This window comes from Variovorax sp. SG517, from assembly GCF_013376045.1.
Lineage (GTDB): Bacteria > Pseudomonadota > Gammaproteobacteria > Burkholderiales > Burkholderiaceae_C > Variovorax.
In genome coordinates, this window is the sequence record NZ_JABMJG010000001.1 from 1 (window position 1) to 230686 (window position 230686).

General features: G+C 68.0%; 196 protein-coding genes and 2 pseudogenes (1 of these 198 cut by a window edge). 103 read left to right on the forward strand and 95 right to left on the reverse strand.

Features of this window, described 5'->3' with window-relative positions:
* Window positions 1–243 precede the first annotated feature (243 nt).
* The gene (locus tag FHT32_RS00005) at window positions 244–3177 is read right to left on the reverse strand and encodes a molybdopterin oxidoreductase family protein (RefSeq protein WP_176662634.1); all 2934 of its coding nucleotides are present in this window, start codon (window positions 3175–3177) and stop codon (window positions 244–246) included.
* 91 nt (window positions 3178–3268) lie between these two features.
* On the opposite strand from FHT32_RS00005, the gene FHT32_RS00010 reads away from it, so the two are divergent.
* Window positions 3269–4213 carry a LysR family transcriptional regulator gene (locus tag FHT32_RS00010; protein WP_176662635.1) on the forward strand — a complete coding sequence of 315 codons (945 nt, stop codon included), beginning with the start codon at window positions 3269–3271 and terminating at the stop codon, window positions 4211–4213.
* 4 nt (window positions 4214–4217) lie between these two features.
* Here the strand turns inward: FHT32_RS00010 and FHT32_RS00015 are convergent, their stop codons facing one another.
* From FHT32_RS00015 to FHT32_RS00040, 6 genes are read right to left on the reverse strand one after another with little or no spacing between them, the layout of a single operon-like run.
* Window positions 4218–4925, reverse strand: a complete 708-nt coding sequence (locus FHT32_RS00015; protein ID WP_218088042.1) for an ABC transporter ATP-binding protein — start codon at window positions 4923–4925, stop codon at window positions 4218–4220.
* Window positions 4915–5649 (reverse strand): ABC transporter ATP-binding protein, encoded by a 735-nt coding sequence (locus FHT32_RS00020; protein ID WP_176662636.1) that lies wholly within the window; start codon window positions 5647–5649, stop codon window positions 4915–4917. Before FHT32_RS00020 ends, FHT32_RS00015 begins: the two co-directional genes overlap by 11 nt.
* Window positions 5646–6704, reverse strand: a complete 1059-nt coding sequence (locus tag FHT32_RS00025; protein WP_218088043.1) for a branched-chain amino acid ABC transporter permease — start codon at window positions 6702–6704, stop codon at window positions 5646–5648. Before FHT32_RS00025 ends, FHT32_RS00020 begins: the two co-directional genes overlap by 4 nt.
* Complete coding sequence (locus FHT32_RS00030; protein WP_176662637.1) at window positions 6704–7585, reverse strand: branched-chain amino acid ABC transporter permease; 882 nt, start codon at window positions 7583–7585, stop codon at window positions 6704–6706. Before FHT32_RS00030 ends, FHT32_RS00025 begins: the two co-directional genes overlap by 1 nt.
* Window positions 7586–7617: 32 nt before the next feature.
* A complete protein-coding gene (locus FHT32_RS00035) occupies window positions 7618–8865 on the reverse strand; it encodes an ABC transporter substrate-binding protein (protein WP_176662638.1) in 1248 nt (415 codons plus the stop codon).
* Window positions 8866–8910: 45 nt separating this feature from the next.
* Window positions 8911–9696 carry a putative hydro-lyase gene (locus FHT32_RS00040; RefSeq protein WP_176662639.1) on the reverse strand — a complete coding sequence of 262 codons (786 nt, stop codon included), beginning with the start codon at window positions 9694–9696 and terminating at the stop codon, window positions 8911–8913.
* A gap of 170 nt (window positions 9697–9866) precedes the next feature.
* Between FHT32_RS00040 and FHT32_RS00045 the strand changes: the two genes are divergently transcribed.
* The 4 genes from FHT32_RS00045 to FHT32_RS00060 all read left to right on the forward strand — a co-directional run bounded on the left by FHT32_RS00045 (window position 9867) and on the right by FHT32_RS00060 (window position 12934).
* A complete protein-coding gene (locus FHT32_RS00045; RefSeq protein WP_176662640.1) occupies window positions 9867–10799 on the forward strand; it encodes a LysR family transcriptional regulator in 933 nt (310 codons plus the stop codon).
* A 145-nt stretch (window positions 10800–10944) separates the two neighbouring features.
* Window positions 10945–11220 (forward strand): biotin carboxylase N-terminal domain-containing protein, encoded by a 276-nt coding sequence (locus FHT32_RS00050; protein WP_176662641.1) that lies wholly within the window; start codon window positions 10945–10947, stop codon window positions 11218–11220.
* Window positions 11217–11960 carry a 5-oxoprolinase subunit PxpB gene (gene pxpB, locus FHT32_RS00055; RefSeq protein WP_176662642.1) on the forward strand — a complete coding sequence of 248 codons (744 nt, stop codon included), beginning with the start codon at window positions 11217–11219 and terminating at the stop codon, window positions 11958–11960. The genes FHT32_RS00050 and pxpB overlap by 4 nt, the downstream gene beginning before the upstream one ends.
* Complete coding sequence (locus FHT32_RS00060) at window positions 11957–12934, forward strand: biotin-dependent carboxyltransferase family protein (protein WP_176662643.1); 978 nt, start codon at window positions 11957–11959, stop codon at window positions 12932–12934. Before pxpB ends, FHT32_RS00060 begins: the two co-directional genes overlap by 4 nt.
* A gap of 170 nt (window positions 12935–13104) precedes the next feature.
* Here FHT32_RS00060 and FHT32_RS00065 read toward each other — a convergent pair whose 3' ends face one another.
* Window positions 13105–14307 carry an acetate/propionate family kinase gene (locus FHT32_RS00065; RefSeq protein ID WP_176662644.1) on the reverse strand — a complete coding sequence of 401 codons (1203 nt, stop codon included), beginning with the start codon at window positions 14305–14307 and terminating at the stop codon, window positions 13105–13107.
* 19 nt (window positions 14308–14326) lie between these two features.
* Window positions 14327–16150, reverse strand: coding sequence for a sulfoacetaldehyde acetyltransferase (gene xsc, locus FHT32_RS00070; protein ID WP_176662645.1), 1824 nt, complete (start codon window positions 16148–16150; stop codon window positions 14327–14329).
* Between the two features lie 158 nt (window positions 16151–16308).
* On the opposite strand from xsc, the gene FHT32_RS00075 reads away from it, so the two are divergent.
* The 8 genes from FHT32_RS00075 to FHT32_RS00110 all read left to right on the forward strand — a co-directional run bounded on the left by FHT32_RS00075 (window position 16309) and on the right by FHT32_RS00110 (window position 25599).
* Window positions 16309–17157, forward strand: a complete 849-nt coding sequence (locus FHT32_RS00075; RefSeq protein ID WP_176662646.1) for an IclR family transcriptional regulator — start codon at window positions 16309–16311, stop codon at window positions 17155–17157.
* 25 nt (window positions 17158–17182) lie between these two features.
* Entirely contained in the window at window positions 17183–18166 is a 984-nt protein-coding gene (locus tag FHT32_RS00080; protein ID WP_176662647.1) for an AAA family ATPase, read from the forward strand.
* Window positions 18163–19899 (forward strand): cobalt chelatase, encoded by a 1737-nt coding sequence (locus FHT32_RS00085; RefSeq protein WP_176662648.1) that lies wholly within the window; start codon window positions 18163–18165, stop codon window positions 19897–19899. Before FHT32_RS00080 ends, FHT32_RS00085 begins: the two co-directional genes overlap by 4 nt.
* A gap of 135 nt (window positions 19900–20034) precedes the next feature.
* Window positions 20035–20844, forward strand: a complete 810-nt coding sequence (locus FHT32_RS00090) for an IclR family transcriptional regulator (RefSeq protein ID WP_176662649.1) — start codon at window positions 20035–20037, stop codon at window positions 20842–20844.
* Window positions 20841–21830: a tripartite tricarboxylate transporter substrate binding protein gene (locus FHT32_RS00095; protein WP_176662650.1), complete on the forward strand. Its 990-nt coding sequence runs from the start codon at window positions 20841–20843 to the stop codon at window positions 21828–21830. The genes FHT32_RS00090 and FHT32_RS00095 overlap by 4 nt, the downstream gene beginning before the upstream one ends.
* Before the next feature lie 15 nt (window positions 21831–21845).
* Entirely contained in the window at window positions 21846–23285 is a 1440-nt protein-coding gene (locus tag FHT32_RS00100) for an aldehyde dehydrogenase family protein (RefSeq protein ID WP_176662651.1), read from the forward strand.
* A gap of 2 nt (window positions 23286–23287) precedes the next feature.
* Window positions 23288–24805 carry an AMP-binding protein gene (locus FHT32_RS00105; RefSeq protein WP_176662652.1) on the forward strand — a complete coding sequence of 506 codons (1518 nt, stop codon included), beginning with the start codon at window positions 23288–23290 and terminating at the stop codon, window positions 24803–24805.
* Window positions 24802–25599, forward strand: a complete 798-nt coding sequence (locus FHT32_RS00110; RefSeq protein ID WP_176662653.1) for a sulfite exporter TauE/SafE family protein — start codon at window positions 24802–24804, stop codon at window positions 25597–25599. Before FHT32_RS00105 ends, FHT32_RS00110 begins: the two co-directional genes overlap by 4 nt.
* Window positions 25600–25612: 13 nt before the next feature.
* Here the strand turns inward: FHT32_RS00110 and FHT32_RS00115 are convergent, their stop codons facing one another.
* Window positions 25613–26827 (reverse strand): DUF2252 domain-containing protein, encoded by a 1215-nt coding sequence (locus FHT32_RS00115; protein ID WP_176662654.1) that lies wholly within the window; start codon window positions 26825–26827, stop codon window positions 25613–25615.
* A 101-nt stretch (window positions 26828–26928) separates the two neighbouring features.
* Entirely contained in the window at window positions 26929–27741 is an 813-nt protein-coding gene (locus tag FHT32_RS00120) for an IclR family transcriptional regulator (RefSeq protein WP_176662655.1), read from the reverse strand.
* 316 nt (window positions 27742–28057) lie between these two features.
* Here FHT32_RS00120 and FHT32_RS35275 point away from each other — a divergent pair, with 316 nt between their 5' ends.
* The 3 genes from FHT32_RS35275 (at window position 28058) to FHT32_RS00135 (ending at window position 32852) form a co-directional block, all read left to right on the forward strand.
* A complete protein-coding gene (locus FHT32_RS35275; RefSeq protein WP_176662656.1) occupies window positions 28058–29695 on the forward strand; it encodes a methyl-accepting chemotaxis protein in 1638 nt (545 codons plus the stop codon).
* Window positions 29696–29829: 134 nt separating this feature from the next.
* The gene (locus tag FHT32_RS00130) at window positions 29830–31482 is read left to right on the forward strand and encodes a GMC family oxidoreductase (RefSeq protein WP_176662657.1); all 1653 of its coding nucleotides are present in this window, start codon (window positions 29830–29832) and stop codon (window positions 31480–31482) included.
* Window positions 31483–31544: 62 nt separating this feature from the next.
* On the forward strand, window positions 31545–32852 hold the full coding sequence (locus tag FHT32_RS00135) for an MFS transporter (protein ID WP_176662658.1): 1308 nt from the start codon (window positions 31545–31547) through the stop codon (window positions 32850–32852).
* A 24-nt stretch (window positions 32853–32876) separates the two neighbouring features.
* Here FHT32_RS00135 and FHT32_RS35325 read toward each other — a convergent pair whose 3' ends face one another.
* Window positions 32877–33338 carry a helix-turn-helix transcriptional regulator gene (locus FHT32_RS35325; RefSeq protein WP_176662659.1) on the reverse strand — a complete coding sequence of 154 codons (462 nt, stop codon included), beginning with the start codon at window positions 33336–33338 and terminating at the stop codon, window positions 32877–32879.
* Between the two features lie 160 nt (window positions 33339–33498).
* Here FHT32_RS35325 and FHT32_RS00145 point away from each other — a divergent pair, with 160 nt between their 5' ends.
* From FHT32_RS00145 to FHT32_RS00170, 6 genes are all read left to right on the forward strand, one after another.
* Window positions 33499–34560 carry a class I SAM-dependent methyltransferase gene (locus FHT32_RS00145; RefSeq protein WP_176662660.1) on the forward strand — a complete coding sequence of 354 codons (1062 nt, stop codon included), beginning with the start codon at window positions 33499–33501 and terminating at the stop codon, window positions 34558–34560.
* 19 nt (window positions 34561–34579) lie between these two features.
* Window positions 34580–34801, forward strand: coding sequence for a DUF1059 domain-containing protein (locus FHT32_RS00150; protein ID WP_176662661.1), 222 nt, complete (start codon window positions 34580–34582; stop codon window positions 34799–34801).
* A 194-nt stretch (window positions 34802–34995) separates the two neighbouring features.
* Window positions 34996–35499: a (2Fe-2S)-binding protein gene (locus FHT32_RS00155; RefSeq protein WP_176662662.1), complete on the forward strand. Its 504-nt coding sequence runs from the start codon at window positions 34996–34998 to the stop codon at window positions 35497–35499.
* Window positions 35496–37739: a molybdopterin cofactor-binding domain-containing protein gene (locus tag FHT32_RS00160; protein WP_176662663.1), complete on the forward strand. Its 2244-nt coding sequence runs from the start codon at window positions 35496–35498 to the stop codon at window positions 37737–37739. The genes FHT32_RS00155 and FHT32_RS00160 overlap by 4 nt, the downstream gene beginning before the upstream one ends.
* Complete coding sequence (locus FHT32_RS00165; RefSeq protein ID WP_176662664.1) at window positions 37736–39055, forward strand: cytochrome c; 1320 nt, start codon at window positions 37736–37738, stop codon at window positions 39053–39055. Before FHT32_RS00160 ends, FHT32_RS00165 begins: the two co-directional genes overlap by 4 nt.
* A 61-nt stretch (window positions 39056–39116) precedes the next feature.
* A complete protein-coding gene (locus FHT32_RS00170) occupies window positions 39117–39491 on the forward strand; it encodes a hypothetical protein (protein ID WP_176662665.1) in 375 nt (124 codons plus the stop codon).
* Here the strand turns inward: FHT32_RS00170 and FHT32_RS00175 are convergent.
* Window positions 39454–40683 carry an arabinose transporter gene (locus FHT32_RS00175; RefSeq protein WP_176662666.1) on the reverse strand — a complete coding sequence of 410 codons (1230 nt, stop codon included), beginning with the start codon at window positions 40681–40683 and terminating at the stop codon, window positions 39454–39456. The two genes, FHT32_RS00170 and FHT32_RS00175, sit on opposite strands and share 38 nt — an antisense overlap.
* Before the next feature lie 167 nt (window positions 40684–40850).
* Window positions 40851–41513 carry an O-methyltransferase gene (locus tag FHT32_RS00180; protein WP_176662667.1) on the reverse strand — a complete coding sequence of 221 codons (663 nt, stop codon included), beginning with the start codon at window positions 41511–41513 and terminating at the stop codon, window positions 40851–40853.
* Window positions 41514–41593: 80 nt separating this feature from the next.
* Here FHT32_RS00180 and FHT32_RS00185 point away from each other — a divergent pair, with 80 nt between their 5' ends.
* Both FHT32_RS00185 and FHT32_RS00190 read left to right on the forward strand, forming a co-directional pair.
* Window positions 41594–42277, forward strand: a complete 684-nt coding sequence (locus FHT32_RS00185; protein ID WP_176662668.1) for a TetR family transcriptional regulator — start codon at window positions 41594–41596, stop codon at window positions 42275–42277.
* Between the two features lie 332 nt (window positions 42278–42609).
* Entirely contained in the window at window positions 42610–45708 is a 3099-nt protein-coding gene (locus FHT32_RS00190; protein WP_176662669.1) for an autotransporter outer membrane beta-barrel domain-containing protein, read from the forward strand.
* A gap of 43 nt (window positions 45709–45751) precedes the next feature.
* Here the strand turns inward: FHT32_RS00190 and FHT32_RS00195 are convergent, their stop codons facing one another.
* The 3 genes from FHT32_RS00195 to FHT32_RS00205 form a co-directional block, all read right to left on the reverse strand.
* Window positions 45752–46771 carry an alpha/beta fold hydrolase gene (locus tag FHT32_RS00195; protein WP_256098819.1) on the reverse strand — a complete coding sequence of 340 codons (1020 nt, stop codon included), beginning with the start codon at window positions 46769–46771 and terminating at the stop codon, window positions 45752–45754.
* 61 nt (window positions 46772–46832) lie between these two features.
* Window positions 46833–47636, reverse strand: a complete 804-nt coding sequence (locus FHT32_RS00200) for a DUF1295 domain-containing protein (RefSeq protein WP_176662670.1) — start codon at window positions 47634–47636, stop codon at window positions 46833–46835.
* Window positions 47633–47806, reverse strand: a complete 174-nt coding sequence (locus FHT32_RS00205; RefSeq protein WP_176662671.1) for a hypothetical protein — start codon at window positions 47804–47806, stop codon at window positions 47633–47635. Before FHT32_RS00205 ends, FHT32_RS00200 begins: the two co-directional genes overlap by 4 nt.
* 42 nt (window positions 47807–47848) lie before the next feature.
* Here FHT32_RS00205 and FHT32_RS00210 point away from each other — a divergent pair, with 42 nt between their 5' ends.
* Both FHT32_RS00210 and FHT32_RS00215 read left to right on the forward strand, forming a co-directional pair.
* Window positions 47849–48019 (forward strand): hypothetical protein, encoded by a 171-nt coding sequence (locus FHT32_RS00210; RefSeq protein WP_176662672.1) that lies wholly within the window; start codon window positions 47849–47851, stop codon window positions 48017–48019.
* 71 nt (window positions 48020–48090) lie between these two features.
* Window positions 48091–48447: a hypothetical protein gene (locus FHT32_RS00215; protein WP_176662673.1), complete on the forward strand. Its 357-nt coding sequence runs from the start codon at window positions 48091–48093 to the stop codon at window positions 48445–48447.
* Between the two features lie 246 nt (window positions 48448–48693).
* Here the strand turns inward: FHT32_RS00215 and FHT32_RS00220 are convergent, their stop codons facing one another.
* Complete coding sequence (locus FHT32_RS00220; RefSeq protein ID WP_256098820.1) at window positions 48694–51873, reverse strand: autotransporter outer membrane beta-barrel domain-containing protein; 3180 nt, start codon at window positions 51871–51873, stop codon at window positions 48694–48696.
* Window positions 51874–51885: 12 nt separating this feature from the next.
* A pseudogene (locus FHT32_RS35330) lies at window positions 51886–52083 on the reverse strand (ESPR domain-containing protein); the annotation flags it as partial.
* A 311-nt stretch (window positions 52084–52394) separates the two neighbouring features.
* On the opposite strand from FHT32_RS35330, the gene FHT32_RS00225 reads away from it, so the two are divergent.
* The gene (locus FHT32_RS00225; RefSeq protein WP_176662675.1) at window positions 52395–53288 is read left to right on the forward strand and encodes a DMT family transporter; all 894 of its coding nucleotides are present in this window, start codon (window positions 52395–52397) and stop codon (window positions 53286–53288) included.
* Window positions 53289–53341: 53 nt separating this feature from the next.
* Here the strand turns inward: FHT32_RS00225 and FHT32_RS35280 are convergent, their stop codons facing one another.
* From FHT32_RS35280 to FHT32_RS00240, 3 genes are all read right to left on the reverse strand, one after another.
* Window positions 53342–54721 (reverse strand): hypothetical protein, encoded by a 1380-nt coding sequence (locus FHT32_RS35280; protein WP_176662676.1) that lies wholly within the window; start codon window positions 54719–54721, stop codon window positions 53342–53344.
* Window positions 54722–54831: 110 nt separating this feature from the next.
* Entirely contained in the window at window positions 54832–56604 is a 1773-nt protein-coding gene (locus FHT32_RS00235; protein WP_176662677.1) for a hybrid sensor histidine kinase/response regulator, read from the reverse strand.
* Between the two features lie 16 nt (window positions 56605–56620).
* Entirely contained in the window at window positions 56621–57316 is a 696-nt protein-coding gene (locus FHT32_RS00240; protein ID WP_176662678.1) for a response regulator transcription factor, read from the reverse strand.
* 355 nt (window positions 57317–57671) lie between these two features.
* Between FHT32_RS00240 and FHT32_RS00245 the strand changes: the two genes are divergently transcribed.
* The 11 genes from FHT32_RS00245 to FHT32_RS00295 all read left to right on the forward strand — a co-directional run bounded on the left by FHT32_RS00245 (window position 57672) and on the right by FHT32_RS00295 (window position 65174).
* On the forward strand, window positions 57672–58106 hold the full coding sequence (locus tag FHT32_RS00245; protein WP_176662679.1) for a VOC family protein: 435 nt from the start codon (window positions 57672–57674) through the stop codon (window positions 58104–58106).
* Window positions 58107–58253: 147 nt separating this feature from the next.
* On the forward strand, window positions 58254–58529 hold the full coding sequence (locus FHT32_RS00250) for a hypothetical protein (RefSeq protein ID WP_176662680.1): 276 nt from the start codon (window positions 58254–58256) through the stop codon (window positions 58527–58529).
* Window positions 58530–58749: 220 nt separating this feature from the next.
* Entirely contained in the window at window positions 58750–59238 is a 489-nt protein-coding gene (locus FHT32_RS00255; RefSeq protein ID WP_176662681.1) for a TcpQ domain-containing protein, read from the forward strand.
* Window positions 59239–59331: 93 nt separating this feature from the next.
* The gene (locus FHT32_RS00260; RefSeq protein ID WP_176662682.1) at window positions 59332–59661 is read left to right on the forward strand and encodes a hypothetical protein; all 330 of its coding nucleotides are present in this window, start codon (window positions 59332–59334) and stop codon (window positions 59659–59661) included.
* A gap of 209 nt (window positions 59662–59870) precedes the next feature.
* A complete protein-coding gene (locus tag FHT32_RS00265) occupies window positions 59871–60170 on the forward strand; it encodes a hypothetical protein (protein ID WP_176662683.1) in 300 nt (99 codons plus the stop codon).
* Between the two features lie 163 nt (window positions 60171–60333).
* Window positions 60334–60921 carry a hypothetical protein gene (locus tag FHT32_RS00270; protein ID WP_176662684.1) on the forward strand — a complete coding sequence of 196 codons (588 nt, stop codon included), beginning with the start codon at window positions 60334–60336 and terminating at the stop codon, window positions 60919–60921.
* Window positions 60922–61235: 314 nt separating this feature from the next.
* The gene (locus tag FHT32_RS00275) at window positions 61236–61508 is read left to right on the forward strand and encodes a hypothetical protein (RefSeq protein WP_176662685.1); all 273 of its coding nucleotides are present in this window, start codon (window positions 61236–61238) and stop codon (window positions 61506–61508) included.
* Window positions 61509–61844: 336 nt separating this feature from the next.
* Entirely contained in the window at window positions 61845–63098 is a 1254-nt protein-coding gene (locus tag FHT32_RS00280; protein WP_176662686.1) for a S9 family peptidase, read from the forward strand.
* Window positions 63099–63638: 540 nt separating this feature from the next.
* The gene (locus FHT32_RS00285; protein ID WP_176662687.1) at window positions 63639–64028 is read left to right on the forward strand and encodes a GNAT family N-acetyltransferase; all 390 of its coding nucleotides are present in this window, start codon (window positions 63639–63641) and stop codon (window positions 64026–64028) included.
* 248 nt (window positions 64029–64276) lie between these two features.
* Window positions 64277–64789 carry a hypothetical protein gene (locus FHT32_RS00290; protein ID WP_176662688.1) on the forward strand — a complete coding sequence of 171 codons (513 nt, stop codon included), beginning with the start codon at window positions 64277–64279 and terminating at the stop codon, window positions 64787–64789.
* Between the two features lie 142 nt (window positions 64790–64931).
* On the forward strand, window positions 64932–65174 hold the full coding sequence (locus tag FHT32_RS00295) for a hypothetical protein (RefSeq protein WP_176662689.1): 243 nt from the start codon (window positions 64932–64934) through the stop codon (window positions 65172–65174).
* Between the two features lie 141 nt (window positions 65175–65315).
* On the opposite strand, the gene FHT32_RS00300 is transcribed toward FHT32_RS00295, so the two are convergent.
* On the reverse strand, window positions 65316–65903 hold the full coding sequence (locus tag FHT32_RS00300; RefSeq protein WP_176662690.1) for a DUF308 domain-containing protein: 588 nt from the start codon (window positions 65901–65903) through the stop codon (window positions 65316–65318).
* 177 nt (window positions 65904–66080) lie between these two features.
* Here FHT32_RS00300 and FHT32_RS00305 point away from each other — a divergent pair, with 177 nt between their 5' ends.
* Window positions 66081–67556, forward strand: a complete 1476-nt coding sequence (locus tag FHT32_RS00305) for an HD domain-containing phosphohydrolase (protein WP_176662691.1) — start codon at window positions 66081–66083, stop codon at window positions 67554–67556.
* Here FHT32_RS00305 and FHT32_RS00310 read toward each other — a convergent pair.
* Window positions 67549–67860 (reverse strand): hypothetical protein, encoded by a 312-nt coding sequence (locus tag FHT32_RS00310; RefSeq protein WP_256098821.1) that lies wholly within the window; start codon window positions 67858–67860, stop codon window positions 67549–67551. The genes FHT32_RS00305 and FHT32_RS00310 overlap by 8 nt on opposite strands.
* Before the next feature lie 324 nt (window positions 67861–68184).
* Between FHT32_RS00310 and FHT32_RS00315 the strand changes: the two genes are divergently transcribed.
* Window positions 68185–69207 carry a LysR family transcriptional regulator gene (locus FHT32_RS00315; RefSeq protein ID WP_176662692.1) on the forward strand — a complete coding sequence of 341 codons (1023 nt, stop codon included), beginning with the start codon at window positions 68185–68187 and terminating at the stop codon, window positions 69205–69207.
* On the opposite strand, the gene FHT32_RS00320 is transcribed toward FHT32_RS00315, so the two are convergent.
* The 4 genes from FHT32_RS00320 to FHT32_RS00335 all read right to left on the reverse strand — a co-directional run bounded on the left by FHT32_RS00320 (window position 69125) and on the right by FHT32_RS00335 (window position 73600).
* Complete coding sequence (locus FHT32_RS00320) at window positions 69125–69988, reverse strand: ABC transporter permease subunit (protein ID WP_256098822.1); 864 nt, start codon at window positions 69986–69988, stop codon at window positions 69125–69127. The two genes, FHT32_RS00315 and FHT32_RS00320, sit on opposite strands and share 83 nt — an antisense overlap.
* 25 nt (window positions 69989–70013) lie before the next feature.
* Entirely contained in the window at window positions 70014–70802 is a 789-nt protein-coding gene (locus FHT32_RS00325) for a taurine ABC transporter ATP-binding protein (RefSeq protein ID WP_176662694.1), read from the reverse strand.
* Between the two features lie 16 nt (window positions 70803–70818).
* Window positions 70819–71832, reverse strand: a complete 1014-nt coding sequence (gene tauA, locus FHT32_RS00330) for a taurine ABC transporter substrate-binding protein (RefSeq protein WP_176662695.1) — start codon at window positions 71830–71832, stop codon at window positions 70819–70821.
* 229 nt (window positions 71833–72061) lie between these two features.
* Window positions 72062–73600 (reverse strand): PLP-dependent aminotransferase family protein, encoded by a 1539-nt coding sequence (locus tag FHT32_RS00335; RefSeq protein ID WP_176663559.1) that lies wholly within the window; start codon window positions 73598–73600, stop codon window positions 72062–72064.
* A gap of 174 nt (window positions 73601–73774) precedes the next feature.
* Between FHT32_RS00335 and FHT32_RS00340 the strand changes: the two genes are divergently transcribed.
* The 3 genes from FHT32_RS00340 to FHT32_RS00350 all read left to right on the forward strand — a co-directional run bounded on the left by FHT32_RS00340 (window position 73775) and on the right by FHT32_RS00350 (window position 76230).
* Window positions 73775–74179, forward strand: a complete 405-nt coding sequence (locus FHT32_RS00340) for a nuclear transport factor 2 family protein (RefSeq protein ID WP_176662696.1) — start codon at window positions 73775–73777, stop codon at window positions 74177–74179.
* Between the two features lie 47 nt (window positions 74180–74226).
* Complete coding sequence (locus tag FHT32_RS00345; protein WP_371132131.1) at window positions 74227–75693, forward strand: NAD(P)/FAD-dependent oxidoreductase; 1467 nt, start codon at window positions 74227–74229, stop codon at window positions 75691–75693.
* A gap of 75 nt (window positions 75694–75768) precedes the next feature.
* Complete coding sequence (locus FHT32_RS00350; protein WP_176662698.1) at window positions 75769–76230, forward strand: GNAT family N-acetyltransferase; 462 nt, start codon at window positions 75769–75771, stop codon at window positions 76228–76230.
* Between the two features lie 13 nt (window positions 76231–76243).
* Here the strand turns inward: FHT32_RS00350 and FHT32_RS00355 are convergent, their stop codons facing one another.
* Window positions 76244–76624 carry a phosphopantetheine adenylyltransferase gene (locus FHT32_RS00355; protein ID WP_176662699.1) on the reverse strand — a complete coding sequence of 127 codons (381 nt, stop codon included), beginning with the start codon at window positions 76622–76624 and terminating at the stop codon, window positions 76244–76246.
* An 80-nt stretch (window positions 76625–76704) separates the two neighbouring features.
* Window positions 76705–77010, reverse strand: coding sequence for a hypothetical protein (locus tag FHT32_RS00360; RefSeq protein WP_256098872.1), 306 nt, complete (start codon window positions 77008–77010; stop codon window positions 76705–76707).
* 237 nt (window positions 77011–77247) lie between these two features.
* On the opposite strand from FHT32_RS00360, the gene FHT32_RS00365 reads away from it, so the two are divergent.
* Window positions 77248–79155, forward strand: a complete 1908-nt coding sequence (locus FHT32_RS00365; protein ID WP_176662701.1) for a GspE/PulE family protein — start codon at window positions 77248–77250, stop codon at window positions 79153–79155.
* A 24-nt stretch (window positions 79156–79179) separates the two neighbouring features.
* Here the strand turns inward: FHT32_RS00365 and FHT32_RS00370 are convergent, their stop codons facing one another.
* Together FHT32_RS00370 and FHT32_RS00375 are read right to left on the reverse strand one after the other, a co-directional pair.
* Window positions 79180–80817, reverse strand: a complete 1638-nt coding sequence (locus FHT32_RS00370; protein WP_256098823.1) for a phospholipase D family protein — start codon at window positions 80815–80817, stop codon at window positions 79180–79182.
* Between the two features lie 96 nt (window positions 80818–80913).
* Entirely contained in the window at window positions 80914–82071 is a 1158-nt protein-coding gene (locus FHT32_RS00375; protein WP_176662702.1) for a DJ-1/PfpI family protein, read from the reverse strand.
* A gap of 42 nt (window positions 82072–82113) precedes the next feature.
* On the opposite strand from FHT32_RS00375, the gene FHT32_RS00380 reads away from it, so the two are divergent.
* Entirely contained in the window at window positions 82114–83127 is a 1014-nt protein-coding gene (locus FHT32_RS00380; protein WP_176662703.1) for a GlxA family transcriptional regulator, read from the forward strand.
* 222 nt (window positions 83128–83349) lie between these two features.
* Window positions 83350–85086, forward strand: coding sequence for a YadA-like family protein (locus FHT32_RS00385; protein WP_176662704.1), 1737 nt, complete (start codon window positions 83350–83352; stop codon window positions 85084–85086).
* A 37-nt stretch (window positions 85087–85123) separates the two neighbouring features.
* On the opposite strand, the gene FHT32_RS00390 is transcribed toward FHT32_RS00385, so the two are convergent.
* From FHT32_RS00390 to FHT32_RS00425, 8 genes are all read right to left on the reverse strand, one after another.
* Window positions 85124–85426 carry an I78 family peptidase inhibitor gene (locus tag FHT32_RS00390; RefSeq protein ID WP_256098824.1) on the reverse strand — a complete coding sequence of 101 codons (303 nt, stop codon included), beginning with the start codon at window positions 85424–85426 and terminating at the stop codon, window positions 85124–85126.
* A 98-nt stretch (window positions 85427–85524) separates the two neighbouring features.
* Window positions 85525–87249, reverse strand: a complete 1725-nt coding sequence (locus FHT32_RS00395; protein WP_176662705.1) for a DUF4419 domain-containing protein — start codon at window positions 87247–87249, stop codon at window positions 85525–85527.
* Between the two features lie 285 nt (window positions 87250–87534).
* Window positions 87535–89415, reverse strand: coding sequence for a sialidase family protein (locus tag FHT32_RS00400; RefSeq protein WP_176662706.1), 1881 nt, complete (start codon window positions 89413–89415; stop codon window positions 87535–87537).
* A gap of 227 nt (window positions 89416–89642) precedes the next feature.
* The gene (locus tag FHT32_RS00405; RefSeq protein WP_371132110.1) at window positions 89643–90068 is read right to left on the reverse strand and encodes a hypothetical protein; all 426 of its coding nucleotides are present in this window, start codon (window positions 90066–90068) and stop codon (window positions 89643–89645) included.
* Between the two features lie 25 nt (window positions 90069–90093).
* Window positions 90094–91437, reverse strand: coding sequence for an adenylosuccinate synthetase (locus FHT32_RS00410; protein ID WP_371132111.1), 1344 nt, complete (start codon window positions 91435–91437; stop codon window positions 90094–90096).
* 7 nt (window positions 91438–91444) lie between these two features.
* Entirely contained in the window at window positions 91445–92419 is a 975-nt protein-coding gene (locus tag FHT32_RS00415; protein WP_176662708.1) for a VWA domain-containing protein, read from the reverse strand.
* 40 nt (window positions 92420–92459) lie between these two features.
* A complete protein-coding gene (locus tag FHT32_RS00420; protein ID WP_176662709.1) occupies window positions 92460–93455 on the reverse strand; it encodes a protein kinase family protein in 996 nt (331 codons plus the stop codon).
* 10 nt (window positions 93456–93465) lie between these two features.
* Window positions 93466–94779: a hemolysin family protein gene (locus FHT32_RS00425; protein WP_176662710.1), complete on the reverse strand. Its 1314-nt coding sequence runs from the start codon at window positions 94777–94779 to the stop codon at window positions 93466–93468.
* A gap of 23 nt (window positions 94780–94802) precedes the next feature.
* On the opposite strand from FHT32_RS00425, the gene FHT32_RS00430 reads away from it, so the two are divergent.
* A complete protein-coding gene (locus tag FHT32_RS00430) occupies window positions 94803–95648 on the forward strand; it encodes a symmetrical bis(5'-nucleosyl)-tetraphosphatase (RefSeq protein WP_176662711.1) in 846 nt (281 codons plus the stop codon).
* 18 nt (window positions 95649–95666) lie between these two features.
* Here the strand turns inward: FHT32_RS00430 and FHT32_RS00435 are convergent, their stop codons facing one another.
* Entirely contained in the window at window positions 95667–96383 is a 717-nt protein-coding gene (locus FHT32_RS00435; protein ID WP_176662712.1) for a GNAT family N-acetyltransferase, read from the reverse strand.
* 98 nt (window positions 96384–96481) lie between these two features.
* On the opposite strand from FHT32_RS00435, the gene FHT32_RS00440 reads away from it, so the two are divergent.
* Complete coding sequence (locus tag FHT32_RS00440; protein WP_176662713.1) at window positions 96482–97996, forward strand: PLP-dependent aminotransferase family protein; 1515 nt, start codon at window positions 96482–96484, stop codon at window positions 97994–97996.
* On the opposite strand, the gene FHT32_RS00445 is transcribed toward FHT32_RS00440, so the two are convergent.
* From FHT32_RS00445 to FHT32_RS00475, 7 genes are all read right to left on the reverse strand, one after another.
* A complete protein-coding gene (locus tag FHT32_RS00445; protein ID WP_256098825.1) occupies window positions 97993–98910 on the reverse strand; it encodes an AraC family transcriptional regulator in 918 nt (305 codons plus the stop codon). The two genes, FHT32_RS00440 and FHT32_RS00445, sit on opposite strands and share 4 nt — an antisense overlap.
* A 110-nt stretch (window positions 98911–99020) precedes the next feature.
* Window positions 99021–99710, reverse strand: a complete 690-nt coding sequence (locus FHT32_RS00450; protein ID WP_176662714.1) for a fumarylacetoacetate hydrolase family protein — start codon at window positions 99708–99710, stop codon at window positions 99021–99023.
* Window positions 99711–99805: 95 nt separating this feature from the next.
* Window positions 99806–100771 (reverse strand): ABC transporter substrate-binding protein, encoded by a 966-nt coding sequence (locus FHT32_RS00455; RefSeq protein WP_176662715.1) that lies wholly within the window; start codon window positions 100769–100771, stop codon window positions 99806–99808.
* Window positions 100772–100794: 23 nt separating this feature from the next.
* Window positions 100795–101796, reverse strand: coding sequence for an ABC transporter substrate-binding protein (locus FHT32_RS00460; RefSeq protein WP_176662716.1), 1002 nt, complete (start codon window positions 101794–101796; stop codon window positions 100795–100797).
* 16 nt (window positions 101797–101812) lie between these two features.
* Window positions 101813–102640, reverse strand: a complete 828-nt coding sequence (locus tag FHT32_RS00465; protein WP_176662717.1) for a class II aldolase/adducin family protein — start codon at window positions 102638–102640, stop codon at window positions 101813–101815.
* 151 nt (window positions 102641–102791) lie between these two features.
* Window positions 102792–103919 carry an LLM class flavin-dependent oxidoreductase gene (locus FHT32_RS00470; protein WP_176662718.1) on the reverse strand — a complete coding sequence of 376 codons (1128 nt, stop codon included), beginning with the start codon at window positions 103917–103919 and terminating at the stop codon, window positions 102792–102794.
* A 56-nt stretch (window positions 103920–103975) separates the two neighbouring features.
* A complete protein-coding gene (locus FHT32_RS00475; protein WP_176662719.1) occupies window positions 103976–104989 on the reverse strand; it encodes an ABC transporter substrate-binding protein in 1014 nt (337 codons plus the stop codon).
* A gap of 111 nt (window positions 104990–105100) precedes the next feature.
* Here FHT32_RS00475 and FHT32_RS00480 point away from each other — a divergent pair, with 111 nt between their 5' ends.
* From FHT32_RS00480 to FHT32_RS00500, 5 genes are all read left to right on the forward strand, one after another.
* A complete protein-coding gene (locus tag FHT32_RS00480; RefSeq protein ID WP_176662720.1) occupies window positions 105101–106333 on the forward strand; it encodes an acyl-CoA dehydrogenase family protein in 1233 nt (410 codons plus the stop codon).
* Window positions 106330–107310 carry an ABC transporter substrate-binding protein gene (locus FHT32_RS00485; RefSeq protein WP_176662721.1) on the forward strand — a complete coding sequence of 327 codons (981 nt, stop codon included), beginning with the start codon at window positions 106330–106332 and terminating at the stop codon, window positions 107308–107310. Before FHT32_RS00480 ends, FHT32_RS00485 begins: the two co-directional genes overlap by 4 nt.
* Window positions 107307–107921, forward strand: a complete 615-nt coding sequence (locus FHT32_RS00490) for a cysteine dioxygenase (RefSeq protein WP_176662722.1) — start codon at window positions 107307–107309, stop codon at window positions 107919–107921. Before FHT32_RS00485 ends, FHT32_RS00490 begins: the two co-directional genes overlap by 4 nt.
* Window positions 107918–109549: a rhodanese-related sulfurtransferase gene (locus FHT32_RS00495; protein ID WP_176662723.1), complete on the forward strand. Its 1632-nt coding sequence runs from the start codon at window positions 107918–107920 to the stop codon at window positions 109547–109549. Before FHT32_RS00490 ends, FHT32_RS00495 begins: the two co-directional genes overlap by 4 nt.
* 139 nt (window positions 109550–109688) lie before the next feature.
* Window positions 109689–109910, forward strand: coding sequence for a hypothetical protein (locus FHT32_RS00500; protein ID WP_176662724.1), 222 nt, complete (start codon window positions 109689–109691; stop codon window positions 109908–109910).
* A 208-nt stretch (window positions 109911–110118) separates the two neighbouring features.
* Here the strand turns inward: FHT32_RS00500 and FHT32_RS00505 are convergent, their stop codons facing one another.
* From FHT32_RS00505 to FHT32_RS00530, 6 genes are all read right to left on the reverse strand, one after another.
* Window positions 110119–111585 (reverse strand): DEAD/DEAH box helicase, encoded by a 1467-nt coding sequence (locus FHT32_RS00505; RefSeq protein WP_176662725.1) that lies wholly within the window; start codon window positions 111583–111585, stop codon window positions 110119–110121.
* Between the two features lie 131 nt (window positions 111586–111716).
* Window positions 111717–112604, reverse strand: a complete 888-nt coding sequence (locus FHT32_RS00510) for a neutral zinc metallopeptidase (RefSeq protein ID WP_176662726.1) — start codon at window positions 112602–112604, stop codon at window positions 111717–111719.
* 139 nt (window positions 112605–112743) lie between these two features.
* Window positions 112744–113310 (reverse strand): dCTP deaminase, encoded by a 567-nt coding sequence (dcd, locus tag FHT32_RS00515; RefSeq protein WP_019655140.1) that lies wholly within the window; start codon window positions 113308–113310, stop codon window positions 112744–112746.
* A 162-nt stretch (window positions 113311–113472) separates the two neighbouring features.
* Entirely contained in the window at window positions 113473–114759 is a 1287-nt protein-coding gene (gene guaD, locus FHT32_RS00520; protein WP_176662727.1) for a guanine deaminase, read from the reverse strand.
* A gap of 93 nt (window positions 114760–114852) precedes the next feature.
* The gene (locus tag FHT32_RS00525; RefSeq protein ID WP_371132112.1) at window positions 114853–115827 is read right to left on the reverse strand and encodes a hypothetical protein; all 975 of its coding nucleotides are present in this window, start codon (window positions 115825–115827) and stop codon (window positions 114853–114855) included.
* A 5-nt stretch (window positions 115828–115832) separates the two neighbouring features.
* Window positions 115833–116438, reverse strand: a complete 606-nt coding sequence (locus FHT32_RS00530) for a short chain dehydrogenase (RefSeq protein WP_176662728.1) — start codon at window positions 116436–116438, stop codon at window positions 115833–115835.
* A 104-nt stretch (window positions 116439–116542) separates the two neighbouring features.
* Between FHT32_RS00530 and FHT32_RS00535 the strand changes: the two genes are divergently transcribed.
* On the forward strand, window positions 116543–117424 hold the full coding sequence (locus FHT32_RS00535; protein ID WP_176662729.1) for a LysR family transcriptional regulator: 882 nt from the start codon (window positions 116543–116545) through the stop codon (window positions 117422–117424).
* Here the strand turns inward: FHT32_RS00535 and FHT32_RS00540 are convergent.
* Window positions 117421–118524, reverse strand: coding sequence for a BMP family ABC transporter substrate-binding protein (locus FHT32_RS00540; RefSeq protein ID WP_176662730.1), 1104 nt, complete (start codon window positions 118522–118524; stop codon window positions 117421–117423). The genes FHT32_RS00535 and FHT32_RS00540 overlap by 4 nt on opposite strands.
* 221 nt (window positions 118525–118745) lie before the next feature.
* Between FHT32_RS00540 and FHT32_RS00545 the strand changes: the two genes are divergently transcribed.
* Window positions 118746–119000 (forward strand): hypothetical protein, encoded by a 255-nt coding sequence (locus FHT32_RS00545; protein ID WP_176662731.1) that lies wholly within the window; start codon window positions 118746–118748, stop codon window positions 118998–119000.
* A gap of 25 nt (window positions 119001–119025) precedes the next feature.
* Here the strand turns inward: FHT32_RS00545 and FHT32_RS00550 are convergent, their stop codons facing one another.
* Window positions 119026–119868 (reverse strand): SDR family oxidoreductase, encoded by an 843-nt coding sequence (locus FHT32_RS00550; protein WP_176662732.1) that lies wholly within the window; start codon window positions 119866–119868, stop codon window positions 119026–119028.
* Between the two features lie 110 nt (window positions 119869–119978).
* Window positions 119979–120926, reverse strand: a complete 948-nt coding sequence (locus FHT32_RS00555) for a GlxA family transcriptional regulator (RefSeq protein ID WP_176662733.1) — start codon at window positions 120924–120926, stop codon at window positions 119979–119981.
* A gap of 316 nt (window positions 120927–121242) precedes the next feature.
* On the opposite strand from FHT32_RS00555, the gene FHT32_RS00560 reads away from it, so the two are divergent.
* Together FHT32_RS00560 and FHT32_RS00565 are read left to right on the forward strand one after the other, a co-directional pair.
* Window positions 121243–122088: a hypothetical protein gene (locus FHT32_RS00560; RefSeq protein WP_176662734.1), complete on the forward strand. Its 846-nt coding sequence runs from the start codon at window positions 121243–121245 to the stop codon at window positions 122086–122088.
* 110 nt (window positions 122089–122198) lie between these two features.
* Entirely contained in the window at window positions 122199–123443 is a 1245-nt protein-coding gene (locus tag FHT32_RS00565; protein ID WP_176662735.1) for an MFS transporter, read from the forward strand.
* A gap of 66 nt (window positions 123444–123509) precedes the next feature.
* Here the strand turns inward: FHT32_RS00565 and FHT32_RS00570 are convergent, their stop codons facing one another.
* Entirely contained in the window at window positions 123510–124313 is an 804-nt protein-coding gene (locus FHT32_RS00570; protein WP_176662736.1) for a helix-turn-helix domain-containing protein, read from the reverse strand.
* Complete coding sequence (locus FHT32_RS00575) at window positions 124279–125310, reverse strand: LysR substrate-binding domain-containing protein (RefSeq protein ID WP_176662737.1); 1032 nt, start codon at window positions 125308–125310, stop codon at window positions 124279–124281. The genes FHT32_RS00570 and FHT32_RS00575 overlap by 35 nt, the downstream gene beginning before the upstream one ends.
* Before the next feature lie 109 nt (window positions 125311–125419).
* On the opposite strand from FHT32_RS00575, the gene FHT32_RS00580 reads away from it, so the two are divergent.
* Window positions 125420–126730 carry an MFS transporter gene (locus FHT32_RS00580; protein ID WP_176662738.1) on the forward strand — a complete coding sequence of 437 codons (1311 nt, stop codon included), beginning with the start codon at window positions 125420–125422 and terminating at the stop codon, window positions 126728–126730.
* Here the strand turns inward: FHT32_RS00580 and FHT32_RS00585 are convergent.
* Together FHT32_RS00585 and FHT32_RS00590 are read right to left on the reverse strand one after the other, a co-directional pair.
* Window positions 126691–127752, reverse strand: a complete 1062-nt coding sequence (locus FHT32_RS00585) for an adenosine deaminase (RefSeq protein WP_176662739.1) — start codon at window positions 127750–127752, stop codon at window positions 126691–126693. The genes FHT32_RS00580 and FHT32_RS00585 overlap by 40 nt on opposite strands.
* Window positions 127753–127848: 96 nt before the next feature.
* Entirely contained in the window at window positions 127849–128652 is an 804-nt protein-coding gene (locus FHT32_RS00590; RefSeq protein WP_019655123.1) for an IclR family transcriptional regulator, read from the reverse strand.
* Between the two features lie 199 nt (window positions 128653–128851).
* Between FHT32_RS00590 and FHT32_RS00595 the strand changes: the two genes are divergently transcribed.
* The 5 genes from FHT32_RS00595 to FHT32_RS00615 all read left to right on the forward strand — a co-directional run bounded on the left by FHT32_RS00595 (window position 128852) and on the right by FHT32_RS00615 (window position 132837).
* Window positions 128852–129619 carry an ABC transporter substrate-binding protein gene (locus FHT32_RS00595; RefSeq protein WP_019655122.1) on the forward strand — a complete coding sequence of 256 codons (768 nt, stop codon included), beginning with the start codon at window positions 128852–128854 and terminating at the stop codon, window positions 129617–129619.
* Between the two features lie 14 nt (window positions 129620–129633).
* A complete protein-coding gene (gene ehuD / locus FHT32_RS00600; protein WP_176662740.1) occupies window positions 129634–130305 on the forward strand; it encodes an ectoine/hydroxyectoine ABC transporter permease subunit EhuD in 672 nt (223 codons plus the stop codon).
* Window positions 130302–131063, forward strand: coding sequence for an amino acid ABC transporter ATP-binding protein (locus FHT32_RS00605; RefSeq protein WP_176662741.1), 762 nt, complete (start codon window positions 130302–130304; stop codon window positions 131061–131063). The genes ehuD and FHT32_RS00605 overlap by 4 nt, the downstream gene beginning before the upstream one ends.
* Window positions 131060–132340 carry an FAD-binding oxidoreductase gene (locus FHT32_RS00610; protein ID WP_176662742.1) on the forward strand — a complete coding sequence of 427 codons (1281 nt, stop codon included), beginning with the start codon at window positions 131060–131062 and terminating at the stop codon, window positions 132338–132340. Before FHT32_RS00605 ends, FHT32_RS00610 begins: the two co-directional genes overlap by 4 nt.
* A 104-nt stretch (window positions 132341–132444) precedes the next feature.
* A complete protein-coding gene (locus FHT32_RS00615; protein ID WP_176662743.1) occupies window positions 132445–132837 on the forward strand; it encodes a nuclear transport factor 2 family protein in 393 nt (130 codons plus the stop codon).
* 169 nt (window positions 132838–133006) lie between these two features.
* On the opposite strand, the gene FHT32_RS00620 is transcribed toward FHT32_RS00615, so the two are convergent.
* The 18 genes from FHT32_RS00620 to FHT32_RS00705 all read right to left on the reverse strand — a co-directional run bounded on the left by FHT32_RS00620 (window position 133007) and on the right by FHT32_RS00705 (window position 158520).
* Window positions 133007–133378 (reverse strand): hypothetical protein, encoded by a 372-nt coding sequence (locus FHT32_RS00620; protein ID WP_176662744.1) that lies wholly within the window; start codon window positions 133376–133378, stop codon window positions 133007–133009.
* A gap of 131 nt (window positions 133379–133509) precedes the next feature.
* Window positions 133510–134166 carry a hypothetical protein gene (locus tag FHT32_RS00625; RefSeq protein ID WP_256098826.1) on the reverse strand — a complete coding sequence of 219 codons (657 nt, stop codon included), beginning with the start codon at window positions 134164–134166 and terminating at the stop codon, window positions 133510–133512.
* Window positions 134167–134263: 97 nt separating this feature from the next.
* Window positions 134264–135202, reverse strand: a complete 939-nt coding sequence (locus tag FHT32_RS00630; RefSeq protein ID WP_176662745.1) for an FHA domain-containing protein — start codon at window positions 135200–135202, stop codon at window positions 134264–134266.
* Window positions 135203–135223: 21 nt separating this feature from the next.
* Window positions 135224–137473: a TOMM precursor leader peptide-binding protein gene (locus FHT32_RS00635; protein ID WP_176662746.1), complete on the reverse strand. Its 2250-nt coding sequence runs from the start codon at window positions 137471–137473 to the stop codon at window positions 135224–135226.
* Window positions 137466–138281 (reverse strand): class I SAM-dependent methyltransferase, encoded by an 816-nt coding sequence (locus tag FHT32_RS00640; protein ID WP_218088065.1) that lies wholly within the window; start codon window positions 138279–138281, stop codon window positions 137466–137468. Before FHT32_RS00640 ends, FHT32_RS00635 begins: the two co-directional genes overlap by 8 nt.
* Window positions 138282–138315: 34 nt before the next feature.
* Complete coding sequence (locus FHT32_RS00645) at window positions 138316–139098, reverse strand: BMA_0021/BMA_0022 family TOMM bacteriocin (RefSeq protein ID WP_176662748.1); 783 nt, start codon at window positions 139096–139098, stop codon at window positions 138316–138318.
* A gap of 18 nt (window positions 139099–139116) precedes the next feature.
* A complete protein-coding gene (locus FHT32_RS00650) occupies window positions 139117–143154 on the reverse strand; it encodes a TOMM system kinase/cyclase fusion protein (RefSeq protein ID WP_176662749.1) in 4038 nt (1345 codons plus the stop codon).
* Between the two features lie 316 nt (window positions 143155–143470).
* Entirely contained in the window at window positions 143471–144643 is a 1173-nt protein-coding gene (locus FHT32_RS00655; RefSeq protein WP_176662750.1) for a BMP family ABC transporter substrate-binding protein, read from the reverse strand.
* A 49-nt stretch (window positions 144644–144692) separates the two neighbouring features.
* Entirely contained in the window at window positions 144693–145613 is a 921-nt protein-coding gene (locus FHT32_RS00660) for an ABC transporter permease (RefSeq protein ID WP_176662751.1), read from the reverse strand.
* A 2-nt stretch (window positions 145614–145615) separates the two neighbouring features.
* Complete coding sequence (locus tag FHT32_RS00665) at window positions 145616–146764, reverse strand: ABC transporter permease (protein ID WP_176662752.1); 1149 nt, start codon at window positions 146762–146764, stop codon at window positions 145616–145618.
* Entirely contained in the window at window positions 146757–148289 is a 1533-nt protein-coding gene (locus FHT32_RS00670; RefSeq protein ID WP_176662753.1) for an ABC transporter ATP-binding protein, read from the reverse strand. The genes FHT32_RS00665 and FHT32_RS00670 overlap by 8 nt, the downstream gene beginning before the upstream one ends.
* A 124-nt stretch (window positions 148290–148413) precedes the next feature.
* The gene (locus FHT32_RS00675) at window positions 148414–149814 is read right to left on the reverse strand and encodes an NCS2 family permease (RefSeq protein WP_256098827.1); all 1401 of its coding nucleotides are present in this window, start codon (window positions 149812–149814) and stop codon (window positions 148414–148416) included.
* Between the two features lie 75 nt (window positions 149815–149889).
* Window positions 149890–150900 carry a LysR family transcriptional regulator gene (locus tag FHT32_RS00680; protein WP_176662754.1) on the reverse strand — a complete coding sequence of 337 codons (1011 nt, stop codon included), beginning with the start codon at window positions 150898–150900 and terminating at the stop codon, window positions 149890–149892.
* A gap of 103 nt (window positions 150901–151003) precedes the next feature.
* A complete protein-coding gene (gene xdhB / locus FHT32_RS00685; RefSeq protein WP_176662755.1) occupies window positions 151004–153463 on the reverse strand; it encodes a xanthine dehydrogenase molybdopterin binding subunit in 2460 nt (819 codons plus the stop codon).
* 2 nt (window positions 153464–153465) lie between these two features.
* Window positions 153466–155079 (reverse strand): xanthine dehydrogenase small subunit, encoded by a 1614-nt coding sequence (xdhA, locus tag FHT32_RS00690; RefSeq protein WP_176662756.1) that lies wholly within the window; start codon window positions 155077–155079, stop codon window positions 153466–153468.
* A gap of 187 nt (window positions 155080–155266) precedes the next feature.
* The gene (locus FHT32_RS00695; protein ID WP_176662757.1) at window positions 155267–156046 is read right to left on the reverse strand and encodes a sulfite exporter TauE/SafE family protein; all 780 of its coding nucleotides are present in this window, start codon (window positions 156044–156046) and stop codon (window positions 155267–155269) included.
* Between the two features lie 184 nt (window positions 156047–156230).
* The gene (locus tag FHT32_RS00700) at window positions 156231–157484 is read right to left on the reverse strand and encodes an NRAMP family divalent metal transporter (RefSeq protein WP_176662758.1); all 1254 of its coding nucleotides are present in this window, start codon (window positions 157482–157484) and stop codon (window positions 156231–156233) included.
* Window positions 157485–157605: 121 nt separating this feature from the next.
* Window positions 157606–158520, reverse strand: a complete 915-nt coding sequence (locus FHT32_RS00705) for a LysR family transcriptional regulator (protein WP_176662759.1) — start codon at window positions 158518–158520, stop codon at window positions 157606–157608.
* A gap of 106 nt (window positions 158521–158626) precedes the next feature.
* Here FHT32_RS00705 and FHT32_RS00710 point away from each other — a divergent pair, with 106 nt between their 5' ends.
* The 9 genes and pseudogenes from FHT32_RS00710 to FHT32_RS00745 all read left to right on the forward strand — a co-directional run bounded on the left by FHT32_RS00710 (window position 158627) and on the right by FHT32_RS00745 (window position 173565).
* Complete coding sequence (locus tag FHT32_RS00710; RefSeq protein ID WP_176662760.1) at window positions 158627–160786, forward strand: indolepyruvate ferredoxin oxidoreductase subunit alpha; 2160 nt, start codon at window positions 158627–158629, stop codon at window positions 160784–160786.
* Window positions 160787–160877: 91 nt separating this feature from the next.
* Window positions 160878–162494, forward strand: a complete 1617-nt coding sequence (locus FHT32_RS00715) for an indolepyruvate oxidoreductase subunit beta family protein (RefSeq protein WP_176662761.1) — start codon at window positions 160878–160880, stop codon at window positions 162492–162494.
* Window positions 162495–162510: 16 nt separating this feature from the next.
* Window positions 162511–163755 (forward strand): alpha-hydroxy acid oxidase, encoded by a 1245-nt coding sequence (locus tag FHT32_RS00720; RefSeq protein ID WP_176662762.1) that lies wholly within the window; start codon window positions 162511–162513, stop codon window positions 163753–163755.
* A gap of 45 nt (window positions 163756–163800) precedes the next feature.
* Complete coding sequence (locus FHT32_RS00725) at window positions 163801–164853, forward strand: TRAP transporter substrate-binding protein (protein WP_176662763.1); 1053 nt, start codon at window positions 163801–163803, stop codon at window positions 164851–164853.
* 51 nt (window positions 164854–164904) lie between these two features.
* A complete protein-coding gene (locus tag FHT32_RS00730; RefSeq protein WP_256098829.1) occupies window positions 164905–165429 on the forward strand; it encodes a TRAP transporter small permease in 525 nt (174 codons plus the stop codon).
* Window positions 165426–166727 carry a TRAP transporter large permease gene (locus FHT32_RS00735; protein WP_176662764.1) on the forward strand — a complete coding sequence of 434 codons (1302 nt, stop codon included), beginning with the start codon at window positions 165426–165428 and terminating at the stop codon, window positions 166725–166727. The genes FHT32_RS00730 and FHT32_RS00735 overlap by 4 nt, the downstream gene beginning before the upstream one ends.
* Window positions 166727–167161, forward strand: a complete 435-nt coding sequence (locus FHT32_RS00740) for a thioesterase family protein (RefSeq protein WP_176662765.1) — start codon at window positions 166727–166729, stop codon at window positions 167159–167161. Before FHT32_RS00735 ends, FHT32_RS00740 begins: the two co-directional genes overlap by 1 nt.
* A 158-nt stretch (window positions 167162–167319) precedes the next feature.
* Window positions 167320–167436, forward strand: a pseudogene (locus FHT32_RS35335) (ESPR-type extended signal peptide-containing protein); the annotation flags it as partial.
* Window positions 167437–167439: 3 nt separating this feature from the next.
* Window positions 167440–173565: an autotransporter outer membrane beta-barrel domain-containing protein gene (locus FHT32_RS00745; RefSeq protein ID WP_371132132.1), complete on the forward strand. Its 6126-nt coding sequence runs from the start codon at window positions 167440–167442 to the stop codon at window positions 173563–173565.
* On the opposite strand, the gene FHT32_RS00750 is transcribed toward FHT32_RS00745, so the two are convergent.
* Entirely contained in the window at window positions 173531–174031 is a 501-nt protein-coding gene (locus tag FHT32_RS00750) for a low molecular weight protein-tyrosine-phosphatase (RefSeq protein WP_176662767.1), read from the reverse strand. The two genes, FHT32_RS00745 and FHT32_RS00750, sit on opposite strands and share 35 nt — an antisense overlap.
* A 131-nt stretch (window positions 174032–174162) precedes the next feature.
* Here FHT32_RS00750 and FHT32_RS00755 point away from each other — a divergent pair, with 131 nt between their 5' ends.
* From FHT32_RS00755 to FHT32_RS35340, 4 genes are all read left to right on the forward strand, one after another.
* On the forward strand, window positions 174163–174603 hold the full coding sequence (locus FHT32_RS00755; protein ID WP_176662768.1) for a hypothetical protein: 441 nt from the start codon (window positions 174163–174165) through the stop codon (window positions 174601–174603).
* 770 nt (window positions 174604–175373) lie between these two features.
* Window positions 175374–178139 carry a magnesium-translocating P-type ATPase gene (gene mgtA / locus FHT32_RS00765; RefSeq protein WP_176662770.1) on the forward strand — a complete coding sequence of 922 codons (2766 nt, stop codon included), beginning with the start codon at window positions 175374–175376 and terminating at the stop codon, window positions 178137–178139.
* 92 nt (window positions 178140–178231) lie between these two features.
* Complete coding sequence (locus tag FHT32_RS00770; RefSeq protein ID WP_176662771.1) at window positions 178232–178948, forward strand: MgtC/SapB family protein; 717 nt, start codon at window positions 178232–178234, stop codon at window positions 178946–178948.
* Between the two features lie 105 nt (window positions 178949–179053).
* Entirely contained in the window at window positions 179054–179599 is a 546-nt protein-coding gene (locus FHT32_RS35340; protein WP_176662772.1) for a DUF2059 domain-containing protein, read from the forward strand.
* A gap of 89 nt (window positions 179600–179688) precedes the next feature.
* On the opposite strand, the gene FHT32_RS00780 is transcribed toward FHT32_RS35340, so the two are convergent.
* Complete coding sequence (locus tag FHT32_RS00780; protein WP_176662773.1) at window positions 179689–181125, reverse strand: NAD-dependent succinate-semialdehyde dehydrogenase; 1437 nt, start codon at window positions 181123–181125, stop codon at window positions 179689–179691.
* 233 nt (window positions 181126–181358) lie between these two features.
* On the opposite strand from FHT32_RS00780, the gene FHT32_RS00785 reads away from it, so the two are divergent.
* Window positions 181359–181946 carry a phospholipid scramblase-related protein gene (locus tag FHT32_RS00785; RefSeq protein ID WP_176662774.1) on the forward strand — a complete coding sequence of 196 codons (588 nt, stop codon included), beginning with the start codon at window positions 181359–181361 and terminating at the stop codon, window positions 181944–181946.
* Window positions 181947–181968: 22 nt separating this feature from the next.
* Here FHT32_RS00785 and FHT32_RS00790 read toward each other — a convergent pair whose 3' ends face one another.
* The 3 genes from FHT32_RS00790 to xdhC form a co-directional block, all read right to left on the reverse strand.
* Window positions 181969–183321: a glycerate kinase gene (locus tag FHT32_RS00790; protein ID WP_176662775.1), complete on the reverse strand. Its 1353-nt coding sequence runs from the start codon at window positions 183319–183321 to the stop codon at window positions 181969–181971.
* Window positions 183322–183399: 78 nt separating this feature from the next.
* Window positions 183400–184605 (reverse strand): urate hydroxylase PuuD, encoded by a 1206-nt coding sequence (locus FHT32_RS00795; RefSeq protein WP_176662776.1) that lies wholly within the window; start codon window positions 184603–184605, stop codon window positions 183400–183402.
* A 216-nt stretch (window positions 184606–184821) separates the two neighbouring features.
* Complete coding sequence (gene xdhC / locus FHT32_RS00800) at window positions 184822–185631, reverse strand: xanthine dehydrogenase accessory protein XdhC (RefSeq protein WP_176663568.1); 810 nt, start codon at window positions 185629–185631, stop codon at window positions 184822–184824.
* 56 nt (window positions 185632–185687) lie between these two features.
* Here xdhC and FHT32_RS00805 point away from each other — a divergent pair, with 56 nt between their 5' ends.
* Window positions 185688–186185: a hypothetical protein gene (locus FHT32_RS00805; RefSeq protein WP_176662777.1), complete on the forward strand. Its 498-nt coding sequence runs from the start codon at window positions 185688–185690 to the stop codon at window positions 186183–186185.
* Window positions 186186–186189: 4 nt separating this feature from the next.
* Here FHT32_RS00805 and uraH read toward each other — a convergent pair whose 3' ends face one another.
* Window positions 186190–186540 carry a hydroxyisourate hydrolase gene (gene uraH / locus FHT32_RS00810; protein WP_126024297.1) on the reverse strand — a complete coding sequence of 117 codons (351 nt, stop codon included), beginning with the start codon at window positions 186538–186540 and terminating at the stop codon, window positions 186190–186192.
* A gap of 94 nt (window positions 186541–186634) precedes the next feature.
* Between uraH and FHT32_RS00815 the strand changes: the two genes are divergently transcribed.
* The 4 genes from FHT32_RS00815 to FHT32_RS00830 are packed head-to-tail and all read left to right on the forward strand — an operon-like array spanning window position 186635 to window position 191302.
* On the forward strand, window positions 186635–187309 hold the full coding sequence (locus tag FHT32_RS00815) for a GntR family transcriptional regulator (protein WP_093058863.1): 675 nt from the start codon (window positions 186635–186637) through the stop codon (window positions 187307–187309).
* Window positions 187310–187317: 8 nt separating this feature from the next.
* Window positions 187318–188280 (forward strand): allantoinase PuuE, encoded by a 963-nt coding sequence (puuE, locus tag FHT32_RS00820; protein ID WP_176662778.1) that lies wholly within the window; start codon window positions 187318–187320, stop codon window positions 188278–188280.
* Window positions 188277–190058 (forward strand): 2-oxo-4-hydroxy-4-carboxy-5-ureidoimidazoline decarboxylase, encoded by a 1782-nt coding sequence (gene uraD / locus FHT32_RS00825; protein ID WP_176662779.1) that lies wholly within the window; start codon window positions 188277–188279, stop codon window positions 190056–190058. Before puuE ends, uraD begins: the two co-directional genes overlap by 4 nt.
* Before the next feature lie 17 nt (window positions 190059–190075).
* Entirely contained in the window at window positions 190076–191302 is a 1227-nt protein-coding gene (locus tag FHT32_RS00830) for a M20/M25/M40 family metallo-hydrolase (protein ID WP_176662780.1), read from the forward strand.
* A gap of 27 nt (window positions 191303–191329) precedes the next feature.
* Here FHT32_RS00830 and FHT32_RS35285 read toward each other — a convergent pair whose 3' ends face one another.
* Window positions 191330–193297 carry a bifunctional diguanylate cyclase/phosphodiesterase gene (locus FHT32_RS35285; RefSeq protein ID WP_305144328.1) on the reverse strand — a complete coding sequence of 656 codons (1968 nt, stop codon included), beginning with the start codon at window positions 193295–193297 and terminating at the stop codon, window positions 191330–191332.
* Here FHT32_RS35285 and FHT32_RS00840 point away from each other — a divergent pair.
* Window positions 193296–193538: a hypothetical protein gene (locus FHT32_RS00840; protein ID WP_176662633.1), complete on the forward strand. Its 243-nt coding sequence runs from the start codon at window positions 193296–193298 to the stop codon at window positions 193536–193538. The two genes, FHT32_RS35285 and FHT32_RS00840, sit on opposite strands and share 2 nt — an antisense overlap.
* Window positions 193539–193543: 5 nt before the next feature.
* Window positions 193544–195277, forward strand: a complete 1734-nt coding sequence (locus tag FHT32_RS00845) for an S-layer protein (RefSeq protein WP_176662782.1) — start codon at window positions 193544–193546, stop codon at window positions 195275–195277.
* Between the two features lie 31 nt (window positions 195278–195308).
* Here the strand turns inward: FHT32_RS00845 and FHT32_RS00850 are convergent, their stop codons facing one another.
* On the reverse strand, window positions 195309–196058 hold the full coding sequence (locus FHT32_RS00850; RefSeq protein WP_176662783.1) for a TerC family protein: 750 nt from the start codon (window positions 196056–196058) through the stop codon (window positions 195309–195311).
* A 547-nt stretch (window positions 196059–196605) separates the two neighbouring features.
* On the opposite strand from FHT32_RS00850, the gene gspD reads away from it, so the two are divergent.
* Complete coding sequence (gspD, locus tag FHT32_RS00855) at window positions 196606–199275, forward strand: type II secretion system secretin GspD (protein ID WP_176662784.1); 2670 nt, start codon at window positions 196606–196608, stop codon at window positions 199273–199275.
* Between the two features lie 29 nt (window positions 199276–199304).
* On the opposite strand, the gene FHT32_RS00860 is transcribed toward gspD, so the two are convergent.
* Window positions 199305–200087 carry a winged helix-turn-helix domain-containing protein gene (locus FHT32_RS00860; RefSeq protein ID WP_371132113.1) on the reverse strand — a complete coding sequence of 261 codons (783 nt, stop codon included), beginning with the start codon at window positions 200085–200087 and terminating at the stop codon, window positions 199305–199307.
* 346 nt (window positions 200088–200433) lie between these two features.
* Between FHT32_RS00860 and FHT32_RS00865 the strand changes: the two genes are divergently transcribed.
* The 8 genes from FHT32_RS00865 (at window position 200434) to FHT32_RS00900 (ending at window position 210267) form a co-directional block, all read left to right on the forward strand.
* Window positions 200434–201780, forward strand: a complete 1347-nt coding sequence (locus FHT32_RS00865) for a hypothetical protein (RefSeq protein WP_176662785.1) — start codon at window positions 200434–200436, stop codon at window positions 201778–201780.
* 329 nt (window positions 201781–202109) lie between these two features.
* On the forward strand, window positions 202110–203603 hold the full coding sequence (locus FHT32_RS00870) for an NCS1 family nucleobase:cation symporter-1 (RefSeq protein WP_176662786.1): 1494 nt from the start codon (window positions 202110–202112) through the stop codon (window positions 203601–203603).
* A 42-nt stretch (window positions 203604–203645) separates the two neighbouring features.
* Entirely contained in the window at window positions 203646–204383 is a 738-nt protein-coding gene (locus FHT32_RS00875) for an aspartate/glutamate racemase family protein (RefSeq protein WP_176662787.1), read from the forward strand.
* Between the two features lie 14 nt (window positions 204384–204397).
* Window positions 204398–205156, forward strand: a complete 759-nt coding sequence (locus FHT32_RS00880) for a GntR family transcriptional regulator (RefSeq protein WP_176662788.1) — start codon at window positions 204398–204400, stop codon at window positions 205154–205156.
* Between the two features lies 1 nt (window position 205157).
* Window positions 205158–205697: a helix-turn-helix transcriptional regulator gene (locus FHT32_RS00885; RefSeq protein WP_176662789.1), complete on the forward strand. Its 540-nt coding sequence runs from the start codon at window positions 205158–205160 to the stop codon at window positions 205695–205697.
* 120 nt (window positions 205698–205817) lie between these two features.
* The gene (locus FHT32_RS00890; RefSeq protein ID WP_176662790.1) at window positions 205818–207584 is read left to right on the forward strand and encodes an EAL domain-containing protein; all 1767 of its coding nucleotides are present in this window, start codon (window positions 205818–205820) and stop codon (window positions 207582–207584) included.
* 57 nt (window positions 207585–207641) lie between these two features.
* Entirely contained in the window at window positions 207642–208628 is a 987-nt protein-coding gene (locus FHT32_RS00895) for an NAD(P)-dependent oxidoreductase (RefSeq protein ID WP_176662791.1), read from the forward strand.
* Window positions 208629–208776: 148 nt separating this feature from the next.
* Window positions 208777–210267 carry a nucleobase:cation symporter-2 family protein gene (locus tag FHT32_RS00900; RefSeq protein WP_176662792.1) on the forward strand — a complete coding sequence of 497 codons (1491 nt, stop codon included), beginning with the start codon at window positions 208777–208779 and terminating at the stop codon, window positions 210265–210267.
* A 45-nt stretch (window positions 210268–210312) separates the two neighbouring features.
* Here FHT32_RS00900 and FHT32_RS00905 read toward each other — a convergent pair whose 3' ends face one another.
* Window positions 210313–211170, reverse strand: coding sequence for an aldo/keto reductase (locus tag FHT32_RS00905; RefSeq protein ID WP_176662793.1), 858 nt, complete (start codon window positions 211168–211170; stop codon window positions 210313–210315).
* 31 nt (window positions 211171–211201) lie between these two features.
* Window positions 211202–212626 (reverse strand): HAMP domain-containing sensor histidine kinase, encoded by a 1425-nt coding sequence (locus FHT32_RS00910; protein WP_176662794.1) that lies wholly within the window; start codon window positions 212624–212626, stop codon window positions 211202–211204.
* A 351-nt stretch (window positions 212627–212977) separates the two neighbouring features.
* On the opposite strand from FHT32_RS00910, the gene FHT32_RS00915 reads away from it, so the two are divergent.
* From FHT32_RS00915 to FHT32_RS00955, 9 genes are read left to right on the forward strand one after another with little or no spacing between them, the layout of a single operon-like run.
* Entirely contained in the window at window positions 212978–214063 is a 1086-nt protein-coding gene (locus tag FHT32_RS00915; protein WP_176662795.1) for a tartrate dehydrogenase, read from the forward strand.
* Between the two features lie 36 nt (window positions 214064–214099).
* A complete protein-coding gene (locus FHT32_RS00920) occupies window positions 214100–215050 on the forward strand; it encodes an ABC transporter permease (protein ID WP_132752728.1) in 951 nt (316 codons plus the stop codon).
* Window positions 215047–215946 (forward strand): ABC transporter permease, encoded by a 900-nt coding sequence (locus tag FHT32_RS00925; protein WP_176662796.1) that lies wholly within the window; start codon window positions 215047–215049, stop codon window positions 215944–215946. The genes FHT32_RS00920 and FHT32_RS00925 overlap by 4 nt, the downstream gene beginning before the upstream one ends.
* Window positions 215947–215951: 5 nt before the next feature.
* The gene (locus FHT32_RS00930) at window positions 215952–216947 is read left to right on the forward strand and encodes an ABC transporter ATP-binding protein (protein WP_176662797.1); all 996 of its coding nucleotides are present in this window, start codon (window positions 215952–215954) and stop codon (window positions 216945–216947) included.
* Window positions 216944–217759, forward strand: a complete 816-nt coding sequence (locus tag FHT32_RS00935) for an ATP-binding cassette domain-containing protein (protein ID WP_176662798.1) — start codon at window positions 216944–216946, stop codon at window positions 217757–217759. The genes FHT32_RS00930 and FHT32_RS00935 overlap by 4 nt, the downstream gene beginning before the upstream one ends.
* 54 nt (window positions 217760–217813) lie before the next feature.
* A complete protein-coding gene (locus tag FHT32_RS00940) occupies window positions 217814–219307 on the forward strand; it encodes an ABC transporter substrate-binding protein (RefSeq protein WP_176662799.1) in 1494 nt (497 codons plus the stop codon).
* Window positions 219308–219311: 4 nt separating this feature from the next.
* Window positions 219312–220724 (forward strand): amidase, encoded by a 1413-nt coding sequence (locus FHT32_RS00945; RefSeq protein WP_176662800.1) that lies wholly within the window; start codon window positions 219312–219314, stop codon window positions 220722–220724.
* A 24-nt stretch (window positions 220725–220748) separates the two neighbouring features.
* On the forward strand, window positions 220749–222203 hold the full coding sequence (locus FHT32_RS00950) for an aldehyde dehydrogenase family protein (protein WP_176662801.1): 1455 nt from the start codon (window positions 220749–220751) through the stop codon (window positions 222201–222203).
* Between the two features lie 9 nt (window positions 222204–222212).
* Complete coding sequence (locus tag FHT32_RS00955) at window positions 222213–223109, forward strand: NAD(P)-dependent oxidoreductase (RefSeq protein ID WP_176662802.1); 897 nt, start codon at window positions 222213–222215, stop codon at window positions 223107–223109.
* A 742-nt stretch (window positions 223110–223851) separates the two neighbouring features.
* Here the strand turns inward: FHT32_RS00955 and FHT32_RS00960 are convergent.
* The 5 genes from FHT32_RS00960 to FHT32_RS00980 all read right to left on the reverse strand — a co-directional run bounded on the left by FHT32_RS00960 (window position 223852) and on the right by FHT32_RS00980 (window position 227532).
* Window positions 223852–224283 carry an NIF family HAD-type phosphatase gene (locus FHT32_RS00960; protein ID WP_176662803.1) on the reverse strand — a complete coding sequence of 144 codons (432 nt, stop codon included), beginning with the start codon at window positions 224281–224283 and terminating at the stop codon, window positions 223852–223854.
* 48 nt (window positions 224284–224331) lie between these two features.
* A complete protein-coding gene (locus FHT32_RS00965) occupies window positions 224332–225063 on the reverse strand; it encodes a hypothetical protein (RefSeq protein WP_176662804.1) in 732 nt (243 codons plus the stop codon).
* 42 nt (window positions 225064–225105) lie between these two features.
* Window positions 225106–225552, reverse strand: coding sequence for a hypothetical protein (locus tag FHT32_RS00970; RefSeq protein ID WP_176662805.1), 447 nt, complete (start codon window positions 225550–225552; stop codon window positions 225106–225108).
* Window positions 225553–225889: 337 nt separating this feature from the next.
* Window positions 225890–226159 (reverse strand): hypothetical protein, encoded by a 270-nt coding sequence (locus FHT32_RS00975; protein ID WP_176662806.1) that lies wholly within the window; start codon window positions 226157–226159, stop codon window positions 225890–225892.
* Window positions 226160–226644: 485 nt separating this feature from the next.
* A complete protein-coding gene (locus FHT32_RS00980; RefSeq protein WP_176662807.1) occupies window positions 226645–227532 on the reverse strand; it encodes a LysR family transcriptional regulator in 888 nt (295 codons plus the stop codon).
* Window positions 227533–227800: 268 nt separating this feature from the next.
* Here FHT32_RS00980 and FHT32_RS00985 point away from each other — a divergent pair, with 268 nt between their 5' ends.
* Window positions 227801–230686, forward strand: partial view of an indolepyruvate ferredoxin oxidoreductase family protein gene (locus FHT32_RS00985; protein ID WP_176662808.1) — the 5' portion only. The gene runs 675 nt beyond the window's last position; 2886 of the gene's 3561 nt are visible here — the first part of the coding sequence; it begins with the start codon at window positions 227801–227803; its stop codon lies off the right edge, out of view.

Here is a 230686-nt window from a genome sequence, read left to right on the forward strand (position 1 = left end):
GGGGCGTCCGCGGTTTGCTTTTTTGGGGTGTTTGTCGCGCGGCTTGGTGTGCGCCGCTCGCCCCCCCCCCCCCCCCCGCCCCGCCCCCCCCCGGGGGGGGGGGGGGGGGGGGGGGGGGGGGGGGCCCCACATCGGCTTTCAACGCAACGAGGCTTCCAGTTCCAGCGCCCATGCCCCCACCCCAACCCTCCCCCAGAGGGGGAGGGAGCGATACCGAAGACATCAGCTCCTTCAACCACTGCATCATTTCCTGCCCCTCCCCGCAAAGTAAGTCAGCACGCTCGCCGCCTTCCCCAGCACCCCAGGCACCGCCGGCATGCTCGCAACCTGCGGATAGCTCTCCTGGGGTTCACCCGGCTCGGCCGGCCGTATGCGCACCCGCACGTCGTACCACCCCGCCTGCCCCGTGATCGGATCGGAGTTGCTGATGGTCCCGCTCGCAGTGCCTGCACAGGGCAGCTCCTCGCTGATCAGGTGGTTCAGCAGGAAGCCCTTGCGCGCCTCGTCCGCGCCGGGTGCGAGCTGCCAGGCGCCGTCGGCCTTGCCGATCGCATTCCACGTCCACACGGTGCCCGGCTCCACTGCTTCGCTGTGGCGCAGCATGCAGCGCACCTTGCCCCAGCGGCTCTCGACCCAGCACCAGCCGCCGTCGGCGATGCCCGCGGCCTGCGCCGTCACCGGGTTCACATGCAGGTAGTTGTGGCTGTGGATCTGCCTGAGCCATGCGTTCTGCGAGTCCCACGAGTGATACATGGCCATAGGCCGTTGCGTAAGCGCGTTGAGCGGAAACGCATCGAGGTCGGTCGCAGCCTCTTCGAGCGGCGGATACCAGAAGGGCAGCGGATCGAAATACGTGTCGATGCGCTCGCGCAGCGCGTCGGGCGGCTGCCGCCCCGGGGTCTTGCCCTGCGCTGCGAGCCTGAAGCTCTGCAGCGTGTCGGAATACAGCGCCAGCTGCACCGGATCGTTGCGCTGGCGCCAGCCCTTGTCCTTCGCGAAGTCGAGGTACTCCCGGTTCCAGTTGCGCATGTAGTGCATGGTCTCGGGCATGTGGTAGTGGAACACGCAGTTGTTCTTCTCGTAGGCCTCCCACTGCTTCGGGTTGGGTGCGCCGCGCAGGTGCTCGGTGCCGTCCTTGCCGCGCCAACCCATGAGAAAGCCGATGCCCGGCTGCGGCTCGAAGTTGACGATGAAGTCGGGGTAGCCGCTGTACTTGCGCCCTCCCTCGGGCGTGGTGAAGGCCGGAAACTTCAGCCGCGAGGCCAGCTCGATCAGCACCTCCTGGAAGGGCTTGCACTGCCCCGTGGGCGGCACCACCGGAATGCGCACCGAATCGACAGGCCCGTCGAATTCCGAAATGGGCCGGTCGAGCATTCCCATCACGTCGTGGCGCTCCAGGTAGGTGGTATCGGGCAGCACGAGGTCGGCGAAGGCCACCGTCTCGCTCTGGAAGGCGTCGCACACCACCAGGAAGGGGATCATGTGCTCGCCCTTCTCGTCCTTGCGGTTGAGCATCTCGCGCACCGCCATGGTGTTCATGCTGGAGTTCCAGGCCATGTTGGCCATGAAGATCAGCAGCGTGTCGATGCGGTACGGGTCGCCCTTCACCGCGTTGGTGATCACGTTGTGCATGAGCCCGTGCGCCGACAGCGGGTGCTCCCACGAGAACGCGTGGTCGATGCGGATCGGCGAGCCGTCGGGGTTGATCGCCAGCTCGTCGGGGCTGGCCGGGAAACCCAGCGGCGCGGCATTGAGCGGCGTGTTCGGCTGGATCATCCCGGGGTCGTTGAAGGCCCTGTAGTTCGGCACGATGTGGCGCGGATACGGCGCCTTGTGCCTGAAGCCGCCCGGCGCGTCGATGGTGCCGAGCACGCTCATCAGCACCGCCAGCGCACGCACCGTCTGGAAACCGTTGGAATGCGCCGCGAGACCGCGCATCGCATGGAAGGCCACGGGCCGCGCCTGCGTGGTCTCGTGCCGCTTGCCCCACGCGTCGGTCCACGGGATGGGCAGCTCGAAAGCCTGCTTCAGTGCCGTCTCACCCATCTCGCGCGCCAGCTTACGGATGCGTGCCGCGTCGATGCCGGTGATGGCCTGCGCCCACTCGGGCGTGCAGGTCGCCACGCGCTCGCGCAGCAGCTGGAACGAGGGCGCGACGCGCGTGCCGTCGGCCAGGGTGTAGAGCCCTTCGAGCGCGGGATCGCAGCCCTCGGCAATGCCTTCGGGGTACGCGGGCTTCACGCTGCCGCTGGCCTTGTCCCACACCAGCTTGTTGTGCGGATTGCGGCCGTCGCCCGGCGGGCCGCGCTCGGGATCGAAGGCGAACAGCCCCTCGCGCTCGCAGTCGTCGAGCACCACCAGCTGCGGCGCGTTGGTGAAGCGCTTGAGGAACGCGTGGTCCACCAGCTCGTTGCCGATCAGCTCGTGCAGCAGCGCCATGAACAACGCGCCATCGGTGCCGGGTTTGATCGGGATCCACTCGTCGGCGATGGCCGAGTAACCGGTGCGCACCGGGTTGATCGAGATGAAGCGGCCGCCAGCGCGCTTGAACTTGCTGATGGCGATCTTCATCGGGTTGCTGTGATGGTCCTCGGCCGTGCCGATCATCACGAAGAGCTTGGCGCGCTCGAGGTCGGGCCCGCCGAACTCCCAGAAGCTGCCGCCGATGGTGTAGATCATTCCCGCGGCCATGTTGACCGAGCAGAAGCCGCCGTGCGCCGCGTAGTTGGGCGTGCCGAACTGACGCGCGAAGAGGCCCGTGAGCGCCTGCATCTGGTCTCGCCCGGTGAAGAGCGCGAACTTCTTCGGATCGGTGGCGCGGATCTTCGCGAGGCGCTCTGTCAGCATGTCGAAGGCGCGCTCCCAGCTGATCGGCTCGAACTCGCCCGCGCCGCGCTCGCTGCCGGCCTTGCGCAGCAGCGGCTGCGTGATGCGCGCGGGGGACACCTGCTTCATGATCCCCGAGGAGCCCTTGGCGCAGATCACGCCCTGGTTCAGCGGGTGGTTCGGGTTGCCGTCGATGTAGCGGACCTCGGGGCCCTTCTCGCCTTCCCGCAGGTGCACGCGGATGCCGCAGCGGCAGGCGCACATGTAGCAGGTGGTGGTCTTGACCGTGGTGTCGGCCGTGGGCGCTGCCAGCGGGTCGTGCACGGGCTCGCGAGACAGGAAGCTGAACACTTGGCGGTCCTTTGTTTTCTTGTTTTCAGGCGGGGTCCGCTCGATGGTATGCAGCCTCGATCAAACGAAAAAGCAGAGAATATCGCTCACCATGACCGGAAAAACTGATCAGCAGCAGGGCACGGCATCGAACTCCCGCCTGCGCCTGAACCTGCGCCAGCTCGAAGTGTTCGTCGCCACCGCGCGCGAAGGCAGCACCCGCGCCGCGGCCGACCGCATCGCGCGTTCGCAGTCGGCGGCCAGCAGCGCGCTGGCCGACCTGGAGTCTTCTGTGGGCGTGCAGCTCTTCGACCGGCTGGGGCGCCGCCTGGTGCTCAACGAGAACGGCCGCGCGCTGCTGCCCAAGGCGCAGGCGCTGTTGGACCAGGCCGCGGAGGTGGAGGCGCTCTTCAGCGGCGAACATGCGGCGCCGCTGCGCGTGGCGGCCAGCTTCACCATCGGCGAATACCTGCTGCCCGAGCGGGTGTCGACCTGGACGGCACTGCATCCGCAGAGCCAGGTGCACCTGCACATCGCGAACACGCACGACGTGATCGAGGCGGTGGCGGGCTTCGACGTGGACGTGGGCTTCATCGAGGGCCCGCAGACGCACCCCGACCTCGTGGTGCGGCCCTGGCGGGAGGACGAGCTGGTGATCGTCGCCGCGCCCGGCCACGAGCTGGCGGGCCGCATCGCCACGCACAGGCAGCTCTCGCAGGCCACGTGGGTGTTGCGCGAGCATGGCTCCGGCACGCGGCAGGTGACGGATGCGTGGCTGATCCAGAACCTGGAGCAGGTGCACGTGGGCTTCGAACTGGGCAGCACCGAAGCCATCAAGCGCGTGGTGGCTTCGGGCACCGGGCTCGCGTGTCTCTCGCGCTACACGGTGGCGCAGGCGCTGGAAGACGGGCATCTGGTCGAGCTGCGCACGCGCCTGCCGGCCGGCGTGCGGCGGCTGGCGACGGTGATGCACCGCGACAAGCTGCTGGGCCGTGCGACGGCGGATTTCCTGCGCCACTGCGGCGCGGTGGTGCCGCGCCCCTCCTCACCGCGCTAGCTCTTTAGATGCCCAGGTAGGCGCGGCGCACTTCGGGGTTGTCGCGCACCTCGGCCGCGGTGCCGGAGAGGATCACCCGCCCCGTCTGCAGCACGTACGCGCGTTCGGCGATCTGGAGGCTCTCGGCCAGGCGCTGCTCGACCAGCAGCACGGTGACGCCGGCATCGCGGATGGCCACGACCGCGTCGAAGATCTCGTCGACCAGCTTGGGCATGATGCCCTGCGAGGGCTCGTCGAGCATCAGCAGGCGCGGCCGGGTCATCAGCGCACGGCCGATGGCCAGCATCTGCTGCTCGCCGCCGGAAAGCGTCTCGGCGCGCTGCGGCAGCCGTTCCTTCAGGCGCGGGAACAGCTTGAACACCATCTCCAGCGGCGCTTCGCGATCGGCCTTCTTGCGGTGCAGGTAGCTGCCCAGGCGCAGGTTGTCCGCCACCGACAGGCGCGGGAACAGGCGCTTGCTCTCGGGCACGAAGGCCAGCCCGCGCGCGGCGATCTGGTGACCCGGCAGCGTCTCGATGCGCTCGCCGGCGAAGCTGACCTCCCCCGAGCGCGGCTTCACCATGCCTATCAGCGACTGCAGCAGCGTGGACTTGCCCGCGCCGTTGGCGCCGGCGACGACGACGATCTCGCCCTCCTTCACCGAAATCGAGATGTCGGAGATGGCGACGAGCCCGGCATAGGCCGAGGTGAGCCCGCGAACGTCAAGCAGCATGGTGGCGCTCTCCCAGGTAGGCGGAAATGACGGCGGGGTCGCGCACCACGTCACGCGGCGAGCCTTCGGCGAGCACCTGCCCGAGATTCAGGACCAGGGCCCGGTCCACCAGCGGCATGACGACCTCCATCACGTGCTCGACCATGACCACGGTGACGCCCGCATCGCGCACCTTGCGGATCAGCTCCACACCCAGCCGCGCTTCGCTGGGCGTGAGGCCTGTCAGCACCTCGTCCAGCAGCAGCAGCTTCGGCCGGGTGGCCAGCGCGCGGGCTACCTCGAGGCGGCGTTTCTCGGGCGGGGTGAGCTGGTGCGTCGGGGTGTTGGCCTGGCGCGCCAGGCCGGTGAACTCGAGCATCTCCAGCGCCGCGTGGCGGGCGGCCGACGCGCCGGAATGTCGCACGAAGCTGCCGATCATCACGTTCTCGACCACGCTCATGGAATCGAAGGACCTCGGCACCTGGTAGGTCCGGGCGATGCCCAGGGCGCAACGCCGCGTGGCGGGCAGCGCGGTGATGTCCCGGCCTTCGAAGAGGATGCTGCCGGAAGTGGGCGGCAATGCCCCCGCGATCAGGTTGAACAAGGTCGACTTGCCCGCCCCGTTGGGCCCGATCAGGCCAAGGATCTCGCCCTTGCGGATCTGGGCATCGACGTTGGAGTTGGCCACCAGACCGCCGAAGCGGCGCGTCACTTGGCGGGCCTGCAAGAGGATGTCGCCGCTCATGGCGCGGCCTCCTTCCGACGCCCTTGGCGCACCGGCCAGAGGCGGACCAGGCCCTCGGGCTTGAGCAGCGCCACCGCCATGACGAGGCCGCCGTAGATCATCAGGTCGAAGCCCGAGCCCGAGCCGCCCATGTAGCTGCGCGAGAGCTCGGTCAGTGGAATCAGGATGACCGCGCCAAGCATCGGGCCCCACAGCGTGCCGATGCCGCCCAGCACGACCGGCAGCACGATCAGCAGCGAGAAGCGGAATTGCAGCACGCTGTCCGGGTCGACGTAGGAAACGAAGGCCGCGTAGAAGCCTCCGCCCACGGCGGTAAGGAAGGCCGAGATGGCCGCTGCCGCCAGCTTGGAGCTGAGCACCGTCACGCCCAGGCTCTCGGCCGCCTCGGGGTTGTCCTTGACCGCGCGCCACCAGTAGCCCCAGCGCGAGTCCTCGATCAGCCAGCAGATGAACCAGGTGAGCGCCAGCAGGCCGACCGCGAAGTGGATGTAGGGCGTCTTGTCGCGGGCGAATTGAAGGGTCGCCCAGCTGTCTTCGCCGAAGGGCCACTGGATGCCCGACGCGCCGCCCAGCCATTCCCAGTTGTGCACGATGAGCAGGCCCATCTCGGCGATCACGATGGTGGCGATGGAGAAGTAGTGCCCCTTCAGCCGGAAGCAGCCGTAGCCGAGGACCACCGCCAGCGCCGCGGCCATCAGCCCGCCACTCAGCATGCCGAGCCAGGGCAGCAGGTCGAAGCCGACGTAGAGCTTGCTGGTGGCATAGGCACCGACGCCGAAATACAGCGCGTGCCCCAGAGAGATCTGGCCGCAGTAGCCTCCCAGGATGTTCCAGGCCTGCGACAGCGCGGCGTACATCAGGGTGAGCACGATGACGTTTCGCAGATAGGCGTTCTGCACCACCAACGGCGACAGCGCGGCCAGCACGAAGATCGCCAGCGCAACGACGAGCTGCATGCGGCGGCGGCGGCCGAAGCTGTGCACCGCGTCGGCGGCGGTGTTCGTGGAAGCCGCCACGGCGGGTGCCGTGGTGGCGGCGAGGATCGTCGGTTGCATCAGAGTCTTCCGAAGAGGCCCTGCGGACGCAGGAAGATGACGGCCAGGTAGAGCACGTAGATGCCCATGGACTTCATGGCCGGCGGCAGCACGACGGCTGTCAGTGCCTCGACCAAGCCGACGACGATGCCTGCCGCGAAGGCGCCGAACACGCTGCCGAAACCGCCGAGCGCGACGGTGATGTAGGCGATGGTGCCGAACGCGGCGCCGACCTGCGGATGGATGTAGTAGAAGGTGGAGAGCACCGCGCCCGCCACGCCGACCAGCGCAGCCCCCATGCCCCAGCCCAGCGCGAAGACCCGGTTGCTGTCGATGCCGACCAGCGCCACGGCGCCCTTGTCTTCCCGCGTGGCTTCCAGGGCGCGACCGAAGTCGGAGTGCTTCATCAGGAGGTACAGGCCGCCGAATGCGATCAGGGAAACCACCGCGCCAAACACCTGCGGCAACGGCAGGAACAGGCCGCTCAGCTCCAGCGTCTTGCCGCCGAGCCAGCCGTTGTCGCCGATGTTGCGGTAGTCGGGCGTGAAGAAGAACTGCGCCGCGCCCTGGATCAGCGTGGCCAGGCCGAAGGTGGCGAAGATCTGCACCATGCCGGCGTTGACCTTCACCCGCAGCGCATGGCGCACCACGCCCGCATAGACGCTGGCCCCGAAGATGAACATCACGGCCGCCACGAGCGGCAGGGCCAGCACGGGGTCGATGTGGAAGAAGACGAAACACCCGAAGGTGGCGTACATGGCCAGCATCATGAATTCGCCATGGGCGAAATTCACGACGTCCATCAGCCCGAAGATGAGAGACAGGCCCACGGCGACCATGCCGTAGATCAGCCCCATCAGCAGGCCGCTGGCCAGGATCTGCATCAATGCGGAAGCGGTCATGGTGCAAAGGGCGGCATTGCGAACCAGGGCGCTCAGGCGTTCATCGGCCACGCCAGCTTGGCGGTGGCGACTTCGAACGGATACACGGTGACGAAGCGGCCCTTGGTCCACTGGATCAGCACCGGGTTGGCGAAGGTGTTCTGGCCGGTGGCGTCGAACTTCACGCGCGACCACGGCATGATGGTTTTCTCGCCGGGAATGTCGGTGGCGGCGAGCGCGTCGCGGATCTTGCGCGGATCGACCGAGCCGGCGCGGTCGATCGCTTCGGCCAGCACCATCAGGGCACTGAACTGGCGCGACGTCTGGTCGTTCATGTCGCGGCCCGCCTTGGCCTTGAACATCGCATTGACGGCCTTCGCGGAGGCGCGCTTCTCGCCCATGTCCTCGGAGAAGCTCGCGCGGCTGATCATCCCGACCAGCTTGTCGCCGACCGCGTCGAGCGCCGGCTTCTCGACGAAGCCCGCGGCTTGGGCGACGATGCTGCGCGGCTTGTAGCCCAGCGATGCCATGGTGTTGGTCAGCAGGATCGCGTCGGTGGTGTAGCTCGACGGCATGAGCACGTCGGGATTGGCATTCTTGATCTGCTGCACCTCTGCGGTCAGCGACGGAGAGTTGTTGCGGTACTTGATGTCGCAGGCGATCTTGTAGCCGCGCTCGGTGGCGAGCTTGCGCTGCACGGTGGAGGAGTCGGTACCGAAGATGGTGTCTTCGTAGAAGAGCCCCACCGAGCCGATCTTCTGGCCCTTGGCCTTGAGCGCATCCATGAAATCGAACATGGCCTCGGAGAACATCTCGTCGTGCGCCGCCGTGCGGAAGAAGAACTTCAGGTTGCGGCGGTTCAGGCTGGGTGAGGAGGAGTCGGCACAGACGAAGGGCACGCCGTAGCGTTCGCAGGTCGCGCTGACGGTGGTCGACACGGACGAGTGGTAGCAGCCCACGATGGCGCAGACGCCGTCCTGCGTGATGAGGCGCTCGGCCTCCGCGCGGCCCTTCTGCGGATCGGCCTGGTGGTCGGCATAGACCACGCGCACCTTGGCGCCGCCCAGGTTGGCCAGGCCGGCGTTTTTGGCGGTCGGCAGGTCGAGCGCACTGGCGTTGTTGATGATGTCCAGCGCAGTCTCGAAGGCCTGCTTGGCGTCGATGCCGACTTGCGCGCTGGAGCCGGTCAGCGGGTAGATCGCGCCGACGACGACCTCCTTGCCCTGGGCCAGCGCCTCGGTCCATGCGCCCTGCAGGACGGCCACGGCGCCCGCGCTGAGAAGAACTTGCCTGCGTTTCATCGAATGACTCCTGGTATGGATGGGTGACGGAATCGGGAAGGCGCTTCAGAACACCGCGAGGTGGCTGTTGCGGACGTCGGTGACCAGCATGTGGCCGGGCTTGTGGGTGATCGCAAAGGGCAGGCGGGCCGAACGGATGGCCTGCTGCGGCGTGACGCCGCACGCCCAGAAGACGGGAATCTCGCCGGGACGGATCTCCGCGGCCTCGCCGTAGTCGGGCGCATCGATGTCGGCGATGCCGATCTCGGCCGGATCGCCCAGGTGCACCGGCGCGCCGTGCGTGCTCGGAAAACGCGACGTGATCTGCACGGCGCGGATGGCCTGCGCCGCCGTCATGGGCCGCATGCTGACCACGCCCATGCCGCCGAAGCGCCCGGCGGTGCCGTTGGGGCGGTTGGTGTCGTACATCGGAACGGTGGTGTTTTGCTCGATGTGGCGAACGGGCACGCCGCCTTCCAGCAGCGCCTCCTCGAAGGACAGCGAGCAACCGATGACGAAGCCGACGAGGTCGTCGCGCCAGAGGTCGCGCAGGTGGGGCACTTCGGCGACCTTCTCGCCATTGCGGAAGACGCAGTAGCCGGGAACGTCGGTGCGCAGGTCGATGTCGTCGCCGAGCTCCGGCACGGCCGGATCGCCGGCCCGGGTGATGCCGATCACCGGGCACGACTTCGGGTTCAGCCGGGCGAAACGCAGGAACTCGTCGGCGTACTCGCTGGGCATGATCGCGAGATTGCCCTGTGTGTAGCCCGGGCACTGCCCGGCGGTCTGCGCGGTGAACCGGCCGGCACGTACGAGCTGCCTGAAGGCAAGGGGCGAGGAAGCGACGGTCATGGCGTTTCGGCGTGTGAGCAAGGAAGTTGCTTACTTTATGAAGCGTGCCGGTCCACCGTCCATCGAAGAATTGTCGAAGCTGCTGTTCAGAAGACTTGAACAGCAGCGCACAACAATCGAACACGGCCCACCAAGACGGAGCGCCGCACGCACCATTTGGAATACCGACGATGAACACCCGTTTCGTGGAAACCTTCATTCTTCTGGCCCGCATCGGCAGCGTCCGCCGGGTCGCGGAAGTCATGCACACCACGCCCGGCGCCATATCGATGCGCCTGCGCTCGCTGGAAGAGGAGCTGGGGGTGTCGCTGTTCCTGTACGACGGCAGGAGCATGACGCTGACGGAGCATGGAGCGCGGCTGGTGCAGCCCGCCGAGTCGCTGCTGGAGACCACGCGCAAGATGGAAGCCGCCGCGCGCGACACCGGCGCGGAGATCGGCGGGCGCGTGCGCGTGGGCATCATCGAGACAGTCGTGCATACCTGCCTGCCCGACCTGATGAAGCTCATGCGCTCCAGCCTCCCCGGCGTCGAGCTCGACCTGCAGGTGGACCTCACCGTGAACCTCGCCGAACAGATGCTGTCGGGCAACCTCGACCTGGTGATGCGCGTCTCCAGCGCCGTGCATCCCTCTCACGCCACGGTGGAAGACCTGATGATGCTGCCCGTGCACTGGGTGGCCCGCAAGGGACTGATTCCCAGGCGGGACCTGCAGCACAGCGTGCTGCGCCAGCAGCTGCTGACGCAGGTGCGCGGCACGCAGCCCTACCTGGATGCAATGAACGTCATCCAGCAGATGGCGGGCCGCCAGGGCGTGGCGCTGAGCGAACTGCGGGTGTCGGCGGCACCCAGCATCGCCGCCCAGCTGGCGCTGACGCGCGAAGGCGTGGGCGTGGCGCTGGTGCCGGGCATCTTCGTGAAGGAACAGATCGAGCGCGGCGACCTGGTCGAACTCGACCTTCCGCCGCTGCCGGCCTTCAAGATGTCGCTCTGGTATCCATGGAATGCCGCACCCCTGGTGGTGCGCACCGCGGAAGTCCTGCGCAAGGGAGCGCGCAATTTCTGCAGGCGCCACGATGCGCGCTGGGTGACCCCTCTGGCCTGACCTGAGGCGCGCTCAGGCGGCCGGGCGCGTTGGCGCTTGTTGTCACCTGTTCAATATTCCTGAATGGATCGGCGCAAAAGTTCTGGGTTGGCAATGCAGGCGGCCGTTCCTAGACTGCCTCCTCCTTTCATTCACGACCGCCAACGTGTTCCAGAAGATCCTCATTGCCGGCCGGGGAGAGATTGCCTGCCGCATCATCCGCGCCTGCCGCCAGTTGGGAGCTGCCACCATCGCGGTCAATTCCGATGCGGGCGAGCGCCGGCTCCATGTCGAGGACCCGATGATCGCCAAGCTCATCTCGCACGGCTCCGGCTGCGAGACCGCGATCGCGGTCATGCGGCGCGCCTTGCAGGCGCTCGAGATCGAAGGCATCCACCACAACGGGTCGTTGGAAGCCCGCGCGGCGCAGGCGGCGTCATGAGCGTCCTGTCGCCACTCCCGGCACGCATCGAGCCGCTGGGCGACAGCGCGCTGCGCATCGTCCTCGGCGACACGCTGGACCCCGGCGTCAACCGCCGCGTCTGCGCGCTGGCCGACCGCATCGCCGTCGCGCTCGCCGCCGGCCGCCTGCCGGGGGTGACCGATGTGCTGCCGGCTTTCAGCGTGGTCGGCGTGCACTACCGTGCCGACGCTGTTCCCACCGATGGCAACGAGAGCCCTTTCGCTGCGCTGTTGCGCCTGCTATCGCCCTTGCTGCCCGAGCGCGAAGGGCTGCCCGTTGGCGCCACGGACCGGCTGATCGAGATTCCCGTCTGCTACGGCGGCGAGTTCGGTCCCGACCTGCAGGAGACCTCCGCCGCCTGTGGCATGACGCCGGACGAGCTCATCGCCCTGCACCAGAACCCCAGTGAAGAGCAGCGTGTCTACATGATCGGCTTCGCGCCCGGCAATCCCTACGTGGGGCGGCTCGATCCGGCGCTGGCCATCCCTCGCCGCGCGACGCCGCGCACACACATGCCGATGGGCACCGTGTGCATCGCCAACCGGCAGACCGTGGTCTACCCGGTGGCCGCACCCGGCGGATGGCACATGATCGGTCGCACCCCGCTGCGGCTGTTCGATCCTGCGCGCGCCGAACCATGCCTGCTGCGCCCCGGCGACCGCATCCGCTTCAAGGCGATCGACCCGGACAGCTTCGCGCGCGCCATGGAGGCCGCATGAGTCTGGAAGTGGTCAAGCCTGGCTTGCTGAGCACCTTCCAGGACCTGGGGCGCATCGGCTCGCAGGCCATCGGCATGCCGGTGTGCGGTGCCATGGACCCGCTGTCGCACGGCATCGCCAACCTGATCGCGGGCAACGCCTGCGAGGAAGCCACGCTCGAAATCACGCTGATGGGTCCGTCGCTGCGCTTCGGCCGCGACAGCCGCATCGCACTGGCCGGCGCGGACCTGAGCCCCACACTGCAGCCCCCGGGCAACGACGCCGCCACGCCGATCCCGATGCTGCAGCCCGTGCACGTGCCGGCCGGCGCATTGCTGCAGTTCGGCAGGCGCCGCCGCGGCCTGCGCAGCTACCTGGCGCTGGCCGGCGGCTTCGGGCTGCCGGCTGCGATGGGCAGCCGCAGCACCTACCTGCGCGGCGCGCTCGGCGGCTTTCAGGGCCGGGCGCTGCGCAAGGGCGATGTCGTGCCCCTGCCGGCCTTCACGCTCGGCGCAGCGCCCGTCGTCACGCCGACCGCGAACGCTGTGCTGCACGGCTTGCTGGAGCGTGGTGCGGCGGGCGCCACGGTCCGCATCGTCGAGGGGCCGGAATGGCCCCAGTTCACCGATGCTTCGCACCGTACCCTGCTGTCCGAGGGCTACCGCATCGGCTCGCAGTCGGACCGCATGGGCTACCGGCTCGAAGGGCCCGTTCTGCAGCGCAGCGCACCCCGCGACATGCTGTCCGAGGCTGTCGCCTTCGGCACGATGCAGGTTCCGCCGGACGGCCAGCCCATCGTGCTGATGGCCGACCGCCAGACCAGCGGCGGCTACCCGCGCATCGCCCAGGTCGCGGGCGTCGACCTGCCCTTGCTGGCCCAGCGCATGCCGGGCGAGTCGATCCGCTTCGAGCGCATTGCGCTGGAAGCCGCGCAGCGGCTGCTGCAACGCCGCGCCTCGGCCATGGCGAGCCTGGCGCGGGCGCTGCGCGCCTAGTTCGCGGGAAGACGGAGGAAAGCACGATGAGCGGCGAAAAGATGGTCGAAGAAGATCAGGCCCTGATCCTGTTGCGCTCCAGCTGAGTTCGTCGGCAAGACTACGCGCCGCTGAACTCGCAAGCGGCGGGCTCCTTGCAACGAGCAGAGAAGAGAAAGAGAGAGCGCCCTTCAGCCGGCCGCCCGCAACACGCGCGCCGTGTGCCTGGCGATCACCGCTTCTTCATCGGTGCGCAGCACCCATGCACTGACGGGGCTCTCGGCCCTCGTCAGCCGTGCCGCACCGCTGCGGTTGGCTGCGGCATCGACATTCACGCCCATCCACTCGCAGTCTTCGAGGATGCGTTCGCGCAGCGCCGCACCGTTCTCGCCGATGCCGGCGGTGAACACGATGGCATCGACGCCGCGCAGTGCCGCCGCGAGGCTGCCCATGTGCTGCACCACCTGCTCCGCGAAGTGGCCGATGGCCTCGGCGGCGGCAGGCTCGGCCGAAGCCTCCAGCACGCGCATGTCGCTGGACACGCCCGAGATGCCGAGCAGCCCCGACTGGCGGAACAGCAGCGCCTCGACCTCGTCGGCCGACATGCCGCGCGAACGCATCAGGTAGAGCACGACGGCCGCGTCGAGGTGGCCGCAGCGCGTGCCCATCGTGAGACCGTCGAGCGGAGAGAAGGTCATCGTCGTCGCGACCGAGCGGCCCTGCGCGATCGCGCACATCGAGGCGCCGTTGCCCAGGTGCGCGACGATCACCCGCCGCTGCGCGAGCTCGGGCGCGATGTCCGCGAACTGCGCGACGATGGATTCGTAGGAAAGACCGTGGAAGCCGTAGCGACGCACGCCCGCGTCGTGCAACTCGCGCGGCAGCGCGAAGCGCCGGTTGACCTCGGGCTGCACCGCGTGGAATGCGGTGTCGAAGCACGCCACCTGCGGCACGCCGTCGAAGGCCGCCATCGCCGCGCGCACACCCGCGAGGTTGTGCGGCTGGTGCAGCGGCGCCAGGGGTTCCAGCGTGGCCAGCGCTTCAAGCACGCCGGCATCGACGCGCACCGGCGCCACGAAATCCGCGCCGCCATGCACGATGCGATGGCCCACGGCCGCGATGCGCCCTTCTCCCGACTGCTTCGCGTGCCAATCGAGCAGCGCCGCGAGCGCCCCCTGGTGCGAGGCCTGCGCGCCTTCGAGCGGCGTGTCGTGCAGCGTCTGCCCGTCGGCATCTCGCACGCGCAGCCGTGCCTTCAGGCCCGCGCCCAGCCCGTCGGCCTGCCCGGACCAGCGCGCTGTCGGCAGCGCGGCATCGCCATCGACGGCCGCATCGAACAGCGCGACCTTGATCGACGACGAACCCGCGTTGAGCGTGAGCAGCGAACCGGTCATGGGGTGCAGTGGATGGCGTTCAGACGTAGTCCTTGTACTTGTCGAGGAATCGTACCGGCTTCGACAGCGCATCGCGGCGGAACGGGTCGCCCAGCTCGCGGGTGCACATGATCTCGATCACGCAGGTCTTGCGCTCGTTCATCTGCATGTCGATGGCCTTCTTCAGCGCCGGGCCCACGTCTTCGAGCCTGTCGACCACGATGCCTTCGGCGCCCATGGCCTTGGCGATGCCTGCGAAGCTCTCGCTCTCGAGTTCGCCGGCCACGAAGCGGCGGTTGTAGAAGTCGACCTGGTTCTTCTTCTCCGCGCCCCACTGCCGGTTGTGGAAGACCACCGCCGTCACCGGGATGTCGTGGCGCACGGCCGTCATGATCTCGACCATGCTCATGCCCCACGCGCCGTCACCGGCATAGGCCACGGCGGGGCGGTCGGGCGCGGCGCACTTGGCGCCGATCATGGTGGGCAGCGAGTAGCCGCAGTTGCCGAAGCTCATCGGCGCGAAGAAGCTGCGCGGTTCCTCGAAGCGCAGGTAGCCGTTGGCGATGGCATTGATGTTGCCGATGTCGGTGGAGACCATCACGCGCGGCGGCATGGCCTTCTCGAGCTCGCGCAGCACCTGGCGCGGATGCAGGTAGCTGCCGCCGGTGGGCGTCTTCTCGCCCTTGGCTTCCTCGATGACGTCGAGGCTGAACTGGTCGCGCTCGTGGGTCCACTCGTCGAGCTCTTTCTCCCACGCGGCCTTCTCGGCCTTGATCTTCTGGGCACGCTCGGCCTTGGTGGCGTCGCAGGCCAGCGTCTTGCCCTGCAGGCGCCGGAGCAGCTCCTTCGCGGTGGCCTTGGCGTCGCCATGGATGCCGACGGTGATCTTCTTCACCAGGCCCAGGTTGGTGTGGTCGGCCTCGACCTGGATGATCTTGGCCTCCTTCGGCCAGTAGTCCATGCCGTGCTGCGGCAGCGTGCCGAAGGGGCCCATGCGCGAGCCGAGCGCGAGCACCACGTCGGCCTGCGCGATCAGCTTCATCGCGGCCTTGGAGCCCTGGTAGCCCAGCGGGCCGGCCCACAGCGGATGGCTTGCGGGGAAGGAGTCGTTGCGCAGGTAGCCGTTGGCCACCGGCGCGCCCAGGCGTTCGGCCAGCGCCTTGCACTCATCCACCGCGTCGCCCATGACCACGCCGCCGCCCGAGAGGATCACCGGGAATTTCGCGGAGGCCAGCAGCTCGACCGCCGCCTCCAGGCTCTGCTCGCCGCCCGCGCCGCGCTCCACACGCATCGGCTTCGGGATCTCGCACTGGATCTCGCCGTAGAAGTAGTCGCGCGGAATGTTCAGCTGCGTCGGGCCCATCTCGGAGATGGCGCGGTCGAAGCAGCGCGCCGTGTACTCGGCCATGCGCTTGGGGTTGTTGACGTGGCCCTGGTACTTGGTGAACTCCTGGAACATCGGCAGCTGGTTGGCTTCCTGGAAGCCGCCCAGGCCCATGCCCATGGTGCCGGTCTCGGGCGTGACGATGACCACCGGGCTGTGCGCCCAGTAGGCGGCCGCGATGGCGGTCACGCAGTTGCTGATGCCGGGACCGTTCTGGCCGATGACCAGGCCGTGTCGGCCCGACACGCGCGCATAGCCGTCTGCCATGTGCGCGCCGCCCTGCTCGTGCACCACCGGGATCAACCGGATGCCCGCGGGCGCGAAGATGTCCATCGCGTCCATGAAGGCCGAGCCCATGATGCCGAAGATGTCGGTCACGCCGTTGGCGACCATGGTCTCGACGAAGGCCTCGGAGGGCGTCATCTTCTGCACGCCCTTGACGGCTTCGCGTGCGGGGGCGGCGGCTGGCTTCTGGCTCATGGGGGCGTCTCCTGGAAGGATGAGGGGCGAGGTTGCGCTCTAAAAGTCGGAACGACTTGTTCCGGAATTCGTTTCGGCGGAATATAGGATGGCTCCCGGCCCGCGTCAAACAATTTACAAAAATCGGAACGTCTTGTCTCTTTTTTTGTAAAACGCATATGATCCGCGCCATGAAGATCGTCAAAGGCCTCACGCCTGAAGCGCAGGACCCGGCGGGCCCGGGTGGCGATTCGCCGACCATGCGCCTGTTCTCGCTGCTCGAAGTCATGGCCGCGAAAGACCAGCGCTATTCGCTGCAGGGCCTGGTGGAAGAAACCGGACTGCCCAAGCCTACGCTGCACCGCATGCTCCAGCAGCTCGAAGGCGCGGGGCTGCTGCAGCGCGAAGGCGACGGCCGGCACTACGGCATCGGCACGCGGCTGCGGCGGCTGGCCGAGAACCTGCTGCTCAACGACAGCCTGCATGGCGCGCGGCACACGGTGCTGCGCCAGCTGGTGGAAGAGATCGGCGAGAGCTGCAACCTCACGGCCCTCTCGGGCAGCGAGGTCGTGTACCTCGACCGCGTGGAAACCGCCGCGCCGCTGCGCTTCTACCTGCACTCGGGTTCGCGCGTGCCGGTGCACTGCTCGGCCAGCGGCAAGATCTTTCTCTCGCAGATGAGCGCGGCGCAGCGCCGCAGGCTGCTCTCTCACGCGCCGCTCGAAACCTACACGCCCCGCACGCTGACCGACCCCGAGGCGCTGGAGAAGGAAGTGCAGCGCGTGCGCAAGGACGGCTACGCCATCGACCACGAGGAGTTCCTGCCAGGCCTGCTGTGCATCGCCACGCTGGTGCCCTCGGGCGACGACGCACCGTCGAACCTCTGCATCGCGGTGCAGGCGCCGGTGATGCGGCTCGACGCCGCCAAGGCGAAGACGCTCCTGCCCGCGCTGCAGCGCGCCGCGCAGGCACTGAGCCGCATCGACGCCGACGCGGCCTCCGACCGCGTCGACCATGCTCAGGCCTGAAGACACCCCTTTCGCAGGAACCGCCATGACCGACACCGCCGACCTTCGACCCGACCGGATGCTCAGCGTGCGCGAGGTGTTCGGCATCGACTCAGACCTGCGCGTGCCGGCCTTCAGTGAACGCGATGACCACGTGCCCGAGGTCGATGCCGTCTACCGCTTCAACCCCGACGTGACGCTCGCCATCCTCGCGGGCTTCATGCGCGACCGGCGCGTGATGGTGCAGGGCCTGCACGGCACCGGCAAGTCGACCCACATCGAGCAGGTGGCGGCGCGGCTGAACTGGCCCTGCGTGCGACTGAACCTCGACGGCCACATCAGCCGGCTCGACCTCGTCGGAAAGGACGCTGTGGTGCTGCGCGAGGGCAAGCAGGTCACCGAGTTCCAGCAAGGCATCGTGCCCTGGGCGCTGCAGCGGCCGGTGGCGCTGATCTTCGACGAGTACGACGCGGGCCGGCCCGACGTGATGTTCGTCATCCAGCGCATCCTGGAGCGCGACGGCAAGTTCACGCTGATGGACCAGAACCGGGTGCTGCGCCCGCACCCCTTCTTCCGCCTGTTCGCCACGGCCAACACGGTAGGGCTGGGCAACCTCAACGGGCTGTACCACGGCGCGCAGCGGCTCAACCACGCGCAGATCGACCGCTGGAACATCGTGGCCTCACTCGACTACCTGCCCGCGGCGGAAGAGATCGCCATCGTGCAGGCGCGCGTGCCTTCGCTGGCCGACGAGGCGGGCACGAAGCTGGTCGCAGCGATGGTGGCCGTGGCCGACCTCACGCGAAAGGGTTTCGCGGCCGGCGACCTCTCGACGCTGATGTCGCCGCGCACCGTGATCACCTGGGCCGAGAACGTCGAGATCTTCAAGGACCCGGCGCTGGCCTTCCGCCTTTCCTTCGTCAACAAGTGCGACGACGCGGAGCGTCCGCTGGTGGCCGAGTATTTCCAGCGCTGCTTCGACCGCGAGTTGAAGGAGTCGCACCAGCTCTCGTCGGACGCGCGCGAATGAACACCGGCCCCGCGAGCGCGATGCAGCGCCGCGTGCGGCAGGAAGAACTCGTGGCGGAGCTGTGCGCGGGCGTGGTGCGTGCCTTCAGCGGCGAGCGCGACCTGCATTTCCGCGGACGGCGGCTGCACCGCGGCCGCACGGCGCTGCCGTGGTTCGCGCCGCACCTGCATCCATCGCCCGACACCGACGACTTCGCATCGTTCCGCGGCGTGGCCGACGGGCTCGCGCTGCGGCTTACTGCATCGGATGCCGCGCTGCATGAAAGCCTGCGGCCCGAGGAACCGGTCGAGCGCATGCTGTTCGAGATGCTGGAGCAGTTCCGCGTGGAAGCGCTCGCGCCCGAGGTCATGGCCGGCATGCGGCACAACCTTCGGCACCGGCACGAGCAGTGGTCGCTCGCCTTCCATCACTCGGGCCTGACCGACACCGCGCGCGGCCTGCTGCTGTACGCCGTGGCGCAGATCTGCCGTGCGCGCGTCAGCGGCGAGCAGGTGGTCGAAGAAACCGAGGACATGCTCGAAGCCACGCGCTTCGCCCTCGCGCCGCTGATCGGCCACGCGCTGGCCGGCCTGCGAAGGGACCGCGCCGACCAGGCCGCGTATGCCGTGCACGCCCGCGCTATCGCGCGCACCGTGGCCGCGATGCTGCACGAGGCCGGCGAGGAAGACGGTGAAGCCCAGCGCGACGCGCACGTCGACGACAAGCGCAGCGTGTTCAGCCTCGTGGCCGACATGGACCAGGAGATCGTCGAGCGCTTCACCACCGCCGAGTCGGGCCGCAGCGAGGTGCTCGAGGGCGCGGGCGGCGCCTACCGCGTCTCCACCGATGCCTACGACCGCGAGCACGACGCCGCCACGCTCGCGCGCAGGGAAGTACTCGCGGGCCATCGCGAGAAGCTCGACCGCCGCATCGCCGCGCAGGGCGTGAACGTCGCCCGCCTCGCGCGCGAGTTGCGTGCCCTGCTCGCAGTGCCCGAGCGCGACGGCTGGGACGGCGCGCAGGAAGAAGGGCTCGTCGATGGACGTCGCCTCGCACAACTCGTGGCCTCGCCCACCGAGCGCCGGCTGTTCCGCATCGATCGCATGGAGCCGATTGCCGACAGCATCGTCACCTTCCTCATCGACTGCTCAGGCTCGATGAAGGAGCACGCCGAATCGGTCGCGATGATGGTCGACGTGTTCGCGCGCGCGCTCGAACAAGCTGGCGTGGCCTGCGAGGTGCTGGGCTTCACGACCAGCGCGTGGAACGGCGGACGCCCGCAGCGCGAATGGGTGCGCGCGGGCCGTCCGCCGCATCCGGGGCGGCTCAACGAGCGCTGCCACATCGTCTTCAAGGCCGCGGCCATGCCGTGGCGGCGCGCGCGCCCCGCGATGGCGGCGCTGCTCAAGGCCGACCTGTTCCGCGAAGGTATCGACGGAGAAGCCATCGACTGGGCCTGCACGCGGCTGCGCCAGCGCGGCGAAGCGCGCAAGCTGCTGCTGGCGATCTCCGACGGCTCGCCGATGGACAGCGCCACGCACCTCGCCAACGACGCGCACTACCTCGACCACCACCTGCGCGACGTGATCGCGCGGCAGGAGCAGCACGGCGACATCGAGATCGCCGGTATTGGCGTGGGCCTCGACCTGAGCCCCTACTACAGCCGCAGCCACGTGCTCGACCTCGCGAACGCGAGTGGCAACGCCATCTTTCGCGAAGTCATCGAACTCATGGCCGGGCGGCATCGGCGCTGAGCAGCGGAGCCGCTGAGGCCTTTGGAACTACATCCAAGTCCCCGATTGACAAAGGGCGCTTCGGATTCATACATTGCGTTTCAAATTCAAGAACGTTGTTCCATTATTTGGAACAACAAGGAAAGCCCCAGCCTCATGGACTCGACGCTTGCCAAGGGCCTTGCCGCCCTCGAATGGATGGTGCGCCAGCAGCGCGGCTGCCGCGTCACCGAACTGGCGCAAGCCTTCGGCATGGCGCGCAGCAACGCGCACCGCACGCTGCAGACGCTGGTCGAATGCGGCTGGGCCGTGCAAGACCCGGAGACGAGCGCCTACCGGCCGAGCCTGAAGCTCTTCGAACTGGGAGCCATGGTTTCCGAGGCATCGGACATCGGCTCACTGCTGCGCCCCCACCTCGCGCGGCTGGCGCAGGCCACGGGCGAGACCATCCACCTCGCGGTGCTCGACGGCGCGGAGATCGTCTACCTCGACAAGTTCGACAGCCCCCTGCCGGTGGCCGCCTATTCGCGCATCGGCGGCCGCGCGGCGGCGTACTGCGTGGCCTCGGGCAAGGCGCTTCTCGCTGCGGCAGGCCTGGGCGTGCCGGCGCTGCAGGAGTGCCTGGGCACGCTGGAGCCGCACACCAGGAACAGCATCACCGACTTCGACACCCTTTTCAGCGAACTGGAACGCTCCCGCGCCCGCGGTTATGCAGAGAACCGCGAGGAATGGCGCATCGGCGTGTGCGGCCTCGGCGTGCCCGTGCTCAATGCACGCGGCGAGGCCGTGGCGGCCGTCGGCATGAGCGTGCCCTCGATCCGCTTCGCGCGCACGCAGGCGCGCGGGCTGGCCGACCACCTGATGGCCTGCGCGCGCGATGCCAGCGTCACGCTGGGCTATCGCGTGGGCACCGCACCGGCCGGGCCGTCGCCGATGTCCACCATAAAGAGAAGGAGACCCGAATGAAGTTGTTCTTCGCTCCCTGGCTGCGCGCCGGGATGCTGGCTCTAGTCACCCTCGCAGCGCCCTTCGCCGCGCAGGCAGACAACGGCGGCGACTACCCCACCAAGCCCATCCGCCTCGTCGTGCCCTACCCGCCCGGAGGCGGCACCGACGTGATCGCGCGCATCGTGCAGGAGCGCTTCTCGACACTGCTCGGCCAGCAGGTGCTCATCGACAACCGTGGCGGTGCGGCGGGCTCCATCGGCACCGAGTTGGTGGCGAAGTCGCCGGCGGACGGCTACACGGTGCTCTTCACGCTCTCGTCGCACACCATCAACCCGGCCATCTACGCGAAGCTGGGCTTCGACACCGCGAAGGACTTCGCGCCCGTCGGCATGGTCGCCTCGCTGCCGCAGATCCTGGTGGCCAACACGCAGTTTCCGGCGAACACGGTGGCGGAACTGGTGGCGCTGGCCAAGGCCAAGCCCGACAGCATCTCCTTCGCTTCGGTGGGCAACGGCTCGCCCGGGCACCTGGCGGGCGAGCTGCTGAAGCTGCGCACCGGCACGCAGATGACGCACGTGCCCTACCGCGGTGGCGGCCCGGCCGTGACCGACGTGATGGGCGGGCAGGTGCCGCTGCTGTGGGTGTCGATTCCGGCGGCCGCGCAGTTCGTGAAGGCCGGCAAGCTCAAGGCGCTCGCCGTCTCCACCACCAGGCGCAGCGCGGCCTTCCCCGACGTGCCGACGATGCAGGAGGCCGGCATTGCCGACTTCGACGTCGACTCCTGGTACGCCGTGTTCGTGCCCGCCAAGACGCCCAAGCCCGCCATCGACAGGCTCAACCGCGTGATCAACACCGTCGTCAAGGAACCGGAGATCCGCGACAAGCTGCTGGCACAGGGCAGCGAAGGCGTGGGCGGCACGCCCGACCAGCTCGGCAAGGTCGTGACCGCCGAACTGGTCCGCTGGCAGAAGCTCGCCAAGGAAGCCAACATCAAGGTGGACTGAGCTCCACACGTACCCATGGAACATCCGAACACCCCCTCCTCCCCCATCGCCGAACTGGTGGCGCGCGCCCGCGCCGCGCAGCGCATCTACGAGACCTGGTCGCAGGCGCAGGTCGACACCGCCGTGGTCGCGGCGGGCTGGGCCATCATCGAGCCCGCGCGCAACCGCGAGCTGGCCGAGCTGGCCGTGGCAGACACCGGCGTGGGCAACGTCGAGGACAAGGTGCGCAAGAACCACCGCAAGACCTTCGGCCTGCTGCGCGACCTGCACGGCGCGCGCTCGGTGGGCGTGATCGCCGAAGACCCGGCGCGCGGCATTGTCGAGATCGCGCGGCCCGTGGGCGTGGTGTGCGCCATCACGCCCTCGACCAACCCGGGCGCCACGCCCGCTAACAAGATCATCAATGCGCTGAAGGGGCGCAACGCGGTCATCGTCGCGCCCTCGCCCAAGGGCTGGTCGACGGCGGCGCGGCTCATCGAATTCATCCACCAGCAGTTCGACCGCATCGGCGCGCCGCGCGACCTGGTGCAGCTGCTGCCCGCGCCGGTCAACAAGCAGTCGACCGCCGAGCTGATGCGGCTGTGCGACCTGGTGGTGGCCACGGGCTCGCAGGCCAACGTGCGCGCAGCCTATGCCAGCGGCACGCCGGCCTTCGGCGTGGGCGCGGGCAACGTGGCGGGCATCGTCGACGAGACGGTGGATGTCGAAGCCGCGGCCGACCGCATCGTGCGCTCCAAGACCTTCGACAACGCGACCAGCTGCTCGTCGGAGAACAGCCTCGTCGTCGTCGATGCGGTGCGCGCGAAGATGCTCTCCGCCCTGAAGGACCGTGGCGCCGTCATGCTCGCCGACGCGCAGAAGGCCACGCTGCAGAAGCTGATGTGGCCCGAGGGCAAGCTCTCTGCCGCCGTCATCGGGCAGTCGACACGCACCATCGCCGAGCGCGCGGCCGCGGTGGATGGCGCGAACCGCGCCGCCTGGCAGGCGATTGCCGAGGCCGACCCGCGCATCCTCATGGTGGCCGAGGACGGCGTGGGCCATGACCACCCCTTCTCCGGCGAGAAGCTGAGCCCGGTGCTCGCGGTGTATGCGGCGCGCGACTTCGACGAGGCTGCCGCCACCGTGGCGCGCATCTATTCGTATGAAGGCGCCGGCCACTCGGTGGGCCTGCACAGCGCAGTGCCCGAACGGGCGCTCACGCTGGGCCTCACGCTGCCGGTGTCGCGCGTGATCGTCGACCAGGCGCACTGCATCGCCACCGGCGGCAGCTTCGACAACGGGCTGCCGTTCTCGCTGTCGATGGGCTGCGGCACATGGGGCAGGAACAACTTCTCCGACAACATGAACTACCGCCACTACCTGAACATCACGCGCGTGTCGCGCCCGATTCCCGAGGTGGTGCCGAGCGAGGAAGACATCTTCGGCACCTTCTTCGCCAGCCACGGCGCGAACTGACGATGACGGCGGCCGCGACCACGGTGCATGCGCTGATCGAGCGCCAGGCACACGAGCAGCCGCACGCGGTGTACGCGCGCGCCACGGAATCGGAACGGCACATCACCTACGGCGAACTCGCGCGCGGATGCCGCCGAGTCTCGGCCGTGCTGCGCGGGCTCGGCATGCAGCCGGGCGACACGGTGTCCGTCGTCATGCCCAACGGCCTGCAGACACTGCGGCTGCTGCTGGGCGCGATGCACGGCGGCTTCCGCGTGAACCCGGTCAACCTGCTGTCGCAGCCGGAGCAGATGCACTACGTGCTCTCGCATTCCGACTGCCGCCTGGTCTGCGTCGCGCCCGAGTGGGAATCGCGCGTGCGCGCCATCGTCGAAGCCTTCGACCGGCCCGTGAAGCTGGTCGTGGTCGACCCCGAGGGCGATGGGCTGCCCGGCGAGGAAGAAGCCGCCGCCGACGTGCCGCCGCCCTCGCCAGACGCGGTCGCGCTGCTGATGTACACCTCGGGCACCACCGGCAACCCCAAGGGCGTGATGCTCACGCAGCGCAACCTGGCGGCGAATGCGCATGCCATCAGCGTCGAGCACCAGCTGCGCCCTTCCGACCGCGTGCTGGCGGTGCTGCCGCTCTATCACATCAACGCATTCACAGTGACCATGCTCGCGCCGCTGGCGCACGGCGGCAGCCTCGCGATGCCGCCGAAGTTCTCGGCCGGCCGCTTCTGGGAACAGGCCACGCAGACGCAATGCAGCTGGATCAACGTGGTGCCCACCATGATCTCGTACCTGCTCGAAGGCCCAAGGCCGCCGCTCGCGCAGACGCTGTCGATCCGCTTCTGCCGTTCGGCCTCGGCCGCATTGCCGCCGGAGCATCTGCGCGCGTTCGAGCAGATGTTCGGCATCGGCATCGTCGAGACCATGGGACTCACCGAGACGGCAGCGCCCTCATTCTCGAACCCGATGGACCCGGCCGCACGCAAGATCGGTTCGGTCGGCCGCGCCTCGGGCTGCATGGCCGGCGTCGTGGATGCGCAGCTCGCGGCCGTGCCCGACGGCACCACCGGCGAGCTCGTCATCCGCGGGCCCAACGTGATGCTGGGCTACTACAAGAACGAGGAAGCCACCCGCGCGAGCTTCACGCCCGACGGCTGGCTGCGCACCGGCGACCTGGGCCATCGCGACGAGGACGGCTTCTTCTTCGTCACCGGCCGCATCAAGGAGCTCATCATCAAGGGCGGCGAGAACATCGCGCCGCGCGAGATCGACGAGGCCCTGCTGAAGCATCCCGCCGTGCTCGAGGCCGTTTCCGTGGGCGTGCCCGACCGCCACTACGGCCAGGAGATCGGCGTGTGCATCGTGCTGCGCGAAGGCAGCGCCTGCACCGAGGAACAGCTGCGCGAGTTCGCCGCCACCGTGCTCGGCCGCTACAAGGCCCCGGGCCACTACCGCTTCGTGCAGGATCTACCGCGCGGCCCTTCGGGAAAGGTGCAGCGACTGAAGCTGATGCCGCTCTTCCAGGCATGACGGCTGCCGACCTGCTGGTGCCGCCGCTGGCGCCGACAACGCTCGCCTACAGCCTGTGCGTGGTGTTCGCGGCCGGCATCGTGCGCGGCTTCGCGGGCTTCGGCTTCTCCGCCATCACCGTCGCGGGCATGTCGCTGGTGATCTCGCCCGCGCTGGTGGTGCCCGCGATCTTCATGCTGGAAATCCTCGCCAGCCTGAGCCAGCTGCGCGGCATCGCGCGCGACGTCGACCTGCCATGGCTGGGCTGGCTGATGCTCGGCAACCTGATCTGCATTCCCATCGGCGTGGCGCTGCTCGCATGGCTGCCCGAGACGCCGCTGCGCCTTCTGATCGGCGTGCTGCTGATGGCCGCCGCCCTGTCGCTGCGCGGCGGCGCACATGTCGCACTGGAACCCACGCGTGGCCTGCGTCTTACGGCCGGTCTGGCCTCAGGCTTCATCAACGGCGTCGCGGCCATCGGCGGCATTGCGGTAGCGGTGCTGCTGAGCACCGCGAAGATGGCACCCGCTGCCCTGCGCGCCACGCTGATCGCGCTGCTGCTCTTCAGCGACGTGGTGTCGCTGATCAGCGCGGCGCTGATGCCCTCGTCGGCGCATGCCTCGGGCAACCTGCTGGGGCCGGACACGCTCAAGTGGGCGCTGTGGCTGGCGCCTGCGATGCTCGCCGGCATCTGGTGGGGGCAGCGCTCGTTCAAGGGCGTGTCGCCGGAGCAGTTCAGGCGGCTGGTGTTGAATCTGCTGATCGGGCTGGCGGCGATGAGCGTGGTGCGGTCGGTGGTCGGACTGGTCTGGTGATGACTGTCGGCAGTCAGGCCGCCGGCGCCATCAGCCCCGCGTCATACGCCTCGCAGTAGAGCCCCCAATCCTCCACCACCTGCGCCGCACACTCATGCGCCGCAGCCAACAAGTCCCCGCGCCACGACTTCGCCGAGCCGCCGAAGTCGATCAGCGCATCCGCGATGGCCGAACCCTGCCGGCCCGAGCTGCGCAGTTGCGCCCACGCCATGAGCTGGCCCATCTCGGCGATCACGCCGCGAATGTCGGCGAGGCGCGTGCGGTTCACGTCGAGCATCACGCGGTCTTCGCTGGGCTGTAGGCCGCGCAGCACATAAGAAGACTTGCGGCCGACGATGGGATGCAGGAAGGCCATCGACACGGCCTGCATGCGGCGCTGCAGGCCGACGACGCGGTGCGCCTCGGAAGGCCATTCGGGCTGCTTCGTCTTCTTCAGGTGCGGCACGAGCGAGGACGGCTGCGCCTGCTTCAGGTCGAGCAGGAAGTTGGCGTCGGGCGAGCCCTTGCCTTCGATCAGCACGATGTAACGCTCCACGCCGAGGCTGCCGGTGCCGGCGATGCGGCGGGCCACGTCGAGCACCTTGAAGAACCTGGGGTCGGGCTGCGAGGCGGCGAAGGTGTCGATGAGCCTGGTGACCCGCTCGCGCTGCGCCTCGGTGGCCTGCAGCGCGTGCTTGCCGTCGCAGCGGATGGAGCGCCTGCGGCCCTTGCGGTCGCTGCGCCGGTCGAGGAACGCAGGGCGAGTGCGCGCCTTGAGGGTGTCGAGCAGGTCCCTAACGAGACCGCCGGCGGTGTCGCGCTCGATCCAGCGGGCCTTGCCCGGCACGAGCGCGCCGGTATAGGCATCGAGGAAGGTTTTGCACAGGGCGTCCGCGTCGGCGGTGCTCTTGCACAGGCCCTCGCCCGCCACCAGGATGCTCGACAGGAAGCGCACCAGCTCCCACGTCACCGGCGCGAGCGCAGCTTCGTCGAAGTCGTTGAGGTCGAAGTAGACGAGCCGGTTGTCGCCCTTGTAGCTGCCGAAGTTCTCCAGGTGCGCGTCGCCGCACAGCCATGCCGCCGGTGCCTTGGAGAACAGCGTGCCGGCTGGCAGGCGGTCATAGAACAGGTGGCAGGTGCCGCGCAGGAAGACGAAGGGGCTGGAGCGCAGGTTGGCGTATTTCATCGCCAGCCTTTCAGGGTCGCGCCCGGCGTTGAAGCTGCGGATGGTCTTGGCGGCGTTGGGCATGCGTTGCGTTCTTTCTCCTGCGCTTGTCGCGAGCGGCGGATTCTGCGGCTGCGTACCCACTCGAAGCTGACGAAGCCCAAGACAGGCTTCGGCGCCGCCGCTCAGAGCAGCCCGGTCATCTTCTGCGCCGCCGCCTTCAGCGCGTCGATGCGCTGGAGGGCGTCGTCCATCGACATGCGCGCCGTCGGCGCATGCACCGCCAGCGCGGCACGCACCGCGCCGGCCGCGTCGCGCACCGGCACGGCCACCGCCACGAGGCCGGCGATGAACTCCTCGTTGTCGCGCGAATGGCCCTGCTTCGCGATCGCCTCGCACTCGGCGCGCAGCGCATCTGCGCTGGTGATGCTGTTGGGCGTCATGCGCTCCAGCGGCAGTCCGTCGATGAACGCATCGCGCGCCTTCGCCGGCATCAGCGCCAGGAAGAGCTTGCCGCTGGCCGTGCAGTGCAGCGGCACATGCGAGCCCACGTCGAGCGTCAGGCGCAGCGGCCACTGGGCTTCCACGCGGTCGAGGTACAGCACCTGGGCGCCGTCGAGCGTGGTGAGGTTGCAGGTCTCGCCCACCTCGCGCACCAGCGCCGACAGCACCTCGTGCCGCAGTCCGCGCACCACACCGTGGTTCAGCGTGTCGAAGGCCAGCCGGCGCAGCGCCGGGCCGACGGTGAAGGAGCGCTCGTCCACGTCGCGCGCGAGGAAACCGGTGGACAGCAGCTGGGTGCAGATACGGTGCGCCGTGCCCTTGGGCAGGCCGAGCTGCGCGGCCAGTTCGGCCAGCGTCAGGGCCCGGCCTTCATTGGCGAGCAGCGCCAGCAGGCGCAGGCTGCGCTCGGCCGAGGAACCGGAGGCGGAGGCCGAGGCGGATTCCGCCTCCTCCGGCGGAATCGCCGCGGCGGATGCGCGCGCAGAACGTGACATGCAGATAAACCTTATGGGTTGGCCTGGGAAACAGCCAGGCGGGGCGATTGTTCCACCGCCGGGCCTTCCGGGCATTCCGGAAACTCCGGACGCAGCTTGCGTTCGCCGACGCATGCAGCATTCAAAGCATCGATAAAAGCTCGCTTCGTAAACAAAAATCCGTCATTTGTTATCAAAATCAAAAAAAGAAGAAGCAAAGCTTAAGAATCAGCATTCATGGCCGAAAAGAAAGGCACGGAAATCAGCCGCCCCGGAACGCGGCGCTTCCGGCACTGCGCATTGCCCTTTTCTCTTCCTTCTCTGCGGAATCGGACCCATGAAGACTCTCTCGACCCGGAAACTGCTCGCCGGGACTTTCACCGTACTCGTGCTGCTGGTGCTGCTCGTGAGCCTGCTGGCCCAGCGTTCGCTGAGTGCGGCCGACCATCGATTCTCGGGATACATCGCCGGCATCGCACACCGGCAGGCGCTGGCCACCGGCATCAGCGTCGCGGCCAGCCAGCGGGCCATCGGCGTGCGCGACATGGTGCTTCTGGGCCATCGGTCCGATCGCGAATCGGCCAAGGCGATGGCGGTCGGCAGCAACGAACAGCTGGCATCGAGCCTGAAGCAGCTCAAGGAAGCGCTCGAAGCCGGGGAAGACATCACGGCGCGCGAGCGGGCCATCTTTGCCAGGATCGAAAAGATCGAGAAGGAGTACCTGCCCATCGCGCTGTCCATCGTCGAACTCGCGGACGCCGGAAAGCGCGAGGAGGCCATCGAGAAGATGAACGTCGAGTGCAGGCCGCTGCTGGTGCAACTTCTCGCCGCCTCGAAGGAATACACGGACCACAACGAAGAGATATCCCGCACGAGCGTCGAGGCGTCCGCGGCGGCGTACTCCAGGCAGCGGGTGCTGCTGCTCGCCCTGAGCATCTTTGCCGTGCTTGCCGCCGCAGCGCTGGGCATCTTCATTGCGCGCCGCCTTTTCGCGGCTCTTGGCGACGAGCCGGCCAAGCTCAGCGTGGCTGCCCACAAGGTGGCCCAGGGCGATCTGAGCGAAATCGACGGCGCGCACGAGGCCCCCGAGGGCAGCGTGCTGGCCTCCATGGCCGTCATGCAGCGCCAGCTGGTCGGCCTCATCGGCCAGGTCCGCTCCTCCGCCGACAGCATCGCCGCCGCGAGCGCCGAGATCGCCCATGGCAACAACGACCTTTCCCGCCGAACGGAGTCGCAGGCGTCTTCGCTCGAGGAAACCGCGGCCTCCATGGAAGAACTCAATTCCACCGTCAGGCGCAATGCCGACAACGCCACCGAAGCCAACAGGCTCGCCGACGGCGCGAGCAGCGTGGCCATGCGCGGCGGCGAAGTCGTGGTGCAGGTGGTGGAGACGATGAAGAGCATCAACGACAGCAGCAGGCGGATCGCCGACATCATCGGCGTGATCGACGGCATCGCCTTCCAGACCAACATCCTCGCGCTGAACGCGGCCGTCGAGGCCGCGCGCGCGGGCGAGCGGGGACGAGGCTTTGCCGTGGTCGCGTCCGAGGTGCGCAATCTCGCGAGCCGGTCGGCCGACGCCGCCAAGGAGATCAAGGCACTGATCAGCGCGAGCGTCGATCGTGTCGAGACCGGCTCGGCGCTGGTGGACCGCGCCGGAGTCACCATGTCGGAAGTCGTCGAATCCATCAGGCGGGTCGCGGACATCGTCGGCGAGATCAGCACGGCCAGCTCGGAGCAGAGCGTCGGCGTCGCGCAGGTCAGCGAGGCGGTGGTGCAGCTGGACCAGGCGACGCAACAGAACGCCGCGCTGGTCCAGGAAAGCGCGGCCGCGGCCGGAAGCATGAAGTTCCAGGCCGACCAGCTGGTGGAGGCTGTCTCGGTCTTCCGGATCAAGACCGGGCGTCCCGAATTCGCTGCTGTGGAGGGCGCCGCACTCGCCTTCCAGATCTCGGCGGAAGGCGCCACGGCCTAGGAACCGGGCACCGGCCAGGCCACCGGTCATTCGGGTAAACCTTAAAAACGGAACATTGCGTTCCGAAAATCAATGTCCTAGGATTGGTTCGAACGAGGCGCTCGCCTTCCAGAACTTCCCCCGGGATCCATTGCATGCCTGAAGAAGAGTTCGACTACATCGTCGTCGGCGCGGGCTCCGCCGGCTGCGTGCTCGCCGGCCGGCTCAGCGAAGACCCGGCCACGCGCGTGCTGCTGCTGGAAGCGGGGCCGGCGGACCGGTCGCTGTGGATCCACCTGCCCATCGGCTACGGCAAGACGATGTGGAGCCCCACCTACAACTGGCGCTTCGAGACCGCTCCCGACCCGAACATGAACGACCGGCGCATCTACTGGCCGCGCGGCAAGACGCTGGGCGGATCGAGCTCGATCAACGGCCTGATCTACATCCGCGGCCAGCGCGAGGACTACGACCACTGGGCCGCGCTGGGCAACGCCGGCTGGAGCTACGACGAGGTGCTGCCCTACTTCATCCGCTCCGAAGGCAACCAGCGCGGCGGCGACGCCTTCCATGGCGGCGAGGGGCCGCTGAAGGTTTCGGACATCGCCGCGAAGCACGAGCTGATCGAGGCCTTCATCGACGGCGCAGGGCAGACCGGCGTGCCGCGCACCGACGATTTCAACGGCGCCGCTCAGGAAGGCGCGGGCTACTACCAGCTCACCACTCACAAGGGCTGGCGCTGCAGCACGGCCAAGGCATACCTGACGCCGGCGGTGAAGCGGCGGCCCAACCTGCGCATCGAAACCGAGGCGCTGGCCGAGCGGCTGCTGTTCGACGGCAGGCGCGCTGCCGGCATCACCTACCGCCAGGGCGGCCAGCTGAAGACCGCGCGCTGCCGCGCGGAGGTGCTGCTGTCGGCGGGCTCGCTGCAGTCGCCGCAGCTGCTGCAGCTCTCGGGCATCGGGCCGCGCGCGCTGCTCGATCGCTTCGGCATTCCGGTGCTGCACGAGCTGCCCGGCGTCGGCGAGAACCTGCAGGACCACCTGCAGATTCGCCTGGGCTACGAATGCACCAAGCCCATCACCACCAACGACCAGCTCAACTCCTGGTTCGGACAGATGGGCATGGGCCTCGAATGGCTGCTGCACCGCACCGGCCCGCTGGCGGTGGGCATCAACCAGGGCGGCTGCTTCATGCGCGCGCTGAAGGATGCCGAGGGCCGGCCGGTGGCGGCCACGCCCGACATCCAGTTCCACGTCGCCACGCTCTCCGCCGACATGGCGGGCGGCAAGGTGCATCCGTACTCGGGCTTCACGATGTCGGTGTGCCAGCTGCGGCCCGAGTCGCGCGGCCACGTGCGCATCCGCTCGCTCGACGCGGCCGAGCCGCCCGAGATGCAGCCCAACTACCTTTCCACCGAACTCGACCGCGCGACCACCGTGGCCGGCGTCAAGGCCGCGCGCGCGATCGCCGACTCGCCCGCGATGCGCCCCTACGTGAAGCGCGAGGTGAAGCCCGGCCCCGGCGCGGTGAGCGACGCCGACCTGCTGGAGTTCTGCCGCAACAACGGCGCCACCATCTTCCACCCCACCGGCACCTGCCGCATGGGCGCGGACGCGCTCGCCGTGGTCGACGCGCGCCTGCGCGTGCATGGCGTGGCGGGGCTGCGCGTGATCGACTGCTCGGCGATGCCGACGCTGGTGTCGGGCAACACCAACGCACCCGCCGTGATGATGGCCGAGAAGGCCGTCGACATGATCAGAGAGGACAACCGCAAAGGCGCGAGAGCGGCAGCGGCCGCGCACTGAGTTCCCGTTTCGAACCCCACGGTCCGCAGAGACCGCCACGACAAACCTCATCGGAGACAGACATGAGTGCAAGCGACGAGAAAGCGATTCGCAGGGTGGTGGTTTCGGCCCTGGTGGGCGCCACCATCGAGTGGTACGACTTCTTCCTGTACGGCGTGGTGGCCGGCATCGTGTTCAACAAGCTCTACTTCCCCGGCAGCGACCCGGTGGTGTCGACCCTGCTGGCCTACACCACCTTCGCGGTGGGCTTCGTCACGCGGCCGCTGGGCGGCGTGATCTTCGGCCACTTCGGCGACAAGATCGGCCGCAAGAGCATGCTCGTCATCACGCTGATGATCATGGGCGTGGCCACCTTCCTCATCGGCCTCGTGCCCACCTACGCGCAGATCGGCATTGCGGCGCCGCTGCTGCTTTTGCTGCTGCGCGTGGCGCAGGGCATAGGCCTGGGCGGCGAATGGGGCGGCGCGGTGCTCATGGCGTACGAATACGCGCCGAAGGAGAAGCGCGGCTTCTACGCCTCGCTGCCGCAGATCGGGCTGGCCATAGGCCTGTGCATGGCCTCGGGCGTGGTGGCGCTGCTGTCGTGGCTGCTGACCGACGAGCAGTTCCTCTCCTGGGGCTGGCGCATCGCCTTCCTGATCTCGGGCGTAATGGTGATGGTGGGCATGTACATCCGCCTGCACGTGAAGGAAACGCCGGAGTTCGCGGCGGTGAAGGCCCGCAACGCCGAGCTGCGCATTCCCTTCATGGACATGCTGCGCCGCTACCCCGGCAACGTGCTCAAGGGCATGGGCGCGCGCTACATCGACGGGGTGTTCTTCAACATCTTCGGCGTGTTCTCCATCAACTACCTCACGAGCACCATCAAGATCAACCGCACCGAGGCGCTGCTGGGCGTGATGGCCGCGGCGGTGGTGATGTGCTTCGCCATTCCCTTCTTCGGGCGCATGTCCGACCGGCTGGGACGGCCGCGCGTGTACATGTGGGGTTCGCTCATCACGGCCGTGTCGGCGTTTCCGGGCTTCTGGCTGATGACGCACAGCGGAGGCAACGTGCTGCTGGTGTGGCTGTCGATCATCGTGCCCTTCGGCATCCTGTATGCGTCGGTGTACGGGCCCGAGGCCGCCCTCTTCTGCGACCTGTTCGACGCGAAGGTGCGCTACACCGGCATCAGCTTCGTCTACCAGTTCTCGGGCATCTTCGCCTCTGGCATCACGCCGATCATCGCGACCGCGCTGCTCAAGTCTGGCGGCGGCGAGCCATGGCAGATCTGCATGTACGTGCTGTTCGCGGGCGTGGTGTCGGCGGTGTGCGCGTGGATGATCGGGCGCAGCGCCTCGCCCGCGGATTCGCCTGTGGCCGTGGCTTAGCGCTGAGGGCCCTTCGGCTTCGCCTCAAGGCGCGCCGGTGCCCATGCCGAGCGCGCGCATCACGGCAGCGGTGCGTGTCTCCACGCCCAGCTTCACGTACACGTGCTCCAGGTGCTTGTGCACCGTGCGCGGGCTGATCTGGAGCAGGGCGGCGATCTCGGCGTCGGTCTTTCCGCAGGAGAGCCAGCGCATGACGTCGCCCTCGCGGGGCGTGAGGCCGGCAGGCGGTGAAACGGCGGGAGCCGGCGCGTCGGCACGGCAGGCCAGCCGGTACAGCAGCGCCACCGCCACCGCATGCTCCAGCCCCGCGCGGCGGTAGTGGTCGGCCTGCATCGAGGCGCGGCGGAACTCGCGCCTTCGCGGCGCCTTTTCCGGGATGCGGCGGATTGCATGCACGCCGCGGTGCCGCACGGGCGATTGTCCGGATTCGAGTTGCTCCAGCAGGCGAAGTGCGCTTGCGCAATCGCCGCGCGTGAGATGCGTCATGGCGTGCCCCTTGTCTCGCTTTCTTCTTCGTGCCGCATACGCATTGCTGCGTATGGCGCCTGCATGCATCGGGACGGACGATGGCCGATGTCCCTCTGCCGCGAACCCAGTATAGGCAGGCCGGGGGCGCGCGAGCCGTCCGCCGGCGAAGGGGAAACACATGGCTATCGACGAAACAAGGCTTAACGCGTTCATGGGTAACTTCGTCCATGACATCGGCGCCGTGATGCACGCCGCAACCATCGTCGTGGGCGACCAGCTCGGCCTGTACAAGGAGATGGCGAAGGGCCCCGGCACCGTGGAAGAGCTGGCCAAACGCACCGAGACCGATCCGCGCTACCTGCGCGAATGGCTTTCGGCCCAGGCCGCGAGCGGCTATGTCGAGTACGACCCGAAGGGGGAGCGCTTCTCGCTCACCGAAGAACAGGCCTTCGCGCTCGCCGAGGAAGGCAGCCCGGCCTTCGTGCCCGGCGCCTTCCAGATCGCGGTGGCGCAGTTCAAGGCCGTGCCGAAGATGGTCCAGGCCATGCGCACGGGCCTGGGCATCGGCTGGCACGAGCACGACCCCGCCCTCTTCCACGGCACCGAGCGCTTCTTCAGGCCGGGCTATGCGGCCAACCTGGTGAGCCAGTGGATCCCGGCGCTCGAAGGCGTTCCGGCCGCTCTCGAACGCGGCGCGCGCGTGGCCGACGTGGGCTGCGGGCATGGCGCGTCCACGCTGCTGATGGCGCAGGCCTATCCCGAGTCGAGCTTCGTCGGCTTCGACTACCACGCGCCGTCGATCGAACGTGCGCGCGAGACGGCGCGCAAGGCCGGCATCGACGATCCGAAGCGGCTGAGCTTCGAGGTTGCGAGCGCGAAGGACTTTCCGGGCAAGGACTACGACCTGGTGGCCTTCTTCGACTGCCTGCACGACATGGGCGACCCGGTGGGCGCGGCGGCGCACGTGTGCGCCAGCCTCAAGCCGCAGGGCACATGGATGCTGGTGGAGCCCTTCGCCAACGACCGGCTGGAGGACAACATGAATCCCGTGGGGCGGGTGTTCTATTCGGCGTCGAACTTCATCTGCACGCCGGCCTCGCGCTCGCAGGAAGTGGGCCTGTGCCTCGGTGCGCAGGCCGGCGAGGCGCGCCTTCGCGACGTGGCCTCCAAGGGCGGCTTCGCGCACTTCCGCCGGGCCAGCGAAACGCCCTTCAACCTCATATTCGAAGCACGTCCCTGAGGACATCCAAGGAGCCGCCATGCCACGCCAATACATCGACTGCCGCGAGTACCCGAGCACGACGAACTGCAGCGTCGCGCTGAGCGCCGACAGCGAGAGCGAACTGCTCGATGCCGCGGTGCAGCACGCCGTGACCGTCCACGGCCACACCGACACGCCGGAGCTGCGCAAGCAGCTCGCCGGCCTGTTCAAGACAGGCACGCCCCCGCTGCAGGCACCGGCACAGAAGGTGCCTGCCTGACGCCCCCGGCAGAACGACGACCGCCGCTGCATGTGCGGCGGTGAATACCTTCGATTGAACGCCGGCGTGCGCCGCCGCAGGAAAACCGCGCACGCCGCTCGAACGCGCCCCTGCCCGCCAAGCGCGCTTTGCGAAGTCGCGCTATGGTTCGCTGCCACCCACGGCGAACCACACGAAGAAAGAAGGCGGGGCCCATGATCGACATCAACATCAACGGCAAGTCCGTTGCCCTCGACGCGCCCGACGACATGCCCCTGCTCTGGGCATTGCGCGACATCGTCGGACTCACCGGCACCAAGTTCGGCTGCGGCATCGCCCAGTGCGGCGCCTGCACCGTGCACCTCGACGGCCAGCCCGTTCGATCGTGCGTGCTGCCGGTGGGCTCCATCGGCAAGAAGGCCGTCACCACCATCGAAGCCATTGCGCAGACGCCCGCGGGCAAGAGCATCCAGAAAGCCTGGCTCGACGTCGACGTGGTGCAGTGCGGCTACTGCCAGTCGGGCCAGATCATGTCGGCCGCCGCGCTGATACAGCGCACGCCCAACCCGAGCGACGCCGACATCGACCTGGCCATGTCGGGCAACGTCTGCCGCTGCTGTACCTACTCGCGCATCCGCGCGGCCATCAAGCAGGCCGCCACGGGCAAGGCCGAGGTGCTGCAGTCGGTGGCGGTGATGCCGGCAAGGAGCGCATCGTGAGCGCCGCGGCGGGCACCGTCAGCCGCCGCGCGGCCCTGCAGGCAGGCGGCCTCGCGCTGGCCTTCACCTGGATCGGCGGCGGCAAGGCCTTCGCCGCGATCAGCCCCAGGCAGCAGCCGGGCGACGCGGCCGCCGCGCTCGCCGACGGCAACCCGGCCTTCGCGCCCAACGCCTTCATCCGCATCGATGCCGACGGCGGCGTGCGCCTCGTGATGCCGATGGCCGAGATGGGCCAGGCGATCTACACCGGCTCGGCGATGCTGCTGGCCGAGGAACTCGGCGTCGAGCTCGACCAGGTGCGCGTGGAACATTCGCCGGCGAACGAGGCGCTCTACGGCATGCCGCTGCTCGGCGGCCAGATCACCGGCGGTTCGACCAGCACGCGCGGCACCTTCGGCGTGCTGCGCGAGGCCGGCGCCGTGGCGCGCACGCTGCTGGTGAGTGCCGCCGCCGCGCAGTGGAAGGTCGAACCCGAAAGCTGCACGGTGGCACGCGGCGTGGTGAGCCACGCGGCTTCGGGCCGGCAGCTCGGTTTCGGCGCGCTCGCAAGTGCCGCCGCGAAACTGCCGATGCCGGCCAAGGTGGCGCTGAAGGAGCCGAAGGACTTCAGGCTCATCGGCCAGCCGCTGCGGCGCGTCGACTCGTCGGGCAAGGTCGACGGCAGCGTGCAGTTCGGCATCGACGTGCGCGTGCCGGGCATGAAGGTAGCGACGGTCAAGGCGAGCCCCACGCTGGGCGGCGTGCTGGCCTCGGTGGACGACAAGGCGGCACGGGCGATTCCCGGCGTGATCGACGTGCTGCGCGTCAAGGATGCGGTGGCCGTGGTGGGCGAGCATTTCTGGGCCGCGAAGCGCGGCCTCGAGGCGCTGAAGCTGCAGTGGACGCCGGGGCGCAACGCCACGCTCACCACGCAGCAATTGCGCGACGATCTGGCAAATGCACTGGCCAAGGACAAGGCCATCGTCGGCAAGGAAACCGGCAAGCGGCCCGACGGCACGCTGGTGCAGTCCACCTACGACCTGCCGATGCTGGCCCACGCGACCATGGAGCCGCTCAACACCACGGTGCACGTGCGGCCCGACGGCTGCGACATCTGGGTGGGCACGCAGGTGCCGGCGCGCTGCGTGAGCGTGGCCGCGAAGATCACCGGCCTGGCCGAAGACAAGGTGGTGCTGCACAACCAGTACCTGGGCGGCGGCTTCGGCCGGCGGCTGGAGACCGACTCGGTCGAGCAGGCCGTGGCCTTCGCGAAACAGGTGCCCTATCCGCTCAAGGTGGTGTGGACGCGCGAGGAAGACATCCGCCACGACATCGTGCGCCCCATGTACCACGACGAGATCTCGGCCGTGGTGGACGGCGAAGGCCGCATCCGGTGGTTCGGCGACCGCATCTCGGGCGGCACGGTGCTGGGCCGCTGGGCGCCCGCGTTCATGGGCAAGGACGGCATGGACAGCGACCTGATCGAATGCGTGGCCGAGCCCTGCTACGACCTGCCGAACCTCAAGGTCGAGTGGGTGCGGCACGACATGCCGCCGGGCCTGAACGTCGGCTGGTGGCGCGGCGTGGGCCCCACGCACAACCTCTTCGTGATGGAGAGCTTCATCGACGAGCTGGCGCACCGCGCCAAGAAGGACCCGGTGGCCTACCGCCGCGCGATGCTGCAGAAGAACCCGCGCACGCTCGCGGTGCTCGACCTCGCGGCCAGCAAGGCCGGCTGGGGCCAGGGCACGCTGCCGACGCGCGTGGGGCGCGGCGTGGCGGTGGGCGATGCCTTCGGCAGCCGCGTGTGCGCCATCGTCGAGGCAGAGGTTTCGCCGCAGGGCGAGGTGCGCATGCGGCGCGCGGTGGTCGCGCTCGACTGCGGCATCGCGGTGAACACCGGCTCCATCGAGGCGCAGATACAGGGCGGGCTGCTCTTCGGGCTGAGCGCCGCGCTCTACAGCGAGATCACGCTGCGCGACGGCGCCATCGAGCAAAGCAACTTCCACGACTACCGCACGCTGCGCATCAACGAGTCGCCGCCGATCGAGCTGCACATGGTGAAGAGCGCCGAGGCGCCCGGCGGGCTCGGCGAAGTCGGCACCGCCATCGCCGCGCCGGCGCTGGCCAACGCGATCTTCGCCGCCACCGGCGTGCGCCTGCGCTCGCTGCCGGTGAACCGCGCGCTGCTGGCGCAGGACAAGGAGGCGATGAAGAAGAAGATCGCCGAAGCTCCGCTCGATGAAGGGAGGTCGGCATGAAGCGCTTTCTCAAGGTGCTGGTGGCACTGTTCGTCATCGGCGCGGCGTTCTATTTCTTCCTGAATCGCACCGACGGCTCCGCGGGCGAAGCGCCCGTGCTGGCCGGTGCGCCGGTCGACGCGGCGCTGCTCGTGCGTGGCGAGTACCTCACCAAGGCCGCCGACTGCATCGCATGCCACACGGTGCCCGGCGGCAAGGGCCAGCCCTTCGCGGGGGGCCTGCCCTTCGTGCTGCCTTTCGGCACGATCTATTCGTCGAACATCACGGCCGACCCCGAGACCGGCATCGGCAAATGGAGCGACGACCAGTTCGTGCGCGCGCTGCACGACGGCGTGCGTGCCGACGGCAAGCGCCTGTACCCGGCCTTCCCGTACACCTCGTACACCGCGCTGAGCCGCGCCGACGTGCTCGCGATCAAGGCCTACATCTTCAGCCTGCCCAAGGTGAACCAGCCGAACCGGGAGGCCGACCTCGGCTTCCCGTTCAACCAGCGCTGGGCCATGGGCTTCTGGAACGCGGCCTTCTTCAAGAGCGCCCGCTTCGAGGCCGACGCGTCGAAGCCGCTCGCGTGGAACCAGGGCAAGTACCTCGCCACCGCGCTGGGCCACTGCGCCGAATGCCACACGCCGCGCAACTTCGCCTTCGCGATGGAAAAGGGCAACGAGCTCGCGGGCGAGACGGTGCAGGGCTGGCGCGCCTACAACATCACCTCGGACGCGAAGAACGGCATCGGCGCGTGGAGCGATGCCGAGATCGCCTCGTACCTGACGACCGGCCACGCCGCGGGCCGCGGCTCTGCTTCGGGCCCGATGGGCGAGGCGGTCGAGCACAGCCTGCAGTACCTGAAGCCGGAAGACGCCTCGGCGCTCGTGAGCTACCTGCGCACGGTGCCCGCGAAGGCCGGCAAGAACCAGATCGAGATCGACGCGAAGCCCCCGTGGGCCCTGGCCGCGGGCGCGGCTGCACCGGCAGCCAACACCGCCGAGGGCCACGAGCAGGGCCTGCGGCTCTTCGCCGCCGCCTGCGCGAGCTGCCACCAGTGGAACGGACAGGGCCAGCAGACCGCCAACGCGTCGCTGCTGGGAACGCGCGGCGTGAACGACCCCGACGGCTCCAACGTGACGCAGATGATCCTGCAGGGCGTGCGCATGCACGTGCACGACCGGGAGATCTACATGCCGGCCTTCGGCAAGGCCTACACCGACACCGAGGTCGCTGCGCTGGCCAACTACGTCATCGCGCAGTTCGGCAACAAGCAGGCAACGGTGACGCCGGAGTTCGTGGCGAAGCAGCGCGCGCTCGGTCCCAACCCCTGACCCGCCGCCGGAGGCCGGTGGCCGGCTGGTCACCGGGTATCGCCGCATCTACACTGCGGCCATGAAAAGAACAGGGGAAGCACAGCGTGGCCTGCAGCCGGTGGTGGAGCTGCGCAAGGAAGCCGCGTCGTATGCCTACTCCGTTCGCGCGCCCCGCTCCAGGGGCGTGATACCTCCCAGCTCGTACCGCAACGGCGGCTTCGTCACGCTGGCCGAATGCCTCGGCGACGTGGCGCGTGCGATGGGCGGCGACTTCGCGCGCATCTACGTGCGGCTCGACGGCTTGTGCGTTGGCGAGCGCGACATCATGGAGTTGCGCCAGGAGCCGGAGAAGGTGGCGGCCGAACTGAAGGCGGAGCTCGAGGTCGAGCTGATGAAGGCCAAGGCAGCCTGCGCGATCAGGACCGAGAGCGTGTCTGAGCCCGGCGAAGGCTGATCGCGATCACCAGCCCCGCGGCCGCCGCGCCCGCGCCGGCCAGGAACACGCCGCCATAGCCAGCCCTGTCGGCGAGGAATCCGGCCAGCGGGCCCGTCAGTCCGTAGGCGACATCCTGGAAGGCGGAGAACCCGCCCAGCGCCGTGCCGCGCAGATGCGGCTGCACAAGGTGCACCACCTCGCGCCCCATCGACGGAAAGATCATCGAGCAGCCGAGCCCCGTGAGGAAGGCACCGACAAGGGCGACGAGCGGATCCGAAGCACTCCAGATCAGCACCTGCCCCACGGTCTCCACGGCCAGCGAGCCGATGGCCACGGGCAGTCCGCCCACGCGGTCCGGCAGATGCCCGAAGAGCACGCGCACCAGCACGAAGCCGCCGCCGAAGGCAGTGAGCCCCAGCCCGGCGAAGCGCCAGTGCTGGTCGAGGAAATGCAGCGTGAAGAAAGCGCCGATGGCCGCGAAGCCGATGCCCTGCAGGCAGACGATGCTCCCGTGCGGCCACACCTGGCCGATCACGCGCCAGAACGGCGGACGCTCGGCGCCGGGATGCGCGGGCACGCCGGCCATGCGCCAGATCGCCAGCATGCCGAGGCAGGGCAGGACCAGGCCCACGCCCATCACGCCGGCGTAGCCGAAGCGCTGCTGCAGTGCGAGGCCGATCGGCCCGCCCACCGCGAGCGCGCCGTAGATCGCGGCGCCGACCAACGCCAGCACCTTGCCCGAGCGCGCCGGGCCGACGAGCCCGATGCCCCAGCCGATGATGCCGACACCGACCAGGCTTTCGCCGAGACCGACCAGCAACCGGCCCGCGAGCAGGACGAGGTAGGCCGTCCACGGTGACTGCGCCAGCAGGCCCGCCGCCAGCGAGCCCAGCGCCCCGCTCACGTAGAAGACCAGCCCGCGCATCACCGCGGACCTGGCCCCGGCGCGGTCGGACTGCGTGCCGGCGTAGGCCCGGCTCAGCACGGTGGCGAGAAAGGCGATGCCGACGCCGAGCCCCGCCCAGACGTTGCCCAGCCCGAGCTGCCCGGTCACGAAGATCGGAACGACGGGCAGGGACATGCCCACGCAGAGATATGAAATGAAGAGGATGGCCGCGAGCAGCAGCAGGCGGCCCTGCGCGGGATCGCGCGTCGATGCCGGGGATGATGAGTTCGTCGACCGTGTCGACTGTGTCGATTGAGGAGTCATGGTGTCGTCCAGGTTTTCTGTGTCCCTGCCGATCGGAGCGCGCACGCGAACGCACTCCGACCGGCGAGGGTCGTGGAGTGCGTTGATTGACGTCAGACGCTTACGGCCAGTGCGACTGGCACCGCGGACGCCGTGGCGTCCGCGTGGGGTTCAATGCGTCGGCCGGTTCAGCCGAGCCGCATGGACAGTTCGACGTCGTCGCCGAACGGAACGGACATGTAGCCCGAAGCCGGCGAGCGCACGTGGGCCAGGTACTCGGGGCTGTGGTCGGCGTTGTCGGCGACGATGAATGCGCCCGGTCGCAGGCGGCTCTCGACCAGCGCGAGGATCTCCGGATAGAGCGCCTTCGCGCCGTCGAGCAGCAGCAGGTCGATCGAGTCGGGCAGTTCGGCTGCGAGCGTCTGCAGCGCGTCGCCTTCGCGGATCTCGACCAGGTCGGCAAGGCCGCCGGCCTCGAGGTTGCGGCGGGCACGCGCCACCTTGGAGGGTTCGAACTCGGTGGTGACGAGGCGGCCGCCGCCGTTGTCGCGCAGGGCCGCGGCGAGGTGCAGCGTCGAGATGCCGAAAGATGTGCCGAACTCGACGATGTTCCGCGCGCCGCCGCGCGCCAGCATGTAGAGCAGCGCGCCGGTCTCGCGCGAGACGGGCAGCGGAACGTCCTTGAGCCGCGCGTAGAGATCGAGGTAGCCGCTCTTGCTGCGCATCAGCTGCGCGCGCTCTTCGTCGGAGAAGCCGGCGATCGCGGCGCTCATCGCGGGCGATGCCTCGGCGGCCTCATGGAACAGGCGCTCCAGCAGGGGCGCCAGCGGTGTGGTGTTGAGTGTGGTCACAGGGTCTTCGTGTTGGATTGAGGTGCGCTCATAATATGAAGGAACATTCACATTTCCTATTCGCGTTGCGAACCCAGCCCATGACAGAACGAAAAGGCGCGCCGCTCTCCTCTAGAAGAAAGCCCAAGCAGGCTCGCTCCAACGAACTCGTCGCCGCGATCCTCGAGGCAGCCCTTCAGGTTCTGGAGAAAGAAGGCGCCCGGCGCTTCACCACCACGCGCGTGGCCGAGAGGGCCGGCGTGAGCGTGGGGTCGGTGTACCAGTACTTCCCGAACAAGGCATCGATCCTCTTCCGGCTGCAGAGCGACGAGTGGAAGCAGACGAGCGGCATGCTCTGCGGCATCCTCGAAGACGCGCAGCGCCCCCCGCTGGAGCGGCTGCGCATGCTGGTGCATGCCTTCGTCCGCTCGGAGTGCGAGGAAGCCGGGATGCGCGTGGCGCTCAGCGACGCCGCCCCGCTCTACCGCGATGCGCCCGAGGCGCATGAGACGCGAGCCGCCGGCGACCGAATCATGCAGGCCTTCATGCGCGAGGCCCTGCCCGATGCCGACGAAGCCGTGCGCGCGCTGGCCAGCGAGCTGATCACGACCACGTTCAGCGCGGTGGGAAAGCAGTTCTCGGAAAGCCCGCGGACCGACGCGGAGATCACCGCCTATTCGGACGCCATGGCCGACATGTTCTGCGCCTACCTCCGAAGCCTCGGACACGGGCAGGCGCGCGAGCAGGAAATGAGGAAGCGCCCTCGCCGCCCGGCACGCGGCTGACTTGTTTCCGGCCCGATCCCCGATTGGCGGCTTTGTATTTCGCGCGAAACACTGGTTACTTCTTGACGCAGTTCAGGGTATGCCTTCGCGGGATCGCGCCGCGCGTGTAGCGCCTTGGTCCTCAATCCCGGGCTGCTCGAGGCGCCGACCGCACCGTTCGCCCTACCGATCGGCCTTCACCGGGGTACCCGCTTCCGGGCATATCGCGGGCCCGTACGCGTACTTACATTTTTCACTTGTAAATCGAAAAGACGGCATGTGCTGGCGCAGGAGAACGTGCGCCCGCACGCGGGAGCCTGCCCGTTCAGGTAGCGAATGAACAACTTGAAGCCATGAACAAGATTTTTCGGACCCTCTGGAATCCAGCCCGCGGCACCTGGGTAGCCGCCCCCGAGACATCGCGCGGCCATGCACGATCGGCAAAGTCGGCCGATTTCGGGGCTTTCGCCGTCGCGATGCTGCTGCTGGGCGCCGGACCGGCGATCGCGGCGGGCGGTGCCGGCGGCCAGCCCGTGGGCGACACATCGCTGAATGCGGGCTCGGGCGGCAGCAACGGCAGCGGCGGCGCCGGCGGCTTCAACGACACGTCGGTGAACGCGAGCGGTGGCACCGGCGGATCGTCGACCGATGCCGGCCCCACTGCCGGCGCCAACGCCAACATCGGCACCTTCGGCGGCGCCACCGCGGGCACGGGCGGCGCGGCGGGAGCCGGCACCAACGCCGTCGGCCCCGGCGCGTTCCAGGGCGACAGCGGCGGCGCAGGCCAGTCGCAGACCGGCGACTTCTCCAACGGAAACGGCTACGGCGGCGGTGGTGGCGGCGGCTTCCAGGGCTCGACCATCGGCAGCGGCGTGACCTCCTCTTCCGACAGCTACACGGGCGGCGCCGGCGGCGCGGGCGGCAACGGCTACTGGGCGGCAGGCGGCGGCGGAGCCGGCGGCTACGGCTCCATCCTCGTCGCGCCGACCGGCAACTACACGGCATCCGGCAGTTCCATCGGCGGCGCCGGCGGCAAGGGCGGCGACGCCTTCTCGCAAGGCGGTGGCGGCGGCAGCGGCGGCGTCGGCTTCTTCCTGAACACGACGACCTCGGGCATCACCTTCACCAACAACGGCTCCATCGCGGGCGGTGCCGGCGGCGCGGGCGGCTCCGAACTGCTGCCGGCGCGCGCCAATGCCTCCGGCGGCGGCGGTGGTGCTGGCGGCAACGGCATCACGCTGGCGGGCAGCGCCGTGTCGGTGGTCAACTCCGGCACGGTCACCGCCGGCGCCGGTGGTGCAGGCGGTGCCGCCGGCGGCGGCGCGGGCGGCACCGGCACGCCCGGGTCGGGCGGCGACGGCGGCATCGGCCTGCAGGCCACGGGCGCCAGCACGGCGCTGACCAACAACGGCACCATCACCGGCGGCAACGGCGGCGCGGGCGGCGCCAACAGCAACGGGGGCGCGAGCGGCGCGAACGGTGCCGGCGGCGCCGGCGTGGCGGGCGCCAACCTCGCCATCACCAACAGCGGCGGCATCTCGGGCGGACTGGGCGGCGACGGCGTCACCCGCGCCGCTGCCGTCGAGTTCACCGGCGGCAGCAACAGCCTGACGCTGAGCACCGGCTCGGTGCTGACCGGCGCCGTCGCCATCGACAGCGGCGCCACGGCCAGCATCGTCGCGGGCGCCGGCGGCCTGAATCCGGGCAACGCCCTGCTGCTGGGCGGCACAGGCACCTTCGACACCAACGGCAACGACATGGGCTGGTCGGGCCCGATCTCGGGCGCGGGCAACCTGGTGAAGAGCGGCGCAGGCACGCTGACGCTGTCAGGCGCCAACGTCTACACCGGCGCGACCAACGTCGCGGCGGGCACATTGCGCGCAGGCGCGGTCAACACCTTGAGCAGCGCCAGCGCCTTCACCGTGGGAACCGGTGCCACGCTCGACCTGGCCGGCAACAGCCAGACCATCGCGTCGATGGCCAACAGCGGCACCGTCTCGCTGGTGGGTTCCGCGCCGGGCACCACGCTCACCGTCACCGGCCCGTGGGTCGGCAACGGCGGCACGCTGCGCCTGGGCACCGCGCTGGGCAACAGCAGCAGCGCGAGCGACAGGCTCGTGCTCAGCGGCGCGACCGCCATCGCCAGCGGCACGACCAACGTGCAGGTCACCAACCTCGGCGGCCTGGGCGCATTGACCAGCGGCAACGGCATCGAGGTCATCAGCGCGATCAACGGCGCGACGACCACCGCGCAGACGACGAAGAACGCCTTCGCGTTGTCCGGCGGACACGTCGATGCGGGCGCCTACGAGTACCGGCTGTACGCGGCCGATGCAGCCGGCGCGGGCGAGAACTGGTACCTGCGCTCCACGGCCGCCGTCGTCGTGCCTCCCGCGACCGGCGGTGGCAGCGGAACCGGCAGCGGCGGCAGCAGCGCCGGTGGCAGCTCAGGCGGCGGAGCCGTCGTGACCATTCCCACCTACCGCGCCGAAGTGCCGCTCTATGCCGCGCTGCCCGAGCAGTTCCGCCAGGCCAATCTCTCGATGCTGGGCAACATGCACCAGCGCATGGGCGACGACGGCGGCACCGCCATCGCCGCACCCGCCGCGCCGGAGCAGAGCTACCGCCAGGCATGGGCCCGCATCCTCAGCACCGACCGCACCATCTCGCAGGCCGGCACCGTCAGCCCCACGAGCAAGGGCCGCCTCACCGGCTTCCAGGCAGGCACCGACCTGTGGGCCGACGCCCACTGGCGCGCCGGCGTGTACGTCGGCGAGCTCGAGGGCGACATGAGCGTGAGCGGCTTCGCCCGCGGCATCGTGGGCTACGGAGCCGGCACCAACAACCTGCGCAGCCAGTACCTGGGCGGCTACGCCACCTGGAAGAACGACAGCGGCCTGTACGTGGACGGCGTGCTGCAGGCCGGGCGCCACAGCTACATCACGTCGCCCACGCTGAGCTTCGGCAGCTCGGGCAAGGGCCGCAGCGTGCTGGCCTCGATCGAGGTGGGCCAGTCCTTCGGCATCGCCCCGGGCTGGACCATCGAACCCCAGCTGCAGCTGGTGCACCAGCGCATCAGCCTCGACGACGGCAGCATCGCGGGCGCGCTGGTGCGGCAGAACAGCCACAGCGGCTGGCTCGCGCGCGCCGGCGTGCGGGTGAAGGGCGAGATCGCCACCTCCGCCGGGCTGCTGCAGCCCTACGTGCGCTTCAACGTCTACCGCAGCGGCGGCGGCACCGACACCAGCCGCTTCATCGGCCCGGCGGCATACACCGACATCGCCACGCGCACCGGCGGCACGAGCACCGAGCTGGCGGCCGGCGCCACGCTCCAGCTCACGCAGGGCGCGAGCATCTATGCGGAGCTGGGCAAGCTGTGGTCGTCGGGCGGCAGCGTGCGCACCCGCAGCAACGGCATCGAAGGCAGCGTGGGCGTGAGGGTTCGCTGGTAGACCGCAGGAAGGACCGCGCATTCAGCCCGGAGGGATGCCACATTCAGCCCGGAGGGGTGCCGCCCTCCGCGCGCACCGCCTCCACGACCGACAGCACCGCCTCGACCACCGCACGCGGGTCGTCGAACTGGATGTCGTGCCCAGCCTTCGGCAGCAGGCGGTGGGCACTTCTCGAGGACCATGCCGCCATCTCCTCGTGCATCTTTTCCCAGATGGCCTGCACCTGGACACCCTGCTCCGGCGTGATCTGCATTCCCCGCAGCTCCGACCCGGTGTACGGCGCCATCGCCGTGAGCACCACCAGCGGGCGGCTGCCCAGGTCGCGGAAGGCGCCGGCCTCGGCGAGCACGGCGTCGGTGGCGTCGCCCTCGGCCATCTGCGTGACCATCGACTTCGGCGCGAAGGCGCGAACCGCTTGCGCATCGTGTTCCGTCTGATTCGGCGCCTGCGGCAGCAGCGACGGGGCCGCGGCGCGCAGCAGTCCGGTCCATGCCAGCGACACGGCGATGCGGGAGCGCAGCGAACGTGTTTCCGTCATGAAGGCCGCGACGCGCGCGACCTGGTCCGGATGCGAAGGATCGACAAGGACCAACCCCGCGACCTCGGAGCCGAAGTACCTCGTGAAAGTCGTCGCATAGAGGCCGCCCAGCGACTGGCCCACCAGCACGAAAGGCCCCCGCTCGCCCGCGCGCATCAACGCCTCGCGAAGGTCCTGCGCCACCTGCTTCGCGCTACGGGGCGCATTGGAAGCGTCGCTCCACATCAGTCCGGCGCGGCTGTACGAGCAGGCGCGCGTGCGCTGCGCGACGGCCGGCTGCACTGCCGCCCAGCTCAGCGAGCCGTCGATGCTCAGCCCGTCCTCGAACACCACAGTGGGCGAGCCGGCGCCCCGGCAATCGAGCTGGATCCTCCGGCCGCCGCCGATGTCGACCATCTTCCCCGGCGCGGGAAAGTCCCGCGCCGCGCGATAGCGGCCGTACTGCTCGTACACCACGCCCGCGAGGATGGCCAGCGCGGCGACGAGCACGCTCCAGAAGACGATGCGCATCACCAGGGGTTTCAATGAAGGCTTCACTGACCCGGATGGTGCCACCGACCGCGCCCTTTCATCACTGCCCTTTTCATCACTGCGCTTTGCGGCGGCCGTCCTTCACCGGCCCCGGAAGAAAGGCGTTGGTGCGCGCGATGTAGTCGCGGTACGCGGGCCGGCGCTCGCCGATGTCCGCCTCGAGCATGTGCACGCCCGAGACCTTCAGCAGCAGCACGGTCATGAGCAGCGGCGACACGATGCTCCAGGCGCCGCTCCATCCCGCTCCGCCCATCGCCATCAGCCAGATGCCCCACCAGACGCAGGCTTCGCCGAAGTAGTTCGGGTGCCGCGTGTAGCGCCACAGGCCGCGGTCCATCACCTGGCCCGCGCTCTTCGGGTCGGCCTTGAAGCGCGCCATCTGCGCGTCGCCGATGGCCTCGAAGAAGATGCCGAAGAGCGCCAGCGCCGCGCCCAGTGCATCGAGCAGGCCCATCGGCCGCGCGGCAGCCATGCCGGCGAGGAAAGGCGCGGAAACGATCCACGCCAGCACCGCCTGCAGCGCGAACACCAGATACAGGCTCTTGAAGCCGTAGTTCGGCTGGTTGCGCGCGCGGATCGCCTGGTAGCGCCGGTCTTCGCCGTGGCCCCAGTTGCGCCAGGTGATGTAGAGGCACAGCCGCACCGACCACGCCGCCCCCAGCACCGCCATCCACAGCCCGCGCACCGTCTGCACCGGCAGGAGCGCGAAGTACACGAGGCCCGCGCCGACGATGAAGACCGACCACATGCGGTCGATCAGGCTCGCGTCATGCCGGGCGAGGCTCGCCAGCCAGGTGAGGAAGGCCAGCGACGCAGTCAGCGCCAGGCCCGACAGTGCGATTCCCACGAGCGCGCTCATCCGCGGCGCTCGAAGAGATGGTGGCGTCCCTGCCGGCGCTGCCCGGGGTCGAAGCCGAACAGCCCGGCGAGCCGGTCCTCAGGCAGGCGGCGAATGCCGTGTAGGACCACGGTGTCGGTCACCAGGCCCCTTTGCATGCGATGAATGGCGAATGCGATGTCCTGCGACATGTGCGGTTTTCTTCTCGTCGGGGGCACGCCGGAGCGCGTGCCATGAGTGTTTCTACGCGGTGGGACGGGTTTTGGATGATGCTTGCGTCGCCATTGTGGGCGCACGCGTCCGGTGCCGGGCGCTTCGCACTGGCCCTCGGGGCAATCGACATGCGCTGGCCGATGTTCAAATGCGTCGCCCCTGCCGCGCCGGTGGGCGGGCAGATCGACTGAACAAGAAGGACATGACATCGTGGACGAGATGCAGGTCCTCCTTCCCGGCCCCATCACTACACTGCGACCCCATGCGTGACCTCCTCTACTACTCGCTGATGCTCCTGCTCGGATTCGCTTGGTACAGGTTCGGGCAGAACCTGCTTCGAAAGGGGCGCCGTGACGAAAACGACGAACTCACCAAGGGACTCGTCGGGCCCGTGGGCCTTCTGGTGACCGGTGGCGTCGCGTGCTATCTCCTCTTCGCGGTGCTGCGCGCGCTGGTCCGCGGCGAGGTGCCTTGCCTCGGCAAGGCATGCGCAGGGCAGGTCTACACGCTGGCGACGCACGCCGGCGAGTACTGGTCCAACATGTTCTACCTGGTGTGGCTGCTGCTCGCCCTCGGCTACGCGATATACGTGACGCTGCGGATCTGGTTCCGGGCCTAGCGCGAATCGAAGAAAAGCTGCCTGGACATTCGACGTGACGGAGGCTGCCTGTGCGGCTCGGTGCGTTTCGTCGCGCTCGGCGAGCCGCAGGCCGCCGAACGCTTCGATGTGCCGCAGATGGCACGCACGAGTGACGGTTGACGGCTGGCTCGACCCGGCGACAAGACCCCGGCGCCGAGCCTGCCAAGGGGCAGCCGACGTTGGTGATCGACGGCGACGCGCCAAACCGCGCCGCCTGAAAGAGCCCTACCAGAGCACCTTCACGCCCACGCTGGCATTGACGCCGCTGCTGTTGCGCGCATCGCCGCTCATGTCCCACAGCTTGCCCAGCTCGCCATACAGGCTGGTGCTGCGGCTCAGTTGCCAGGACGTACCCAGCGCCAATTCGCCGCTGCTGCCGCCCGTGCGCGTGGCGATGTCCGCAAAGCCGGCCGGTCCGATGAAGCGCGCCACATCGGTGCCGCCGCCGGAGTGATAGAGGTTCAGCCGCGCATAGGGTTGAAACAGCCCCGCGCTGGTATCGATCTCGCCCTTGACCCGCACGCCGGCACGCACGAGCCAGCCGTCGTGGCTGTCCTGGCGGATCAACGCACCGACGATGCCTGTGTCGTCCAGGTTCACGCGCTGGTGCACCAACTGCAGTTGCGGCTCGATGGTCCAGCCGGCCGCGATGCCGAAGGACTGTCCCACCTCGACCGAGGCCAGCACGCTGCTGCCCTTGCCGCCGCTGCCCAGGCCCAGCGTGGGCGATGCGGTGTAGCGGTGGCGGCCGCCCTGCAGCACGCCGTCGACATACAGTCCGCCGTCGTTCTTCCAGGTTCCGTAGACGCCGACGTACTGGTTCTTGAGGTCGTTGATGCCCACGCCGAGGTCGAGCAGGCCGCTGGCGAAACCATTGACGCGCATGTCGCCGTCGAGCTGCCCCACATAGACACCGGCGCGCCAGTGTGCGTCGGCCCAGAGGTCGGTGCCGGCCTGGAAGCCGGTGAGCCGGCCCCTGCTGGTCGGGCTCACGGTGCCGGCCTGGCTGGTGGTGCGGTCGGTGCTGATGACGCGGCCCCACGCCTGGCGATAGCTCTGGCCGGCGATGGCAGAGCCGGCGTCGTTGGTGGCGGATCGGATGCTGTCGCCCATGCGCAAATGCAGGCTGCCAAGCATCGACAGGTTGGCCTGTCGGAACTGCTCGGGAAGCACCGCGTAGAGAGGAACCTCGGCACGGTAGGCCGGCACGACAACGCCGCCGCTTGAGCCACCGCCCGTTCCCGTTCCACCTCCATCTGTCGGCGGCACGGCCGCGACAGTCGAACGCAGATACCAGTTCTCGCCCGCGCCGGCTGCATCGGCAGCGTACAGCCGGTACTCGTAGGCGCCGGCATCGACGTGTCCGCCGGACAGCGCGAAGGCGTTCTTCGTCGTCTGCGCGGTGGTCGTCGCACCGTTGATCGCGCTGATGACCTCGATGCCATTGCCGCTGGTCAATGCGCCCAGGCCGCCGAGGTTGGTGATCTGCACGTTGGTCGTGCCGCTGGCGATGGCGGTCGCTCCGCTGAGCACGAGCCTGTCGCTCGCGCTGCTGCTGTTGCCCAGCGCGGTGCCCAGGCGCAGCGTGCCGCCGTTGCCGACCCACGGGCCGGTGACGGTGAGCGTGGTGCCTGGCGTCGTGCCGGCGAGGCTCACCGTACCGCTGTTGTTCACGGATGCCAGGGTCTGGCTGTAGCCCGCGAGGTCGAGCGTCGCGCCGTTGGCAACGACCGTCGCGCTCTTCGAGCTGAAGGTGTTCACTGCGCCAGCGCGCAGGGTTCCTTGCGTCACGGAGGTGGTGCCGCTGTAGCTGTTTGTGCCGGAGAGCGTGAGCACACCGGCACCGGACTTGACGACGCCGCCCGTGCCAGTGATGGCGCCAGCGTAGGTGCTGTCACCGGCCTGGTTGGCGGTGAGGGTCTGGGCGTTCAGCGCTACGGTGCCGCCAGTACCGGAAAGGCTGGAGGCGGTGAGGTCCCACGCGCCCAGGTCCAGCGTGCCGCCGTTGACCGTGTAGGCGGTGTTCTGCACGAAGGCACCAGCGCTGCCGGCCAGCAGCCGGCCGGCCTGCACGACAGTGCCGCCGGTGTACGAGTTGGTTCCGGTCAGCGTCGTGGTGCCCGCGCCCAACTGTTGGAGGACGCCGCCGCCGCTGATGGCGCCGGCGAAGCCGAAGGCATTCGAATGATTGATGGCCAACGTGGCGTTGTTGACGACATTGCCGGAGATCGAGCCGGTGGTGCCCCCGTTGCCCAGTTGTAGCGTGCCCGCGGTGATGGTGGTGTCGCCGGCGTAGGTGTTGGCCCCCGTCAGCGCGGTCGTGCCGCTGCCGATCTGGTTGACGATGACATTTCCGCCGATTGGCACCGCGAACTCGTAGTTGCTTGCGTTGTGGTTGAAGTTGATCGTCGATTGGCCGGCACTGGAGGTGATGCCGCTTGCCGTCACTACACCGGGTGACAGAGCAGCGCTTCCCACCGGAGCACCGATGTTCAAGATCGACACGCCGGTCGCAGAGTTGGACAGGGAGAGGGGGTTGCCCCCGCTGATGCCCGACCTCAGTGTGGCCCCCTCTGCCACGGTGACCGTCGCAGTCCCTGCACCGCCGATGCTCAAATTGTTGTTGACGCTGCCGAAAACAGACCCTGGGCCCGTCACGGTCGCGGTGAACATGTCGCCCGCCCTGAAACCGACTTGGACCGTGTTGGCCCCGACGAAACCGCCAGCGGAGACTTCGAGCGTGCCGGCATGGTGGTAGTAGCCGCTGGCCCCCGTGAACTGCAGGGCAGAGCCGGTTCCGCTCACCACAACGTCCGTGATGCCCCCGTTCGCCAGGCCGTTGCCACCCCCCAGGTTGGCATTGGTGCCGAGTGTGATCTTTCCGCCGCCGACCACGTTGATCGCGGTCTGACCCGTGCCCGTGTTCAGATTGCTCGCCGACAGCGAGGCGCCTTTCCCCACGTTGACGGTGGCCGAGCCCGCGCCGGTGTTCAAGTTGCCCGTGAAGACGGCGGAAGCGCCATCGAGAATGCTGATCGTGCTCTGCCCCGCCCCGGTCGTGAGGGCAGTGGCTGACAAGGTGGCACCGCTGCCCTGGGCAACCACGGTCCCGGCCGTGTTGGCGGTGGAGCCCACTTGGATGGCGGCGGCGGCTTGATAGGTCGCACCCGTCTGGAGGTCCAGCGTGGCCCCGGCAGCCGACCCGATGGTCGTGGCGAACGTGCCGGTATTCACGGTCACTTTCGACGAGAGCTGGGGCAACGTCGTCGTGACCGTGATGGCCTTGGTGACGGTGATGGTGGAACTCAGGTCCGGGCTGGCATTGGCGTCGTTGATGGCCGTGATCAGTTCCGCCTCGGTGGCGGCGGTGAAGGGCGCAGCCTGTGCGGCTCCGCCGGCGGCCAACGCGGCCAATGTCAGGGCCGCACTCGCAGTGGCGGTACGCCGCGAACCCTGCGCTCTACCAGACCGCGCGGCTCGCACGTTCTCGGCAGTTGCCACACAGGCGCCAAGCGCCGAATTCCACACCGTTCTGTAACACAAATTCATCCGATGATCCTCGTTGTAAAACCAATTTCTCCCAATGAGGAACGCTCGGCTGCCGCTCTCTTGCATTACTTTTCATATTACATATGAAACAAAATGAATCACACGGACTACAGCGGTTTCCTGCCTGCACTGCGGGTCTTTCGGACGAAGGCTGAAGAAGCGATAGCGAAACTCAAATAGCCGCACCCAGGCCCTCGACGAAACAGCTTGCATCGTCGGCCGGTATGCTCGACGACTCGTCGCAGTCGATCCGGAAGAACTGCCCAGCGCAAGTTCAGGCCACGGACTCCTGCCGCGACCAACCGTTCGCAGCACCTGTGCCGGACGGCCAGGAACAAGGCCCCTTCCCGGCCACTACCAAGAGACACGCCCCGAACATGCAACCGACCGGAACCCTGCGCGGCATCGCCGCGATGCTGATGGCCTGTGCCTTCTTCGCCTGCATGGACGCCGTGCTGAAGAACCTGTCCAGCCACTACCCGCCGGTGCAGGTGATGGCGCTGCGCGGCCTCACTGCCCTGCCCCTGGTGTGCCTGTACACCTTGTGGCGGCGTGAGACGGCCGGCGTGTTCAACCGGCGCCTGCGCTGGCCCCTGCACCTGCTGCGCACCGCGCTGAACATGACGATGCTCGTGCTCTTCGTGCACGGCCTGAAGACCCTGGGCCTGGCCGAGGCCTACACGCTGACCTTCATCGCTCCGCTGCTGATGGTGCTGATCGCCGTGCCGATGCTGGGCGAGTCGGTCCAGCCGCGGCACTGGATCGCCATCGGGCTGGGCTTCGCCGGTGTGGTGATCGCGCTGCGGCCCGAGCAGGGGGCCTTCCTCTCGACGGGTGCACTGGCGATCCTGGTGGCCGCGGCCTGCTATGCGCTGTCGAACATGCTGGGCCGGCTCATCAGCCGCACAGAGCCGAGCGCCTCGCTGGTGTTCTGGACCACGTTCGGCATGGCCGTGGGCGGCACCCTGGCGTCGGCGCCGCATTGGGTGCCCATCCAGCCGCAGCACATGTGGCTGCTCGCGGGCCTGGCCATCAGCGGCTTCCTGGGCCAGGCGGCCATCGCCGAGGCCTTCCGCCATGGCCAGGCCGCCGCCATCGCTCCCTTCGAATACAGCGCCCTCGCCTGGGCGCTCCTGTTCGACTGGGTGTTCTGGCAGGCCGCGCCCGATGCATGGACGCTGGGCGGCGGAGCGTTGATCGTGGCCAGTGGACTGTGGCTGGCGCGAAGCGAGGCGCCGAAGGCTGCACGGGAAAAGCAGCAGGCGGCCTGAACCGCGGCGAAGCACGCCTGCGAAGCCACAGGCGGCCGCAGCCTCTCCCCCGTTCAGGGCGCCAGCGTGAGCTTGAAGATCTGGTTGCCGTTCGATGCGCCCACGTAGACGGTCCCGTCGCCGGCCACCGCCACGCCGATCGGGAAGTTGAACGCGAGCGCCGTGCCGCTGCCGTCGCGCAGCGTGGTGATCTCGCCCCCTGGCGTGACCACGCGCGCCACGCCGTCCCAGGCCTGGGTCAGGAACACGTTGTCGCGCGCATCCACCGTCACGCCGTACGAATAGCCGAGCTTGGCCGGCGTGGCGGCGGTCCCGTCGACCGTGCCGGCGCCGGCATTGCCGTTGGCGCAATCGCCCAGCAGCGTGCTCACCGTGGCGCTGGCCACGTCGATCTTGCGCAGGCATGGGCTGTCGGTGTCCGTGTCGTAGAGCGTGCGGCCGTCGCGGCTGAGTGCGAGACCCTGCGGGCGCGCCATCTGGGCCGCCGTGCCCACGCCGTCGAGGTAGGCCTGCGTGCCGTCGCCCGCGAGCGTGCTCACGGTGCCGTCGGCCGCGATCTTGCGCACGCGCTTGTTCTCGGTGTCCGCCACGAACAGGTTGCCCGCGCCGTCCAGCGCAATGCTGGCGGGGTTGCTGAACATCGCGGCGGCCGGGCTGTCGGCGTACCCGCTGCTGGTGTCGCCGACCCATGTGCTGAACGTCGTTGCGTTGGCGGCGATCTTGTTGATGCGGTGCTTGTCACTCACGTAAAGGGTGCCGTCGGCCGACAGTGCCAGGCCGAATGGCGTGTTCATGGTCGTGCCCGGCGTCACCTCCGCGCCGCTGCCGCTGGCAGTGGCGATCCTGTAGACCGATCCGTTGCCGCCCATGGCCACGTAGAGATTCGCGCCGCTGGCGTCGAGCACGAGCTGATAGGGATGGTTGTAGGTCACGCCCGTGGTCGCCAAGACGCTGGCGACCCAGGGCTTGACCGTCAGCGTGGCGGGGCGGCTGGTCACGCTGCCGTCGGCGCCCGTCACCCGCACGCGCAACTGCTGGCCGCTGTCGGCCAGTTGACTGGCGCCCGTGGTGAAGTTGTCGCCGGTGGCGCCGGAGACATCGCTCCAGCTGGCACCGCCGTCGGCGCTGCGCTGCCACTGGTAGGCGGTGGCGTGCACCGCCTGCACCTTCAACGTGGCGGCCACACCCTGGCCGATAGTGGTATCCGACGGCTGCGTGGTGATGGAGAGCGTGGTGTCTTCCGGCGCGGGCGCAGGCGCAGGTGCAGGCGTTCCCTGCGAAGCGGGCGCCGGTGCCGGCGCGGGAGCAACCGCGAAGCCAGGGAAGCCTCCGCCTCCACCCCCTCCACCCCCGCAGGCCGCCAGCAGCAGATTCGTCATAAGCAGCGCGGCTGGTGTACGCCATGCACGGGAAACGGTACGAGTGATATTCATGATGGGCCTTCCTTGCTTCAAGTGGAGTGAACGAGAAGGCTCCACGGTAGGGTGGGCTACACCCCCGATCCAGTGTCGAAGGTCATCGCAACGCGCAGAAAAAAAGATGCTCAGGCGCGCATGCGCGCGGGCGTCGCTTCGTGTGTTGCCAGCGATGCGAGGGCCTGCAGCAGCCTGTCGGCAGCAACCGGCTTGAGCAGCACCTGCAGCCCCGAGTCGTGCATCTGCTGCTGTCGCTGCGGCGCGGTTTCGCCGGTGATCAGCAGCACCCGCAGGCCGGGGCCGAAGCGGGCACGCAGCCGCTGCGCGGCGGCCAGTCCGTCGGCACCGTCGGCCAGCCGCACGTCGCACAACAGCACGTCGACAGGATCGCTTCCGTGCGCGGCCTGCGCGAGCACGGCCTCGGCCTCTTCCTCGCCGGCCACCGCATCTATGGCCACGCCGTGGGCCTGCAGCAGCCCGGTGACGGCCTGGCGGATCGCGGCCTCATCGTCGATGAGCAGCACGCGCCGCGGCAACGGCGCCGCAATGCCCGGGCGTGCAGCCAGCGGCACCACGCCCGAGGCCGTCACCGCCGGAAGCACCAGGCGAAAACGGCTGCCGCGCTGCAGGCGGGAACGCACCTGCAGCGGATGCGCCAGCAGGCGCGAGAGCCGCTGCACGATGGACAACCCGATGCCCAGCCCCTTCGCCCGATCGCGGCCCGGATTACCGATCTGATAGAACTCGTCGAAGATGCGGCCGAGGTGCTCGTCCGCGATGCCGATGCCGGTGTCGCAGATGTCGATCCACACCAGCGGCCCGCGTGCGCGGGCAGCCACCACCACGCCGCCGCGCGCCGTGTACTTCAGCGCGTTGTCCACGAGGTTGGACAGCAGCCGCTGCAGCAGCTGCGGATCGCTCAGCACCCAGCAGGGCGTGGCGCGCAGCCGCAGTTGCAGTTCCTTGTCGGTCGCCTGCGCGGCGAACACATTGTTGAGCGCGAGGAACAGCGGGTTGAGCTCCACGGGCCTGATCTGCGGCGCCACTTCGCCAGCATCCAGCCGCGAGATGTCCAGCAGGATGTCGAGCGAATCGCCGAGCGTTCCGACCGCATCCATCAAGCGTGCCGCATGGTCCCAGTCCTGGCTGCCCTTGAGCTTCTTCTCGATGACGGCCCCGAACAGCGCAATGGCGTGCAGGGGCTGCCGCAGATCGTGGCTCGCTGCCGCAAGGAAGCGCGTCTTCTCCTGGCTGGCACGCTGGGTCGCGGCAATCTGGTGGCTCAGCTGCTCGGCCAGCGCCTCCTTCTCGAAACGCATGGTCAGCGCGGCGGTCAGCAGCCGGTGGTGCTGCAGCGCGAACATGATCATCACGCACATGTACAGCAGGCAGCCGGTGGCCAGGAACAGGTGCGTGTTGTCGCCGCGCCAGGCCAGCGCCAGGGTCAGGCTCGCCATGCTGGGCACGATGAAGCGCGGGATGTTGCGCTTGAGAACCGCCAGCGACAGCGCGCCGCCGGCGCAGCCGCCCATCATCATCACGATGACCATCACCCAGAGCCCCAGGTTGCGCCCCGGCGGCACGCACAGCCACGGCGCCAGGCCCCAGACGCAGGAGCGCAGCAGCACGTTGCGCGCATTGAAACGCGCCCAGTACTCGGGGTGGGCCGCCGCATCGGGGCTGCGCTGATAGCGCCTGTAGGCGCGCCGCAGCGTCAACGCCAGGTGCAGCGCCATCCACAGCAGCACCTGCCAGCGCCACGTGGCCAGGAAAAGACCGATGCCCAGCGACTGCGCCGTGAGAAAGTCCGCCAGATAGGCACCCGGCGCATTGGCGTGGACCGCGGCCACCTGCTCGCGCAGCACCCGCTCGGCCAGCTCGGGCGGGTGCGGGTCGTTCATCGCGGGTGCGGAAAGATCACTTCAGGCTGCTGATGAGCTGGGCTCGCGAGCGCATGCCGAACAGCAACAGCAGCGTGGACACATGGTTCTTGACCGTGCCCTCGGTCAGGTGCGAGAGCTGTGCGATCTCCTTGTTCGACTTGCCCGACAGCAGCCAGTCGAGGATCTCGACCTGGCGTGCATTGAGCTGCGGCTGCAGCTCGTCGGCCGCCGCCGTTGCCGGCATGGCCTGGACAACGACCGGGACCGGCAACGGCGACGACGCCGGCAGTGCGACCAGATCGTTGTCCCTCACGTAGCGCAACACCTCGCCCAGGTGCCCGGTCTTGGGCAGGAAGGCCTGCGCCCCGAGCGCCATCACTCCCTGCATCAGCGCATGGCTGTCCTTGCCCGAGAGCACCACGACGCGCGATGCGGGGAAGGTGCGCCTGAAGCGCACCAGGGTGTCGAGCCCTTGCGAGTCGGGCAGATCGAGATCGAGCAGCACCAGGAGGTGCGAGCTGAGATGGAACTCGTACAGGCGCAAGGCATCGGCCAGCGAGCGTGCCTCGTGCACCGGCACGCTGCCGGTCTCCGCCAGCAGCAGCGCCCGCAGGCCCAGCCGCACCAGCTCGTGGTCGTCGACCACCAGGATGCCCCGCGCCGGTATGGCAACGCCCGCGTCGCTGCGCAACGCAGCGGCATGTGGCGGCAATGAGGTGGCAGTGGCCATGGTCCGGGCATCTTAGGGCGGAGGGTTGCGAACCTGAAATGACCAAAGTCATGAGACCCGCGGTCGTGCGGCGGTCAGTTGCTGTCTTGACGACGCGCAGGCCGTTCTCGATCCGGCCGACGACCGAGTCGATCTCGCGTGTGGCCAGTCACCGGCTCGACGCACCCTTCACGAGGGAGAAATACTTCAGGAGCACCGTTCTTTCCGGCGGGAGATTTCTGTCTACGATGCCGGAGCGCGCCCTCCTTCTCGCATTCATTTGCCACCCGGATGGGAGGACATACGCAAGAAGGCATATGCCTTCAGGACGCCCCCCTGTGGGACGCAATCAGTGTCGAAGGAAGGACCGAAGGACATGACAGTCAAGCGAATGGACAACGTTCTGATCGTCGTCGACGATCTCGAAGCGGTGAAGGCGTTCTTCATCGCACTGGGCCTCACGCTCGAAGGCCAGACCACGGTCGAAGGGCCCGATGTCGGACGCCTCATCGGATTGGGAAGCGTCCGGGCCACGCTCGCCATGCTGCGCACTCCCGATGGACAGGGAATAGAGCTGGACAAGTTCCACACGCCGGATGCAATCAGGTTCGGCCCGGTGGATGCGCCGGTGAATGCACTGGGCCTTCGCCGCGTCATGTTCGCCGTCGACGGCATCGATGCGGTCGTTGCGCTAATGCAGGCCCGCGGCGCGGAACTCATCGGACGGATGCAGTACGGCGAGTCATACCGGCTTGCCTATGTCCGCGGGCCGGAGGGCATCATCGTCGGGCTGGCAGAGCAGCTCGGCTGATGGCGGGTGGCTCGCTCGCGTGCACGGTGATCCGCGGCGCAGAAGATGCGCTTGCGCACCAGAAGCGAAATTCCTCGCCGGCACTCGAGGATCGGCTCTTTCCATCGGCTATGCTGCGCGGCGTTTTTTCGAACTTGGAGTGAATCAATGGAAGATGTGAAGATCCTTCAGATCATGCCCGCCGAAGGGTGGGTCGCTGTCTACGACGGCGGCGATGAAGGAGAACTGGAAGAGCCGCTGGCCTGCTTTGCGCTGGTTCAGGTCGACTACAAGAACGGCGACGGCATCCAGACCGAAGTGCGCGGAATGGCACCCGACGAAAAGGCCATTGGGTTCGTGGAAGACGCCACCAACTTCGTGACGGTCCGTCGTGCTGAAGAAGCCGATGCGGAAGACGAAGAGGACGCCGAAGACGTCGAGTAGATTGACCCCTGGCGACGCCGAAGCGCCAATGACAAGTACGAACGGACCCTCGAGGTCCGTTTTTTCATCGAGGGCAAGCAGTTGCAGGAACTGGCCGCCTCCTCGTCCGGGTCGGCGAGCCAGATAAGATAAAGGACTGACTTTTTGCCGCATCACGCCAGACCGCGTGCCGCTGGCTCCAGATCGACCTGTCCACTCCTGTTGCCCCGCAAATCCGCCGATGAGAAAGGCCCTGTTCCCTCCTTCGATCTGGCTAGGCATCGGCATGAGCCTTGCCTCGACGCTCGCCGGCGCGACGGCTGGCGTGCAGGTCGAAAAGATATCGCGGGACATGCCCGCTGGCGTTGCGCTTCCGGGGCCGGAGGAAGTTCTCCCCGCGACTGCCGCAGCCGGCGCGCCCACCACGGGAGCCGCCTGGCTCACCGATCGAAAGATCAACGCCGTCCGCGCTCAATGGCCCATCGAGGACGACTCCCTGCGCCTCGTGATCATGCACTGGGGCTCCGCCGTAGGCATCGAGGTGCGCTGGGACAGCACCCGCGACTACACGATCACGCCCGAGGCACGTTCCGGCAAGTTCAGCGGCTCCTTCAAGGATGCGCTCTTTCAGCTCGCGCAGAAGTATCAGATGCTGGATGCGCCGCTGTTGCTCGAGTTTTCGCAGGATGGCACCGTGCTGAACGTGCGCGATCAGGAAAGCACCCGATAGGCCGTCGCCCTCGAGGCGAGTTCGGACGTGGGCCGGCGAGCTTCTTGCTTGACCTGATCGCAGCAGCCGGTCGCGTTGCGCAGGAGGATCTCCATGCCGAACTTTTACTTGCCGCTCTCCGGCAATGTGCGCCAGGACATCAACCCCTGGACCTGGTGGACCCGGATTTCCAATGGGCAGCTTGGGTTCATCAACATCAATATGGGCAAGTCGTCAGACCCCGCTCTCGAGCAGCAGATCCTGGACGACGTGGGAAGCTACGGACGCCAGATTGGCCAGCTCGGAGATGCGCTGGAGGCTGTTCTTTCGCACATGAAGACGGACACCTGGGATCCCGACGCCAAGGAGGCGGTGGAAGCCTTCAAATTCCAGCTGGCCGAGATTCGCCGGCTGAAGCGAAGCCGGGCTGACAGCAAGGCCTGACATTTCCCGGTGAGCTCCCGACGGGAGCGGCATCGTGCCATGCTGGACTTCCCACGCGGCCACGATTGGAAAGGCGAGCGAGAGCTTTCAGCGACCCATCGCGCAGCCACTTTTTTGAGCAGCCTGAACGCGAGCTCCACCGGCGCAAGAATTCAGCAGACTGCGACAGACTACAGTCGGGCCAATTGCGGACATTCAAAAGGAGCTTCATGTTCAGCTTGCTGACGGACTTCGTCGTCGGAATCTTCGAGTTCATCGTTGATGTTGTTCTCTTCAGAAGGCAGCGCCGCAAACGCGGTCACAGCGACCGCGCATTCTCCGAGGATGCAAACGAGATCGCACGCCTTGACCTCATCACATTGACCTACATTGGTCTCGCATCGGTCGCGTTGATGCTTTTTCTGAGCTTCATCGCTGGTGTTCCGGTAGGCTGGAGCATCGCCGTCGGTATCGCCGTGGGCGTGGTTTGGGGTGTCTGGCGATACATGCAGCTGGTCAATAGACCATGAGCACATGACAGTCGGCTGCAGGACGACGGACTTCGGCCAAGAGCTGCCGCTCGCCTCGTGTTCCGGTGCAATTCCGAAAGCTGTCGCTGACACCCTTTGCCGCGCTCACCATTCGAGATTTCGGTAATCGGCCCTTGCGGACCTGTGCCGCTCGCGTGGTGCGATGAATACAGACCTTGATGCCGCCACCGGACACTCTATGCACGAGAATCGCGCTACTCACCGGCTTCCAAACATGAAATGCATAGCGATCATTCTTATAGCGCTTGCGCTCTCCGCCTGCGCTGGCCCTGACTCCCTGGATGCCGCCAAGCTCGCCAAGGCCAGACAAAGTGCAACGCTCGATGTAAGTCCGATCTCGCTGTACGAAGGTCAGATCGTACTGGCGGCCGGCGAGTACAAGGCTGAACTCGAAGACTCCTCCGGCGTCTTTTATCGCGGGCCTGGCAAGAGCTTCAGGCTTCTAGAAGAAACGTACCCTGGTGGCATCTACATCACCAAGCCACCGGCACCGGCGACATACCGCCTGTACTACTACAAGACATCGACGGCAATGGTCGATTCAACAGCAACCGCTCTGGGGATTTCCCAACGCGCCTCGCCCGCTGCCGCTCCCCTTGCCGCTGGAGTTGGTGCGGGGGTGGGTGCTGGAATCGTCACCTACATGGTGCACATGAACGACGGCAAGCTGATGTTGCTGCAGCCCGTCGAAGGAGTTAACTATCCTCAGCTTGTTCGCGCGCGCAACTAACTAGTGCGGACATGCGACTCGACCTGCCACTCATTTCGATGGACGACCAATGACCGTTGAAGACGGCACCATCGTCCCAAAGCGTGGCTCCCCTCGATGGGTGGCGGTGCAGCTGTGGCAGGATGCGGCCACAACCGGTCTGCCGTCACGATTGGTCATTTATGTGAAACGCGGCGCTCGCTCGTCGAGTCCCTAATCGCTACAGACGATAGAAACGCCAGTTCAGTCGACCTATCGCCACTCTCATGCAATTGATCTTCGGTCCATCGAACTCTCGATATACATATACCGGGTCGCCAGTCCCACACAACGACTTGGCCCATGAGATTGCGGTCAACACGCTTGGCGAAGCGTTGGCTGCTTATGAACTCCGTTTCAACGCAAAAATCGTTCCGTTCGCTGGTAACCCCGATGACCTGCATCTGGCCGAGCCGAAGTACTTCACTTTCCAAGGCAGTGGCCAAGATACAAGCATCTTGGTCGACATCCATATACACCGTGACGGGAAGGAGATCTGCCCAAGGCAGGATCTCAACTTTCGGCTTCTCGCCGGAGATCTTGTCGAGCTTGGGCCGCTCATTTGCTGATACGGTCGCAGCCGGTCAGAACCAGACCTTCGCCAGGACCTCGCAAATGCTTGATGCTCTCGTTTCACCATTGTCTTGTCTTGGCGCCGTTGTCGGGTTGCTGCTCGCGATGGTGCTCCATTGGGCCGCGCCCAGCGACATTGACACCGTTCAGGCCGGGGCATGGTTGGTGGGCATCGGCTGGGTTGGTGGCTTGGCGTGGGACCTTGTAGGCAGCGGAAGCTCCAAGTAGCGTGCTCGACCTCGACGCCCCGTTTCGGCATCGGCAGCAAAGGCAGAATGCGGCCAGAAGCTGACCTTGGCAACCTCCGTGCAAATTGGAGTATTGGATAGCCTATGACTGCCGACCGAGAGATCACCACAATCTGGCCGGGATTCATGAGCGCTCTGGAGCCAGACGCATCGGAGAGCACAGTCGCTGCTGCTCTCCCGGCGGACATCGCGGTCGAGAAGCCGTCTTCCGACCTGCCCACATCAATTTCAGCTTGGTCCGGAGAGTGGTTCGGATGGGCCGATCAGGGCCGGCGCTGTGACGTCAAGCTGATAGTCGAACAGCTTTCCCGGCGCGCCGCGACAATCGTTTGTGCGCGCGCATCGGCGGACCAGGCCCCTTATAGCGAACGTCTGCTCGCGCAGATTCATGGAAACGAACTTCATGGGCGGCTGAAAAGCGGCGCAACGCTCCGGTTTCGAATGAGAAACCCGGATGCTGTTGAGCTCTTGTGGAGCGAGCCCGATGGCCGCTGGATCGCTGGCGTCCTAGCCCAGTTGAGTGCCGGAGGACGACGCATTGTCGAGCGCGTGCCCACCGGCATACTCGAGCGCGGTGAGCAGATCACGCTTGAGATGGTGACATTCAAACCGGACGGGCGAGGTCCTTTCCCAACCCTGATGTTCAATCATGGTTCGACCGGTATCGGAAATGACCCGTCGCTGTTTACGAGTACGGTGACCAGCCCAGCGTTGGCGAAATACTTCAATGATCGCGGCTGGATGGTCGTCTTCCCACAGCGACGCGGGCGCGGGAAGTCAGGAGGTCTCTACGACGAAGGCTTCGAACCGGATCGGTCGCGGTACTCTGACGATCCTCGACACGCTCTTGCTGGCTTCGAACATGCGCTGGTAGATGTGGAGTGCATTGCCGAGCACTTGCTTTCAAGAGATGACGTGGACTGTGAACGCTTGCTAATCGGTGGTCACTCTCGGGGCGGCTTCCTTGCGCTGGCATTTGCTGGAGCACGTCCAGAACTCTTCAGTGGCGTCCTCAACTTTGTAGGCGGCTGGGTTGATGAGCATGGACCCGCATCCGAGATGATCAATCCGGTGATCGCTAGGAGAGGAGCCACCTTTTCTGGGCCGACCACATGGCTGTACGCGGAAAATGATCCCTTCTACAGCATTGCGCACAGTCACAAAAACTACCACGCCTTCGAAGCCGCCGGAGGCCAGGGTCAGTTTCATGTGCTTGAGTTGTTGCCGGGGCAAGACGGCCATCACATCCTTTCTCTGACTGGCCTGTGGGGGCCGATCGTAGATGGCTTCCTAGACCGCGTCGACAAGCGGAATAGCAGTTCTTCCACATCGAACTGACCGGTGATCGCGGTCTTGTTGAATGACCGCTCTGCAGCAAATCGAAGGGCGGCTTGGAGCCCTTTGCACGGGAAACTAGCTTGGCTACAGTCGGCCAGGAGCAGACGCTCGCCATGCCATCAGATCCCGAGTTCATTCGCTTTCTACCTGCGCTGGAGTCACCGTACTCGGTGTACTCCGGACCCATGCCGGCACGCGAGATTCTTCTCGGCGCTCTGAATTGGCCAACCGGCTATTGGCCGGCACTTGCTGTGGGGTGGCTCGAACAAGGCGCTACGGTCGACTCCGAAATCGCGGCGAGGCTCGAAGCTATCGGTCGGGGACGACAGTACGAGCAAAGAACCCGGCATCGTAGTGTCGCCCTGCACAAGGGGTGGGTAAAAGCTCAAGGGCAGTGACGCCGCGACGTTGCCGGATGCCTGCTTTCGAGCAAGCCAAATGACTGCTCGGGGCCCTTTGCACAAGCGACCTGTACAGCTACATTCGGCCAGAACCGGCCATTCGCCGGGCCGGCACAATGCGGCCACAAGGAGACGTCTAATGCAGGTTCGCGACTTTGCAGCCACTGACCTTGATGCGGCTTATCTACTCCTCGTCACAAGCGGCTGGAGCCATCGCGTCCCAAGTGCTCAATACCTGCAACGACTTGTCGCTGCCTCGCAACGCACAGCGGTCGCGTCACTCGACGGCCAAGTCGTCGGCTTTGCTCGCGCAATCACAGACGGCATATCGAACGGATACCTGTCGATGATTGTTGTCGCCAATGCGCATCGTCGGCGAGGTGCGGGCACGGCCCTCGTAAATCACATCGTCGGGACGGAACCTGGAATTACCTGGGTCCTGCGTGCTGGCCGTAGCGGTGCACCGGAATTCTTTGCCAAACTAGGGTTTGTCGCTTCCGCTGATTCGATGGAGCGTCAGCGCCGCTGACGGCCAAGAGCGGTCCCTCGTGCGCCGGGCGTAATGTGGCCAGGATCAGAGCGTCTTCAACAAACTGTCCATTCGAAATCCAAGCAATGATTCATCTTCGGCCAATCTGTCGCTGCGCACCGCATCGCCCGCATGCCTGACCCCCACGCGCTGGCATTCGTCACAACATCTGCATCAACGTCTCTGGTCGCTTCGGGCGCCACGGCTTCGTCGAGCCGACGAGCGCCATGCTAGGCAGAATGCGTTCCGTGAAAACCGGCATTAAAAACGTAATCGGCGTCGCGACCATCGCCATCCTGCTTTTGGCATTTGGGGGCGTCGCTAGTCTGTTCGTCTGGCAACAGGACGTCCCCCGTCGGGAAAGTCTCGCAAACGAAAATGGGACGCTGCTTGGCTTCGAGACACGGCACAGTCGCTATTCGAGTTATGAGTACCTGCTGATACGAATCAACGGAGAGAGCGAGCGCCTGCGCCTGTGGGCATGCATTTCGGACCTGAAACGTCTGCCGCTTGGAGAAGAGATTAGCGTGCTGCGGATGGAGAAGACGCTGTTCGAAGTATCTAGGGCTGGCACCGTGGCTTGTTCCTACGGTGCCTCCGCTCAAGCGCTTGCAAGCTATCAAAATGCCAATAAAGCTACCACGGGATTGGCCTTGGGAGCCGCCGCTCTGCTGATAGCGCTTCTCGCCTGGACGGGGTGGCGCACCGGGCGTCATTTAGATAAGTTGGCGCGGGCGCAGGCGCACCGCGCCACTCACTAGAATTTGCGGCTGACGGCCACAAGTGCTCGCTCAGCACGACCGCTCAAGTAGTATTCACAACGTCTCTTTTGCTGGACTGGTCGCCCGGTCGCGGCGGCCGACACCGAGCAATGAGCTTCACGTCCAGCGTGCGCAAGGTGTCATGAACTTCATCCTTTGGGTCCTCTTGTACGTCTCAAACACGGCCTTCGTCTGGTGGGTGGTCTGGGGCGGGGGAGCTTCATGGTTCGAAGGCTGGCGCTCGTTCTTCATCATTGACTGGCTGTGGTCTTACAGTTGGACCTCCGAGCAAATCGCTCTGTACGTTCTGGTTTTCTGGGTTTGCCACACCGTATGGTTTGCGATTGGTCTTTTTATCCCGGATGCACGTGGCTTCTTCTGGTAGCGATGAAGGCAGCGCTGCTCGATCTTTCGTCGAGTGGCCCTTAGGTGTCAGTGCTCAACGGCTGCTTTGCGCCATAGTGAACTTCGCATTCGGGACCAACGCCGCCCCTCGCTCGCAACTACCTGTCGAGCAACACCACCCTCAACTCTTCCCGGAAACAAGCCCCCGAGCCCCTCGCTTGGTCTCTCGAGCCAGAACAATCACCCCAGAAATCAGGAAGTACACAGCCCCAACCGCCGCATAGCCACCCAGCGTCTGCAAGACAGGTGCGCCACCACCCTGCTGCGCCACGAAGAACCCACCGGCCAGCGCCGACTGTGCGCCGCTGAGCATCATCACCCACTGCCCGCCGTTGTCCTTGCGGCGACGCACTGCGGTGGCCAACTGCAGCAGGCCGGCAACGATGGCCCAGGCACCGAAGATCGCCAGCACGATCTGCAGCTTCAGCACCAGCGATATGGCAACTGCGAGCGTGACCAGCGCGCTGATCCAGATGTTGATCAGCTGCGTGGCATTGGCCTTGGCGCCGCCAGTCATCCTGACGTCCAGCAGGTTCGCGAAGGCGTCCCAGGCGGGGTAGACGATCAGCAGCGCGGTTGCCAGGGCGGGCGACTGCCTGGCGACGGTGAAGACTGCCGCGACCCACGCGAAGGAAAAGGCGGCACGAGCGAGGTAGTAGTTGCGCAGCCAGGCGGCGCGCTGGGGTTCGGTTTTCAGGATGTCTGACATGGAAGGAAAGGCGGCAGGAGCCGCAAGTTGAGAGGTTTGCCGCCCTCGGGGAGCGAACGGTGCAACGATTCTTCCGCGTCAGCGCTGCACGCGGTATCCGTCGGATGACCGACACGGGCCCATGAACTGTGCGATGCTGCGTGCCTGTTTGCCTGCCCCAGCGGCGACCCACTCCTCATGTCCGACGACACGACAACCATCACCGTTTTCGACGCGGTCCGCGCGCTGGCCTTCATCGGCGACCTGAGCATGGGCCAGCCGACCGACCACTCGCTGCGCACGGCGTGGCTTGCGGGGAAGATCGCGGAAGAAGCCGGGTGCGACGCTCACCAGACCGAGGCCGTGCGGCATGTCGCGCTGCTGCGCTGGTCGGGCTGCACGGCCAATGCACAGGAGTTCGCGGACTTTCTCGAAGACGACGTGCAGGGCCGGCGCGCCATGCTCGCGTCGCCGGCACCCCGCGTGCGCCAGCCGCCCATCGGCGGGCCGGTGCCCGACGCGGTGCTGGCCATGGCGGACATCCACTGCGAGATCGCGGGCGACATCGCGAACATGCTGGGGTTGAGCCGAGAGACCGAAGCCGCATTGCGCACGGTGTTCGAAGCCTACGACGGCAGCGGCATTCCCGGCGTGTTGCAGGGCGACGAGGTTCCGCTCGCGACCTACGTGGTGGCGCTGGCGAGCGATCTCGAAATCTTCGGCCGCCTCTACGGCATCGACGAGGCGCTCACGCTCGCGCGCGGGCGCGCGGACAGCCTCTACCCGGCCTTCCTCGTCGACGCGAGCGCGCCCCATGCCGCTGCATGGATGAAAGAGCTGGATGCCCCCGTCGCGCCCTGGACCGAGCCCGCCGAGCAGCCCGCATCGATGCTTCAGCACATGGGCCTGGAACTCGTCGGCGACGTGATCGACCTCAAGCTGCCCTGGATGACGGGCTACTCGCGCAGCGTGGCCCGGCTGGCGCGCGACTGCGCCGTGCAGCTCGGCCTGGACGAGGCGGCGTGCCATCGCACCTACAAGGCAGGCCTGATCCATGGCATCGGGCGGGCTGCGGTTCCCAATGCGGTCTGGAACGCGCCCGAACCGTTGCCCGCCTCTTCGCTGGAGCGCGTGCGGCTCGTGCCGTACTGGACTTCCCGCGCGGCGGGGCAGATCGATGGCCTTGCGGCGGAAGCGGAGATCGCGTCCTTCGCCTTCGAGCGGCGCGATGGCTCGGGCTACTTCCGCGGACGCTCGGGCTCCTCGATGCCGCTGGAGGGGCAGATCGTCGCGGCGGCCCAGCAGTGGCAATCGCACCGTACCCGCCGTCCGTGGCGGGAAGAGTTCACGCAAACGCAGGCACTCGACCGCATGCAGGAGGATGCCAAAGCGGGCCGCTTCGACACGGAAGTCGTCACTGCCCTGGTCGCCTGCGTGATGCCGGGCACTTCGCCGAAGCCCGCCGTGCAGGCGCAAGGCGATGCGTCGCTCTCACAGCGGGAGCTGGAAGTGCTGCGCTGCATCAGCCAGGGCCACAACACGAAGGAAGTGGCTCGCGTGCTCGGCATCAGCCCGAGCACGGTGCGCACCCATGTCGAGCGCCTGTTCCAGAAGCTCGGATGCACGACGCGCGCGGCCGCGACGCTCAAGGCCGCGACCCGGGGGCTCATCTAGCCGCCACGGCGGCACGCAATGAACGCAGCGTGCCCTCGGCCGCCTCGATGCGCCGGCGCAGCTCCTCGTTGACGACGCGCACCAGCGCGCTGAGTTCGGAGCGGCTGGAGCAGACCTCCTCCGCATCGTTCACGCGCTCAGGGCCGATGAGTCTTTCGAGGCCGGCGTAGGCGTGCCGCACCTCGTGAAGGCTCTCGACGTCGTCGCAGGCCTGCAGCGCAAGCGATTCGACGTTTGCGGCTTCGGAAGAAGAGTTGGGAAATGAAGAGACAGGCGCGGACGCGCGAGCAGTGGATTCAGCCATCAGTGGCCTCCAAGAGGTGCGGTTTGCGGAAACTGCCGCTCTCGAGTCCAAGCGAGGGCGGCAGCTCGACGGGTTGGACTACCGGGCACCTCTTGCGAGAACCGGCCGGGCTCGCGCCCGCCCGTCGAGCCGCCAAAAACTGGAGGCACGAATAGCAAAGCCGCAGACCCTGCGGGGTGACTGCGGCTCGCGTCGCAGAGGTGATACGGGAGTCCAAGCCCGATCACGCCTTTTTTTGACGTGACCGGCGCAGTATAGCCACGGCCTCCGGTATGCCCCTACACCCGACGGCCTCATCCCGGAAGCTGGAACAATCCGCCCACCATGGACGGCCTCGACCTCATCAAAACATTTCGCGAAGTCGCCTTCCGGCGCAGCTTCTCCCGCGCGGCGATCTCGCTGGGCATGTCCAAGGCCACCGTGAGCCGCTACGTGGCCGAGCTCGAAACCCGCAGCGGCGTGCGGCTGCTCAACCGATCCACCCGCTCCCTGAGCCTCACCGATGCCGGCCAGGTGCTGCTCGACCGCAGCACCGAGCTGGTGACGATGGCCGAGAACACGCTCAACGACCTGCAGGCGCATGGCGCCCATCCGCAAGGGCGCCTGCGCATGAGCGCGCCGCACGGGCTCATTGCGGGCTGGCTCTCGGACGTGATCGCGGGCTTCATCAAGCTCTACCCCGACGTGTACGTGAGCCTCGTGTTCACCAACGACGACCTCGACCTGATCGAGGAAGGCATCGACATCCACCTGACCGGCGGACGCATCGACGACATGAACCTGATCGTGCGCCGCCTCGTGCAGTTCGACATGGTGGTGTGCGCAGCGCCTTCCTACTGGGCGCAGCGCGGCATGCCGCAGGTACCCGAAGACCTCGGCCGCCACGACGTGCTGAGCTTCTCGGCCAAGCAGACGACCAACCTGCCCTTCGAGACCAACGGCCAGGCTTATGAAGTACCGGTGCACAGCCGCATGGAGGCCAACGATGCCGTCGCGCTGATCGAACTGGCGCTGCGCGGCGTGGGCGTGGCCTACGTACCGGAGCCGCTGGCGCAGTCGCACCTGGAACGCGGGGCGCTGGTGCCGGTGCTGCGCGAGCACATGCCGCGCGAACACTGGCTGTACGCGGCCTACTCGCAGCGGCGCCACAACAGCGCAGCGATGCGCGCGATGCTCGACTACCTCCAGCAGTCGATGGACGCGCTCACCGAAGGCCCTGCCCTGCCGCCGCCGGTGCCTGTGACGGTGGCACCGCCGCCACCCGTTACATGCGCCCTTTCCAAGGCACAAGCCGGCGCTCGAGCCACCGCATCAGCAGGTCGAAAAGATACGCCACCACGCCAATGACGATGATGCCCATGATCACGATGTCGGTGCGCAGGAAGTTCGACGCGTTCAGCACCATCTGACCCAGCCCCATGTTGGCCGCCACCATCTCGGCGGCCACCAGCGTGGTCCAGCCGAAGCCGATGGCGATGCGCATGCCCACCAGGATGTCAGGCAGCGCCGAGGGCAGGATCACGTGGCGGATCACCTGCATATAGCTCGCACCCATCGAGTAAGCCGCGTTGATCTGCTCCTGCGACGCGCTGCGCATGCCCGAGCGCGCGGCCAGCGCCAGCGGCGCGAAGCAGCTAAGGAAGATCAGCAGCACCTTCGGCAGCTCGTCGATGCCGAACCAGATGATGATGAGCGGCAGGTACGCCAGCGGCGGCAGCGGCCGGTAGAACTCCAGCGGCGGATCGAAGATGCCGCGCCAGAAGCGGCTCATGCCCATCGCGATGCCCACCGGAATGGCCGTGGCACAGGCCAGCAGGAAGGCCGAGAACACGCGGAACATGCTCGCCAGGAAGTGCTGCCACAGCGGCTTGTCGTTGGCCTGGCCGGTGAGGTATTCGTAGAACTGCTGGAACACCGCCTGCGGCGTCGGCAGGAAGAGCGGCTTCACCCAGCCCATGTTCGTGACGAGGAACCACAGCGCCACCAGCGCGATCACCGTGACGATGCTGATCGTCAGGCTGGAGCCCTCGCCCGGCACCTTGAAGGCGCTGGTCTTGAGCTTAGTGCCCGTTGCCGGCGGCGCTGCAGGCACCGGCGATGCGGTGGGCTTGGAAGGTGTTGGCGTCATGGCGACGGGGGATGCGATTGACACCTCAGGCATGGGCGGCCTCGCGATGATGAATGATCGACAAGACCTCCTCGCGCATGCGGATGAAATCCGGCTCCGACTTCACCTTGCGCGAATCGCCGTGCGAGAGGTACTGGCGCGAGAACGGCACGTCGTCATAAACGTGCGAGATGCGTCCCGGGCTCGGGCTCATCACGATCAGCCGGGTGGCGAGGAACAGCGCCTCCTCCACCGAGTGGGTGATGAAGAACACCATCTTGTTCGACTTGGACCAGGCCTGCAGAAGAATCTCCTGCACCTGCTCGCGCGTGAACGCATCGAGCGCGCCCATGGGCTCGTCCATCAGCAGCACGGCCGGGTCGCTTGCCAGCGCCCGCGCAATGCCCACGCGCTGCTGCATGCCGCCCGAGAGCTCGTACACCGCACGGTCGGCGTACTTCTGCAGGCCGACGAGGCCGAGCTTCTCTTCGGCGATGCGGTCGCGCTCGGCCTTGCCCATGCCGGCGAGCCGAAGGCCCAGCGCCACGTTGTCGCGCACGTTGAGCCATGGCATCAGTGCGTGCTTCTGGAACACCACGCCGCGGTCGGCACCTGGGCCGGCCACCGGCTTGCCGTCGAGCAGGATCTCGCCGGTCGATGGCGGCAGGAAGCCCGCGATGCTGTTGAGCAGCGTGGTCTTGCCGCAGCCCGAGGCGCCGAGCGCGACGACGAAATCGCCGTCGTGCATCGTGAGGTTCACCGGCGCCAGCGCTTGGAGCGTGCCGCCCTTGACTGCGTAGTTGACCGTCAGGTCGCGAATGTCGAGCGTGGGCATGTGGTGCCGCCCCGGTTCACTTGCCCATGGCCTTCTCGACGTACGCCGTCGTCACGTAGGCGCTGTAGTCGGGCTTCACCTCCTGCACCCGGCCCTGCTCCTTCAGGAAGGCGGCCGTGTTCGCCATCGCCTTGGCCGCGCCGCCGCCCAGCCACGTGGGCGAAACCTGCTCGGCCATGGTCGGGAAGGTGTAGAGCGCCATGGCCGCACCCACGTCCTTCGGGTCGGCCTTGGTCCACTTGGCCATCGCTTTTGTCTGCGGCGAATCGGGCGTCCAGCTCTTGCCTGTGGCCTTGTATTCCTCGTTGGCGCGGTTGAGCGCCTTCACGAAAGCGATCATGAACGGCTCGTTGGCCGCAGCCCACTTGGCATTGACCACGATGCCCTCGAAGGTCGGCGCACCGCGCGCGCCGATGCTGCCTGAGGTGGCGATGGTCTTGCCCGTGGACTTGATCTTGGAGAGCACCGGGTCCCAGATGAAAGTGGCATCGATGTCGCCACGCTCCCACGCAGCCGCGATCTCCGGCGGGCGCATGTTCATCACGTTCACGGTCTTGGCATCGACCCCGTCCATCTTCATGCCGGCCATCAGCTGGTAGTGCGCCGTCGACACGAAGGGCGTCGCCACCTTCTTGCCCGCCAGGTCCTTCATGCTGTTGATGCCCGACGCATTGCGGGCGATCAGCGCCTCGGCGTTCGCGATGTCGGCGGAGATCCAGAACAGCTTGATGTCCTGCCCCTGGCTGGCCGCGGCCGTCAGCGGGCTGGAGCCGGTTTCACCCATCTGCACGTCGCCTGAAGCCATCGCGCGGATCACGTCGCCGCCGCCTGCGAACATGCGCCAGTTGATCTTGTAGCCCGTGGCTTTTTCTACCTCGCCGGATTCCATGACCAGGCGCAGGGGGACCAGCATGTCCTGGTGGGCGAAGGTGACTTCCTTGGCCTGCTGGGCGGAGGCTGTGCCGCAAAGGGCCGCCAGCGTGGCGGCCAGCAGGGCGAACTGGAGGGGGACACGGCGGGACATCGTCATCGGGTTCTCCGGTGGGTGAATCTCGCTGGGACTTTGCACCTATCGGTTGCGGCCAGGAAGTACCAGCACGGGGGTGGGGATGGAGCCAGTCGGTGAGTGAATACCCTTGTTGTGGTGCGTTCTGCACGGGGGAGGTGCACTTTGGAAGTTGGCTTTGCCTAGCGAGACGCTGCTGGGTGGTTGCTTCCCGAGGCCGGGTCTCGGCCCGGCCTCGGGAAGCAAACACCCTTCAGTGAGTAAACCCACCCAAAGAACGAACTTCACCCCGAGCCAAAGCCAACTCCCCCACAGCCAAAGCCAACGCCCGAATCCCCGCCGGAATCTGCCCAGCAGCAATAGAAGACAACCTCAACCGAAAAAACGGACAAGGATAAGGAGCCCGAGCAAAGAACACATCCCCCGCCTCGATCAACACCCCATGGCTGCGAGCCATCAAAGCCAGCTCAGTGGCATCCACCCAAGTAGGCGCCTGCACCCATATAGAAGCCCCTCCGGAAGGCAGCCGAAACTCGAAATCAGGCAAGTGCTCCCGCAGCGCCTGCGCCGCAATAGCCAACCTCTCCTGCATCGCATGATTCACCCGCCGAGCATGCGACTCGTGGTGCCCCAGCGAAAGAAACAGCGCATACGCATGCTGAAGAAAGGCACTCGGATGCCGCACCATCGCATGCCGAATCACCCTCAGCTCCTTGATGAGCGCACGAGGCGCCACGATGAACCCCAACCGCAGCGCAGGCGAAAGGCTCTTCGACACCGAGCCCACGTAAATCACCCGCCCCGTCTTGTCCAGACTCTTGAGCGCGGGCATCGGCGTGCCTTCATAAAGGTTCTCCGCCTCGTAGTCGTCCTCGATGATCACGAAGTCCTGCAGCTCGGCCTTGCGCAGCAGCCACTGTCGCCGCTCCAGGCTCAGCGTCGCGGTCGTCGGGCTCTGGTGGGAAGGCGTGACGAACAGGTAGTCGGCAGCGGGCAACGCATCGACCACCAGCCCGTCTTCATCGACATCCACCTCCACCCACTTCGGCTGCCGCAATGAAAAGCTGTTGCGCGCATGCGGATGCCCGGGCTCCTCCAGCCCCACGCGGGTCTGTTCGTCGAAGAGGGCCTCGGCCAGCAGGTAGTAGGCGTGCTGCGCGCCCATGGTCACGAGGATCTCTTCCTTGAGCGCGAACACGCCGCGCTTGGGCAGCAGACGCGTGCGGATCTGCTCGATGAGGTCGGGGACGTCGTCGGTCTCGAAGTCGGGCGTCCAGTGCGGCAGCTGCGAGCGCGCCAGGCTGCGCGCGCAGCATTCGCGGAAGTCTTCGGTGGGAAACAGCTGCGGGTCGTAGTTGCCGTAGACGAAGGGGTACGGATAGTCGCGCCACTGGTCGGGCTTCGACAGCGTAGGCTTGTCGACCAGCGAGCGCAGCACGCGGCCCGACCAGTCCGGCGGCTGGCTGGCCTGACCGCTGCGGCCCACCAGCGGTTCGGCGGGCACCGCGGTGAGAGGGCGCGCGCCGTGGGCGACGAACACGCCGCTGCGCGGACGCGCTTTCAGAAAACCTTCGTCGATGAGCTGCAGATAGGCCGAAGTGACGGTGTTGCGGCTGAGCCCCAGCAGGGCGGCGAGTTCGCGCGACGAGGGCAGCGGCGCGCCGGGCGCGAGGTGTTCTTCGAGGATGGCCTGCACCACGCTGGCGCGCAGGCGGGCCTGCAGGGGCAGCGCCGGTTGATCGGGCAGCGCGAACAGCTGCGCCCACTGGATGGCTCGCGGATTCGGGGGCATGGTGCGCCGCAGTTTAGGGCAGCCATGCCGGTCCGTGGCGCATTCGCGGCGCATCCGAGGCGCTCTGGCTCGGTCGAATCCCACCATCTGGCCCTATCGCGCGGGCAGGCCGCTGCCTACGCTTGCTCCATCGAATTCCTGAGCCTTCGTGCAGCCAACGCCATTTCCAACGCCATGCCTTCCTCGAATACCGCCACCGTGACCACCAACACCCTCGCCGCCTTCAGCGATGCCTGGAACCGCCACGACATCGACGCGCTGATGAGCTTCATGACGCCAGACTGCATCTTCCAGACCGCCGCCGGCCCCGAGGCCTGCGGCACGCGCCATGTCGGCACCGAGGCGGTGAAGAAGGCCTTCGCCGCCGCATGGGCCACGGTGCCCGACGCGCAATGGGCCAATGGCGTGCACTTCGTGCATGGCGACTTCGGCACCTCGCAGTGGACCTTCACCGGCACAGCCGCCGACGGCAGCCGCATCGAGACCGACGGCATCGACGTCTTCACCTTCAGAAACGGAAAGATCCACCTGAAGAACGTGTTCCGCAAGGCACGGCCGAACCTGCCCGCCGCGAAGTGACACGCCGGCCTCCTTTCCCCCTCTTCGATTGGAGCCCCTTCATGACCATGACAGGCACCGCAAGGCTGGACATCGACGGCGCAGCGCTCCAGCAGCCACACCAACAGCAGCCCACGGCGCCGCCGCGCCCCTACGACCCGCAATACGACCCGCTGCTCGCCCCCGACCCCGGCGCGGGCCGGGCCTACGCCCCCACCTGGTGGGTGGCCAGCGCCGGCACGCCGCCGGAGGACGACGGCCCGGTCACGCACGACATCGACGTGGACGTGGCCGTCATCGGCTCGGGCGCCACGGGCATGTCGACCGCGCTCTACCTCGCGCAGGAGCACGGCATCCAGGCCACGGTGCTGGAGGCCAACCAGGCGGCCTGGGGCTGCTCCAGCCGCAGCGGCGGCCAGGGGCAGAACGCGAGCGGCCGCCTCAAGCGCTCGCAGTGGATCGAGCGCTGGGGCCTCGACACCGCGAAGAAGCTCGACGCCGAGATCCGCAGCGGCTTCGAGAACTTCCGCCACCTCACCACGCAGATCGACTGCGACGCCTGCGACGGCGGCCATCTCTACCTCGCGCACCGGGCGGAGAAGCTGCCCGTCCTCGATGCCGAAGCGCGGCTGATGCGCGAGAAGTTCGGCTACGCCACGCGCATGATGAGCGCGGAGGAAGTGCGCAGCGACTACTGCGACGAGCGCGAGACGGTCGGGGCGATGTACGAGGCCGAGGGCATCGGCATCCATCCGCTGAAGTTCACCTTCGGCCTGATGCGGCGCGCGCGCGCACTGGGCGTGAAGGTGCACACATCGAGCCCGGTGCAGGGCTGGGAAACCGTCGACGGCGTGCACCACCTGCGCACGCCCGGCGGCGTGGTGCGCGCACGCCGCGTGGCGGTGTGCACCGGCGGCTACACGGGGCAGGCGCTCAGCCCGGCGCTGAAGAACCGGATCATGCCGATCCTCTCGAACTCGGTGGTCACCCGGCCGCTGACTGATGCGGAGCTGCAGGCCACCAACTTCCGCTCGAAGACCTTCATGACCGACACGCGCACGCTGCGCTTCTACTACCGGCTGCTCGAAGGCAACCGGCTGCAGATCGGCAGCAGAAGCGCCGTGAGCGGTGCCGATGCCGAGGGCGCGGTGCACCTGAAGCTGCTCACCGACGCCATCGCGCGCAAGTTCCCGCCGCTGGCGGGCATCCGCATCGACTACTCGTGGTGGGGCTGGGTCGACATGAGCCACGACATGATGCCGCGCATCACGCAGCCCGATGCCGGCAAGAGCATCTGGTACGCGGTGGGCTACGGCGGCAACGGCGTGTCGTTCTCGACGTGGGCCGGCAAGCGGCTGGCAGAGCGGGTGGCGGGCAAGGATGCGGGCCGGGAGGTGTTCGAGCTGCCCATCTACCACTCGCAGCTGCCGTTTCCCAACGTGCTGGGCGTGGTGGAGTCGCGTGCGTTCGCGCCCTTCCGGCGCATGGGCCAACGCATGCTCTACAAGTGGTATTGGCTGCGCGACGAGAAATAGAAAGCCGGGAAAGCTGAAGAAGGACCGCGTCCGCCCGTGTTGCAATCGCAGGTTTCAACGCGACTCGACGACGACATGACCTCTTCCCTGCTGATCCGCCCTCCCGTGGCCGCCGACTACGCGGCATGGAAACCGCTCTGGGACGGCTACAACGCCTTCTACGGCCGCGAAGGCGCGACCGCCCTCGCCGACGAGATCACGCAGGCCACCTGGCAGCGCTTCTTCGATGCCTACGAACCGGTGCATGCGCTGGTCGCCGAGCGCGACGGGCAACTGGTCGGCCTCACCCACTACCTCTTTCACCGCAGCACCACGCGCCTGGAGCCGACCTGCTACCTGCAGGACCTGTTCACGCTGCCTTCCGAACGCGGCAGGGGCGTCGGCCGCCAGCTGATCAACGGTGTGTACGAACGCGTGAAGCTCGCGGGCGGCCATCGCGTGTACTGGCAGACGCACGTGACCAACACGGCGGGCCGCACGCTCTACGACAAGGTGGCCACGCACGACGGATTCATCGTCTACGGCACGCTGGTCTGAGCGCTGCTGCCGTTCAGGCACGGGCCTGTGCGTACAGGAAAACGCCGCCCGCAAGAACCAGCAGCGCCAGCGCCGCCACGTCGACCGCGAAGACCCTGGCCAGCTGCGCGTTGTACCCGCCCACCATCGCCGCGAGCAGCAGGAATGAGGCAACGCTCGCAACTCCGGCGAGCAGGGCCATGGCCTGGTGCGATGGCCTGAACGCGGCCTGGCAGAGAAACAGCCCGAGCAGCGCGAACAGCACCGCGCGATGCCGCAGGAGGATCTCGAGGTTCGGCTCCGCGACGCCGATGCCGTACAGGCCATGCAGCCGTGCCGCGCCCAGCACGCCGGCCAGCGGAAGGATGTGGATGATGCCGACGAGAAAGAGAGCGACGGGAACGATGTAGCGCATCTCCCGTTTCTATGCGGCGGCACGTCATCACGCCATGACCTGCGAGGTCATGGCGCCGCCTGCGCGCTCTTCGGTATTTCTCAGTACTTGATCGTCACCCCGGCCTTCACGCCGTTGTTGGCCTTTCCATCCGACTGCACGCCGCCCGAGAACGACACGTTGCCGCCGGTGCTCGCGCCCAGCGAATAGGTGGGCCGGGGGGTGGAGGTGTCGGTGCCGATGTAGGTGCCGCTGCCGTCGGGGCGCTGCACGCCGATGGTGGCGCCGTTGACGGTGGCCGATGTCTCCGTGGGATTGACGTTGGGGGCGACGTAGACGGAGCCCCTCTCGTCGCTGTCTACGGGCAGCTTGATGGGCTCTGCGCTCGCCGCGAAGCCGAGCAGCATGCCCACCAGAGCACTTGTGGCAAGTACGTATCGATGCATCCCGTCGATGTTTGACGAGGCGGCGGCTGCAGCGCGTAGGACGGAAGGAAATCCGGCGCGCGGACCGTGCCGCAGGCTGCCGTCACGAGTTAACTCGTTGTTAACTTGAGTACTTGCGTACTCAAGCTCGAACCTGTGGCAATGGACACGATCACGCTCTACGATCCATGCACGAAATCGAGCAGGAGAACCTCCCCAATGTCCATCAACGAAGTCGTCATGCCGGAGCAATTGCTGAACGCGCTGGAGGCCCAGAGCCGCACGCCCATCGCGCGTATCGGCGAGGCACTCATCTCGCTGGGCATGGTCACGCAGGAGCAGCTTCGCGCGGGGCTGGACCGGCAGAAGCTGGACCCGATGGTGCCGCTGGGCGAGACGCTGGTGCGCATGGGCGTGGTGAGCCGGGGCCAGCTGCAGACGGCGCTGGTGCGCAAGATGGGCTATCCGCTGGTCAACCTGCATCTCTTTCCCCCGGCGGCCGAGGCGCTGCGCAAGCTGCCGCATGCGGTGGCGCGACGCCTGCAGATCATGCCGCTGATGCTGCACGAGGGGCGGCTGATCGTCGCCATCGACGATCCGACCAGCCGGCATTCGGCGCTCGACGAGGTGGAGTTCGTCTCGCAGCTGAAGGTCACGCCGGTGGTGGGCCAGTGCCTGGACCTCGACGGCGTGCTGAACGCGGCGTACGAGAAGATCGGCGAACACACCGGATCGGCGCCCAACCCCTTCGCGGCCAGCCTCGACCCCAGCCAGCCGCTGGACTTCGACGTGGCCGGCACGAGCGAGCTGCTGCAGACGCTGGAAAAAGAGGTTTCCGCCCCGCCTACGGTGAGCGAGGCGCCCATCGAGCAGTCGGACAACTCGCTGGTGCGCATGATCAACAGCATGATCATCGAGGCGCACCGCGAGGGCGTCTCCGACATCCACATCGAGAGCTATCCGGGCCAGGAGAAGACGCGCATCCGCTTCCGCCGCGACGGCCTGCTGCACACCTACCTGGAGCTGCCGCCGAGCTACCGCAACGCGATCGTCGCGCGCGTGAAGATCATGTGCGACCTCGACATCAGCGAGAAGCGCAACCCGCAGGACGGCAAGATCAACTTCACGAAGTACTCGCCGCAGCACCGCATCGAGCTGCGCGTGGCGACCATTCCCACCAACAACGGCCTGGAAGACGTGGTGATGCGCATCCTGGCCTCGGCCAAGCCCATTCCGATGGACCGGCTGGGCCTCTCGCCCGACAACCTCGCGCAGCTGACGAAGGCGGTCGAGCGCCCCTACGGCATGGTGCTGTGCGTGGGTCCCACGGGTTCCGGCAAGACGACCACGCTGCACTCGGCGCTGATGCACATCAACACGCCCGAGCGCAAGATCTGGACGGCGGAAGACCCGGTGGAAATCACGCAGCCCGGGCTGCGCCAGGTGCAGATCAACCCTCGCATCGACTGGACCTTCGCCAAGGCGCTGCGCGCCTTCGTGCGCGCCGACCCGGACGTGATCATGGTCGGCGAAATCCGCGACGAGGAAACCGCCAAGACGGCTATCGAGGCATCGCTGACGGGACACCTGGTGCTCTCGACGCTGCATACCAACAGCGCGCCCGAGACCGTCACGCGCCTGCTGGACATGGGCATGGATCCGTTCAACTTCGCCGACTCGCTGCTGGCCGTGCTTGCGCAGCGGCTGGTGCGGCGCCTGTGCACGCAGTGCACCACCGGCACGCCCGCGAGCCCCGAGGCCATCGAAGAGCTGCTGGACGACTACATGCACGCCTTCGGCCCCGAGCAGCAGCGCGACGCGGCGCAGCGCCAGGCGGTGCTGGCCGGCTGGGTGCAGCGCCACGGTCGCGACGGGCGGCTGCACACCTACACCAGCAAGGGCTGCAAGCACTGCGGCGAGACGGGCTACAAGGGCCGCGTGGGCATCCACGAACTGATGAGCATGTCGAAGTCGCTGCGGCGCCTGGTGCAGACCGGCGCGCGCGCGGAAGAACTCCAGCAGGCCGCGCTGCAGGAAGGCATGCGCACCCTGCGCCAGGACGGCATCGAGAAGGTGCTGGCCGGGCAGACCAGCATCGAGGAAGTGCGCGCGACCAGCAACGTGTGAACGGCTGCCGGCGCGGCGCCGGCGCTACAGCTGGCTCTGCGGAATGAAGGGCGCGATCAGCCGCAGCTTGAAGCGCTGCCACGCGGTGGTCTCGGGCGGCACGTCGTAGGCCGTCTGCCGGCCGTTCTCGTCTTCCTCGATCCACTCGATGTTGCGGCCGCTGGCATCGAGCCGCAGCCGGTAGGCGCTGCCGGCGTCGGCAAAACCGTCGAGCTGCTTCGCCATCTGCGGGCTTTCGATGATGAGCCCGAGCTCGGTGTTGAGGTGGGCCGAGCGCGGGTCGAGGTTCATCGAGCCCAGGAACACCTCCTTGTGGTCGACCACGCCGTTCTTCATGTGCAGGGCGCCCGTGCGGTGGCCGAAGATGCCGAGCTTGCCGCGCTTCACGCTCAGCGTGGGGCTCAGCTCGTAGATGGCCACGCCCGCCTTCAGCAGCTCGTGGATGTGAGGCCAGTAGCCCACGTACACCCAGGGCTCGTCGGTGGAGGCCAGCGAGTTGGTGACCAGTTCGACCTTGACGCCCGCGGCCTGCGCCTGCGCAAGGCCGGCCACGGCGGCGTCCGAAGGCACGAAGTACGGCGACACCATCTTGATGCTCGATCGCGAGGTGCGGAACCACTGGATCACGCCCTCGGTCACGGTGCCCTTGATGGAGTTCTCGCGCTCGTTGAGGCCCGCGGTCTTGGTGAGCGGGTCGAACAGCACCCGCGCACGCGCCCACAGCAGCGGGCTGAGCCGGTCCTCGGCCAGTTCGAACGGCAGGTTGAGCATGGGCACCATCTCCTGCGGCAGCAGCGACGGTTCGCCTTCGACGGGGTTGGCGATCTTGCCGTCCGGCGGGATGCGCGGGGCCTGCGGCGGTCTGGCCGCGGCCGTGAGCCTGTCGAAGTTCTGCCGCAGCTGTTCGGGCGTGAGCGCGCTGCCGGCGATGCGGCCCACGGGGTAGACGACGGTGCTGTTCCAGTAGTGGTCGAACTCGTCGGAGAGCTGCCGCACCACCGGGCCGGCCGCGAACACGTCCATGTCGACGAAGTTGCTGCCGGAGGCATTCATCACGTACTCGTCGGCCATGTTGCGCCCGCCCTCCACGGCAGCGACGTTATCGGCCACGAAGAGCTTGTTGTGCATGCGCCGGTTGATGCGGCCGAACTCCAGCCCCGAGCTGATGAAGCGCGTCAGGTCGCTGCCGCGCCCGCCGGGAAAGGGGTTGAACAGGCGCACCTGCACGTTGGGATAGCTGGCGAGCGCGAGCAGCAGGTCGTCTTCGCCGGTGGTGTAGAGGTCGTCGACCAGGAGTCGCACGCGCACGCCGCGCTGCGCCGCGTCACGCAGCTCGCGCATCAGGGCGCGGCCGGTGTTGTCGGCGGCCAGCAGGTAGTACTGCACGTCGAGGCTGCGGGTGGCGAGCTTCGCGAGTTCGATGCGGGTGGCGAAGGACGTGGGGCCGTAGGGCAGGAGCTGGAAGCCCGAGCGGCCGTCCGCCTGCTCGTTCGCGGGCAGGACCTTGCGCGTGATCGCGTCGAGCGGGGTGTCCTTGTAGTCGGCGATGGCTGCGACGGGCCGGTCCGACACCGGTAGCGGCAGGGTCGAGCACGCGCTCATGAGCATCGAGAACACGAGCGCCAGTACGGCAACGGGCGCACGCCCGCATGCGGTCATCATTTCTTCTACTCCCGGCTTGTCGGTTGGGGCTTCGCCTCATCCCCCAGGGGGAGGAACGAACGATCCGGCCGAGAGTATGACGCGGCTCGCCGCGCGTCAGCCCGTGCAGGCGGCGGCTCCCTGCTGCGCCGGATACTCCATCTCCAGCATCACCCAGTCGCGCCGAGCACCGCCGTGGCGGCCGGCGATCTCGCACAGCGTGCGGTCGAGCTGCGGCACCGGCTTGAGCGTGGCCGACAGGGGCAGCAGGGGCGCGTCGTCGCCGGCGGCGGGCCGGGCCAGCAGCACCAGTCCGCTGCGCAGCCTGACCGGGCCCGAGGCCGACACGGCCTCGACACGCACGCGCCCCGTGCGCTCCCACGCATCCGTGGCGAGCGCGAGCGAGACATCGTCCATGCCGTCGCGCACCTCGACGCTCCAGCGCTCGCCGCGCCAGAACGCGGCCTTGTTGAGCAGGTAGGCGAAGCGCTTGCCGGCATCGAGGCCGAAGGGCGTGCTGTCGTGCACCGGGCTCCACGAGGCCACGCCGAGTTCGGCCGCCAGCGCGGAGGCCTTCTCCCGCCCGCCGATGGCCTCCACCAGCGCCAGCATCGCGGGCACCGACGCGGTGATGCCGGTGGTGGTGGCCACGCCGCGATCCACCACGTAGCGCCGGTGCGGCACGTGCGTCGAGCCCGCGTGGCGCTTGAGCAGCGTGCCGCGGTCGTACCAGTGGCCCGCGAAGCGCCGGCCGTCGAGCAGGCCGGCCTGCCCCACCACCAACGCGCCGGAACACACGCCGATCACGCGGGCGCCCTGCTGCGACTGCCGCCGCAGCCAGGCGGTGATCTCGGGCGCATCGTCCTTCATCATCGCGGGGACGATCACGTAGTCGGCACCCGAGGGATGCGCGCGGTCGAAGCCGGCGAAGTCCTGCGCGCCGTCGACCTGCAGCGCGGGGAACAGGTCGACGCGGCCGGCGCGCGGCGCCACGATGCGCACCTCGGCGATGTCGGCGCGGCCGAGCACCGCGTAAGGCAGCAGAAGGTCGGTCATCTCGGTGCCGTCGTTGGACGCGAGCACGGCAATCACCGGCCGGCTGCCGCCCGGGTCGCGCGGCTTCATCGCATCGACGAAGGCCTGCTGGTCGCGCTGCAACGCGGCCGCATCGTCGAGCGGCGGTGGCGGCAGCGGCGCGCCGGCGGAGCAGCCCGCCAGAACGAGCACCGCCATGCCGGCGACAGCCAGCGCGCGTGAAAATGACCCGGTGAACATCGACGTTTCTCCATGACTGCAGGCGATGCCCCGAGAGTAAGAATGCCCACCCTGCCCCACAAGGACGAAGAAGCCGCGGTTCCTGCCAGCCACGGCGCCGGCGGCGTGGTGGTGCTGGTCGCATTCGACGGCGTCGAGGCCATCGACATCGCCGGGCCGGCCAGCGTCTTCAGCAAGGCCGAGCAGATGCGCCCCGGCACCTACCGGCTGCACATCGCGTCGCCGGCCGGCGGCAGCGTGCTCACCAATGGCGGCCTCAGCTTCGCGGGCACGCTGGCACTGCGGCAGTTGCCAGCCGAGATCGACACGCTGATCGTCGCCGGCGGCGACGAGCCTTCGGTGCGCTCGGCCATCTTCGAGCACAAGGTGAGCGAGTGGATCGCCGAGGTGGCCCCGCACGTGCGCCGCGTGGGCAGCGTGTGCACCGGCGCCTTCGCGCTCGCAGCGGCCGGCCTGCTCGACGGCCGCGAGGCCACCACGCACTGGAGCGCCTGCGACATGCTGCAGGAGCTGCGCCCGCAGGTGCGCGTGCATCGCGAGCGCATCTACGTGCAGGACGGCCCGATGTGGACTTCGGCCGGCGTCACCACCGGCATCGAGCTTGCGCTGGCGCTGGTGGAGGACGACCTGGGCCATGCGGTGTCGATGGACATCGCGCGCACCCTGGCGCTGCCGATGCTGCGCGGCGGCGAGCAGCCGCAGCTGAGCCAAGCGCTCGAGGCGCAGGCCACGGCCAGCCACCGGCTGCGTGAGCTGGTCGCGTGGATAGGAACGCATCCGCAGGAAGACCTGTCGGTCGAGGCGATGGCCGCGCGCGCGGGGATGAGCCCGCGCAACTTCGCGCGCGCTTTCGCGGCCCAGACCGGCTGCACGCCGGCGCGCTTCGTCGAGCAGACCCGCGTGGCCGCCGCCGCGCAGCTGCTGCGGCAGACCAGCTGGACGCAGGAGAAGATCGCGGGCCGCAGCGGCTTCCGCTCGGTGGATGCGCTGCAGCGCGCGTTCGCGCGGCAGCATGGGGTGACGCCGCAGGGCTATCGCGACGAGAACGGCCGCTGAGCCGCTGAGCCGTCGAATCGCGGCGGCAGCCGTGACAGCCGCCCTTGGGCACGGCGGAGCGGCCCTTCGCATTCCCACTGAACAGCAACCCGGCGGGCGAAGGCTCATGAACGGCCCGAAAGGGCCGGATTTACCAGTTCTCGGGGATGGCGGCACTGGAAACAAAAACACACACTCGTGCGGTTTTTTGTCTTGTCTGCCGTTTCAGCGAAGGAGGAACTCATGACCATTCGGCCCCACACCGTACTCAGATGCCTGCAGGCCGCCGCCTTGCTCGCCGTGGGAAGCGCTCACGCAGCGGGCTATGTGGCCGGCGACGCGGGCAACCCGGGGCCCAGCCAGCCGGGCTGGACGAGTTCCAGCGGCGGTGCCGCCGCTACGGTCCAGGGAGACGGCGCCACCGCGATCGGCGCGGGCGGCGATGGCAACAACGGAGCCGCCGGTGCACTCGGCGGCACGGGTGGCGCCGGCGCAAGTGCCACCGCGAACGGCGCGACGGCCATCGGCGGCGGCGGCACCGCCGGCCCGGGCTACGCGGGCGGCACGGGCGGCGCCGGCGGCAGCGGCGCGCAGGCTTCGGCCAGCGGTGCCATCGCGGTCGGCGCGGGAGGCCAGGGCCCCTACGGCTGCTGCGGCTACCCCGGCCACGCCGGCGGCAGCGGCGCGCAGGCATCGGGCACCTCGGCGATCGCCATCGGCAGTGCCTTGGACACCAGCCAAGGTGCGGTGGCATCGGGCAATGGCAGCACGGCGATCGGCGGCGCCTACAACGGCTCTGCCGGCGCGTCTGCGCTGGCCACCAGCGGCGTGGCCATCGGCTCGGGCAGCCAGGTCGCGGCCGGCGCGACCAACAGCATCGCCATCGGCGCCAACTCGGTCGCCACCGTGGCCAATACGGTTTCCTTCGGCTCGGCAGGCCAGACGCGCACCCTCGTCAACGTGAGCGCGGGCGCGGTGAACGCCACCAGCACCGACGCCGTCAACGGCAGCCAGCTCTACACGGTGCAGCAGACCTCCAACACGGCCCTGGGCCTCGCGCAGAACTCGGCGCAGTACGGCGCGGGCGGCACCGCGCTGCAGCTCAATGCCAACGGCGGCGCGGGCACCACCATCAACAACGTGGCGGCCGGTCAGGCGAGTACCGATGCGGCCAACGTCGGCCAGGTGCAGCAGGCGCAGCAGACTGCCATCACCACCGCGAACAACTTCACCGTGCAGCAGGTCAGCGCGCTGCAGTCGCTGATGAACCAGGCCCTGTCCAGCGGTGTATGCGCCGTGAGCGCGAGTGGCTCGGTGGCCTGCGGCCCGGGTGCGGGCGCCAGCGGCGCGGGCAGCACCTCGATGGGCACCAACGCGCAGGCCTCCGGAGAGAACACCGTGGCCATCGGCAACGGTGCGCAGGCCAACCACGCGGGCTCGGTGGCCATCGGCGCGGGCGCGAGGGCGCTGGCCGATCCCACCACCGCGGTGGGCAACAACGCCGTGGCCACCGGCAACAACGCCGTCGCGCTGGGCGCCAACACGCTGGCCAGCGGCAACAACGCGGTGGCGCTGGGCCAGGGCTCGGTGGCGGACCGTGACAACACCCTGTCGGTCGGCAACGCCGCCACCAACCAGTTGCGCGGCATCACGAACGTCGCGCCCGGCCTGCTGGCCACCGACGCCGTCAACCTCGGGCAGCTGCAGCAGGCGGTGGCCAACGCGACGAGCCAGGCGAACGCCTTCGCCGCGCAGGGCGTGGCAGCGGCGCTGGCCATGCCGTCGATGCCGACGCTGGCTGCAGGGAAGAAATGGATGGGCGCCGCCGTCGGCAACTACGCGGGCGCGTCGGGGCTGGGCGTCGCCTTCGGCTACCAGGTCAACGACAACCTGAACCTGGGCGTGGGGGTTTCGACCGCGACCAGCAGCGGAAGCGGCAGCCGGGTGGCGGCCCGGGTGCAGGCGGGGTACGCGTGGTGAGGGCGGGACACCGCCAAGCACCCGCCCGGAACGCTGTCTACCCGCAGTAGGCGCGAACGATCTTGCCCGTCTTCAGGTCCGTCTCGATCGTCACGCGCTCGCGCCGGTAGTCCATCGTCACGGGCTGTCCGGGCTGGACCTGGCGGACGGTCGATGCGCCGGTCAGCTGCCGAGCTTCGGCGTCGCTGACGCCGTTCTTGCCGGTCAGGGCGGTTGCCGCGTCCGGCCGGCACGCCCCGGCCGGGGCTTCATCCTTCACCTGCGGTGTCCCGCAGGCGGTCATCGAGAGGACGGTCAGCGTCAGGGCTACGAGCGGAATCGGTTTCGAGTCGAGCTTCAAGGCAGGTCCTTTCTGGAAGTACGAAGAGTCCTCCGGCATTCCACCCTGCTGCAGTCCACCGGTCAACCCGGCGAGCAGAGGCACGCAGCGAACGACGCTCAGGTCTTCGAGGCCTTGGGAATCTGCGCCTCGATCTCCCTGATCACGGCCTCCTTCTCGCGGTTGTAGACCTGCGGATCGGCAGGGTCCACGGCATGGGCACGGTCCTTCGCCTCCTCGTACTTGCGGCGCAGATCGGGCCGCCGCTCGAGGATGTCGATGAACGCGAGCGAATCCTTGTGCACCGGATCGCCGCGATGGCAGATGTGGATGTTGACATTGAAGCGCCGTCCGCCATGCAGCACGGAGCCGCAGACATACGGCTTCTCGTCCTTGTCCACCCACACCGGCCTGCGATGGAAGCCGGCGCGCTCGAAGGCCTTCTGCTCCTCGCGCAGGTTCTCGCGCGCGGTGATGGCCGTGATGTCGACCATGGGCTTGCCGCGCAGCCCGACCACCGCCGTGCTGCCGATGTGCACGAGCTCGACGCCTTCGATACGCCCTCGCGCGTACTCCTGCACGAGCGAGAAGACTTCGGCATAGGCGGGGTCGTACGGCACGATGTGCCGCTGGTGGAGCCCTTCGTCGAATGGGTCGATCGTCATCTGGGGACTTTCGGAAACGCTGTCCGCTTGGTCGGCAATCCGCTTACCTGTAACTTCATCGATCACAGATACATGCTCACGATCTGGAGTCGCGGCTCCCTCCTCCAACGTCGGCTCATGAATCACCGCCCACCCAAAGCTGGCTGACAGCGCGCCAGTCTCCTCATCCTGTTCAACGCCGAACATCCCCGCCACGAATCGCAATCGATGCTTCAGGCCGGTCAGTTCGTCGATGCAGCGCAGAGGGGCGCTGGCCAATGCTTGCGGTATAGCCCCGATGCCAGGGCCTTCCGGCGGAATGTCGTAGCGCAACCACCCGGTGCGCGCATTTGCGGCGTCGAAATGCGCTTTCCAGCTGCCCAAGTACTTGTTGCGCCCGAGCGCATTGGTTCTCCAATCGACTATCAGATAGGGAAACAAGGTGATGATCCAGCCAGTCAGCTCGGAAGGCCCAGAACCGCTCTGGTAGCGGAAGAAGGAACGCCAGAAGGCAATATCGACTTCACCGGCAGCAGCGCGGTGGATCTTGTCCAAAACGGCGCCGAGCGTCTCGCCCCATTCCTCAAGCCCGTAGGTAGCGAGCCGCCTGACGCGTGGAATCATCGAAGCCCAATCTTCCGGGGTACCGAGTAGCCTGATCTCGGGAATACCGCAACCGCAACGCACCTCATAGTCGAAGTAGCCCTCGAAGGTCTCCATCAAGCAGACGTCGAATGCGGCCGCTTCAACGGGAGTAGTAGTCGAAAAGCGAGCACTGACAACATCCTTCAGCTCACCTACGTATTCTCCAATCTGCACAGAGAACGCCTCGAACACCTCGGGCCACGGGTTCGGTTGGCCGAGAACGAAGTCGGGCCTCGCGACGACAAGTGCTCTCTTGCCCTCGTGCGTCACGAATCGTGATCGGAGCAATTCGGCGTTCTGCCCCACATGTGCGGCGAAACCCTGGGCGATGCAGAACCAGATGTCGTCCGGTCGAATGACCAGCGGATGGTGATCGTAGAAGGCGTCATGCGCCGCTTTCACGAACGCGTGCTGCGTATCGCACGAGACCAGTCGAGCCGCGGCGCAGTACAAGTCTTCGGCCGGCTTGGCCAACAAGCTGCGGACGCACTCCCGCGCATCAAGTGACTCGTAAGGCCTGCCACGCTCCACATCAGAAACCGCAAGTGTCTTCATCTCCTACTCCCTGTTGATCCATCACTTTTCTATACCGGAACGGACTGCAGGTATTACAAGGCAGATGCTTGCGCCCGCGCCCGGCCTCGCGCGTCGGGCCCGAAGGCCATCGATGCCGGCCTCGTGCAGCACGACCTCGACGATCGCTTCGTCACCGCCTGCAACATTGAATGCCACCCCCTCAATGGGGCGCCGCCACCGCCGATTCGATCCTTGAGAAGCTGCATCGACTCGGCTCACGTATCAGCGGAACGGGGCACCAGCGCGCGGAGCCGCGAAACAGATTCAGCGAACGACGAATGCCACATTGGCCAACACGTAGCCGACAGGCATGAACACGCCGCCTCCCACGTATTGCAGCTCCAGCGAGTCCTGTTGCCCTCCGGAAATCGAGCCGGCCGTGCCCAGGGTGGTCGAAGTGCGACGCGTGCCGAGCTGGATGGCCGAGCCCGACTTGGCTGCGGCCACCTTCACGCCGTCGGCGCTGCTCGCGACCGCAGTCCAGGCACCGGCGTCGCTGGTCGCGCGCCAGGTCTGGCCGCTGTCGCTGGACTCGTAGAGGCGGCCACCGCTGGTGGCGGCCAAGACGTAGCGGCCGTCGGCGGACGTGGCGATGCCTCGCCAGTCCCGGTTGACGCTGCGCTGCTCCCATGTGGTGCCCGAATCGGTGGAGACCCAGACGGCGCCCGTGTCCACGGTGGCGTACAGGATGCTGCCGTCCGCCGACGCCGCCGCCGACCACCAAAACTGGCCGCTCGCGCGAGCGGTCCAGCTCACGCCGTAGTCGGTCGAGACATACAGCTGGGCGCCATTGGTGGCCGCCACAAGAACCCGGCCATCGGCCGAAGAGGCCACGGCGCGCCAGGCGCGGCTCGACTCACGCGCCGTCCAGCTGCTGCCGCCGTCCGACGAGGTCCAGATCTGCCCGAGGTAGGCGGTCGCGACCAGGCGCGACCCGTCGGCGGAACTGGCCACCGCGGTCCAGGCTTGGGACGAGCCGTCGTTGCTCCAGTTGTTGCCGCCATCGGTCGAGCGGTAAAGCGCACCGCCGTTGGTTGCGGCGAGCAGCGCGAGGCCATCGCTGGAAGAAGCGACACCGCTCCAGACCTGTCCCGTGAGGCGCGGGACCCAGCTCGCGCCGGAATCGCTCGAGGTGTACAGCTCGCCGGTGGTGGATGTTGCCGCCAGGCGGGTGGCATCGGCGGACGATGCCAGGCCGCTCCAGCTGCCGTTGGGCGCAACCGAGCGCCAGTCGAAGTCCGTTCCGCCGGGCAGGCCGCGCGTTTCGATGCGCTGCCCTGCGTTCTGCGCGATGGTCCACCCGCCGCTGCCCACCCCCACCACCTTGATCCAGTCTCCCACCGTGGGCGCGGGCGGCAGCGTGAGCGTGACGCCGGTGCTCGAGTTCGCCTGATAGCCGGTGTTCGACTCGGTCTGGACACTCGAGGCGGTGACGCTGACCCAGCGCGTGTCGGCCGGCGCGGCCGCGCACACGTAGGCCGTGGCCGTGACCTCCGCCGCGTCGAGCACGCCGTTGGCATTCAGGTCCAGCCCGGACTGCACCCGTTGGCCGCCATAGGCGCAGGTGCCGCCCGGTGCTTCGGGGGCGAATGCCAGCAGGCTGTCGCGGCCATTCGACGCCGCGGCGCCTACGGCGCCCGTCGCGCCCGGCGCACCGCCGCAGACGTAGGCCGAACTGGTCACCTCCGCATCGTCGAGCACGTTGTTGCGGTTCAGGTCCTTGCCGGCCAGCACCTGCGAACCGCCCTGCGCGCAACGGCTGCCGGCGGGCTCCGCCCGCATGCGCGCGAGCGTGCTGAGGCCATCCGCCACGGCGGTGGCGTTGCAGATGTACTGGGTGGAGGTGACTTCGCTGTCCGCGAGCACGTGATTGTTGTCGGCGTCCAGGCCGGCCTCGACGCGCGCGCCGCCAAAGGAACAGTTGACGCCGACCGCCTCCGGCTTGACGCGCATCAGCACGGTGGATTCGCCCGATGGGCCGGCGGGCGCAGGCGTGGCGGGCTGCTGCGTGGGGGGAATGAAGAATGCCGCGTTGCCTGCGCCACCACCTCCTCCGCCACAGGCGAACAGTGTCAGGGAGGCGATCAGCCCGACGGCAAGGCGGGCATTGCGAACGAAGCAGGAGGCGAGTCTGTACGAAGGCATGAGCGGACGCTATGAATGTACGAAGGCGCGATTTGGGTTGCCCCGGTGAAACGGAACGCAACTTATTGTAAGAAATTGCCCCGTGAGATGACATCCCGCACGAGTGGGTCACACGCCGCTGCCGGCCGCACCGCCCGGAGCCGGATTCACCAGTTCTCGGCTATCAGGTGAAGGACAGCCTGAGCCTGGGCGTGGAGGTTCCTTCGTGGAAGTTGACTCGCGACCGCCTACAGGCTGTCCCAAACCTGGATCAGCCCCAAAAGGTGAACGCTGCCGTACACGAGGCAGATCACCGAGCTCCACACCCAGAATGCCGTCAGCCGCCGCCTGTCGAACAGGAAGAGCACCACGACGAGGAGCCCCCGCAGCAAATACACCGCGGTGATCGCCGGCAGCGCGAATGCCAGCAGCGGTAGCGGCCGCAGCACCCCAGCCCCGGAGAGCGCGTACGCGGCCCACGTGGCAAGAACGCCTGCGACCAGCAGCGTGACCAGCGCCGGATATATGTGCCCGGCTGCCGCGCCGGCGGCCATGCGCTCCCCCGCGCCGAAGAAGCGGTACCACGCCGGCCCGCCGAAGATCACGCAGACGTGCAGCAGCGCGGCGATGGCGCTGAGCACGGCGCCGGCAATCAGGGGGAGGTTGTAGTCCACGGAAATTCCTTCTTTTTGCAAACGATCAGGGCAGATGCTTGCGCGCGCGCACCGCCTCGCGCGTCGGACCGAACGCGCCGAAGCGCACGGGCAGTCCGCTCAGCGCCTCCGCGTGCTCCACCCACGCGTGCGGCGTGGCGACGGGGTGCGGCTCGTAGATGGGCTCGGCGCCCTGCAGCAACTGCGTCAGCGCCTGCTGGTGATCGAGGTCCCGCACGCCGCCGAGCGGCAGCGACGCGAGGCGGCCCGCATCGGCGGTGCGGTAGCCCGCGCACCACCGCAGCTGCGCACGCCCGAGGGCATCGAGGTGGCTCACCACCAGTCCGTCGAGCGTGCCGACCGCGTCCAGCGCATACCGCAGCAGCACCGCGTCGGGATGCCCCCTGCGGAACGCGCCCTGCCAGCCGTCTTCCGCGTTGTGCGGTTCGGCCAGCCGCGCATCGAGCGCGCGATCGTGCGTGGGCAGCGGGCCGGGGCCGTGGCGCGTGAGGTAGCTGCGCAGCACGCCGAGGTGCTGCACGGGCGCGTCGATGCCCGCGTCGGCCAGCACGGCCTCGACCGCCGCGGCCGAGATCGTGCTCCAGGTGGTGTGCGGATGGAAGCCGCGCCACTCGTCGAGCAGCACGCCTTGCGCGCCCTCGAAGACAACGGCGCCGGGCCGCGCGAGGCGCTCGGCGATGCGGTCCGCGCTCGCTGGCGGCGACTGTGCGACGCAAGGCGCCACAGCGTCGAGCCAGCGACGGGCGAGCGTGCCCTCGCGGAGCATGGCGAGTTCCTGTGCCGCTTCGGCATGCGAAGGGACGGCGAACGAGGCGGACTCGCGCAGCAATGTGGCGCGCAGTGCCTCGAGCTTCTCGAGCGCCAGCGCGGGCCGGGCCAGGTCGCCATAGTGCAAGGCATCGTCGGGCGAAGCGAGCGCATGCCGCACGGTCTCGCCGACACCCACGCCGCAGCTGCCGTGCGCGCCCTCCTCCCCGCGCGCCCATTCGCGCAGGCGGCCGGCGGCCTGGTGGAACGGCGTGGTCACGCGGCAGCGCGCATCGACCAGCAGACGCGAGAACGCACCGGCCACGCCCGCGCGCCGCAATGCCTCTTCCTCGACGCGCAGCGCCGTGGGGTGCACCACCACCGGGCTCGCGAGCACCGTGCCCACGCCCGTATGGAAACTGCCGGCGCCGAACTGCGAGAAGGTGTGGTGGCGGCCGTCGGCCAGCACCACGTTGTGGCCGGCCTGGGCGCCGCCGTTGAAGCGCACCACCGTGTGGGCCCGCAGCTCGCCGCACAGGTGATCGGTGAAGAGCCCCTTGCCGCAGTCCCCGAAGCCGAGGCCCAGCAGCGAGACGTAGTGCGTGGACGCGTGAGCCGTCACACGGCCGTCAACCGAAGAGCCGCTTCCACCACGACGAGCGCGGACCGGCGGCCGCCACGCTCGGCGGCGCACGGCGCGACGCCGACGGATCGAGCAGCGCGGCATAGCCGTCGAGCGCGTGCAGCACGCCGCCCACGCGTTCCTTTTCCATGCCGGTGGCGCTCATCACGCCGGCCAGCGCCTCGAGGCTGGGCACGGCTTTCTCGGTGAGGGCGACGATGCCGGCGGCCACGGCGCAGGCATCGTCGGGCGAGTCCATGCAGATGACGTGATCGCCCAGCAGCTCGCGCCAGCGCGGCTCGCAGCGGCGGCGGCGCTGCGCGTCCGGGATCAGGAAGAACAGGTTCGTGGTCTCCGCGGCGGCGGCGATGACTTCCTCGATGGGAATGTCCTCGTCGAGCTTCTCGCCGATGAGGCCTTCGATCTGGTGGCGCGAGACGGCCGGGTAAGGCAGCTCGTCGCCGGTCACGAACAGGTAGCCGCGCTTCCTGCGCTTGACCCAGCAGTCCATGTCGGTGTGCTGCGCCATCACGTAGAAGGCGAGCTCGTAGCTCTCCTCGCCGGTGCCGCCGCCACCGCCTTCCAGGTAGCTCCAGGTGAGCCACTGGTCCATGAGGTTGGCGGTCGATTCGAACTGGCCGACCTGCAGCGGTGCATGGTCGGAGTTGGCGTCGCCGATGGCCATGAACATGAGCTGCGGGTCCGCCACGCCGCAGTCGGTCAGCAGCTTCATGAAGGTGGGCAGTTCACGGCGCGCGAGGATCTGCGGGATGTCGCCCATGGAGCCCGTCACGTCGAGCGCGAAGGCGATGCCCAGCGAGTTCGGGTGGTCGGCGTTGTCGCGCGACTCCCGCACCTTGAGCCCGTGCGGGTTCATCAGCGGATGGGTGGAGCGCTGCGTGAAGACTTCCGCGCCGGGCCTTGCGGCACGGTCGGCGATGAGTGCCGTGTGTGCGGCGTGCGAGTAGTTTCCGTAGCCCATGGGTTCTGCTCCTCTGTGACTGTTGTACGTATGCGTTGATTCAGGCGCCGGCGTGCGGTGCGGGCGCCGGATCGAAATGGACGAACCTCGGCGCGCCGAAAGCTTCGCGCGACGCGGCCGAGAGCGCCTGCTCGATGCCCTGCGCGCCGAGGCGCCGACAGGCGGCGGCGTCTTCGCTGCACTCGCGCAGCAAGGCGGCGAGAGGGGCGGGTGTATGGGCGCCAAGGCCGGGCTCGCCGGCTGCTCCGCCATGCAGCACGGCACGCACGGCCCAGGCGGATTGCATCAAGTCGCGCGCGACAGCCGCGTCGTGCGCCGATCCGGTGGCCTGCTGCGCACGCGACCAGCCGATGAGCAGCACGCCATGGTCGCGCGGATGCACGAGCGCATGGGCAGGGGAAAGATCGCGATGCGTCCAGCCCGCGCCGTGCACGAAGGCGAGCACCTCCAGCATGCGGCGCCAGATCCATACGGCGTGGCGCGGGTCGATGCCTTGCAGGTTGGCCTGCTGCACGTCGTGCACGCTGCCCCAGAAGCCGTTCGGGTGCCGAAGCACCAGCGCTTGGCGCGAGCCCTCACCCATCGCACTGGCCATTCCCTCGGCCACGCCGATGCCCAGCGGCTGCGGCAGGCGGCGGGTGAAGTAGGCGGCGCCCGGCACGGAAAGATCCTGCAGCGCCTGAAGCACGGTGAATTCGCGCTGCAGCACGCCGTCTGCCGAGCTCTCGCGCGCGAGCTTGAAGGTGACGCGCTCGGGCAGCGCGCCCAGTCGTTCGGCCAGCAGCACTTCGCTGTGCTCGCCGATGGCCAGCGGCGCGAGCACGCGGTAGCGACCGCCGCGCCACGCAAGAACGCGGCCGCCGGGTACGTCGGCATTCGCTCGTCGCCATGCGGCACGGAAGCTCTCGCGCTCGACGATCTCCTGGCCGCGCACCACGGTGGCGCCGCAGTAGCTGCAGTTGACCGTGCGCCAGCGGGCGGCGCGCGGCAAGGGCGCGGAGCATTGGGGGCAGCTGAGAGCCTGCAGCGACAGCATGGCCCGCGCCCTACTCTTCCTTGGGTGGCGCGGTCGGGTCGGGCGAGGCCAGCACGCGGTCGATGCGGCGGCCTTCCAGCGCGACGATCTCGAAGCACCAGCCGGCGCAGTCGATCTGCTCGCCCACCTCCGGCAGGTGGCCCGACACGGCCATCAGCAGGCCGGCCACGGTGTTGTAGAGGCCGCGCTCCTCGTCGGGCAGCTCGCGGATGCCCAGGCGCGCGCGCAGCTCCGACACGGGCATGAGCCCGTCGAGCTCCCACAGGCCGTCGGGCCGCTGATGCGCCCAGGCGTCGGTCTGCATGCCTGGCTGCAGTTCGCCGGTGATGGCTTCGAGCAGGTCGCGGGGGGTCATGAGGCCCTGCACCACGCCGTATTCGTCGACCACGAACACGAGGCGGCCGGCGCGGGCGCGGAACTGCTCCAGCAGCTCCATGCCGGTGAGCGTCTCGGGCACGAACACGGCGGGCGATGCCTCCTGGCCCAGCACGCCGGTGTGCGCGGGCCCCAGGCGCAGCAGGTGCGCCACGCTGACCACGCCGACCACGTCGTCGAGCGAATTGCGGCACACGGGGTACCAGGAATGCACGAGGTTGAGCGCGGCCGCGTCGGCCACCTTCTGCAGCGCCTGCTGCACCGTGAAGGAGGCGTCGAGCCACTCGATGTCGGCGCGCGGGATCATCAGCGACGACAGGCGCCTGTCGTCGAGGTGGAACACGTTGCGCACCATCTGGTGCTCGTGCTGCTCGATGACGCCGGCGTCCACGCCCTCTTCGAGGCTCGCGGAGATCTCTTCCTCCGTCACCGAGCGCGCCGCGTTGGCGTCGATGCGCAGCACCTTCAGCGTGGTGGCCGTGGCGCCCGCCAGCAGCCACACGAAGGGCTTGGCGCCCTTGGCCAGCCCGCGCATCGGGCGCGACACCCAGCGCGCCACCGGCTCGGGATACAGCTGGCCGATGCGCTTGGGCACCAGCTCGCCGAAGATGATGGTGAAGAAGGTGATGCAGGTCACCACCACGGCGGTGGAGGCGATGCTCGCGGTGCCGCGGCCCATGCCGACGCCTTCCATCCAGACCGCGAGGGGCTCGGCAAAGGCGGCCTCGCCCACGATGCCGCTGAGCATGCCGATGGAGGTGATGCCGATCTGCACCGTCGAGAGGAACTGCGTGGGCGCCTCCATGAGCTTCAGCGCGGCCACCGCGCCGGCGTCCCCCGTTTCTGCCAAGGCCGCGAGACGTGCGCGCCGGCTGGTGGAAAGGGCCATTTCGGACATTGCGAACAACGCGTTGAGCGTGGTCAGCAAGGCCAGGAGGAAGACATCCATGAACTGCGGGAGAGAATGGGGGAATGGCACTTTACTTGATTGGCGACCTGCAAGGCTGCGACGCGCCCTTCCAGCGGCTGCTGCAGAAGATCGATTTCTCCCCCAGCCGCGACACCATCGTGCTGCTGGGCGACCTGGTGAACCGGGGCCCCGACTCGCTCGCCGTGCTGCGCCGCATACGGGGCTACGGCGCCTCCGCCCTGAGCCTGCTGGGCAACCACGACCTGCACCTGCTGGGCGTGGCGCACGGCGCGCGCAAGCCCGGGCGCAAGGACACGCTGGCCGAGCTGCTGGTCGCGCCCGACGCCGAAGAGCTGCTCGACTGGCTTCGCCAGCAGCACATGGCGCTGCACATGCGCATCGGCAGCGGCGACCTGCTGATGGTGCACGCGGGCGTACTGCCGCAATGGACGGTGGGCGAGACGCTGGTGCTGGCGTCCGAGGTCGAATCGGTGCTGCGCGGGCCGGCACTGGGCGAATTCATGATGTCGATGTACGGCAACGAGCCGGCGCAGTGGCAGGACACCCTCACCGGCAGCGCCCGGCTGCGCGCCATCGTCAACGCGCTGACGCGGCTGCGCTTCTGCACGGCCGACGGCGTGATGGACTTCGACGTCACGGACAGTGCGTCCAACGCGCCCGAGGGCTACATGCCCTGGTTCGACGTACCCGGGCGCAAGACGGCGAATGCCACCCTCGCCTTCGGCCACTGGTCGACCCTGGGCTGGCTCTCGCGGCCCGACCTGCTCTCCACCGACACCGGCTGCGTGTGGGGCGGCTGCCTTAGCGCGGTGCGCATCGGCGCGACGCTGGACGAGCGCGAGCTGATCCAGGTCGAGTGCGAGCAGGCGCAGAAGCCCGGCAAGTAGCCGGCTGAGCCACCACCGTCAGGAGGACGGCAGCCGGAACTTGTCCAGCGACATGCGCTGCCGCTCCTGCGCATCGAAGTTGTCCGGTGCCAGCCAGCGCTCGAAGGCCGTGCGCAGCGCCGGCCACTCGCCGTCGATGATCGAGAACCACGCCGTGTCGCGCGTGCGGCCCTTGTAGACCACGGCCTGGCGGAACAGCCCCTCGTACCTGAAGCCCAGCCGCAGCGCAGCGCGCTTGGAAGGCTCATTGAAGTTGTCGCACTTCCACTCGTAGCGGCGGTAGCCCAGCTCGTCGAAGGCGAGCTTCATCAGCAGGTACTGCGCCTCGGTGGACATCGGCGTGTTCTTCAGGAGCGGCGAGAAGTTGACGGTACCCACCTCGATGGCGCCGTTGGCGGGGTCGATGCGCATCAGCGCCAGCGAGCCGACCGCGCGGCCGCTTTGTTTGTCGATCACGGCGAAGTGCAGCGGATCGGTGCTTTTCGAGATGCGCTCGATGTAGGCCTGGGTGCCGTCGGCATCGGCGGGACGCTCGACGCCGAGGTAGGTCCAGTCGCGTCCGTCGGGAGCCTGCGCGTAGGCGGCGTGCAGGTCGTCGGCGTGCCTGGCGGGGTCGATCGGTTCGAGCCTGCAGAAGCGGCCCTCGACGGCGCGGCGCGGCGGCTGGGGGCGCGGCGTCCATCCGGGCAGGTCGGGGCCGATGGATTGGCCGAACTCGTTTTGGCGGGCTGACATCAGTGAAGCGCTTTCGTTGGATGGTGAACGGCGGTGCCGGAGATCGCTAAAGTACCCGCAACGTGGCGCCACCAAAAGTGCCATGAAAGAGAGATTTCATGGTGCCACGACCTGCCAAGCCTTCCGCTCCGTCCGCCCTTCTAGACGCTGCGCTCTCCCGAGCACCGGACGCCGCCCCGATGCAGCGCCAGCTGCACGACCGCCTCAAGGGCGCCATCCTCGACGGCAGCCTCGCGCCCGGCAGCCGCCTGCCGGGCTCCCGCGCGCTGGCCGAGGCGCTCGGCGTCTCGCGCAACACGGTCACCGCGACCTACGAGCACCTGGCGGCCGAAGGCTACGTGCGACCCGACCGGCAGGGCACGCGCGTGACCGAGCTTTCATCGCCCGCGCCGTCGAAGCGCGAACGGACGAACGAGCACACCGGCGGGCAGCCAGCCACGCCAGCCACCGCGCAGCGCCTCGCCAGGATCCTGCCGAGCGCCTCGCGTGCCGACATGGGCGCGGCGCTGCGCCCCGGCGTGCCCGCGCTGTCGCACTTTCCGCTGGCTGCATGGCGGCGTTCGCTCGACCGCGCGATCCGCGAAGGTGGCTCGGCGGCGCTAGGCTACGGCGATCCGCTGGGCGAGCCTGCGTTGCGCGCGGCCATCGCGCGGCACCTGTCGGTGGCGCGTGGCGTGCGCTGCGAGCCGCGGCAGGTCGTCATTGCCGAAGGCGCTCAGGAAGCCATCTCGCTGTGCGTTCGGCTGCTATCCAACCCCGGCGACACCGGCTGGGTCGAAGACCCCGGCTACCGCGGCGCGAAGGCCGCCATGCACGCGGGCGACATGCGCATCGTGCCCATGCGCGTGGATGCCGAGGGTCTCTGCGTGGACGGGCGCGATTGGCGGGAGCACCCGCCCCGGCTGGTCTACACCACCCCGTCGCACCAATACCCGATGGGCTCCGTTCTGAGCATCGCGCGCCGCCTGGAGCTCATTGCGCAGGCTCGCCGGCACGGCGCGTGGATCGTCGAGGACGACTACGACAGCGAGTTCCGCCACACGGGCGAGCCCATCGTCGCGATGCAGGGGTTGGTGGACGACGCGCCCGTGCTCTACATCGGCTCCTTCAGCAAGACGATGTTCCCGTCGCTGCGGCTCGGCTTCCTCGTGCTGCCCGAGCGGCTCGTGAACGCCGTGCGGACGCCGCTCGAAGAGATGCTGCGCGGCGGCCACCGCTACGAACAGCTCGCCATGGCCGACTTCATGGAAAGCGGCCAGTTCAGCCGGCACCTGGGCCGCATGCGCAGGCTGTACCGCGACCGGCAGCAGGCGCTGCGGCTCGCGCTGGGCAGGCACTTCGAGGTGCCGCACGGGATCGACGGCGGCCACTGCGGCATGCACCTCACGGTGCGCCTGCCGGAGCGCTTCGACGACCGGAAGATCGCTGCCGAGGCACTGCGCCGTCGCATCGCGCCCACGCCGCTGTCGGGCTTCGCGATGCAGCCCCTGCCGTCCATGCCGCCGTACAGCGGGCTGGTGCTGGGCTACGGCAACACGCCGGCCGAGCTTTTCGAGCCGCTGGTGAAGCGGCTGTCCCAGCTCGCCCGGGCAGCGGAACGCGGCAATGCCTAGCCGCCCCTGCCCACCACGTGCTCGCGCCTGAAGTTGCGCGGCGTACTCCCCACCACCTGCCGGAAGCGCCGGTTGAAATACGCCTCATCGGCAAAGCCGCACTGGTGCGCGATCTCCCGCACCAGCAGCGAGGTGGACGCGAGCAGCTCCTTCGCGCGCTCGATGCGCCGCTCGGTCACGAGGTCGGTGAAGGTGCGGTCGGTTTCCTTGCGCAGCAGGTTGGCCAGGTAGTTGGGCGAAAGGAAGGCGGCGGCGGCCGCGTCGGTCAGCGACAGCGGCTTGTCGAGGTTGTCGCGCACGTAGCGCACCACGCGCTGCAGCGCGTCGCGCTGCGATGTCTTGCCGTCGTGCTGCAGCGAAAGCCGCATCAGCGCCTGCTCCTGCCGCATGCAGGCCAGGCCGATGACCTGCTGCAGGATGCCCCGCATCGCCGTCTTGGCGCCGAAGCTGCGGCTCGCGTTCAGCGCATGCAGCTCGTCGAGCCAGCCGCGGATGCGCGCGAAGTCGGCCTCGTCGAAGGCGAAGTCGACGTACTCCTGGAACAGGAAGGGCGCGAGGTCGGGGTGCCGCGCGAGCGGTACGTCTTCCAGGTCGAGCGCGTCGACGTCGAGCTCGGGCCACAGGAAGCGCTGGTCGAAGTTGACGATGCAGTACAGCGCGTCGGGCGGATGCGGAATCACGTGCACCCGGTACGGCAGCACGAAGCTCAGGTGCCGCGGCCCGAAGGGCCGCACCTCGCCGCCGATGGACTGCTGCGAGCTGCCCTCGATGCCGACCTGGATCTGGAAATACGCATGCCGGTGCGGCAGCGTGAGCTCGTTGCGCGCGCCCTGGAAGCGGATGTCGAAGTCGAGGTGGTCGGCACGCTCGTGCATGCCGTAGGTGCGGACGGACGTAGGTGTGGAGGGGCGCATCGGGGCAGGCGTCTTCGTCTTTCGCCTGCGAGGGTACGCCAACTTGCGGGCCGGCGAACCGCCCGCGCCCGCCAGGCGCGGAGGGCGCGGTGGGGGCGCGGCCTTCAGGCTCAGACGACCGCGACTTCGAGCACGCCGACGCCCGCCACGCTGCCGCGCATGCGGTCGCCGCGCTGCACCGCCGCCACGCCGGCCGGGGTGCCGGTGAAGATCAGGTCGCCGGGCTGCAGCGTGAACAGGGTCGAGAGGTAGGCGATGGTGTCGGGCACGTTCCAGATCATGTCGGCGAGGTCGCCCACCTGGCGCTGGGCGCCGTTCACATCGAGGCGGATCTCGCCCTTGGCCGGATGGCCGGCCTTGGCCACCGGCACCAGTTCGCCGCAGGGCGCCGAGCCGTCGAAGGCCTTGCCGGTGTCCCAGGGGCGGCCCATCTTCTTGGCTTCCGCCTGCAGGTCGCGGCGGGTCATGTCGAGGCCGACGGCATAGCCGTACACGTGGCCGAGCGCGTCGGCTGCGGCGATGTTCGCGCCGCCGGTCTTGAGCGCGACCACCAGTTCGATCTCGTGGTGCACGTCGCTCGACAGCGCCGGATAGGCGAACTCGCCGCCGTCGGCCACGATGGCGCTGGCAGGCTTCATGAAGAAGAACGGCGGCTCGCGGTCGGGGTTGTGACCCATCTCGCGGGCGTGCTCGGAGTAGTTGCGGCCCACGCAGAAGATGCGGTTGACCGGGAAGCGGGCCTGCTCGCCCTGGATGGGCAGCGAATGGACGGGAGCGGGGGAAATGGCATAGGAAGTCATGCGACGACTCTAGCCAGCACAGCCCCGCGCCCCGGGGACGCAACTACGGGAGTCTTGGACTCAGCTACGGTCCGGCGCAGCGCTTGCGGTCTCAGTCAGCCGGCCACGCCGAAGCCGGTGTCGAAGGTGCCCTTCACGTCCAGCGGCTGCTTGATGAGCCCCACCTGCCGGTAGAAGTCGGCCGTGCCCTGCTGGTCGGCGATGACCTGCGCGTCGATGGCCACCCACTTCTGCTGGCGGCGCTCGAACTGCAGCTTCGCCGCCTCGGGCGGAATGCCGATGATGCGCGCCAGCGCAGCCGAATAGGCATCGACGTTGCGGTACGACCAGAGCTGCGCCTTCACCACGCGCTGCAGAAAGTCCTGCAGCACCGGTCGCTTGGCAGCAATGGCGCTGTCGGTGGCCGCGAGGTAGCTCAGCCCCGGCAGCAGCCCGCGCCCGCTGACGAGCACCCGCGCGTGCTTGCTGACCTCGGCCAGCGCGGTGTAGGGCTCCCAGGTGGCCCAGGCGTCGACCGAGCCCTGCGTGAGCGCGAGCTTGGCATCCGCCGGCGCCAGGAAGCGCAGGTTCACGTCCTCCGGCTTGAGGCCGGCCGACGTGATGGCCTTGAGCGTGACGTAGTGGCCGATGGAGCCGCGGTTGGTGGCCACGCTCTTGCCCTTGAGGTCGGCGGCGGTCTTCAGCGTCGAATCGGGCCGCACGAGCACGGCCGTGCCGTAGGAGTCGGAACGGTTCGCACCGATGGCCTTCACGCGCGTGCCGGCTGCCAGAGCGAAGATCAGCGGTGCATCGCCGATGGGGCCCGAATCGACCGCCGCGGCGTTGAGCGCCTCGGCCAGCGGCGCGGCGGCCGGGAACTCCGACCACTGGATGTCGTAGCCGAGCCCTTCCAGCCCGCCCGCCGCCTCGAGCAGCGCGCGCAGGCCGCCCTTCTGGTCGCCGGCCTTGAGCACCGGGCGGCCCTGCGCGTAAACCATGCCGGGCAATGCGATCGAAGAAGCGACGGCAGCGGCGGCGGCCGTGCCTCGGGCGAGGAACTGACGACGGGAACTGTGGTTCATGCGGATGCGGCTTCTGTCCATGTTCATGCCAGGGGATCGAAGGAGACGTGCTCGGCGAAGCGGACCGGGTCGGTGGTCTTCTTGAGCACGCCCACGCCGCGGAAATCGCGCGCATAGAACTCGACCTCGTCGCGCAGGTTGCGGCCCACCGGGTGGTGCTTGTGCGTGAGCGTGCCCAGCAGTGCGCGCAGGTCCTCCACCGCGACCTTGGGCGAGTACCTGGCGAAGAGCTTGGCCGACTCGTTCGGGTTCTCGGCCACGTAGTCCGAGGCCTGCACGATGGAGCGCACCAGCGAGGCGACGGTCGCCTTGTCCTTGCGCACCAGTTCGCCGCGCGCGCCGACGATGCAGCAGACCTTGTCCTTGTATTCGCCCGAGAGGTTGCTCGCCACCTCCACGAAGGCGCCCTGGTTGCGCTTCTCGATCAGGTAGATGTTGGGGTCGCCGTCGGCGATGGCCTGGATCTCGCCCTTCTTCACCGCGATGTCGAGCAGGTCGGCCGGGTACTGGCGCCAGACCACGTCCTTCTCGGCGTCGATGCCATTCTTCGCGAGCAGGATCGAGAAGAAGTTCTTGCCCGGGCTCGCGATGTCCGACACGCCGATGGTCTTGCCCTTCAGGCTCGCCAGGTCGGTGACGCCCGCGCTCTTCGCGCCCACCAGCCGCACGCAGCCGCCGTGCGAGCTGCCGACGATCTTCACGTCGAAGCCCGATTCGAGCGGCTTGAGCCAGCGGTGGATCATGCCCACGGCCGCATCCGCCTTGGCGGTGGCGAGCGACTCCAGCAGCTGGTCGGTGGAGCCCGTGTAGTTGATGAGGTCGACCTGCAGCCCGTTGCGTTCGAAGTAGCCGCGCTCCTGCGCCACCACCACTGGCGAGAGGCAGAAGGCCGTGGCGTTCCAGGCGAAGGTGAGCTTGCGGGACTGCTGCGAGAAGGCCTGCGAGGCGATCAGGCCGCCGGAGGCGACCACCGCGGCGGCGCCGCCGGCGCGCAGCAGCCTGCGGCGGGAGAGAGTTGCGTTCATCGTCGTGGGGTTCGGGTCAGAGAAGCAGTTCGGGCTCGGCCTCGACCAGGCCTTCGTAGAGGCTGTCGAAGGAATGGATGGCGCCTTCGGGCCCGCCGATCTGGCTGTGCGTGTGGCGCGCCGTCGCCTCGTCGATGGGCTGCGGCTTGCCCGCGGCCTCGGCCAGCAGTTGCGTGTGGCAGGCGTTGTCCAGCGCGATGTACCACCAGGCGGCGGCCTCCACCGTGGGGCCGGCCGTCAGGATGCCGTGGTTCTTGAGGATGGCGCCCTTCCTGTCGCCCAGCGCCTGGGCGATGCGCTCGCCCTCGCTGGTGTCGACCACCATGCCGGTGAAGTCGTCGAACAGCGCCACGTCGTCGTGGAACACGCAGCTGTCCTGCGTGATGGTGTCGAGCTTGCGGCCCAGCGTCGACCAGGCCTTGCCGTAGGTCGAGTGCGTGTGGGCGGCGGCGATGATCTTCGGGTTGTGCTCGTGAATGGCCGCGTGGATCGCGAAGGCGGCCTTGTTGAGCGGCCTGTCGCCGATCACGGTCTCGCCCTTCGAGTTGACGAGCAGCAGGTCGGACACCTTGATGCGCGAGAAATGGATGCCCAGCGGATTGACCCAGAAGTGGTCGGTCAGCTCCGGGTCGCGCGCCGTGATGTGGCCGGCCAGCCCCTGCGCAAAGCCGAAGCGCGCGAACAGGCGGAAGGCGCCCGCCAGGCGCTCCTGCCGGTGGCGGCGCTCGGCCTGGATGGTGGTGCGCGGCGGGACGGGGTCGAACCAGTACTTCTGCTGCGGGTTCGGGTTGAGCTTCAGCGGCTGCGAAGCCGCGTTGCGGTCGATGGAGAGAACTGCGCTCATGGGGTTTCCTGGGTGTTCGGTTTTTTGCTCCTTCCCCCTCTGGGGGAAGGTTGGGATGGGGGCATGACGGCTTCAACTCCGTGACGGTGTTCAAGGCCGCCTGCCCCCACCCCTGCCCTCCCCCAGAGGGGGAGGGAGTAATTCATTCAAGTCAGGCAGCTTTGCGGACCGAGGCGGCGCGCTGCGCCACCAGCTCCCGCGTGCGCGGAATCAGCTCGCGGCCGTAGTCCAGCGCGTCTTCCAGCGGATCGAAGCCGCGGATCAGGAAGGTGGTGACGCCCAGGTCGTAGTAGTCGAGCAGCGCGTCGGCCACCTGCTCGGGCGTGCCAACCAGCGCGGTGCTGTTGGAGCGCCCGCCGATCTCCTGCGCGACCGCGGTCCACAGCCGCTTGTCGAGCCGCGAGCCCTTCTCTGCCGCGGCCAGCAGCCGCTTGGCGCCTTCGCTCTGCTGCGGGCCGCCGCGGTTGTAGCCCTGCACCACGCGCAACCGCTTGGTCTCGGCCAGGATGTTCTCGGCGCGCGCCCATGCGGCCTCTTCGGTCTCCGCCAGGATCGGGCGAAACGACACCGAAAAGCGCACGCTGCGCCCGTGCTTGGCCGCCTCGGCGCGCACGCGCGTGGTCAGTTCGCGCGCCTGGTCGAGCGACTCGCCCCACAGCGCGTACACGTCGGCGTACTTGCCGGCCACCGGAATCGCAGCCTCCGATGCGCCGCCGAAGTACACGGGCACGTGCGGCTTGCCATTGCGCGTCTGCACCGGCTTGACTTCGGAGAACGCGTTCTGGAAGCGGTAGTGCGCGCCTTCATGGTCGAAGGGCTTCTCCGCCGTCCACACCTTGTGCAGCACCTCGAGGTACTCGTCGGTGCGGGCATAGCGCTGGTCGTGGTCGAGCCAGTCGCCGTCGCGGCGCTGTTCCTCGTCGGAGCCGCCGGAGATGTAGTGCACGCCGAGCCGGCCGCCGCTGAACTGGTCGAGCGAGGCGAACTGCCGCGCGGCCAGCGTGGGCGCGACGAAGCCGGGGCGGTGCGCGAGCATGAAGTGGATGCGCTCGGTGACCGAGGCCGCGTAGGCCACGGTGAGCGTGGCGTCGGGGCTGGTCGAGTGGTGCGGCACCAGCACGCGGTCGAAGCCCGCCGTCTCGTGGGCCTGCGCGAAGGCGCGCACGTAGTCGCGGTCGAGCGAGGGCCCCTTGGCCGCGTGGATCTCCGAGACCTTCTGGCCCTGGATCATGCCGATGAATTCGACGACGCCGTCTTGTTGCTGTGACTGCTGGCTCATGGTGCTGTCCTTGTCTGTATCTGTTGGCGGGAGGTGGGTGTCAGGCTGTCAGGCTGTCAGGCGGCGGGCAGGCGCAGCACGCTCTCGAAGCTGCGGTCCCACAGGGGCTTCACGTCGGCCGGGCCGTCGAGCACGCCGATCTTCAGGAAGGTGTCGGCCACGTCCTGGTGGCTGCGCACCACCGCGTCGCTCACGGGGCCCAGGCTGTAGTCGCCGCTGCGGCGGTTGAACAGCTCGACGATGTCGCCCACGGGCACGCGCGTCTCGGCCGACTGGGCGCGGGCGTAGGCCAGGAAGTTGCCGTTGATCCACGCGAACGAGCGCTGCAGGCGCTGCAGCAGATCTGCTAGCGCGGCGCGGCGCAGCTGGTCGTCGAGCGCGCGCGGGTTGGCGTAGATTGGGAAGTTGCCCGAGAGGTACCCCACGCCCGTCTTGATGACCCGCGCCCCGTACTGGGTGCGCGCGAGCTGGCCGTTGTAGCCGTAGATGGCCCAGGCATCGAGATCGCCGCGCGCGAAGGCCGAGAGGCCGTCCGAAGGCGTGAGGCTGACGGCCTGGATGTCGCTGAACGTGAGGCCCGCCTCGGCCAGCTGCTTGGCGAGGTAGTAGTGCGAGGTGGTGGCGCGCACGTAGCCCACCCGCTTGCCCTTGAAGTCGGCGATGCTGCGGATCGGCGCATCCTTGCGCGCCAGGGTGGCCTGGTTGTTCAGGTCTTCATGCGTGACGGCCACCAGCTTCACGCTGGACTTCTGCCGCGCCGCGAACACCGGCGGGATCTCGCTGCCCGAGCCCAGGTCGAGCGCGTCGCCGTTGATGGCCTCGATGTGCAGCACGCCGTTGTTGAGCTCGCGCCAGTCGATCCTGTAGGGCGTGTCGGCCTGGCCCGAGGCGGTGAGCAGCGGCCGCCACAGGCCCTTGTAGGTGCCCACGCGCAGGGTGACGCCCGAGAGGTCGCGCGACGCTTCCCGCGAGGGTGAGGCGGCTTGCGTCCAGCCGGCGGAACCGGTCGCGGCCAGCGCCGCGGCGGCCTGCAGCAGCCGGCGCCGGTCCAGGGGAAAGTCTGATTTCATGCGCCCTGACCGTAACCAGACGCAGCATGGAAGCGAACGCAGAAAAACGAGTTTGCATATGCAGGATGCGTCGTTTCCGCACGGCGGACGGGCCGCTACCGTGCGGAAACCATGAGTGCACTCCCCCTGCGCCGCCCGCCGGCCGCGCCCGAACATCCCTCCTCCACCACCGTCGACGCTTCCGTGCTGGCCCGCCTCACGGCCCAGTTCGCGGCCACCGCCGCCGACCATGACCTGAGCGGCGCCTTCCCGCGCGAGAACTTCGCCGCCCTGCAGGCGCACGGCCTCGTCGGGCTGGTCGCGCCCGCCGAGCACGGCGGCGGCGGCGCCACGCTGGCGACGGCCCGGCGCGTGATCTCGGCCGTGGCGCGCGGCGAGCCGGCCACAGCGCTGATCCTCACGATGACCTATCTGCAGCACCACGCGCTGACGCGCCCGGACAGCCGCTGGCCCGCGCACCTGCGCGAGCGCGTGACGCGCGACGCGGTGGAGACCGGCGCGCTCATCAACGCGCTGCGCGTGGAGCCCGCACTGGGCTCGCCGGCACGCGGCGGCCTGCCCGCCACGGTCGCGCGGCGTGATGGCGAGGGCTGGAAGATCGACGGCCACAAGCTCTACACCACCGGCATCGAGGGCCTGGGCTGGCTCGCCGTGTGGGCACGCACCGACGAGGCCGAGCCGCGCACCGGCGTGTTCCTGGTGCCGCGCAACGCGCCCGGCGTGCGCGTGATCGCGAGCTGGGACCACCTGGGCCTGCGCGCCTCGGGCAGCCACGAAGTCGTCTTCGAGAACGTCGCCATCGATGCCGACCACGCAGTGGACCTGCGCCGGCCGGCCGACTGGGCGCCCGACGCGGGCAGCCAGACCGACATCGACGCCCACGCCACCCAGCAGGCATGGATGACGGTGCTGCTCGGCAGCCTCTACGACGCCGTGGCGCAGGCCGCGCGCGACTGGCTCGTCGGCTTCCTGAACCGCCGCGCGCCCGGCAGCCTCGGCACGCCGCTGGCCAGCCTGCCGCGCGTGCAGGAGCACGTGGGCGAGATCGAGGCGCTGCTGCGCACCAACCGCGTGCTGCTCGACGACGCCACCGCCGCAGTCGATGGCGGCCATGCGCAGCCGGCCGCCGACAGCGGCCTGCTCAAGTACACGGTGACGGGCAACGCGATCCGCGCGGTCGAGCTCGCGCTGCAGCTGAGCGGCAACCACGGCCTCACGCGGCAGAACCCGCTGGAGCGGCACTACCGCGATGTGCTGTGCAGCCGCATTCACACGCCGCAGAACGACGCGATCCTGGTCGCAGCGGGCAAGCGCGCGCTGCTGGCTTCGGGAGCTGCCGCATGACGTCTGCGCTCTTTTCCAAGACCTCGCGGCGCGGCTGGCTCAAGCAAGGCGCCGCGCTGTCGCTGGCCGCCGCCGGTTCGCTGCGCGCCTTTGCACAGCCCCAGACCGCGCTGGTGCTCGGCGACCAGGCGGGCGGACTGCGCTCGCTGTTCGAGGCGTCGCGCGCGCTCGAAGGCGCACCCTTCGCCTACCGCTGGGCCAACTTCCAGGGCGCCGCGCCGCTCTTCGAGGCGCAGCGCGGCGCGGCGGTGGACACCGCCATGGCCGGCGACCTGCCCGTGCTCGCCGCGGCCGTGGGCAAGACGCCGCTGAAGATCGTCGCCACGCGCGTCGGCAAGGCCGATTCGCTGGGCATCGTGGTGCAGCCCGATTCGCCGCTGCGCAGCGTGGCGGACCTGCGCGGCAAGACGGTAATCGTGTCTTCCGCGCGCGGCAGCATCTCGCAGTACCAGCTCTACGGCGCCCTCGAGGAGGCCGGCGTGAAGCGCGAGGAGGTGACGGTGAAGTTCGTGCTGCCCACCGACGCGGCCGCCGCCTTCGCCTCGAAGCAGATCGACGCCTGGGCCATCTTCGACCCCTACTACACCATCGCGCTGCAGCAGGGCGGGCGCATCCTGCGCGACGGGCGCGGCATCAACACCGCGCTGGGCTTCATCACGGCCACCGAGTCCTCGCTGGCCGATCCGGCCAAGCGCGCGGCGATCGTGCAGTTCCTCGACCGGCTCGCCCGCGCGGGCGACTGGGCACTGGCCAACCCAGAGGCCTATGCCCAGGCCTACAGCCAGCTCACGCGGCTGCCCATCGAGTCGTCGCGCATCATCACCGCGCGGGCCTCGGTGGCCGGCCGGCCGGTGAGCGAGGCCGACATCGCGGCGCTGCAGACGGTGGCCGACCGCTCGGCGCGCGACGACATCCTGCCGGTGCGGGTGGACGTGCGCGCAATCACCGACACTGGCGTCTGGAAACGCCCCGCATGACGACAAACTCCCTGACCCCTCTTCGCGAATTCGTCGGCGCCTTCGGCCGGCTGCTCGATGGCGCGCCCGACGAGCCGCGCATTCTTTCGGAAGGCGGCGCGCTGCTGCGCAAGCTGGTCTCACGCGACGACTGGCTGCCCGACGCCTTCGCCCAGCCCGACCCGGCGCGCTACCAGCAGTTCCTCCTGCACGCCGACAGCACCGAGCGCTTCTCGGTCGTGAGCTTCGTCTGGGGACCCGGGCAGGCCACGCCGGTGCATGACCACACCGTGTGGGGGCTGATCGGCATGCTGCGCGGCGCGGAGTACAGCCAGGGCTACGCGCTCGGCACCGACGGCCATGCGCGCCCGCACGGCGAGGCGGTGCGGCTGGAGGCCGGCCAGGTGGAAGCGGTGTCGCCCACCGTCGGCGACCTGCACCGCGTGCACAACGCGCACGCCGACCGGGTGTCGATCAGCATCCACGTCTACGGCGCGAACATCGGCGCGGTGCGCCGGCATACTTACCCCGCGGAGGGCGGCCACAAGCCCTTCGTCTCGGGATACTCCAACACGCTGCTGCCCAACCTGTGGGACCGCAGCGCCGAACTCAGAGCCGCTACAGACGCATGACGACGACCATCGCCAACAGCTTTCCCGTTCTTTCCTTCGCCGCCGTGCGCGAGCGGCTCATCGCCCGCGACGAGACCGCGCTGCTCGACGTGCGCGAGGAAGACCCGTTCGCGCAGGAGCACCCGCTGTGGGCCGCCAACCTGCCGCTGTCGCGCATCGAGATCGAGGCCTGGCGGCGCATCCCGCGGCGCGACACGCTCATCGTGCTCTACGGCGAACACGCCGGCACCGACCTCGCGCCGCAGGCCGCGCGCACCCTCGCCGCGCTGGGCTACACCAACGTGCACCTGCTCGACGGCGGGCTCGAAGGCTGGCGCAAGGCAGGTGGCGAGTTGTTCCGCGACGTGAACGTGCCGAGCAAGTCCTTCGGCGAACTGGTCGAGCACGAACGGCACACGCCCTCGCTCTCGGCACCGGAGGTGAAGGCACTGATCGACGCGAAGGCCGACGTGGTGGTGCTCGACGCGCGCCGCTTCGACGAATACCAGACGATGAGCATTCCCTCGGCCACCAGCGTGCCGGGCGCGGAGCTGGTGCTGCGCGTGCGCGAACTCGCGCCCGATCCGGCGACGCGGGTGATCGTGAACTGCGCGGGCCGCACGCGCAGCATCATCGGCACGCAATCGCTGGTGAACGCGGGCATTCCCAATCCGGTAGCCGCGCTGCGCAACGGCACCATCGGCTGGAAGCTGGCCGGACAAGTGCTCGACCACGGCGCGGACGGGCAGGCGCCTGCGGCCGTGTCCGAAGCGCATCGCGCGCAGGCGCAGGCCGATGCGCGGCGCGTGGCCGACAAGGCGGGCGTGCATCGCGTCGCGCTGGACGCTCTGCATACGCTGGAGGAACCCGGACGCACCGTCTACCGCTTCGACGTGCGCACGCCCGAGGAATACGCGGCAGGCCACCTGCCCGGCTTTGCGAGCGCGCCCGGCGGGCAACTGGTGCAGGAAACCGATCACCAGGTGCCGGTGCGCGGCGCGCGCATCGTGCTGGCGGACGACGACGGCGTGCGCGCATCGATGAGCGCGTCGTGGCTGGCGCAGATGGGGTGGGAGGTCTACGTGCTCGACACGGTGCCGGCAGCGGCCGACTTCACCGAGACCGCTCCTCCCGCGAGCGCTTATCCCCCGGTTGCCGTCGCGGTGAACGAGATCGCACCGGCCGAGCTGGCTGCGCTGCTGAAGCAGCCCGGCACCGCGGTGATCGACGTGACCACCAGCGCCAACTACGTGAAGCGCCACATTCCGGGCGCCTGGTATGTGATTCGCGCGCAGTTGCCGCAGGCGATCGACACGGCCATCCCGCCCTCGTCGCGCTATGTGCTGACCTGCGGCAGCAGCCTGCTCGCACGCTACGCAGCCGCCGACCTGCGAGCACTGCTCGACGCGCGCGGCCAGCGCGATGCCGAAGTGCTGGTGCTGGCCGGCGGCAATGCGGCGTGGTTCGCAGCGGGCCTCGAAGCCGAGACCGGCGAGACCCGCCTCGCGACCGCGCGCACCGACCGCTACCGCCGCCCCTACGAGGGCACCGATGCGCCGGCCGAGGCGATGCAGGCCTACCTGGACTGGGAGTTCGGCTTGGTCGCGCAGCTGGGGCGCGATGGAACGCACCACTTCAAGGTGATCTGAAGGGCGGCTTCGGCGAAAGCATCCTGAAAGGAAGGCGACACGCCGGTCACAGTGTGTAGCCCGGGTAAAGGCCGTCATCCGGCGGTACTGGACGACGTTGGAGGTTCACACCGACAACAACTCGTCCAGGAGCTTCGCCATGAGATTTCCAGTTCTTGCCCTGTCCGCTGCCGCGCTGGCAGCCTTGCTGACCGGCTGCGTGGTTGCACCGGCCGCCCCCGTGTACGCGGCGCCGCCTGGCGTGGCCTACGTGGCACCGACATACGTATCGCCCGGCGTAGGTTTCGTCTGGGCCTACCACCCGCGCTATGGCTGGGGCTGGCACCACCCGCAATACGGCTGGCATCGCGGCTGGAGGTAAAGGCTCTCCCCCAGGCTTCGCACACTTCGTGTCGCTGCGCCAACCCCCTTCCGGGGAGTCCTGAACTCTCCCCCAGGCTTCGCGCACTTCGTGTCGCTACGCCAACCCCCTCCGGGGGCAACGCCTGAGGCCCGGCAAAGCCGGTTCCTCGGCGTTCCTCGAATAGGAACAGAGGGGGAACAAGGGGGCGGTATCCGCCCGGCTCAGTTCAGCTGGGCTCGGCGCTCTTGAACAGGGCGGCGACCTTGCGCTTGGGCTTGATGTTGCTCGAGATGCCGCGTGCGGGCGTCGCGCTCTTGGCGGCAGCCTCCCATGCGGGCGTTGCATCGGGCTGGCCGGGCTCGTAGGGCTTGTCGAAGAACGGATCGCGCGGCGCGGCGGGGGCGCGGTGCGGACGTCCGCCGCTGCCGCGCCGGCTGTCGACGTCGCGGCGTTCGCGCGGCTGGTCGAGCACGTCGCGTGCGTCGCCCGCTTCGCCTTCCTCGCGCCAGTGGCGGCGTCCGTCGTTGATGCGGCCGCGCGGACGGTCTTCCTCGAATTCGACCGGTTCGAGTTCGATCTTCTTCTTGATCAGCTTCTCGATGTCGGCCACCAGGCGAGCATCGTTGCCGCCGCTGGCGAAGCTCACCGCCAGGCCCGAGGCGCCGGCGCGGCCGGTGCGGCCGATGCGGTGCACGTAGTCTTCGGCGTTGAACGGAATGTCGAAGTTGAAGACGGCGGGCACGTCCTTGATGTCGAGGCCGCGGGCCGCGACGTCGGTGCACACCAGCAGGTCGACCTCGCCGGCCTTGAAGGCTGCCAGCGACTTCAGGCGCTCGTCCTGGCTCTTGTCGCCGTGCAGCGCGGAAGTGCGAAGGCCGTCGCGCTCCAGCGAACGCGCGAGCCGCGCGCAGCCCAGCTTGCTGTTGACGAACACGAAGGCCTGGGTAATGCCGCGCTGGCGAACGATCTGCTTGAGCGCGCGGCGCTTGTCGTCGTCGCCCACGCTGTAGAAATGCTGCTCGACGGTGGAGGCCGTTTCGTTCGGCCGCGCCACTTCGATGGTGACCGGGTTCTGCAGGTAGCTGCCGGCCAGCCGCTTGATTTCGGGCGAGAAGGTGGCGGAGAACAGCAGCGTGGTGCGCTGCTTGGGCAGGTAGCTCAGGATGCGCTGCAGGTCGGGCAGGAAGCCGATGTCGAGCATGCGGTCGGCCTCGTCGAGCACCACGTATTCGACCTGGTTGAGCACCGCGTTCTTGGCTTCGATGTGATCGAGCAGTCGGCCCGGCGTGGCCACCAGCACTTCGACGCCCTTCTTCAGTTCCAGCGTCTGCGGCTTCATGTCGATGCCGCCGAACACCACCGTGCTGCGCAGGTTGGTGTACTTGGCGTACAGCTTGATCTGCTGCGCGACCTGGTCTGCCAGCTCGCGCGTGGGCAGCAACACCAGGGCCCGGACCGGATGCCGCGCGGGCGAGGTCGAGGCGTTTTCATGCTTGAGCATGCGCTGCAGCAGCGGGAGCGAGAACGCAGCCGTCTTGCCGGTGCCGGTCTGGGCGGCGCCCATCACGTCCTGCCCCGAGAGCACGACCGGAATGGCCTGTTCCTGGATCGGAGTCATGGTCTCGTAGCCCATTTCGGCCACGGCGCGCGCCAGCGGTTCCGCCAGCAGTAGATTGGAGAAGGAGCTTGTCATTGAGCCCGCTATTGTCGCATTGCCGCAAAAAACGGCAGTGACTGCGGCATGACAACGTCCGCGCGGGCGGAATTGCTATTTATTCAATAGCAATTCCGCCAGCAGCGGCGCCGGCTGTGGAAGACCGCAGCTCAGAGGCTGCGCGCATTGAAGGTGTCGCAGGCCTTGATGTCGCCGCTCTGATAGCCGTTGCCGAACCAGCGCTGGCGCTGCGCGCTCGAGCCGTGGGTGAAGCTGTCGGGCACCACCGCGCGGCCCGCGGAGCGCTGCAAGGCGTCGTCGCCGATCTTCTGCGCGGCATTCATGGCGGCCTCGATGTCGCCCGGGTCGAGCCACTTCTTCGACTCCTGCGAATGGTGGGCCCACACGCCTGCGAAGCAGTCGGCCTGCAGCTCGACGCGAACGCTCATCGCGTTGTTCTGCGTCTGGCTCAGGCGGCTGCGCATGCCGTCGACCTTGGCGGTGATGCCGAGCTCGTCCTGCACATGGTGGCCGACCTCGTGCGCGATGACGTAGGCCTGCGCGAACTCGCCCGGCGCGCCGAGCTGGTTCTTCAGCGTGTCGTAGAAGCCCAGGTCGATATAGACCTTCTGGTCGCCCGGGCAGTAGAACGGCCCCATGGCCGACTGCCCGGTGCCGCAGGCCGTGGGCGTGGCGTTGCGAAACAGCACGAGCCGCGGCGGATGGTAGGTGCCGCCGTTCTGGCGGAAGATGCCCGTCCAGACCACTTCGGTGTTCTTGAGCACGGTGGAAACGAAGGCCGCCTCGCGGTCGCCCGATGGCGGCTTGGGCGCCGGCCCCTGCTGCTGTTGCTGCACCTGGGCCGGGCCACCCCCGCCGCTGAGCAGGCTCAGCACCGTGAGCGGATTGATGCCGAAGACCCAGCCGGCGATCAGCGCGACCGCAATGGTCCCGATGCCGATGCCGCGGCCACCGATGAAGCCGCCACCGCCGCCTCCGCCACCTTCACCGCGGCGGTCCTCGACGTTGTCCGATTGTTCGTTGCCTTCCCATCTCATCGCGCTCTCCTTGCCGGCCGTTGGAGGAGGAGTTGCCGGCTCGCAGGATGGTACTTCGGAAGAACCCCAGCTTCTGTAAGCGGGTATGCCAAGGATGCCGCGGAACCGGCTTTGCCGGGCCGCACGCAGCCTGGGGCGATCAGGTCTTCGGCAGGGTGACGCCGCGCTGGCCCTGGTACTTGCCGCCACGGTCCTTGTAGCTGGTCTCGCAGACCTCGTCGCTCTCGAAGAACAGCACCTGCGCGCAGCCCTCGCCCGCGTAGATCTTGGCGGGCAGCGGCGTGGTGTTGCTGAATTCGAGCGTCACGTAGCCTTCCCATTCGGGTTCGAAGGGGGTCACGTTGACGATGATGCCGCAGCGCGCATAGGTGCTCTTGCCCAGGCAGATGGTCAGCACGTTGCGCGGGATGCGGAAGTACTCGACGGTGCGCGCCAGCGCGAAGCTGTTGGGCGGGATGATGCAGTAGTCGCCGTGCATGTCGACGAAGCTCTTCTCGTCGAAGTTCTTCGGGTCGACCACCGTGCTGTGGATGTTGGTGAAGACCTTGAATTCAGGCGCGCACCGGATGTCGTAGCCGTAGCTCGAGGTGCCGTAGCTGATGATCTTGTGGCCGGAGGCCTCGCGCACCTGGCCGGGCTCGAAAGGCTCGATCATGCCGTGCTGCTCGGCCATGCGCCGGATCCATTTGTCGCTCTTGATAGACATTGAAAAACACCCCAGTCTTCGCGCACTTCGTGTCGCTACGCCAACCCCTCGAGGGGCAACACCAGCGGCCCGGCAAAGCCGGTTCCGCGGTGTTCCTGGAAAGGTGTCGCCGCGCCCGCTGGGTCGGCGATTGTGGCATGGGCGGATTCGCCCTCTCGGGCTTCAGCCAGCCTGGGAGATCACCGTGCGCTCGACCAGCCGGTCGTCGCCCAGCACGATCATCGCGAAGAGCATTTCTTCCAGCGAGTTCGCCTGCTTCGTCTTGCGCGCCAGCAGCGGCGTGGCGGCGGGGTTCAGCACCAGGAAGTCGGCCTCGCAGCCCGGCTGCAGGTTGCCGACCACGCCGTCGAGCCCCAGGGCGCGCGCGGCGCCGCCGGTGTGGCGCCACCAGAGTTCCGACGGCGCGATGCTCAGGCCGGCCTTGGTCTGGCCTTCGCGGCCGACGTAGTAGGCGGCCATCATGGTATGGAACGGACTGAAGCTGGTGCCGCCGCCCACGTCGCTCGCCAGGCCGTAGGGGTAGCCCACGCGGTCGGCCGCGCCGAAATCGAAGAAGCCGCTGCCCAGGAACAGGTTGCTGGTCGGGCTCACCGCGGCCGCCGTCTTCGTCTCGCGCAGCAGGGCGCGGTCGGCCTCGTCGAGGTAGATGCAGTGGGCGTACACGGCCCGCTCGCGCATCAGGCCGAAGCCTGCATACACGTCGAGGTACGAGCGCGCCTTGGGGTACAGCTCGCGCACCCAGCTCACTTCGTCGCGGTTCTCGGCCACGTGCGACTGGATCCAGGTGTCGGCGTACTTCGCGGCCAGCTCGCCGGCGCCGCGCATCTGGGCGTCGGTGCTCGCGGGCGCGAAGCGCGGGGTGATGGCGTAGCCCAAGCGGTCGACTTGGTGCCACTTGCGGATCAGCGCCTCGGTGTCGACGAGGCTCTGCTCGGTCTCGTCGCGCACGCCGTCGGGCGAATTGCGGTCCTGCAGCACCTTGCCGGTGATCAGGCGCATGCCGCGGCGCTGCGCGCCTTCGAAGAGCGCGTCGACCGAGGCCACGTGCGAGGTCGCGAAGGTCAGCGAGGTGGTCACGCCGTTGCGCAGCAGTTCGTCGAGGAAGAACTGCGCCACTTCGTTCGAATGCGCGGGGTCGGCGAACTTGCTTTCCGCGGGGAAGGTGTAGTTCTCGAGCCAGGGCAGCAGGCCCGGCGCGGGCGAGCCGATGATGTCGGTCTGCGGATAGTGGATGTGCATGTCCACGAAGCCCGGCGCGAGGATGCGCCCCGGCAGGTGGGTCGTGTGCGCGCCCGGGTGGCGCGGCGCGACATCGGCATGGCTGCCGGCGTCGAGCACGCGCTGGCGGCCGGTGGCGTCGGGGGCGACGACCAGCAGGCCGTCCTCGTCGAAAACGGGCTTGCCGGAGGCGTCGAATCGCAGGAGTGAGGCGCGGTAGGCTTTTTTCATCGTGGGTGCGGAGGGTAATCCACCCCCGACCCGCCGCAATTTCCATGCGCATATGAGTGCTATATGCGCAGGGCACTCACCTCCGCACCACGCCTACCGGGGCAGCGCGCGCGACTGGATGTCGAACGGCACGCCGGTCGGCACCGGTCCGTCGCCCTCCTTGCGCTTCGTGAGCAGCGAATACTTCGACTCGATGAAGTAGACGCGGTCGCCCCACACCGCGCCGGACGACGGATCGTTGAGCCCCGCCACCACCGTCTGCAGACCGAGCTTCGCGCCTTCGACGCGCGCCACGGTGATCTGCCCGCCGTAGGCGCCTTCGCCGAAGGCATTGCTCTCGAACAGCACGAGCCGGCCGGGCTTCCACGCGCGGATCGCGTCCACGTTCTTCAGTTCGCGCGGCGCCTCGACGCGCGTGACCTCGCCGGACTTGCCGTCCGCGCCGAGACCGATGCGCAGCACATAGGGCGCCGCCGCCACGAGACTCACGTAGACATCGCGCCCGCCGTCGATGGCGATGCCGTTCAGGCCCTTGTAGGGGCCCGGGCCGGCCAGCGCGGGATCCTCCTTCCACGTAACCAGCGAGGCAGCGCCCGGTGCGAGCTTCAGCACGCGCGGGTGGTAGGAGTCGGTCACGTAGAGATTGCCGCGCGCGTCCTGCGCGAGGTCGTTGCAGTAGCCGCCGTCGGGCATGGTGTAGCTCGCGCGCGGCGCGCCGGTGGCAAGGTCATAGCGCTTGAGCGCGCTCGGCGTCGAAGGCACGGTGGTGAAGCCGATGTTGCCGGAGCAGATCCACAGCGCCCGGAGCTTCGCGTCGACCAACACGCCCTGCCCGTTCGCCAGGCCGTTGGCGCCGGGTTTGACCAGCACCTCGGCCTTCGGCGCCGTGCCCGGCTTCAGCCGCGCGACCGCGCCCTGCCGCCAGCTGCCGACGTAGAACGCGCCATCGGGCCCGATGGCCACGCTCTCCGGATACCAGTCTTCCGGCAGCGCCTGCACCACTGGCGGGGCAGCGACGGCCGCCGCCGCCGCGAGCGCCAGCAGCGCGCCTGCAAGCCATGGATGCACGCTCTTCATTGCCACACGCGGAAGACGCGTCCCGTCAACGGACCTTCGACGCTGCGCACATAGGCCAGCGCCACGCGCGCGGCCGATACGGTTTCGACGCCCGGAAAGAGCGCGCCATACGCCTCCACCGATTCGGTCAGCAGCGTCGGGCTCACCGCGTTGATGCGCAGCCCGCGCGCCAGCTCGATCGCCGCGCCCTTCACGAAGCCCTCGACCCCGGCATTGACGGCAGCGGCATTGCCTCCGCCACGAACCGGGTCTTCGGCCGCGACGCCCGTCGTCAGCGTGATCGAGCCGCCGTCGCGCAGCACATGCTGGCCCAGCAGCGCGAGCCGCACCTGGCCAAGCAGCTTGTCCTGCAGGCCGACATTGAAGTTCGCCGGTGTCATCTCGGCCAGCGGCCCGAAGAAGAGCCCGCCCGCCGTCGAGACGATCGCATCGACACGGCCGACCGCCGCATACAGCGCCTCGACGCTGGCGTCGCTGGTGATGTCGACCTGGCGATCGCCGCGCGTGCGCCCCGCGCGAATCACCTCGTGGCCCCGCCCGGCCAGCGTCTGCGCCACCGCACTGCCAATCGCGCCCGTCGCGCCCACAACAAGAACCTTCATGGAAAACCTCGCAAAGTGAATCAAACAAGCGGTGATTGTTTTGCGAACCATCCATTTGATAAATTGCCTTCCAGTTCGGTCATTCGGAATCAGGAGTTCACAATATGGACAAGCTGCGCGCCATGGAAGTCTTCGTCGCAACGGTGGACGCGGGCAGCTTCGCCGCCGCGGCCGAGGCGCTCGATCTCTCGGCCGTGATGGTCGGCAAGCACATCCGCGCGCTCGAAGAGCAGCTGGGAGCCCGTCTGCTGGAGCGCACCACGCGCCGCCACTCGCTCACCGAGATCGGCGCCGCGTATCTGGAGCGCTGCCGCGACGTGCTGGCCAGCGTGCACACGGCCGACGGCGTGGCCGAGTCGCTGCGCGCCATGCCGCAGGGCGTGCTGCGCGTCACCGCGCCCGTGGCCTACGGCGCCCACCGCCTCACGCCGGTGATCGGCGAGTACATCGCTGCCTATCCGCAGGTGAAGGTGGAGTTGAGCCTCAACGACCGCGTGGTCGACCTGGCCGAGGAAGGCTTCGACTGCGGCATCCGCTCGGGCGCGGCCGTCGACGAACGGCTCATCGCAAGACCGCTCGCCCTGGCGCGCATGTACGCGGTGGCGAGCCCGGCATGGGTCGCGCGCCACGGGCAGCCGAAGCACCCGTCGGAACTGGAAGCCTTCCCGCTGCTGGGCTTCGCGACCTGGGGGCCGAACCATTCATGGCGCTTCACGCGCAACGGCCAGACGGTGCACGTGCCGGTGCGCGGGCCGCTCACCACCAACAACGGCCAGGCGCTGCTGGCCGCGGCCATGGCCGGCGTGGGCGTGATCGTGCAGGCCGATGCGCTGCTGGGCCCCGCGCTCGCATCGGGTCAGGTGGTGCAGCTGCTGCCCGACTGGGAGCTGCCCACGCGGCAGGTGCAGATCGTCCGGCTGCCGGAGGCGCGGCCGAGCGCCAAGCTGCGGACATTCGTGGACTTCGTGGTGGAGTGGTTGGGTTAGCGCGCCACGCGCCCCTGCACGCCTTCCACCAGCCAGTTCATCGTCAGTATCTGCTCGTCGCTCAGCTGGGTTCCCTTGGCGATCACGATGCGACCCTCGTTGTCGCGCACGTCGGCCGCAACGGCGCGGAAGGGCTGCAGCTTGCCGACGGCGATGTCCTTCTGCCGCGCCAGCACCTCGTCCTGCACGGCCTTGGGCACTTTGGTGCCGAAGTCGCCGACGCGGATCATTCCTTCCTTTACGCCGCCCCAGAGCTTGCCGCTCTTCCAGCTGCCGTCGAGCACCGCCTTCGCGCGCTGCGTGTAGTAGCCACCCCACTGGTGCGTGACCGCGACGACCTGCGCGTCGGGCGCGATCTTGCGCATGTCGGAGTGGTAGGCGATGGCCAGCTTGCCGCGCTCCTGCGCCGCCGCCATGACGGCAGTGGAGCCGGTGTGGAAGGCGATCACGTCGGCGTTCTGGTTGAACAGCGCCATGGCGGCGTCGCGCTCCTTCGGCGGATCGAACCATTCGTTGAGCCACACCACGCGCACCTGCGCCGATGGGTTCACCGAGCGCATGCCCAGCGTGAACGCGTTGATGCCCTGCAGCACTTCCGGAATCGGAAAACCCGCGACGTAGCCCGCGATGTTGGTCTTCGTCATGCGCCCGGCCGCAATGCCCGCGAGATAGCGGCCCTCGTAATAGCGCGCATTGGCGGTCGCCACGTTGGGCGCGGTCTTGTAGCCGGTGATCGATTCGAACTTCACCTCGGGGAAGTCCTTCGCGACCTTCATCGTCGGCTCCATGTAGCCGAAGCTCGGCGTGAAGATGAGCGTGTTGCCCTGCTGCGCGAGGTCGCGGATCACGCGCTCGGCATCGGCGCCCTCGGCCACGTTCTCGACGTAGGTGGTCTTGACCTTCGCGCCCAGCGCCGCGTCGACGGCCTTGCGGCCTTCCTCGTGCTGGCGCACCCAGCCCGCATCGGTGACGGGCGTGACGTAGACGAAGCCGATCTTCAGCGGCGCCTGTGCCTGTTGCTGCTGTTGCGAAAAAACGGGAGAGAAAAAGCCGGCGACTGCCAGCGCCAGAACGGCGCGGCCCGCGAGGTTTTTGTACATGGTGTTCCTCTACATGGCCCCGGAAATGCAAACCCCGCAGCCGGCCGGGACGCCCGATTGCGAGGGGCGGGATTCTAAACGCCGACGCAGTCCGCAATGCGGCCGGGACGTTGGCCTACTTCAATGTCGGTGCTTCGCCTCAGACCCGGCGCCCCGGGTTTGAGCGAGCCTTGCATCACTGATCGATCCACCATCGGGAAAGCCAAGAAAGGCCAGCCACCATGACCGCATCCACCGTCAACGATTCGCTGACCCCGCTCGACATCTCTCAAGCCGTGCTTGAAAGCGAAGAAAACCCGAACGCGGCACGGCCGCTCACGCCCAGGGAACGTGCCGCACACGGCATGCACGCGGAACCGGGCCGCCGCGCGCGCCTTCAAGGCATGCTGCGCAGCCCCGCCCTTGCCTGGTGCGGCGCGGCAGCCACGGGGCTGGCGCTGGCGGCGCTCTACGCGCGCCGGACCCACCGCATCTGAACTGGACGACCCCGGTACGACGACCTCACGCCGGTGACGTGGCGGAGTCGGCGCCGGCACGATAGCGCGCCGCGGGAGCGGTGCTGGACAACCGCCCCGACATCGCGCGCCGCGCCGCATCGAAGGCCTCCCACTCGGCCAGATCGGGCAGCGCGGGAATCGTGACCTGCTCACCCTGGTCGAGCCCCGCCAGGGCGGCGTCGACCATGTCTTGCGCGGTCATGACGATCTCCTTGGGCAGGTGTTCCATCGGCACGCCTGCGACGCCCCAGAACTCGGTGGCCGTCGCGCCGGGCAGCACCGCCTGCACGCGCACGCCCTTGTCCTTGAGCTCGTGCTGCAGCGACTGGCTCAACGCGAGCACGAAGGCCTTGCTGCCGCCGTACACGCCGTTGAGCGTCTCCGGCGAGATCGCGACGATGGAGGCGATGTTCACCAGCGTGCCTGCGCCGCGCTCCACGAAGCCGGGCACGGCCGCGTAGGTGAGCCGCGTGAGCACGCTCACGTTGAGCGCGATCATCTCTTCCATCTTGTCGACGTCGGAAGCCAGCAGCGGTGCGGCAGCGCCGAAGCCGGCGTTGTTCACAAGCATGGTGATGTCGCCGCGGGTGCGCAACGCGGCCTCGACCCGGGCGATGTCGTCGCGGCTCGTCAGGTCGGCAGGAAGAACCTCGACCTTGCGGCCGGTCTCGCGCACGAGCTTCGCGGCCAGGGCCTCGAGGCGTTCGCGGTTGCGCGCGACCAGGATCAGGTCGAAGCCGCGCCGCGCGAGGCGGTCTGCGTACACGGCGCCGATGCCGGACGACGCGCCGGTGACGAGGGCCGCGCCCTTGGGAGAATTTGCTGAAGCGCTAACGGTGGCAGTCATGGAGCTTTCCTTTTTTCGCCGCGTCGATATCTGCGGCCATGGGGAAAGTCTCCTCCTGCAAGGCTATGGCGTAAATGTCATATAAGCCACCTTTCAGGACATCCTGCCACTCAGGCCACGGCCGCTTCCCGGCGCGCCACGCGGCGCACGCTCTGCGGGGGCTGCCCCAGCGTGCGCAGGAAGGCGCGCCGCATGCGCTCGGGGTCGCCGAAACCCGTCTCTCGCGCGACCACGCCGAGCGCCAGGTTGCCTTCGTCGATCAACGCGCGTGCCGCCTCCACGCGCAGGGTCTCGACCGCATGCGCGGGCGACTGGCCGGTCTCGGCCTTGAACGCACGGCTGAACTGGCGCGGGCTCAGGTGCACGACCTCGGCCAGTTCCTCCACCGACAGCGTGTCGCGCAGGTTGGCCCGCGCGTGCACCAGCGCCTTCTGGATGCGGTCCGACTTCGGCTCCAGCTCCAGCAGCGCGGAGTACTGCGACTGCCCGCCCGCGCGCCGGTGGTAGACGACCAGCTTGCGTGCCGCGAAGCGCGCCGCCTCCACGCCGAGGTCTTCCTCCACCAGCGCGAGCACGAGGTCGATGCCCGCCGTCATGCCGGCCGACGTCCACACCGGCCCGTCGTTGATGAAGATGCGGTCGGGCTGAACCTTCACGGCGGGATGAAGCTTCTGCAGCTCGCCCGCGAAGGACCAGTGCGTGGTCGCCTTGCGGCCGTCGAGCAGCCCCGCATCGGCCAGCCCGAAGGCGCCGGTGCAGATGCTGGCCACGCGGCGCGCATTGCGCAGCCCGGCGCGCAGGAAGCGGCACATCTTCTCGGAGGTGGGCGCGATGAAGAGCGCGCCGCTCAGCACCAGCGTGTCGTACTTCGCCGTACCGAAGCGCTTGCTGTCCGTGCTCACGCCCGACGAACTGGCCACGAGGCCACCCTCTTCCGACAAAAGCTCGACCTGGTAGACCGGCTTGCCGGCGTGAATGTTCGCAAGCTCGAACGCGGCGATGGCGGCGAGGTCGAGGATCTGGAAGCCGGGGAAGACGAGCACGCCGATGCGTTTCATGGCGATGTCCTGAAAAGAGGTTTTGGGCGATGAAGGACGCGAGCTTAGGCGACTCGCACCGACCGCGCGTGCGGAAGGGAGACCTCACACGCACAGACCACCCGTCACCGCAGCACTGCATGGTCGAAGCCTCCACGGCACCTTCTGCTCGCCTTTATTCGTGAAAAACTTCACGAAAACATATTCCTCATTTCGGTGCACGAGTCAGTAAGAGGAAACTTTCTGCTGACATTTTGATACGTAAGGTTACGATTGTGCAGTCAGGTTCCGGTCAGTTCGATCGCCTGACCCAACAAGCACAACAAACGGAGTTCTCGTGATCGCTTTTGACAGCGCCTTGCCGCGCCAAATTGGAGATTTACTCAACCAGCAAGGCGCGGTCTCACGCAAGACCTGCTGCTTCGTCGCACTCGCCGTTCTCATCAGCGGCTGCTCCACGGCGAACATCTCGTACACGCCCCGCCCCGGCAAGGATGTGCCGCAGACGCTGAAGTACACCGATGGTGTCGGCACGCTGTCCGAAAAAGATGAAACGCGCGAACTCTTCGTCTACTCGCGTTTCAAGATGCAAGGGCCGACGCAGCCGACCTTCACCATCGGCTATGCCAACAACACCGCCGAGCCGGTGGACTTCAGCACCGACAACATCAAGGCGTACTTCCGCGGCGCTCCGGTGCAGATCTACACGTACAACGAGCGGATCGCGGAAATCCAGTCGGAGAAGCAGGCCAAGCAGGTCGCACTGGCGATCATCGGCGGGCTGGCCGCGGGCGCTGCCGCCTACGGCGCCTCGCGCCAGACCTATCGCTCGAACTACTCCGGATCGGTGGTCGGCCGCCGCGGCGTGACCAGCTTTGCCGGCTCGAACACCGTGCGCGTGTACGACCCCGTCGCAGGCATGCTGGCCGGCGCGGCAGTGGGTGGCGCCACCGTGCTGGGCATCCGGCAGATCGAATACAACGCAGAGAACCAAGAGCAGTCGGCCAATTCCATCCTGCAGCTGAACACGGTGGAGCCGCTGCAGATGGTGACCGGCGACCTCATCCTGAAGAACTGCTGCGATCCCCAACCCCAGGCCAACGACCTGATCCGGCTCGAGGTGACGGCCAGCGGGAAAACCTCGGTGTTCGAGTTCGCCCGCACGCAAGTGAAGAATCGCTGAAGGGGCGCTCCGGGGGGCGCGCGGGCCCCTGCCCCCGCTTCGCACGATGGGTGCCCCCACCAATCGGCAAGCGCCATCCCGCATGTGTCGTCCCACAATGGGCGTTCCCCATGACGCATCCGACGACGACCACGACAACAGGCGCACCGCCAACCGAAGCGGGCGCCAACGCACACTGGCAGCGCAACCTCGCCGTCTGCATGTTCGGCTCGTTCACGACCATCATCGCGATGACGCTGCTGCTGCCCTTCCTGCCGCTGTACGTCGAGCAGTTGGGCGTGAAGGACCACGCGGCCATCGTGCAGTGGTCGGGCGCGGCGTACGGCGCCACCTTTTTAAGCGCCGCGCTGGTGGCGCCGCTGTGGGGCCGGCTGGCCGACCGCTACGGGCGCAAGCCGATGCTGATCCGCGCGAGCCTGGGCATGGCGGTGGCGATGGCGCTGATCGGCGTCGCGGGCAATGTGTGGCAGCTGGTGGGCCTGCGGCTGCTGGCGGGGCTGTTGGGCGGCTACGCATCGGGCTCGATGGTGCTGGTGGCCACGCAGACGCCCAAGGACCGCACGGGCTGGGCCCTGGGCACGATGTCGTCGGCCATCATGGCGGGCAACCTCGTGGGGCCGCTGGTCGGCGGCGTGCTGCCGCCGCTGATCGGCATCCGCGCCACCTTCTTCGCGGCGGGCGCGATCATCTTCGTGGCCTTTCTCGCGACGGCCTTCCTGATTCGCGAGGAGCGAAAGACGCCTGCAGCGCGCAAGCAGCAAGGCGACTCCGGGCAGTCCGGCTGGGCCGCCGTGCCCGACAAGCGCCCCCTGGTCGCGATGCTCTTCACCGGCATGCTGCTGATGCTGGCGAACATGTCGATCGAGCCGATCATCACCGTCTACGTCGCCACGCTGGTGGAAGACCCGAGCCGCATGACGATGATGGCCGGCCTCGTGATGTCCGCCGCGGCGCTCGGCAGCATCCTCTCGGCCTCGCGGCTGGGCAAGCTGGCCGATCGCGTGGGGCACTGGAACGTGATCGTCGGCTGCCTGGCGGTGTCGGCGCTGCTGCTGGTACCGCAGGCCTTCGTCACCTCGGGCTGGCAGTTGGTGGTGCTGCGCTTCCTGATGGGGCTATCGCTCGGCGGGCTGCTGCCGTGCATCGCGAGCGTGATCCGCCACAACGTGCCCGAGCGCGTAGCCGGCAACATGCTGGGCTACTCGACCTCGGCGCAGTACACGGGCCAGGTCGCTGGGCCGCTGCTGGGCGGCTTCGTGGGCGGGCACATCGGCATGCGCGCCGTGTTCCTCGGCACCTGCGTGCTGATGGCCGCAGGTGCCGCGTGGAACTGGCTGGCGAAGCGGCGCCGTTGAGGCACCGCTTCGCCGGGGACGGCCTCACTCGCCGATGGAAACGGCATCGAGCCGATTGCACTCCCTCTATGCAAACGCGTTCTGGCCCCAGGCGTGCGAGGCATGCTCGTCGGCCGTCACGCGCACCTGGCTCGCCAGGAACGAAGGCGGCAGGCCGAAGTAGCGCTGGAAGGTGCGGCTCATGTGCGCCGCGTCGGTAAAGCCGCTGACCAGCGCAACGTCGGTGAGCGAACGCTGCCCGGTGAACTGCTGCACCGTGCGGCGCACCTTGGTCCACAGCGCATAGCGCTTGACCGACACGCCCACCTGCTCGGCGAACAGGTGCGTGAGCCGGTCGGGCGACAGGCACGCCACGGCCGCGAGATCGCGTAGCGCGATCTGCCCCGCGTGCGCGCGGATGGCCTGCAGCACGCGGTCGATGCGTGGATCGAGCGGCGCCTGCAGCTCGGGACTTTCGGTGATGGCCTCGACCATCTTCGCGCTGAGCGACTGCAGCCGCTCGCTGGGCAAGGCACCGCACTGCGCCGGTTCGAAGTCGTCGCGCAGCGCGCCGAAGCGCCGCGCGTCGATGGGCTGGATGCCGTGGCCGCCCATGCGCCGCGCGAGCATGCGGTAGGCGCTGGAAGCAGGGTCGAGGTTGAGCGAAAGCAGCCCGCAGCCATCGACGTCGAGCCGACGCGATACGTGCGGCGCGACCAGCGCGGCGGTGCAGTGCACACGCGTGCCGTCGACCGCCTCCAGCGCGAAGGGGTGCCCGCTGACCGACGCCAGCAGCGTGGCCGACGAGCGGGCCGTCAGGCCCGACTGGATGGCCGGTGTGATGTAGAGGAACCTGTCATCCCACAGGTGCAGGAAGTTTTGCGTTGCCATGCCGTACCACTTTTGTTCTTGTCTCCAGCGGCGGATTCTCACGCATCGGCAGACCGACACGTTGTACCTGCTGGCGAACGGCTTCCAGCAGCAGCGCGGCCAGGCGGCTCGCGGGGGCTTCCGGATGTGCCTGCGCGCGATACAGCACGAGCGAGATCTGCGGCAGCGCCGGCAGCGACAGGACCGAGCGGTCGAGCACGCTCACATGCGAGGGCAGCCCGAAGGGCGTGCGCACGGTAAGGCCCAGCCCGGCCGAGGCTGCCGCCCACAGCGCCGACAGGCTGGCGCTGCCGAAGGCACGGCGCCATGGCACGCCGGCACGGTCGAGCGCGGCGATGACGATCTCGCGCAATGGGCACGGTGCGTCGAGCATGATGAGCGGCAGCGGCTCCCTGCTCTTGCCTTGGCGCCTGGCGCCGGCGCCTCGGTGCTCGCGCTCCGTCCACCACGGTGCGTCGACGCGCTCCGGCGCCCTCGGGCCGATCCACAGCAGCGGCATGCGCGCCACGCGCTCGGCATACGGCGACAACGGTTGGTCACCCGCGTCCCACGCCAATGCCAGGTCGAGCTGGCCTAGCTCGAGCCGCTCGCGCAACTCCGCGCTGCGTGCCACGCAGGCCTCGATGCGCACCTTCGGATGCGCTCGCGCGAAGCGGCCCAGCACCGCCGGCAGCAGCGTCTCGCCAAAGTCTTCCTGCAGGCCCAGCCGCACGGCGCCCTGCAGGTCGACACCGCGCATGGCAGCGCTGGCCTCTTCGTTGAGCTCGAGCAGGCGGTGCGCGTACGCCAGCAGCGTCTCGCCGGCATCGGTGAGCTCCAGCCCCCTGCCCGCCTTGCGGAACAGCGCGGTGCCGGCCTGCGACTCGAGTTTCTTCAGCTGAGCACTCACCGCAGAGGTCGAGCGGCCGAGCTTGTCGGCGGCGCGCGCGAAGCTGCCGAGCGCGACGCCGGTGGAGAAAGTGCGCAGCACGTCGAGATCGAACATCACCTGGCTCATTGCGGCTCCTTCGGTTTGCGTGGCAATCAATCATCCTGTTTTTCAGGACGATTCGCCAATTATTTTCTGATTTTCAAAACCTTTGCCGAAGCGGAAACTGCCCGGCAAGATGACCCATTCGCCCTCTTCCTCCATCTCCTCTTCGTTCACGCCGCGCCACCGCTGGAAGGTGCTGGCTGCGGGTGTAGCCGCCAACGCCGCCTTCTCCATGGCCTTCAGCGGCATCCCGATGACCGCCGTGCTGATGCGCACCGGCTACCAGCTCGACAACGCCACCCTCGGGCTGGTGCTGGGCCTCATGGGCCTGGGCATCGCGGTGAGCGAGCTGCCCTGGGGCCTGCTGACCGACCGCTGGGGCGACCGGCCCGTGCTGCTGGCAGGCCTGGGCAGCACGGCCCTCGCGCTGGTCGCGATGGCGCTGTGGGCCGCGCCCGCCGCGGAGCACATTCCGGGGCTGGGCTGGCTCGGCAGCGGGCTGCTGCTGGTGGGGCTGCTTGGCGGCAGCGTCAACGGCGCCAGCGGCCGCGCGGTGATGACCTGGTTCGACGCCAGCGAGCGCGGCCTCGCGATGAGCATCCGCCAGACGGCCGTGCCGATGGGCGGCGGCATCGGCGCGCTGGTGCTGCCCTTCGTCGCGCTGCACTTCGGCTTCGCGGCGCTCTACGGCCTGCTGGCGCTGCTGTGCGCACTGAGCGCGGCGATGAGCTGGGCGTGGGTGCACGAGCCGCCCATCGCGGCGGGCGGCGACAAGGCCGTGCCGGCTTCAGCCGCCGCGCCGAAGAGCGGCCCGCTGCGCGACCCACGCGTGTGGCGCATCGTGGCCGGCATCGGCATTCTTTGCGCGCCGCAGTTCGCGGTGCTCTCCTTCGGCACGGTGTTCCTGCACGACTTCGGCCATGCGGGCCTGGCGACCATCACCGCGACGATGGTGTTCGTGCAGGTCGGCGCGATGGTCATGCGCGTGTGGAGCGGCCGCTGGACCGACCGCAACAAAAACCGGCCGGCCTACCTGCGCGCCTGCAGCGGGCTCACGGTGCTGCTGTTCGCGGGCCTCGCTGCACTGGCGCTGGCCACGGGCACGCACGCTGCCGATTCGGCGGCGCTGCGCATCGCGCTGGTGGTGCTGCTGGGCGTGAGCGGCGTGTGCGTATCGGCTTGGCACGGGGTGGCCTACACCGAGCTCGCCACGCTGGCCGGCGCATCGCGTGCCGGCACCGCACTGGGCATGGCGAACACCAGCGTGTTCCTGGTGTGCTTCGTCACGCCCTTCTCCATTCCGCACCTGCTGGCGCTGCAGGGCTGGCCGACGGTGTGGCTGGCGGCCAGCGCCTGCGCGCTGGTGGCGATGCCGCTGCTGGTGGTGCGGCCCGCCGATGCCTCTCAGAAGCTCGCGAAGACGGCGTTGAGCCGCTCGACGTAGGCGCGCTTGGCGGCCTCGTCGATGAAGCTGCCCTCGAAGCTGTTCGCCGCGAGCTGCCAGGCCTGCTGCACGCTCAGGCCGGTGGCCGAGAAGGTCTCGGTGAAGTTCTGGTTCATGTAGCCGCCGAAGTAGGCCGGGTCGTCGGAGTTGACGGTGGCCACCAGCCCCGCGTCGAGCAGCGCGCCGAGGTTGTGCTTCGACAGGTCGGGGAACACGCAGAGCTTGAGGTTCGACAGCGGGCACACGGTCAGCGGAATGCGGTCCTGCGCGAGCCGCTTCATCAGTGCCGGGTCTTTCACGCTCTGCACACCGTGGTCGACGCGCTCGACCTTCAGCACATCGAGCGCGCTCCAGACGTATTCGGGCGGCCCCTCTTCGCCGGCGTGGGCGACGAGGTGGAAGCCCAGCTCGCGGCAGCGCGCGAACACGCGGGCGAACTTCTCGGGCGGATGGCCCACTTCGCTCGAATCGAGCCCCACGCCGATGAACTTGTCGCGATAGGGCAGCGCCTGCTCCAGCGTCTCGAAGGCCTCTTCCTCGCTGAGGTGGCGCAGGAAGCAGAGGATGAGCGCGGCGCTCACACCCAGCTTCGAGCGTGCATCGGTGCAGGCGCGGTGCAGGCCGTTGACCACCGTTTCCATCGGCACGCCGCGCGCAGTGTGCGTCTGCGGGTCGAAGAACATCTCCGTGTGCACCACGTTGTCGGCGGCGGCGCGCTCCAGGTAGGCCCAGGCCATGTCGTAGAAGTCCTGCTCCTTGAGCAGCACGCTGGCGCCGGCGTAGTAGATGTCGAGGAAGCTCTGCAGGTTGGTGAAGGCGTAGGCCTTGCGCAGTTCTTCGACGCTGGCGTAGGGAATGGACACGCCGTTGCGCTGGGCGAGCGCGAAGATGAGTTCGGGCTCCAGCGAGCCCTCGATGTGCATGTGCAGCTCCGCCTTGGGCATGGCGCGCAGCAGCGCGGGCAGGCGGTCGGCGGCGATGCGGTCGAAGCTCTTGTCGTAGGCGGGGCGGAAATCGGTCATGGTGGGGCTGGCTGCTGCTGATGCAGCGTTGTGGCTGCGCAAAACGCGAAGCATAAGCGCAGCAGCAGCCGGCGCCATGCCGGAAAACTTATGGCGTCAATCCACGCTGCGCGCCGAGCTGGTGAGCGAGCGCGCGCAAAGCAGCAGCGTGGGCGCCAGCTTGCGCACCGCCTCCTCCAGCGTCCAGCGGCTGGTGGGCGCCACCACGTGCACCGAGGCCACCGGCCGCCCTTGCGCGCCCAGCACGGGTGCGGCGATGGTCATGTCGCCCAGGAAGAGTTCCTCGGCATTGGTGGCGAAGCCCTGCTGCCGCGCCTGGCGCAGCTCTTCCATGATCTCGTCCACGCCCGTGCGGGTGTGCATGGTGTGGGCCACGCGGTCGGACGACTCGATGAGCGCGCGCGCCTCGTCCTCGGGCAGCGCGCTCAGGAAGGCGCGCCCGGAAGCGGTGCAGTACATCGGAATGCGGCTGCCGATGGGCATGTGCACCGGCACGAACTGCGCGCTCACGAAGCGCGCCACGTAGACCATGTCCAGGCCGTCGGGCTCGGTGAGACAGGAGGTCTCGGTCGTCACCTTGGTGAGTTCCGACAGGAACGGGTTGGCCACGTCGATCAGCGAATGGGCCGCCAGGTAGTTGAAGCCGATCTCCATGACGCGCGGCGTGAGCTGGTAGCGCCGCGTCTTCGGGTGCTTGCGCACGTAGCCCAGCTTCTCGAGCGTGAAGACCATGCGCTGGGCCGAGCTCTTGGTGATGTCGGTGGCCTCGGCCACGTCGGCCAGCGTCATGGTGCGGCGCCGGGCGCTGAAGGCGCGCAGCACCGCCAGGCCCTTCTCCAGCGACTGGTTGAAAAGCAGGCTCTGGCTGTCTTCGGGGGCTGTGTCGGGTGTGGCGTCCATGGCTGGAGAGTATAGCGACAGTCGCTTTAAATATCGAATATCGATACTTTAGATTCGACTAGTGGTTTTCATTTATTGATCAGAGATTCAAAAGAATCGAATATTGGCATGCATGTTGCATCGCGGATGCCGACTGTTTTCTCTCACCTCCACTCACCTTCTTCTTCAATTTCCTTTCCTTCCTTCGAGGAGTGCTTCCATGAATCGCATCGTTCGCCGCCTTCATCGCCTGGCCCTGGGTCTTTGCTTCGCCGGCGCCGCCTCGCTGGCGGCCGCACAGGGCGCCGCGCCCACCTTCAACGTGGGCGCCACCGCCACCGGCGTGCCGTTCACCTTCCTCGACGTGAAGACCAACAGCATCCAGGGAATGATGGTCGACACCGTCACCGCCGTGGGCAAGGCGGGCGGTTTCAACGTGAACGTGCAGCAGACGGTGTTCTCGGCGCTCATCCCCTCGCTCACCGCGCGCAAGATCGACATCGTCTCGGCCGCCATGCTGAAGACGCCGGCGCGCCAGGAGGTGGTCGACTTCAGCGACCCGGTGTACTCCTACGGCGAGGGCCTGATCGTCAAGGCCGACGACACCCGCGCCTACGTCTCGCTCGACGAGCTCAAGGGCGAGGTGGTGGGCGCGCAGGTCGGCACGGTGTTCCTGGACATGCTCAACAAGAAGGGCATCTTCAAGGAGGTGCGCAGCTACGACTCGGTGGCCGACATGACGCGCGACCTCTCGCTCGGGCGCATCAAGGCGGGCCTCGGCGACCAGCCCATCATGGCCTACCAGATCCGCCAGAACACCTTCCCGGGCGTGAAGCTGGTCGACAGCTACAAGGCCGTGAACGTGGGCGATGTGTGCCTGGTGGTGCGCAAGGGCGACACCGAGACGCTGGCACGCATAAACAAGGCGATCGCGGCCATCAAGGCCGACGGCACGCTCGCAAAAATTGTCCAGAAGTGGGGCATCTGAAGGCGCGCTGACCGATGGCTGCTCCCACCTTCCTACAGCACGCGCAGGACTTCCTGCCCATCCTCCTGCAGGGCGCGATCGTCACCGTGCAGGTGACCGTGCTTTCCTTCCTGCTGAGCAGCGTGCTCGGCCTGGGCCTGGCGCTCATGAAGCTCTCGCCGGTGCGCTCCTTGTCGATGGCGGCCACCGCGGTCATCAACGTGATCCGGGGGCTGCCGATCATCGTGCAGCTCTTCTACATCTACTTCGTGCTGCCGGATTTCGGCGTGCAGCTCACGGCCTTCCAGGCCGGCGTGATCGGGCTGGGCATCGCCTACTCGGCCTACCAGGCGGAGAACTTCCGCGCCGGCATCGAGGCGGTCGACCCGGGCCAGCGCGAAGCCGCGCAGGCCATGGGCATGCGCTCGGCGCTGATCATGCGGCGGGTGATATTGCCGCAGGCCTTCCGCATCGCGCTGCCGCCCTACGGCAACACGCTGGTGATGATGCTGAAGGACTCCTCGCTGGTCTCGACCATCACCGTGGCCGAGATGACGCGCGCCGGCCAGCTCATCGCCTCGTCCACCTTCCAGAACATGACGGTCTACACGCTGGTCGCCCTGCTCTACCTGCTGATGAGCCTGCCGCTGGTGTACGGCCTGCGCCGGCTCGAGAAGCGATTCGCCGCCGGGAGGAAGCAGCCATGATCCACGTCGAGGGACTCGAGAAGCGCTTCGGCGCGCACCGCGTGCTGCAGGGCGTGAGCCTGCACGTGGACAAGGGCGAGGTGGTGTGCCTGATCGGCCCGTCGGGCTCGGGCAAGTCGACCGTGCTTCGCTGCATCAACGCGCTGGAGTCGTACGAGGGCGGCGAGATCCGCGCCTTCGGCGAGCGCGTGGACCGCAACGCGCCCGACATCCACCGGCTGCGCAGCCGCATGGGCATGGTGTTCCAGCGCTTCAACCTTTTCCCGCACCGCACGGTGCTGGAGAACGTGATGGAAGGCCCGGTGTACGTGCTGCGCCAGAGCGCGGCGCAGGCACGCGAGGAAGCCATGGCGCTGCTGGCCAAGGTCGGCCTGGCCGAGAAGGCGCAGGCCTGGCCCGCGCAGCTCTCGGGCGGGCAGCAGCAGCGCGTGGCCATCGCCCGCGCCCTCGCGATGAAGCCCGAGGCCATGCTGTTCGACGAGCCCACGTCGGCGCTCGACCCAGAGCTGGTCGGCGACGTGCTCGGCGTGATGCGCGCGCTGGCCGACGAGGGCATGACCATGATCGTGGTCACGCACGAGATGGGCTTCGCCCGCGAGGTGGCCGACCGCGTGTGCTTCCTGCACAGCGGCAGCATCGTCGAGGAAGGCCCGGCCGCGCAGGTGCTGGGCGCGCCGCGACACGCGCGCACGCAGGACTTCCTGCGGCGCGTGCTGCATCCTTCCGGTGCCGCGGCGTCCGCGGAGGTGCGCGCATGAGTGCTGGCGCACTGCCACCCTCCCTCTGGGCCGCCACTGCGCCGCCTGCCCCGCCGACACCGCCGCTGGCCGAATCTCGCAGGGCCGACGTGCTGATCGTCGGCGGCGGCTTCACGGGCCTCTCGGCCGCGCTGCACCTGGCCGAGGCCGGCGCGCAGGTCTGCGTGCTGGAGGCGCACGAGCCCGGCTGGGGCGCCTCAGGGCGCAACGGCGGGCAGGTGAACCCGACGCTGAAGCACGACCCCGACGAGCTGGTGCGGATCTTCGGCGCCGAGCGCGCCGAGCCGCTGATCGACGCGGTGTCGGGTTCGGCCGACCTGGTGTTCGACCTGATCGCGCGCCACCGCATCGACTGCCAGCCGGTGCGCAACGGCTGGCTGCAGCTTTCCTATTCGCAGAAGGACGTGGCCGGCCTGCACGCGCGCGCCGCGCAATGGGCCAGGCGCGGCGCGAAGACGGAAGCGCTGGACCGCGCAGCCGTCGCGGCGCGGCTGGGCACCGACACCTTCGCCGGCGGCTGGCTCGACGGCCGCGCCGGCGGCATCCAGCCGCTGGCCTACACGCGCGGGCTGGTGCGCGCCGCCCAGGGCCTGGGCGCGGCGGTGCATGGCGGCACCGAGGTCACGGCGCTGGAACGGCGCGGCGCGCAGTGGCACGCGAGCACGTCGACGGGCGCGAGCGTCACCGCCGGGCAGGTGCTCATCGCCACCAACGGCTACACCGGCGCGCTGTGGCCGGGCCTGAAGCGCACGGTGCTGGCGGCCAACAGCTTCATCGTGGCGACCGAACCGCTGAAGGGCGCGGCGGCCCACGCCATCCTGCCGCGCGGAGAGACGGCCTCGACCTCGCAGCGCCTGCTGCTGTACTTCCGCAAGGACGCACAGGGCCGCCTGCTGATGGGCGGACGCGGCCATTTCGCCGACCCGGCCGGCCCCGCCGATTTCGCGCACCTGGAGCGCTCGCTGGAGCTGCTGTTTCCGCAGCTCGGCCCGCTGCGCTACGAATACCGCTGGGCCGGCCGCATCGCCGTCACGCGCGACTTCATGCCGCACGTGCACACGCCGGCGCCGGGCATGACGATCGCGCTGGGCTACAACGGCCGGGGCATCGCGCTGGCCACGAGCATGGGCAGGCACGTGGCGGCGCGGATGCTGGATGCGGGGGCGGATTTTCCGTACCCGGTGTCGCCTATCCGGCCGATTCCGCTGCACGGGCTGCAGCGCTTCTACATCGCGGGCGGCGTGGCCTGGTACAGCCTGCTGGACCGGCTGTCCTGAGAAACGAGCCGCCGCGGAGTCGCCTATGCGCTCGCGGCGCCTTGCCACGCGGCGCGCGCCTGCGTCAAATGGCGGGCATCGACCACAACAGCCTCAGGAGACTCATGCCGATCGACACCCTCGCCACCTGGCACCGGCTCGTCAAGGAACGCGATGTTGCGGGGCTCGACGCCCTGCTCGACGACGACGCCGTCTTCCATTCGCCGGTGGTGCACACGCCCCAGGCCGGCAAGCGCATCACGAAGAAATACCTGGCCGCGGCGTTCCAGGTCTTCTTCAACGAGAGCTTCCGCTACGTGCGCGAACTGAAGTCGGAGCGCGACGCGGTGCTCGAATTCGCGCTGAAGCTCGACGGCATCCAGATCAACGGCGTCGACATGATGAAGTGGAACGACGAAGGAAAGATCACCGAGTTCAAGGTGATGCTGCGCCCGCTGAAAGCCGTGAACCTGATCCACCAGAAGATGGGCGCCCAGCTGCAGGCGCCCGCCTCCTAGCCGCTGCAGCTCTGCCCAACGCCCCTGCCTTTTCGCGGGACACCGCGGAACCGGCTTCGCCGGGCCGCAGGTGTCGCCCCCGGAAGGGGGTTGGCGAAGCGACACGAAGTGCGCGGAGCCTGGGGGAGAACCTATTCCGCCACGAAGTGCGCGGAGCCTGGGGGAGAACCTATTCCACTACGACCTGCAGCGTGCCCTGCACGCTGTACGCGCGCACGCACATGCGGGTCAGCTGCACCAGAAACTGGAACACCGCCGGCTCGCCCAGGCAGTCGGGCGTGATCGCCATGATGTCCTTGCGCAGCTCCATCAGCCGGTTGCCCGACATCGCCATCTCGGCGGAGGCGCCGTAGTAGTTCTTCCAGAAGTCCTGCAGCAGGCCGCGCTTGACCTCGTCGATCACCAGCGTGTAGCCCCGCTCCCAGACCGTTTCGGCCATGGGCAGGCAGTCGACGTCCGGGTCCTCCAGGCGCGCGCCCGGAGGCACCATGAACACGCGCCGCGTCGCGATCCGTTCAAACGCGGATCGCTGCGGGCGCATGGCCGGACTCCGCAAGTTCGCTGGCAACGACCGGCGTGGCGCGAGAAATGGGGAAATGATGGTTTGCAGCATGGCGTGTTGGCCTCATGGTCGACGTCCTCAACGGACCTGGATGTGTGACAGCAGGAATTTCAGGCCGCGAGCAGTCGCAGGCGGCTCGCGTTCGAATGGGCCAGGCTCTCCGGCTGGTCCCAGGTGTCGTCCGCGTTCAACGTGGTGGTCAGGGAGTACACGCCGGGCGGATAGCGCAGCTCCAGCGGGTTGTCGATCGCGCTCGCGTCGATCACGTCGCCTTCCTGGTAGTCGCCGTAGGCGAGGAAGTACTTCGGATTCGGCGAGATGGCCAGGTTCTGGTTGGGACGCGCCTGCACCGCGTACACCGTGCTTCCTCCCATGGTCACGCCCACGGCGGCGGCCGACCTGGCCGGGATGCCCGCCGACTGCGCGAGATAGAAGCGCGACTGCTCCGGCCCCTGCGTGGGGTTCATGAACCTGTAGGTGCGATTGCAGTCGAGCGTGATCTTGTTGTTCGGGCCGCTCGGCACGTAGGTCTCGGTGGGGGTGAACTGGGCGCCGGGCTGCAGCTCGCCGGTTTCGGCCCAGGAGAAGCCGGTGTCGACGCTCCACTGGAACTTGACGCGGGAGTTCGGCCCTGGGTTCGAGAACCTGACGAACCAGGCCAGCGACAGCGCATTCGGCGCCAACTGCGTCGGGTCGTTCTGGAACACCATGAAACAGCCCGGATGGCTCGCATGGTTGTTGACCGCGACGGAGTAGATCATTCCCATGGCAACTTCCCACAAGCAAGTGATTGACACTCCGGGCCACGATGGCTCCGGAGCTGTCACTCTAGGGAGTGCCGGGAACGAACGGAATTACAGAAGATTACACAGGTTGCGCCCCGCCACGTATCTCGAAGGGGTAGTTACCGAGGCGCACGTTGCCCCGGCGCCGCTCGACCAGCGGCGGCTCCGCCAGGTTCGGCGGCAGCGCATTCAGGATCTGGTGCTTGGCGCGGAAGATCTGGATGTTCACGTACGAGGGCTCCACGCCCAGCATGCGCGACAGCTCGTCCAGCCCGATCCAGCCCTGGCTTTGCGGCGCGACGCCCCTCTGGGCGTCCTTCTGGCGCAGCCGCGCGAGCGTGACCAGGGTGTAGTGGTGGATGCGCTCGCCCAGCGGCACCGACTTGCCCTGCGCCACCAGGTTCAGGCTCGTGTGCTCCTCGTTCTGGCTCACGTCGAAGTGCAGCGCCACGTCGGCAGCCGCCGGAGCCGGGGCGGCAATCGGGTTCTCGGAGGTGAAGGCCAGGTCGTCGCACAGCACGAACTCCCAGGTGCTGCCCGAGGTGCGGACCATCGCTCCGTCGCCCAGATGCTCGATGCCGTCGATGTGCTCCAGCATCCACTTGCCGTCCTGGAAATAGACGTTCGCCTCGGGCTGCTGCTCGTCCGGCAGCAGGTTCTCGCGCAGGCTCAGCGCCACCATGGCGCCGGCACCCTCGACGGGAAAGAGGCAGGTGGCCGGCGGAGCCAGGTCGTCCACGATCCAGACCGAGTCGTCGCCCACGCCCATGCGGACTTCGGCGCCCGCGGACAGCGCCGTCCACCGGCCGCTGGCCAGGCGCTCGCCGTTCATCGTGGTGCCGTTGCGACTCTGGTCGACGATTTCCCAGGTGTGCCTGTTCCAGCGAACCATCGCGTGAACCTGCGACACGTCCGGCGCCTGAAGCACCGTCTGGCACACCGAGGCGCGGCGACCGAAGGCGTGCACTGGCCGCAGCACGGTGGCTCTCCGGTCGAGCTTGTTCCTGAAGATGGCCATCTTTTCTTCTCCTTCGCGATATCAGACGTAAAGCGCCTGCGGATTCAGGTCTGCTTCACGTACCAGAGTGTCGCGCCATCCCAGCTCGACCGGCACGCGGTACAGGCGCGGATTGCCAAGCTCCGGCCAGATATGGCAAAGCCCCGGCACCACCACCTTCACCGTGCACAGCGGCACGTCGGGGCGAGTGTGGTCCAGGACGATGGTTTCCAGCCCGAGCGAGGCGGCGATGCCCACGCACCGGCGGATCTCGGCGGCGATGTCGGCCCGCCCCTCGGGAACGGCTGGCGCCGCGCCTGCCGTGCCCGCCGGCATGAGGAAGGCCAGCGGCGCGCCCTCCTCCGTGCCCTCCCCGACCTCCTCCGCGCCTTCGTCGGCCGGCACCGCAAAGGTCTTGCCGGCCGCGATCAGCTGGCTCATCTCCGTCAGCGCGCGCTCGCAGGCCAGCGGGCGGTCGGGGCTGCAGCCGAAGCCGATGGCCCAGGCGCCCGTGTCGCGGTGCCGGCCGACGGCAACCACCACCGGAATGCCGAAGTCATGCGTGATGTCGAGCACCCAGCGCTCCCAGCGCGGGCCGCAGGCGCGCTCGATGCGCCCGAGGATCTCGTCCGGCAGGCTGTCGAGCCCGATCGCCGGCCTGCGGTGCCGGCCGTACCACCAGACGGCGGCGGCATCGCGCTCCACCAGCTCCAGGAAGCCCTGGAGGATGGCCTCCTCGCGAGTGTTGCCCGCCGCGCAGCCGTTCGAAGTCCAGCCCACATGGAACTGGCTCTGCGCCGGCGCGTTGGCGAAGCAGAAGGACAGCGGCAGGTAGCGACGCTCGTCGGCCGTCAGCGACCAGGCGGGCGTCCACCACGTCGACGTTTCATGCGGCGAAGCCAACGGGACCACCGCGTGCGGCGGCTTGTGCGTACCGAAGCGCTCGCGCTGCCGCTCGCTGAAGAGCGCCAGCGCCCGTGGATCGATGCACGGCGCGTCCAGGTCGGCGGCTGGCGCGACCACCCACGCCTCGTCGCCCTGGAAGAAGGCGGCGTGCCGCTCGGCCGCCTCGCACAGCGCGCTGGCACGGGACTGCTCCATCGACATGCCCTTGCCCAGGCACACCTGGGTCAGCACGCCGGGAAGCGCGTCGTCGCCGGTCGGCGGCGTCCTGGAAATTTCGCTGCGATAGACCGTCAGCGCGCCCTGCGCCTCGGCATTGAGCGGCACGATGCGCGCGATCACGCCGCTCAGCGGGCTGACGTGGCGCATGAGCCGCTCCACCGTGACCGCCGCGGGCACCGTGCGCCAGCCGCCGTCGTGGCTGGCGGTGGGCAGGCCCGGCGCCAGCACGATGCGCTCGCGCTGCCGCCGCGCGACCAGCCCCGGCGTTCCGCAGTGCGGGCACTGCGGGCGGATGGCGATGGAGTGCTGCGGCTGCGGCGAATCGAGCACCTCCACCCGCGCGGCGTCGGCCTGCGCGGCGATGCGCAGCGCGACGGGCAACAGCCGCTCGAGCCGCTCGCCGACCAGCCCTGTGCCCGCCCGCACCGGAAAGCCCATGCCGGCGCTGCCATGCCGTGCCTGCCACCAGGCACGCGCCGGCCGGTTCCGCAGCCAGCGGTGCGCGAGGCAATGCCAGCACGGCCCGGGCTGCGCCGCGCCCGGCCTGAAGACGGGGCCGGCCATCGCCTGCTCGCCGGTCGGCTTGACCGGCAGCCAGGCGCAGCCGCGAGCGCGCTGCTGCGCGTCGATGGTGCCGAGCCGCGGGTCTAGGTAGTCGTCGCAGAACACGAGCGTGAGGCCGGTGCCGGCGGGCAGCCCTTGCGACAGGGCCAGCGCCCAGCGGCTCGCCGCCTCCTCGCTCACCGCGCCCGACAGCACGATGGCGTCCACGTCGGCCGAGAGAGCCGAGCCCACCGTGCGCGGCGTGCGCGTCGTGCGCGTCGTGCGCGAATACGCCTTCGAAAAATCAGGCACGAAATGGAACTCCGCGCCGTCCGCCGCCACGGGCCGCACGAGCCCCTGGCGCGCCAGCGCTTCGAGCGCATGCAGCATCTGCGCGAGCGGTGCGGCCGCGCCTTCGGCACGGCAATGCGCCGCGAGGCTGGTGCCTTCCCGCAGCACCCGCTCGACGGCCATCACGCCCGGCGAGCCGAGCACCAGCAGGTCGTTCTCGCTCGCGAGCAGCAAGCGGTCATCGAGCACCACGGGCGGCAGGAACCTGTCGTGCCAGCGAAAGACGTCGCCGAAGAAATCGGGCGGCGTGCCCTTGCCCGGGCCTTCACTCATCGGCTTGCGGGCCCAGTTCGAGACGCACCACGCCGTAGGGCCAGGCCCCGGTCGTGGACCGGAACGCGGCCTCGAACAGGCTGTGGCGCTCCGAGAACTGCGCGTAGATGTGGTCTTCGGACAGCACCCGCATCGCCGCCGGATGCAGGCCGGCGATCTGCGCCGCGCTCTCGAAGCCCGACACCACCGGCAGCCGCATGCCGCCCACGGCCATGGACTGGCGCGCGAGCACCGGATGAACGTGGTCGAGCAGCAGGACGCACGGGGCCTTCGCATGCTCGAAGCGCCCGGCAAGGCTGCGCAGCAGGGCTTCCAGCGGAGCCTGCGGCAGGTAGGGGCACACGCCCTCGAGCATCGCGAGCACCGGGCGTTCGCCGGGCAGGCCGGCGGCGTCGAGCCAGCTCGGATCGAGAACGGAGCATGCGAGCTCGCTCTCTTCTTCGCCGCGCGCGATGTGGCGTTCGCGCAGCTCGATGGCCTCGGGCAGGTCGATGTTGAGCCAGCGCGAGCGCGCCACCAGGGCGGGGGCTAGCCGGCTGCGCCGCGTGCACAGGCCCGCGCCCAGCGAGAGGCACAGGGCCTCCGGATGGGCGGAAAGGAATTCGGCCGCGAAACGGTCGAACAAGGCGGCGCGCAGGACGATGCTCCTGACGAAGGCCTCGTCCGCCGCATAGGCGGAGATGTCGAAGGGCAGCGACGCGGCGATGCGTCGTGCCTCGGGATCGGAGAACACCGACGCGTCGGCCACGGCGCCGGAATTGGCGCGCGCGGCCAGCGTCAGCAGGAGCGTGGCCGTCGCGCCCTGCAGCGCGCCTGCGGCCGGCCCCTGCCCTGTCGCGGACTCAGCAGGTGAACGGATAGGGGTCGCCCGTGTTGTTGTACGAGGTGAGCGCGACGGCGCGCATGCTCTCTTCCACCGGCGCCGTCGGGTAGTTCAGGCGGATGGCGTTCTTGATGAGCGAGCCGTCGGCGTTCTTCAGGTTCCATTCGCCCTTCGCTGCGTCCCAGGTGAGGGCCGAGTTGGTGGTGAACAGGATCTTGAAGTTGAACGGGTTGTTGTAGCCCAGCCATTGGCTCAGCACGTTCGCCTTGTCTACGTCGGGGTCGCGCGTCAGCTGATAGAGCAGCTCGGGCGATTGCCATGCGATGGCGATCGCGCGCAGCACCACGCCGCCGAAGGCCAGCAGCGAGCCGTCGCCGCCGCCCGGAATGCCCAGGCCCGTGGGCAGCGCGCCGCCGACGATGCCGGGAGGCGGCTCGAACGCCGCGGAGGCGCCCATGAAGTTCGGGAATAGCTGGTAGTAGGCGGCCAGGGCTTCGGTGGCATTCGACGAAGGTGCCTGCGGCAGCACGATGACGAAGGAGTCGTCGGGGCCGACCCAGCCGGAGGTGAGCATCGGCTTCCATTCGGCGCGCTGGGCCGGATCAGGGCTCAGGAACAGCGACACGTCGAGCAGGGGCCACAGCGTCGGCAGGCCAAAGTCGGCATGCAGCATGGGCTGGATGTCCTGCTGGTCGAGCAGCTTGGCGCGGTAGGCGTCCTCCTGCCACGAGCGGGCGATGGCGCGCAGGTAGGCAAGACGGAACTCGAGCAACGGATCGCCGCTTTGGACTGGGGAGGTCATGATTACTTCATCCTTGTTTCAAGAGGAAATGGGCGCATGCGGGAACATGCGCGCGGGCAATTCCGGCCGCAGCGCGGCCAGATCCTTCAGGCGCGCGGCCACGTCGGGCGAGGCGGAATCCGCCAGTGCCTGCAACGCCGCCAGGGCCTCGTATTCGGTTCTGTGCTTGGCGCCTTCGCGCGCCACCTCGGCGGCCTTCGAGAAGCACGCGGCCACCGCCTCGCGATCGCCGCCGGCGGCCTGCAGGTAGCGGGCCTTCTGCAGGTGCAGCTCGGAGCGGTAGAGCCCTTCCTTGAGCTCGTCGGTCATGCGCAGCGATTCGTCGATGCGCTCCAGCGCCTCGTCCCAGCGGCCGTTGGCGGCCAGCGTGTCGGCGGCGAAGGCGCGGTAATAGGTCTGGCAATAGCGGCAGCCCATGCCCCACAGCGCCTGGATCCAGGCATCGGCCTGGGCGATGTTGGCGACGTCGCCGGTGGCCCAGCAGCGGATGATCTCCGCGTAGCCCTGGAACGCCGGCAGGCCGTAGCGCTGCGTGATGCCCAGCAGCTCGCCGGTGCTCACCAGCGCGCGCGCCTTGTCGTTGCGGCCCTGATGGCCCAGGCTCTGGTAGAGCAGCGCCATGCTCAGCGACGGGATGTGCGACATCTCGCGGGCCCAGCGCACGGCATTGGTCGCGTCGGCGCGCGCGGCCGCGTCATGGCCCGCGAACCAGCGCACCAGCGCGCGGCCGGTGGTCGCCCACACGCGGGTGTCGAAGCCGAAGTCGGCCGCATGGTGCGCGTGGGCCTCGGGGTTGTAGCGCTCGACCGCGTCGCTCAGCGACTGCTCGGCGCGCTCGAAGTCACCGTCGGAATAGTGCGCGAGCCCGAGGTAGGTCTGCGCCGCGACGAACACGCCCTGGTCCTGGTGCTGCACGGCCTGGTCGAGCAGGCGGTTGCTCAGCTGCTGAACCTCGGCGCGGTTGCTGGCCACGTGGTGGAAGGTGATCAGCGTCCACAGGTGCTGCACCTGCTTCTCGCGCGGCACCTCGTCGGACAGCAGCTCCTGCGACAGCGCGATGCGGTCGACCACCTGCGCATGCGCCCAGCCGTACTTGTTCATCATGGCCTGCGTGACGTAGCTGTTCACGTCCAGCCGCGCCTCGCGCTGCGCCTCGCCTTCGAGGTGCGCCATCCAGCCGTCGATGTGCTGGGCGTAGGAAATCGTTTCGTCGTTGAGCGAGCGGTGCTGCGTAATGCGCAGCTGGCGCACCGCCAGCGCCACCGCCTGCGCGTACTCGCCCGCATCGGCCCAGTGCTGGGCCACGCTGCCGGGTTCGTTCGCCACGTATTGCGGCTGGCTGTCCATCAGCGTCTGCGCGACGTTGCGGTGCAGCTGCCGGCGCTGCGCGACCAGCATGCTCTCGTAAGCGGTGTCGCGGATCAACGCGTGGCGGAAGATGAAGCTGCCCGGCTGCCCGGCCGGCGCGACCAGGCCCGCGTCGAGCAGCACGGCCATGTCCTTGTCCATCGCCTCGGCGCTCTTGCCCGAGCAGGCGCACAGCAGCTCGGCATCGAACTGGCGCCCAATGGTGGCGGCGAGCTGCAGCAGGCCCTTGACCGGGCCGAGCCGGTCGAAGCGGCTCACCAGCGAGTCCCGCAGCGTGACCGGAATCGCCGCCGGCTGCGCGGTGTCCTTGAAGACCCAGATGCCGTCCTTCTCGACCAGGTAGGCGTCGAGCATCATGCGCGCCATTTCCTGGATGAACAGCGGCACGCCGTCGGTGCGCTGCACCACGTTGTCGATCACCTGCGGCGCGGCGACGCGCGGCGCCAGCGCCTGACGTGCCAGCTCGGCGGCCTGCGCGTCCTCGAGCCGGCGCACCTCGATGCACTCGGCCTGCATGGCGTCGGGCTTGACCCATTCGGGGCGCGCGGTGAGCACCAGCAGCACGCGGCGCTGCGGCAGCTGGGCGATCAGCTGCTCGACGAATTCGATGGTCGTGGGGTCGGCCCAGTGCACGTCCTCCAGCAGCAGCAACACCGCAGCCGACTCGGCCATGTGCAGCAGCCACTGCGCGATCGACTGCAGCAGCAGCGCCTTCTGCATCGGCGGCGACATCTGGCTCGGCGCGCGGTCGCCCAGCGGCAGCGACAGCCATGCGCAGAAGATCGGCAGCACGGCCTCGCCGTCGCAGCCTGCGGCCTGCAGGGCCTCGCGCAGGCGCTCACGGCGCGCCTCGGGCGAGGCGGCGTCGGGCACGGCGTCGAGCCGCTGGCGCAGCAGCGCGAGGAACGGCGTCAGCGCGTTGTTCTGGTTCTCGGGCTGGCACTGCGCGACGACGGTCTGCAGCCCTTCCTTGGCGACCTGCTCGCGCAGCACGTCGGCCAGGCACGACTTGCCGATGCCCGGCTCGCCGCGGATCCACACCGCGCCGCCCTGCCCTTCGCGGGCCCGGGTCCAGGCCGTACTCAGTTGCTGCAGCTCGGCCTCGCGGCCGATGCAGGCCTTGTGCAGCGCCTGCTCGGCGAAGCCGTCGGAGGCCAGCGCCTGCTGCTCGCCGCCGAGGCGGTAGGTCTGGATGCCGCCGGACTGGCCCGGCAGCGTCACCGTGCCGGCCTTGTCGAAGCTCGCGTGGCGGCTCAGCAGGCGGTAGCTGCTCTCGCTCGCCAGCAGCGTGCCGGTGTCGGCCACGCCTTCGAGCCGCACCGCGACGTTGACGGCGTGGCCCGACGGGATCTCGCCGGCCGCGACGATCGCCATGCCGGTGTGCATGCCCATGCGGATACCGAGGTGCACGCCGTGCTCCTGCTCGATGGCGGCGGAGCGCTGGCGGCTCAGCGCGATCAGCTCCATGGCCGTGCGTCCGGCCTGGCGCGCGTCGGTGTCGCTGGCGTGCGGATAGCCGAAGAGCACGATCATCCGGTCGCCCAGCGTGCCCGCGAGCAGGCCGCCGCGGCGGGTGGCGGTCTCGGAGAACAGGGCCAGCTCGTTGCGCTGGAGCAGTTCGAGGTTCTCGATGTCGGAGGGCAGGGCTTCATCGGCGCTCTCGTCGTCGGCCGCGTCGGGCCATACAGAAACGCTGCAGCACAGCACGGTGAGCTGCCGCTTCTCGGAGAAGCCGCGCGTGGTGATGACGGTCTGCGCCAGCGCTTCGTCCTGGGCCTGCTTGGCCGAACGCAGCACGCCCACGAGGTCATCCAGCCGCAGTCGGCCGAGCTCGGCCAGCAAGGTGGCGGCGGAATCGCTGCGGTCGGCCGCCTTCTTGCGCAATGCCTGGCGCAGCACCGAAGCCACCGGGTGGCTGGCGATCTCGGCGGGCAGCGGCACTTCCTGCGGGCTCAGCTGCTGGTGAAGGATCTCGGCCGCCGAGGCGCCGCGGATGGCGGGCGCGCCGGTGAGGCACTCGATGAACATCAAGCCCCATGCGTACAGGTCCGACTTCACGCCGGGCGGCTCGCCACGCAACTGCTCGGGCGCGCTGTAGGCCGGCGTGCCCAGCGCCTCGTCGGTCATCGTGAGCGTGGGGAACTCGTCGCCGCGGTTCGACGGAATGACGGTGCCGATGCCGAAGTCCAGCACCTTCGCGTGCGGCACGGCACCGGTGAAGGTGACCATCACGTTGTCGGGCTTCAGGTCGCGGTGCACGATGCCGGCGCTGTGCGCGCAGTCGAGCGCGTCGAGCACCTCGGCCATCAGGTGCCCCGTCTCGGTGGCGGTGAGTGAACCCTTGCGGCGGATCAGGCTGGTGAGCGTCTCGCCCGGCACGTACTCGAAGACGCCGTAGACGCAGGGGCCCTGCTCGCCCTTGTCGAGCAGCTGAACGATGTGCGGATGGTGCAGCGAGGCGCACAGCTTCGTCTCGCGATGGAAGCGCGCCACGCGCTGGCTTCCCACCTGCAGCTTCACGACCTTGATCGCGACCACGGTGCCCGTGCTCTTCTGCAGTGCACGATACACCGTGCCGTAGCCGCCGGCACCCAGCTCCTCCAGCAACTCGTAACCGGGAATCTCCAGCGGATCGGTCAGATTCGGCTGCAACGCCGGGGGCGTGGGATTGGTGACTGCGTCCTGCATTTCAGTCTCGTCGTGATGGAGCTTCGATAGTCCTCCGGGACTCGCCACGGTCGCGTTCCGCCCTGCGACGGTACGTAATAGTGACACTAATTGTTACTTTAGCGGAGACCAAGAGGTTTCAGGTAGGTAACCCCTCAAAAAAGAAAACCCGCAACACGTGCGGGCTGTTAGAACTTTTCGGTGTATATGCGTGAACTACGTCACAGGGCGAGCCCCATTCGGGAACACCGCGGAACCGGCTTCGCCGGGCCGCAGGTGTTGCCCCCGGTAGGGGGTTGGCGCATCGACACGAAGTGCGCGCAGCCTGGGGGCGAGCTTATTTCTTGTCGCCGCCCGGCACCTTGCCTTCCACGCCCTTGACGTAGAAGTTCACGCCCGACAGGAACTTGTCGTCGGCCACTGCGTCCTTGGCGACCACTTCCTTGCCGTCCTGGCCGAGGATCGGGCCCTTCCAGATCGCGAAGCTGCCGTCCTTCAGGCCCTTCTTCACTTCCTCGACCTTGGCCTTGGTCTCGGCCGGCACGTCCTCGGCGACGGACACGAGGTCGATCGCGCCTTCCTTCACGCCCCACCAGGCCTGGCCGGTGGTCCACTTGCCGTCCAGGGCTTCCTGGGTGGCCTTGATGTAGTACGGGGCCCAGTTGATGGTGGCCGAGGCCAGGTGGGCCTTGGGACCGTAGGCGGTCATGTCGGAGTCCCAGCCGAAGGCGCGCTTGCCCTTTTCCTGCGCGGTCTTGAGCACGGCCGGCGAGTCGGTGTTCTGGAACAGCACGTCGGCGCCGCCGTTGATGAGGGCGGTGGCGGCTTCGGTTTCCTTCGGGGGGCTGAACCACTCGTTCACCCACACGACCTTGGTCGTGATCTTCGGGTTCACCGACTGCGCGCCCAGCGTGAAGCTGTTGATGTTGCGCAGCACTTCGGGAATAGGCACCGAGCCGACCACGCCCAGCGTGTTGCTCTTGGTCATGGCGCCGGCAATGATGCCGGCCATGTACGCGCCCTCGTACGTGCGGCTGTCGTAGGTGCGCATGTTGTCCGAGGTCTTGTAGCCGGTGGCGTGCTCGAACTTCACTTCCTTGCTGTCGGCCGCGACCTTCAGCATGGGCTCCATGTAGCCGAAGGTGGTGCCGAAGATCAGCTTGTTGCCCTGTCCGACCATGTCGCGGAACACGCGCTCGGCGTCGGCGCCCTCGGGCACGCTCTCGACGAAGGTGGTCTTGATCTTGTCGCCGAATTCCTTCTCGAGCGCCTTGCGTGCGTTGTCGTGCGCGAAGGTCCAGCCGCCGTCGCCAACCGGGCCGACGTATGCGAATGCGATGTTCAGCGGCGCTGCCGGGGCCGGAGCCGCTGCGGCGGGTGCCGGGGCCGGCGCGGGTGCAGCCGCAGGAGCCGCCGCTTCTTCTTTCTTGCCGCAGCCGATCAGGGCCGCCGAAGCGACCGCCGTGAGGGCGGCCAGCTTGAGCAGGGAGCGCTTGTTCAGATCATTCATTGTCGGAAATCCTCAAAAGGACAGGTTGGCGGGAAAACGAAAAACGCGATTATGAGCCGGGGTAGAACGGTTTCCCGATGGAAGCCGGCATGTTGGCGCGGATGAAGGCCGGGTTGCGCGAGATCAGCGCCAGCACCACGATCGGCGCGATGTACTGCAGCATGCTGAGGAACTGCGCGGGCACGTCAACGCCGCTGCTCTGCAAGTGGAAGCCCAGCATCGACACGCCGCCGAACAGGTAGGCGCCCAGCAGCACCCGCACCGGCCGCCAGGTGGCGAAGGTGGTGAGCGCCAGCGCGATCCAGCCGCGGCCGGCCACCATGCCCTCGACCCACAGCGGCGTGTACACCGTCGAGAGATACGCGCCCGCCAGCCCGCACAGCGCGCCGCCCGCGATCACCGCCATGAAGCGGATGCGCCGCACCGGATAGCCCAGCGCATGCGCCGACTCCGGCGACTCGCCCACCGAGCGCAGCACCAGCCCGGCGCGCGTGCGGTAGAGGAACCAGATCAGCCCGAAGGTCAGCACCACCGCGAAATACACCATCGGGTGATGGCGGAACAGCGCCGGCCCGACCAGCGGAATGTCGCCCAGCACGGGAATGGCATACGAGGCGCTTTCCGGCAGCTTCGCCTGCACGAAGCTGATGCCAGCGAAGGCCGAGAAACCGACGCCGAAGAGGCTCAGCGCAAGCCCGGTCGCGTACTGGTTGGTGTTGAGCCAGATCACCAGCACGCCGAAGAAGGCCGCGAGCAAGGCGCCCGCCGCCATGCCCGCGAGAAAGCCGAGCCAGGGGTTGTGCGTGGTGACGACCGTCGCGAAGCCCGCGATGGCGGCGCACAGCATCATGCCCTCGGCACCGAGGTTGACGATGCCGGCCTTCTCGTTGATGAGCAGGCCCAGCGCCGCGATGGCGAGCACGGTGCCCGCGCTCAGCGTGGAACCCAAGAGGAGTGCGTAGCTTTCCATGGTCAGTGGCTCCCTTCGGTGGTACGCGCGACGGGTGCGGTAATGGGCGTGCTCGCCTGCAGCGAGGCGGTGGTCATGGAAGAGGCGGCCTTCGCGGCCGCCTTGCGCCGGATGCGGTAGGCGATGAGCGTGTCGCAGGCCAGCAGCGTGAAGAGCAGCAGCCCCTGGAACACGCCGGTGAGCGACTTCGGCAGCCCGAGGCGCGATTGCGCCAGCTCGCCGCCGATGTAGAACATGCTCATCAGGATGGCCGAGAAGATCATGCCCACCGGGTGCAGCCGCCCGACGAAGGCCACGATGATGGCCGCGAAGCCGTAGCCCGCCGGCACGTAGGGCGTGAGCTGCCCGAGCGGCCCGGCCACTTCGAGCGCACCAGCCAGGCCGGCGGCCGCGCCTGAGGTCAGCAGCGCGATCCACACCGCGCGCCGCGCCGAGAAGCCGGCGTAGCGCGAAGCCGCCGGTGCCAGCCCGCCGACCTGCTGCGCGAAGCCCGCGCGCGTGCGGAACAGGAACACCCACAGCGCGCCCGCTCCCACCAGCGCGATCACCAGCCCGATGCTCACGCGCGAGCCCTTGAACAGGCGCGGAATCTGCGTGACCGCCTCGAAGGTCTTGGTCTGCGGGAAGTTGTAGCCGTGCGGGTCCTTCCACGGTCCGTAGACCATGTAGCCCAGCAGCAGCGTGGCCACGTAGACCAGCATCAGGCTCACCAGGATCTCGTTGGCGTTGCACTTGTCGCGCAGGAAGGCGACGATGCCCGCCCACACCATGCCGCCGACGATGCCCGCCAGCAGGATGGCCACGACGATCCACTGCCCCGTGTTCTTGTCGGCCAAAAGCGCCACGCCGCCCGCGGCGATGGCGCCGAACACGAACTGCCCCTCGGCGCCGATGTTCCACACGTTGGAGCGGAAGCACACCGCCAGCCCCAGCGCGATGATGAGCAGCGGCGTCGCCTTCACCATCAGTTCGCCAATGGCGTAGCCGTTCTTGATGGGCTCGTAGAAGAACACCAGCAGACCCTTGACCGGGTCCTTGCCGAGCGCGGCGAAGAGCGCGACGCCGATCAGCACGGTGATCAGCAGGGCCAGGATCGGCGACGCATAGCTCCAGAAGCGCGAAAGCTCCGGACGCGGTTCGAGCTTAAGCATGGGCCGCCTCCGAAGTCTTGTTGCCGGCGCCGTGCCACAGCCCGCTCATCCACTCGCCGATCTGCTGCAGCGTCGCTGCGGCACGGTCGATGGAAGGCGACAGCCGCCCCTTGGCGATCACGTGCAGCCGGTCGCTGATGTTGAACAGCTCGTCGAGTTCCTCGCTGATCACCAGCACGGCGCAACCCGCATCGCGCAGCGCGAGGATCTCGGCGTGGATCAGCGCGGCCGCGCCCACGTCCACGCCCCAGGTCGGCTGCGAGACGACGAAGAGCTTCGGCTTTGCGTCGATCTCTCGCCCGACGATGAATTTCTGCAGGTTGCCGCCCGAGAGCGAGCGCGCCGCCGCCCTCGGACCACCGGCCTTGACCTTGAAGCGCTCGATGATGGCCTTGGCCTGGCGCTCCAGCGTGCCGGTGCTGATCCATCCGCCCCGGCCCACCGCCTCGCTGCGCGTGAGCAGCAGGTTGTGCGCCAGCCCCAGCGTGGGCACCGCGCCGCGGCCCAGCCGCTCTTCCGGCACGAAATGCAGGCCCAGCGCACGCCGCGCCCGAGGCCGCAGCCGGCCGGCGGGCTTGTCGAACACGCGCACCATCGGCGCCTCGGCCCGCACGTCCTCTCCGGAAAGCGCGTAGAGCAGTTCCTTCTGGCCGTTGCCCGATACACCCGCGATGCCGACGACCTCGCCCGCGCGCACCTCGAAGGAGATGCCGTCGAGATCGACGCCGAACTGGTCCTCGCGCGCCAGCGACAGCCCGTCGACGCGCAGCGCCACGGCGCCCGCGTGCACCGGGCGGTGCTGCAGCGGCGGAGGCTCGCTGCCGATCATCAGCCGCGACAGCGACTGCGTGCTCTCGTTCTGCGGATTGCACACCCCCGTCACCTTGCCGCCGCGCAGCACCGTGCAGGCGCTGCACAGTTCCTGGATCTCGTGCAGCTTGTGGCTGATGTAGAGGATGCTGCAGCCCTCGGAAGACAGCTTCTTCAGCACGGTGAAGAGCTTGATCACCGCCTGCGGCGTCAGCACCGAGGTCGGCTCGTCGAGGATCAGCAGCCGGGGGTTGGTGAGCAGCGCGCGGATGATCTCCACCCGCTGCATCTCGCCCACCGACAGCGTGTGCACCGGCCGCGCCGGGTCGATGTCGAGGCCGTACTCGCTCGCCTTGGCCGTGATGCTGCGCGTGACCTCGGCCAACTGCAGCGACTTGTCCAGGCCCAGCCAGACGTTCTCGGCCACGGTGAGCGTGTCGAACAGGCTGAAGTGCTGGAACACCATGCTGATGCCCAGCGCCCTCGCCTGCTGCGGGTTGCGCAGGCTGACGGCCTGGCCGTCGAACATCACCGTACCTTCGTCGGGCTTGACCGACCCGTAGATGATCTTCATCAGGGTCGACTTGCCGGCGCCGTTCTCGCCGAGCACGGCGTGGATCTCGCCGGGCGCGACGCTCAGGGAGATGTCGCTGTTGGCCACCACCGCGGGGTACCGCTTGGTGATGTTCGCGAGCTGGAGTCTGGGGGTTGTCATGCCGGGTTTCGTGGATTTGTCTCGTTCAACAGCAACAAAGCGGGAACGGCCATGAGTCTAATGGCGTCCCCGCGACCATCGGCGCCCGACGGCGCTTCGCTCAGCTCTCAGTTCATGGCTTCAATCAGTGCCCACCGATGTAGGCGAACTTGAAGAGGAACACGGCTGCGATGACCCAGACCATCGCATGCACTTCCCGTGCCCGCCCGGTGCACAGCTTCAGCACCGCGTAGGTGATGAAGCCGAAGGCCAGGCCGTTGGCGATCGAGTAGGTGAAAGGCATGGCCAGCGCGGTCACGGCCGCAGGGATCACCTCGGTGGTGTCCTCCCAGTCGAGCTCGACCAGGTCGCGCAGCATCAGGCAGCCCACGAAAAGCAGCGCCGGTGCGGTGGCGTAGGCCGGCACCGAGCCCGCCAGCGGCGAGATCATCAGGCAGGCCAGGAAGAGCAGCGCAACCACCACCGCCGTGAGGCCGGTGCGGCCGCCCGCCTGCACGCCGGCCGCGCTTTCCACGTAGGCCGTGGTGCTCGATGTGCCCAGCAGCGAGCCCGCGAAGATCGCGCCGCTGTCGGCCAGCAGCGCTTTGTTCATTCGCTCCATCTTGCCCGGCACCAGCAGGCCGGCGCGCTTGGCCACGCCCATCAGCGTGCCGGTGGCGTCGAACATCTCGACCAGGAAGAACACCAGCACCACGTTCAGGATGCCGCCCTTGAGCGCGCCCAGGATGTCCAGCTGCATGAAGGTCGGCGCGATGGACGGCGGCGCGTCGAACACGCCGTGGAACTTGTTGCCGCCGAAGAAGAACGACAGCACCGTCACCGTGATGATCCCGATCAGGATCGCGCCGCGCACTTTCAGCTTGTCCAGCGCCACGATGATGAGGAAGCCCAGCGTCGCCAGGATCACCGGCGCCGAGTGCAGGTCGCCCAGCGTGACGAAGGTGGCGGGCGATGCGGCCACCACGCCCGCGCTCTTCAGTGCGATGAGCGCCAGGAACATGCCGATGCCCACCGTGATCGCCGTTCGCAGCGACTGCGGTATGCCCTGTATGAAGAGCTCCCGCAGCCCGGTGACCGTGACGATCAGGAACAGGCAGCCCGAGATGAACACCGCGCCCAGCGCCACCTGCCACGTGTAGCCCATGCCCAGCACCACCACATAGGAGAAGTAGGCGTTCAGGCCCATGCCCGGCGCCATGGCGATCGGGTAGTTGGCATACAGGCCCATGATCAGCGTGCCCAGCGCCGCGATCAGGCAGGTGGCCACGAAGACCGCGCCCTTGGGCATGCCCGCATCACCGAGGATCGACGGGTTCACGAAGATGATGTAGGCCATCGTCAGGAAGGTGGTCAGCCCCGCGATGACCTCTGTGCGCACGGTGGTGTTGTGCGCGCTGAGCTTGAACAGGCGTTCAAGCAGACCCGAGCCGCTTGCGCTGCCCACAGCCGCGCGCGGGCGCGCGGACTCGACATGCCCCGGCGCGCGGGGCTCGGCGCCTTTCGGCGCCTGTTCAAACGTACTCATTTCGCTTGTCTCCAGCTGTTGTAGTGGCGGTTTCATCGTTGCCCCGCTCACGACGCCGGCGCGAACGGGGTTCTCTCAGGGATCCGATGTTTCAGGTGCGGCGGGCGGGCGCGCTGTCGTGCCGGGGGCGCCGGGTCCGCCGGGTATGGCCGAAACCGGAGGCCGCAGCGACGCCGCCACCTCCTTGATGCATTCGCGCAGCCAGCGCGCCGAGCTCGACGAATGGGTGCGTTCGTGCCAGAGCTGGTAGTACATGAGGCGCGGCAGCGCCACCGGGCATTCGAGGATCTTCAGCGGCAGCCGTGAGGCGAAGCGCTCGCAGTACTGGCGCCCCGTGGTCAGCACCAGCAGGCTGGAGGCAACCATGTCGGGAATCAGCCCGAAGTGCGCGCAGCGCGCCGTGATGTTGCGCTGCCGGCCCAGCTCGTCGAGCATCTGGTCGATGATGCCGCGCCCGCCCGGATGCATGGGCGTGGGCGCGATGTGCTCGGCCGCCAGCCAGGTCTCCAGGTCCCAGCCGCGGCGCACCGCCGGATGGTCCTTGTTGACCAGCGAGACCACGTCGTCCCCGAAGAGCCGCGCCATGTGCAGGTCTTCCGGCGGCTTGAGCCAGTTGCCGATCACCAGGTCGACCTGGCCGAGCGCCAGGTGCCCGTGGTAGTCCGAGTCGGGCGTGAGCGCATGGATCTCGATCTGGCACAGCGGCGCGTCGCGCTTGACCTGCGCGACCAGCATCGGCAGGAACAGCGGGTCCATGTAGTCGCTGGCCGCGATGCGGAAGGTGGTGGCCGCCGACTGCGGATCGAAGCCGCGCGCGTCCGAGAACAGCATCTCTGCCGCGCGAAGGATGCTCGCGGCCGGTTCGATCATGCGCAGCCCCGCGTCGGTCGGCACCATGCCCGAGCCCGAGCGCACCAGCAGCGGATCGCCCGAGAGCTCGCGCAGCCGCTTCAGCGCCGCCGACACCGCCGGCTGGTACATGCCCAGCCGGATGGCAGCACGCGAGACGCTGCGATCGGTCAGCACGGTGTGAAGCACCCTGATGAGGTGTAGATCGATCTTGTCGAAAAGAGCCTGGTCTCTCATGGCTGTTCACACCTTTCCTGTCTGTGCGAACAGTTATACAGCGCGGCATTTGGCGAGACTCGGTATGGGAGTGAAGCTCGGACCGTGCGAGCACGGCCCGCGGTCATTCGGCCGATGCCGCCTGCACCACCGTGATGGCGCGAAGAATCGACTCGCTCGTGGCCGGCGCCTTCAGCGGCGGATCGACCCTGTGCCCGCCCGCGGCCGACACCGCGTCGCGGATCGCGAAGAACACCGAGAACGGCAGCAGGAGCGGCGGCTCGCCCACGGCCTTGCTGCGGTGGATCGAGTCCTCGAAGTTCTGGCCCTCGAACAGGCGCACGTTGAACACCGGCGGGCAGTCGTTGGCCGTCGGGATCTTGTAGGTGCTGGGCGCGTGCGTGGTGAGCTTGCCGCTTTGCGGGTGCCACACCAGCTCCTCGGTGGTGAGCCAGCCCATGCCCTGGATGAAGGCGCCCTCGACCTGGCCGATGTCCACCGCCGGGTTCAGCGACTTGCCCGCGTCGTGCAGGATGTCGGCGCGCAGCAGCTTCCATTCGCCGGTGAGCGTGTCCACGATCACCTCGCTCACCGCCGCGCCGTAGGCGTAGTAGTAGAACGGGCGGCCCTGCATCTTGTCCTTGTCCCAGCTCAGGCCGGGCGTGGCATAGAAGCCGTCGGACCACAGCTGCTTGCGGTCGAGGTAGGCCTCGCCCACCACGGTGCTGAAGGCCAGCGAGCGGCCGTTGACCTCGACCGTGTCGTTGGCAAAGCGCACTTCGCTCGCCTTGCCGCCGTGGCGCTCGGCCGCGCATTCGGCCAGGCGCTCTTTGATCTGGCGCGCCGCGTCCTGCGCGGCCTTGCCGTTGAGGTCGGCGCCGGTCGATGCGGCCGTGGCCGAGGTGTTCGCCACCTTGGTCGTGTCGGTGGCGGTGACGCGCACGCGCTCGAAGCTCACGCCCAGCTCGTGCGCCACCACCTGGGCCACCTTGGTGTTCAGGCCCTGCCCCATCTCGGTGCCGCCATGGTTCACCAGGATCGAGCCGTCGGTGTACACGTGCACCAGCGCGCCGGCCTGGTTGAAGTGCTTCACGTTGAAGGAGATGCCGAACTTCAGCGGCGCCAGCGCCAGCCCGCGCTTGAGCACCGGGCTCTTCGCGTTGAAGGCGGCGATGTCCTCGCGACGCGCGCGGTAGTCGCTGCTGGCCTCCAGGTCGGCCACGAGTTCGTGGACGATGTTGTCGGTCACGGTCTGGCGGTACGGCGTGACGTTGTTTTCGGTCTTGCCGTAGAAGTTGACGCGCCGCACGTCCAGCGGGTCGCGCTTCAGCGCGCGGGCCACCGAGTCCAGGATGTTCTCGATGGCAATGGCGCCCTGCGGACCGCCGAAGCCGCGGAAGGCCGTGTTGCTCTGCGTGTTGGTCTTGCCCGAGAAGCCGTGCATGGCCACGTTGGGCAGCCAGTAGGCGTTGTCGAAGTGGCACAGCGCGCGGGTCATCACCGGGCCCGAGAGGTCGGCCGAGTGGCCAGCGCGCGAGACCATCGCGATCTCCGCGCCGAGGATGCGGCCCTCGCCGTCGTAGCCCACTTCGTACTCGTACCAGAAGCAATGGCGCCGGCCGGTGACCATGAAGTCGTCGTCGCGGTCCAGCCGCAGCTTCACCGGGCGCTGCAGCTGCCGTGCCGCGATGGCGGCCACGCAGGCGAAGAGCGCCGACTGCGACTCCTTGCCGCCGAAGCCGCCGCCCATGCGCCGGCATTCGACGTGCACCTCGTTCGACTGCAGGTGCAGCGCATGCGCCACCAGGTGCTGCATCTCGCTCGGATGCTGCGTGGAGCAGTGGATGTGCAGCGCGCCGCCTTCCTTCGGAATGGCGTAGCTGATCTGGCCTTCCAGGTAGAACTGCTCCTGCCCGCCCACGTCGAAGGTGGCCTTGTGGCGGTGCGGCGCCGCGGCGATGGCGGCGCGCACGGCCGCCTCGTCGCCCTCGTTGGCGGCACCGCCGCTGCGCACGATGTGCATCGGCGGCACCACGTACTGGCCGCGCTCGTGTGCGGCCTGCGGCGTGAGCACGGGCGGCTGCGCCTCGATGGTCAGCGCGTCCTTGGCCTTCGCGGCGGCGCGGCGCGCGGCGTCGCGCGTCTCCGCGATCACGGCGAACACCGGCTGACCGAGGTAGCGGATCTCGCCGCCGTCGTTCACCGGCAGCAGGATGGGGTCGTCATGGATGATCGAGCCGCAGTCGTTGGTGCCCGGAATGTCGTTGGCCGTGATGACCGCGACCACGCCCGGCATCGCGCGGATGGCGTCCAGCGAGATCGCCGTGACGCGCCCGTTGGCCGCCGGCGAAAGCCCCAGCGCGCAGTGCAGCGTGCCGGCGAGCTCGGGAATGTCGTCGATGTAGGTGGCCTCTCCGGCCACGTGCAGATGGGCCGACTCGTGCGGGCGGCTGATGCCCACGCGCATGCCGCGCTCGTGCGCCAGCGCCTCGGCGCCCACGTCGATGCGGGCGGCGGTGTTGGCCAGGTAGTCGGCGAAGGCCTCGGCGGGCTGCAGCAGGCGGGCGTCGATGGGTTTGTTCATGGTCAGACTCCTTGCGCCGCCGCGTTGACGGCATGGGGCATCACGCTCCAGACGCTGGTTTCCTCGATCGGCAGCGCGTCTTCGGCGCGCGTTTCGAGCCAAAGGCGCTGGATGAGGTTCTGCGCCACCAGCAGCCGGTAGTCGGCCGATGCGCGCATGTCCGACAGCGGCTTGAAGTCCTGCGCCAGCGCGAGCTTGGCGGTGGCGACGCTGGCCTGCGTCCACGGCTTGCCGACCAATGCGGCCTCGGCGTTCGCGGCACGCTTGACCGTCGCGGCCATGCCGCCGAAGGCCAGGCGTACGGCCTTCACCGTGTCGCTGCCCGCCTCGAGCTCGATGGCGAAGCCCGCGCACAACGCCGAGATGTCGCAATCGAAGCGCTTGCTGATCTTGTAGGCGCGCACCTGCCGCGTCATCGCGGCATGCGGAACGGCCAGCCCCAGAACGAACTCGCCCGGCTGCAGCTGGTTCTTCATGTAGTCCAGGTAGAAATCGGGCAGCGGCATGCGGCGCACCACTTCGCCGCGGCGCAGCTCGATCTGCGCGTCGAGCGACATCAGCACCGGCGGCGAATCGCCGATGGGCGAGCCGTTGGCCACGTTGCCGCCCATGGTTCCTGCATGGCGGATCGGCGGCGAGGCGAAGCGCAGCCACACCTCGGCGAGGCTGGGCACGCGGTCCACCAGCGCGGCGAAGGCGGATTCGAGCGAGGCGCCGGCGCCGATGTAAAGCTCACCACCGTTGTCCGGGCGGTCCTCGATGGTCTTCAGCTCGGCCACGTCGCCCACGTAGATGATGTCGCCCAGGTCGCGGAACTGCTTGTTGACCCACAGGCCCACGTCGGTGGAACCGGCCAGCAGCTGCGCGCGCGGCTTCTGTTCGCGCAGGGCGGCGAGCTGGGCCAGCGTCTTCGGGGCGTGGAAGTGGTCGATGCGCGCGCCCAGCGGGGCGGCGTAGTCGAAGCCCTCGTTCTTCAGCGCGGTGAGCGCGGCGACCACGGGTTGGGTCTCGAGGCGCACGGCGGGCAGGTCGAACATGCGCTGGCCGGCGTCGACGATGGGGCGGTAGCCGGTGCAGCGGCACAGGTTGCCCGAGAGTTCGTCGGCCAGTTGCTGGCGGGTGGGCTGGGTGCCTTCGGCCTGGTGGTGCTCGTAGCTGGCCCACAGCGACATCACGAAGCCGGGCGTGCAGAAGCCGCACTGGGAGCCGTGGCAGTCGACCATGGCCTGCTGGACGGGGTGCAGCGTGTGAACCGGGTGCTTGCCGTTGCTGCCGGTCTGCGTCTTCGGCAGGCACTGCGCCTGCGCCTTGAGGTCTTCGACCGTGAACAGGGCCTTGCCGTGCAGCGTGGGCAGGAACTGGATGCAGGCGTTGACGGTCTGCAGGCTCAGGCCGTCGACGGTGCCGGGGGCCTGGGGGTCGGTGGCCAGCTCGCCGATGACGACGGTGCAGGCGCCGCAGTCGCCTTCGTTGCAGCCTTCCTTGGTGCCGGTGCAGCGGGCGTCCTCGCGCAGCCAGTCGAGCACGGAACGGGTCGGATGGACGCCGGTGACGTCGACGATCTTTCCGCGATGGAAGAAGCGGATCGGTTGAATCTTGCTGCTGTCGGTGCTCATGCTTTTAGGGCTCGTGGGCGACCCTTCGTGGGTCAGTCATGGACGTTAGCGGCTTGTCCGGCCTCTTGCATACGCGGGTGCCCATAACGCGTATGTGGGGGCCGGTATGCCACGTACGGGGAAACCCTTGCGTGGGGGTTGCAATTCCCGGGCCACTCGGCGATCTTGGGAGGCACCGGGGCGAGGTTCAGCGTTGCGCGATGGCCACCCAGGCGGTGGCCACCAGCGTGGAGCCCGCCACCGCGAGCAGCCCGCCGACCAGCCACTTGAGCGTGCGCGGCTGCAGCTTGTTGGGCAGGCGGTGGTGCAGCCGCGTCACGCCGTAGACCACCGGCATCGCGCAGCCGGCCAGCAGCGCCGAGCGCAGCGAGAAATGCCCCGTGGGCACCACGATCACCAGCCGCACCAGCGAGTTGAAGGCGAACATCAGCAGCAGCGCGCGGCGCACCAGCTCGCGGTCCAGCGGCTGGCGGTACATGTGGAAGACGATGGGCGGCCCCGAGCTGGAGAACAGCCCGCCCAGCACGCCCGACAGCCCGCCGATGACGGCGAAGCTCCTGCTTCCCGACACCACCGGCAGCGGCTTCGCCTGCAGCACCAGCAGCACCGCGCAGCCCAGGATCGACACGCCCAGCAGCCCGCGCAGCCAGTCGACCGCGCCGCCGCTGAGCCAGGTCAGGAGCATCAGGCCGACGATCACGCCCACCGTGCTGCCGTTGAGCGCCGGCTTCATCAGCTGCCAGGGCACCACGCCCGGCCGGGCGCGGAAATACGTCCAGGCGTTGATGAGGCTCAGCACCGTGGCCGCATTGGCCGTGTCGCCCACGCTGGCGACGTGCAGCACCGACACCAGCCCGAGCAGGATCAGGCTGAACGCGAAGCCAGTGAGGTTCTGCGCATAGGTGGCCAGCGCCACGCAGGCCATGAAGACCAGCACGGGGCCGGCCTGGGAAAGGATCGCTTGCACCGCAGGAGGCCTCAGGGTGCGGCGGAAGGAAGCGCAGGGTGTGAGAGGCGCGCGCGGAAAACGCGCAGCGCTACGGACGGAACGGACATTCGGGAGCGGGGAAGGCGGCGGGAGCGGGGAACGGGAAGCGAAAAAACGCCAGAAAGCGGGCTCCGAGAATACCGCGCCGCGCCCGGGGCCCTCTTCAGCGCACCAGGTCCCACCCCATCATCAGCGCCGCGAAGCCCATCAGCGCGGTGCCGCCCCAGCCCAGCCAGCGGGTGCGGCGGCCCGAGGTGAAGACGCCCATGACCTTCTCGCGGGTCACGAGGATCATCATGGCCGCCATGATCGGCACGGCCACGACGCCGTTGATGACGGCGCTCCAGTAGAGCGCCTTCATGGGGTCGATGGGCGTGAAGTCGAGCGCCGTGCCCACCAGCGTGGCCACGGCGATGATCGCGTAGAACTCCTTGGCCTCGCGCCAGTGCCGCTCCAGCCCCTCTTCCCAGCCGAAGGCCTCGGCCACTGCATAGGCTGCCGAGGACGCGAGCACCGGAACAGCCAGCAGCCCGGTGGCGATGATGCCGCCGGCGAACAGCAGGAACGCGAAGTCGCCGGCCAGCGGGCGCAGCGCCTCGGCGGCCTGGGCGGCGGAGGTCACGTCGTGCACTCCGGCCGCGTACAGCACCGCCGCTCCCACCACCATTACGAAGAAGGCGATCAGGTTGGAGAAGGTCATGCCCATCCAGGTGTCAAGCCGCACCCGCTTCAGGTCGTGCCGCACCTCCTGCTCGGAGCCCTTGCGGCCGCCCTTGAGCCGCAGCTCCTCCACCTCCTGCGACGCCTGCCAGAAGAAGAGGTACGGCGAGATGGTGGTGCCCAGCAGCGCCACGATCATCATCCAGTAGTCGCCGCGCCACTGGAGCCGTGGCACCACTAGGTCGTGCAGCACCTGCGCCCAGGGCACATGCACCGAGAACACCGCCGCCACGTAGGCGAACAGCGTGAGCGTGAGCCACTTGAGGATGTGGGCCAGCCTGCGGTAGGGAACGAACACCTGCAGCAGCACCGTCACCACGCCGAACACCAGCGAATGGAAGTGCGCCCCGCCGCCCACCACCAGCTGCAGCGCCTCGCCCATGGCGGCGATGTCGGCCGCGATGTTGATGGTGTTGGCCACCACCAGCAGCGACACCAGCACGATCAGCAAGCCGCGCGGCATGTGCTCGCGCAGGTTGGCCGCCACGCCCTTGCCCGTGACTCGCCCGATGCGCGCCGACACCAGCTGGATCGCCACCATGAAGGGCAGCGACAGGAACACCGTCCACAGCAGCCCCGTGCCGAACTGGGCACCGGCCTGGGTGTAGGTGGCGATGCCCGAGGGGTCGTCGTCGGCCGCACCGGTGACGACGCCGGGGCCCACGTGTCGCAGGAATGAGGGGATGAGTTTTTTCATGTCGGGCGGATCGTGGCACGGCGAGCCTGACCAGGGAATGAACGCTCAACGTCCATTCCCGGAAAAACGTTGGCCGGTCGCCCGTTTCTTTCTCGCCGGCCCGCGGCAGGCGGGGCGCCGGCTACGCCCGCTCGGAGAACAGCTCCGTGATGACCTGCCTGAGCCAGCGGTTTCCCGGGTCGGCCTCGAAGCGCTTGCTCCAGTGCAGCGACACGGTGAAGTCGCGCAGCGGAAAGGGCGGCTCCACGATGGCGTAGCCGCCCTCCTGCGCGAAGCCCCGTGCGATGTTGCGCGGCATCACCACCGCCAGGTCGGTCGCGCGCACGATGGCCGGCAGCACCATGAAGTGCTCCGTCGTCAGCCGCAGCCGGTCTTCCAGGTTGAGCAGCTGCAGGATGCGCAGCGTCTCGGCATGCGTGCGCACCGCCACGTAGTCGAGCTCCTGCAGGGCCTCCAGCAGCGCCTGCCCGCTGCGCCTGCGCCTGACGAAGGGGTGGTCCTTGCGCAGCAGCACGATGTAGCGGTCCTTCAGCAGCTGGGCGCGCTGGGTGTCCTTCACGCCGGGCAGGAAGCCGAAGGCGAAGTCGACCTTGCCGCTGTCGAGGCCGGCGGCGATGTCGCCCGGCGCCAGCGGCATGGTCTCGACCCGCACCCCGGGCGACAGTTCGCGCAGCCGCGCCATCAGGGCCGGCAGGAAGCGCCCTTCGCCGATGTCGCTCATGTGGATGCGGAAGGTCTTGCGCGACACCTGCGGCTCGAAGCGGTCGGGCTCGTGCAGGGCCTCCTCCAGCGTGGCCAGCGCCGCCTGCACGGCCACCGCCAGGCGGTCGGCGCGCGGCGTGGGCGCCACGCCGCCGGGGGTGCGGGTGAAGAGCGCGTCGCCCAGCAGCAGGCGCAGCCGGGTCAGGCCGTGGCTGGCAGCCGGCTGCGTCAGGCCGAGCGCCTCGGCGGCGCGGCTCACGCTGCGCGCGCGGTAGACCGCATCGAAGAGCCGCAGCAGGTTGAGGTCGACCGTGTCGATATGCACCGTGTTCATATTGGATAGCTGCCTCATTTTATTGAGGTATGGCGCACCGCCGACCACACTCCCCACACTCCCGCGTCCTCACCGGGCCCCAGAACAAAGAAGAGACAGAGACAAGATGGAAGTTTCATTCAGCAAGGAAGTGGAGATGCTGCGCCTCGGCGCGGGCGACACCTTCCACGGCGAGGGCATCCTCGCGATCACCAAGGGCCTGCTGCAGTCGGGCGTGGCCTACGTCGGCGGCTACCAGGGCGCGCCCGTGTCGCACCTGCTCGACGTGATGGTCCAGGGCAAGGCCTACATGGACGAGCTGGGCGTTCACGTCGAGGCCTGCTCCAACGAGGCCTCGGCCGCGGCCATGCTCGGCGCCTCCATCCACTACCCGCTGCGCGGCGCCGTGACGTGGAAGTCCATCGTCGGCACCAACGTGGCGGCCGACGCGCTGTCGAACCTGTCGTCGCCAGGCGTGACCGGCGGCGTGCTCGTCGTGGTGGGCGAGGACTACGGCGAGGGCGCCAGCGTGATCCAGGAGCGCACGCACGCCTACGCCCTCAAGTCGAGCATGTGCCTGCTCGACCCCAGGCCCGATCTCGGCGTGATGGTGCGCATGGTGGAGGAAGGCTTCCGCCTCTCGGAAAGCTCGAACATGCCCTGCCTGATGGAGCTGCGCATCCGCACCTGCCACGTGCGCGGCAGCTTCGAGTGCAAGGACAACGTGCGGCCCGCCGTCTCCACCCGCGCGCTGATGGAAGAGCCCGCCGGCTTCGACTACATGCGCCTCGCGCATCCGCCCGTCACCTTCAGGCACGAGAAGCTCAAGGGCGATGCGCGCATTCCGGCCGCGCGCAGCTACATCGCCGAGCACGGCCTCAACGAGCTGATGCCCGGCGGCCGCCATGCCAACCTGGGCATCGTGGTGCAGGGCGGGCTCTACAACGCGCTGATCCGCAGCCTCCAGCAGCATGGGCTGGCCGATGCCTTCGGCCAGACGGACATCCCGATCCTGGTGCTCAACGTGACCTACCCGCTGGTGCCCGAACAGGTCGCCGACTTCTGCGTGGGCAAGCGCGCGGTGCTGGTGGTGGAGGAAGGCCAGCCCGAGTACATCGAGCAGGACATCGCCACGCTGCTGCGCCGGCGCGACATCCAGACGCCGCTGCACGGCAAGGACATGCTGCCCTCCGCGGGCGAGTACGGCGTGGAGGCGCTCTCCGACGGCATCGGCGCCTTCGCCGCGAAGTACATCGAGGCGGACGAGGCATCCTCCTCTGCCCAGGCCTGGCTCGCGGGCAACCGCGAGCGCCGCGAGGCCGTGGCGCGCCGGCTGAACTCGCCGCTGCCCAACCGGCCGCCGAGCTTCTGCGTCGGCTGCCCGGAGCGGGCGGTGTTCTCCGCGCTCAAGCTCGCGCAGCAGGAGACCGGGCCGGTGCACGTGGCCGCCGACATCGGCTGCCACGCCTTCGGCACCTTCGAGCCCTTCTCGATGGGCCACTCCATCCTCGGCTACGGCATGAGCCTCGCGAGCCGCGCGGGCGTGGCGCCGATGATGAACCGGCGCACGCTTTCGATCATGGGCGACGGCGGCTTCTGGCACAACGGGCTGCTCACGGGCGTGCAGAGCGCGCTCTTCAACGGCGACGATGCGGTGCTGCTGATCTTCAAGAACGGCTACACCTCCGCCACCGGCACGCAGGACATCATCTCCACGCCCGACGACGAGATCAAGGAACGCGCCGAGGACAAGCAGCAGAGCCTGGTCGACAAGAACCAGACCATCGAGGCCACGCTCAAGGGCCTGGGCGTGCAGTGGACGCGCACCGTGACCACCTACGACGTGGAGCGCATGCGCAAGACGCTGACCGAGGCGCTCACCAGCGACTTCGACGGACTGAAGGTGGTGATCGCCGAGGGCGAATGCCAGCTCGAGCGCCAGCGCCGCATCAAGCCGTGGATCGCCAGCCTGCTCAAGAAAGGCGAGCGCGTGGTGCGCGTGAAGTACGGCGTCGACGAGGACGTGTGCAACGGCGACCACGCCTGCATCCGCCTGTCGGGCTGCCCCACGCTCACGCTGCGCGACAACCCCGATCCGCTGAAGGTGGACCCCGTGGCCACCGTGATCGACGGCTGCGTGGGCTGCGGCCTGTGCGGCGCGAACGCGCATGCGGCCACGCTGTGCCCGAGCTTCTACCGGGCGGAGGTGGTGCAGAACCCGAAGTGGCATGAGCGGCTCTTGCATGGTTTGCGCGGCGCCTTCGTTCGCGCGCTGCAGCCTGCATGACCACACCCCTCTTTTCCCCTCTCCCCGAGGGGAGGGCCAGCAACAGTCATCCGAAAACGACAAGAACACAAGCGACTCGATGAACCGAACCATGGACCACACCCGCCCCATCACCCTGCTCGTCTGCGCCCTCGGCGGCGAAGGCGGCGGCGTGCTCACCGAATGGCTGGTCGACACCGCGCGCCATGCGGGCTATGCGGCGCAGAGCACCTCGATTCCCGGCGTGGCGCAGCGCACCGGCGCCACCACCTACTACATCGAAGTCTTCCCCGTGCCGCTCGCGCAGCTCGGCGGCAGGCGCCCCGTATTCAGCCTGAGCCCGGTGCCGGGCGCGCTGGACGCCATCGTCTCCTCGGAGCTGCTGGAGACCGCGCGCCAGATCGGCAACGGCATGAGCGCGCCGCAGCGCACGCTGGTCATCAGCTCCTCGGCGCGCATCTTCACGACGGCCGAGCGCATGCAGCTCGGCGACGGCCGGGCCGACGCGCAGCAGCTGCTCGACGTGGTCAAGGCCTTCAGCCGCGAGCACCATGTGTTCGACATGAACGCCATCGCACGCGAGAGCGGCACGGTGGTCAGCGCGGTGATGCTGGGCGCCATCGCTGGCAGCGGGCTGTTCCCGTTCCCGCGCGAAGCCTACGAGCACGTGGTGCGCGGCGGCGACACCAGCGCGCCAGAGAAGCTGAGCAAGATGGCCGCCGCCAGCCTGCGCGGCTTCGCCTCGGCCTTCGAGGCTGTCAACGCCCCGCGCGCGCAGGCCGCCTTCGTCAGCAGCGTACTGGCCGGCGACGGTAACGACGCTCCGCCACCCGCAGCCGCCCTTCCCGCCGACCTCGCACGGCGCTTTCCGCCGGCCGTGCACGACATGCTCGCGCTGGGCCACGCCCGCGTGCTCGACTACCAGGACGCCGCCTATGCCTCGCTCTACGCCGAGCGGCTGGGCCGCGTGCTCGACGCCGAGCGCGCCGCCGATCCGGCCGGCGCGCGGGGCTTCGCCGTCACCCGCGAGGCCGCGCGCTGGCTCGCGCTGTGGATGGCCTTCGACGACATCGTGCGCGTGGCCGCGCTCAAGGGCCGCGCGAGCCGGTCGCAGCGCGTTCGGCGCGAGGTGCGTGCCGGCGAGGAAGACATCGTGAAGGTCTACGACCACTTCAAGCCCGGCGCGGCCGAGTTCGCGGCGCTGCTGCCACCGTCGCTCGCCAACCGCGTCACGGCTTGGGACCGCGACCGCCAGTCGCGCGGCCTCGCGCCGTGGGCGCTGCCGCTGAAGGTGGGCAGCCATTCGGTGTTCGGCATGGCTTCGCTGCGGCTGCTGGCTTCGCTGCGCTGGCTGCGCCGGCGCGGCAGCCGCTTTGCGGAAGAGCAGGCTCTCATCGAGCGCTGGCTCACCGCGGTGGAAGCCGGCACACGCGAGACCTGGACGCTGGGCCATGAACTCGCGCTGTGCGGCAGGCTCATCAAGGGCTACGGCAGCACCAACGAGCGCGGCAAGGAAAACCTGCTGCACTTGATCGGGCACCTTGCCGTGCAGCCCGGCGTCGCGCCGGCCGAACGCGCGCTGTCCGTGGCCGCCGCCCGCACGGCCGCGCTCGCCGACGATGCGGGCAAGGCGCTCGATGCCACGCTGCGCGAGCACGGCGCGCCCGCGCGCCCCATCAAGGCCCAGCCCATCCGCTGGATGAAGCGCAAGCCCACCGGCGGCGCCTGAGACGAGGCCCATCGCGATGACGCTGCTGCTCAACGTCGAGGACTACCGCCGCCGCGCCCGTCGCGCGCTGCCACGGCTGGTGTTCGACTACATCGACGGCGGCGCGGAAGACGAGCGCTGCCTTCAGCGCAACCGCGACGCGCTCGACGCGCTGCCGCTCATTCCCGAATGCCTGCGCGACACCAGCAAGGTGGACATCGGCACCGAGCTCTTCGGCCGCCGCTGGCGCGCCCCTTTCGCCATCGCGCCCATCGGGCTGGCCGGCCTCGTGCGGCCGCGCGCCGACGCCTTGCTGGCCGGCGCCGCGCAGGGGGCGGGCGTGCCCTTCATTCTTTCCACGGCCTCGAACACGCGCATCGAGGACGTGCGCAGCGCCGCGCCCGAGGCCACGCTGTGGATGCAGCTCTACGTGATGGGCGAGCGCGCCATTGCGGAGCGCATCGTGCGCCGCGCACGCAATGCGGGCTTCGAGGCGCTCGTGCTCACGGTGGACGTGCCCGTCAGCGGCCTTCGCGAACGCGACCTGCGTCACGGCTTTCGCGTGCCGATGCGACTCACGCCCGGCACCGTGCTCGACATGGCGCGGCACCCCGCGTGGCTGCTGCGGCTGGCCGGCGGCGGCATGCCGCAGTTCGCGAACCTGCTGCCGGATGAAGACGACGGGGCACCGGTCTCCGCGCAGACGCAGGCCGCGCTGCTCTCGCGCGCCATGGACCGCACGCTGACCTGGGACAGCCTGCCCTGGCTGCGCAAGCTCTGGGACCGGCCGCTGCTCGTGAAGGGCCTGCTGGGTGCCGAGGACGCACGGCGTGCGCTGCGCCACGGCGCGGACGGCATCGTGGTCTCCAACCACGGCGGGCGGCAGCTCGATGCCGCGCCGGCCACCATCGCCGCGCTGCCGGCCATGCTCGATGCGGTCGGCGGGTGCATCCCGGTGCTGGTGGACAGCGGCATGCGGCGCGGCAGCGACATCGTCAAGGCGCTCGCGCTCGGGGCCAATGCGGTGCTCGTCGGTCGCGCACCTGTCTATGGCCTCGCATGCGACGGCGAACAGGGCGCGCTCTCGGTGCTGCAGCTGCTCGCGCAGGAAACCGAGCGCACGATGACCTTGCTGGGCGCCTCGCGCGTCGGCGAACTCGGGCGCAGGCACGTCGAAATGCATGCACCGCGTTCGCAGATCGAACAAGCCGGACACGCGGCGCATACATCCGTGCCGACGCACGGGAAAGCCTCCATTTACCCCGCGCACGCGGCTGCCTAGATTGCGGATTCGCTCGCAGAGACACACGACACAACGAAGGAGACCATGAAAGCCACTCGCCAACCCCTCCCGTCCCGCCGCTTGGCCTTGAGCCTTGCAGCGGCCACCGCAGCCCTGGCGCTGGTTGCACCATCCGCGCAGGCGCAGGACAAGCCGGTGCAACTCAAGCTATCGAGCTGGGTGCCCGCGCAGCACCCGCTCAACCCCGCGCTGCAGGCGTGGGCCGACGACATCAAGAAGGAATCGGGCGGCACCATCACCGCGATCCTTTTCCCGTCGGAGCAGCTGGGCAAAGCCTTCGACCACTACGACATGGCGCGCGACGGCATCGCCGACTTCTCGTACGTGAACCCGGGCTACCAGCCGGGCCGCTTCCCGGTGATGGCGGGTGCCTCGCTGCCCTTCCTGTTCGCCAACGGCAAGGAAGGCTCGGCAGCCATCGACGCCTGGTACCGCAACTACGCGGCCAAGGAAATGAAGGACGTGAAGTACTGCTTCGCCTTCGTGCACGACCCGGGCACCTTCCACTCGCGCAAGAAGATCACCGTGCCCGGCGACATCAAGGGCATGAAGGTGCGCCCGGCCACCAGCACCGTGGGCCAGCTCATCACCTCGCTGGGCGGCACCAACGTGCAGGCCTCGGCGCCCGAATCGCGCGACATGCTGGAGCGCGGCGTGGCCGACGCCATCACCTTCCCGTGGGGCTCCATCGGCCTGTTCGGCATCGACAAGGTGGTGAAGTACCACATGGACGTGCCGCTGTACGTCACGCCCTTCGTGTGGGTGATGAACAAGGGCAAGTACGACGCGATGTCCACCGCGCAGAAGAAGGTGATCGACGATCACTGCACCAGCGAGTGGGCGCAGAAGGTGGCGGGCCCGTGGGCCGACTTCGAGTTCGGCGGCCGCGCCAAGATGGCTGCGCTGTCGGGGCACGAGATCTACAAGCTCACGCCCGAGCAACTGGATGCATGGCGCAAGGCGGCGGCTCCTTCCGAAGCGCAGTGGGCCGAGGGCGTGAAGAAGGTCGGCGAAGACCCGAAGGCCGTGATGGATGCGCTGAAGGCCAGCCTTAGCAAATACAAGTCCGCTCTCTGATGACCCGCGCCCCGCCAAGTGCGGGGCTTTTTGCAAGAAAGACGCAGCCCCATGGCGACACGCTCTGCCAGTTACATGGACCGTGCGATCAATACGATTGAATGGCTTGCCGCCATCTTCGTCGGAATCGTCGCGCTCAACATCTTCGTGGCCGTGGTGCTGCGCAAGTTCTTCGACACCTCGATCCCCGACGCCTACGACTTCGGCCGCATGCTGCTGGGCATCCTGATCTTCTGGGGCATCGCGGCCACCAGCTACCGCGGCGGCCACATCACGGTCGACCTGTTGTGGACGGCGGCGGGCCCGCGCATGAAGCGCGTGATCGACGTGTTCGCCACGCTGGTGCTGCTCTTCGTGGTGGCGGTGCAGACCATCATGCTGTTCGACAAGGTGCGCGGCACCTACGTCGACAACGTGCAGACCTACGACCTCAACATCCCGACCTGGCCGTTCTACGCCGTGGCCTGGGCCGGCGACGTCTGCGCCGTGCTGCTGATCGCCATCCGCACCTACCGGCTCATCTTCCATCCCGAACAACTCGAAGAAGTTCACGCAGAACAGAAGGCCGACGAATGAGCCCCGATGCAGTCGCAGTGTTGGGCTTCGTCGCCCTTTTCGTATTGATGCTGTTGCGCGTGCCAGTCGGCATGGCGATGGGCCTGGTGGGCGTGGTGGGCTACAGCTACCTCGTCGGCCCCGGGCCCGCGCTGAAGCTAGTGGGCCAGACCTCCATGCGCACCGTGACCGACTACACCTTCGGCGTGATCCCGATGTTCATGCTGATGGGGGCGCTGGTGTCGGTCTCGGGCGTGAGCCGCGAGCTCTTCAAGGCCGCCAACTCGATGATCGGCCACCTGCGCGGCGGGCTGGGCGTGGCCACCGTGGTGGCCTGCGGCGGTTTCGCAGCAATCTGCGGATCGTCGGTGGCCACGGCCGCCACGTTCTCTGCGGTGGCCTATCCGGAGATGCGCCGCTTCAACTACCCGCAGTCGTTCTCCACCGGCGTGATCGCCGCGGGCGGCACGCTGGGCGCGATATTGCCACCATCGACCGTGCTTGCGGTGTACGCCATCCTCACGCAGCAGGACATCGGCAAGCTCTTCATGGCGGGCATCGTGCCGGGCATCCTCGCGATGGCCATGTACGTGCTGACCATCGCGGTCATCGTGAAGACGCGGCCTGGCTGGCTGCCCGGCGGCGAGGTCAAGCCGTGGTCGGAGCGCCTGAAGGATTTGAAGAACGTGTGGGCGCCGCTGGTGCTGTTCGTGTTCGTCATCGGCGGCCTCTACGGCGGCTTCTTCACGCCGACCGAGGCCGGCGGCGTGGGCGCGAGCGGCGCGTTCATCCTCGGGCTGGTGCGGCGCAAGCTCGACGGCCCGAAGATCCGCGAAGCGCTGCTGTCGGCCACGCGCACGGCGGCGGCGGTGTTCACGGTGCTGATCGGCGCGCTGCTGTTCGGCTACTTCCTCACCATCACGCAGAGCCCGCAGAAGCTCACCGAATTCCTCACCGGCCTGGGCATCGGCCGCTACGGCGTGCTCGCGCTCATCATGCTCATGTACCTGGTGCTGGGCTGCCTGATGGACGCAATGGCGATGATCATCCTCACCGTGCCGATCATCTACCCGGTGATCGTGCACCTGGGCTTCGACCCCATCTGGTTCGGCGCGATCATCGTGATGACGGTGGAACTGGGGCTCATCCACCCGCCGGTGGGCATGAACGTGTTCGTCATCAAGAGCGTGGTGAAGGACGTGAGCTTCACCACCATCTTCAAGGGCGTGCTGCCGTTCATCGTGACCGACATCATTCGGCTGGTGATCCTGATCGCGTTCCCCATCATTGCCTTGTGGCTGCCGACGAGAATGGGCTGATGAGCAATACAAGCACCACTGCAACCAGGGAAGTCGTCTACACCGTGCGCGTGGAGTTCGGCGACTGCGACCCCGCCGGCATCGTCTGGTTTCCCAACTTCTTCCGCTGGATCGACGCGGCCTCGCGCCACTTCTTCGCCGAATGCGGCGTGCCGCGCTGGGAGGAAACCACGCAGACGCTGGGCGTGATCGGCACGCCGCTGGTCGACACGCATACGCGCTTCGTGAAGTCCGCGAGCTACGGCGACACGCTGAGCGTTGCGGTGCGCATCCCCGAGTGGCGCGAGAAGAGCTTCGTGCAGACCTACCGCGTGACGCGCGGGGAGGACCTGATCCTGGAGTGCGAAGAGGTGCGCATCTTCGCGGCGAAGCGCGAGGGCGGTGGGATCCGGGCCGTGGCGATTCCGCCTTCGATACGGGTGCTCTGCGAGTAGCCGCGAAGCCGGCTTCACCGCCTCGGCGCTGGTTTTCACCTACGCCATATTGCTTCCTTCTCTCGCGGCATCACGCGTCGTGAGTCCTTTCGGCAGATATTCACTTCACCCATGCCTCACAAATAATCACACGCATTACAAAGGCTTGGAGGCGAGCCGTGAACCATGTCTACCGTGTGATCTTCGACCGCCGGCAGAGCCGGTATCGCGTGGTTTCCGAACTGGCGAAGAGCGCCAGCGGTTCTGGAGGGACAGCAGTCAGGGGACGAAGGCGTGCCGTGCGCAGGGGCACTGCTCCCGCACTCGGTGCGCTCGCGGCGCTTGCGGCACTGGCGCTGCACGGCGGCGAGGCCTTCGCGGCCTGCACGCCAGCCTCGCCCGTCGACAACGACGTGGTCACCTGCACCGACGTTCCGATCCTGCTGCCGCCCAACCCGAACAGCTTCCTGAGCAACGCCAACGGTCTTGCCGTCACGGTGCAGTCGGGCGCCATCATGAGCACCCTGCCCGGCGGCACGGCAATGACACTGGGCGGCAACGGCATCACGCTCAACAACCTGGGCGCCATCGACGCCAATGCGGCGGGCTCCCTCGTGCTCTCGCGGGCCCTCACGATCGGCAATCTGGTAGTGCCCGGCAATGGCAACGTCACGGTGAACAACCAGGGCACGATCGAAGGCACCTTCGACGGCACCTTCGGCCTGCTGGGGGCGGCGGCCGTCATCGCCAACACCGGGACCACGACCTTCAACAACAGCGGCACGATCGGCATGAGCGCGCTGGGGCTCTTCGATCCGATCAACTCGATCGCAGTCGCCGTGTACGGCGGGGGCAACGTCAACTTCACGAACACCGGAACGATCACCGGCCGGGTGGCCTTCCAGAGCCCGACCATCGGCGGCAACACCTTCGTCAACGCGGGCACGATCAACGGCAGCGTCTCGCTGGGCACGACGCTGAGCAACGACACCTTCGTGGCGGTGACGGGCTCGTCGATCAACGGCGGGCTGGTGCCGCTGCCCGGCGTGACCATTCCAACACTCGCGGTGCCGCCGAGCTTCGTCACCTTCGCGGCCGGCGGCACGGTCGATGCGGGCATAGGCGGCACCGACACGCTGGTGCTGCAGAACACCGTGGCGGGGCCCGGTTCCGGCAGCGGCGGCTCGGGCACGGTCTCGAGCCTGCAGTACCTCAACTTCGAGAATCTCGTTGTCAACAGCGGTACCTGGACGCTCAGCGGCGCACTGGTGAGCGGCAAAGCCACACTCAATGGCGGCACCGCGATCTTCGACAACGCCCTGTCCTTCGGCACAGGAACGCTCACCGGCAACGGCGGCGCGATCCAGCCGTCGGTCAGCGGGCTCACGCTGTCGCAGAACGTCGATCTCGCCACCGGGCTGTTCGTGCAGGGCGCCAACAGCCTGACGCTGGGTGGCACCCTCACCGGTGCTGGCGGCCTGATCAAGAACGGCAGCGGCACGCTCACGCTGTCGGGCAACAACGACTTCAGCGGTGGGCTGGCACTCAATGGCGGCGGACTGACGCTCGGCAATGCGAGTTCGCTTGGCACGGGCATGTTTATGGTCGGCGGCCCTGCCGCGCTCAACACCGCCTTCACCGGCACGCTCACCAACCAGGTGCAGCTCAACGGCGCACTGACGCTCAATGGCGCGGGCACGCTGACCTTGAACGGCAACATCGACGGCGCCGGCAGCCTGACGCTCGCCAGCGGCAACCTGGTGCTGAACGGCGCCAACGACTACGGCGGGGGCACCGTGCTGCAGGCCGGCTCGATAGACCTCGGCTCCGCAACCGCGCTCGGCACCGGCGCATTGACTATCGCCGGTGCCGCCACGCTGACCGGCAAGAGCGGCCTCGTGTTGGGCAACGACATCGTGCTCAACAACACGCTGAACCTGGGAGGCGGCGGAAGCGGCGGTGCGCTGACGCTCAACGGCAAGATCAGCGGCACAGGTGGGATGAGCCTGGCCGGCGCGCCGGGGCTCACGCTCAACGGCGCCAACGGCTTCAGCGGTGGTTTCAACCTGGGCGGCGGCACGCTCACCGTGGGCAACAACCTCGCGCTGGGCGTGGGCGCGGTGACGGTGAGCGGCGCCAGTTCGCTGGCGGCGAACACGCCCGTGGGCCTCGCCAACAACTTCAACCTGAACGCGAGCCTGAACATCGCCAGCAGCAGCGATCTCGCACTCAACGGCACCATCGGCGGCCTCGGCGGCCTGACGCAGTCGGGGCCAGCCAAGCTCACCCTGGGCGGCGCCAACGGGTTCTCCGGCGGTGTGAACCTGCTCGGCGGCGGACTGGGCGTGGGCACGAACACCTCGCTGGGATTGGGCGCGCTCACGGTCAACGGCGCGGCCACGCTCGATGCCAGCGCGGGCGTGAACCTGGGCAATGCGGTGGTGCTCAACGCGGGCCTGGCCGTCGGCGGCGGCAACGACATCGCTCTGGGCGGGCTGGTCTCGGGCGCAGGTGCGCTGTCGTTCAACGGCACGGGCAAGCTGAGCCTGAACGGCGCGAACGCCGCCTTCAGCGGCGGCGTCACGCTGGGCAGCGGCACGCTCGGCGTGGGCAACGACCTCGCACTGGGCACCGGCGGGCTCGGCGTGACAGGCAACGCGAGCCTCACGGCGAACGTGCCGGGCATCGTGCTTGGCAACGGCACAACGCTGGGCAGCGGGACCACGCTGAGCCTGACCGGCGCCAACGCGCTCGCGCAGGGCGGCACCATCACCGGCGCCGGCGCGCTCGCGGTGAACGGTCCCGGCAGCGTCACGCTGGCCGGCGCGAGCGACTTCTCGGGCGGCGTTTCACTGGCGGGCGGCACTCTCTCGCTGGGCACCAGCACCTCGCTGGGCAGCGGCACCCTCGGCGTGACGGGCAACGCCGGCCTGCAGAGCGCGGCCGGCGCCCTGGCGCTGGTCAACGCGGTCTCGCTCGGCACAGGCGTGGCCCTGACGGTGGGCGGCGCCAACGATCTCACGCTGAACGGGCCCATCGGCGGCGGCGGCTCTCTCATCAAGACCGGCACCGGCACGCTCGTGCTCGGCGGCGCCAACAACTTCGGCGGCGGCGTGACGCTGCAGGCCGGCACGCTCGGCGTGGGCACGGGCACCTCGCTGGGAACGGGTGCGCTCACCGTGGCCGGCGCGGCAACGCTGACCTCGAGCGCCGACGTCGCGCTGGCGAACAACGTCACGCTCAATGGCGCACTGAGCGTCACGGGTGCGAAGAACATCGTGCTGGGCGGCGTCATCGACGGCACGGCCGGCCTCAACTATGGCGGCACGGGGATGCTGAGCCTGGGCGGCGCGAACACTTACTCGGGGGCGACCACCGTCGCATCAGGCACGCTGCTGGCCACCAATGCGAGCGGCAGCGCCACGGGCACTGGCGCGGTCACGGTGCTGACCGGCGCCACGCTGGGCGGCACCGGCCGCATCGGCGGCGACGTCACCCTGAACACGGGCGCGAAGCTGGCTCCGGGTGCCGGCACGGCCGGCAGCTTCGGCGTGCTGACGGTCGGCGGCAATCTTTCGCTCGCCGCCGGCAGCACGCTGGATTTCGATTTCGGCGCTCCGGGGTCCGACTTCAGCACGCCCGGTGCGAGCGACAGCGTGAGCGTGGGCGGCAATTTGTCGCTCGGCGGGGCGGTGACGCTGAACGTCGCCAACGGCGGCAGCTTCGGCCCCGGCGTGTACCGGCTCGTCGACTACGGCGGCTCGCTGACAGGCGTCGGCAGCCTCTCGCTGGGCGGCGTGCCGGGCGGCAGCACGGTGCTGCTGCAGAACCTCAGCGCCGACAAGCGCTTCAACCTGGTCAACACCACCGGCCTGACGCTGAACTTCTGGAACGCCGACGGCCTGGCCAGTCTGGTGCAGTCCGGCGGCGGCACGGGCACGTGGTCGACCATCAGCCCGGTATGGACCGACGCGGCCGGCACGGTGACCGTGCCCATGCAGCCGCAGCCGGGCTTCGCCATCTTCGGCGGCGCGCCGGGCACCGTGACCATCGACAAGACCGGCGGCGCGGTGCAGGCGCTGGGCATGCAGTTCACCAGCGGCGGCTACACGCTGGCCGGCGATGCGCTCACGCTGCTGGGCATCGGCGGCGCCAAGGCCGAGATCCGCGTGGGCGACGGCAGCGCGGCCTCTTCGGGCTTCGTCGCAACGGTGAACAGCGCGATCGCCGGCAGCGCGGGCATCACCAAGACAGGCGCGGGCACGCTGGTGCTGGGCGGCACCAACACCTATACCGGCGGCACGGCCGTGCAGGGTGGCGCGCTGTCGGTTTCCGCCGATGCAAACCTCGGCGCGGCCGGCGGCGGACTCGCGCTCGACGGCGGGCGCCTGCAAGTCACCGGCACGGGCTTCGCCGGTACGGCGCGCGACATCGACATCGGCGCGGCGGGCGGCGGCATCGAGGTCGTCGACGCGGCCCACGACTTCACCGCGAGCGGCACGCTGGGTGGCAGCGGCACCCTCGTCAAATCGGGCCAGGGCACGCTGACACTGGCCGGCACCAACAACCACACCGGTGCCACGGTGGTCGACGCCGGCACGCTGCGGCTCGGCGCCGCCGGTCTGCTGAACCCGACGGCGACAATCGCGCTGGCCGACAAGGCCAGCGCCACACTGGACCTGAACGGCTTCGACCAGACCATCGGATCGCTCTCCGGCGGCGGCAGCGCGGGCGGCGAACTGAAGCTGGGCAGCGCGACGCTCACGACCGGCGGCGACAACACCAGCACCACGTTCGGCGGCAGCCTGAGCGGCAGCGGCAGCCTCGTGAAGCAGGGCACCGGCACCTTCACGCTGGCTGGCTCGAACGGCTATGGCGGCGCGACGCAGGTGAATGCCGGCACGCTGCAGGCCGGCGCCGCCAACGCCTTCAGCGCGACTTCCGCCCACAGCGTGGCCGCGGGCGCGACGCTCGACCTCGCGGGCTTCAACCAGACCATCGGCTCGCTGAACAACAGCGGCACGGTTTCGCTGACGGGCGCGACGGCCGGCACCAGCCTCACCGTGACGGGCCCGTATGTGGGCAACAACGGCGTGCTGCGGCTGGGCGCAGTGCTGAATGCGAGCGGTCCGTCCGATCGGCTGATGCTCGACGGCGCAGGCGCCACAGCCAGCGGCCGCACCACCGTGCAGATCGTCAATCTCGGCGGCCTGGGCGCGCTGACCACGGGCAACGGCATCGAGGTGATCAGCGCCCTCAACGGCGCGACCACCACCGCCCAAACCACCAGGGACGCCTTCACGCTCGCCGGCGGGCACGTGGATGCCGGTGCCTACGAATACCGCCTCTATCCGGCCGATGCGAACGGCGCGGGCGAGAACTGGTATCTGCGCTCGACGACGGGCGCGGGCGGCCCCGGCGTGCCAGGTGCGCCGGGCGGGCCAGGCCTGCCGACCTACCGTGCAGAGGTACCGCTGTATGCCGCCCTGCCCCAGCAACTGCGCCAGGCGAATGTCGCGATGCTCGGCAACCTGCACCTGCGCGGCGGCGACGACATGCGGCAGTCCAACGACGCCGGCGACTCGACGGCCGACGCCGGACGCCGCGCATGGGGCCGCGTGCTGAGCACCGACATCGACGTGCGCCAGCGCGGCACCGCGAGCCCCGAGAGCAAGGGCCGCCTCACGGGCTTCCAGGCCGGCACCGACCTGTGGGCCGATGCGAACTGGCGTGCCGGCATCTACGTCGGCCAGCTCGAGGGCGACGTCGACGTGCGCGGCTTCGCCAGCGGCATCCAGGGCCTGCGCGTGGGCCGCAGCGACCTGCGCAGCCGCTACCTCGGCGTGTACGCCACTTGGCACAACGATGCCGGCTGGTACACCGACATCGTGCTGCAGGGCGGCCAGCACCGCTACACGGCGCGGCCGCTCGCGAGCATGGGCACTTCGGGCAAGGGCGACAGCTTCCTGGCGTCCGTCGAGGTGGGCAAAGCCTTCGACATCGGGGGCGGCTGGCGCGTGGAGCCGCAGCTTCAGCTCATCCACCAGCGCCTGAGCATGGACGGCACGAGCATCTCCGGCGCCTGGATCACGCAGGACACGCACGACGGCCTGATCGCGCGCGCCGGCCTGCGCATCAAGGGTTCCATCGCCACCGGCGTCGGCTTGCTGCAGCCCTATGCGCGCATCAACATCAACCGAGCATCGAGCGGCACCGACGTCGCGCGCCTGACAGGGCCGGCCGGCAGCACCGGCATCGCCAGCGAAACGGGCGGCACCAGCACCGAACTGGCCGGTGGCTTCACCCTCGCGCTCGGCGAGCGCACGGCGGTCTACGGCGAACTGGGCAAGCTCTGGGCCACGGGAGGAGACACGCGCATGAAAAGCTCGCTCAACGCTTCGGTGGGCGTGCGGGTGCGCTGGTAGCCGCAGCGTCGGCTTGCAGTCGCGCGAGCAGGCCATCCACGCCGCGGTCGATCAGGTCGAAGACCTCGACAAAATCCTTCTGCCCGCCGTACCACGGGTCGGGCACATCGCCTTCGATGCCGTCGGCGTATTCGGTGAACAGATGGATCTTGCCGGCCGTGCCGGCGGGCGCAAGCCTGCGCAGCGCCGCGCAATGCTGGGCGGTCATGCCGATGATCAGATCGAAGCGATCGAAGTCGGACTTGCGGACCTGCCGCGCGCAGTGCGCGTGCATCTCGATGCCGCGCCGCCTGGCCTCGGCCACCGAGCGTGGATCGGGCGGGTTGCCGCGCTCCTCGTCGGAGATGGCGGCGCTGTCGACATCTATTTCGAAACCGACTGCGCGGGCCTTGTGCATGAGCAGGGTGTGGGCCGTGGGCGAGCGGCAAATGTTGCCGGTGCAGATGAACAAGACGGCAAATTTCATTGTTCGCGATAGCTGTTCGAGAGCTCTTCGAAGGCTCGGATGGAAGGGAGCCGACAATCATGCCTGGAGCGAGGGGTACCCAGTCGAGCGGCACCACCTCGGCCGAACTAGGTCGAAAGATCAACAAAAAGATGGCCATTCCGGCCATTCCTCACAACTCTCACGACTGGCGACACGATACTTACATCTGTGCGGATTTGCTGCAGTTAACATTTTTCCGGCAGCAAAGTAAGGAGGTGCGTTTGTCCACGAACTACAACCCTGAACCCGCCCGCGCGTGGCGCAATGCCTTTGTTGCGGAATGGATTCTGCTCTCAGGGGGACGTGCTGCTGGAGCAAATTTCGACGAACTCGTCGATCGACTGTATGTAGCCAACGCCGAGATGAACCCTCGGCTTGTCGCGCAACAGGAATGGAATCGGCCGATGTTCGCCGTTCCAGATCCGGTGGCGACCTTCACCGCCGCAGCCGTCAAGTACGGATTGATCGCTCCCGGCGGCAGCCTCGACGAGAGGATGGCGGCATTTGCTTTCGACCTCTTTGGAATGGATCGCACACCGGCTGGTCGATAACCGGCCCGGCAATGCGTTCTTTCGCATCGCAAAACATCGCTCCGCGGGTTGACGCCCCGCATGCCGCGGTGCAACAATCCGGAAATCTTCATTTCGGAGCCCCGTGCGTGGACAGTGCCAGTTGGATCAGTGACAAGACGCGTGCCTCGGCAGGCGTGACACATCCGGCCCTCTAGCGCAGGCTCCCCGCGCTGCGTGCCGGTGTTGCACACAGCGTGACCCGTTTGCCATTCCGGCGAGCGGCTCCCCTCCTCCCGATACCCGTCGTTCTCGTCACTGACTATTTCAGTCAGCTTGCGTGCGTCCGTGCGCGAGGCCCTTCTGTGCGAAGGAGCCTTGTCATGCGTCACTTTCATCTTCGTCGTCAGCCGCACGAACAACAGCGTGTTCGTCCGTCGGCGCACGTGCCTGAGCACGCTGCCCCTACGGCGGTGCAAGCAGCGCCTGCCGTGGATGCCAAGCTCGACCAGGCTGCCGCGCTCTGGACCACGCGCCGCATCCGCAGCTATCTGCTGCTGCAGCCGATCTGCGTGCCCCGCCGCTGAAGCGCGCGCCGCCACTCTTCTCTTCGAGCAACCCGCAAGCAACCCAGGAGCACACCATGGACCCCGCCTCTTGTCGGCGCCATAGCGCGCCCCCTTCGCTCAGACCTATTCCAACAACGACGCGGTCCGCTGCCGCGCCTCGCAAAGGGTTGCTCCCGGCTGGCTGATTGATGCCGGGGTTCTCCTTGGGCGGGCGGCAGTGGCGGCCGCCCGAAGGAGAACACCATGAAGAACGTCCTCAAGTCCTTTTTCGAAAGCTTCCTGCGCAGCCGCCACATGCTGCACCACTTCGAGCGCTGGCAGACGCTGCTGGGCTCGAAGCCCGTCGGAACCGGCTCCATCAGCATGCCGCCCGACATCGCGAAGGCACTGAGCGCCGCCTCGCGCACCGATGCCGGCGAGATGCTGGTCAAGCTCGGCAGCTCGCCGCGCGGCCTCAGCGAGGGCCATGCGCAGGTGCTGCGCAAGCGCCTCGGCAGCAACGAGGTGCGCCACGAGCAGCCGCTTCGCTGGTGGCAGCACCTGTGGCAGTGCTATCGCAATCCGTTCAACCTGCTGCTGACGGTGCTGGCGCTGGTCTCCTACGTCACCGAGGACATGAAGGCCACGCTGGTGATCGGCAGCATGGTGGTGCTGTCGACGGTGCTGCGCTTCCTGCAGGAGTCGCGCTCCAACAAGGCAGCCGATCGGCTCAAGGCGATGGTGAGCAACACCTCCACCGTGCTGCGCCCCGCCCCGGGCCACAAGGAAGGCGCGGCCGGCGACGAGGGCTTCGACACCACGCACGCCGGCACGGTGCGCGTCGAGGTGCCGATGCGCGACCTGGTGCCCGGCGAGGTGATCGCGCTGTCTGCCGGTGACATGATTCCGGCCGACTGCCGGCTGATCACGGCCAAGGACCTGTTCATCAGCCAGTCGGCGCTGACGGGCGAGGCGATGCCGGTTGAGAAGTTCGTCGTCGATCGCGGCGACCATGCAGCGGGTGTGCTGGAACGCGAGAACCTGCTCTTCATGGGCACCAACGTCATCAGCGGCACCGCCACCGCGGTGATCGTGCACACCGGCGACCGCACCTTCTTCGGCGCGCTGGCCCAGCGCGTGACGGCCACCGATCGCGGCACGAGCGCCTTCCAGGCCGGCATCAACCGCGTGAGCTGGGTGCTGATCCGTTTCATGCTGGTGATGGCGCCGCTGGTGCTGGTGATCAACGGCGTGGCCAAGGGCGACTGGTGGGAGGCCGCGCTGTTCGCGCTGTCGATCGCGGTCGGCCTCACGCCCGAGATGCTGCCGATGATCGTGACCGCCACGCTCGCCAAGGGCGCGGTCGTGATGTCGCGCCAGAAGGTGATCGTGAAGCGGCTGGAAGCCATCCACAACTTCGGTGCCATGGACGTGCTGTGCACGGACAAGACCGGCACGCTGACGCAGGACCGCATCGTGCTCGAACGCCACACCAACGCGTGGGGCGAGCAGTCCGACCACGTGCTGCAGCTGGCCTACCTCAACAGCTTTCACCAGACCGGCCTGAAGAACCTGCTGGACAAGGCCGTGCTGAGCCACGCCGAGATGCAACTCGAGACGCGCCTGCAGACCGCCTACCGCAAGATCGACGAAGTGCCCTTCGACTTCTCGCGCCGCCGCATGTCGGTGGTGGTGGCCAACGGTGGCAGCGAGCACCTGCTGATCTGCAAGGGCGCGCTGGAAGAGATCCTCTCGGTGTGCACCTCGGTCGAACGCGGCGCGGAAGTGCTGTCGCTCGACGCCGACGTGCTCGCGCGCATCCACAGCGTGGCCTCGCAGCTCAATGCCCAGGGCCTGCGCGTGGTGGCCGTGGCCAGCCGCTCGCTGAAGATCGAGGAGCAGAAGCCGGCCTACGGCGTGGCGGACGAGTCGGGGCTCACGCTGCTCGGATACGTCGCCTTCCTCGACCCGCCGAAGGAATCGACCGCACCCGCGCTGAGCGCGCTGGCCGAGCACGGCGTGGCGGTGAAGGTCCTGACGGGCGACAACGAACTGGTCACGCGCAAGGTCTGCGCCGACGTGGGCCTCGAAGTGGGCCGCATTGTTCTCGGCGCGGAGATCGAGGACATGGTCGATGCCGACCTGAAGCTGGTCGTCGAGGCGCACCAGGTCTTCGCCAAGCTCACGCCCGCGCACAAGGAACGCATCGTGCACGCGCTGCATGCCAACGGGCACGTGGTGGGCTTCATGGGCGACGGCATCAACGACGCGCCCGCGCTGCGTGCCGCGGACATCGGCATCTCGGTGGACAGCGCGGTGGACGTGGCCAAGGAGTCGGCCGACATCATCCTGCTCGAGAAGAGCCTGATGGTGCTGGAGCAAGGCGTGATCCAAGGGCGCCGCACATTCGCGAACATGCTCAAGTACATCAAGCTCACCGCGAGCTCGAACTTCGGCAACGTGTTCTCGGTGCTGGTGGCAAGCGCGTTCCTGCCCTTCCTGCCGATGCTGCCCTTGCACCTGCTGGTGCAGAACCTGCTGTACGACGTGTCGCAGATCGCCATTCCGTTCGACAACGTGGACGACGAGTTCCTCAAGAGTCCGCAGCGCTGGAACCCGGCCGACCTGGGCCGCTTCATGGTGTTCTTCGGCCCACTGAGCTCGGTGTTCGACATCCTGACCTTCACGGTGATGTGGTTCGTCTTTGCCGCCAACTCGGTGGAACACCAGACGCTCTTCCAGTCGGGCTGGTTCGTCGAAGGCCTGCTGTCGCAGACGCTGATCGTGCACCTGATCCGCACGCGCAAGATCCCGTTCCTGCAAAGCCGCGCCGCATGGCCGCTGCTCATCATGGGCGCGGCGATCGCCGCCGTGGGCATCTGGCTGCCGATGGGGCCGCTGTCGCACTACTTCAAGCTGCAGGCGCTGCCGCTGGCGTACTTCCCGTGGCTGGTGGCGATGCTGCTGGGCTATGCGTTGCTGACGCAGGCGGTGAAGGGGTGGTATGCGCGCAGGTACGGGTGGCAGTGACTTCCCGTGGCCGTCCGGGTCCATGACATGCTCATGACACCGGGCGGCTTCAAACTACGGCACCAACATCAACAACAAGAGGGAATCCATCGATGCAAGCCATCAACAACATCAACCTCGCCTCGCTGCTCGACACCCTCGTCAGCGTGGCCGCCGCCTTCATCCTCGGCTCGGTGATCGGCCTGGAGCGCCAGATACGCCAGCGCACGGCCGGCCTTCGCACCAACACGCTGGTGGCCGTGGGCGCGGCGGTGTTCGTCGACATGGCCTACCGGCTCGACGGCAGCGGCGGCGCTGTGCGCGTGGTGGCTTATGTGGTGTCGGGCATCGGCTTCCTGGGCGCGGGCGCGATCATGAAGGAAGGCGCCAACGTCACGGGGCTGAACACGGCGGCGACGCTGTGGGGGTCGGCGGCGGTGGGCGCCTGCGCGGGCGCCGACCTGCTGGGCGAGGCGCTGATCGCGGCGCTCTTCGTACTGGCAAGCAACACGCTGCTGCGACCGGTGGTGAACCGCATCAACCGCCAGCCGATCAGCGAGGAGGCCAGCGAAGCGACCTACGTGGTGCGCGTGATCTGCTCGCGCGCGGCGCGGCCCGAGGTGCTCGACCAGCTGCTGTTGCTGCTGGAGGCCGCGAACTATCCGGTGCGCGACGTCGACCAGCACCCTTTCGGACCGGCCGACACCGAGATCGGCGCGACGCTCTATGCGACGGCGGTCGAGCCCGCGGAGCTCGACCGCGTCATCGCGGATCTGGAGGCACTCGACGGCGTGCAGCAGGCCTTCTGGAATGCCACTGCTGAGGAATAGTCACGCTAGGATGCCGCTTCGAGCCAACAATCAGCGAACCAGCTGACACAGCTTCGAAAAATACGGGGAGAAACATTGAAAGCCCAAATCCTGGGACACCTGGTCGTGACGACCACGCTGACAGCCATGGTTGCAGCACACGCTCAACCCTCGCCCTCGCCAGCATCGACGACGGACTCGAAAAAACAGTTGGCGGCGCAGTTCTTCGACGCTGCTCGCCTGACTTCGATGTACGACGAACTGCTGGCGCGCTGCACGGAAGAAGGGGGACAAAGCTTTGCCAGTCAGGCCTACTCGATGGATCCGAGAAGCTTTGGGTCACTCACACCGAAATCCTCCTACTGGCCCGATGTGGAAGCCGCGCACAGACGCTATAGAGCGACTGTTTGCAGCTACAGCTCCGGTGCGGAATTCAGAGCGTTCTACGTAGAGCACTTGGTGCCGGATCTCAGCGAAGCAGACCTCCGCGCCGCGATCGCGTTTTACTCGTCCCCATCCGGGCAGCGCGTCGTCGCCGCCAGTGAAAAAACTTCACGGGCGTTCTATACCGTGGCAACTCAGCAGATGCTTGCAGCCACCCAGGCTGCAACAGCAACTCTTCAGAAGGATATGAAGAAAATCTACGATGCCTACAAACTCGAGCCCAGATAGCAGCGCAGCCCGCAAAAAAAGCGGCACCGCTTAGAAGCGATGCCGCCTTGCGGCAAGACGCGGTAAACGAGTTTCTGGTCGGTCGTTTATTAAACGCCCAGGATCGAAACCGCCTTGGTGTTCAGGTAGGCCTCGAGCGCCTCGGGGCCGCCTTCCGAGCCGTAGCCCGAATCCTTCACGCCGCCGAAAGGCATTTCTGGCGAGGGCGTTGCGGGCTGGTTGATCCAGAGCATGCCCAGCTCGAGCTTCTGGCTCAGCAAGTGCGCGTTCTTGATCGACTTGGTGAAGGCGTAGCCGGCCAGGCCGAAAGGCAGGCGGTTGGCTTCGGTGATCGCCTCTTCCAGCGTGTCGAAGCCGCGGATGGCGGCGATGGGGCCGAAGGGCTCGTTGTTGAACACGTCGGCGTCCAGCGGCACGTCGGTCAGCACGGTGGGGGCGAAGAAGTTGCCGGCATCGCCGACGCGCTCGCCGCCCGTCGCGACGGTGGCGCCCTTCTTGCGGGCGTCTTCCAGCACGTAGGCCATGGCCGTGAGGCGGCGCGCATTGGCCAGCGGGCCGAGGTTGGTGCCTTCGGCAAGGCCGTCGCCGAGCTTCAGGCCTTCGGCGTGCTTCACCAGCAGGCTAGCGAACTCGTTGCGCAGGCTGTTGTGCACCAGGAAGCGGGTCGGCGAGATGCAGACCTGGCCCGCGTTGCGGAACTTGGCGGCGCCGGCGGCCTTCACGGCCAGCGCCACGTCGGCGTCTTCGGCGACGATCACCGGGGCATGGCCGCCGAGTTCCATCGTCACGCGCTTCATGTGCTGGCCGGCCAGCGCGGCCAGTTGCTTGCCGACCGGGGTCGAGCCCGTGAAGGTGACCTTGCGGATGATCGGGTGGGAAATGAGGTAGTTCGAGATCTCGGCGGGGTTGCCGAACACCAGGCCCACCACGCCGGGCGGGATGCCCGCGTCGACGAAGGCGCGCAGCAGCGCGGCGGGCGACGCCGGGGTTTCCTCGGGCGCCTTCACCAGGAACGAGCAGCCGGTGGCCAGCGCCGCGCCGAGCTTGCGCACGATCTGGTTGATCGGGAAGTTCCAGGGCGTGAACGCGGCGACGGGGCCCAGGGGCTCCTTCAGCACCAGCTGCTGCGCGGCGAGGTTGCGCGAGGGCACGATGCGGCCGTAGACGCGGCGGCCTTCGTCGGCGAACCATTCGATGATGTCGGCGGCGGCCATGGTCTCGACCTTGGCCTCGCCCAGCGGCTTGCCCTGCTCCTGCGTGAGCAGCTTGGCGATATCGGCGGCGCGTTCGCGGATCAGGCCGGCGGCGCGGCGCATGACGGCGGCGCGCTCGTTGGCGGGGGTGTTGCGCCAGGTCTCGAAGCCGCGTTGCGCGGCAGCCAGGGCGCGGTCGAGGTCGGCGATGCTGGCATACGCCACCTTGCCGATGGCCTTGCCGGTGGCGGGGTTCACGACGTCCAGCGTCTTGCCGCCGGTGGCGTCGACCCATTCGTTGTCGATCAGCAGGCGGGTGTCGGTGTAGGTCATGGCGAGCTTTTCCTTCGAAGACTGGAGATTGGATGAAAGGGGAATCTGGGTGTCCGGCGCGGCACCCCGGGGGAGTGCGCTGTCGAAAAATGGCGGCCTTGAGGCCGCCGGGGGCATAGATTAACCCGAGTTCACAAACCTCGCCCAACGTCGACTACGGCCGGCGCCGGGTGCCGTCATGCATGCCGAACATAATCCCGCCACTCCAACATACACAGAGGACGAGGGAATCCATGCACGCGGCACTGCGCAACAACCTGTTTTTCATCAAGGAACACGTCGGCATCTTCAAGGCGGCCAACAACTACGACATCTTCGAGCCGCACTCGCAGCAGAAGATCCTGGAGTGCCGCGAGCCCGACCTGGGCTTCTTCAGCAAGCTGCTGCGCTTCACCGACTACAAGCGCTTCACGCCCTTCAACGTGGTGGTGTCGACGCCCGAGGGGCAGAAGGTGCTGTCGGTGAGGCGTGGCGTTTCCATCTTCCTGTCGAAGGTGCAGGTGCTCGACGAGAACGACCGGGTCGTCGGCTTCTTCAAGCAGAAGCTCTTTTCCATCGGCGGCAAGTTCGACGTGCTCGACGCGCAGGAGCAGGTGGCCTGTACGCTCAGGGGCAAGTGGACCAGCTGGGATTTCCGCTTCGTGCAGGGCAGCAGCGAGCTTGCCGCGGTGTCGAAGAAATGGGCGGGGCTGGGCAAGGAGCTCTTCACCACCGCCGACAACTACATGCTGTCGATCGACCCGGGGGTGCCGGCCAATGACGCCCGCCGCCTGCTGATCATGGCGGCGGTGATGTGCATCGACATGGTGCTGAAGGAGTAAGGCTCCCCTCCTCCGGTTCTTCTTACAGCACCAGCAGCGCGCGGAAGTCGTTGACGTTGGTGTTCGTGGGCCCCGTCACGAACAGGTCGCCGATGGCGTCGAAGTAGCCATAGGCGTCGTTGCGGTCGAGGTGGTCGGACAGCTTCTTTCCCGCAGCGCCGGCGCGCGCCAGCGTGTCGGGCGTGACGAAGGCACCGGCGTTGTCCTCCACGCCGTCGATGCCGTCGGTGTCGGCGGCCAGGGCCCACACCTGCGGCTGGCCCATGAGCGCGCCGGCCAATCCCATGCAGAACTCGCCCGCGCGCCCTCCCCGGCCCTTGGCCTGGCCCGGCTGGCGGGGGCGGATCGTGACGGTGGTCTCGCCGCCCGAAAGAATCACGCAGGGCCGCGCGAAAGGCTCGCCGCGGTGAGCCACGGCGCGCGCCAATGCGGCGTGCACCTTGCCGACTTCGCGCGATTCGCCTTCGATCTCGTCGCTGAGGATATGCGCCTCGACACCGGCCTCGCGCGCCGCCCTGGCCGCCGCTTCAAGCGATTGCTGCGGCGTGGCGATCAAATGCGTCTCGTGGCCCTTGAACACGGCGTCGTCCGGCTTGGGCGTTTCGAGTTCGCCGCTCTCGAGCCGGGCGCGCACCGGCGCGGGCACCTCGATGCCGTAGCGGTCGAGGATGGCGAGCGCATCGGCGCAGGTGGTGGCGTCGGGCACGGTCGGGCCGCTGGCGATGACGGCCGGGTCGTCGCCGGGCACGTCGCTGATGGTCAGCGTCACCACGCGGGCCGGCGCGCACGCCGCCGCCAGCCGGCCGCCCTTGATGCGCGACAGGTGCTTGCGCACGCAGTTCATCTCGCCGATGTTCGCGCCGCTTTCGAGCAGCTGTTTGTTGATGCGCTGCTTGTCGGCCAGCGTCAGCCCCTCGGCCGGCAGCACCAGCAGCGACGAGCCGCCGCCGGAAATCAGGCACAGCACGAGGTCGTCGGCCGTGAGGCCCTTCGTCAGCGCGAGGATGCGCTCTGCCGCCTGCTGGCCTGCCGCGTCGGGCACGGGGTGGGCGGCCTCGACGATCTCGATGCGCTGCGGCAGCCCTTCGGGGCGCGGCGGAATGTGGTCATAGCGCGTGACGACCAGCCCGGAGAGCGGCGCATCGGCCGGCCACAGGGCCTCCAGCGCCTGCACCATCGAGCCGCCGGCCTTGCCGGCACCCAGCACCAGCGTGCGGCCTTTCTTCGGATCCGGCGGCGGCGGCAGATGGGCGCCCAGCGTGGACAGCGGCAGCGCGCGGTCCACCGCCACGCGGTAGAGATGTTCGAGGAAGACGCGCGGGGCTTCGCGCGGATCGGGGGCGGGGCCGAAGGCCGGGGTCGATGCGGTCGTCATTGCTGCTTTGTCTCCAATCCGGCGATTGTGCTGCGGACCGCGACCGGCCCCGCTTGCCCCCGGTCAACTTCTGTCTGACTAGTTGGTCTTTGCGCCGCCCTGGAACCAGCGGCCGATCAGGGCCCGCTCTTCGTCGGTGATGCCCGTGGCGTTGTTCATCGGCATGATCTTGGTGACCACCACCTGCTGGTAGATCGCCTGCGCATGGGCCGACACCTGCTCGGGCGAATCGACCCGCACGTTCTTCATCTGCACGGCGGCGCCGTGGCACATGAAGCAGCGCTGCTCGAGCACCTTCTGCACGTCCTTGAACTGCACGGCCGGAGCGGCGGCAGCCACAGCGGGCGCGGCGACGGGCTCGGGCTTCATCCAGACGATGGTCAGGCCCAGCACCACGATGCCGACCATCGCGTAGGGCAGCGGATTGCCCGCGTTGCCCAGCTTGAAGCGGTGCCGCACCACGAAGAACTGGCGGATGGCCGCGCCGCCGAGCATGATCAGCAGCAGCACGATCCAGTTGTACTTGTGCGTGTAGGCGAAGCTGTAGTGGTTGCTCAGCATCGCGAACAGCACCGGCAGCGTGAAGTAGGTGTTGTGCACGCTGCGCTGCTTGCCGCGCTGGCCGTGCACCGGGTCGACGGGCTTGCCTTCGCGCAGGGCCGCCACGTTCTTGCGCTGGCCGGGAATGATCCAGAAGAACACGTTGCCGCTCATGGTGGTCGCCATCATGGCGCCCACGAGCAGGAAGGCCGCGCGGCCCGCGAACCACTGGCAGGCCAGCCACGTCGCGAAGGCGATGAAGACGGCGATCAGCACGCCGACGATGGTGTCGCCGTGCTTGCGGCGCCCGAAGATCTGGCAGATGCCGTCGTAGACCATCCAGAACACGACGAAGAAGGCCAACGCCACGGCAATGGCGGCGCCGGGCTGCCAGTCCATCTTCGACTTGTCGATGAGGTAGGTGCTCGCGTTCCACAGGTACGACATGGTGAAGAGCGAGAAACCCGTGATCCAGGTGGAGTAGCTCTCCCAGTACGACCAGTGCAGGTGGTCCGGCAGCTTCTTGGGCGCCAAGGCGTACTTCTGCATGTTGTAGAAGCCGCCGCCGTGCACGGCCCACTGCTCGCCGCCCACGCCCTTGTCGAGCGATTCCTGGTCCTGCGGCTTCTCGAGGCTGTTGTCCAGCATCACGAAGTAGAAGGAGGCGCCGATCCAGGCGATGGCGGTGATGACGTGGACCCAGCGCAGCAGCAGGTTGGCCCAGTCGAGGTAGTAGCTTTCCATACGCTCTCTCGCAGCCCTTCAGGCGCGTGGGACGCTCCGAAGGGATTTCAGCCTGCTCACCACCGCGGGCGCTGTAAGCAGAGAAAGTGCCGCGAACGCAGGCTCCATGGAAAGATGGGCCTCGCTCCGCTGCGGCTTGTTGGGGACCGAAAGTGTATACAGTTTTGGCAAGGGGCGGGATGCTTTTTTGGGGAACCGCCGCCGGGAAAACCCTGTTCAGCCCAGCGATTGCAACAACTGTGCCGCCACCGCCACGGCGATCACCTCGGGCTCCTTGCCCGTGATTCCGGGCACGCCGATCGGGCAGGTGATGCGGGCCAGTTCGTCCGCCGTGAAGCCGCGCGCCTCCAGCCGATGACTGAAGGTGGCCCACTTGGTCTTGCTGCCGATCAGGCCGACGTAGGGCAGGTCGTTGCGCTCGCGCAGGCGCTTCAGGCAGGCGATGACGATGTCCAGGTCTTCGGCGTGGCTGAAGCTCATGATGAGCACGCGGCTGCCCGGCGCGAGCGCGGCCACGGCGTCCTGCACCGGCTCGGAATGCTCGGTGTCGATCTGCGCGGGCAGCTCGTCGGGGAAGACGCCGTCGCGGCTGTCGATCCAGCGCACCGAGAACGGCAGCGTCGACAGCAGGCGGGCCAGCGCCGCGCCCACGTGCCCGCCGCCGAAGAGGGCCACGGGCTCGAACTGCGCGAGCAGATCCTGCTGCAGCCTCGGCGCATCGGCGACCGTGATGCGCTCGTAGGAGAGGAACATCACCCCGCCGCAGCACTGCCCCAGGCTGGGTCCGAGCGGATAGCGCTGGATGCCGTCGAAGGGCTTGCGTTTGCCGGCCAGCAGCGCGCGCGCTTCCTTGGTCGCCTGGAACTCCAGCTGCCCGCCGCCGATGGTGGCGGTGAGGCCCTCGGCCCACACGGCCATCCAGGTCCCGGCCTCGCGCGGCGCCGAGCCCTGCGTGGACTCGACGCGCACCAGCACCGCATCTTCGTGGCGCAGGCGCGCCAGCAATTGATCGACCGCACCGCTCATCGTCATCGATACCTTCGGTTGCCGGGCGCGCGACGACTCACGGTATAAACCCGGCCATGAATCGCCAGCTTACGCCTCGCCGCCTCGCACTTGCAGCTTCTGTTGTTTCGGCCCTGTGGCTCGCGGGCTGCGGTTCCACCGGGTCGGTCCCCGGCCAGCTGAGCGGGGCCAGCGGCGATGTCGGGGCAGGCCCGGTGCCGCGGGCGTCGAGCGCTTCCTCCGCCCGCGACTACCGCCGCGACGCCGCGCGCCATGTCTATGAAGCCAACCGCTCGCGTGTCTACAAGGGCCAGCTGCCGCCGATGCTCTATGCGGTCGGCACGCTCGAGGTGAGCATCGACGCGGGCGGCAAGGTGCGCTCGATGCGCTGGCTGCGCGCTCCCAAGCATGCGCCCGAGGTCATCGCCGAGATCGAGCGCATGGTGCTGAAGGCATCGCCCTTCCCGCCAGCCACGCGCATGGGCACCGTCACATGGACGGACACCTGGCTGTGGGACGAAAGCGGACGCTTCCAACTCGACACCCTGACAGAAGGCCAGCAGCAAGGGGACTGACGGCTCAGGAGCCGCGGTACGTGGAGTAGCTCCACGGGCTCACCAGCAGCGGCACGTGGTAGTGCTGGTCGGTGTGGGCCACGCCGAAGTCCAGCGACACCTTGTTCAGGAAGTTCGGCTCCGGCAGCTTGACGCCCAGGGCCTTGAAGTAGCCGGCCACGTCGAACACCAGGCGGTAGGTGCCGACCTTCAGCGAGTTGTTGTCGTACAGCGGGCCGTCGCTGCGGCCGTCCGAATTCAGCGTGAAGCGCTTCACCAGCGTGGCGGCGTCGCCGTCGGTGGTGTACAGCGCCACCTCCATGCCGGCCGCGGGGCCGCCATGCATCGTGTCCAGTACGTGAGTGCTCAGGCCCATGGGGCGCTCCTTGAAAGTCCGAAAAGCTCGGATCGGCGGGTGCGGGAAATTCCGGTGGACAAAAGTGTATACAGTTACCGGCTTTGGGTCTATCATGAAAAACATGGAGTCCTCCACCACCCGTTCGATCGTCGATGCCCTCACGAAGGCCATCGTCGAGCACCGGCTTCAGCCCGGCACCAAGCTGGCCGAGCAGAAGCTGGCAGATCACTTCGGCGTCTCGCGCACGCTGGTGCGCCAGGCGCTTTTCCAGCTCTCGCAGAACAAGCTGATCCGACTGGAGCCTGCGCGCGGCGCCTTCGTGGCGGCGCCCGCGGTCGACGAGGCCAAGCAGGTTTTCGCCGTGCGCCGCATGCTCGAGGCGGAGATGACGCGTGAGTTCGTGCGCACCGTCACGCCTGCAAAGATCAAGGCGCTGAAGGAGCACGTGGCGCTCGAGAAGTCCGCCGTGTCGGGCGAAGACATCTCCGGCCGCACAGAGCTGCTGGGCGACTTCCACGTGCGCATGGCCGAGCTCATGGGCAACCAGGTGCTGGCGCAGATCCTGGGCGAGCTCATCTCGCGCTGCGCCCTCATCACGCTGATGTACCAGAGCGCCAGCGCGGCCGAGCACTCCAACGACGAGCACGCCGACATCGTGAAGGCGCTGGCGGCACGCGACGAGGAGCGCGCCGTTCGCCTCATGACCGAACACCTCGAGCACGTCGAGGCCAACCTCACCTTCGACCGCAAGGTCCCGACCAACGACATCTCGCTGGCGCTGTCCTGATCCACACAATGACCGTCTACGACTCCACCCTGCCCTACCCGCGCGACCTGATCGGCTACGGCCGCAACCCGCCCCATGCCCGATGGCCCGGCGGCGCGCGCGTCGCCGTGCAGTTCGTGCTGAACTACGAGGAAGGCGGCGAGAACGCCACGCTGCACGGCGACGCGGGCTCCGAGCAATTCCTCTCCGAGATGTTCAACCCGGCGAGCTTCCCCGACCGGCACATCAGCATGGAGGGCATCTACGAGTACGGCTCGCGTGCTGGCGTGTGGCGCATCCTGCGCGAGTTCGAGAAGCGTGGCCTGCCGCTGACCGTGTTCGGCGTGGGCATGGCGCTGGAGCGCTATCCGGAGCTGACCGCCGCCTTCAAGGAGCTGGGCCACGAGATCGCCTGCCACGGCTGGCGCTGGATCCACTACCAGAACATCGACGAAGCCACCGAGCGCGAGCACATGCGCCTGGGCATGGAAGCCATCGAGAAGCTCACCGGCGAGCGCGCCCTGGGCTGGTACACCGGCCGCGACAGCCCCCGCACCCGCCGCCTGGTGGCCGACTACGGCGGCTTCGAGTACGACAGCGACTACTACGGCGACGACCTGCCCTTCTGGATGAAGGTGCAGAAGACCGACGGCACCGTGGTGCCACAGCTCATCGTGCCCTACACGCTCGACTGCAACGACATGCGCTTCGCGCTGCCGCAGGGCTACTCGCACGCCGATCCGTTCTTCCAGTACATGAAGGACAGCTTCGACGCGCTCTATGCCGAAGGCGACCCGAACGGCGACGACAGCCCCAAGATGATGAGCATCGGCATGCACTGCCGCCTGCTCGGACGGCCCGGGCGCATCACCGCGCTGCAGCGCTTCCTCGACCACATCGCCAGCCACGACAAGGTGTGGGTCTGCCGCCGCGTCGACATCGCGCGCCACTGGAAGCAGGCGCACCCCTTCGAAGCAGGAGCCGCATCGTGAGCCTCACCATCGCCCAACTCAACGCCGCGGCGCCCGCCGAAGCCGTCGCGCTGCTCGACGGCATCTACGAGCACTCGCCCTGGATCGCCGAACGCGCGCTCGCGGCGCGCCCCTTCCGCTCGCTCGCACACCTCAAGCATGCGCTGGTGCAGGCGCTGGCCGGTTCGTCGGCCGACGAGCAGATCGGGCTGATCCGCGCCCACCCCGAGCTCGCCGGCAAGGCCATGGTCAGCAAGACGCTCACGGCCGAATCGACCAACGAGCAGAGCAAGGCCGGCCTGACCGACTGCACGCCCGAGGAGTTCGCGAAGATCCAGCAGCTCAACGCCGACTACAACGCGAAGTTCGGCTTCCCGTTCATCCTTGCGGTGCGCGGCCCGCGCGGCACGGGGCTGGCCAAGCGCGAGATCATCGAGACCTTCGCGCGCCGGCTGCACAACCACCCCGATTTCGAACTCGGCGAGGCGCTGCGCAACATCCATCGCATTGCCGAGATCCGTCTGGACGACAAGTTCGCCGCCGACATCACGCTCGGCAACGACGTGTGGGACTGGCAGGAGCAGCTGTCGGTGCACACCGACCCCGGCTATGCCGAAAAGGGCCAGCTCACCGTCACCTACCTGACCGATGCGCACCGCGCCTGCGCCGCGCAGATCTCGGGCTGGATGCGCGACGTGGGCTTCGACTCGGTGCACATCGATGCCGTGGGCAACGTCGTCGGCCGCTATGAAGGTGCGACGCCCGACGCCAAGACGCTGCTGACCGGCTCGCACTACGACACCGTGCGCAACGGCGGCAAGTACGACGGCCGCCTGGGCATCTTCGTGCCGATGGCCTGCGTGCGCGAACTCAAGCGCCAGAACAGGCGCCTGCCCTTCGCCTTCGAGGTGGTGGGCTTCGCCGAGGAGGAAGGCCAGCGCTACAAGGCGACCTTCCTGGGCTCGGGCGCGCTCATCGGCCACTTCGACCAGCACTGGCTCGACCAGAAGGATGCCGACGGCATCACCATGCGCGAGGCCATGCAGCACGCCGGCCTGAAGCTGGAAGACATTCCGAAGATCCAGCGCGACCCGGCCCGCTACCTCGGCTTCGTCGAGGTGCACATCGAGCAGGGCCCGGTGCTCACCGAGCTCGACCTGCCGCTGGGCATCGTCACCTCCATCAACGGCAGCGTGCGCTACGTGGGCGAGGTAATCGGCATGGCCAGCCACGCCGGCACCACGCCGATGGACCGCCGCCGCGACGCGGCCGCCGCCGTGGCCGAGCTGATCCTCTACACAGAGCAGCGCGCGGCCAAGGACGGCGACTCGGTCGGCACCGTCGGCATGCTCGAAGTGCCCAGCGGCTCGATCAACGTGGTGCCCGGGCGCTGCAAGTTCAGCCTCGACCTGCGCGCGCCGAACAATGAGCAGCGCGATGCGCTGGCCACCGATGTGGTCAATGCGCTGAAGGACATCTGCGAACGACGCGGCGTGCGCTACGAGCTCGAAGAGACGATGCGCGCCGCCGCCGCACCCAGCGATCCTGCCTGGCAGCAGCGCTGGGAGAAGGCCGTCGACGCGCTGGGCATTCCGCTCTTCCGCATGCCCAGCGGCGCCGGCCACGACGCCATGAAGCTGCACGAGGTGATGCCGCAGGCGATGCTGTTCGTGCGCGGCATCAACTCGGGCATCAGCCACAACCCGCTCGAATCGAGCACCAACGACGACATCCAGCTTGCCGTGCAAGCCTTCCAGCTTTTGCTTGAAGGCCTCGCCACCGAGCAGGCAGCCCACTGACTCACAGAAGAACAGACATGACCGACTACGCAAAGCTCGACGCCTGGATCGACGCCCACTTCGACGAGGAAGTGAAGTTCCTGCAGCAACTGGTGCAGGTGCCCACCGACACCCCGCCGGGCAACAACGCGCCCCACGCCGAGCGCACCGCCGAGTTGCTGAACGACTTCGGCCTCACGGCCGAGAAGCACGCCGTGCCCGCGCAGGAAGTGAAGGACTACGGCCTCGAGTCGATCACCAACCTGATCGTGCGCCGCAAGTACGGCGACGGCGGCCGCACAGTCGCCCTCAATGCCCACGGTGACGTGGTGCCGCCCGGCGAAGGCTGGACGCACCATCCGTACGGCGGCGAGATCGTCGACGGCAGCCTCTACGGCCGTGCCGCCGCGGTGAGCAAGAGCGACTTCGCCAGCTTCACCTTCGCACTGCGCGCGCTCGAAGCGGTGGCCAAGCCGGCCAAGGGCAGCATCGAGTTGCACTTCACCTACGACGAGGAATTCGGCGGCATCCTGGGGCCGGGCTGGTTGCTCCAGAAGGGCCTGACCAAGCCCGACCTGATGATCGCGGCCGGCTTCAGCTACGAAGTGGTCACGGCGCACAACGGCTGCCTGCAGATGGAAGTGACGGTGCACGGCAAGATGGCCCACGCCGCCGTGCCGGCCACCGGCATCGACGCGCTGCAGGGCGCAACGAAGATCCTGAACGCGCTGTACGCGCAGAACACGCTCTACAAGCAGGTCACCTCGAAGGTCGAGGGCATCACGCACCCGTACCTCAACGTCGGCCGCATCGAGGGCGGCACCAACACCAACGTGGTTCCGGGCAAGGTGGTGTTCAAGCTCGACCGCCGCATGATCCCCGAGGAGAACCCGGTCGAGGTCGAGGCCAACATCCGCAAGGTGATCGCGGACGCGGCCGCCGAAAGCGCGGGCATCACGGTCGAGATCAAGCGCCTGCTGCTGGCCAACTCGATGAAGCCGCTGGCGGGCAACAAGCCGCTGGTCGACGCGATCCAGAAGCATGGCGGGGAGCTGTTCGGCGAGCCGATCAAGGCCATGGGCACGCCGCTGTACACCGACGTGCGCCTGTACGTGGAAGCCGGCATTCCCGGCGTGATCTACGGCGCCGGCCCGCGCACGGTGCTCGAATCGCACGCCAAGCGCAGCGACGAGCGCGTGGTGCTCGAAGACCTGCGCCGTGCCACCAAGGTGATCGCGCGCACGCTCAGCGACCTGCTGGCCTGATCGAACCGGCGGGCTGCTCGGCCCGCCTCAACCCGCCTTGATGGGCTCTGGCGCCGAACGCGCCGCCGCCCAGGCCATCACATCAGGCAGCGGCGCGGGCCGCGCCAGGTGATAGCCCTGCACCAGGCCGCAGCCCAGGTTGCGCAACACATCGAGTTCCGCCTGCGTCTCCACGCCCTCGGCCACCACCTGGACGCCGAGCGAATGCCCGAGCTGGACGATGGAGTCCACCAGCACCTCGTTGCCCGGCGAGGACGACAGGTCAAGGATGAAGCTGCGGTCGATCTTGACCTGCCGCACGTACTCGCTGCGCAGCGACGCCAGCGACGAGAAGCCCACGCCGAAGTCGTCCACCACGATCGCCACGCCCGCGGCCGACAGCGCGCTCAGCCGCCCGCGCGTGGCATGGGTGTCCAGCGCCACTTCTTCCGTGATCTCGATCTGCAGCCGGCGCGGGGCGATGCCGCGCAGCTTCAGCATGCCGAGCACGATGTCGTCCACCGCAAGCTGCGCCATCTCGCGCGGCGAGACGTTGATCGCCACCGGCACGCCCGCCAGGCTCGAGCCCGCCGCTTCCAGCTGGCGCATGCCCCGGCAGACCTCGTCGACCAGGTGCCGCAGCAGCGGCTCGGCAACACCGGTGCTCGCGGCCGCGTGGATCACGTCTTCCGGGGCGATCTGGCCGTGGCGCGGGTGGTTCCAGCGCATCAGCGCCTCCAGGCTGTGCACCTCCCGCCCGTCGCTGGTCATGATGGGCTGGTACCACACGCCGATGTCGCGCGTCCCGATGGCCTGGAGCAGGTCGCGCTCCACGTCCCGGCGCGTGGCCAGGCGCTGGTTGAGCGCGTTGTCGAAGACCTGGTAGCGATTGCGTCCGGTGCGCTTGGCCTCGTGCAGGGCCTCGTCGGCGAAGCTGATCATGTCGGCGAAGCCCGCCTCGCCCGAGACGGAGATGCCGATGCTCACGCCCAGGTGGCCGCCGTAATGCGAGGTGGCGAAGGATATGGAGCGGATCAGCGCCTGCGCGATCGCCGCGGGCGCCTGCCGTTCGTCGCGCAGGCCGTAGAGCACCGCGAACTCGTCGCCGCCCCAGCGCCCGAGCACTGCCTGCATGTCCTCGGTCTCGCGCTGCAGCCAGGAGGCCACGTCCTGCAGCACGCGGTCGCCGGCCTTGTGGCCGAAGGCGTCGTTCACGGCCTTGAAGCCGTCCAGGTCCAGCAGCAGCAGGCCGTGCTGGCGGCCGTCGGGAACCATGAGGTGCAGCGTCGCCGCCTCGGTGAAGCCTTCGCGGTTGAGCAGGCCGGTGAGCGAATCGTGCGAGGCGCGCAAGGCCAGCTGCTGCGCCGCGTCCAGCGACTTCGCGTGGGCCATCCGCAGCTGGGTGGCCATGGCGGTGGCTTCGTTGCGGATGCGGCTTCCTTCGCGGAAGGCCCTGTCGCTGTGCAGCGCGCCGCGCATCAGCGCGCCGAGGTACAGCAGCACCATCGCCGCCAGGCTCAGGTTGTCGAAGCCGCCCGCGAAGACGAGGCAACCCGCCACCGACAGCAGCGCCGGCGTGATGAAGCTGATGGGCACCAACGCATAGGCGATGCCGTAGGTGACCGAGCCCGCACAGATGCCGCACACCACCGTCAGGTAGAACACCGCCTGCGGCGAGGAGTAGCCGTCGCACAGCAGCGGGATGAGCGCCCAGACGCAGCCCGACGCCCCGGCCATGGCGGCGGCCGCCCGCAGGTGCCATCCGACCGGACGCCCGCTGGCCGAGGTGGCGACGCCGCTTTCGGCCGCGACGCCGGGCCAGGGCGCGAAAGGCCAGCGGCTGATGTAGCTGCGCACGCCGTTCAGCGCGAGCGACAGCAGCAGCCAGATCAGCCCTTCGAAGGCCCGGCCGGCGTGAAGCGCGACCAGCGCCACTGTGCAGCTGAGCACCACGTTGATGGGAATGGCCGCGAGCACGCTGCGGCGCACGGCCACCATCTGGTCGGTGCGCACCATGCGCGACAGCATCTCATCGTCGACGGACGCGGTAAGCGAAGTTGCGGGCGCGCTGGGAATCATGGGAGGGGCACAGTTTATAGAGCGCACGCCTTCCCCGGCCCGGCAAGCCAGCCGGCATCTTTCCGGTGGGCATGAAAACAACGAACTTTCGTTGCAATTTCATGGAAGCGTCATGGCGCCCCTCCAGACTCGGCGGCTTTCCAGGACACGCGCACTTCAGGTGCGCGTCATTTTTTGACCGCCATGCATACCGCTCCGATCGTTCGCTCGACTCCCCTTCCGTTCCGCCGCTCGCTGTTCTCCACCCTCGCCGTCGGCACGCTCATGCTGGCCGGCTGCGGCGGCGGCGGCGGCAGCGGAAGCGCCGGCGGCCCGGCCTTCCTTCCCGTGGCAACCGGCAACCCGCCCGCCGTCGCTCCCGCGCCCGCGCCCGCGCCCGCTCCTGCACCCGCCGCCGATCCCGGCCCGGCCGCGCCGGCCGGCCGCTGGACCGTGGGCGACCTGCACATCCACACGATGCAGTCGGACGACACGCAGCAGGTCACCACGCTGGACCAGGTGCTGTCCAAGGCCTTCGACAAGTTCGGCCTCGACTGGGCCGCGATTTCGGACCACCTGCGCCTGTCCTCCTACGACAACGACGGCAACAAGCTGGCTGCTTCGATACCCTTCTCCGAAGGCATGGCCAAGTACCAGGTGCCGCGCATCAAGGCGCTGCAGGCCAGCGGCAAGTACGCTGACAAGACCATCTTCGCGGCCTTCGAATGGGACATGCCCTCGCACGACCACGGCAACGTCGGCATCCTGACCGACAACCCCATGTCTGACGCCGCGCTCAAGGCAGCGAGCCAGTTCGAATACCTCTTCACCAACCGCGACGCGGCGCTGTTCCCGGCCGCAGACGTCACCGCCTGGGGCCCGAAGGCCGGCACCGGCTACAACACGCACGCCGAGACCATGGCCGCGATCGCCTGGCTCAAGAAGAACTACCCCGACACCAGCTACCTGCAGATCAACCATCCCTCGCGCAACCCCGGCAAATACACGATCGCCCAGCTGCGCGAGATGAACGACCTGGCGCCGAACATCGTGTTCTCGCTCGAAGGCATGGTCGGCAACCAGATGGAGCCCGACCGCGGCGGCTACAACAGCGCCTATACCGACGCCAACCTGCCCTCGCGCACCTACGGTGGCGTGGACTACCTCGTCGCCAAGCTCGGCGGCACCTGGGACGCGCTGCTCTCCGAAGGCCGCCACATCTGGAACGTGGCCGACTCCGACTACCACTTCACCATCTCGAAGGGCCAGTACAGCAGCGGCTACGCGCCGGGCGAGTACGCGAAGAACCACCTGTTCGGAGACATCAAGGATCCGAAGTCGCTGCTCGCGGCCATGCGCTCGGGCAAGCTCTTCGCGGTGAACGGCGGCCTGATCGACGCGCTCGACTTCAAGGTGCAAGGTGCCAAGGCTTCCGGCGAGATGGGTTCGGAAGTGGCAGCCAAGGCAGGCGAAGACCTGAAGATCACCATCCGCTTCAGGAGCCCGGAGCGCAACAACTTCGAATACCAGCTCGGCAGCGGCATCTTCGCCAACGTGAAGCCGGTGGTCGACCACATCGACCTGATCGCCGGCGACGTGACCGGCCCGGAGCTGCCCGGCACGGCGGGCTATTCGCGCGACACCAACCCGTCGACACGCGTGCTCAAGCGTTTCACGCGCAGCGACTGGAAGCTCGATGCCGACGGCTACTTCACGGTGAGCTACACGGTGAAGGCAGGCAGCAACCAGTACTTCCGCCTGCGCGGCACCAACCTGGGCACCGACGTGCCCAACGAAACCGCAGGCGGCGAGCCGCTCTTCGACGCGCAGACCACCGGCACCGACAACGTGGCGCGTTTCAACGCGATCAACGCACGCAACTACAGCGACCTCTGGTTCTATTCGAACCCGGTGTTCGTGAAGGTCGCGGCGCAGTAGCCAGGCGGCCGAACGTCGCGCGGCCTGCGCTTCAATCGCCAGGCATGCGCGGCGGGTTCAGTTCCACGCGCCGAGCCGCCTTCTTGCGCATGCGGATGTTGAGCATCTCCACGATCAGCGAGAACGCCATCGCGAAGTACACATAGCCCTTGGGCACGTGATGGTCGAAGCCCTCGGCCACGAGCACCACGCCCACCACCACCAGGAAGGACAGCGCCAGCATCTTGATGGTCGGATGGGCCGAGACGAAGCGGCCGATGGGGCCTGCGAACAGCATCATCAGCAGCACCGAGGCGACCACGGCCGCGATCATCACGCGCACGTCGTCCACCATGCCCACGGCGGTGATGATCGAGTCGAGCGAGAACACCAGGTCGATGATCATGATCTGCAGGATCACCGAGGCGAAGGTCGCCTTGGCGGCGCTCTGCTTGTGCTCATGCTCGCCTTCGAGCGACTGGTGGACCTCGCTGGTGCTCTTCCAGATGAGGAACAGCCCGCCCAGGATGAGGATCAGGTCGCGCCCCGAGATCTCCTTGCTGAACACGGTGAAGAGCGGCGCCACCAGGCCGACGATCCACGCGAGCACCAGGAGCAGCCCGATGCGCATGAACATGGCCATGAAAAGGCCGATGCGCCGCGCGAACTCCCGCTGGGCCAGGGGCAGCTTGTCGACCAGGATCGAGATGAAGATGATGTTGTCGATACCGAGGACCAGCTCCAGCGCGGTCAGGGTGGCGAAGGCGATCCAGACCTGGGGGTCGGTAAGAAGTTCGAGCATGGAACGACGCAGTTGCAGCACGTGCGGCCGGCGGCCGCTGCGGGCGAGCGCATCTTAAGGGTCCCCGCGCGCCAGGCGCCAGCGTCCCCTCGCCTCATGGGCCATTGCGTGCCAGAGGGCTGCAATGGCGGCCAAGGCCGCGAGCGGACCCCGTCGCTGCCGCATGCCGCAAAGTTCGTGAAGGCACCTCGCCAGCCATCCCGGCCCGGGCGCCAGCCGATTGCATGCAAAATTGAGGTTCTCAATTTCATTTAGACGGCTAGTGGCAAGAAGGCAAATCAGCGAGCATGCGTGCCCGGAAGCCCCGGACGGCGCATCCATCTTCCGGCATAGCCCCAAGCAGCAACGATGTGGATCGGTGCGGAAACTCAAACCATCGTTGTCGGCCCCTGATGCCGTTTTGCTCCGCGATTCGAACATGCACGAGGAACCGGCCGGCCATCGGCCCGGAAGGCGGCCGCTCGTTCCAGCCCTCGCCATGCCCGGGCGGAAGAGCCTTGCAGCTGCGAAGTACCCCTGCCACCGCAGGTCTTGCGGGCACTGACGCATGAAGGCATCGCTTCCCGCCGCGCGCGGCGTTCGCGCAGCATGCCTCGGCCTGCTGCTCTGCGGCGCATTGGGGCTGGCCCATGCGCAGAACACCATCAAGGCGGTGTCGGGCTACGTGCAGCATGGAGCCGCGGTCGTCCAGATCGACCTGGCGCAGCCGCTCGATGAGCTGCCGGGCGGATTCGCCATACAGAACCCTGCGCGCATCGCGCTCGACTTTCCCGGCGTTGCCAGCGAAGTCGGCCGCGCGGCCGTCGAGGTGAACCAGGCCAACCTGCGTTCGATCAATGTCGTGCAGGCGGGAGAACGCAGCCGGGTCGTGCTGAACCTGTGGCAACCCGCTTCGTACAAGACCGAGATACAGGGCAGTTCGCTCAAGGTCACGCTGCAATCCGCCAGCGCTGCCGCCGCCCCGACGCCAGCTCGCACGCCCGCCAGCGCCAAGGCAGCGCCCGCCGGCGGCGAGCCCATCACGCTGAACTTCTTCAATGCAGACATCGAGGCGGTGGCCCGCACCATGGCGGTGGTCACCGGCCGCGACGTGGCGATCGACCCGCGGGTGAAGGGCACGATGAACCTCGTCACCGAGCGAGCGATCCCCCCGGCCGCGGCCTTCGACCAGTTCGCCCTCGCGCTGCGCCTGCGCGGCTTCGCCCTGGTGGAAGCCGAAGGGCTCTACAAGGTGGTGCCCGAGGCCAGCGCCAAGCTGCAGAGCGGCACCGTCAATACCTCGATCGGCGCCATCCCGTCGAACGCCGGCAACCAGGTCGTCACGCAAATCTTCAGGCTCAACTACGAGTCGCCGAACAACCTGCTGCCGGTGCTGCGCCCGCTGATCGCGCCGAACAACAGCATCAACGTGAACCCGGGCACCAACTCGCTGGTGATCACCGACTACGCCGACAACATGCGCCGGCTCGCGCGCGTCATCGCGTCGCTGGATGTTCCGAACGCGTCCGACGTCGAGATCATCCAGCTGCGGTACGCACTTGCCACCGACATCGTGCCGATGCTGCAGCGGCTGATCGACGGCGGCAGCTCGGGTGCATCGGGCGGGTCGGCCATTTCAGGCATGTCGGGCACGTCGGGGTCGCCGGATGCGGCGCCCATCGCGAGCGCAGCGGACTCGTCGTTCCGCACCACGCTGATGGCCGACCCGCGCAGCAACTCCGTGCTCATGCGGGCTGCCAACCCGGCGCGCATGCAGCTCGTGCGCGCGCTGGTCGACAAACTCGACCGCGCGCCGGCGGACACCGGAAACGGCGCCGCCGGCAACATCTACGTGGTCTACCTGAAGAATGCGGATGCGGTGCGGCTCGCCGTCACGCTGCGTGCCGCGATGGCGGCGGGCCAGCAGAACGCGACCCAGGCTGCAGGCGGCGGCGTTTCCCAGCAAGGCCAGCAGCAAGCCTCGCCGGCGGGCCCGAACGGCGGCGGCCAGGGCGGCGCTTCGAGCGCGGCCGACGCGCCGCTGAACAACGCGAACCAGCCCTCCACCGGCGGCCAGATCCAGGCCGACCCGTCGACCAATTCGCTGATCATCACCGCCTCCGAGCCGCAATACAGGCAGATGCGCGCGGTGATCGACAGGCTCGACGGCCGGCGCGCGCAGGTGATGATCGAAGCGCTGATCGTCGAAGTGAACGCCAGCAAGGCCGCGAGCTTCGGTGTGCAGTGGCAGAGCGCGCTGGGCCGCAACGCGGTCATCGGCACCAATTCCAGCCTCAACAGGAACAACATCCTGGCGCTGACGCAGGCGCTGGCCACGCGCAACGCCGCCGGCGTGGCGGGCCAGATCCCGACGGGGCTGAACATCGGCGTCGGAGCCAGGATCGGCGGACAGTACGTGCTGGGCGCCATCGCCAACTTCTTCAGCAGCGACGGCGATGCCAACATCCTCTCCACGCCCAACCTGCTGACGCTGGACAACGAGGAAGCCCGCATCGTGATCGGCCAGAACGTACCCTTCGTCACGGGCCAGTACGCGAGCGCGGCCGGTTCGGTCGGCGTCAATCCGTTCACCACCGTGGAACGCAAGGACGTGGGCCTCACGCTGCGGGTGCGCCCGACCATCAACGAGAACGGCACGGTGAAGCTCACCATCTTCCAGGAGGCCTCGACGGTCGACCAGAACACGGTGAACAACCAGAACGGCCCGACCACCAACAAGCGTTCGATCGAGTCGAACGTGCTGGTGGAAGACGGTGGCCTGGTCATGCTCGGCGGCCTGCTGTCCGACACCTACAACAACACCATCGAGAAAGTGCCGCTGGCGGGAGACGTGCCGGTGGTGGGCAATCTGTTCAAGAACGAGAACCGGACGCGCACCAAGAGCAACCTGATGATGTTTCTGCGTCCCGCCGTGATGCGCGATGCAGACTCCGTGGAGTCCTTCTCCTACGGCCGCTACGACGAGATCCGCAGCATGCAGCAGCGCACGCAGCCGGACACCGGCAACCTCATGCTGCGCGCGGTGGACGCAGCGCCGCTGCTGCCCAACGCGCCGCTCGTGCGCGCACCGGGCCGAAGCGGCAGCACGCGCATGGAAGGCACCGAACTCATCCCGCCACCGCGGGCTGCCTCCGATGGCCGCGAACTCGCGCCGAGCCCATTGCGCGGCGCGCTGCCGCCGACGGCCGACCCCGTGAGTGCGCGCGAACTGCCGTAGGACGAACGGAGAGACTGCAGGAGGCTCGCTCAGGAGCGAGACCGGAGTTCGAGCACGTAACCCTCGCCTCGCACCGTGTGCAGCAGCTTCACGTCGAACGGTGCATCGACCTTGTTGCGCAGGCGCAGTATGGCCACGTTGATCGCGTTGGTGGCGGGATCGAACTCCGTGCCCCAGACTTCGCGGGCGAGCGTTTCGCGCGACATCACGCGCCCCTGGTTGCGAAGCAGGGCAAGCAAGAGCACGAACTCCATCCTGGTCAGCCCGAGGTCCTTGCCGTCGCGGCGGCACGTCGCATCGCGCTCGTTGATTTCCAGATCGCCCAGCCACAGTATCGGCTGGGGGCGTGCAACGCAGTTGCGCGCCAATGCCCTGATGCGCGCCAGCAGTTGGGGCATCGTGAAAGGCTTGACCAGATAGTCGCTCGCGCCAAGTTCCAGCCCCGCCAGGCGCAGGGCCACGCTGTCGCGCTCGGTAAGAACGAGCAGGGGAGCATTCGTCTTGCGCCGGATCGATCGCACGGCACTCAGTCCTGCGCTGCCGAGCTGCATGGAGTTCAACAGAACCAGCGAATAGTCCCGTGCAAGCGCAGGGGTCGCTGCCGCATTGGTGCCGCGCGCTATATCGATCATTACCCCCCGCTGCTGCAGCGCTTCATTCATCGAGTCGCAAAAGCTGGAGCGATGATCGACGAGCAATATCCGGGTGACATCTATATCTTCGGCCGGCCTCTTAACCGGGCCCGTCGAGACTTCGATGAGTGAACCACTCGATTCGGGTTCGAGAGAAAGTTGGGAATCCAGCAGCCGCACAGTTTCTCCTTCCAAAGCGCCAAGATGGAGCTACCGCGCCGTTATATGTTTGCTTCAAATCATTGATCTAATTCATTACTTAGGAAGATGATCGGTCTTTTCATCTTCCTGAATGTGGAACGTTCGTTCCTTTCCTTGTCGAGGTGATCCAGGCTGAGCGCAGCCTGACACGGATCGACCCGAACGGGGAAATATCGTTACTGCATGAAATTCATTTCGGCGCTGTCATCGACTGTTTTCGAGAGCCCGTTAGGTCGTTCCCTGTGCCACTCGTGCACGTCATCGGGAATATCGAATGAGAAAAGCATCTTCTCTCCCCGTCTTTCAACTCGCAGGAGTTCTGGTGGTGAGCCTGACTGCAGGCTGTGTCGTTCAACCACCGGCCCCGGTAGTCCGCACCGTCGTGCAGCCCGCGCATGTAGTCGTCGCCACACCGCCGGTCGTGAGCGTCTATGTCGATCCGCCGCTGTATCAGCCTCCTCCCATCGCGGTGGCATGGGCTCCGCCACCGATGCTCGTGGAAGCGCCACCGCCCTCACCGTTCGTAGGAGCGGTGTGGACCGGCGGCTACTGGACATGGCACGGCAACTGGGTGTGGGCCGCAGGCCGCTGGTCCGCGCCTCCACAGCCCGGCTATGGATGGGTGCAGCCCTATTACGAGCATCGCGACAACGTGGTGGTCTTCGTCGCAGGCCATTGGTCGCCGCCGGGCGTCGCGTTCGTGCCGCCGCCCCTGGGCCTAAGCCTCGCGGTGTCGGTGGCGGCTGCCGGCGTGGTGGCAGGGATCGCTCCGATCGGGCCGCCGGGCGTGTTCGTTCCCGCGCCTCCCGGTTCGCGGCTCGGCCTGATCGTGCCTGCCCCGATCGGTACGCCGCCGGCGGTGGTCGTGAGTGCGCCGCCGGTCACCAACGTCGGCATGCGCGTGCAGAACACCACGATCAACAACGTGACGAACAACACGACGGTCAACAACATCACCAACGTCACGAACATCACCAACAACAACCAGACAGTGAAAGTTGTGGCGCCCGCCAGCGCGACCGCGAGTGGGCGGCCGTTCGAAGCGGCGATACCGGCAAGCGCCCACCTTGCCGCTGCACTGCCGCCCGTCGTGCGTGCGATGGCGCCCGTTCCGGCGAGCGCGAAGCCGGTCGCCGCGCTGCCGGTCGATCGCCAGCCACCGCCCGTAGCACGGTCGGCGGAAGCTGTCCGCCCTGCGGCTGCCGGCACTCCTGCCGCACAACAGGCTGCTGCCGGTCACTCGCCTTCGCAGCCGCCCTCTGCGCCTCAGGCACAGCACGAGCCGCAGGGCCGTCCCGAGGCGCAGGCGCATGGCGAGCCCTCGCCGCATCCTGCACCGCAGTCGCGTCCCGAGCCGCTCATGTCCGAAGCGCCTGCCAAGACACCTGCGCCTGCGATGGCCTCGCCGACACCGGCGCAGCCTCGCGCCGAGATGCCTCAACGACCGAAGCCGCCGACCGAAGATCCTCGAATGGCACATCAAGGGCGCCCGGCATTCGCAGCGCACGACGGAGGCGATCAGAAGCTCCAGCGTCCGCCAAGGCCGATGCCAGCACCGGCAGTTCCCGCGCCCAGACCGCACCCGGCAGCGCCCCCGCATGGGCATCCCGAGCATCCCCCGGCTCCGCACGAACACGCCGCTCCGCCGCACAAGAAAGAGCACGGCCAGTAAGGTCGTCACGCGCGCCACGCCGCCGCATCGGGCGGCACCGGCCCTGTAGCGGCGCACCTCACGAGTGCATCGCTACGCGGCCTCGCCCCATCCCGAGGCATCCGGCCTCCCTGTCTCTCCAGCCTTTCTCTCCCTCGGTCCGCGCATGCCCGCGCGTTGGCGCCGCACCCGGCGCCAACGCGAGAAACCTCAGGGATTACACCGATATATGAGTTCTCGAATGACCTTGATTGCGTTCGTTTTTTGTATACAAATAACGCACTCGATAATCCGGCGCGAAATTTGCGTCAAAACCGGTTCTGATCCACCCACCCGCAAGAGGTAAGACCATGAGCACAGTCGTCAGCCAGGCCCCCACGGGGGCGAGCGAAGCCGGCATTGCGCCGCACGCAGAATCGAACGCAGTCATCAAGCCGGGCTACCACCCGCGGCTGACCAACGAAGACCTCGCTCCGCTGAAGAAGCAGACCTGGGGGCAATACAACATCTTCGCGTTCTGGATGTCCGACGTGCACAGCGTTGGCGGCTACATCACCGCGGGCAGCCTCTTCGCGCTGGGCCTTTCGAGCTGGCAGGTGCTGGTGTCGCTGCTGGTGGGCATCGTGATCGTGCAGATCTTCTGCAACCTCGTGGCCAAGCCCAGCCAGGTGACGGGCGTGCCCTACCCCGTGGTGTGCCGCGCGCCCTTCGGCGTGCTGGGCGCGAACATCCCGGCCATCATCCGCGGGCTGATCGCGGTGGCCTGGTACGGCGTGCAGACCTACCTCGCCTCGGCGGCCTTCATGGTGCTGGCGCTGCACATGGCGCCGGGTCTGGCGCCGTATGCCGAGGTCACGAAGTACGGCTTCGCGGGCCTCTCCGCCCTGGGCTGGGTCGCGTTCATGGTCATGTGGGTGCTGCAGGCCTTCGTGTTCTGGCACGGCATGGACGCGATCCGCAAGTTCATCGACTGGGCCGGCCCCGCCGTGTACGTGGTCATGGCCATCCTGTGCGGCTGGCTGGTGTGGAAGGCCGGCTGGAGCAGGATCGACCTGAACCTGGGCGGCATCAAGTTCCAGGGCTGGGACGCGCTGCCCGTGATGCTCTCGGCCATTGCGCTGGTGGTGAGCTACTTCAGCGGCCCAATGCTCAATTTCGGCGACTTCTCGCGCTACGGCAAGAGCTTCGAAGCGGTGAAGAAGGGCAACTTCTGGGGCCTGCCGGTCAACTTCGTGTTCTTCTCGCTGCTGACGGTCATCACCACCGCCGCCACGCTGCCGGTGTTCGGCGAGCTCATCACAGACCCTGTGCACACCGTGGGCAAGATCGACAGCACCACCGCAGTCGTGCTGGGCGCGCTGACCTTCATGATCGCCACCATCGGCATCAACATCGTCGCGAACTTCGTCTCGCCCGCGTTCGACTTCTCCAACGTGGCGCCGCAGCACATCAGCTGGCGCACGGGCGGCATGATCGCCGCGGTGGGCTCGGTGTTCCTCACGCCGTGGAACCTCTACAACAGCCCCGAAGTCATTCACTACACGCTCGACGTGCTGGGTTCCTTCATCGGCCCGCTGTTCGGCATCCTCATTGCCGACTACTACATCGTGCGCAAGCAGCGCATCGACGTGGACGCGCTCTACAGCATGAGCCCCAAGGGCGAGTACTGGTACAGCGGCGGCTACAACCCGAAGGCGATCCAGGCGCTGGTGCCGGCGGCCATCGTGCCCATTCTTTGCGTGATGGTGCCGACGCTGCGCGGCGCCGCCAACTACGCGTGGTTCATCGGCATGGGCCTGGGCTTCATCATCTATGCCGTGCTGAACCGCAGCGACAAGACTTGAATCATCGGTTAGTCAGATAGACAGAAAGAAAGGGACCGCGCCGTGCGCATCAAGATCATCAATCCGAACACCACCTGGAGCATGACCGAGAAGATCGGCGCCTGCGCCCGCGCGGTGGCGCAGGCCGGCACCGAGATCGTCGCAGTGAGCCCGGCCATGGGGCCGGTGTCCATCGAGAGCCACTACGACGAGGCGCTGGCCGTGCCGGGTCTGCTGCAGGAGATCGCCGCGGGCGAACGCGACGGCATCGACGGCTACGTGATCGCCTGCTTCGGCGACCCTGGCCTGAAGGCTGCGCGCGAACTGGCACGCGGCCCCGTGGTGGGCATCGCCGAGGCGGCCATGCACCTGGCCAGCATGATCGGCAGCCGCTTCAGCGTGGTGACCACGCTGGGCCGCACCATCGGGCAGGCCTGGCACCTGGCCGAGATCTACGGCATGGAACGCTTCTGCGCCAACGTGCGCGCCTGCGAGTTGCCAGTGCTCGAACTGGAGGAGCCCGGCTCGGGAGCCCGGGAGCGCATCGTAGAGGAGTGCCGCCGCGCGCTCGAAGAAGACGGCACCGACTGCATCGTGCTCGGCTGCGCCGGCATGACCGACCTGTGCGAGCACATCGAGGGCGTGCTGGGCGTACCGGTGATCGATGGCGTGGCCGCGGGCACCAAGCTCATCGAGTCGCTGGTGACGCTGAAGCTGCGCACCAGCAAGCGCGGCGAGCTCGCAAAGCCCCTGCCAAAGCCCATCATTGGCGCACTCGAAGGCTTTACCCTCGCGCGGTAAGCCACAATCTGCGCATGCCCCGCGCCAGTTCCAGATCTTCCGCCTCCCCTGCCGCCGCCGCCGCTCCCGAAGAGAGCGGCGCGGCCGCAGCCGACAAGAACAGCTCCATCGAAAGCATCGCCAACGACATCGCCACCGCAATCGTCGAGAAGCGCCTGCCGCCCGGCACCTGGCTGCGCGAGGAAGCGCTGGGCCGCGTGTATTCGGTGAGCCGCACCAAGGTGCGCGCGGCGCTGCTGATGCTGTCGAAGGACAAGCTCATCGAGATGATTCCCGACAAGGGCGCCTTCGTGAGCCAGCCCTCGGTGGAGGAAGCTCGCGAGGTGTTCGCGGTGCGCCGCATCCTCGAGAGCGAGGTGGTGCGCCTCTTCATCGCCGGCGCACGGCCGCGCGACTACCAGGCGCTGGAGCAGCACATCAAGTTCGAACGCACCGCGCTGCGCCAGAGCACCACCATGGGCACGGTGCGCGAAAAGCTGCTGGGCGATTTCCACGTGACGCTGGCCGAGGCCACGGGCAACCGCACGCTGGCCGAACTGGTGCGCGAACTGGTAGCGCGCAGTTCGCTGATCGCGATGCTCTACCACTCCTCGAACGACCCGCACTGCTCGTCGGACGAGCACGCCGAGTTCCTGCGCCTGTGCCGCAAGGGCGACGTCGAGGCCGCGGTGAAGAGCATGACCGAGCACCTGGAGCGCATCGAGGCCAGCCTCGAACTCGGCACCGAAAAACCCGACCGGCAGCTCGACCTGGTCAAGGCGCTGCTGGCCTGACATGCGCAGGAACCTCGGCCTCGCGCTGCGCCAGATGCGGCTGCTGCGCGGCATCAAGCAGGCGCATTTCGCGCAGCTGATGGGCGTGAACCAGGCGACCGTCTCGCGCTGGGAGCGCGGACAGCTGGCACTTTCCCCGGCGCAGCAGGCCGTGGCGCACCGGCTGCTCGCGGCAGCGTGCGACTCGACGCAGGACGCCGCGCTGAAGCGGCTGATCGAGTCGTCCATGCGCAAGGTGCACCTGGTCTGCGACCGAACGCACCGGCTGCTGGCCGCGTCGCCCTCGCGCCAGTCCGAATGGCGCGCCGACGCCAGCGAATTCATCGGCCGCTCGCTGATCGGCTATGCCTCTCAGGAGATCCTCGAAGCCGAGGCCACGCTCGACGGGCTGGGCTGGCACGCGGGCGAGCTGTCGTCGCTGGAGATCGCCACCGGGCCGAACACCGACCGCGTCGTCCCGATCCTCCCCGGACGCGTGCTGTGGGAGCGCATCGCGCTGTCCGACGGGCGCGCGGGGCGCATCGTCACCACCGTCGCCTGACCATGCCGACGGCAGGGCGGCCGGTGCACCTGTCACATAAATACGGCATGCTGTAGCCCAAAAAGGCTACTCGCTTGTTTTTCTTCCGCGCGAGAGCCGCCGACGAACAACCTCCACAGCATGCCCCGGCCCTCCCCGCCCAGCGCCCCGCCGCATCCTGCGATCGCTCCGTTCTTCCAGCCCATCGTGGACCTGCGCCAGGGAACGATCTTCGGTCACGAGGCCTTGATCCGCAGCGGCGCCGGCATCGCCCTCCCAGGCCCCGAGGCGCTGCTCGCGCAGGCAGCCGCCGAATCCCGGCTGACCGGCTTCGAGCTGCACTGCGTGGAGGCGGTGTTCGCACATTGGGGCCGGCTGAACAAGCCGGGCCGGCTCTTCGTGAACATGAGCGCCGACACCCTGATCGAGGCCATGGACGCCTCCGGCGGCACCTGCCGGCTCGAACGCATGCTGGCGGACCACGGCATCGCGGTGCGCGACGTGACGGTCGAACTCACCGAGCAACGCGCCGCTGCCGATGCCGGGGCATTGCAGGAGGCGGTCAAGGCGCTGCATGCGCTGGGCGCGCGCATCGCGCTCGATGACTTCGGCGAAGGCCACTCCAACCTGCGGCGCTGGAAGGAACTCCAGCCCGACTTCGTGAAGATAGACAAGCTGCTGACCCAGGGCATCTGCGACTCCCCGCAGAGCGTGGCAATGGTGCGTGCCATCGTCGGCCTGGGCATTGCGATGGGCACCGAGCTCATCGCCGAGGGCGTGGAAAACACCCAGGACCTGCGCGTGCTGCGCGACCTCGGCATCGCCCAGGGCCAGGGCTTCCTGTTCGGCCCGCCGGCGCCGCACCTGTTGGCGGCGCTGCCCGAGCCCGTGGCGGCCGCCATCTCGGACAGCCGCATCGCGGTGATGCCGCATGCATCGCAAACCTCGCAGCCCAACGTGCTGCGCAGCCTGTCGATCATCCAGGCGCCAGCACTCCACCCGCTGACGCCGGTCGACGAGGTCGCGGCTGCTTTCCAGAAGCACCCCCAGCTGCATGCGTTGGCCGTGGTCGAAGGCGCAACGCCGGTCGCGCTGATCAACCGGCAGTCGTTCATGAACGACTACGCGCGGCTGTATTTCCGCGAGGTGCACGGCCGGCGCCCGTGCCTGGCCTATGGCAGCAGCACGCCCTTGATCGTGGAGCGCGAGGAGAACGTCGAGAGCCTGCTCGGCATCCTGATGTCGGAAGACCAGCGCTACCTGAACGAAGGCTTCATCGTGACCGAGAAGAAGCGCTATGCGGGCCTGGGCACCGGCGACCAGCTCGTGCGCGCGGTCACCGAGGCGCGCATCGAGGCGGCGCGGCACGCCAATCCGCTGACCTCGCTGCCGGGCAATATCCCCATCAACATCCACATCGAACGGCTGCTCGACAGCGGTGCCGAGTTCGCGGCCTGCTATGCCGACCTGAACAGCTTCAAGGTGTTCAACGACCATTACGGCTACTGGCGCGGCGACGAGATGATCCTGCTGCTCTCGCGGCTCGCGGCGCAGCATGCGGACGCGCATCGCGACTTCGTCGGCCACATCGGCGGCGACGACTTCCTGATGCTGTTCCAGAGCCCCGACTGGCACCAGCGCTGCGCACGGCTGATCGAGGCCTTCAACCGGCAGGCACCCGGCCTCTACGACGAAGCCGACCGGCAGGCCGGCGGCATCGAAGGCGAGGACCGGCACGGCGTGGTCCGCTTCACGCCTTTCGCCACGCTGGCCATCGGCGCGGTGCGCATCCCGCCGGGCATGTTCAGGCACGCAGAAGACGTGGCCAGCGAGGCCGCCATCGCGAAGCACGACGCCAAGCAGGCAGCCTCCGGCCTCACGGTGCGCGAGGCAAGACCCCGCGCTTGAGAATCACGCATAACTTATGCGTGGACGGTCCAGGCGCCCGGCGATAGTCTCGCGGCCATGACCATCCTGATCACCGGCAGCGCCGGACACCTGGGCGAGGCACTGATGCGCAAACTGCGCGCCACCTCACAGGACGCGCGCGGCATCGACATCACACCTTCCGCCTTCACCGACCGCACCGGCACCATCACCGACCGCGCCTTCGTGCGCGACTGCATGAAGGGGGTGCGCACCGTCATCCATGCGGCCACGCTGCACAAGCCGCACGTGGCGACGCACAGCCTGCAGGCGTTCGTCGACACCAACATCACGGGCACGCTGGTGCTGCTGGAGGAGGCGGTTGCCGCGGGTGTCGAGTCGTTCGTGTTCACGAGCACCACAAGCACCTTCGGCTCCGCGCTCACGCCCGCCGAGGGCGTGCCGGCCGCATGGATCACCGAAGACGTGGTGCCCGTTCCCAAGAACATCTACGGCGTGACGAAGACCTCGGCCGAGAGCCTGTGCGAGCTGTTCCACCGCAGGCAGGGCCTGCCCGTGGTGGTGCTGAAGACTTCGCGCTTCTTTCCCGAGGAGGACGACGACGCGGCGGCGCGCAGCCTGCATTCGCTGGACAACGCACAGGCCAACGAGCTGCTGCATCGCCGGGCCGACATCGAGGACGTGGTGCAGGCGCATCTTCTCGCCGCCCGTCGCGCGCCGGCCGTCGGCTTCGGCCGCTACATCGTCTCGGCCACCACGCCCTTCACCCGCGAAGACCTGACGATGCTGCGCGAGGACGCAGCCGCCGTGCTGCAGCGCCTCTTTCCCGAAGCGGAGGCGCTCTATGCGGCCAGGGGATGGGCGCTGCCCCGGCGGCTCGACCGCGTCTATGTGAACGAGCTGGCGCGGCGCGAGCTCGGATGGAAGCCACAGCATGACTTCGCGCACGTGCTGCGCTGCCTGCGCGAATGCCGCGACTTCCGCAGCCAGCTCGCGCGCGACGTGGGCAGCAAGGGCTACCACGCGCAAACCTTCGATCAAGGCCCCTATCCAGTCGTTATGTAGGCCCTGCACCGGATTCGGGTTTTCCTGAGTCCGGATTGTTGCATAAGTTGTATACAGTTTGGCGTACACAATGAGGTGTGCGCATGCCCAGCCGTGTCGCCCGCCTCTCCTCGATCAATCCCTCTCTCGCCGCAGCAGGAGACACACGATGACGGCCGACAGCACCCCCTCCACAGTCCATCCCGTGGACCAGCGGCTTCCCACCGGCAAGCTCGCGGCCCTCGGCCTTCAGCACGTGCTGGTGATGTATGCGGGCGCCGTCGCGGTGCCGCTGATCGTGGGGCGTGCGCTCAAGCTCAGCCCCGACGAGGTCGCGCTGCTGATCTCGGCCGACCTGTTCTGCTGCGGCATCGCCACGCTGATCCAGGCGCTGGGCGCCACGCAGTTCTTCGGCATCAAGCTGCCGGTGATGATGGGCGTGACCTTCGCCTCCGTTGCGCCGATGGTCGCCATCGCCAACGCAAACCCCGGCCAGAACGGCGCACAGCTTCTCTTCGGCGCCATCATCGGCGCGGGCGTGGTATCGATACTGATCGCGCCGCTGGTCAGCCGCATGCTGCGCTTCTTTCCGCCGGTGGTCACCGGCACCATCATCGCGGTCATCGGCATCAGCCTGATGCGCGTGGGCATCAACTGGATCTTCGGCAACCCCGTGGGCCCGACCGCTCCGGCGCTGGTCGATCCGGTCTATGCGAAGTGGCTCGCGGAAGTGACCTCGCCGGGCAGCTCCATTCCCGCCGTGCCCAAGGGCTTCGCGATCATGCCGACGGTGCCCAATCCCAAGTACGCGGACCTCTCCGGCTTCGGCGTTGCGGCCCTGGTGCTGGTGTCGATCCTGCTGATCGTGAAGTACGCCAAGGGCTTCGTCGCCAACATCTCGGTGCTGCTGGGCATCGTGATCGGCGCTGTCGTCGCCTCGGTCACCGGGCTCATGACTTACGAGAAGGTGGGCAAGGCCGCCTGGGTAGACATCGTGCTGCCCTTCCACTTCGGCATGCCGCAGTTCGACCCCATCCTGATCCTCACGATGACGCTCATCATGATCGTGGTGATGATCGAATCCACCGGCATGTTCCTCGCGCTCGGTGAAATGACCGACCGCAGGATCAGCCAGAAGGACCTGGCGCGCGGCCTGCGCACCGACGGCCTGGGCACGCTGATCGGCGGCATCTTCAACACCTTCCCGTACACCAGCTTCTCGCAGAACGTGGGCCTGGTGGCCGTCACGGGCATCAAGAGCCGCTACGTGTGCGTGGCCGGCGGCATCATCCTGATCGTGCTGGGCCTGCTGCCGAAGATGGCGGCGCTGGTCGAATCGCTGCCCACGGTGGTGCTCGGCGGTGCTGGCCTCGTGATGTTCGGCATGGTGGCCGCCACGGGCATCCGCATCCTCTCGGGCGTGGACTTCAAGAACAACCGGCACAACGCGATGATCGTGGCGGTGTCGATCGGCATCGGCATGATTCCGCTGATCGCTCCCAACTTCAAGCAATGGATGCCGCACGCCATCCACTCGCTGATCGAGTCGGGCATCCTGCTGGCGTCGATTGCGGCAGTGCTGCTGAACCTGTTCCTCAACGGCGCGAAGCAGGACGATCAGGCGATCATCGCGGCTGCGAAGCACGCAGACGCGCACTGATACGGCAGGAGAAAGGAGTGGAAGCGGGCTGCCGCTTCCCTGCGCTCAGATCATCGCCAGCGGCGTCTTCCGCCGCGGCGGCGGATGCAGGCGATCCAGTTCGGCCAGCGTTGCCGCATCGAGCCGCAGATCGGCAGCAGCCAGGTTCTCCTTCAGGTGCGCGCTGCGCACCGCCTTCGGGATTACGACCACGCCGGGCCGCGCGATCACGGCTGCCAATGCGAGCTGCGCGGCGGTCACGCCAAGCCTGGCGGCAAGTTCGGCCAACCCGTCGTCCTCCGCCAGCGCCCCCTGGTCGATGGGGCTGTAGGCCATCAGCGGCATGCCGCGCTCGCGCTGCCAGGGCAGCAGGCTGAACTCGGGTCCGCGTTCGCCGAGCGAAAGGTACACCTGGTTGGCCGCGCAGCCCGGGCCGTCGCCAGTCGCCTCCACCAGTTCTTCCATGTCGTCGGTGTCGAAGTTGCTCACGCCCCAGTGGGCGATGCGCCCGTCCGCCACCAGCGAATGCATCGCCGCCACCGTCTCGCGCAGCGGGTGGCTGCCGCGCCAGTGCAGCAGGTACAGATCGATGGCATCGAGCCCAAGCCGCTTCAGGCTGCGCTCGCAGGCGTCGCGCGTGCCGCGCCGGCTGGCGTTGTGCGGATAGACCTTGCTGACGATGAAGAGCTCCTCGCGCCGCACGTCGTTCGCGCGCAGCGCTTCGCCGATGGCCTGGCCGAGCACTGTCTCGGCACCACCCTCGCCGTACATCTCGGCGGTGTCGATGAGCCGATAGCCCAGCGCGATGGCTTCGCGCACGGCCTTGACCTCGTCGGCGCGGCGCTTCGCGTCTTCGCCCATACGCCATGTGCCCAGGCCGAGTACCGGCATCTCGCCGCCGGTGGGGAGTGGAAGTGTTCGCATCGGCCCATCCTAAGAGGGATGCGCCCTCTTGTCAGCCAGACGACGGCAGCCATACCGTTGCGCACAGGCCGCGTCCGCCGTCGCCGTCTGACAACGCGATGCGGCCACCGTGTTTTTCCAGCACCGACCTGACGATGGCCAGCCCCAGCCCGCTGCCGGACTGCGTCTGATCCGGGTTGCGGAAGAAGCGGTCGAATACCCGCTCGCGCAGCGCGGGCGGGATGCCCGGCCCCTGGTCGGTCACCTGCAGGACGGCTTCCGATGCCTCGCGCCCGACGCGCACCTCGACCGTGCCCCCATCGGGGCTGTACTTGATGGCGTTCTCCACGAGGTTGCTCACCATCGATATGAGGCTCTCGCGCTCGCCATGCACCGGCACAGGTGCCGCCTCGTCGCGCGCGAACTCCAGCGCGATGCCGCGCGCCCGCGCGAGCGAATCGACGAGCCGGATGCGGTCCTGCACCAGCTCGTCGAAGGCCAGGGTCGCGGGCATGGCGTCCCGCGGCATCTCGTCGCTGCGCATCAGCTGCTGCAATTGGCCTACAAGCCGCGCAGCGCGGTCGTTGCTTCGCAGCACGTTGGCCATGAGTTCGCGCTGGCCGGCATCGGCGGTCTGCGCCTTCAGGGCTTCGACGTTCACGCGCATCGCATCGAGCGGCGTGCGCAGCTCGTTCGCCGCGTCCGCGATCAGCCCGCGCTCGCGCGACGCACGGTCGCGCACGCTGCGCAGCAGGCCGTTGATGCCGTTCACCAGCGGCTGCAGCTCCTTGTGCGGCGGCTCGAAGCTCAGCGGGGAAAGATCGGCCGGGCCGCGCTCCGCGGTCTCCTTGGTCACCTGCCGCCACGGCCGCAGCGCGAGCATCACCGAAAGCCAGGCGGGGAAGACGATGAAAGGCAGGCTGATGGCCAGCGGCAGCAGGTAGTAGCTGCGGTGCTCGATGGTGAAGTTCAGGCGCAGCACGTCGGGCTCGGCCAGCAGCACGCGCGTGTCCAGCAGCGGTGAGGTCATCGAGCGGGCGCGCCACGCGCGCTCGCCGGCACGCACCTGCTCCACCCGCCCAGGCATCTGCGTGTGCATGAGTGGGGCGCTCGGCGTGGAGTTGTAGATGAGGCGGCCCTGCTGCCACACCTGCAGCACGGGCGCCCGGTCCTGATCGGATTTGAAGTCGCTCGAAGTCTCCTGCAGCGCCATGTCGAAGGCCTTGAGCGTCTGCTGCTGCCGCGCGGGGTCGAAGGCGAGGTTCTGCGCGCAGGCCATGATGCTCTGGAAGACCCTGTCGTAACGCACCAGCTCCGGCAGGCGGTTGGAGTCGTAGAAGAAGAACGCCAGCGTGGCGCTCCACAACAGCCCCGCCACCGCGATCTGCGCGAACAGCAGGCGACGCACCAGCGAGGGCTGGAGCCACCCTCGGATGCGGCCTGCGATCGCCTTCGCGGCAACGGACAAGAAGTTCATGGATCTCCTGGCGAGCGGTCTCTGCGGAACGCCTCGCGAGCGCGCGGAGTATCCGGCAGGGTCGCGCGGCCTGCTTCAGAAAGCCTTCATGCAGGAGGCCCAGGAGCCTTCGGGCGGCAGCCATCAGAAGCTTCAGCCTTCTAATTATTCGAATTCGAAGCCGGTTTAGCGGCGCACAATTTACCCTTCTTCATAGGGAAACGCGTCGGCATGGCCTTCTTATTTTGTCAAGTCGAACTGGGTGCGAACCCCCTGCGCAGGCCCGTTTCTCGCTTCTAGAATTTTTTCGAAAGCCTGCGTCACGAGCGCCGGTGTCCCCCGAAACGAACGAACTTTGAACAGGTTGAGTCAATGCAGAAAAAGCACAGGATTGCAGTCATTCCCGGAGATGGCATCGGCGTCGAGGTCATGCCCGAAGGGTTGCGCGTGCTCGACGCGGTCGGCCGCCGTTTCGGCATCGGCTTCTCCTATGACCACTTCGACTGGGGCTCCGACCACTACGTGCGCACCGGCCTGATGATGCCGGCCGACTGGGCCGACAAGATCCAGGGCCACGACGCCATCTACTTCGGTGCGGTGGGCGCACCCGACAAGGTGCCCGACCACATCGCCGTGTGGGGCCTGCTGATCAAGATCCGCCGCGACTTCGACCAGTACGTCAACCTGCGCCCGGTGCGCCTGATGCCCGGCGTGCCCGGCCCGCTGGCACACCGCAAGCCCGGCGACATCGACTTCCTGGTGGTGCGCGAGAACACCGAGGGCGAATACACCTCCGTGGGCGGCCGCCTGTTCGAAGGCACGCCACGCGAGATGGCGATCCAGGAAGCGGTCTTCACCCGCACCGGCGTGGACCGCATCATCGACTACGCGTTCCAGCTCGCCAACCGCCGCAAGCGCAAGAGCCTGACGGCCGCGACCAAGTCGAACGGCATCTCTATCACCATGCCCTACTGGGACGAGCGTCTGGCCGAGATCGCCACGCGCTACCCCGATGTGGCGACGAACAAGTTCCACATCGACATCCTGTGCGCGCATTTCGTGCAGCACCCCGACTGGTTCGACGTGGTCGTGGCCTCCAACCTCTTCGGCGACATCCTGTCCGACCTGGGCCCGGCCTGCACCGGCACCATCGGCATCGCGCCGTCGGCCAACCTCAACCCCGAACGCAAGTTTCCGTCGCTGTTCGAGCCGGTGCACGGCTCGGCGCCCGACATCGCGGGCAAGGGCATCGCCAACCCCATCGGCCAGATCTGGTCGGCCGCACTGATGCTCGACCACCTCGGCGGCGACGATCCCGTCTACGCACAGGCATCCGCCACCGTGCTCTCGGCCATCGAGACCGTGCTGAGCGAAGGCCCGCGCACCCGCGACATGGGCGGCACGGCCAACACGGTGGACGTGGGCCGCGCGATCGCCGAATGCATCTCGGCAGCATGACGCCCTGCATTCCCCTGAATGACCTGAGAGGCTGAGATGGGCCTGTTCCTGCTCAAGCGCACGCTGACGCTGATCGGCACCCTGATCGGCGCCTCGGTCATCGTCTTCCTCGTGCTCGAGATCCTGCCCGGCAACGCCGCGCAGATGCTCATGGGCCCCGACGCCTCGCCCGAGGCCGTCGCCGCCCTGGCCACCAAGCTCGGCCTCGACCAGCCGGCCTGGACCCGCTACTGGCACTGGATCGGCGGCCTGCTCACCGGCAACCTCGGCGACAGCTACGCCTACAGCTCGCCGGTGCTCGACCTGATCCTCGAACGCCTCGCGCTGACCGTGCCCCTGGCCGTGCTGGCGATGGCCTTCACGGTCGTGATCGCGCTGCTGGTGGGCGTGACCGCCGCGGCCCGCCACAACAAGCTCGGCGACGTCGGCCTCATGGGCATGGCCCAGGTCGGCATCGCCATTCCGAACTTCTGGTTCGCCATCCTGCTGATCCTGGTGTTCTCGGTGCAGCTGCAGTGGTTCTCCGCTGGCGGCTTCGAAGGATGGGGCGAAGGGATCTTTGCGGGCATCAAGTCGCTGCTGCTGCCTGCCCTTTCGCTGGCAGTGGTGCAGGCGGCGATCCTGGCGCGCATCACGCGCTCGGCCGTGCTCGAGGTGATGCGCGAGGATTTCGTGCGCACCGCGCGCGCCAAGGGCGTGTCGCAGCGCATGGTGCTTTGGACGCACGTGCTGCGCAACGCGATGATCCCGGTCATCACGGTGATGGGCATGCAGTTCTCCGAACTCTTGGCCGGCACGATCGTGGTGGAGAACGTGTTCTATCTTCCCGGCCTGGGCCGGCTGATCTTCCAGGCCATCAGCAACCGCGACCTGATCGTGGTGCGCAACTGCGTGATGCTGCTGGCGGCCATGGTGGTCATCGTGAACTTCGTGGTCGACGTGCTCTATGCCGTCATCGACCCGCGCATCAAGGCCAGCGACATATGAGCGCCATCAACCCGACCTCCGGCGCCCTGTCCGCCGCTCCCTCCGGCGTAGCACTGAAGGCCCCCGGCTTCTGGCGCCGTGCTGTGCGACACCGCAGCTTCTGCATCGGTGGCGTGCTCGCCGCGCTGCTGGTGCTTGCCGCGCTGCTCTCCTATGTGTGGACGCCGTACTCGCCCTACGGCATGGACATGGCGAACAAGCTGCAGGCGCCTTCCGCATCGCACTGGCTGGGAACGGATGCGTTCGGCCGCGACGTGGCTTCGCTGCTGCTGGTTGGCGCACGCGCATCCATCCTCGTGGGCGTGATCGCGGTCGGCATCGGGCTCGTGGTCGGTACGGCGCTGGGCCTGCTCGCAGCCGCCAAGCGCGGCTGGGTCGAGGAAGCAGTGATGCGGTTGTCCGACTTCACGCTGGCATTTCCCGCGATCCTCTCGGCCATCATGATGACGGCCGTGTTCGGCGCCGGCATCGTGAATGCCATCGTGGCGATCGGCATCTACAACATTCCGACCTTCGCGCGCATCACGCGGGCATCGGCCAACGCCATCTGGTCGCGCGAGTACGTCGCCGCCGCGCGCGCCTGCGGCAAGGGCCCGTTCTCGATCACCATGCAGCACGTGCTGCCGAACATCTCGGCGGTGCTGATCGTGCAGATCACCATCCGCTTCGCCATCGCCATCCTTGCCGAAGCCGCCCTCTCCTACCTCGGCCTGGGCACGCAGCCGCCACAACCGTCCTGGGGCCGCATGCTCAGCGAAGCACAGACCCTCATGTTCCAGCAGCCGCTGCTGGCCGTCTTCCCCGGCATGGCCATCGCGCTCGCGGTGCTCGGCCTGAACATGCTCGGCGACGGCCTGCGCGACCTGCTCGATCCGCGCCTCGCACGCGCCCGCTAAGCGATATGCCTCTACTCGAAGTCAACAACCTCCAGATCGGCCTGCAGACCCAGCGCGGGCCGGCGCAAGCCGTGCGCGGCATCTCGTTCTCGCTGGAGCGCGGCGAAACGCTGGGCATCGTCGGGGAATCCGGCTGCGGCAAGTCGATCACCGTGATGTCGCTCATGGGCCTGCTGCCGTCCACCGCCAAAGTGTCGGGCAGCATCAAGCTCGACGGGCAGGAGCTCGTGGGCCTGCCCGAGAAGAAGATGTGCGAGATCCGCGGCAACCGCATCGGCATGATCTTCCAGGAGCCGATGACGGCCCTGAACCCGGTGCACACGATCGCGCGCCAGGTCGGCGAGCCGCTGCGGCTGCATCGCGGGCTGACCAAAGAACAGGCTCGCAAGGAGGCGCTGAACCTGCTGGAGCGCGTGGGCATTCCCGATGCGGCTTCGCGTCTCGACGCGTACCCTCACCAGTTCTCCGGCGGCCAGCGCCAGCGCATCGGCATCGCGATGGCGCTCGCCTGCGGGCCCGATCTGCTGATCGCCGACGAGCCGACCACCGCGCTCGACGTGACCATCCAGAAGCAGGTGCTCGACCTGATCCAGGGCCTGGTCAAGGAAATGGGCATGGCGCTGATCCTGATCTCGCACGACCTCGGCGTGATCGCCAACAGCGTGAAGCGCATGCTGGTGATGTACGGCGGCAGCGCAGTGGAGAGTGGGCCGACCGACACGGTCTTCGCCGGCCGCGCACATCCCTACACGCGCGGCCTGTTCGCTGCGCGCCCCGCCATCGGCGCGGTGCGCGCGGGCCGGCTGCCCACGATCCGCGGCAGCGTGCCGGAGCTGGTCGACATGCCCCGCGGCTGCGCCTTCGCCGGCCGCTGCGCGCACACCATCGACCTGTGCCAGAGCACGAAGCCGCGCGAGACGCTGCTGCCGAACAACCACACGGTGCGCTGCCTGCGGCTGGGCGAAATCGCCGCATCGAACGCCAGGGCCGCCGCAGCATGAGCCAGCCAGCTACCGCCCGCCAGCCGCTGCTGGCCGTGAACAACCTCTATCGCCACTACGCGCTGCCGCGCGAGAAGCTCTTCGGCCCGCCGCCCACCGTGAAGGCGCTCAACGGCGTGAGCTTCGAGGTGCAGGCCGGCCAGAGCATGGGCATCGTCGGCGAATCGGGCTCGGGCAAGTCGACCATCGCACGGCTCGTGATGGCGCTCGATACGCCGACCTCGGGCACCGTCTCGCTCGAAGGCCGCAACCTGCATGCGCTTTCGAAGGAAGAGTTGCGCGTGGCGCGCCGCGACTTCCAGATGGTGTTCCAGGACCCGTACGGCTCGCTCGATCCACGCCAGACGGTCGCGCGCATCGTCGCCGAGCCGCTCGAAGCGCTTGCGGCCACCACGCGGGCCGAGCAGCGCGAACGCGCCGCCGAGACGCTCGCCGCCGTGGGCCTTCGCACCACCGACCTCGACAAGTACCCGCACGAGTTCTCCGGCGGGCAGCGCCAGCGCATCGCCATCGCGCGAGCGCTCATCACGCGCCCCAAGCTCATCGTGGCCGACGAGCCCGTGAGTGCGCTCGACGTGTCGGTGCAGGCCCAGGTGCTCAACCTCATGCAGGACCTGCAGCAGCAATTCGGCATCAGCTACCTGCTCATCAGCCACGACCTCGCGGTGGTCAACCACCTTTGCGACGAGGTCTGCGTCGTCTTCAAGGGCCGCATCGTGGAGCGCGGCCGCCCGGCCGACCTGTTCGAGCACGCGCAGCACGAGTACACGCGCACCCTGCTTTCCGCCGTGCTGCACACGCCCTCCCGCTAGCCCGGGCGGGCTTTTCTTTCTTCCCTTTCCACACTCACCTCCAGGAACTATCGAATGTTGAAGCGACGCACACTCATGACTTCCGCCATGGCCGCGGCGATCCCGGGTGTCTTCCTGCCGCAGGCCCGTGCGCAGGCCGGCAAGAACACGCTCACGATCGGCATGCCGCTCGAACCGCCGGGCCTGGACCCGACCAGCGGCGCCGCATCGGCCATCGCGGAGATCACGCAATACAACATCTTCGAGACCCTCACCAAGGTGAACGCCGACGGCTCCGTCACGCCGATGCTGGCGGAGAGCTGGTCGTCCTCGCCCGACATGAAGACCTTCGTCTTCAAGCTGCGCAAGGGCGTGCGCTTCGAGAACGGGCAGCCCTTCAACGCGAACACGGTGAAGTTCTCGTTCGACCGCGCGGGCGGCGCCAAGAGCACCAACAAGGACAAGCGCTTCTTCAGCGAGATCGGCACCGTGGTGCTCGACGAATACACGGTGGGCGTCAACAGCACGCTGTCCAACCCCGACCTGCCCTTCATGCTCGGCCAGTCGACCGCCTGCATCGTGGAGCCCAAGAGCGCCGAGACCAACGCCACCGCACCCGTGGGCACCGGCCCCTACAAGCTGAGCGCCTGGCAGCGCGGCGCCTCGTGCACGCTGGTGAAGTCGCCCACCTATCGCGACCCGAACCTCGCGAAGACCGAGAAATTCGTCTTCCGCTTCATGTCGGACACGGCCGCTCAGACCGCCGCGCTGCTGTCGAACGACATCGACATCTTCCCGCGCGCGGGCACGCGCTCGGTGAGCCAGTTCAAGGGCAACGCGCGCTTCCAGGTGCTGGAAGTGGGCACGCGCGGCAAGGTGATCCTGACCATCAACAACCGCAAGAAGCCGCTGGACGACGTGCGCGTGCGCCGCGCGATCCTGGCGGCCATCGACCGCAACGCGATCGTCCAGGGCGCGGCGGACGGCTTCGGCAGGCCCATCGGCAGCCACTACGCGCTGGGCGCGCCGGGCTTCATCGACACCACCGCGATGAACCCCTTCGACGTGGAGAAGGCCAAGAAGCTGCTGGCCGAGGCCGGCGTGAAGACGCCGCTGGAGCTGCGCCTGCAGCTGCCTCCGCCCTCCTACGCCCGCCAGGGCGGCGAGGTGATCGCCGCGCAGCTCGCGCAGATCGGCATCAACGTGAAGATCCAGAACGTGGAATGGGCCCAGTGGCTCAGCGGCACCTTCGGCGGCGCTCATGACTTCGACCTGACCATGGTCGCCCACGTGGAGCCTTTCGACCTGGTGAAGTACACCGAGCCCGACTACTACTGGGGCTACGACTCCAAGAAGTTCCGCGACCTGTTCGTGGCCATCCAGAACGAGGAGAACAAGAAGCGCCGCGCCGACCTGCTGGCCGACGCACAGCGCATGCTGGCGACCGACGCGGTCAACGGCTTCCTCTACCAGGCGGTGTTCCCGACCATCGCGCGCAAGGAAGTGAAGGGTCTGTGGCCGAGCATGCCGATCGTGGTGAACGACCTGGCCGCGATCTCGTGGGGCTGATGCGATGACGACCAGGCCTCTCTATTCCCTCAGCGTGCAGGAGCTGCACGCCGCCTACGCGGCCAAGGAACTCTCGCCGGTGGAAGTGGCGCGCTCGGTGAACGAGCGCATCGCGGCCTGCGAGCCCGAGCTGCACGCGACCTGGCTGTTCCGCCCCGAGCTCGCGCTGGAGCAGGCCCGCGCATCCGAAGCGCGCTGGCTGGCCGGCAAGCCGCTCGGCACGCTCGACGGCGTGCCCGTGACCATCAAGGACAACCTCGCGACCGAGGGCGACCCGATGCCGCTGGGCACCGCCGCCTACGACCTCGTGCCGATGACCTACGACTCGCCGCCCGCGGCGCGCCTGAAGGAAGACGGCACGGTGCTGGTCGCCAAGACCACCATGCCCGACCTGGGCATGCTGTCTTCGGGGCTGTCGAGCTTTCATGAACTCTCGCGCAACCCGTGGGACCTGTCGCGCACGCCCGGCGGCTCCAGCGCGGGCGCCGGTGCCGCTGCGGCCGCGGGCTACGGCCCGCTGCACGTGGGCACCGACATCGGCGGCTCACTGCGCCTGCCCGCGAGCTGGTGCGGCATCTACACGCTCAAGCCCAGCTTCGGCCGCATTCCGCTGAGCTCGCCCTACATGGGCCGCTGCGCCGGTCCGATGACGCGCACCGTGGCCGATTCGGCCCTGATGATGGCCTCGGTCGCGCAGCCCGACGACCGCGATTATTCGGAGTTGCCGCCGCCCGTCATCGACTGGACGGCCTTCGAGGTCGACCCGTCGTTCATCAAGGGCAAGCGCGTGGCGCTGCACATGGACGCGGGCTGCGGCCTGCCGCTCGATCCGCAGATCGCCGAAGCCGTGCGCCGCGCGGCGAAGCGCATCGAGGCGGCTGGTGCGGTGGTGGAAGAAATCCCGGCCTTCACGACGCCGAAGATGCTGCAGGGCATGGACCACTTCTGGCGCATGCGCTCGTGCATCGACATCCAGGCGATGGCGCCGGAGAAGCGCGCGAAGATCCTGCCGTACATCCGCGAATGGGCCGAGAGCGCGGCCGGCTTCTCGGGCGCGCACATCTTCGATGCCTACAGCCAGTTCATCGCAGTGCGCGCGGCCACCATTGCGGCCACCAAGGCCTACGACTTCGTGATCTCGCCGGTGTCGCCCAACATGCCCGCGCCGGCCGACCACGCCTCGCCCACCAACGATCCGATGCTGCCGCTGGAGCACATCGGCTTCACGGTGCCGTACAACATGTCGGAGCAGCCCGCTGCCTCGATCAACTGCGGCTACTCGGCCGAGGGCTTGCCCATCGGCCTGCAGATCGCCGGTCGCCGCTTCGACGACCTGGGCGTGCTGCAGTTCAGCCGCGCCTTCGAGCAGATCCGCGAAACGCAGAAACCCTGGCCGGAACCCAACTCTTCGCGCTGACCGGCCCTCAGGAGACAAGACATCATGAATGCAGCAGCAGCCCACTACATCGACGGACGCCACGTGCAGTCCGAAGGCAACGCCACCATCGACGTGATCGACCCGAGCGATGGCAGCAAGTTCGGCGAGATCGCGCGCGGCACCGCTGCCGACGTGGACACCGCCGTGCGCGCCGCGCGCCAGGCCATGGGCGAGAACTTCGACGGCCCCTGGGGCGGCCTCACCGCGCTGCAGCGCGGCCGCCTGCTGGCCAAGCTCGGCGCCGCGGTGCTGGAGCACCACGAGGAGCTGGCCCAGCTCGAGGCACGCGACACCGGCAAGGCGCTGCGCGTGGCGCGCAACGACGCCACCGCGCTGGCCCGCTACATGGAGTACTACGCCGGTGCCTGCGACAAGCTGCACGGCGACACCCTGCCCTACGAGCGCGGCTACACCGTGCTGACGGTGCGCGTGCCGCACGGCGTGACGGGCCACATCATTCCCTGGAACTACCCGATGCAGATCGCGGGCCGCAGCGTGGGCGCCTCGCTCGCCGCGGGCAACGCCTGCGTGGTGAAGCCGGCGGAGGACGCGAGCCTGTCGCTGCTGCGCCTGGCCGAGATCGCGACCGAGGTGGGCTTTCCGGCCGGCGCGCTCAACGTGGTGACCGGCTACGGCAAGGAAGCCGGTGCCGCGCTGTGCGCGCATCCGGGCATCGACCACATCTCGTTCACCGGCTCGACCGTGACCGGCCGCAGCGTAGGCCTGGCCGCGGCCGAGCGCCATTGCCCGGTGACGCTCGAACTCGGTGGCAAGTCGCCGCAGATCGTGTTCGCCGATGCCGACCTCGACGCGGCCGAGCCGGTGCTGCTCAACGCCATCATCCAGAACGCCGGCCAGACCTGCTCGGCGGGCAGCCGCGTGCTGGTGGAGCAGTCGGTCTATGAAGAAGTGGTGCAACGCCTCGCCAGGCGCTTCACCGCCGTGCGCGCGGGCACGCCCGCCGAAGACCTGGACATGGGCCCGCTCATCAACGAAAAGCAGTTCCGCCAGGTGCGCGACATGGTCGCGACTGCCGAGGCCGCAGGCCTGAAGGTGGCCGCGCGCGGCACGGTGTCGCCCAACGCGTCTTCCACCGGCTACTACCAGGAGGCCGTGCTGTTCCGCGACGTGCCGCACGAGAGCGACATCGCGCAGCACGAGATCTTCGGCCCCGTGCTGGCCCTGACGCCCTTCGCCGACGAGGCCGAGGCGGTGCGCCTGGCCAACGGCACGGACTTCGGCCTGGTGGCTGGCGTGTGGACCCGCGACGGTGCGCGCCAGCTGCGCATGGCGCACAAGCTGCATTGCGGCCAGGTCTTCGTCAACAATTACGGTGCGGCGGGTGGCGTAGAACTGCCATTCGGCGGCGTGAAATCCAGCGGCTTCGGCCGCGAGAAGGGCTTCGAGGCCCTGCTCGGCTTCACGACCCTCAAGACCATCGCCATCAAGCACGGATGAAGACAACACATGACAACCACCACTGAACAGCAGCAAGCGCCGCGCAAGGTCGGCCTCGTCGGCGTGGGCCTGATGGGCCACGGCATCGCCAGCAACATCGTCAAGCACGGCCACCAGCTCACCGTGCTGGAGCACGCGGGCAACCAGCCCATCGACGGCCTGCTGAAGGCCGGTGCCACCTCGGTGAAGGACGTGGCCGCGTTGGCTGCGCAGGTCGACGTGCTGATCCTGTGCGTGACCGGTACGCCGCAGGTCGAGGCCGTGATGCTGGGCGACAACGGTGCGCTCACCACGCTGCGCCCCGGCACCGTGGTCATCGACTGCTCCACGGCAGTGCCCGCTTCCACTGCGAAGGTGGCCGAGGCGGTGAGCGCCAAGGGCGGCAAGTTCATCGACGCGCCCATGACCCGCACCGCCAAGGAAGCCGCCGAAGGCCGGCTGAACCTGCTGGTGGGCGGCGATGAAGAAGTGCTGGCGTCCTGCCTGCCGGTTTTGCGCTGCTTCGCCGAGAACATCACGCACGTGGGCGGCATCGGCGCCGGCCACGCGATGAAGCTGCTGCACAACTTCGTGTCTCTGGGCACCGTGGCGCTGCTGTGCGAGGCCGCGGCCTGCGCCGAGCGCGCCGGCGTGAAGCCCGACGTGTTCGTCGACGTGCTCGCCAAGGGCGGCGGCAACGGCGTGGCGCTGGAACGCGTCAAGCCCAAGCTGCTGACGGGCAGCACCGATTCGCTGAAGTTCTCGATGGCGAATGCGAAGAAGGACCTGGGGTACTACAACGACATGGCGGAGCAGTCGTCTTCGAGCCATGGCATTGCGCAGGCTGTGGATGCGCTGCTGACGCATGGGGTCGAGAAGTTCGGTGGGGACCGGATGGTGCTTGATCTGGTTGAGGCGTTGCGCTGATTCTTTGCTTTTGCTCTTGTGCGCCGCCGTTGTTGTTCGGGGCGCGTGCACAGGGCACCGGGTACTCCCCTCCGCGAATGTCCCCCGCCCTTCGGGCTCCTCCTTTATTTCGCTGCGGGGAGCACCCGGTACCCTGCGCACGGTGAGGGTGGCTGGGGCTTTGGTGGTGCGACCGCTGTGGCGGAGTCAGCTAAGGGCACCGCAGAACTACCGACGCGCCAACAGCCTCGAGGGCCTCAGCAACAGGCCTGAGTTCCACGTCCACCGGCCAGCCCGCTTTGATCCTGAATTTGCCGGTTTCTAGCAATGCCTTGACTTCACTCGGGCTGCGGCCGTTGACTCGACGAATGATGCTGAACACCTTTGCTCGATTTTGGCCAACGGATGTCAGCCAAAGTTCCGGATCTGGGCAGGGGCCATGAGGCAGAGGAATTTCGAAGGCTCCGTACTCCTGTTTCAAACAAGTCATGGCGTCATTCAATGGCTTAGACGCCAAAGCTCTTGCTGCTGGCAGATGGGCAGGGCAAAACCATTCCATGGATCGAGGGTGCCCAGCCGCACCTTCAGGCAGAGGCAAGTAATCGGAGAACTTTACGTATCCACCTCCGGCTTGGAAGTGCCACGACTCGCAGCGGCAATCCTTGTAGCAAAGGTGACAGTACTCAGACTTCACAGGGTTCTGTCCACGGTTGCTCGCAAAAGTTCGAAATTGGCAAATCCACGCTGCTGAATGCCCCAACATTCATCGAGCAATACGCGCGGCCAATGCGTTGAACACCTCGGCAAGACCACGGTCCTCCGAGCTATAGGGGTAGTCGAAGTGTTCAACTTGCAGCCACTGTGCTTCCTGGCCGGGATGAACGTACTTCTCGAAGTCGTCGACCAGCAATACCTGATGGGGATCTACGCCAGGGACAAATCGAAGGTCTTTCGTTTCGCCCTGCCAGTTGATGTACTCCATATCCGCAAACCAGGTGGGCGCGACCTTCTCATCCACCAATAGGCGAGCGATGTTTCGGAATCGCTCTTCCTTGACCGTAGTGAACATGACGATGCGAGGAAACAACTCAGCGCAACGAGTCAGGAACTCAGCCAGGGCTGGCCGGGGTATCTGGCTCATCGCGTTTGAGATCAAGGTGCCTTCGAGATCGAGGGCAAGGACGTAGCTGTGCATGGACGGACTTGAATCGACTGTAGAAACGTCTAGTCTTGGCCGAAAGCGCTAAACATCAAGCGCTCGCTGCCTGCGAATCTGATGCTTCTGCTCTGCACTGGGCGACTTGAACGAGCCGGAAAGACGGCGCTGGAGAGACTTGATCGCGGCGGCCTTTGCACGTACAACACCAGCGTCTGTCACCGCCTGGGCCTGCGCCCATTCCAGTGACCCTTCGATAGGTGCCCCTCTTAACGCACACAGGCAAAGTGTCTGTTGAAATGGAGTGTTGGCGCCGGCGAACGTCTCGATCACCAAGTCTCTCAACTTCTCCCGCTGCTCGTGTGTGGGGACCAGCCCGTCGTCGAAGCTGGTCAAAGAGTTCAACGCGCTGAGCGCTTGCCAGAACGGATCGCCTGGCTCGTCCGAAAGAGGAGTGGTCGACAGGCAATAGTCCAGCAGCACCGCAACACAAGGCTCGGTGCGGACTTCCGTAAGAACCGCGATGGCAAAGGTCGCGAGTGTCCGATCGGTCAGCAAACGCTGCAGCGAAGCAATGCCGCCCCGCCCGTAGGCAATGCAGGCCGCAGCCCAGCGCGCGAGCGGCGCTACTCTTTTGCCGTTTTCCAGCAAGCCGGCCTCATGCCAGCCGTGCTGCTTGCAGAGTCGTTCAATTTCGTCAGCACCCTCAGCACCATATGCCAGCGAAAACCGAATCATGTCTTCCGGATTAACTGATCCACCGTAGGACAGTGGTGCGGGGCCTTTCGCGGCCTTGCGGGCAAGATCGTTGAACTTCATCTGATGTGCGTTTGATCGAGGCTAGCCACTTCTAGTGGCCTCTTAGCTTGCAGCACGGGCCATGGACTTGCGAATCGATTCCAAGAGCTCTTCCGTAGGCACTTCGACCGACGCACCATCGGTGCGGAATTCTTCAAGCTTGCGCAGCAAGCTACTGACTCCTGATGGAGCGAAAGACCATCCTTCAACATCCGACCACCCTCGTGCAACTAGAAATCCCTCTTGGCGGCGAGTGCAGCGGAGCCAACCGGTGTATTGGTCCGAGAAGTCATATGGCAGGAAGGCGATCTCATCAACGTGCAACTCATCAAGAACTTCCAGCCATTGCTCCAACAGTCGCCAGAGCACTGCTCGAACCTTCGTCGCATCTTCGACCTCTGGCAGCAGGTAATCGTCTAGCGCCAGGTAATAGGAATCGCAAACCCAGTTTTTCCCTTCCCACTCCAGCACGATGTCGTTGTGCTGGGTTCCGTTGTCGATGAAATTCAAGCTCAGACTCATCACCCCCCCTTCCCATGCGAATCACAAAGATCGAAAGATCTATCTCGTCAAATATGCGTGCAGGTGCTGAGCGGCCGTTTCTGACCGCACGCTGCCGCGTCTCCGAGCGACAGCCTTGGTCGATAGTACCTATTCACTTTGCCAGAGCCAACAACAACCATCGCAAAGCAAATGATTGCGTTGCCTGTCGCCGCAGCGCACGCCCGACACCGAGGCTGACCCTCTCAACAGAACCGAACTCCCGCCATCACGAAGTCTTGAGCCTCTGCACACAAAAGGACCTGTTCCCAGGCGGGCCGCGACCTCGCAGCCCGCAGACCAGCCCCTACCCGCCAGCCTCAGGCGCCCCACGCCGCGCTTTCTCGCTCATCTGAAACAGTTCCCCCGCCTTGCGAGCCATTTCAGCTGCAAGCCAGAGCAGGTTGTTCAATTGCCGAGGCCCATCACCGCTGCACCAGTCGATCTCTTCGCCGTGGCAAACCCACAGTAGAGCTTCGAGTTGAGTGAGGGTGTTTTCAAGAAGATCCGCCGGGTCTTGGACGGTTTCTGCGGAAGCTACCGGCGTAGTTGGCCGGGCTATAGTCTTGGTAGCCATTTTTGTGCTTTCCTTTAGAGGTTGGTGCACGAACTTGGTTAGACGGCTGGGGTGCTGAGAACACCTCGGCCGTCGCCTTTTGATACCTCGCATCTGCATCAGTGCTTTCGCACTGACAACCTGCCGCGAGGCAAGCAGCCTTCAAACATCTCGGTGGTGGCTTGGTGTGTGGGCCTTTCTGCTCCCCTTGTTGGGGTATCGAGTGACAGGGGCATTCACTCTAGAGAAGAACCAAGCAAAGTAGCCGCTCCTACGGCAGGAAGTCGCGGAGACTGCCAACAAATGCAGCTTCCGCGACACCCCGCTCGCAAACGTCACGAGCCCCGAGCCATATCACCCCGAAGCGGCTCCAAAACGCTCACGCCGATGGGGTGCCTTGCGCAGCGAAATAAAGGAGGAGGCCGAAGGCCGGGGGACATTCGCGGAGCAAGGTACCCCGTCGGCGTGAGCGTCGCCCTGAATGAATCCAAACCCGATCAGGACCCTCAAGACATCCCACGCGCCAGCAGGTGATCCACCAGCCGCCGCTGCGGAAAGCTCAGCGCCTCCTGCCGCGTGCACAAATACATCCGCCGAGAGGCCCACGCATCCGTGAGATTGATGAAGCGCAGCTTCATCTCCTTGCGATAGGCCACTGCCGCGCCTTCGGGCAGGATGCCGACCCCCATGCCCGCTTCGATCATCCGGCACACGGCCTCGAAGCTCTTCACCCGCACGCGCAGGCGCAGCACCTTGCGTGCGCTCATCGCGGCGTCTTCCATGGTGCGGGAGATGGCGGAGTCGTCTTCCAGGCCGACGAAGTCGTAGTCGAGCAGTTCCTCGAACGACACCTCGCGCCCGCGCCACGGATGCTTCTGCCGCACGATGGCCACGAGCCTGTCTGTGCGGTACGGAATGAAGTGCAGCGCCGGGTCAGCCGCCTCGCTGGTGATGACGCCCACGTCGGCCTGACGGTCGCGGATGGCCTGCACGATGTAGACGCTGCGGTGCTCTTCCACGCTCACGCGAATCTCCGGATAGCGCTGGCGGAAGCTCGCCACGTCGTCGGGCAGGAACTGGCCCATAGCCGATGCGTTGGCATGCAGCCGCACGCGGCCGGTGGCGCCCTGCGCGTAGTCCGAGAGATCGGCGCGCATGCGGTCGACGTCTCGCAGGATCTGCCGCGCATGCATGGCCAGCGACTCGCCGGCGCCGGTCGGCGTCACGCCCTTCGAGCTGCGGTTGAGCAGCACCACGCCCAGCTGCTCTTCGAGGATGGCGAGCCGGCGGCTGGCGGCCGACAGCACCATGTGGCTCTCGGCGGCGGCCTTCGACAGGCTGCCGTGCTCAATGGCGCGAAGGAAAAGCGCCAGCGAATCGAGGTCGGGTCTCATGGTGTGCGGGGTGGGTCTGCAAGGCCGACATTGTCGGGCCGGCGGGAGCCGCAGATCCGGCCGAAATACTTTCGGCGGATTGCGCCCACAAAAGACAGATCTTCCGGAATGGGCTGCTCTTCGCCAAAACGAAGAAGCACTTTCCGTGGACAAGGCGGAAGAATCGTTGCTGCCTCGGCGTCTACCCCGCCGAGGCGTTCCGCGAGCCGGCCCTCTACCGGGGCCATGCCCGCATTCCGACGAGTCCTACCCGGAGTCTTTTTCAGTCATGGCATCCCACGAACTGGCCAGCGTTGCGCTGGACGACAAATACACAGCCACCGAAGGCCGGATCTACCTCAGCGGCATCCAGGCACTGGTGCGCCTCATGCTCGTGCAGAAATGGCGCGACCAGAAGGCCGGGCTGAACACCGCGGGCTTCGTCTCGGGCTACCGCGGCTCGCCGCTCGGCGGCCTGGACGAGGCGCTGTGGAAGGCGCAGCCGCAGCTCGAAGCCAACGCCGTGAAGTTCCTGCCCGGCGTGAACGAGGAGCTTGCCGCCACCGCCGTCTGGGGCACGCAGCAGGTGCACCTGACGGGCGAGTCCGCCGTCGATGGCGTCTTCGCCATGTGGTACGGCAAGGCGCCGGGCGTGGACCGCTGCGGCGACGTGTTCAAGCACATGAGCCACGCGGGTACCTCGCCCCACGGCGGCGTGCTGCTGGTGGCGGGCGACGACCATGGCGCCTCCTCTTCTACGCTGCCGAACCAGAGCGACCACCTGTTCGCCGCGTCGATGATCCCGATGCTCTATCCGCAGAGCGTGGAGGAATACATCGAGCTCGGCCTGCACGGCTTCGCGATGTCGCGCTTCGCGGGGCTGCCGGTGGGCTTCAAGGCACTGGCCGATACGGTCGAGTCATCAGGCTCCATTCCGGCCGGCGTGCTCGACGTGCACACCCAGCTGCCTTCGGACTTCGTCTTCCCTCCCGGCGGCGTGCATGCGCGCCTGTCGACCGACACGCTCGGCGTGCAGGCGCGCAAGCAGGAGGCACTGATGCAGGACTACAAGATCTACGCCGCCATCGCCTATGCACGCGCCAACCGCCTCAACCGCGTGACCATCGATTCGCCGAAAGCGCGACTTGGCATCGTGGCCTCGGGCAAGTCGTACCGCGACGTGCTCGAGGCGCTGGAGGAGCTCGGCATCGACGCCGACGAGGCCGCGCGCATCGGCATCCGGCTCTTCAAGGTATCGATGCCGTGGCCGCTGGAGCCCGATTCGATCCGCGAGTTCGCGGACGGCCTTGAAGAGATCCTGGTGGTGGAAGAGAAGCGCCAGATCGTCGAATACCAGCTCAAGGAGCATCTCTACAACTGGCGCGAGGACGTGCGCCCGCGCGTGATCGGCAAGTTCGACGAGCAGGGCGAATGGGGCGCGCACCCGCGCGGCAAGTGGCTGCTGCCGGCCACGGCCGACTTCTCGGTGGCGCAGATCGCGCGCGTGATCGCGGAGCGCGTGGCGCGCTTCCACACCAGCGACCGCATCCGCATGCGGCTCGCGATCCTCGACGCTAAGGACGTGGTGCTGGGCAAGGCCGTCGCCACGCCCTCGCGGCCGGCCTGGTACTGCTCGGGCTGCCCGCACAACACCTCGACCAAGGTGCCCGAAGGCAGCCTCGCGCTCGCGGGCATCGGCTGCCATGTGATGGCCACCGCCATCTATCCCGAGCACAACCGCACGACCACGCACATGGGCGGCGAAGGCGCGCCGTGGCTGGGGCAGGCCTGGTTCTCCAAGCGCAGGCACGTGTTCGCGAACCTGGGCGACGGCACCTACTACCACTCGGGCTCGCTCGCCATCCGCGCGGCCGTGGCGGCGGGCGTGAACATCACCTACAAGATCCTCTACAACGACGCGGTGGCAATGACTGGCGGCCAGCCGGTGGACGGGCCTATCACCGTGCCGCGCATCGCGCACCAGATGGCGGCCGAGGGCGTGAAGCGCCTCGCGCTGGTAGCCGAAGACCCGTCGCGCTGGGCCGACCGCAGCGTGTTGCCGCCCGATCGAGACGGCTTCATGCTCACCGTGCACCACCGCGACAGCATGGACGCGGTGCAGCGCGAGCTGCGCGAGTTTGAAGGCGTCTCGGTGCTCATCTACGACCAGGTGTGCGCCGCAGAGAAGCGCCGCCGCCGCAAGAAGGGCGAGTTCCCGCAGGCTGCGCGGCGCGTGTTCATCAACGACGCGGTGTGCGAAGGCTGCGGCGACTGCGGCGAGCAGTCGAACTGCACCGCCCTGCTGCCCAAGCAGACGGATCTGGGCCTGAAGCGCGCGGTGGACCAGAGCGCCTGCAATGCCGACGAGTCGTGCATCAAGGGCTTCTGCCCGAGCTTCGTGACGGTCGAAGGCGTGAAGCCCCGCAGGCAGGCACCGGTGGCCGCCAAAGCAGCCACCGAAGAGGCGTCGCTACCCGAGCCGAAGCAACTCGCGCTCGAAGGCATGCACAACATCCTGATCACCGGCATCGGCGGCACGGGCGTCATCACCATCGGCGCGCTGATCGGCATGGCGGCGCACCTCGAAGGTAAGGGCGTGAGCGTGCTCGACATGACGGGCATGTCGCAGAAGAACGGCTCGGTCACGTCGCATGTGCGCATCGCGCGCGACGCAGCGCAGCTGAAGGCGCAGCGCATTCCCACCGGCGAGGCCGACCTGATCCTGGGCTGCGACATGCTCACGGCCGGCGCGCCAGACGCCATCGCGCGCATGCGGCCTGGCCGCACCTATGCGCTGGTCAACACCTTCGAGCAGCCCACGGGCCATTTCGCGCAGCAGCCCGACTGGCAGTTCCCGGCGGCGCAGGTGCGCGCGCTGATCGAGGAATCGGTGGAAGGCCGCGCCGACTTCGTCGATGCGACGCAACTGGCCACGCGGCTCATGGGCGACGCGATCGCGGCCAACCTGTTCCTGCTGGGCTTCGCCTTCCAGAAGGGCTGTGTGCCGCTGTCAGCCGAAGCGCTGGACAAGGCCATCGAGATCAACGGCGTGGCGGTGAAGGCGAACCAGGCCGCGTTCCGCTGGGGCCGCAAGGCGGCGCTCGACCTCGCGGCGGTGACGCGCGAAGCTTCGCCGCAGAAGGTCGTCGCGCTGCAGCGGCCGCAGAGCCTGGAG

Coding starts and splice junctions, on each gene's coding strand:
- FHT32_RS00010 (WP_176662635.1), top strand. CDS start 3,269: ATGACCGGAAAAACTGATCAGCAGCAGGGCACGGCATCGAACTCCCGC.
- FHT32_RS00015 (WP_218088042.1), bottom strand. CDS start 4,925: ATGCTGCTTGACGTTCGCGGGCTCACCTCGGCCTATGCCGGGCTCGTC.
- FHT32_RS00020 (WP_176662636.1), bottom strand. CDS start 5,649: ATGAGCGGCGACATCCTCTTGCAGGCCCGCCAAGTGACGCGCCGCTTC.
- FHT32_RS00025 (WP_218088043.1), bottom strand. CDS start 6,704: ATGCAACCGACGATCCTCGCCGCCACCACGGCACCCGCCGTGGCGGCT.
- FHT32_RS00030 (WP_176662637.1), bottom strand. CDS start 7,585: ATGACCGCTTCCGCATTGATGCAGATCCTGGCCAGCGGCCTGCTGATG.
- FHT32_RS00035 (WP_176662638.1), bottom strand. CDS start 8,865: ATGAAACGCAGGCAAGTTCTTCTCAGCGCGGGCGCCGTGGCCGTCCTG.
- FHT32_RS00040 (WP_176662639.1), bottom strand. CDS start 9,696: ATGACCGTCGCTTCCTCGCCCCTTGCCTTCAGGCAGCTCGTACGTGCC.
- FHT32_RS00045 (WP_176662640.1), top strand. CDS start 9,867: ATGAACACCCGTTTCGTGGAAACCTTCATTCTTCTGGCCCGCATCGGC.
- pxpB (WP_176662642.1), top strand. CDS start 11,217: ATGAGCGTCCTGTCGCCACTCCCGGCACGCATCGAGCCGCTGGGCGAC.
- FHT32_RS00060 (WP_176662643.1), top strand. CDS start 11,957: ATGAGTCTGGAAGTGGTCAAGCCTGGCTTGCTGAGCACCTTCCAGGAC.
- FHT32_RS00065 (WP_176662644.1), bottom strand. CDS start 14,307: ATGACCGGTTCGCTGCTCACGCTCAACGCGGGTTCGTCGTCGATCAAG.
- xsc (WP_176662645.1), bottom strand. CDS start 16,150: ATGAGCCAGAAGCCAGCCGCCGCCCCCGCACGCGAAGCCGTCAAGGGC.
- FHT32_RS00075 (WP_176662646.1), top strand. CDS start 16,309: ATGATCCGCGCCATGAAGATCGTCAAAGGCCTCACGCCTGAAGCGCAG.
- FHT32_RS00080 (WP_176662647.1), top strand. CDS start 17,183: ATGACCGACACCGCCGACCTTCGACCCGACCGGATGCTCAGCGTGCGC.
- FHT32_RS00085 (WP_176662648.1), top strand. CDS start 18,163: ATGAACACCGGCCCCGCGAGCGCGATGCAGCGCCGCGTGCGGCAGGAA.
- FHT32_RS00090 (WP_176662649.1), top strand. CDS start 20,035: ATGGACTCGACGCTTGCCAAGGGCCTTGCCGCCCTCGAATGGATGGTG.
- FHT32_RS00095 (WP_176662650.1), top strand. CDS start 20,841: ATGAAGTTGTTCTTCGCTCCCTGGCTGCGCGCCGGGATGCTGGCTCTA.
- FHT32_RS00100 (WP_176662651.1), top strand. CDS start 21,846: ATGGAACATCCGAACACCCCCTCCTCCCCCATCGCCGAACTGGTGGCG.
- FHT32_RS00105 (WP_176662652.1), top strand. CDS start 23,288: ATGACGGCGGCCGCGACCACGGTGCATGCGCTGATCGAGCGCCAGGCA.
- FHT32_RS00110 (WP_176662653.1), top strand. CDS start 24,802: ATGACGGCTGCCGACCTGCTGGTGCCGCCGCTGGCGCCGACAACGCTC.
- FHT32_RS00115 (WP_176662654.1), bottom strand. CDS start 26,827: ATGCCCAACGCCGCCAAGACCATCCGCAGCTTCAACGCCGGGCGCGAC.
- FHT32_RS00120 (WP_176662655.1), bottom strand. CDS start 27,741: ATGTCACGTTCTGCGCGCGCATCCGCCGCGGCGATTCCGCCGGAGGAG.
- FHT32_RS35275 (WP_176662656.1), top strand. CDS start 28,058: ATGAAGACTCTCTCGACCCGGAAACTGCTCGCCGGGACTTTCACCGTA.
- FHT32_RS00130 (WP_176662657.1), top strand. CDS start 29,830: ATGCCTGAAGAAGAGTTCGACTACATCGTCGTCGGCGCGGGCTCCGCC.
- FHT32_RS00135 (WP_176662658.1), top strand. CDS start 31,545: ATGAGTGCAAGCGACGAGAAAGCGATTCGCAGGGTGGTGGTTTCGGCC.
- FHT32_RS35325 (WP_176662659.1), bottom strand. CDS start 33,338: ATGACGCATCTCACGCGCGGCGATTGCGCAAGCGCACTTCGCCTGCTG.
- FHT32_RS00145 (WP_176662660.1), top strand. CDS start 33,499: ATGGCTATCGACGAAACAAGGCTTAACGCGTTCATGGGTAACTTCGTC.
- FHT32_RS00150 (WP_176662661.1), top strand. CDS start 34,580: ATGCCACGCCAATACATCGACTGCCGCGAGTACCCGAGCACGACGAAC.
- FHT32_RS00155 (WP_176662662.1), top strand. CDS start 34,996: ATGATCGACATCAACATCAACGGCAAGTCCGTTGCCCTCGACGCGCCC.
- FHT32_RS00165 (WP_176662664.1), top strand. CDS start 37,736: ATGAAGCGCTTTCTCAAGGTGCTGGTGGCACTGTTCGTCATCGGCGCG.
- FHT32_RS00170 (WP_176662665.1), top strand. CDS start 39,117: ATGAAAAGAACAGGGGAAGCACAGCGTGGCCTGCAGCCGGTGGTGGAG.
- FHT32_RS00175 (WP_176662666.1), bottom strand. CDS start 40,683: ATGACTCCTCAATCGACACAGTCGACACGGTCGACGAACTCATCATCC.
- FHT32_RS00185 (WP_176662668.1), top strand. CDS start 41,594: ATGACAGAACGAAAAGGCGCGCCGCTCTCCTCTAGAAGAAAGCCCAAG.
- FHT32_RS00190 (WP_176662669.1), top strand. CDS start 42,610: ATGAACAAGATTTTTCGGACCCTCTGGAATCCAGCCCGCGGCACCTGG.
- FHT32_RS00200 (WP_176662670.1), bottom strand. CDS start 47,636: ATGAGCGCGCTCGTGGGAATCGCACTGTCGGGCCTGGCGCTGACTGCG.
- FHT32_RS00205 (WP_176662671.1), bottom strand. CDS start 47,806: ATGTCGCAGGACATCGCATTCGCCATTCATCGCATGCAAAGGGGCCTG.
- FHT32_RS00210 (WP_176662672.1), top strand. CDS start 47,849: ATGAGTGTTTCTACGCGGTGGGACGGGTTTTGGATGATGCTTGCGTCG.
- FHT32_RS00215 (WP_176662673.1), top strand. CDS start 48,091: ATGCGTGACCTCCTCTACTACTCGCTGATGCTCCTGCTCGGATTCGCT.
- FHT32_RS00225 (WP_176662675.1), top strand. CDS start 52,395: ATGCAACCGACCGGAACCCTGCGCGGCATCGCCGCGATGCTGATGGCC.
- FHT32_RS35280 (WP_176662676.1), bottom strand. CDS start 54,721: ATGAATATCACTCGTACCGTTTCCCGTGCATGGCGTACACCAGCCGCG.
- FHT32_RS00235 (WP_176662677.1), bottom strand. CDS start 56,604: ATGAACGACCCGCACCCGCCCGAGCTGGCCGAGCGGGTGCTGCGCGAG.
- FHT32_RS00240 (WP_176662678.1), bottom strand. CDS start 57,316: ATGGCCACTGCCACCTCATTGCCGCCACATGCCGCTGCGTTGCGCAGC.
- FHT32_RS00245 (WP_176662679.1), top strand. CDS start 57,672: ATGACAGTCAAGCGAATGGACAACGTTCTGATCGTCGTCGACGATCTC.
- FHT32_RS00250 (WP_176662680.1), top strand. CDS start 58,254: ATGGAAGATGTGAAGATCCTTCAGATCATGCCCGCCGAAGGGTGGGTC.
- FHT32_RS00255 (WP_176662681.1), top strand. CDS start 58,750: ATGAGAAAGGCCCTGTTCCCTCCTTCGATCTGGCTAGGCATCGGCATG.
- FHT32_RS00260 (WP_176662682.1), top strand. CDS start 59,332: ATGCCGAACTTTTACTTGCCGCTCTCCGGCAATGTGCGCCAGGACATC.
- FHT32_RS00265 (WP_176662683.1), top strand. CDS start 59,871: ATGTTCAGCTTGCTGACGGACTTCGTCGTCGGAATCTTCGAGTTCATC.
- FHT32_RS00270 (WP_176662684.1), top strand. CDS start 60,334: ATGAATACAGACCTTGATGCCGCCACCGGACACTCTATGCACGAGAAT.
- FHT32_RS00280 (WP_176662686.1), top strand. CDS start 61,845: ATGACTGCCGACCGAGAGATCACCACAATCTGGCCGGGATTCATGAGC.
- FHT32_RS00285 (WP_176662687.1), top strand. CDS start 63,639: ATGCAGGTTCGCGACTTTGCAGCCACTGACCTTGATGCGGCTTATCTA.
- FHT32_RS00295 (WP_176662689.1), top strand. CDS start 64,932: ATGAACTTCATCCTTTGGGTCCTCTTGTACGTCTCAAACACGGCCTTC.
- FHT32_RS00300 (WP_176662690.1), bottom strand. CDS start 65,903: ATGTCAGACATCCTGAAAACCGAACCCCAGCGCGCCGCCTGGCTGCGC.
- FHT32_RS00305 (WP_176662691.1), top strand. CDS start 66,081: ATGTCCGACGACACGACAACCATCACCGTTTTCGACGCGGTCCGCGCG.
- FHT32_RS00310 (WP_256098821.1), bottom strand. CDS start 67,860: ATGGCTGAATCCACTGCTCGCGCGTCCGCGCCTGTCTCTTCATTTCCC.
- FHT32_RS00315 (WP_176662692.1), top strand. CDS start 68,185: ATGGACGGCCTCGACCTCATCAAAACATTTCGCGAAGTCGCCTTCCGG.
- FHT32_RS00320 (WP_256098822.1), bottom strand. CDS start 69,988: ATGACGCCAACACCTTCCAAGCCCACCGCATCGCCGGTGCCTGCAGCG.
- FHT32_RS00325 (WP_176662694.1), bottom strand. CDS start 70,802: ATGCCCACGCTCGACATTCGCGACCTGACGGTCAACTACGCAGTCAAG.
- tauA (WP_176662695.1), bottom strand. CDS start 71,832: ATGACGATGTCCCGCCGTGTCCCCCTCCAGTTCGCCCTGCTGGCCGCC.
- FHT32_RS00335 (WP_176663559.1), bottom strand. CDS start 73,600: ATGCCCCCGAATCCGCGAGCCATCCAGTGGGCGCAGCTGTTCGCGCTG.
- FHT32_RS00340 (WP_176662696.1), top strand. CDS start 73,775: ATGCCTTCCTCGAATACCGCCACCGTGACCACCAACACCCTCGCCGCC.
- FHT32_RS00345 (WP_371132131.1), top strand. CDS start 74,227: ATGACAGGCACCGCAAGGCTGGACATCGACGGCGCAGCGCTCCAGCAG.
- FHT32_RS00350 (WP_176662698.1), top strand. CDS start 75,769: ATGACCTCTTCCCTGCTGATCCGCCCTCCCGTGGCCGCCGACTACGCG.
- FHT32_RS00355 (WP_176662699.1), bottom strand. CDS start 76,624: ATGCGCTACATCGTTCCCGTCGCTCTCTTTCTCGTCGGCATCATCCAC.
- FHT32_RS00360 (WP_256098872.1), bottom strand. CDS start 77,010: ATGCTGCTCGGCTTCGCGGCGAGCGCAGAGCCCATCAAGCTGCCCGTA.
- FHT32_RS00365 (WP_176662701.1), top strand. CDS start 77,248: ATGTCCATCAACGAAGTCGTCATGCCGGAGCAATTGCTGAACGCGCTG.
- FHT32_RS00370 (WP_256098823.1), bottom strand. CDS start 80,817: ATGATGACCGCATGCGGGCGTGCGCCCGTTGCCGTACTGGCGCTCGTG.
- FHT32_RS00375 (WP_176662702.1), bottom strand. CDS start 82,071: ATGTTCACCGGGTCATTTTCACGCGCGCTGGCTGTCGCCGGCATGGCG.
- FHT32_RS00380 (WP_176662703.1), top strand. CDS start 82,114: ATGCCCACCCTGCCCCACAAGGACGAAGAAGCCGCGGTTCCTGCCAGC.
- FHT32_RS00385 (WP_176662704.1), top strand. CDS start 83,350: ATGACCATTCGGCCCCACACCGTACTCAGATGCCTGCAGGCCGCCGCC.
- FHT32_RS00395 (WP_176662705.1), bottom strand. CDS start 87,249: ATGAAGACACTTGCGGTTTCTGATGTGGAGCGTGGCAGGCCTTACGAG.
- FHT32_RS00400 (WP_176662706.1), bottom strand. CDS start 89,415: ATGCCTTCGTACAGACTCGCCTCCTGCTTCGTTCGCAATGCCCGCCTT.
- FHT32_RS00415 (WP_176662708.1), bottom strand. CDS start 92,419: ATGGGCTACGGAAACTACTCGCACGCCGCACACACGGCACTCATCGCC.
- FHT32_RS00420 (WP_176662709.1), bottom strand. CDS start 93,455: ATGCTGTCGCTGCAGGCTCTCAGCTGCCCCCAATGCTCCGCGCCCTTG.
- FHT32_RS00425 (WP_176662710.1), bottom strand. CDS start 94,779: ATGGATGTCTTCCTCCTGGCCTTGCTGACCACGCTCAACGCGTTGTTC.
- FHT32_RS00430 (WP_176662711.1), top strand. CDS start 94,803: ATGGCACTTTACTTGATTGGCGACCTGCAAGGCTGCGACGCGCCCTTC.
- FHT32_RS00435 (WP_176662712.1), bottom strand. CDS start 96,383: ATGTCAGCCCGCCAAAACGAGTTCGGCCAATCCATCGGCCCCGACCTG.
- FHT32_RS00440 (WP_176662713.1), top strand. CDS start 96,482: ATGGTGCCACGACCTGCCAAGCCTTCCGCTCCGTCCGCCCTTCTAGAC.
- FHT32_RS00445 (WP_256098825.1), bottom strand. CDS start 98,910: ATGCGCCCCTCCACACCTACGTCCGTCCGCACCTACGGCATGCACGAG.
- FHT32_RS00450 (WP_176662714.1), bottom strand. CDS start 99,710: ATGACTTCCTATGCCATTTCCCCCGCTCCCGTCCATTCGCTGCCCATC.
- FHT32_RS00455 (WP_176662715.1), bottom strand. CDS start 100,771: ATGAACCACAGTTCCCGTCGTCAGTTCCTCGCCCGAGGCACGGCCGCC.
- FHT32_RS00460 (WP_176662716.1), bottom strand. CDS start 101,796: ATGAACGCAACTCTCTCCCGCCGCAGGCTGCTGCGCGCCGGCGGCGCC.
- FHT32_RS00465 (WP_176662717.1), bottom strand. CDS start 102,640: ATGAGCGCAGTTCTCTCCATCGACCGCAACGCGGCTTCGCAGCCGCTG.
- FHT32_RS00470 (WP_176662718.1), bottom strand. CDS start 103,919: ATGAGCCAGCAGTCACAGCAACAAGACGGCGTCGTCGAATTCATCGGC.
- FHT32_RS00475 (WP_176662719.1), bottom strand. CDS start 104,989: ATGAAATCAGACTTTCCCCTGGACCGGCGCCGGCTGCTGCAGGCCGCC.
- FHT32_RS00480 (WP_176662720.1), top strand. CDS start 105,101: ATGAGTGCACTCCCCCTGCGCCGCCCGCCGGCCGCGCCCGAACATCCC.
- FHT32_RS00485 (WP_176662721.1), top strand. CDS start 106,330: ATGACGTCTGCGCTCTTTTCCAAGACCTCGCGGCGCGGCTGGCTCAAG.
- FHT32_RS00490 (WP_176662722.1), top strand. CDS start 107,307: ATGACGACAAACTCCCTGACCCCTCTTCGCGAATTCGTCGGCGCCTTC.
- FHT32_RS00495 (WP_176662723.1), top strand. CDS start 107,918: ATGACGACGACCATCGCCAACAGCTTTCCCGTTCTTTCCTTCGCCGCC.
- FHT32_RS00500 (WP_176662724.1), top strand. CDS start 109,689: ATGAGATTTCCAGTTCTTGCCCTGTCCGCTGCCGCGCTGGCAGCCTTG.
- FHT32_RS00505 (WP_176662725.1), bottom strand. CDS start 111,585: ATGACAAGCTCCTTCTCCAATCTACTGCTGGCGGAACCGCTGGCGCGC.
- FHT32_RS00510 (WP_176662726.1), bottom strand. CDS start 112,604: ATGAGATGGGAAGGCAACGAACAATCGGACAACGTCGAGGACCGCCGC.
- dcd (WP_019655140.1), bottom strand. CDS start 113,310: ATGTCTATCAAGAGCGACAAATGGATCCGGCGCATGGCCGAGCAGCAC.
- guaD (WP_176662727.1), bottom strand. CDS start 114,759: ATGAAAAAAGCCTACCGCGCCTCACTCCTGCGATTCGACGCCTCCGGC.
- FHT32_RS00530 (WP_176662728.1), bottom strand. CDS start 116,438: ATGAAGGTTCTTGTTGTGGGCGCGACGGGCGCGATTGGCAGTGCGGTG.
- FHT32_RS00535 (WP_176662729.1), top strand. CDS start 116,543: ATGGACAAGCTGCGCGCCATGGAAGTCTTCGTCGCAACGGTGGACGCG.
- FHT32_RS00540 (WP_176662730.1), bottom strand. CDS start 118,524: ATGTACAAAAACCTCGCGGGCCGCGCCGTTCTGGCGCTGGCAGTCGCC.
- FHT32_RS00545 (WP_176662731.1), top strand. CDS start 118,746: ATGACCGCATCCACCGTCAACGATTCGCTGACCCCGCTCGACATCTCT.
- FHT32_RS00550 (WP_176662732.1), bottom strand. CDS start 119,868: ATGACTGCCACCGTTAGCGCTTCAGCAAATTCTCCCAAGGGCGCGGCC.
- FHT32_RS00555 (WP_176662733.1), bottom strand. CDS start 120,926: ATGAAACGCATCGGCGTGCTCGTCTTCCCCGGCTTCCAGATCCTCGAC.
- FHT32_RS00565 (WP_176662735.1), top strand. CDS start 122,199: ATGACGCATCCGACGACGACCACGACAACAGGCGCACCGCCAACCGAA.
- FHT32_RS00570 (WP_176662736.1), bottom strand. CDS start 124,313: ATGGCAACGCAAAACTTCCTGCACCTGTGGGATGACAGGTTCCTCTAC.
- FHT32_RS00575 (WP_176662737.1), bottom strand. CDS start 125,310: ATGAGCCAGGTGATGTTCGATCTCGACGTGCTGCGCACTTTCTCCACC.
- FHT32_RS00580 (WP_176662738.1), top strand. CDS start 125,420: ATGACCCATTCGCCCTCTTCCTCCATCTCCTCTTCGTTCACGCCGCGC.
- FHT32_RS00585 (WP_176662739.1), bottom strand. CDS start 127,752: ATGACCGATTTCCGCCCCGCCTACGACAAGAGCTTCGACCGCATCGCC.
- FHT32_RS00590 (WP_019655123.1), bottom strand. CDS start 128,652: ATGGACGCCACACCCGACACAGCCCCCGAAGACAGCCAGAGCCTGCTT.
- FHT32_RS00595 (WP_019655122.1), top strand. CDS start 128,852: ATGAATCGCATCGTTCGCCGCCTTCATCGCCTGGCCCTGGGTCTTTGC.
- ehuD (WP_176662740.1), top strand. CDS start 129,634: ATGGCTGCTCCCACCTTCCTACAGCACGCGCAGGACTTCCTGCCCATC.
- FHT32_RS00605 (WP_176662741.1), top strand. CDS start 130,302: ATGATCCACGTCGAGGGACTCGAGAAGCGCTTCGGCGCGCACCGCGTG.
- FHT32_RS00610 (WP_176662742.1), top strand. CDS start 131,060: ATGAGTGCTGGCGCACTGCCACCCTCCCTCTGGGCCGCCACTGCGCCG.
- FHT32_RS00615 (WP_176662743.1), top strand. CDS start 132,445: ATGCCGATCGACACCCTCGCCACCTGGCACCGGCTCGTCAAGGAACGC.
- FHT32_RS00620 (WP_176662744.1), bottom strand. CDS start 133,378: ATGCGCCCGCAGCGATCCGCGTTTGAACGGATCGCGACGCGGCGCGTG.
- FHT32_RS00625 (WP_256098826.1), bottom strand. CDS start 134,166: ATGGGAATGATCTACTCCGTCGCGGTCAACAACCATGCGAGCCATCCG.
- FHT32_RS00630 (WP_176662745.1), bottom strand. CDS start 135,202: ATGGCCATCTTCAGGAACAAGCTCGACCGGAGAGCCACCGTGCTGCGG.
- FHT32_RS00635 (WP_176662746.1), bottom strand. CDS start 137,473: ATGAGTGAAGGCCCGGGCAAGGGCACGCCGCCCGATTTCTTCGGCGAC.
- FHT32_RS00645 (WP_176662748.1), bottom strand. CDS start 139,098: ATGACCTCCCCAGTCCAAAGCGGCGATCCGTTGCTCGAGTTCCGTCTT.
- FHT32_RS00650 (WP_176662749.1), bottom strand. CDS start 143,154: ATGCAGGACGCAGTCACCAATCCCACGCCCCCGGCGTTGCAGCCGAAT.
- FHT32_RS00655 (WP_176662750.1), bottom strand. CDS start 144,643: ATGAATGATCTGAACAAGCGCTCCCTGCTCAAGCTGGCCGCCCTCACG.
- FHT32_RS00660 (WP_176662751.1), bottom strand. CDS start 145,613: ATGGAAAGCTACGCACTCCTCTTGGGTTCCACGCTGAGCGCGGGCACC.
- FHT32_RS00665 (WP_176662752.1), bottom strand. CDS start 146,764: ATGCTTAAGCTCGAACCGCGTCCGGAGCTTTCGCGCTTCTGGAGCTAT.
- FHT32_RS00670 (WP_176662753.1), bottom strand. CDS start 148,289: ATGACAACCCCCAGACTCCAGCTCGCGAACATCACCAAGCGGTACCCC.
- FHT32_RS00675 (WP_256098827.1), bottom strand. CDS start 149,814: ATGAGTACGTTTGAACAGGCGCCGAAAGGCGCCGAGCCCCGCGCGCCG.
- FHT32_RS00680 (WP_176662754.1), bottom strand. CDS start 150,900: ATGAGAGACCAGGCTCTTTTCGACAAGATCGATCTACACCTCATCAGG.
- xdhB (WP_176662755.1), bottom strand. CDS start 153,463: ATGAACAAACCCATCGACGCCCGCCTGCTGCAGCCCGCCGAGGCCTTC.
- xdhA (WP_176662756.1), bottom strand. CDS start 155,079: ATGAGCACCGACAGCAGCAAGATTCAACCGATCCGCTTCTTCCATCGC.
- FHT32_RS00700 (WP_176662758.1), bottom strand. CDS start 157,484: ATGAAAAAACTCATCCCCTCATTCCTGCGACACGTGGGCCCCGGCGTC.
- FHT32_RS00705 (WP_176662759.1), bottom strand. CDS start 158,520: ATGAACACGGTGCATATCGACACGGTCGACCTCAACCTGCTGCGGCTC.
- FHT32_RS00710 (WP_176662760.1), top strand. CDS start 158,627: ATGGAAGTTTCATTCAGCAAGGAAGTGGAGATGCTGCGCCTCGGCGCG.
- FHT32_RS00715 (WP_176662761.1), top strand. CDS start 160,878: ATGGACCACACCCGCCCCATCACCCTGCTCGTCTGCGCCCTCGGCGGC.
- FHT32_RS00720 (WP_176662762.1), top strand. CDS start 162,511: ATGACGCTGCTGCTCAACGTCGAGGACTACCGCCGCCGCGCCCGTCGC.
- FHT32_RS00725 (WP_176662763.1), top strand. CDS start 163,801: ATGAAAGCCACTCGCCAACCCCTCCCGTCCCGCCGCTTGGCCTTGAGC.
- FHT32_RS00730 (WP_256098829.1), top strand. CDS start 164,905: ATGGCGACACGCTCTGCCAGTTACATGGACCGTGCGATCAATACGATT.
- FHT32_RS00735 (WP_176662764.1), top strand. CDS start 165,426: ATGAGCCCCGATGCAGTCGCAGTGTTGGGCTTCGTCGCCCTTTTCGTA.
- FHT32_RS00740 (WP_176662765.1), top strand. CDS start 166,727: ATGAGCAATACAAGCACCACTGCAACCAGGGAAGTCGTCTACACCGTG.
- FHT32_RS00750 (WP_176662767.1), bottom strand. CDS start 174,031: ATGAAATTTGCCGTCTTGTTCATCTGCACCGGCAACATTTGCCGCTCG.
- FHT32_RS00755 (WP_176662768.1), top strand. CDS start 174,163: ATGGCCATTCCGGCCATTCCTCACAACTCTCACGACTGGCGACACGAT.
- mgtA (WP_176662770.1), top strand. CDS start 175,374: ATGAAGAACGTCCTCAAGTCCTTTTTCGAAAGCTTCCTGCGCAGCCGC.
- FHT32_RS00770 (WP_176662771.1), top strand. CDS start 178,232: ATGCAAGCCATCAACAACATCAACCTCGCCTCGCTGCTCGACACCCTC.
- FHT32_RS00780 (WP_176662773.1), bottom strand. CDS start 181,125: ATGACCTACACCGACACCCGCCTGCTGATCGACAACGAATGGGTCGAC.
- FHT32_RS00785 (WP_176662774.1), top strand. CDS start 181,359: ATGCACGCGGCACTGCGCAACAACCTGTTTTTCATCAAGGAACACGTC.
- FHT32_RS00790 (WP_176662775.1), bottom strand. CDS start 183,321: ATGACGACCGCATCGACCCCGGCCTTCGGCCCCGCCCCCGATCCGCGC.
- FHT32_RS00795 (WP_176662776.1), bottom strand. CDS start 184,605: ATGGAAAGCTACTACCTCGACTGGGCCAACCTGCTGCTGCGCTGGGTC.
- xdhC (WP_176663568.1), bottom strand. CDS start 185,631: ATGAGCGGTGCGGTCGATCAATTGCTGGCGCGCCTGCGCCACGAAGAT.
- FHT32_RS00805 (WP_176662777.1), top strand. CDS start 185,688: ATGAATCGCCAGCTTACGCCTCGCCGCCTCGCACTTGCAGCTTCTGTT.
- uraH (WP_126024297.1), bottom strand. CDS start 186,540: ATGGGCCTGAGCACTCACGTACTGGACACGATGCATGGCGGCCCCGCG.
- FHT32_RS00815 (WP_093058863.1), top strand. CDS start 186,635: ATGAAAAACATGGAGTCCTCCACCACCCGTTCGATCGTCGATGCCCTC.
- puuE (WP_176662778.1), top strand. CDS start 187,318: ATGACCGTCTACGACTCCACCCTGCCCTACCCGCGCGACCTGATCGGC.
- FHT32_RS00830 (WP_176662780.1), top strand. CDS start 190,076: ATGACCGACTACGCAAAGCTCGACGCCTGGATCGACGCCCACTTCGAC.
- FHT32_RS00840 (WP_176662633.1), top strand. CDS start 193,296: ATGCGCGACAGCATCTCATCGTCGACGGACGCGGTAAGCGAAGTTGCG.
- FHT32_RS35285 (WP_305144328.1), bottom strand. CDS start 193,297: ATGGTGCGCACCGACCAGATGGTGGCCGTGCGCCGCAGCGTGCTCGCG.
- FHT32_RS00845 (WP_176662782.1), top strand. CDS start 193,544: ATGCATACCGCTCCGATCGTTCGCTCGACTCCCCTTCCGTTCCGCCGC.
- FHT32_RS00850 (WP_176662783.1), bottom strand. CDS start 196,058: ATGCTCGAACTTCTTACCGACCCCCAGGTCTGGATCGCCTTCGCCACC.
- gspD (WP_176662784.1), top strand. CDS start 196,606: ATGAAGGCATCGCTTCCCGCCGCGCGCGGCGTTCGCGCAGCATGCCTC.
- FHT32_RS00870 (WP_176662786.1), top strand. CDS start 202,110: ATGAGCACAGTCGTCAGCCAGGCCCCCACGGGGGCGAGCGAAGCCGGC.
- FHT32_RS00880 (WP_176662788.1), top strand. CDS start 204,398: ATGCCCCGCGCCAGTTCCAGATCTTCCGCCTCCCCTGCCGCCGCCGCC.
- FHT32_RS00885 (WP_176662789.1), top strand. CDS start 205,158: ATGCGCAGGAACCTCGGCCTCGCGCTGCGCCAGATGCGGCTGCTGCGC.
- FHT32_RS00890 (WP_176662790.1), top strand. CDS start 205,818: ATGCCCCGGCCCTCCCCGCCCAGCGCCCCGCCGCATCCTGCGATCGCT.
- FHT32_RS00895 (WP_176662791.1), top strand. CDS start 207,642: ATGACCATCCTGATCACCGGCAGCGCCGGACACCTGGGCGAGGCACTG.
- FHT32_RS00900 (WP_176662792.1), top strand. CDS start 208,777: ATGACGGCCGACAGCACCCCCTCCACAGTCCATCCCGTGGACCAGCGG.
- FHT32_RS00905 (WP_176662793.1), bottom strand. CDS start 211,170: ATGCGAACACTTCCACTCCCCACCGGCGGCGAGATGCCGGTACTCGGC.
- FHT32_RS00910 (WP_176662794.1), bottom strand. CDS start 212,626: ATGAACTTCTTGTCCGTTGCCGCGAAGGCGATCGCAGGCCGCATCCGA.
- FHT32_RS00915 (WP_176662795.1), top strand. CDS start 212,978: ATGCAGAAAAAGCACAGGATTGCAGTCATTCCCGGAGATGGCATCGGC.
- FHT32_RS00920 (WP_132752728.1), top strand. CDS start 214,100: ATGGGCCTGTTCCTGCTCAAGCGCACGCTGACGCTGATCGGCACCCTG.
- FHT32_RS00925 (WP_176662796.1), top strand. CDS start 215,047: ATGAGCGCCATCAACCCGACCTCCGGCGCCCTGTCCGCCGCTCCCTCC.
- FHT32_RS00930 (WP_176662797.1), top strand. CDS start 215,952: ATGCCTCTACTCGAAGTCAACAACCTCCAGATCGGCCTGCAGACCCAG.
- FHT32_RS00935 (WP_176662798.1), top strand. CDS start 216,944: ATGAGCCAGCCAGCTACCGCCCGCCAGCCGCTGCTGGCCGTGAACAAC.
- FHT32_RS00940 (WP_176662799.1), top strand. CDS start 217,814: ATGTTGAAGCGACGCACACTCATGACTTCCGCCATGGCCGCGGCGATC.
- FHT32_RS00945 (WP_176662800.1), top strand. CDS start 219,312: ATGACGACCAGGCCTCTCTATTCCCTCAGCGTGCAGGAGCTGCACGCC.
- FHT32_RS00950 (WP_176662801.1), top strand. CDS start 220,749: ATGAATGCAGCAGCAGCCCACTACATCGACGGACGCCACGTGCAGTCC.
- FHT32_RS00955 (WP_176662802.1), top strand. CDS start 222,213: ATGACAACCACCACTGAACAGCAGCAAGCGCCGCGCAAGGTCGGCCTC.
- FHT32_RS00960 (WP_176662803.1), bottom strand. CDS start 224,283: ATGCACAGCTACGTCCTTGCCCTCGATCTCGAAGGCACCTTGATCTCA.
- FHT32_RS00965 (WP_176662804.1), bottom strand. CDS start 225,063: ATGAAGTTCAACGATCTTGCCCGCAAGGCCGCGAAAGGCCCCGCACCA.
- FHT32_RS00975 (WP_176662806.1), bottom strand. CDS start 226,159: ATGGCTACCAAGACTATAGCCCGGCCAACTACGCCGGTAGCTTCCGCA.
- FHT32_RS00980 (WP_176662807.1), bottom strand. CDS start 227,532: ATGAGACCCGACCTCGATTCGCTGGCGCTTTTCCTTCGCGCCATTGAG.